The sequence below is a fragment of the Streptomyces sp. Rer75 genome (assembly GCF_013414305.1).
GTDB classification, from domain to species: Bacteria; Actinomycetota; Actinomycetes; order Streptomycetales; family Streptomycetaceae; genus Streptomyces; species Streptomyces himastatinicus.
The window spans coordinates 8938566-9169251 of record NZ_CP058693.1; the positions used below are offsets into that span (position 1 = coordinate 8938566).

Here is a 230686-nt window from a genome sequence, read left to right on the forward strand (position 1 = left end):
CCAGACCGTCGGCACCCGCGGTGGGCCTGGACCTTTCCAGCCAGTAGCGCTGGCGTTGGAAGGGGTAGGTGGGAAGGGCGATGGGTGTGCTGGTCTCGCCGATCAGGGGAGTCCAGTCGACGTGGACGCCGTGGGTGTGCGCGGTGGCGAGGGCGGTGAGGAACGTGTGCTGCTCGTCCCGCTCTCGGTGCAGGACAGGGATGAACGCGACGTCGTCGGCGTCGTCGGTCACGCTGTCCTGGGCCATGGTGGTGAGGGTGGCGTCGGGGCCGAGTTCGAGGTAGTGGCGGACGCCGTGGGTGTGGAGGGTGGTGATGCCGTCGGCGAAGCGGACGGCTTCGCGGACGTGGCGGACCCAGTAGGCGGGGGTGGTGATCTCGTCGGGGTCGGCGAGTTCGCCGGTGAGGTTGGAGACGAGGGGGATGGTGGGGGAGTGGTAGGTGAGTTCTCCGGCGACGCGTGCGAATTCCTCCAGCATGGGGTCCATGTGGGGGGAGTGGAAGGCGTGGGAGACGGTGAGGCGTCGGGTCTTGATGCCGCGTTCGGCCAGGGCAGCGGCGATGTCGGTGGTGGCTTGTTCGTCGCCGGAGATGACCAGGGAGGTGGGCCCGTTGATGGCGGCGATGGCCACGTCGTCTTCGCGGCCTTCCAGCAGCGGGCGCAGCTGCTCCTCGGTGGCACGCACCGAGATCATGGCGCCCCCGGCGGGGAGCCCTTGCATCAGCGAGCCGCGGGCGGCGACCAGGTAGCAGGCGTCGTCCAGGGTGAGGATTCCGGCGATGTGGGCGGCGGTGAGTTCGCCGATGGAGTGGCCGGTGACGTAGTCGGGTGTGACGCCGAAGGATTCCACGAGACGGTAGAGCGCGGTCTCCAGGGCGAAGAGCCCGGCCTGGGTGGAGCGGGTCTGGTTCAGCGGGCCCTGTTCGTCGGCGAAGATGACGTCCTTGAGGGGCTGTTCGGCGTCCAAGTACTGGTCCAGGGTGGTGCAGACCTCGTCGAAGGCGCGCGCGAACACCGGGAACGCCTCGTACAGCCCCCGGCCCATGCCTGCTCGTTGAGCGCCCTGGCCGGTGAAGAGGAACGCGGTCTTGCCCGGATGGGACGTGCCGCGGACCACGGCCGGGGACGGTTCGCCGCGGGTGAGGGCTTCCAGCGCGCGGTCGAACGCCTCGCGCTCATCCGCCACCACCACGGCCCGATGCTGGAACAGGGACCGTGTGGTGGCGAGTGCGTGAGCGACTCGGTCCGGGCGCAGCTCGGGGCTCAGGGTGCGCAACTGCTGGGCCTGGGCCTGGAGGGCCTGCTCGCTCTTGGCGGACAGGATCCACGGGACCGTGGTCGGCTGCGGCGTGGTGTCCGGGGCCGGTTCGAGGCGTGTGGGAGCGGGGGCTTGTTCGAGGATGAGGTGGGCGTTGGTGCCGCTGATACCGAAGGCGGAGACAGCGGCGCGGCGGGGGTGGCCGTTCTCGGGCCAGGGCCGGGCCTCGGTGAGCAACTGCACGCTGCCGGTCGTCCAGTCGATGTGCGGGCTGGGCTCATCCACGTGGAGGGTTTGGGGCAGGGTGCCGTGGCGCATGGCCTGGATCATCTTGATGACGCCACCGATGCCTGCCGCCGCCTGGGCGTGGCCGATGTTGGACTTGAACGACCCGAGCCACAGCGGCTCCTCGCGTCCCTGTCCGTAGGTGGCGAGGAGGGCCTGTGCCTCGATGGGGTCGCCGAGGGTGGTGCCCGTGCCGTGGCCCTCCACCGCGTCCACCTGGTCCGGAGTCAGCCCGGCGTTGGCCAGCGCGGCGTTGATGACGCGTTGCTGGGATGGTCCGTTGGGGGCGGTGAGGCCGTTGCTGGCGCCGTCCTGGTTGACCGCCGAGCCGCGGATGACGGCCAGAATGGTGTGTCCGTTGGCCTGGGCGTCGGAGAGGCGTTCGAGCAGGACCATGCCCGCGCCCTCGGCCCAGATCGTGCCGTCGGCGGCCGCGGAGTAGGACTTGGCCCGGCCGTCGGGCGCCAGCCCGCGCTGCCGGCTGAACTCCAGGAACATTCCGGCGTTGGCCATCACGGTGGCGCCACCGGCGAGAGCCATGGAGCATTCGTCGCTCCGCAGCGACTGGCAGGCCATGTGGAGCGCCACCAGCGAGGAGGAGCACGCGGTGTCGACGGTGACCGCCGGGCCTTCGAAGCCGAACGTGTACGCCACCCGCCCGGACGCCACGCTCGCCGTCGTACCCGTCAGCAGGAAGCCGTCGACCGGCTCGCTGCCCTCGTGGACGAGGGAGCCGTACTCCTGGGTGACGACTCCGGCGAAGACGCCGGTGGCGCTGCCGTCCAGGGTGTCGGGACGAAGCCCCGCGTCCTCGAACGTCTCCCACGCCGTCTCCAGCAGCAGCCGCTGCTGGGGGTCGAGCGCGAGGGCCTCGCGGGGGCTGATGCCGAAGAACTCGGCGTCGAACTCGGCCGCGTCGTAGAGGAAGCCGCCCTCGCGGGCGTAGGTCTTGCCGCGCACATCGGGGTCGGGGTCGTACAGGTCGTCGAGGTTCCAGCCGCGGTTGTCCGGGAACGCCCCGACCGCGTCGCGGCCCTCGGCCACCAGCCGCCACAGCTCCTCCGGTGTGCTCGCGCCACCGGGGAAACGGCACCCCATGCCGATGACCGCGATCGGCTCGTCGTCCGCGGCGGGCGCGGTGGCCCTGGTGGCACCGGTGGCTCCGGTTTCGGCGGCGCGTGGGGCGCTCGTGGTGTCCGTCGCCTCGGCGGGGGCCACCGGGAGCGGGGCGTCGCTGACCAGTTCGTCCCTGAGGTGGGTGATCAGGGCGGCGGGTGTGGGGTGGTCGAACAGCATGGTGGACGGCAGATGCAGCCCCAGCGCCTCGCCCAGGACGATGAGGAGTTCGATGCCCGCGAGCGAGTCGAACCCCAGGTCCTTGAACGACGTTCCGGGGTCGATGGCGGGCGGCGAGCTGTGGCCCAGGACGGTGGCGATGTGCAGGCGGAGGACGTCCAGCAGCAGGTCGCGCTGTTCGGCCTCGGGCAGCCCGGCCAGCCGCCCGCGCAGCGAGGTGTCCTGGCCGGTGTCGCTCGCCCGGTCGGCGGGCGCGGCCTGTACGGGGATCAGGTCGGCGAGCAGCGGGGACAGCGGGCTCGGCGCCCGCTGCGCGCGTGCGCCGGTGACATCGAGCCCGGTGGGCACGAGCGCAGTGCGCCCGGTCGCGAGGGCCGCGTCGAAGAGCGCGAGCGCCCGTGCGGTGGGCATCGGAGCCAGTCCCTCGCGGCTCATCCGGGCCAGGCCCCGCCGGTCCAGGGTGCCGCCCATGCCGCCGTCCTCCGCCCAGAGCCCCCAGGCGAGGGAGGTGGCGGGCAGACCGTGTCCGCGGCGGTGGTGGGCGAGCGCGTCGAGGAACGCGTTGGCGGCGGCGTAGTTGGCCTGCCCCGCCGTGCCCAGGGTGCCGGCCACGGAGGAGAACAGCACGAACGCGGTCAGGTCGGCGTCCCGGGTCGCCAGGTGGAGGTTCCACGCGCCGTCGGCCTTGGGGCGCAGCACCGTATCCAGCCGGTCGTGGTCGAGTTCGGTGACCACGCCGTCGTCGAGGACGCCCGCGCAGTGCACCACCGCGCCGAGCGGATGTTCCTCGGGCAGGGCCGCCAGCAGCGCGGCCAGGGCCTCGCGGTCGCTTACGTCGCAGGCGGCGACGGTGACCTCGGCGCCGAGCGCGGTCAGCTCCTCGGTGAGGGCGCCCGCCGCGTCGGGGCCGCTTCGACTGGTCAGCAACAGCCTCCTGACACCGTGCCGGGTGACCAGGTGGCGGGCGAGGAGGGCGCCGAGCGCGCCGGTGCCGCCGGTGATGAGCACCGTTCGCTGGGCGTCGAATGCCGTGGCGGGCGTCGCGGAAGAAGGCGGCTCCGACGAGAGCGGGGCGAGGCGGGGAACGTGTAACCCGCCTTCTCGTACGGCGAGTTGGGGTTCTCCGGTGGACAGGGCCGCCTCGATGGTCTCTTCGGAGGCCCGCGAGCCGTCGACGTCGAGGAGGGTGAACCGGTCGGGGTGCTCGGTCCGGGCCGAGCGGATCAGGCCCCACACCGAGGCCGCGGCCGGATCGGCACCGCTTCCGGTGTCCGCCTCGGTGGACACGGCACCCTCGGTGAGGACCACCAGGCGGGTGTCCGGCGCGCCGTCGGCCAGGACCGTCTGGAGCAGGTCCAGGGCGTGGCGCGTCGCGCCGTGTGCCGCCTCGGCCGGGTCGGTGTCGGCGGCCCCGGCACACCGGGCGACGACCGTCTCCGGCCGGGCCGCACCGGACCGCAGCGCCGCGCGCAGGGCGTCGGCGTCCGGGTACGCCTCGGCCGCGGGGCCGAGCGCGGCCAGCGCCGCGGCGACCAGCCGGTCGCCCGGGTCCCCGACCACGGCCCACCCCGCGCCCTCGGCGGACACGGCGGCGTCCGCTGGCGTGGGGGCCGCGCGCCAGATGACCTCGTGGAGCGCCCCGTCGCGGTCGGGCCTGGCCGCGGCGAGCTGCTCGGCGCCGACCGGGCGCAGGACGAGGGAGTCGACGGTCAGAACGGGCGCCCCGGCGGAGTCCATGACCCGCAGCGCGACCGAATCGGCCGCGAGGCGCGCGAGCCGGACGCGCAGGGCGCGTGCGCCGGTCGCGTGCAGGGTCACACCGCTCCAGGAGAACGGGACCTGGAGCGTGCCGTCGTCGGAGTCTCCCGCGGCCAGGGCGAGCGGATGGAGGGCGGAGTCGAGCAGCCCGGGGTGGACGCCGTACGGGCCCGGGGCCGTGCCCGAGGGCAGGGTGACCTCGGCGTACAGAGTGTCGTCGCCCTCACCGTCCCGCCACGCGGCCTTGAGGCCCTGGAAGAGCGGGCCGTAGCCGAAACCGGCGTCGGCGATCCGCCGGTAGAACCCGTCGGTGTCGAGGGGTTCGGCGGAGGCCGGGGGCCAGACCGCATCGTCGGACGCGCTGATGGATTCCGTGGCGGCGCCGAGCGCGCCGGTGGCGTGGCAGGTCCAGTCGGCGCCCGGCGGGGCGTCCTCGGGCCGTGAGTGGACGGCGAAGGCCCGCCGCCCCGCGTCGTCCGCAGCCCGGACGAGGACCCGCAGCTGGAGGGCGCCGTGCTCGGGCAGGGCCAGGAAGACGTGGTGGGTCAGCTCCTCGACGCGAGCACACCCCGTCCGCGCCGCGGCGTGCAGCAGCATGTCCACGAACGCCACGCCCGGCATGACGGGCGTGCCGAAGACGGCGTGGTCGGCCGCCCAGCCGGGGGTGGTGGCGTTCACCCGGCCGGTCAGGAGCAGGCCACCCGAGTCGGGGAGTTCGGCCGCGGTGGTCAGGATCGGATGGCCGGTCGCCGTCAGCCCCAGGCCGTCGGCGCCCGCGGTGGGCTTCGGCGTCTCCAGCCAGTAGCGCTCGCGCTGGAACGCGTACGTGGGCAGGTCGACGGCCGGGAGCGGGGTGTCGCCGAACAGGCGGGCCCAGTCGAGGGCGACGCCGTGGGTGTGCAGCCGGGCGAGGGCGCCCAGCAGCGCCTGCGACTCGTCGCGGTCGCGGTGGAGGGTGGAGACGAGGACGGCGCCGTCGGGGTCGGTGAGGCTGTGGCGGACCATGGCGGTGAGGACGCGATCGGGCCCCAACTCCACGTAGTGGGTGGCGCCTTCGGCCTCCAGCCGGGTCACCGCGTCGGCGAACCGGACCGTCCCGCGCACATGCCGCACCCAGTACTCCGCGGTGGCCACGTCGCCGTCAGCCACCACCGGGATGCGCGGCTCGGCGTACGTCACCGTTCGGGCGACCCACCGGAAGTCCTCCAGCATCGGGTCCATCAGCGGCGAGTGGAACGCGTGGGACACCGTCAGGCGGTTCGTCCTGCGCTCACCGAGCCGGTCGAGGACCGCGGTGACGGCGTCCTCGGCGCCCGAGAGCACCACGGAGGTGGGGCCGTTGACGGCGGCGAGGTCCACTCGCTCGGTGAGATACGGGGCCACTTCGTCCTCGGTGGCCTCGACCGCCACCATCGCACCCCCGGGCGGCAGCGACCCCATCAGCCGCCCCCGCGCGGTGACCAGCGCGGCGGCGTCATCCAGCGAGAACACCCCGGCGACATGCGCGGCGGCCAGCTCGCCGATCGAGTGACCGGCGACGAAGTCGGGCCGTACGCCCCAGGACTCCAGCAGCCGGAACAGCGCCACCTCCACCGCGAAGATGGCGGGCTGGGTGAACTCGGTGCGGTGCAGCGCCTCCTCGTCGCCCCACATCACCTCGCGCACCGCCGGGTCGAGCGCGGCGCACACCTCGTCGAAGGCGCGCGCGAACACCGGGAACGCCTCGTACAGCCCCCGGCCCATGCCGAGGCGCTGACTGCCCTGCCCCGTGAACAGGAAGGCGGTCCTGCCGGGGCGGGCGGTGCCGCGCACCAGGGCGGGCGACGGTTCGCCGCGGGTGAGGGCGTCCAGGGCCTGGTCGAACGCCTCGCGGTCGGCGGCCACCACCGCGGCCCGGTGGGCGAAGTGGGCGCGCGTGGTGGCCAGGGAGCGGCCGATGGCGGTGGGCGGGAGGCCGGGGTGATCGGCCAGGTGGCCGCGCAGCCGCCGGGCCTGGTCCCGCAGCGCCTGCTCGGACTTGGCGGAGAGCACCCACGGGAGCAGGGTGCCCTGGGGCGCGTCCTGCTGGTCCTCGGTGTTCTCGGTGTCCTCGGGGGTGGGCGGGGCTTCGAGGATGAGGTGGGCGTTGGTGCCGCTGATGCCGAACGAGGAGACGGCGGCGCGGCGGGGGCGGCCGTTCTCGGGCCAGGGCCGGGCCTCGGCGAGGAGCTGGATGTTGCCGGTGGTCCAGTCGATGTGCGTGCTGGGCTCATCCACGTGGAGGGTTCGGGGCAGGGTGGCGTGGCGCATGGCCTGGATCATCTTGATGACGCCGCCGACACCCGCCGCGGCCTGCGCGTGGCCGATGTTGGACTTCAGCGAGCCCAGCCACAGCGGCTCCTCGCGGTTCTGGCCGTAGGTGGCGAGCAGGGCCTGCGCCTCGATGGGGTCGCCGAGCGTGGTGCCGGTGCCGTGGCCCTCCACCGCGTCCACCTGGTCCGGGGTGAGCCCGGCGGCGGCCAGCGCGGCGGTGATGACGCGCTGCTGCGACGGTCCGTTGGGCGCGGTGAGGCCGTTGCTGGCGCCGTCCTGGTTGACCGCCGAGCCGCGGATGACGGCCAGGACGGGGTGTCCGTTGGCCTGGGCGTCGGAGAGCCGTTCGAGCAGGAGCATGCCCGCGCCCTCGGCCCAGATCGTGCCGTCGGCACCGGCCGCGAACGACTTGCACCGGCCGTCCGCGGCCAGCCCGCGCTGCTGCCCGAACTCCACGAACATGCCCGGGGTCGCCATGACCGTGACGCCGCCCGCCACCGCCAGCGAACAGTCCCCCACGCGCAGCGCCTGCACCGCCTGGTGCATCGCGACCAGCGACGACGAGCAGGCCGTGTCGATCGTCACCGCCGGGCCTTCGAGCCCGAAGGTGTAGGCGAGCCGTCCCGAGGCGACACTCGCGGTGTTGCCGGTGAGCAGATAGCCGCCCAGCCCGTCGTCACCCTCGTGCAGCCGCGGGCCGTACTCCTGTGACATCGCGCCCACGAACACCCCGGTGCCGCTGCCGTGCAGCGTGCCCGGATCGATCCCGGCGCGCTCAAACGCCTCCCAGGTGACCTGCAACAACACCCGCTGCTGCGGGTCCATCGCGGTGGCCTCGCGCGGGCTGATGCCGAAGAACTCCGCGTCGAACTCGGCGGCGTCCTCCAGGAACCCGCCGTGCCGGGTGTAGGTCTTGCCCCGCACACCGGGCTCGGGGTCGTACAGCGCGTCCAGGTCCCAGCCCCGGTCGGAGGGGAACCCCGAGATGGCGTCCACACCGCCGTCGACCAGCCGCCACAGCTCCTCGGGCGAACCGGCGCCACCGGGGTAGCGGCAGGCCATGCCGACGACCACGATCGGGTCGTCGGCGTCCACCGCCCGCGGCGCGGACGCAACGGGCGATGTGCCCTCGCCCAGGGCCAGTTCGCACAGCTTTCGCGCCAGCCGTGCCGGGCTCGGGTGGTCGAAGACGACGGTCTCCGGCAGCGTCAGCCCAGTGGCGTCCACCAGGTTCTGACGCAGCTGGACCGCCATCGTGGAGTCCATGCCCAGCTCACGGAACGCCCGGTCGACGTCCACCGTGTCCGTGCTCAGGTGGCCGAGCACGATGGCCGTGCGCAGCCGCACCAGCTCCAGCGCCGTACGGCTCCGCTCGTCCTCGGGCAGCCCGGCGAGCCGCTCCGCCCACGTCGTGGCTCCGGAGTCCGCCGCGGGGGCCTGTGCGCGCTCGACCTCCGCATCGGGGACGGCCGCCCGCGCGGCGGGCTCGAACGCGGTGGACACCTCCGGCCAGTAGCGCTCGCGCTGGAAGGCGTACGTCGGCAGCGCCACGCGACGCGGCGCCCGCCCCGCGAAGACGGCGGACCAGTCCACGGACAGCCCGCGCACATGAAGCTCCGCCAGCGACGTCAGCAGCGGCGGCCACGGCGCCTCGTTCCGCCGCAGCGACCCCACGACCAGCGCCTCCGGCAGCGTCTCCCGCAGCCCGAGGGTGAGCACGGGATGCGGGCTCGACTCCAGATACGTGCCGAACCCCGCCTCCGCCATGGCCCGGAGCGTCGCCTCGAAGAGGACCGGCTGACGGAGGTTGGTGTACCAGTACCCGGCGTCCAGCCCGGCGGTGTCGATGGCGTTTCCGGTGACCGTCGAATAGAACGCGATGTCACACGAACGGGGCGTCACCTCGGCGAGCTGCTCCAGCAGCTGCTCCCGGATGGCCTCCATGTGCGGCGAGTGCGACGCGAAGTCCACGGCGGGGACGGCCTTCGCCCGGATCCCGTCCGCCTCGCAGCGGGCCAGGAGCGCGGCCACCTCCTCGGGGGCCCCGGCCACCACCGTGGTGCCGGGCCCGTTGACCGCGGCGATGCTCAGGCCCTCGCCGAAGGGGGCGATGTACGCGGCGACCCGGTCGGCCGGCAGCGGCACCGACGCCATGGCCCCGGTGCCCGCCAGCGTCATGATGGTCCGGCTGCGCAGCGCCACCACCCGGGCGGCGTCCTCCAGGCTGAGCGCTCCCGCGATGTGCGCCGCGGCCACCTCGCCCTGCGAATGCCCGACCACCGCGTCCGGCCGCACGCCCAGCGACTCCCACACCCGGGCCAGCGACACCATCACCGCGAACAGCACGGGCTGGACGACATCCGCGCGCGTCAGGGACGGCGCGCCGGACTCGGCGGTCAGCGTGTCCAGCAGCGACCAGTCGACGTACGGGGCGAGCGCCACGTCGCACGCCTCGATCGACGCGCGGAACACCGCCGACGTACGCAGCAGTTCGCGCGCCATGCCCTCCCACTGCGAGCCCTGCCCCGGGAACACCAGCGCCACCTTGCCGTGGTCGCCCGTCACACCCGTGACCAGCCCCGGCAGCTCGGCCCCGGTCCGCAACGCCTCCAGCTGCGCGTCATGGTCGAGCCCGAGGGCCACGGCGCGGTGCTCGAAGTGGGTGCGGGTACGGGCCAGCGACCAGCCGATGTCGTACGCGTCCCCGTCCCCGTCGCCCTCGGCAGCTCGCCGCTCCCGCAGCCGTCCGGCCTGGTCGCGCAGGGCCGTTTCCGTACGTCCGGACACCAGCCACGGCGCCAGCGGGATCGCCGGCTCGTCGCTCTCCGCAGCGCCCGGCGTGGCCTCCTCGGGTCCCTCGCCGAGCACGACGTGGCAGTTCGTCCCGCCCACGCCGAAGGAACTCACCCCGGCCAGCAGCGGCGCGTCCGGCCACGGACCGCACGCGGTCTGGACGCGCAGGTTCAGCGCCTCGGGGTCGATGCGGGGGTGCGGCGTCTCGTAGTTCAGGCTCGCCGGGATCTCCCGGTGCCGGATGCTCAGCGCCGTCTTGATGAGCCCGACGATGCCCGCCGCGCCCTCCAGATGCCCGACGTTGGTCTTGGCCGAGCCGACGAGGACCGGCGAGCCCGCGGGCCGTGCGCTGCCGTACGCGGCGCCCACGCCCGCCGCCTCCAGCGGATCGCCCGTCGGCGTGCCCGTCCCGTGCAGCTCCACATAGCGCACCTGCGCCGGGTCCACCCCCGCGTCCTCGCACGCCTGCCGCGCCACCGCGGCCTGCGCCTCCGCGCTGGGCACGGTGAGCCCGTCCGTGGCGCCGTCGTTGTTGAGCGCGCTGCCGAGGATGACCCCGTACACCGTGTCCCCGTCGCGCACCGCGTCCACCAGCGGCTTGAGTACGACGACCCCGCCGCCCTCACCGCGCACATAGCCGTTGGCCCGCGCGTCGAAGGTGAAGCAGCGCCCGTCCGGCGACAGCCCACCGAACCGCCCGGCGACCTCCGCGCTCTCGGGCGCGAAGTTGAGCGCCACACCGCCCGCCAGCGCCAGCGTGCATTCGCCCTTGCGCAGGCTCTCCACCGCCAGGTGCACCGCCACCAGCGACGACGACTGCGCGGTGTCGACCGCCAGGCTCGGGCCGCGCAGACCGAGCGCGTACGACACCCGGTTGGCGATGACACCGCGGTTCAGCCCGGGCAGCGAGTGCTGGGTGATCGCGCCGCCGCGCTGCGCCAGCGCCGCGTAGTCGGCGGCGATCGCCCCGACCATCACGCCCGTCGCGGTGGAGCGCAGCGTCTCCGGGACGATGCCCGCGTCCTCCAGAGCCTCCCAGGCCAGTTCGGCGAACAGCCGCTGCTGTGGGTCGATCGCCACCGCCTCGCGCGGGGAGATGCCGAAGAACGCCGCGTCGAACGCGTCCACCCGGTCGAGGAATCCGCCGTGGCGCAGCCCGGCCCGATGCCGTTCCCCCTCGTCCGGCAGCACCGCGTCCGGGTCCCAGCGGTCCGGTGGCACCTCGGTGATCGCACTGCGGCCCGCGCGCAGCAACTCCCAGAAGGCACCGGGGTCGGACGCCTGGGGGAGGCGGCACGACACGCCGGTGATTGCGATGGCATCAGTACCGTGAACAAGATCACTCGTCATGGTGGCGAGTGCCTCCCTCATCGCGCGCTGTCGAAAACGCCGGGCTGGCGTTCGTCCTGAGGGTCGATCGTCGGCTCCGCCACCCGCCCCTAGCTACCCGTAGAGCCCCCTAGGAGGCCGTGTCCTGGGCGATGACGGACTGGGCGACGACGGTCGTGGCGGAACAGCAGCACTCCGCCCGCCCCGTCGGGAAACGGGGCGGGCGGACGACGGCCCCCGCCGGGGCACGGCGGAGGCATGACGGAAGGGGTCAGGCGGACTCGTAGCTGACGGCGTGCGCCCCCTGGAGCAGCTGTTCGCGGTTTCTGATGCCCATCTTGCGGTAGACGCGGGTCAGATGCTGCTCCACGGTGCTGACCGTGATGAACAGCCGGTCGGCGATCTCACGGTTGGCGTATCCCTGGGCGGCCAGCATGGCGACGCGCCGCTCGGATTCGCTCAGCCCGCCGAAGCTGTCCTGGCCCGCACGGTCACTCTCGCGGGATCCCGCGCCCCCTGGTGTGCCGATGCTCCGTGGCGTGGAGGTCGGCAGCAATTCCTGGCACAGGGGTTCCGCCTGGCAGCTCTTGGCGAGCCGCCACGCCCGCCGCGCGGTCGGACGGGCCCGTTTGTCCCCCAGCTGCTGGTACGCCCGGCTCAGGTCGGCCAGCACGGCGGCCGCCTCGTACCGTGCGCCACTGCTCTCCAGCAGGCGGAACGCGTCCCGCAGAACGGGGGGTTGCTGGGCGGTCGGCTGGACCAGGGCCAGGCCGTGCAGGGCCATTCCGCGCGACCGGGCGAGCCCGGTGTCCGGCCTCGCGAGCTGCTTCTCGACGAGCCGGGCCGCCCGCTCCCGGTCGCCCAGCCGCAGCCACGCCTCCGCCTCGCCCAGCCGCCAGGGCGCCACGGCGGGCGTGTCGACGTTCCAGCGCCGCATCAGGCTGCCGCACCCCTGGAAGTCGGACAGCGCCAGATACGTGTTGCCGGTGGCGAGGTGGTGGCGGCCGCGCGCGTACAGATAGTGGAGCCCCGCGCGGGTGAGGAACAGCTCCGGCGGCGGCTCCGGCGCCAGATACCCGGCCGCCGCCTGATGATCGCCCATCGCGGTGTGCGCCTCGACCAGTATGGCCAGCGCCAGCGCACTGCTGACGTTCCACCGAGGCCCGGACAGCCGGGCGTACGCCGCCTCCGCTTGGCGCACGGCGTCGGCCAGCCGTCCGCGCCGCAGCGAGACGAGGGCGCCGACGCAGGCGATCTGCGCCCGCCAGGCCGGGGCGTCATGGCGCCCCGCGTCGCCCGCCAGATGGTCGTGCCACGTGGCCGCGGCGTCGAGCCGGTCCGCGTAGCACAGGGCGAGCAGCGCCTTCGGCAGGCTGCTGAGCTGCGAGGTCACCGCGTTCTGGCTGCTCTGGAACACCTGCTCGGCCAGGGCGATGGCGTACTCGTCGGCCCCCCGCTCCAACACCAGGGCCAGGGCGTGTCTGGCGCGCAGCTCGGAGTGGGACGTGGCCGGGGCGGCGGTGTCCGGCAGCGGACGGCTCAGCCGGTCGAGCACACCGGGGACCTCGGCGGCCATGAGCATCCGCGTTCCGTGCAGCGCGGTCGCCATCTCCTCGTCGCCGTCGTTGAGATGGTCGACGGCCGCCAGCGCCTCGTCGAAGCCGAGGTGGAACAGCATGCCCTCGGCGGCCCACAGCGCGTCGTCACCCGTCAGCTTCCCCTCGACGATGGGGCCCTTGAGCGCGAGGAAGTGCGGGGCCGAGTCGGCGGGGCGCAACTGCCACTGACCGCAGGCGTACTGCGACTTGACCGCCAGCCGCTGCCCCTCGTCCACGCAGCATTCGCGGGCCAGCTCCAGACACCGGATGCCCCGGTGCACGTCGCCCTCGTTCAGGGCCTGGCAGGCGGCATCCCGCAGTACGTCCAGCACCCAGTCCTCGTGCAGCGGACCGGCACCGAGCAGATGCGCGGCGACCGCCTGGGGCGGCGCCCCGCTGTCGTACAGCAGGCGGGCGGCGCGGTACCGCAGCTCCGTCGCCTCGCCGTGGGGCATCTCGCCGAGGACCGCCTGCCGAACGCCCGCGTGCCGCAGCCGCGCACCCTTCAGCACGCCGATGCCGGTGAGCAACCGGAGGTAGCGTTTCAGCAGTTCCGTATCGATGCCGCTCAACCGGCTCAGCAGCAGCGGCGTGGCCGCCTCGTCCAGCAGCGCGACACACCGGGCGAGCAGGACCGCGCGCGGGCCGATGCGGTGCAGATACGCGAGGACCGCCTGCTGGAAGACGGGTCCGATCGCCACCCCTCCCTCGGGCAGCGGCGTGGTCCCGTCACCCTCCGACGGGGCCGTCCCCGCCGCGGATTCGGGCGCGGCACGCAGCCTGTGCTCCTCGATGAGCGCCTGGGCGAGCAGCGGATTGCCACCGCTCAGGGTGTGTATCTCGGCGATGAGCCGGTCCGCGGGCGGGGACGGTGCCAGCTCCCTGACGCCCGCCCGCGAGAGCGGCCCCAGGTGGAAGCGGCGCACGCTCGTCCGGTAGAGGAGGTCGTGCAGGATGCGTGGCGGTTGCTCCTCGACGGAGACTCCGCGCGTGAACACCAGCGCAAGAGGAAGCCGGTTGAGGCGCTGCGCCACGTAGCGCAGACAGGAGAGGCTGGCCGTGTCGGTGTGCTGGATGTCGTCCACGGTGATCAGCAGCGGACGCCGGGCCGCCAGGTCGGCGATGAGCTGGTACGTGTGGTGCGCGACGGCCAGGGAGTCGCCCTGGGCCACCGGCGGGACGGAACGCGCGTCGATCGCGTGGAAGAGCTGGGCGAGTGCGCTGTACGGGACGTCGCGCTCGTGGGGCGAACTCACCACACCGAGCACCGTGCTGCCCGCCGCGGTGGCCCGTTCCGCCAGAGCGTTGAGCACCGTGGTCTTGCCCATCGCCGTCGAACCGCTGACCGCGGCGATGGCCCCCCTGCCCCGCGTGGACTGCATCAGGAGATCGTCGAGCTGTTCCAGTAATTTTCTTCGTTCCACCAACACTGTTGAGCTTCCCCCTGTCGGCATCTTTGATCACGAAGCCGGTTCCGTTTTCCGGCAGGCCGGGGAACGGAACGGACTCGTCAATGCTGGAAGTGCGCGACCTTCATTCGGTCACTATCCGGGCGGTAGGATATTCGGCGGGACGCCGCTGAACACCCCCTGAAGGTATTCCTAGGGAAATCTTAGTGCCAGGATCCTGTGGTTTCCGGGAAGAAGCCCGGTCACGTCTTTGCGGAGCGATGAATTCCTTGTGTCCGACGCTCGGATCATGAAAATGCCAAAGCCGTAGAGAAACAGGGTATTTTGTTGTAGACACCTGTCACGCACCGGGACCAGAGGACATGGTCCTTGGGGTCATGAACACGGCGAAGGCCGCGGCGGTGACCGCCGCGGCCTCGGGTGACGGCCGACCGTCAGTCCTGGTACACCTTGTTCGTGCCGGGTCCACCGGAGAGCGTGTCCGTGCCCTTGCCGCCGTACAGGGTGTCGTTGCCGCTGTTGCCGTACATCGTGTCGTTGCCGTCTTCGCCGTACAGCGTGTCGTTGCCCTTGCCGCCGTATACGTAGTCGTTCTCGGCCCCGGCGCGCAGGATGTCGTCTCCGTCGTCGCCGTACAGGTTGTCGGCGTCGCCGGTTCCCGTGAGGGTGTCGTTCCCGGCGTCGCCGCGGCACTCGTACGAGCAGGCGCCGACGATGGTGTCGTCGCCCTCGCCGCCCCGGACGCCCATGCCGTTGCCGCCGTTGATGCGGTCGTCGCCGTCCTCGCCCAGGAAATGGTTCTGCCCGGTGCCCTTGAGGACGTCGTCGCCGGCGCCGCCGCGGAGCGCGGCGATCGTGCCCGCCTTGCCGTCGACCGTCGCGGTGTCGGCGCCGTCGCCCAGGAAGAGCTCGAAGGTGGTGGAGTCGTCCGAGCCCAGGGGCTCGGGGATGATGCACTGCACGACGGTGTGATCGGCCGTCGAGGGGTAGGTGCACGCGTCCCACTGCGCCGCCGAGGCGTCGATGCCCATACCGGACTGGTCGCGGAAGGTGATGAGGAAGTCGCCGCCGAACTGGGAGGGGTCGACGTCGATGTTCTCCGCGGAGACCGTCACCTTGTTCGTCTGCCCGGCGGCGGCCAGGTACGACAGCACGCCGTCCTCGTGGGAGAGGGTGGCCTGGGTCGCCGCGGCCGCCGTGTCCGCGTGGGCGGCGGGCGCCCAGAGCGCGGCGCCGCCTAACGCGACGGCGAGTGCGGCGGTGGCGGTGGCGGTGGAGGCGAGGAATCTGTGCTGAGCCATGCGGAAGTGCCCCTTCGGGGAGCGGGTGGATGATCACCGGCTTAGACGGGGCGCCGGGGGCGGGGGTTGTGCCGGAAATCCCTCGTCAGGGGCCCGGGGCGAACATGTCACCGCGCGGCTTCCCGGCGTTCCCCCGGAGGGCACCGGAAGGCAACCCCTCGGCGGGCGGCCGGGCCGGTGGGAGAACCGATCAGAGATGGAGAAGCGCGGTCGCCGAGCCGCGGCTAGCGTGATCCGGGCGAGTCATTGCCACTCGTTCCCCCGACCCCAACGACGCGCGAGAACGCGACATACTGCTCGAAGCCGGTCAGGTCGCGCCAGGCGACGCCGACGGGTCCGCGCAGGCGGCCCCGTTCCACAGATGGAGACACGATGAGCATGACCACGAGGACGGACACGCAGTCGCCTGCGCCGCACATCGCCGACAGCCACGACCTGATCCGCGTGCACGGCGCGCGCGAGAACAACCTCAAGGACGTCAGCATCGAGATCCCGAAGCGCCGGCTGACGGTGTTCACCGGTGTCTCCGGCTCGGGCAAGAGCTCGCTGGTGTTCGACACGATCGCCGCCGAGTCCCAGCGGATGATCAACGAAACCTACAGCACCTTCGTCCAGGGTTTCATGCCGACGCTGGCCCGGCCCGAGGTCGATGTGCTCGACGGGCTGACGACCGCGATCATCGTCGACCAGCAGCGGATGGGTTCCGACCCCCGCTCCACGGTCGGCACCGCCACCGACGCCAACGCGATGCTGCGCATCCTCTTCAGCCGCCTCGGGCAGCCGCACATCGGCCCGCCCGGCGCGTTCGCCTTCAACGTCCCGTCGGTCCGGGCGAGCGGTGCGATCACGGTCGAACGCGCCAACAGCAAGGCCGTGAAGGCGACCTTCACCCGCACCGGCGGCATGTGCCCGCGCTGCGAGGGCCGGGGCGCGGTGTCCGACATCGACCTCACCCAGCTCTACGACGACTCCAAGTCGATCTCCGAGGGCGCGTTCACCATTCCCGGCTGGAAGTCGGACAACGTGTGGACCGTGGGGCTCTACGCCCAGTCGGGCTTCCTCGACCCGGACAAGCCGATCAGCAGGTTCACCAAGAAGGAGATGCAGGCGTTCCTCTACGGCGAGCCGACCAAGGTGAAGGTCAACGGCGTCAACCTCACCTACGAGGGGCTGATCCCGAAGATCCAGAAGTCGTTCCTCTCCAAGGACCGGGAGGCGATGCAGCCGCACATCCGGGCGTTCGTGGACCGGGCGGTCACCTTCACCTCCTGCCCCGACTGCGACGGCACCCGGCTCAACGAGGGCGCCCGGTCCTCACGGATCGGCGGAATCAACATCGCCGACGCCTGCGCCATGCAGATCAGCGATCTGGCCGCATGGGTGCGCGGACTGACCGAGCCGTCGGTGGCGCCGCTGCTCACCGCGCTCCACCACACCCTCGAATCGTTCGGGGAGATCGGCCTCGGCTATCTCTCGCTCGACCGGCCGTCGGGCACGCTGTCGGGCGGCGAGGCGCAGCGCGTCAAGATGATCCGCCACCTCGGCTCCTCGCTCACCGACGTCACGTACGTCTTCGACGAGCCCACCATCGGGCTGCACCCCCATGACATCCAGCGGATGAACAACCTGCTGCTGCGGCTGCGGGACAAGGGCAACACGGTGCTCGTCGTGGAGCACAAGCCGGAGACCATCGCGATCGCCGACCACGTGGTCGACCTCGGCCCCGGCGCCGGTACGGAGGGTGGCAGCGTCTGTTTCGAGGGCACCGTCGAGGGGCTGCGGACCGGTGGCACCATCACCGGCCGCCACTTCGACGACCGGGCCGCCCTCAAGAAGGCGGTGCGGACGTCCACCGGCACGCTGCCTATCCGCGGCGCGACGGCGCACAACCTGCGCGACGTCGACGTCGACATCCCGCTCGGCGTGCTGGTCGCCGTCACCGGAGTTGCGGGCTCGGGCAAGAGCTCGCTCATGCACGGCTCGCTGGTGGGCAGCCGGGAGGCCGCGGAGGCGGGGGTGGTGGCGATCGACCAGGGCGCGATCCGCGGCTCCCGGCGCAGCAACCCGGCGACGTACACCGGGCTGCTCGAGCCGATCCGCAAGGCGTTCGCCAAGGTCAACGGCGTGAAGCCGGGGCTGTTCAGCGCCAACTCCGAGGGCGCCTGCCCCCAGTGCAACGGCGCCGGTGTCATCTTCACCGACCTGGCCATGATGGCCGGTGTCTCCACCACCTGCGAGGAGTGCGAGGGGAAGCGGTTCCAGGCGTCGGTGCTGGACCACCGCCTCGGCGGCCGCGACATCAGCGAGGTGCTGGCGATGTCGGTGGCCGAGGCCGAGGAGTTCTTCGGTGCCGGTGAGGCGCGTACCCCGGCCGCACACCGCATACTCGGTCGCCTCGCCGACGTCGGGCTCGGCTACCTCAGCCTGGGCCAGCCGCTCACCACGCTGTCCGGCGGTGAGCGGCAGCGGCTCAAGCTGGCCACGCACATGGCCGAGAAGGGCGGCGTCTACGTCCTGGACGAGCCGACCACCGGTCTGCACCTCGCCGATGTCGAGCATCTGCTCGGCCTGCTCGACCGGCTCGTCGACTCCGGCAAGTCGGTCATCGTCATCGAGCACCACCAGGCGGTGATGGCGCATGCCGACTGGATCATCGACCTCGGCCCCGGCGCGGGCCACGACGGCGGCCGGATCGTCTTCGAGGGCACCCCCGCCGACCTCGTCGCCGCCCGCTCCACCCTCACCGGCGAGCACCTGGCGGCCTACGTCGGAGCCTGACCGGGCCGTGATGGGTGCGCGACGTCAGGAGAACCGGGCCCGCAGTTCCGCCTCGAGGACTTCGAGCGTGCGTCCCCGGGTCTCGGGGACGTAAGCCTTCACGAACGCGAGGGAGAGAACGCCCGCCGCCACGAAGAGGAAGAAGGTGTTGGAGATCCCCATCGCGGACACCAGCGACGGGAAGACCAGGCCGATCGCGAAGTTGGTCAGCCACAGCACCACGGCCGCGATGCCCATCCCGAACCCGCGCATGCGCGTCGGGAAGATCTCGGAGAGCATCAGCCAGGTGACCGGCGATATCGCGCCCTGCTGGAAGGCCAGGAACGTCACCGTCATGGCCAGCACGGCGAAGGCGCGGATCGTGCCTTCCGGCAGGACGAGCGAGAACACCCCGATGAGCAGCAGGGCGCAGGTCGTGCCGAGCTGGCCGGTCATCAGCATGGGGCGGCGGTCGACCCGGCCCAGCAGCCAGATGCCGACGAAGGTGGCGAGGACCGAGATCACACCGTTGGCGATGTTCGCCGTGAGCGCGCTGTCCGAGGTGAATCCGGCGTCGGTGAGGATCTGCGTCCCGTAGTACATGATCGTGTTGACGCCGGTGATCTGCTGGACGATCGCGATGCCGAACCCGACGAACATCAACTTGCGCATCCACGGGGTGGCCTTCATGTCCTGCCAGCCGCCGAGTTTCTGCTGCTCGTCCTTGACGGCGAGCGCCGACACCTCGCTCAGCTCGGACTCGGCCCGGGGCTGCGACCTGACCTGCTTGAGCACCTCGAAGGCCTCGTTGAAACGGCCCTTGGAGGCCAGCCAGCGCGGGCTCTCCGGCATCACCAGCATGCCGAACCAGAGCACCACGGCCGGGACGGTCGCGATGACCAGCATCCACCGCCAGACGCCGCCGGACTCGCCGCCCACCCTCGCGATGATCGCGTTGAAGGTGAAGGCCAGCAACTGGCCACTGACGATCATGAGTTCATTGCGGGTGACCAGCGCGCCACGCCGCTCGGCGGGTGACACCTCCGCGAGGTAGACGGGCACGGTCACCGAGGCGCCGCCGACCGCGAGACCGAGCGCGAACCGTGCCACGATCATGACCTCGGTGTTCGGCGCGAGCGTACAGCCGAGCGTGGCCAGGAAGAACACCACGGCCAGCAGCAGGATGTTGCGCCGCCGCCCCCGCGCGTCCGAGAGCCTCCCTCCGGTGACCGCGCCCAGCGCCGCGCCCAGCAGCAGCGAGCTGGTGACCATGCCCTCGGTGACGGGGGTCAGGCCCAGGTCGTCGGTCATATAGGGCAGGGCGCCGTTGATGACACCGGTGTCGTAGCCGAAGAGGAGCCCGCCGAAGGTGGCGATGATCGTGATGACCCTCAGCCGCCGGTTCACCGCCGACGGGGCGTCGTCGATGGGTGGGGCGGGGGCGGGGCGCGCTGCGTCGTCCCTGACGTCCATGGTCAGTCCTTTGCCGAACGGGGTGTGACGTCCACCAGTCCGAGGTGACGGATGCGATGGGAAGGGTGGGCTGTCGCGCTCTACTAGCGCGCTCTAGTAGGAGTACGATGTCCCTTGTCCAAATGTCATGTCAATAGACGGTTGCCGGTTGCCGCAAGTTTTCGTGTGCGCCGACCGAGGTGAGCGGGAACAACCGGGAACGACATGACGCGCGGGGCGCGGGAGAGTGGGTTCACCAGTGGTTGGAACGGGCAAGCAGCGCCCCACGATGGCGGACGTGGCCGCGAAGGCACGGGTGTCCCGGGCCCTGGTCTCGATCGTCTTCCGCAACCAGCCGGGGGCGAGCCAGAAGACCCGTGAACGCGTGCTGCGCGTCGCCGACGAGATCGGCTACCGTCCCGACAACGCGGCACGGCTCCTCGCCCGTGGCCGCAGCCGCACCCTCGGCGTGATGCTCACCGTCCACAACGCGTTCCACGCCGACCTCGTCGCCAGCGTCTACCCCGAGGCCGAGGGGCTCGGCTACGACGTCCTGCTCGCCGCGACCGCTCCGGGCCGCGGCGAGTCCCATGCCGTCGAGTCCCTGATCAGCCACCGCTGCGAAGCGGTGATCCTGCTCGGCCCGGACGCGCCGACGGCCGACCTGGACGCGTTGGGTCGGCGCACGGTCGCCGTCTCGGTCGGCCGCCGCGTACCGGGCGCCCGGGTCGACAGCGTCCGCAGCTCGGAGGGCAAGGGGGTCCGCCAGGCCATGGACCACCTGGTGGAACTCGGCCACCGCCACATCGTGCACATCGACGGCGGCCGGGGGCCGGGCTCGGCGGAGCGCCGCCGCGCCTACCGCGCCGCGATGCGCCGCCACGGGCTCGACGCCGCGATGCGGGTGATCCCCGGTGCCCATACGGAGGAGTCGGGCATCGCGGCGGGACACCTGCTCGTGGCCGAGCGCGACCGCGGTAACGCCCTGCCGACGGCGGTGCTCGCGGGCAACGACCGTTGTGCGATGGGCCTGTTGATGACGTTGACACGGGCGGGCGTCGACGTCCCCGGCGAGGTGTCGGTGGTCGGCTACGACGACAGCCATCTGTCGCATGTGATGCCGGTGGGGCTGACCACGGTCCGTCAGGACGCCGTGCGCATGGCCCGGTATGCGGTGCGGTTCGCGGTCGAGCGGCTGGATGACGGTACGTCGGAGCCGCGGGAGGCGGTGCTGGACCCGAAGCTGGTGATACGGGACACCAGCGCGCCACCCCGGACGGAGGGGTCTCCGGCTACCTCGCCGTCAGCGCGGTGACCAGGGCGTCCAGCCCGTCGAACCGCCCGTCGAAGACATCGGAGCCGGTCGGCGGATCCCCGACCGGTCGCCGGACGTAGGCGGTCCGCATGCCCGCCGCCCGGGCTCCGCGGAGGTCCCAGGCGTGGGCGGCCACCATCAGCACGCGCTCCGGCGGACATCCGGCGGTGTCGATGGCGAGCCGGTAGACCTCCGGTGCCGGTTTGTAGGCCGAGACGGCTTCGGCGGACAGGGCTTGGTGCCAGCGCAGCCCGGCATGTGCGTTGAGCCGCGGCAGAGCGGTGTGGCCGGCGTTGGAGAGCCCGAGCACGGGGAAGTGCCGCGCGAGCCGTTCGAGCCCGGCGACGGAGTCGTCCCAGGCGGGCAGGCGCTGCCCCGCCGTGGCCAGGCGGGCGATGGTTGCCGGATCCGTGAGTCCGGCATGCTCGGCCACGTGTCCGGCGGCCTCGGCGTCGATGGTCTCGGTGTTGGCGTACGCGCGGTGCCCCTGCGCGATGCGTTGCTGCTCGCGCTCGACGTGCTGCTGCCACACGGTGAGCAGCGCTTCGACGGCCGCGTCGTCCCGCGCGTCGTCGGACGCGGGCATCGCCTCGCGCAGGGCCGCCCGGAGTCCGCCGGGTTCGTCGACCAGTGTGCCGAGGACGTCGAAGACGACGACCTCGATGTCGCGGATCTCGGCCATGCTCTCTCCCGTGGTCGTGGTCTCGTGGCCATGCCGGCGTCACCGGCTCAACAGGTGACGACCTTGTCACCGGCTTCGTCACCGGTCAAGATGGTGACGTGGATTTCGCGTTTGTGAGCGGCGACCCGGCCCTCGATCTGGCAGGCACCGTGCGGTCGCGTCGAGAGGAGCCCGTCGACGTCCTGGCGGCGCCCGCGGACCTCGAACGGTGGGTGGCCCGGTGCGACGCGCTCCCCGACCGGGTCACCGCCGACATCGCGACCTTCGCATCGGCGCTGTCGCTGCGAGAAGCCATCTACCGGCTCGCTCTCGATCGCGTGCTCAACCGGCCCTTCGATCCGGGCAGCCTTGAGATCGTCAACGACACGGCCGCCGGGCCGGTGCCCACGCTCGAACTCGGCGACGCGGGGCTGCGGATATCGGGAGACCTTCCGGCGGTGCTCTCCCACATCGCCCGGAGCGCCATCGCCCTGCTCGCCGATCCCGACGCCTGCCTCAAGGAGTGCGGGCGCGGTGGCTGCACGCGCATCTACCTCGACCGCTCGCGCGGCGCCCGGCGCACCTGGTGCGGGATGGACGAGTGCGGCAACCGCGTCAAGGCGGCGGCCTATCGAGCCCGCAAGCGGGCCGCGACCACGGCCGACGGCCGCGGGCCCGGGGGTGCCGCCTGACGGCGATATCACACCGAAGTACCGCAAAACTCCTTCGCGCGGTCGGGCCGTGAGAGTGGCCCGGGGGCCGAAATACAAGATCGTCAGGGCCTACCGATTCCGGCTCCGGGTGGGATACCCCTGAAGGGACGGCCCCGGCCTGGGCCGTTCCTCCCCTGAATCCGCTCCGGAAGGAGTCCCGCCATGGATGGCTGGTCCGTGGACGACCGTTGTATGAACTGCGATGCGGCCCGCCAGCTCGCGCCCGGACTGATCGGCGAGCACGAAGGAAAGTCGCGGATCCTGCGGGCGCCGAAGGACGCGGCGGAGACCCGGCGCCTCCACGCCGCCGTGTTCGCCTGCCCCACCCGCTCGATCCGCCCGGCGTCCGGACGGCCGGACCGGGCGCTGGACCCCTTTCCGATGGCCCTGGACGACGCCGTCATGATCTGTGGGCACAACTCCCCGCACACCGCCGGGGCCAACTCCTACCTGCTCCTACGGCCGTCCGGCACGGCCATGATGGTCGACACCCCTCGCTGGAGCCATGAACTCGCCACGCGGTACGCGGAGTCGGGCCCGATCACCGATGTGCTGCTCACCCATCGCGACCACGCCGCACACGGCCGCCGCTACGCGGACCACTTCGGCGCCCGGTTGTGGATCCACGAGGGCGACCTCGATGCCGCACCGGACGCGGACCAGGTGATCCGGGGGATCGAGCCACGGGAGATCGCCGAGGGGGTCACGGTCCATCCGCTGCCCGGGCACACCCGGGGCAGTGTGCTCTACCTCGCCGATGGCCGCTACTGCTTCAGCGGCGACAGCTTCTACTGGTCACGCACGACCGGTGATCTGGCCGTGGCGGACAGCGTGACCTGGTACTCCATCGAGGAACTGGCCCGCTCCCTGGACAGGGTGGCCGGGCGGCTGCGCTTCGAATGGCTCCTGCCGGGCCACGGTGACCGCCACCGTCTGACCGCCGATCAGATGTCCCTGCGGATGCGGGCCCTGGCGACACGCACCCGGCTGCTGCGGCCCCGGCCGGTCGACTTCACCGCCGTCCGCTGGTGAGGTGCGGGCGTACGTCACGAGAGCCCTCGGCGCTGGATCCTGGCGACCCCGGCGTAGGCCCACACCCGCTCCGGGTCGTAGCCCAGCCCGTCCTCCGGCCGTGGTGCGGGGCCGAGTTCGGGATGCCACTCCGGCAGCCGTACGACTCCGGGCTCCACCGGACGCGTGCCGTCGAACAGGTGGAGGACGTCGGCGTAGCCCCGCAGCACCATGGGCGCGGCGACGTTGCGCTCGGCGTAGACGGCGGCCCCGGCGGAGGTGGTGGGGGAGTAGTCGCCGGTCGCGTGGGACATCGCCAGATAGCTGCCGTCCGGCAGGGCGTCGCAGTACGTGCGGATGAGGCCCGCGGGGTCCGCCTCGTCCGGAACGAAGTGCATGATCGCGGAGAGGATCAGCGCGATGGGCCGGTCCCAGTCGAAGACTCCTGCCGCACGCGCCTCGCCGAGCACCGCGGCGGGCTGGTGCAGGTCCCCGTGCCGGTAGGCCACGCGGCCCGCCGGTCCGGAGGTCAGCAGGGCACCGGCGTGGGCGAGGACGATGGGATCGTTGTCCATGTACAGCACCCGGCAGGTCGGATCCACCCGCTGTGCGACCTCGTGCAGATTGGGTGAGGTGGGCACCCCCGTGCCCAGGTCGAGGAACTGCCGCACCCCCGCCGTTTCCGCCAGGTACCGCACCGCACGGTGCATCCACGCCCGGTTCCCCCGCGTGCTGTCCCGCACCTGCGGCGTGCGGCGTAACACCTCCTCGGCCGCCTCCGCGTCGACCGAGTAGTGGTCCTTGCCGCCGAGGTAGTAGTCGTACATGCGGGCAGGGTGTGGCCGACCCGTGTTGATCTGCTCGGGCGCGAAGCCGAGTGTCTGCGGGGTCTGGCCATCGGCGGGCATCGGTGTTCTCCTCGAACCATGAACGGGCAAGGGCGGTGGGGCAGTCGGTGCGTTCCTGCGTAGGGTATGCGGTCCGCCCCGATCCGAACGTCCGTTCCTTCCGTTCCGTGGGGAGTGAGGCAGAATTCCGGTCAGGGGGCGTGACCCCGCTACGCGACTGGGAGGTCCTGACGTGGCCAGTAAGTTCACCGAGCTTGCGATCGACTGTGCCGATCCTCACGCTCTCGCCGGGTTCTGGTGCTCGGTCCTCGGCTACGAGGTGCAGGACGAAGAGGACGGACTCGTCACGATCGGCTCCCCCGCGGTGCCCGAGGGCAGGAACCGCCGAGGCCCCGTGCCACCGGCATTGACCTTCGCGCGCGTGCCCGAGGGCAAGACCGTCAAGAACCGGCTCCACATCGACGTCAACCCCACCGACAGGGAGCAGGCCGAAGAGGTCCGCCGCCTGCTCGACCTGGGCGCTCGCCACGCCGACGTCGGCCAGCAGGGCGATGAAAGCTGGGTCACGCTTGCCGACCCGGAGGGCAACGAGTTCTGCGTCCTCGCGAGCCGCTGTCCCTGAGCGGTGGCTCTAGGTACGCGTACTCATGCGGGAGCGCTCCCATGTGAGCAGGGTTACGCGTATGACATCGACCGTGCCACCTCAGGGCTCAGCGGATCGGGGAATCCCCGGGGCCGTAGATTTGCTTCTCGCGGTGCTTCTGCTGGCGCTGGACGCCGCCGTGGCTTTGGCCGCCTTCTTCGCCGCGGGGCTCGCGGCATGGGGCGACGCCGCGGACGGCGAGGACGTGAGCGTGGACATGGGCCCGGTCATCGGGCTGGGGGTCGTCACCGTCATCGCCGGGCTGATCGCGTTCGGTCTCATCCGGGGCGGGCGGCTCCCGCTCGCCGCGACGGTCCAGTGCCTGGCGACGCTGGCCCTGCTGGGGGCGACGCTCCTGTGGTGGTCCTCGGAGTACCGCGTCGCACACCCCGACCCTGCCCCGGGCTCCGGCTACTCCGGTACCTACGGTCAGTGCCGCAGTGGGGGCGACAACTCGGAGTGTGCCCATAGCGGGGGCTGACGGCCCGACACCCCCGGGCTGACCTGGGGCTGCGCACAGTGAGACGATGCGCCCGCCGAATCGATGTTCTATGGAAACGGAGGGCGAATGCATAAACGTCGTGGAACCGTGACCCGCCGCTGGAAGGTGGCGGCGGTCGCGTCCACGGTGGCCGTGGCGGTCGCGGTCCCGGTGGCGGTGGCTCAGGCCTCACCCGAACCACCGGAGGTCAGCGCCAAGGGCGCGTATCTGCTCGACACCGGTTCCGGCGAGGAACTGATGGCCAAGGGCGCCGACACCAAGCGTCCGACAGCGAGCACTACGAAGATCATGGCCGCGCTCGTGGTACTCGAGACCAAGAACGTGGATCTCGACAAGCAGGTCACCGTCAAGAAGGACTACCTTGACTATGTCACCACGTCGGAAGCCAGCACGGCGGACCTGCAAACCGGCGACAAGCTGACCGTCAATCAGCTGCTGTACGGGATGATGCTCCCGTCGGGCTGTGACGCGGCGATGGCGCTGGCCGACACGTTCGGCAGCGGTGACACCGTGGCCGAGCGCACCAAGTCGTTCGTCTCCAAGATGAACGCCAAGGCGGAGGACCTGGGGCTCACCAACACCCACTACGACTCCTTCGACGGTGTCTCGGCGAGCAGCGGGAACTACTCGACGCCCCGTGAGGTGGCCGAGCTGACGCAGCGGGCGATGAAGAACGCCACCTTCCAGAAGGTCGTCAAGTCGGTGTCCACCCAGCAGGAGGCACCGGCGGCCAACGGCCGCACGCGGTACTACTCCTGGGACAACACCAACCGCCTCCTGGGCTCGTACCAGGGCGCGATCGGGGTCAAGACCGGGACCACCACCCCTGCCGGTCCCTGTCTGGTGTTCGCCGCCGAGCGCGATGGCCGCACGGTCGTGGGAGTCATCCTCAACGACGCCGCGGACCGCTACCCGGACGCGCAGAAGATGCTCGACTTCGCGTACGACGCCGACACCCAGGTGAAGTGGCGCAAGCTTCCCAAGGACGCTCAGCGGGACTGAGCCGACAGCACTGACCCGTAAGGCCCTTCGGGAGGAGAGCGCGGTGCCCCGGCCGGGTGGTTTCCGGCCGGGGCACCGGTGTGTCAGCCCTCGTCGCCGACCGTGTGGCCGAGCAGATGAAGTGGCGCCGCGCTCACCCCGGCCGCCTCGACCGCCTCCCGGTACGCGTGTGCGTGGGAGGCGTCGACCAGCCCGTGGACCAGCGGCAGGCCGGGCACGGCGGTGTGCAGCAGGGATTCCAGCCGACAGGAGGCGACCGTGCCCGGCAGCCAGGTCTGTTCCGCATAGCCGGAGGCGGCGGCCGGTGGCAGGTCGTCGGCGATGTGCCGCTCGGCGTCGCCGACCGCGAGCAGCCCGCCCCCGACCGTCAGCACATCGCGCCGCCCGCGCATCCGGTCGAGGGCGCGTGCGGTGTCGAAGCAGTGCGGGAACGAGTCGTCGACCACGACGGTCCCGGCGCGCAACCGGTCCACGTCGAGGACGGCCGTACCACCGCTGACGGCCGTGACGATCAGATCGGCCTCGTACACCACATCGGGCAGATCCGGGGCGGACTCGGCCGTCTCCACCGACCCCGCCAGCCCGCTGCCGCGCAGCTCCGCGCCGAGCGCGCGCAGACGGGGCGCGCTGCCCGCGACGTCGCACAGCACCAGGCGGGCGGGTGGGCGCGGGGCGCCGCCGAGGAGCAGGTGGAGGGACGAGGTGCCGATCGAGCCGAGCCCGACCATGGCGACGGTGAGGTCCGCGAGGTCGTGTCCCGCCGCCGCGAGCGCGGCATGGACGGTCTTGACCACGGACACGGCGGTGGCCGCGTGGCCGGTGGTGACCGTCGTCGTCCCGCTGGTGGCGCGTACCACCTCGAATCCGTAGCCGGTGTACGCGGGAATCATCCCGGCCAGCGACACACAGCGCGCGCCGAGGGAGGCGGCGTGGGCGACGGCGCGGGCGGTGTGTCCGGTGAGCGCGTTCCCCGGGGCCAGTTCGTCGGCGAACAGCGGCAGCGATACGAACGCCGAGCGTCCCAGCGGTGTGCTGATCTCCTCCAGCAGGCGGGGCCCGCCGTCCGGGAACAGCAGGGCCCGCAGGTGTTCACGGGGCAGCTCCGGGGCCGGTACCCCGGCGAGCGCCGCCAGGTGTCCGGGCGCCGGGAGATAGCCGACGAGCGCGGCGTCCGTACGAGCGGAGGGCACGCTACGGCGCGGGCGCGGGCGCGGGCGCGGTGCCACGGCCCCGGCCAGCTCGTCCCGCAGGGCACGGGCGAACGCCTCCGTGGCCGCTGCGTCGAGGGCGGCGGCCGAAGCGCGCACGGTGACGCGCAGACCGTCCCCGACCGGCCGGACGGCCAGGAACACATCGGTGCCCACCGGAGGCGGGACGAGTTCCGTGTCGTGGTGATCCCAGTCGAGGGTCAGGGACCCGTCGGTGGGCGGGCCCAGGGCGGAGAAGTCGAGGTAGCTGAAGAGGAACTGCGTGGCCCTCGGCAGGCCGTGGCCGTCTCCTCCGGACGGCCCGCCACCGGTGCCGTAGGTGCGTGCCGCGGTGGCCTCCTCGGCGACGCGGCGCAGATCGTCGCGGAACGACGTGGCGGGCGCGGTGTCGGCGTCGGTGCCGGTGTCCGCTTCCGCCACGGCTGGGCGCAGCGGTACGGCGGCGGCCAGCGGGCCGAACAGCCGGCTGATGTCGGGCAGCGCGTGGTCCCGTCCGGTGACCGCGAGCCCGAGGACGAGGTCCCGTTGGCCGGTGAGATCGGCCAGGGCCCGGTAGTAGGCGGTCAGCACGGGGGCGTACGGCGTGGCGCGGACGGAGGTGGCGAGGTGGCGCAGCCCGGCCGTCGTCTCGGCGTCGAGGGTGAAGCCTGCCGACCGGAACTCCGCCTGGGCCGTGTCCCCGCGCCGCAGGTCGGGCCGCTCGTACGGGGCGTCGTGGCGGGCGCGCCACGCGGTGGCCGCCGGGTCCGGGGCCGACTGCCGGAGCAGGGTGACGTAATCGCGGAACGTGCTGCGCAGCGGCGGCAGTTGGGGCTGCTCGCCGCGGGCGAGCCGGTCGTAGACGGTGAGCAACTCCCGGCCGAACAGGGCCGCGCTGTAGCCGTCGCCGATGAGGTGGTGGGCGTGGACGACGAGCGTGTGCTCGTCGGGGGCGAGGGTCAGCACCCGCAGGCGCAGCAGTGGCCAGGCCCATGGTTCGAACCGGCGACGGCGTTCGTCGGTGACCCGCTCATCGAGTTGGACGGGGGACGCCGCCGTTTCGAAGTCCACGGGGAGCCGCAGCGCGGGCGGCAGTTCCTGCTGCACCGGCGGGCGGGCACCGGCGGGGAAGACGGTGCGCAGCATGGGGTGGCGGACCACGAGCGCGTCGACGGCACGCTGAAACACCTCGGCGCGCAGCGGCCCGCGCAGCCGCAGCCGGGCGAGCCACGCCGAACCGGACCCGGGCGTGATGGCCTCGGCGACCAGGAAGCCGCGCTGGGTGGGGGTGAGGGGGTACGGCGTGATGTCCGCCCCCGCGGGGGAGGCGGGGGCCTGTTGCGCGCTGGTGGCCTCATCGATCGCGGTGGCCAGCGCGGAGAGCGTGCTGTGTTCGTAGATGACCGTCGGCCTGGGCAGGGTGGTGTTCCGCCGCGCCGCGTCGTGTGTCTTCTCCAGCCGGGCGAACACCTCCAGGACGAGGATGGAGTCGCCTCCGAGCGCGAAGAAGTCGTCCTCGCGGCTGACGTGCGCCACCCCCAGCACCTCGGACCAGATGTGGGCCAGGGTGTGTTCGGTCGGCGTGGCGGGCGGGGCTTCGGCTGCCGCCGCCGTGGTGGCCGTGTCGGGGGCAGGCGCGTCGAGTCGGCGGCGGTCCACCTTGCCGGTGCCGGTGAGGGGCAGCGCCTCGACGTACTGGAAACGGGCCGGGAGCATGTAGTCCGGCAGCGTGCCGCGCAGATGGGCGCGGAGTCGTGCCGGTTCGGGCCGCGGCCCGCCCGGCAGGGGTTCCACGAAGGCGGTCAGGCGGCCGTGATGGTGCAGTACGGCGGCCCGCGCGACGCCGGGGTGGGTGTGCAGCACCGCCTCGATCTCGCCCGGTTCGACCCGGTGGCCGCGGACCTTCACCTGGTCGTCCAGGCGGCCCAGGAACTCCAGTACACCATCGGGCCGCCCGCACACCCGGTCGCCGCTGCGGTACCAGCGCCTGCCGTCGCGCTCGGTGAACGCCGCCGCCGTCCGCTCGGGGTCGCCGAGGTAGCCCGGCGTCAGCCCCGTACCGCCGATGAGCAGTTCACCGGGCTCGCCCGGGGCGCAGCGGCGCCCGTCCTCGGCCACCACCGCCACCTCGGTGCCGGAGATGGGGCGGCCGATCGGCAGTCGGCGCACCTCGTCGCCGGGGCGGGTGTCGATGAGGTGGCAGGTGGCGTTGATGGTGGTCTCGGTGGGCCCGTACAGGTTCGCGATGCGGTGACCGGGCCCGAACAGGTCGTACCAGCGGCGGACATGTGCGGCGGGCAGCACCTCACCGCCGACGTGGATCCAGCGCAGCGCCGACAGATCGGGCCGGGGTGCACCGCGCCGCACCCGGGTCTCGGCGGCGGTCAGCAGCCGTTCCCAGAGCGTCGGCACCGAACTCCACACGGTGATCCGGTCCCGTACGACCCGGTCCAGCAGCGCCTCGGGGTCGCGGACGAGATTCCGCGGCAGGGTGTGCACGGTGGCGCCGACCAGCAGCGGTGCGAGCAGCTGGCGTACGGACGCGTCGAAGCACACGGACGCGGTCTGGGCGAGTCGGTCGCCCGCCCGGTAGCCGAAGGTGTCCACGGCCCAGTCCAGGTAGTTCACCATCGCCCGGTGAGTGATGGGTACGGCCTTGGGGCGGCCGGTGGAGCCCGAGGTGAAGATGGTGTAGGCGATCGCGTCGGGATCGTCGGGTGCGGGGACGAAGGCCGGGTCGGGGGAGGGCGACGGATCGTCGAGGGCGACCGCGGTCACCTCGTCGAATGCGTCGGCCATGACGCGGGTGGCGGCGTGGCACACGACGGTCCGGGCCGTGGTGCGGTGCAACTGGTCGGCCAGGCGCGCGGTGGGATGCGTGGCGTCCAGCGGCACCCATCCGGCCCCGGCCCGCAGGATGCCGACGACGCCGACGACGGTGTCGGCGCCCGGCTCGGTGAGCAGGCCGACCAGGTCGCCGGGAGCGACGCCGTGGGCGCGCAGTCGGGCGGCCAGGGTGGCAGACGCGCGGTCGAGCGCCGCGTAGGTCAGGGTGGCCTCGCCGGTGTCCACCGCGACCTGGTCGGCGGCCGCCCGGAACCGTGCGCACAGGCGCGCGACGATTCCGCCGCGCTCGGGCGCCGGGGGCGGCGGCGCGGGTGTGGCGGAATCGGTGAGTGCGGTGAGTGCGGTGAGTTCCGCGAGGTGTTCGCGGGCCAGGCGCTCCACGGTGGCCGGGGCGAACAGCCGGGCCGGGACGTTCCAGGAGAAGTGCAGGGCCCCGTCGCTCTCCCAGCACAGCAGCCCCAGGCGCGTGGCGGCGGACGCGGTGCGCGCCGCGGCCGGGCGTACCGTGACCGGACAGTCGGGGTCCGCGGTGACGGGGAAGCGGGCGAAGCTGAACCCCGCCGGGGAGGGCGTGCGCGGCCGGGACCCCGTGGCGGGCAACAGCCGGGCGATGTCGAGGCCGGTGAGTCGCGCGTGCCGCTCGGCGTCCAGCCAGATGTCGCGCAGCCGCTGCGCCAGGGCGGGCACCGGCTCGTCCGGGTCGACGGTGGCCAGGAGCGGCAGCGTGTCGGCGAGCGGGCCGACCAGCCGGTCGAGCCCGGCGAGCCGCAGCTCACGACGGGCGCGGGCGACGTTGACCGCGATGGCGCGCTGCCCGCTCCACCGCGCCAGGCAGCGCGCGTACGCGGCCAGCAGCAGATGGAACAGTGAGACGCCGTGGGTGGCGGCGCAGGTGCGCAGCGCGGCGGTGAGGTCGGGGTCGGTGGCCACCTGGTGTGCGGTGAGCGGCGCGGCGGGGGGTGTGTCGGGATCGCCGTCCCAGGGCAGGTCCAGGGGGTGTGTGCGGTCGGCGAGCAGGTGGTGCCAGTACCTGCGGTCCTCGGCGGCCTCCGGGGAGGACCGCTCCGCGTCGACGGCGGTGGCGTAGTCGGCGAAACCCGCCTGGAGCGGGGGCAGTTCGGGGGAGCGGCCGTGCGCGAGCGCGGTGTACACCGACCACAGCTCCTCGCCGAGGACGTTGACGCTGAATCCGTCCGCGGCGGCGTGATGCAGGACGAGCAGGAGATGGGCCAGGTCGGCGCGTTCGCGCACCAGCACGGCACGTACCGGTGCCTCGGCGGCCAGGTCGAAGGGCCGGTTGCACAGCGCCTCCTCCAGCTCGGCCGGCGGGCCGCCATCGGCGTCGCGGACCTCGTACCAGGGTGGTGTGGTGTGCGGGTCGGGCGGCGTGACGCGCTGTGTGGGCGCCGTACCGCCGGGCTCGATCCTGATGCGCAGCATCGGGTGGCGTTCGGCGAGGAGCGCGAGTGCCCGGCCGAGCAGTTCGGTGTCCACGGCGCCGCTGACGGTCTGGCGTACGTACGCGTACGCGGCGACCTCGGGGTGCAGCCTGCCGCCCGTGTGGAAGGCCAGCTGTACGGGGGTGAGGGGCAGCGGGGCACCGGCGGCGAACGCGTCGTGTGTGCCGTCGTCGGTGGGGTGCGGCGGGTGTGCGTTTCCCCGACCTGTTGACAGCTGGGCGGCCAGCTCGCGGATCGTCCGGTACTCGAAGAACAGGGTGGGCGGCAGGGCCCGCCCCAACTCCGCCTCCAGCCGCCGCACGAGATCCACGGCGGAGAGCGAGTCCAGCCCCATGGTGAGGAACGGTTCGTCGTCGTCGACATCGGCGGGCGCCCGGTGCAGGGCCTCGGCCAGGAGGCGGCGCAGGGTGTCGGTGACGGGGGAGTGGGCGGCGTCGGTCCCGGACGCAGCAATGGCCGACCTGTCTGCGGCCGACGTGGCGGGGGCCGAGAGGGCCGGAGCCGAACCAGCGGCGGCTGCCACGTCGACGGGCGATGTGGCAGCCGCCGACACACGGGCCGCAGACTCCACCGTCAGCTCGGCCACGACCAACTGGGCGGCATCGATACCGCAGGCCGTGTGCAGCGCCGCCAGCCCCGCGTCCGTGGCCAGCGGTGCGGGGCCCCGGGCCGCGACGGTGGCGGCCCGGGTCGGCTCACCAGCGGTCCGGGACGGCTCACCGGCGGCCATTCCCGTCTCGGCGAACGCGGCGAAGTTCAGCGATTGCCACGGCCGCCCGGCGGCCCGTTCGGCGGCGGCGAACGCGTCGAGGAAGGCGTTGGCCGCGGCGTAGTCACCGAGCGCACCGGCCAGTCCGGGCAGCACAGCCGCGACCGACGAGAACGCCACGCACACCGCCGGGCGGTGGCCGTGCCGCCACAGGGCCCGGGACAGCAGCTGGCTCCCGCGCACCTTGGCGGCCATGACCTCGGCCATCTCGCCCTGCGACTTGGTCCGCAGCGTGCCGGGGCGCACCACCCCCGCCGCGTGGAACACCCCGTCCAGCGGCGGCAGATCGGCCATCAGCGCCTCGACATCGGCCTCGGCCGACACATCCGCCACGCGGTACTCCGCGGTGGCGCCGAGCGCGCCGAGTTCGGCCAGCAGGCGGTCCGCCGGGCGGGCCGAACGGCCCACGAGCACCAGGGTCGGTCGGCCGCGCCCGGCCAGGTCACGCGCGAGCGCGGCGCCGATCCCGCCCGTACCGCCGGTGATCAGGTAGGTGCCGTCGGGCGGCAGTGGCGACGAGGGCGGCGGCACGGTCGGCACCGGGGCGAGCGTACGGACCAGGCGGCGGCCCGCCCGCCACGCCACCGCGCCGCCTTCTCCCGGCGCGTGCCGCCCGAGCACCTCCCGTTCCAGCGCGTCGAGCCGGACGTCCAGGGAATCGTACGAGGACAGGTCGACGCTGTACGCGGTGAGGCCCGGGAACTCCTCCGGGAGCGCGAGTGTCAGGCCGGTCAGCAGCGCCTGGGCGGGACGGAGCCGTTCGGTGGCGACGCCGGTGGCGTGCACATCCTCGGTGACCGCCACCAGACGGGCGCCGTCCTGGCTCATCGGGGTGAACAGGTCCCGCAGCGTGGAGAGCACGGCATGCGTCGCGGAGTCGACGTCCGCCACCGCGGCACCGTCAGCCGCCGCCGGTCCGGCGAGCAGCACGGTGATCGGCGCGGGTGGCTCGGTGGCGGCGGTGTCCCCGCCCCGCTGCACCGCGATACCGCGCCGCTCCAGGCGGCGGGCCACCGCGCGGGCCAGTTCCGAGTCGGGCCCGGCCAGCCGGACGGCGTGCGGGGCACCGTCCGCTGACGGAGGCGCATCACCCCAGGTGAGTCGGTGCAGAAGCGGTGCCGCCACGGGCTCGGGCTCCACGGGCTCGGGCCAGTATCGACGGCGCTGGAACGGATACGTCGGTACGGCGACGCGGGCCCGCCCCGCGCCCAGAGCCGTATGGTCCAGCTCGACGCCGCGTGTCCACAGCCGCCCCAGGGCCGTCAGCAGCGCCTGCGCGGCGTCGCCGCCCGCGTCCGGGGCGGCCAGCGTGAACGCCTCCGGTGCCGGGTCCGCGCCGTCGCGTCCGGCCGCGACCGAGCGGACCGGGCCCGGCAGGGTGGCGCCGGGGCCCAGCTCCACGAACGTGTCGTACCCGTCGTCCAACAGGCGCTCCACGGCGGGGCCGAAACGCACCGGCCGCAGGGCGTGTTCGCGCCAGTGTGCCGGGCCCAGGGACGGCCGCCACCGGGCCGTCAGCGAGCTCAGCAGGGGCACCGACGGCGAACGGGGATCCAGAGTGGCTGCGGCCGCGGCGGCGAGCGGGTCGGCCACCGGGAGCATCGCGGGGGAGTGGAAACCGTGGGACACCGGGAGGGCGCGGGCCGGAATCCCCTCGGCGGCCAGCCGTGTCACGGCCCGGTCGACGGCGTCCGGGGCGCCGGAAATCACCGTCTGGTCAGGGGCGTTGACCGCGGCCACGCACAGTGCACCCGCCGATTCGTCCAGCACCGTGGCGAGGGCGTCCGCTCCGCAGCGGACGGCGGCCATGGCGCCCGGTTCGGCCAGGTCGCGCATCAGACGGCCCCGCTCGGCGGCGAACCGCACCGCCTCGGGCAGGGTGAGCGCCCCGGCCACGCAGGCGGCGGTGATCTCGCCGACGCTGTGCCCCGCCACCGCGTCCGGGCCCACACCCCAGGCGCGCAACTGCCGGGCGAGCGCCACGCCGTACGCGACGAGCAGCGGCTGCGCGACCTCCGTACGGGCCAGATCGGCGGGCGTGGCATCCGGGTCCAGGCACCACTGGGCCAGGGTGCGCCCGCACACCGGGCCGATGAGCGCGGACGCCTCGTCCAGCGCGTGGCGGAACGCGGGCGCGGAGCGGTACAGGGCGCGGCCCGCCCCAGGCCGGACGGTGCCCTGGCCGGGCAGCAGGAACACCAGTCGGGGCCGCGAGCGGGCCACCGTGGTCGCGGGGTGGGCCGCGAGACGTTCGGCCAGGTCGCCGCGTGACACCACCGCCAGGCGGTGGCGGCCGTGGTCGCGGGCGGTGTTGACGGTGGCGCACACATCGCCCTCGTCGAGGTCCGGGTGGGCCCGCAGATGGGCCGCGAGGTCGCGGGCCGCGGCCGTCAGGGCGTCGGCGCTGCGCGCCGAGAGGGTCAGCAGATGCGGGCCGTCGTCCTCACGCTCATGCGAAGTGTCGTGCTCACGTGGTGGCGCCTCCTCCAGGATCGCGTGTGCGTTGGTGCCGCCGAACCCGAAGGCGTTGATGCCCGCCACCAGCGGTCCTGGGGCCGTCCACGCGCGGTGTTCGCCGACCACCGCGAATCCCTCCGCGTCACCGTCCGCCGCGGGCGCGTCGTGGTGCAGGGAGGCGGGCAGCTCCCGGTGGCCCAGGGCCAGGATCACCTTGATCAGGCCCGGCATGGCGGCGGCGTTGAGCAGATGGCCGACGTTGCTCTTCACCGACCCCAGCAGGCGCGGCCGTCCGTCGGCGCGCGGGCCGAACGCCTGGCGCAGGGAGCGCAGTTCGACGGGGTCGCCGAGGGCGGTGCCGGTGCCGTGCGCCTCGACGTAGGACACGCTGTCGGGGTCGACACCCGCGTCCCGGTACGCCTGGACGATGATCTCCCGCTGGGTGAGCGCGTTGGGGGCCAGCAGACTCAGCGAGCGCCCGTCGTTGTTCACGGCGGTGCCGCGCAGCACGGCCAGGACCGGGTCGTCCGCGCGGTGCGCGTCGTCCAGCCGGGCCAGCACGATCGCCGCGCCGCCCTCACCGGGGACGAACCCGTCGGCCTCGGAGCCGAAGGCGCGGCAGCGCCCGGTCGGCGACAACACCCCCGCCTGCTCCAACAGCCGGTGGCCGGTCGAGGTCAGCGCGAGGTTGACCCCGCCGACGACGGCGAGATCGCACTCGCCGGACTGGAGACTGCGGCGCGCCAGGTGCAGCGCGACCAGCGCCGAGGAGCAGGCGGTGTCGACGGCGAGGGCCGGACCGGTCAGGTCCAGGCTCTGCGCCACCCGGGCGGCGACGAGGTTGGGAAGGTTACCGGTCAACGCGGCGGGCGGCAGCCCGCCCTCCGGGCCGAACGCCCGTGCCAGCACCTCGCGGTAGCCGCTCTCCCCGGTCGCCGCGAACACCCCGACGCGGCGGCCCGCCCGCCGCGCGCCCGCGTAACCGGCGCGCTCCAGGGCCTCGTGGGCCAGTTCCAGGAAGATCCGGGCCTGCGGATCGGTCGCGGTCGCCTCCTGAGCGTCGATGCCGAAGTACGCGGCGTCGAAGCCGGCCGGATCGGCCAGAAACGCGCCCCACCGGGCGGTGGACCCGGGCCGGGTGCTCCACCGGGTGGCCGGTACGGGGCCGACGGCGTCGTGGCCGGCCACGAGCCGGTCCCAGAAGGCGTCCGGGGTGTCGGCCCCGGGGAAACGGCAGGCCATGGAGACAACGGCAACCGCCGCCCCCGGATTGCCTGTAGCAGGGCGTGGACGAGCGGACTCCGGCCGTTCACCGCCCTGGGCCGCCACCAGGTGCTCGGTCAGCGCGGCGACCGTGTCACGGTCGCGCAGCACGCCCGGCGGTACGGAGACACCGAAGGTGTCCTCCAGCGCGGCGAGCACCTCCATCGCCTTCAGCGACGAACCGCCAATGGCCAGGAACCGGTCATGCACCCCGATGCTGCCCACGGGCCGCCCCAACACCCGAGCCCAAACCCCCGCGACAACCCCCGCCACCTCCTCCCACGACGGGACCACCCCCGCACCCCCGGCGGTGCCGCTCGCCTCGGCGCACCCCTCCGCCGGAGGGGCCACCGCACCGGCGGGCGCGGGCGTGGCGACGCACCACCGCGCCTCCACCGTCGCGTACGCCCCGGCCTCGTACCGCTCGCGCATCGTGCGGCGGCGCAGCTTGCCGCTCGTCGTTCGGGGGAACGCGCCCGGTGGCAGGGGCAGTACGCGTACGTCGTCGTGGGCCAGGGCTTGCCGTACCCGGGCCGTCACCTGGGCGAGTACGGGGGCCGCTTCTCTCGGCGGTCTGGGCCACCGTACGAACACGACCACCCGCTCCGTGCCGTCGGCCGGGTCGGTGGAGCCGATCACCGCGGTCAGTGGGGTCGGCAGGCCGGGGGTGGCGGCCGCGACCTCTTCCAGGTCCGGGGCGTGGAAGGTGCGGCCGTTCACGAACACCACGTCCTTGTCGCGGCCGGTCACGCACAACCGGCCGTCGGCCAGGAAGCCCAGGTCGCCGGTGCGCAGCCAGCCGTCGGCGAAGGCGGCGGCGGTGGTGTCGGGGGCCTCGTGGTAGCCGCGCGCCACCTGGGGGCCGCGCACCTGGACGTGGCCGACCCGCCGGTCGCCCAGGGGGCGGCCCGTATCGTCCGCGATGCGTATCTCGCAGCCCGGCACCGGCTGGCCGACGTCCATCAACTCCACCGCGTCCGGGCCCGGGGCGGTGTCCACCGCGCGGCCCCGGCTGAGGGCCGCGCGGTCCAGTACGCGGGGCGCCGCCACCTCGCCGAGGGGCGGGAAGGTGACCGCCAAGGTGGCCTCGGCCAGGCCGTAGACGGGTTGCGGGGCCCGGGCGTCGAGCCCGGACGCCCGGGCCTTCGCCACGAACCGCCGCCACACCGCCGGAGCGATCGGCTCGGCACCCACCAGCATCAACCGCACGGCGGACAGGTCGAGTCGGCCGTACACCTCGTCGGGGATCCGCCGCGTGGCCAGCGCGAGGGCGAAGTTGGCCGCGGACAGGACCGTGGCCCGGTGCCGGGCCGCGGTCTCCAGCCACAGGGCGGGCCGTTTGGCGAACGACAGCGGCTCCAGCCGCACCTGCTTGGCGCGTGCGGCGAGCGGGGCCAGGTGGGTGCCGATGAGCCCCATGTCGTGGAAGTACGGCATCCAGCTCGCCACCACATCCTTGGAGGTGAGGGCCGCGGCGGTACGGATCTGCCCCAGGTTGGCCAGGACGCAGGCGTGGGTCAGCTCCACGCCCTTGGGCGCCCCGGTGCTGCCCGAGGAGAACTGGAGGAACGCCACGTCACCGGGGGCCGCCTCCGGCAGGAGGCCCGGTGGGCGGCCCTGCCGCAGCGTCTCCAGCCTCAACGGCCGTACCCCGGAGGGGAATTCGGTCAGCAGCGCCGCGGTGGTCTCGTCCACGGCCACCGGCGGGCGGCCGAGCAGTTCCCACACCGGGAGCACCCGCCGTGCGTCGGGGGCCAGCGGCACCGGTACGAGTCCCGCTGCCAGTGCGCCCCAGAACATCGCCTGGAAGTCGTCACCGCGGTCCGCGAGCACGGGGACGCAGCTGCCGGGGGCGACACCGGCCGCGCGATAGCCCCCGGCCACGCGCAGCGCGTCGTCCCGCAGCTGCGCGTAGGTGACGGTCCGCTCGCCACCGTCTCCCCGCACATGCACCAGCACCTGGTCGGGAGCCACCTCGGCGGCGTCCAGCAAGACTCGCAGGAGCGTGGTCTCGCCATTCGGTCCGGACATCAAGGCTCTCCTCGTTCGCTCGCTTCCACCCTGAGGGAGGGGCGAAGGGGAGCACCAGGTTCCGGCCATGGACGACCGGTCGGGTCGACCGGGCCGACCGGGTCGACCGGGCCGACCGCCCGGACCGGGCGGAGAGCTACGACGACGTCGCGGCCGCGTCCGTCCGGGACGCGGCGGGGGCCACCGGCTCGCCGTCCCGCTCCTCCGGCAGCTTCAGCAGCAGCGTCAGCACGAAGGCCACCAGGTACAGGGCGAGGAAGACGAGCGTGACCCCGCCCGCGCCGACGAGGGGGAAGAACAGGCTGGCGAGCGCCGGGCCGACGAAGGCCGCGCCGCCCGCGCCCAGGTTGAGCAGGGCCATCGAACCGCCCTTGTTCTCCGGGGCCATCGACGGGATGAGCGCCGAGATGGGGACGAATCCCGCGAGGGTCGCCCCGTAGAACATGCCCGCGAGCACCGCGACCCAGAAGTAGTCCGGGCCGAGCCACACCGGCACGAAGTACAGCGTCGTGACACTGATCGCGCAGCCCAGGGCGCCGAAACCGGCGATGGTCGTGCGCCAGCCGATGCGGTCGGAGAGCACACCGAAGATGAGGTTGAAGAAGATGTTCGTGCCGTAGATGATCGCCAGCAGCTGGAGCCACTTGTCCTCGCCGAAGCCGATGTCGTCGGAGAAGATCCGCGGCAGGTACACCAGCATGCCGAACTCGGGGGCCGTGTTGATGACCCGGACCAGGCAGCCCACCAGGACGCGCGGATGGGTCCAGATGATGGAGACGGAGTTGAGCAGGCTCTGCCCGGTGGTGACCTCCGGCGGCGCCATCCGGTCACCGCCGGGCCTCCGCCGCGCGCCGACCAGGGCGATGGCGCCGCCGAGGAGGATGAGGCCGAGCGCGGACCACAGGGTGCCGAGGCGGCCGAACCAGGGGATGGTCAGGCTCGACCACAGCGAGCCGAGGGTGGGCAGGCCGCCCGTGAAGGCGAAGTAGAACCAGCCGACCGCGGTGCCGAGCCGGGCCTTCGGTGCCGTATTGGTGATCCATACGAGGAAGCCGAACGCGAAGAGCGGGTAGCCGAAGCCCCGGATGCCGTAGAAGACCAGCATCAGCGGGTAGTTCTCGGTGCCCAGCGCGAAGAGCAGATACGCGGCGTCGAAGACGGCCCAGATCACCAGGCCCACCCACATCACCCGGCGCGGCCCCCACACCTGGCAGAGCGCACCGGAGAACCAGGACGCCAGCATGACGGCGATGCCGTACACCGTGATGACGTACCCGGCCCGTACGTCCGTCGCGGCGCCGTGGTCGGCCATGTACGGGGCGATGAAGCCGGATTCGACACCATCGCCGATCATGAACAACAGCACGCCCACATAGCCCAGGATCAAGGCTTTCGGCATCGCTACCTCCACTCTGAGGTGTGTCTGAGGTGTCTCTGAGGTGTGACGGAGTACGACCGCAGATACTCAAGCGCGCCGAGAGAAATATCAAGAGTCTTGGTAAAACTAACGAGCCGGGATGTTAATTATCCCGCCTCGATCACCCGCACATCGGTCAGTTCCCGCATCTCCCGCAGCAGCTCCTCGTCCACCGGGCCGGTCAGCAGCACATGGTCGAAGGAGTCCACGCTCTCCAGCCGGTGCAGCGCCCGGCGGCCCACCTTGCTGTGGTCCATGAGCAGTACGCTCGTCGCGCCGGCCTGCCGGGCCGCCCGCTTGATGCTGACGATCTCCTGCTCCTGGTGGAACGTCATGCCCGCGGTCATCCCGGAGGTGGACAGCACGGTCAGATCGACGGAGACGCCGCTGATCATGTCGATCGCCGGCAGGCCGATCCACGAGTCATGGGTGCGCGAGTACTCGCCGCCCACGCAGATCAGCCGGATGCCCTCGGCGCCCCTCAGCTCCTCCGTGATCAGGCGGTAGTTGGTCACCACGGTCAGCGGCCCCACCTCGGGCAACAGCCGCGCCAGGGCCAGCGCCGTGGTCGAGTCGTCCAGCATCACCGACATCCCCGGGGCCACGAACGACAGCGCGGCGCGGGCCAGCGCCTGCTTCTCGTCGGTGTGCGCGTGCAGCCGGAAGTCCGAACTGGACTCGAAGACCATCGAGGGCTGCGCGGAGACACCCCCGTGGTACTTGCGCAGAATGCCGCGGTCGGCCAGCTCGGCGATGTCCCGGTGGACCGTCATCAGGCTGACGCCGGTCAGCTCGGCCAGCTCGGCCACGGTGGCGTCCCCCCGGGCCAGGACGTGGTCGACGATCAGTTGGTGTCGCTGTTGGCGCGCACCGCGCGAAGACGGGAGAGTCATGGCTCCATCCTGCCGTGTCGATTTCTCACATGTAACCAGTGACAAGTCACACGGAGACTGTTAATTTCACTGTGACGCAACGACGCAATCATCAGCCAGGGGATCAGGGGTACGCATGGCCGACGCAGTGGTCTTCGACATGGACGGCGTCCTGGTGGAGAGCGAGCATCTGTGGGAGGAGCTGTGGACCGCGTACGCCGCGGGACACGGCCGTTCCTGGGGCCCGGAACAGACCCGTGACGTGCAGGGGATGAGCGCCCCCGAGTGGGCCGCCTACCTCACCCGGTTCTGCGGCGCGGGCGATCCCGCGGAAACCACCGAACGGACCGTCGTCGACGGCATGGTCCAGGCGCTGGCCGACGGGCGCATCGAGCTGCTGCCCGGAGCCCGCGAGATGATCACCGCCACCGCCGAGCGCGGGCCCGTCGCGCTCGCCTCCTCCGCGCCGCGCCGGGTCATCGACGCCGTCCTCGTCCACCACGGGGTCGACCACCACTTCAAGGCGACCGTCTCCAGCGCCGAGGTGCCGCGCGGAAAGCCGAGCCCGGACGTCTATCTCGCCGCCGCGAACGCACTCGGCGTGGCCCCGGAGCGCTGTCTCGCCGTCGAGGACTCCAGCAACGGACTGCGCGCCGCCGCGGCCGCCGGGATGACCGTCGTGGCCATCCCCAATCCGCAGTACCCACCCGCCGAGGACGCCCTCGCGGCCGCCGCCTTCCGCTCCCCGGACCACGGCGCCGTACGCGACTTCCTGCTCAGCAGGCTCGACGCGCGAGACGCGCGAGAGGCGCGAGAGGCGCGAGAGGCGCGAGACGCCCGGCCCGAGCACCGGCCCGACGCCCGAGGGGAGTGACCGACATGACCACGGTCCTGGTAGCAGGCGACGACTTCATCGCCCCCGACCTCTTCTCCGCCGCCCTCGGCGAGGCCCTGCCCTCCGCCGGGCTGACCTTCCGCACGCTGCGCACCCGCTGGCCGAACGAACCCTTCGGCCCGGTCGGCGCCGACGCCCACGGAAACGGCGGCGTCAAGGAGGCCAGCGGCACCGAGGAGCAGGTGCTGGAGGCGCTCGGTGACGCGAGCGTCGCCCTCACCCAGATGGCCCCCTTCACCGCCCGCGTCATCCGCGAGGCGCCCCGGCTGAAGTTCATCGGCGTGGCCCGCGGCGGCCCCGTCAACGTGGACGTGGCCGCCGCAACCGCCGCCGGGATCCCCGTCACCTTCACCCCGGGGCGCAACGCCGCCGCGGCCGCCGAGTTCGCCGTCGGCCTGATCCTCGCCGCCCTGCGCCGCATCACCTTCGCCGACGCCGCCCTCAAGGAAGGCGTCTGGCGCGGCGACTACTACGCCTACGAGAACGCCGGTCTTGAACTCGACGGCGCCACCGTCGGCCTCGTCGGCTACGGGGCCATCGGCGCGATCGTCGCCCGCGTGCTGCGCGCCTTCGGCGCCCACGTCCTCGTGTCCGACCCGTACGCGGACAAGGCCCGGGCGCAGGCCGACGGTGTCGAACTCACCGTCCTGGACGACCTGTTGCGGCGCAGCTCGGTGGTGAGCCTGCACGCCCGGGTCACCCCCGAGACGCGGCATCTGCTCAACGCCGACAACCTCGCCCTGCTGCCCGAGGGCGCCGTCCTCGTCAACTCGGCCCGCGGCGATCTGCTCGACTACGCCCCGCTGCCCGGCCTGCTGGAGTCCGGCCGCCTCGGGGCGCTCGCCCTCGACGTCTACGACGTCGAACCGCCCCCGGCCGACTGGCCGCTGCACCGCGCGCCCAACGTCATCACCACGCCGCATCTGGCGGGCGCCACCCGGCAGACCGCCGACCGGGCCGCCATGATCACTGCCGCCGAGGCCGCCCGTTTCCTGCGCGGCGACCCGCTGCGGCACGTCGCCAACCCGGAGGTGCTGACCGGAGGCCGATCATGATCGTCGGAGTGGACATCGGCACGTCGGTCACCAAGGCCCAGCTGATCTCCCGCGACGGCCGCACCACCCCCGCCCACGAGGCCCGCAGCACCGTCTACACCCTGCCCGGACAGCGCGTCGAGCAGGACCTGGACGACGTCGTGGGCACCGTGGAGACCGTCGTACGGGCGGCCCTCGCCGATGTCGCGGAGATGGGCGGCGAACCGGTCGAGGCCCTCGCCCTCACCGGGCAGGGCGACGGTCTGTGGCTGCGCGACGCCACCGGCGCCCCCGTCGGCCGCGCGCTGTCCTGGATGGACGGACGGGCCGCGGACCGGCTCGACCGGTGGACCGCCGACGGCACCCTGCGCGCCCTGCACGAGCGCACCGGCGTCGGCCTGTTCCCCGGCTCCGCCGCACCGCTGCTGGCCCATCTCGCCGAACACGAGCCGGAGCGGCTCGAAGCGGCCCACGTCGCCGGGTACTGCGTGGACGCCGTCGTCCAGCGGCTGACCGGCGCCGTGACCGTCGACGCCTCCGACGCCTCGCAGCCGTTCCTCGACGTCGCCACCCGTACGTACGACGAGACCGCGCTCGACCTGTGCGGACTGTCCGACCAACGACGGCTGCTGCCGGACCCGGCCCCGCCCGGCACCCTGCACCGGCTGCTGCCCGACGCCGCCCGGAGGCTCGGCCTGCCCGCCGGACTGCCGGTCTCCGCCGGTCCGTTCGACATCCCCGCCTGCGCCTTCGGCTCGGGAGTCGCCGAACCCGGCGAGGGCAACCTCATCATCGGCACCACCCTCGCCGCCCAGCTCCTCGACAGCGAGCCGCGCCCGGCCGCCGCCGACGAACCGGCCGGAATGGTCCTGGCCACCCCGTACGAGGGCCGGTTCCTGCGCGTCATGCCCGCCATGATCGGCACCGCGGGCCTGGACTGGCTGCTGAAACTGCTCGACGTGAAGATCGAGGCGCTGGACGCCCTGCTCGTCCAGTCCCCGCCCGGCGCCTCCGGCGTCACCGCACTGCCGTTCCTGTCCGCCAGCGGCGAGCGCGCCCCCTTCGTCGACGCGCGGGCCCGCGGCCGCTTCGACGGACTCTCCCCGCTGGCCGGGCGCGCCGACCTGGTGCGGGCGCTGTGCGAGGCCGTCGCCTATTCGGCCCGGCACTGCATGGAGACCCTCGGCGTCTGCGGCTCCATCACCGCGTGCGGCGGCGGGGCGCGCTCCGGGGAATGGGCGCGCATCTTCGCCGGAGTCCTCGGCCGCGACCTGGACGTCTGCGACGACGCCGTGGGCATCCGCGGCGCCGCCCAGACCGCCTGGCACTCCCTGGGCACGCCCGTCGACGCCGCCTGGCGCGCCCCGCGCCGTACGGTGCCCGCCGAGCGCGGGCTGATCGACCACTACGCCGAGGGCTACGCCGACTACCGCCTCGCCCTCGATGCCGCACGCGACGGCTGGAGCACACGATGACCAGGCTCTTCAACGACCCCGCCCGGTTCACCGACGACATGATCACCGGGTTCGCCGCCGCCCATCCCGAGCACGTACGGGCCGTGCCCGGCGGGGTGGTGCGCGCCCGCCCCACCCCCGTGGGGAAGGTGGCCGTCCTCACCGGCGGCGGCTCCGGCCACTACCCCGCCTTCTGCGGTGTCGTCGGCCCCGGATTCGCCGACGGCTCCGTCATCGGCGACGTGTTCACCTCCCCGTCGGCCGCCCGCGCCCGCTCGGTCGCCGAGGCGGCGGAGGCGGGCGGCGGTGTCCTCTTCCTCTTCGGCAACTACGCCGGTGACGTGATGAACTTCGGCCTCGCGGCACGCCAGCTCACGGGCGACGGCATACCCGCCCGCTGCTTCGCCGTCACCGACGACATCGCCTCCGCACCCGCCGACCAGACGGCACGGCGGCGCGGCATCGCGGGCGGCTTCGTCGTCTTCAAGACCGCGTCGGCGGCGGCCGAGGAGGGCGCCCCGCTGGAGGACGTCATCCGCGTCGCCGAGCACACCAACGCCCGTACCCGCACCCTCGGCGTGGCCTTCGACGGCTGCACCCTGCCGGGCGGCGAAGCACCCCTGTTCACCGTCCCCGAGGGCCGTCTCGGGCTCGGCCTCGGCATCCACGGCGAGCCGGGCGTGAGCGAGGACGCCCTGGGCACGGCGGAGGAACTGGCCCGCGCCCTGGTGACCGGGCTGCTCGCCGACCGGCCCGCCGACGCGGGCGACGGCGGGCGCGTCGCCGTCGTCCTCAACGGCCTCGGCGCCACCAAGTACGAGGAGCTGTACGTGCTGTGGGGCGCCGTGGCCCGGCTGCTGGACGACGCCGGGCTCACCCCCGTACGCCCCGAGGTCGGCGAACTCGTCACCAGCCTCGACATGGCGGGCTGCTCCCTCACCCTGACCTGGCTGGACGACGAGCTGGAACGGCTGTGGCGCGCCCCCGCCGACACTCCGGCCTTCCGCCGCGGCGCCCCGCCCGAACGCCCGGCCGACGACACTGCCGACACCACCGCCGACGACACCGCCGTACGGCCCGCCGCGGCCCCGCGCCGCCGGGACCGGTCCGCCGCCACCGCGTCCGGCGCTGCCGTCGAGGCCGCGGAGGTGGCCGTTTACGCCCTGCGCGCCGCCCGCGACGTGCTGCACCGGGACGCGGAGGCCCTGGGGCGGCTGGACGCGGTCGCGGGCGACGGCGACCACGGCCGCGGCATGTGCAAGGGCGTCGACGCGGCACTGGCCGCCGCCGAGAAGGCGCACGCCGAACGCCTCGCCCCGGCAGCGGTGCTCACCGCCGCGGGCGACGCCTGGGCGGCCGAGGCCGGGGGCACCTCGGGCGCCCTGTGGGGCGCTGCGCTGCGCGCCCTCGGCGCCGTACTCCCGGCGGACCGGGCGCCCGGACGCGAGGAGCTGGCATCCGCCGCCACGGAGGCGCTCACCGCCGTCACCTCGCTCGGCGGGGCCGACGTGGGTGACAAGACCCTGGTCGACGCCCTCGCCCCGTTCACCACCGCCTTCGCCGAACAGCTGCGCGCCGGGGCCCCGGTGACCGAGGCGTGCGCGGCCGCCGCGGCCGAAGCCCGTACGGCCGCCGAGCACACCGCCACCCTGCGCCCCCGCCTCGGCCGCGCCCGCCCCCTCGCCGACCGCAGCGTGGGCACCCCCGACCCCGGAGCCACCTCACTCGCCGCGGTGCTGACCGCGGTCGCCACCCTTCCCACGACGACAGGAAGCGATGCCGTATGACCACCGCGACTCCGTTCCGGATCGTCGTCGGCTGTGACGACGCCGGTTACGGCTACAAGGAAGCCCTCAAGCAGGACCTGCTGGACGACCCCCGGGTCGCCGAGGTCATCGACGTCGGCGTGGGCAGCGACGAGCACACCGCCTATCCGCACGTCGCGGTCGAGGCGGCCCGCCGCGTCGCCGACGGCACCGCCGACCGCGCCCTCCTGGTGTGCGGCACCGGCCTCGGCGTGGCCATCAGCGCCAACAAGGTCCCCGGCATCCGCGCGGTCACCGCCCACGACAGCTACTCCGTACGCCGCTCCGTCCTCAGCAACAACGCCCAAGTGCTCTGCTTCGGCCAGCGCGTCATAGGGCTCGAACTCGCCCGCGCGCTCACCGACGACTGGCTCGCCCAGCGCTTCGACGAAACCTCCCCCTCGGCGGAGAAGGTGGCCGCCATCCGCGCCTACGAGAACTGACCCCGACTAGGACGTGACCGAGGGCAGGTAGCGCGGTGCCCGCCAGGCGTGAAGCCGCCGCTCCACCGCGGCCCCCAGCGTGAGGAGCGAGCCGTCCTGGCGGTCACCGGCCATCAGGAGCACGCCCACCGGCAGCTCGTTCACCCTCCCCGCGGGCACCGACAGGGACGGGTATCCCGCCACGGCCGCGGGTGTCGAGGACGGGATCACATCGTTGTCGCCCCGGCCACAGTCCGTCGTCCACGCGGGCGGGTTCGTCGGCGAGGCGATGGCGTCCAGCCGGTGGGCTGCCATCGTCTCGTCGATCGAACGCCGGGAAAGGTCCTTCAACTCGGCCCGCATGGCCCGGTATGCGGGGTCGGTGGTGGGTGGCGCGGCAAGGGCCCGCTCGAACAGCTCCTGCCCGGCGAAGCAGGTCCGCTCTTCCGGGTGGGCGCGGTTGAACTCGACCAGCTCGGCGAGGTTCCGCGGCCCCTCGCGGGTGGCGAGATAGGCGTCGATGTCCCGGTGGAACTCGCTCAGCAGCGCCGGGAATTCGAGCTCGGCCAGCCGCTCCTGATACGGCGGCGTCACCTCGACCACCTCGGCTCCCGCGCTCCGCAGCTTCTCCGCGGTACGGGTCATCACGGCATCCACCTCGGGCCCCAGCGACGGCAGCCGCCACAGCCCGATCCGCTTGCCGCGCAGACTGCCCGGTGGCGTCCGGCCGTCCGGGAGGTGTGCGGTGTCGCCACCGCCGATCACCGCGAGGGTGAGCGCGGTGTCGGTCACATTGCGTGCCATGGGCCCCGCGGTGTCCTGCTCCGCGGAGATGGGGACCACTCCGTCCTGACCGACCAGGCCGAGGCTGGGCTTGTGGCCGACCACCCCGTTCATCCCGGCCGGGCACACGATGGAGCCGTCCGTCTCGGTACCGATCGCCACCTGCGCCAGCGACGCGGCGAGCGCGGCGCCCGAACCGGAGGAGGACCCGCACGGATTCCGGTCCAGGACATAGGGGTTGTTGGTCTGCCCGCCCACCGCCGACCACCCCGACGTCGGCTTCGCCGCACGGAAGTTCGCCCACTCCGACAGATTGGTCTTGCCGAGGATCACCGCCCCCGCGTCCCGCAGCCGGGACACCAGGGCGGCATCGCGGTCCGGTGGGCGGCCCGCCAGCGCCAGCGACCCGGCCGTCGTGGGCATACCGCGGGTGTTCACATTGTCCTTGACCAGGACGGGAATCCCGTCGAGCGGACCCCGGACGTCGCCGCGCCGGTGCCGGGCATCGCTGGCGGCGGCCTGGCGCAGGGCCGTCGGGTCGGTACGCAACACCGCGTGGACCGTGGGGTCGATGGCCTTGATCCGCCGCAGATAGGCGGTGGTCAGACCCGACGAGGTCAGCGAACCGTCCGCCATGCGTGCCTGTAATTCCGGAATGGTGGCCGTATCGAGATCGAGACCCGCGTCAGCAGCCCGCACCTGCGGCGCGCCCGCGCAAAGGGAGCCCACGACCAGGGTGGCGATCGCCACGGCAGTGCTCCGCTTTCTCGTGCCCGTCATGTCCCTCATGTCCCTAATGCGTCCGGTGCTCCTCATGAGGATCAGCGCACAATAGGGTGGCGGCCCACCGCAAGACGCTTTCGCGTCGCCGCCGCACTCGCAATTCCCGTACGTCCCCGGAGCCCGCCCGTGACCACCGCCCCGCAGGCCGAGGCCGCGAAGACCGCCGCGCTGCTGTCCCCCTCACCCACCTCCGTGCCCCGGCCGGAGGCACCCGCAGCGCCGCCGGTACGCCGGGTGCCGCTGGCCGTGTCCGGGCTGCTCGCCGCGGCGCTGACCGCGTACGTGTGGTCCGCGCACGGGGCCAAGCCCGGTGTCCTGCTGCTGCTCGGGCTCGGCCTGGGCATCGCCCTCTTCCACTCCCGCTTCGGCTTCACCTCCGCCTGGCGGCAGCTGGTCGCCGTCGGCAACGGCACCGGGCTGCGCGCCCACACCCTGCTGCTCGGCACCACGGCCACCCTGTTCGCCCTGCTCATCGGCACGGGGACCGGGCTGTTCGGGTCCGTTCCCGCGCCGTCGGCCGAACCGCTGGGCCTGGGGCTGCTGATCGGCTCGTTCGTCTTCGCCATCGGCATGCAGCTCGGTGGCGCCTGCGCGTCCGGCACGCTCTTCGCCGTCGGCTCGGGGCAGACGTCGATCGTGCTCACCCTCGGCGGCTTCATCGGCGGCGCGACCCTCGCCGCCTGGCAGTTCGACCTGTGGAAGGACCTGCCCGCCCTGGAGCCGGTCGTCATGGCCGACCACATCGGCTGGTTCGGCTCCTGGGCGGTGACGATCCTCGTGCTCGCCGCCATCGTGCTGGTCAGCCGAGGTGTGCAGGCCCGCCGCCCCCCGCCGCCGATCGGCCCGGTACCCTCCGCGCGCGGCGCCGCAGCCCGGGTGCTGCGCGGTTCGTGGCCGCTGGCCGTCGGCGCCGTGGCGCTGGCCGTGCTGGGGGCCGGAGTGCTGCTGGTGTCCGGCGGGGCGTGGGGCGTCACCAGCGCCTTCAGCCTGTGGGGAGCGGAGCTGGTACGTGCCCTCGGCGGCCACCCGGAGAGCTGGAGCTGGTGGCAGCAGCCCGGAAACAAGGAGATGCTCGCCGGGCCGGTGCTCGCGGACAAGACCAGCCTCACCGACATCGGTATCATGGTCGGCGCGGCGGCCGCCGCGGCGCTCGGCGGCACCTGGACGCTCCACCGCGGCGTGCCGTGGCGGACGGGCGTCGCGGCGGTGCTCGGCGGGGTGCTGATGGGCATCGGCGCCCGGCTGGCGGGCGGCTGCAACATCGGCGCGTACCTCGCGGGCATCGCCTCCGGCAGCCTGCACGGCTGGCTCTGGGGCGCCTTCGCCCTCCTCGGCACCTGGGCCGGGCTCAAGCTGCGGCCGCTCTTCGGGCTCGGGAATCCGAAGCCGGGCGACGGCGTCTGCTGAGGTACCGAGGGCGTCGGCACGCTCCTGACTCTCCAGTACAAGAGCACCGCACGCACGCGCTAATGTGCGCGCGTGAGCTTACAAGTCGTCATGGGATACGGGCCCGCCGGAGCGGCTACTGCCCGGCTGCTGGCCGAACAGGGGCATACCGTACGGGTCGTCACCAGGTCGGGCCGCAGCGCGGAACCCGGCATCGAGCACGTCGCGCTGGACGCGACGAACAGCAAGGAACTGATCGCGGCGGCGCAGGGCGCTGCCGCGATCCACAGTTGTGCCGCACCGCCCTACCACCGCTGGGCGAGCGAATGGCCCCCGCTGATCTCGTCGGCCTGCGCGGCCGCCGAGGCGACCGGGGCCGTGCTGGTCATGCTGGGCAACCTCTACGGCTACGGCCCGGTGGACGGCCCCCTGACCGAGAAGCTGCCGCTCGCGGCGACCGGCCCCAAGGGGCGGGTGCGCGCGGCGGGGTGGGAGCAGGCGCGGAACCTCCACGAGCAGGGCCGTATCAGGGCGGTCGAGGTGCGGGCCTCGGACTTCTTCGGGCCCGGCGTGACCGACGGGGGACACCTGGCCGCCCGGGTCATGCCCCGCCTGCTGCGCGGCAAGCCGGTCTCCGCGCTCGGGGATCCGGAGGCCCCGCACAGCTGGACCTACCTCCCCGACGTGGCCAGGGCCCTGGTCGAGGTGGCGGGCGAGGAGCGGGCGTGGGGACGGGCCTGGCACGTTCCGACCGAGCCCGCGCTGTCCACCCGGGAGATGGTCGACCGCCTGGCCGCCGAGGCGGGAACGGGGCCGATTGCGGTGCGCGCGCTGCCGCCGGCCGTGCTGGGCGTCGCGTCGGTCTTCTCCCCGCTGATCCGGGCGCTGCGGGAGATCCGCTATCAGTTCGACCGGCCGTTCGTGGTCGATTCGAGCGCGTACGAAGCCGAGTTCGCGGTGCGCGCCACCCCCGTCGACGAGCAGATCAAGGCGACGGTGGACTGGTGGCGCGGGCGACTCGACGGTGCGGGGGGACGCGGGTGACAGCGACAGACTCCCCCGTGGGGTTAGCCGGAGCACGCCGTGATGACATCGCGATCGTGGGGATGGCCTGCCGGTTTCCGGGGGCGCGGAACGTCAACCAGTACTGGCGGCTCCTCACGTCCCCGCAGGCGCAGTTCGCCACCGTCCCGGACTCGCGGTGGCGCAGCGCCGCCTTCCTGAGCGACAACGTACGCGACTCGTCCGCCGCCTATACGGACACCATGGCCCTGCTGCCGGACGTCGGCCACTTCGACGCGGTGCACTACGGCATTCCGCCGCGGCGGGCCAAATCCATGGATCCGCAGGCCCGGCTGCTGATCGACCTCGCCCGTGAGGCGCTCCAGGACGCGGGATGGGAGGCCGAGGGCTTCGACCGCGAGGAGACCTCGGTGATCACGGCGCTCACCGAGAGCGGCTACCGCGAGATCAGCACCATGCAGCTCCGGATGCGTCAGCTGACCGGCGGCGAGTTCGGGGCGCGGGCGACCGACCCCCGGTGGCCGGAGACGGTCCGCGCGGTCAGCGGGCTTCAGGGCACCTCGGTGGCCGGGCTGCTGCTCAACATGGGACCGAACACGGTCAGCTCCGTCTTCGATCTGCACGGCGAGAGCTACGCGCTCGACGCGGCGTGTTCCGGCGGACTCATGGCCGTGGCCAACGCGGTGTTCGCGCTGCGCGCGGGACGGTGCCGCATCGCACTCGCCGGTGGCGCCCAACTCTTGCTCACCCCCGACCTGTTGGTCGGGCTGTGCCGGATCGGCGCCATCTCGCGCAGCGGCAGATGTCTGCCGTTCGGCGCGGAGGCCGACGGCTTCGTCCTGGGGGAGGGCGCCGGGGTCCTGGTGCTGCGGCCCCTGGCCGACGCGCTGGCCGCGGGCGACCGGGTCTACGCGGTGGTCCGCGGCGTCGGAACGGCCAACGACGGGACCGTACAGGGCGGAATGCACCCCCAGGCGGCCGGTCAGCTCCGGGCGCTGCGCCGGGCCTACCGCGACGCGGACCTTCCCCCGGACGCGGTGGGCTATCTCGAAGCACACGGCACCGGGACCACGGTCGGCGATCCGGTCGAGGTCGGTGTGCTGGGCGAGCTGCGCGGGGAGCGGGGCGCCCCCGCCTTCCTCGGCGCGGTGAAGGCGGTGGTCGGCCACGCGCTCAACGCCGCGGGCATCGCCGGGCTCATCAAGTCCGTCCTGGCCGTGCAGCGGGGAGTGATACCGCCGCAGCCCGCGTTCGACCTGGCCGACCGCTCCGGGCTCGACGCCGCCCGGCTGACCATCCCCACCGTGCCCACCCGATGGCCGGAGTCCGGGCAGCCGCGCCGGGCGGGGGTGAGCGCCTTCGGCTTCGGCGGCACCGGTGTCCATCTGGTGGTGGAGGAGTGCACCACGGCACCGGCCCGCCCGGCACCCGACGAGGGGCCGCATCTGCTGGTGCTCAGCGCCCGCGACCGGGAAGGGCTGGCCCGTTACGCCCGCGAACTGGCGCACACCATCACCGGGGACGGGCCGCCGCTGGACGAGGTGGCCGACACCCTGGCGCGCCGGACCCCCTTCGCGGAACGCCTCGCCCTGGTGGTGGAGGACGCCGCCGACGCCGCCACCCGGCTGACCGCGGCGGCCGACGCCGTGGCCGCGGGCCGCACCGGCACCATCGGGCCGGGGCAGGTGATCGGCACGGTGCCCCCCGGTGAGCCGCCACAGGCCGAGGTGCCATGGCCCGGTCCGCCGTCCCGTTCGCCATCCGGTTCGATGTCCGGTGAGCCACGCACGGCCGCCGCGCTGGCCCGGCTCGCGGAGCGCGCGGTCACCGGCGCGGGGCTCCGTCCCGAGGGGGAGCGCATACCCCCGTGCACCCTGCCGCCGAGTCCGCTCGCCCCGCGCCACCACTGGGTGGTGGACGAGACGGCCCGCGACAGCGGGGACACCACCCTTGAGGACATGGGGGAGGAACAGCCCGCCGCCACCGCGTCCGCCGCGTCCATCGTGCTCGAAGAGCTGTCGCGGACCGGCGTCTACCCCCTGTCCGATCTGCACGAGCGGATGGCGCTGGTGGCCGATCTCGGCTTCGACTCCCTGATGTTGCAGGAGCTGGAAACCAACATCGGCAAGCGAATACCGGGCTTCCGCACCGATGAGATCTTCTCGCCCGAACTCACCGTCGAACAGCTCATCGCGCTGACCGGCCCCCACCTCACGGAGGATCCCCCGCCCGGTGCGCCCCCGCCCCGGGAGGCACCCGCGGAGTGGAGCACGGCGACCGCGACCGTCGACGAGTTCCCGGAGGTGCGGCAGTTCGAGGAGCGCCTGGACTCGATCACCGGCAGCGGTGCGGACTTCCCGTACTTCCGGGTCCATCAGGGCACCATCCGCGACACGACCCGGATCGGCGACCGGGAGTATCTGTCCTTCGGCAGCTACAACTACCTGGGGCTCTCCGGCCATCCGGCGGTCAGCGAGGCCGTGCACCGGGCGGTGGACCGGTACGGGACCTCGGTCTCCGCGAGCCGGCCGCTCTCCGGCGAACGGGAGCTGACCGTGACGCTGGAACGGGCGCTCGCCGACTTCCTCGGCGTCGGGGACTGCCTGGCGCTGGTGAGCGGCCATGCCACCAATGTCACGGCGATAGGACACCTGGTCGGGCCGGGCGACCTGGTGCTCCACGACGCCCTCGCCCACGACAGCATCCTTCAGGGCTGCGCCTTGTCCGGGGCGGCCAGACGCCCGTTCGCCCACAACGACACCGAACGGCTGGAACACCTGCTCCGGGTCAACCGGTCCCGCTTCCGGCGGGTCCTGATCGCCGTCGAAGGCGCGTACAGCATGGACGGCGACCTGGTCGACCTGCCCGCCGTGATCGAGCTGAAGCGGCGCTACGGGGCCCTGCTGATGGTCGACGAGGCGCACAGCATCGGCACCGTGGGCGACGGCGGCCGCGGCGTCGGCGAGTTCTTCGGCGTCGACCGGTCCGGCGTGGATCTGTGGATGGGCACTCTCTCCAAGGCCTTCGCCAGCTGCGGCGGCTACCTCGGCGGCTCGGCCCGGATGGTGCGGTGGCTGCGGCACACGCTGCCCGGCTTCGTCTACAGCGTCGGCCTGACCCCGGCCAACGCGGCCGCGGCGCTGGCCGCCACCGAGCTGATCGTCGCGGAACCGCACCGGGTGCGCACCCTGCGGCGGAACGCGCGGCTGTTCCTCGGCCTCGCCACCGCGGCCGGTCTGCCGACGGGCTCCAGTGCCGACACCCCGATCGTGCCGTGTGTCATCGGCGACTCGGCGAGGACGCTGCGCGTCGCGGACCGGTTGTACGAACGGGGCGTCATCGCCGACCCGATCTTCCACCCCGCGGTGGAGGAGGGCCTGGCCCGGCTGCGGTTCTTCGTCACCAGCGAACACCGGGAGGACGACATCCGCCGGGCCGTGACGATCCTGGCCGAGGAGGTGGCGTCCGCCGGTGGCTGAGTAACTCATGTCAGATCAGCGTGCGTTCTATCCGGCTGAGCGTGACGTCCCGTCCTGACGCGGTGCCGTCACCGGCTTCCTCGGCGGGCGGTGTGCCCTGCGCTTCCGCGCTGCCGCCCAGCCGCTGGGAGAGCAGATAGGCGATGATCTCCGCTTCCTGTTCCTGGACGTCGTCGTAGGTGGCGCGCAGGAGCATGTCACGCACGATGTCGGGGTCGAGGTTGGGGAAGAGGAGGCGGGCGCTCGCCTCATCCAGCCAACCCGCCCCGCGATGGCAGCAGATGATGTGGCCCAGCTCGTGCAAGATGATGTGCTCCTGATGCGCGCTGGTCGTGTTGGCGTCGAAGAAGATGAGGTCCTCGTCGCGTGCGGCGACCCACATGCCACACGGGTGCGACGTGGGGATCGGCATCGGGACCAGCGTGATCGGACGTTCGCGGATCTCGCCGAGGTAGCGGCAGAGTTCGGCCACATCGGCCACCTCCGGCAGATCGAGGTCGGCGATCCGCCGCGCACCCGCCTTCCGGAGCCTCTTGAGCTGGCTGCGGCGGTCCTGGTCGGCCGACCGCCCGCCCCTGAGGCCCCTCACCCGGGGTCCGAGGTGTCGGCACCCTCGGAGTCCGAGGCATCGGTGACGGGCGGAAGGCCCTGCATCTGCCGGTACTGATCCATGATGGTCGTGATGGCCTGGAGGTTCTCCTTCTTCATCCCGGCCGCCCGCATCGCCACGGCCCGGACGCCCGCCTGCCGCAGCGCCTCGATGGCGGCGACCTCGCTGAGCACCGACTCGGCGACCTTGTCGTCGAAGAAGTAGGCCACCGAGACGCCGAAGAAGCGCGCCAGGGCGGCCAGGAGGTCCGGTGAGGGGTTGGAGCGCTTCCCCGTCCGCAACTGCGACAGATACACACCCCCGACCTTCAGCTCGGGGTTGGCCCGCTTCAGCTCCTCCGCCACTTCGGCGTTGGTCCAGTGCTTGCCCTTGGGACGAACCGTCTTGAAGAGGTTGTCCAGGCGCACTGCCAGCATGGGCCGATCGTCGGTCTCGGACATGTGATCTCCTCCCCTCACCTCCTCGGATCTTTGCCCTCGGCTAATCGTCAGTTTCGCAGATTAGCGGTCAGTTGACAATCTGCTCCAACTCCGTCAACGTGGGACCTCGCCGATAGCTGTCAGCTAACTCCGCTTGCGGGGGTAGTCGAGTTGATGGACGGTTCTATCGGCCTGGCCCACGGGGGAGGGTCAGGTCCGGCCGGACGGGGACACCCGCCCGGCCGGACGAGGAAAAACGGGGGAACCACGGGGGAAAGAACGGGGGAATCACGGGGGAAACGGGGGAAATCCCGCCCGGTCTGACACGGGGGCAGTCCGGGCGGGAGCTCTCACCTCGCGCCGTCGAGCTTGCGGTAGGCGGACGCCACCTTGGTGAGCCAGGCGACCTCCGCGGTGAAGTTGCCCGTGTCGCGGTCGTGGAAGTCGCCCGCGTCCTCGTTGTCATCGGGGAGGGCGCCGGTGCGCTTCGCGTGCAGGGCCTGCCGGATCTGCGCCGCTTCGGTGAACGCCTGCCGGAACTCCTCGCTCGCACCCGGGCCCGCAGCGCCGCCGTCGGCGCCGTCAGCGGTGCGGTCGATGTAGGGGCGCAAGTCCCGCCAGCCGTCCCGGATTTCGATGACCCGCCGGTGGAGGCGGTAGTTGAGGTCGGAGGCATCGGAGACCGCGGCACCGGGCGGGTCCAGCACGATGTCCGGGGAGGACTCGTACAGATCCCGCCAGAGCGGGTACAGGGCGCGGTACGAGCGGTAACTGTGCGCCCAGTTGAGCAGCTTGGCGGCCGAGCCGCCCCACGAGGAGATGGTCAGGCTGACCGAGAGGATGGCGATGCCCGCCGCGCTGAAGAGGGACGCGAGCACCGTCCAGGCGCCGATGTCGATCCCGACCGCGGCGGTGAGGATGTTGACCGTCCTGGCCGTGCAGTAGAGGAAGAGGACCACCGCGGCGACGGACAGCAGCCGCAGCGCCTGCCGCAGCGACGCCTTGTCGGTCATCCGGGCGTAGGGGCCGCACTGCCGGAAGATGGTCACGCACGGAACCGCCTGGGAGGTGATGAAGACCAGGAGGTAGGTGAGGATCAGCGGCTGGCCGCTGCCGGTGTTGAAGTCCGACGCCGGACGACCCGGGCCGTCGGCGATGAAGAACAGCGCGATCAGCAGCGCGGTGACGGCGATGCCGGTGATCAGCCAGTAGCGGGTCTTCCGTACCGCCTCCTCGTCGGCGGTCGACCAGTGCAACAGGATGATCTGTGCGGTCACGCAGACGGCGACCGCCGACAGGTGCATCAGAAGGATGGCGAGGTTGCCGACGCCCAGAAAGCTGTCGCTCCCCATGACGACGACACCCATCGTGAAGGTGACGCACTGGAGCAGCAGCGTGATGACCAGCGCGCGGTAGGCGTTGTCCCGCCAGCTGCGTCTGACCTGGCACAGCCGGTAGATGAGCGCGGCATACGACGAGAGTGCCGCGATGACGAAGCAGAGGGTCTTGGTGGTGTTCACGGCCCGATTCCCTGCCAGTGCCGCGCACGCGGCGAACGGTGTCGGTCAGGTGTTTCAGTCGGCGGTGTCGGCGGTGCCGTCCAGGGGGACCACGAGGCCGATCCCCTCGGCCGCCACGGCGACGGCGTAGTCGAAGAACGCGGACTCGTCCCGGACGCTGTCGTGGGTGCGGCTGAAGACCTGGAACACCAGGAGCCCGATCAGACTGCTCCACAGCACGATGCCGCGCTCGATGACGTCCGAGAACGGAGCCCCGGGCGCGCCGCCGAACAGTGCCACGGCCTCCGGCAGCAGCAGCGGGGGCCCGGGCACCGCCCGCCGGGGCGGGGTGAGTTCACCGGCCTCCAGCGCCGTACGCACGATGCCGGCCAGCACCGCGGGAGTGCGCGAGGCGGGCGGGACCGTTTCCTGCGGGGCGTGGTAGCCCGGAACGGGCGAGCCGTAGATCAGCGTGAACTCGGCCGGGTTGTCGAACGACCACTGCCGCAGCGCGCGGGTGACGGCGAGGAGTCGCGCCCCCGCCGACCCTCCGGCCTCCGCGGCGGCGTGATCGGCCTGCTCCATCGCGGCGCCGGACGCGTTGTAGGCGTCGATGACCAGGGCGGTCAGCAGGTCGTCCCGATGCGGGAAGACGGCCTCCACTTCGGTGACGGCAAGACCGCCGCCCTGGGCGACGGCCTCCGGTGACAGCCCTCCCGCGCCCTGCTTCACCAGGAGTTGGCGCGCGGCGGCCTTGATCGTCGCCCGCGGCCCGGAGTTCTCGTCGGCGGCGCTCGTTCCGGAAACATCCATGGCCAAACGGTACCTGTCGGCCGCAACGGTCATAAGCGCAGTTGCCCGAGCTGCACGGCCTTGCGCTGTGATCCGCGCCACACTGCTCACGGACCGACAAAGCTGTGGCGGCCGGGCCGAGTTGGGCCCGGTGTGGCGCCGGTGTCAGCTGAAGGTGCGGCGGTAGGTGTGCGGGCTGACGCCGGTGGTGCGTTTGAAGCGGTCGCGGAAGGCGGTGGGGGAGCCGAAGCCGACCTGGGCGCCGATGCGTTCGACGGAGTGGGGCGTGGTCTCCAGGAGGTGCTGGGCCTGGCGGATGCGGGCGCGGTGCAGCCACTGGAGCGGGGTGGTGCCGGTCTGCTCGCGGAAGCGGCGTATCAGGGTGCGGGTGCTGGTCCCGGCGTGGGCGGCGATGTCGGCGAGGGTGAGGTCGCGGCCCAGGTTGTCCTGGAGCCAGGCGAGCAGGGGTTCGAGGGCGGAGCCCTGGGGGGTGGGCGCGTAGTCGTGGACGATGAACTGCGCCTGCCCGCCTTCGCGTTCGAGCGGCATGACGGACAGCCGGGCCGCGTGGGCGGCGACGGCCGAGCCGTAGTCGCGGCGGATCATGTGCAGGCACAGGTCCAGGCCCGAGGCGGCGCCCGCGGAGGTGAGGACCTGGCCGTTGTCGACGTACAGGACGTCCGGGTCCACCTCGATGTCCGGGTAGGCGGTGGCCAGGAGACCGGCCGCGATCCAGTGGGTGGTGGCCCGCAGCCCGTCGAGCAGGCCGGTGGCGGCCAGGATGAAGGTGCCCGAACAGATGGAGGCGATCCGTGTGCCGTCCTCGGCCGCCGCCCGCAGGGCGTCGCGGACCTCCGGGGCGAGCGGGGCCGCGGGGTTGGCGGTACCGGGCACGATGATCGTGTCCGCCCCTTGGAGCCCGTCGAGGCCCCAGGGCGCGCGCAGGGCGAAGGTGCCGGTGTCGATCTCCTGGCGCTCGGCGCACACCCGGATCTGGTAGCCGGGACGCCCGTCCGGCAGGCGGGTGCGGGTGAAGACCTCGATCGGCGTGGACAGGTCGAACGGGATCACCTGGTCCAGGGCGAGAACGGCGATGGTGTGCATGGCCGGAAGATACCCCCTCGCGGGACGGGCTGGGGTGGTCCGGAGCGCTGATTCCTCGACATTGGCGCACGTCAAGGGTGCTCTACTCGCCGTTGGCAGTATCCCGTTGAAAGGTGGCACTCCTGCCACTGGGAGGGAAGGCGGCAGCCGATTAGCTTCGGTGGCGTTCCCGGAACGGACCGGACCTCCCGCCTCGGAAAGAGAGCCCTGCATGCACGTCCAGGTAGTCCTGCTCGACGGCTTCGACCCGCTTGATGTCATCGCCCCCTACGGAGATGAACTCGTCGGGCTGCTGCCACTCCCGCGCGATCTGGGCCTGGCGCCCGTCGGCTTCTGACCCCGATCGGCCACCCTCACCATGACGAAACTCTTCCTCTCCCTGCACGTCCTGGCCGCCGTGATCGCCATCGGCCCCGTCACCGTCGCCGCGAGCATGTTCCCGCCCGCCCTGCGCCGCGCCCACGGCGACCCGCAGGACCACGAGGCGCTCACCACCCTGCGGATGCTGCACCGCATCTGCCGCGTCTACGCCGCCATCGGGATCGCCGTACCCCTCTTCGGATTCGCCACCGCCAGCAGCCTCGGCGTCCTCGGCAGCGCATGGCTGATCACCTCGATCGTCCTGACCGCCGCGGCCGCCGCCATCCTGGCCCTGCTGATCCTGCCCGCCCAGGACGGGGCCCTCACTGCGGCCCGGGCCCCCGGCGCCATCGCCACCCGTGCCCCGGCCCGCCTCGCCATGCTCACCGGCGTCTTCAACCTGCTGTGGGCCACGGTCACCATCCTGATGATCATCCGCCCCGGCTCCACCACGGGAGTATGACCGTGCACCTGCGGCCCTTGCGCATCGCGGCACACGCCGAACTCATCTCGCTGGTCATCATGCTGGCCAACCTCGCCACCGCCCACCTGAAGCCCATCTCCTCCCTGATGGGACCCACCCACGGCTGCGCCTACCTGTTCGTCATCGGCGCCACCTGGCGCCTTCGACAGGCCACGAACACCACCAAGGCCACCGCCGTCATCCCCGGTATCGGCGGCCTCCTCGCACTGCGGCAGCTCGGCCGCGCCGGGACCGTCCCTCCGCACCCCGAGAAGGCAATCCAGTCATGATCCCCTACTTCGCGGCCATTCTGGTCGGCGTCGTCTACGCCCTGTTGATGTCGCTGATCCGCGAACCGCACCGACGCCGTTTCAACGCCATCATGGTGGCGGGAGCGGGAGCGGCCTACCTCAGCGGCGGTGGCATGGGCGGCTGGGAATTCGTCGCCACCGCCGCCATCACCTACGTCGCCTACCGCGGGCTGGAGTCCTGGACGTTCATCGGCATCGCGTGGCTGATGCACACCGCCTGGGACGTGGTGCACCATGTCAAGGGCAATCCGATCATCCCCTTCGCCCACGACTCCTCCCTCGGCTGCGCCATCTGCGACCCCGTCATCGCCCTGTGGTGTTTCCGGGGCGGCCCCTCGCTGATCGCCCTCGTCCGCGGCCGGGTCGGGCCCACTCGATCGGACCGGGCGCAGGATGTCGGGTCCGGCAGGGTGCGATCTTCCTGACGTGAGGGTCGTAAGGGAAGGAGACCGAGGTGCTGGAGCGGCTGAACGAGGCCCTGGACCACATCGAGTCGCATCTCGATCAGCGGATCGAGGTGACCGAGCTGGCACGGATCGCGATGACGTCGGAACACCACTTCCGGCGGATGTTCTCCGCGCTGGCGGGGCTGTCGCTGTCGGAATACATCCGGCGCAGACGGCTCACCGTCGCCGGGGCCGAAGTGCTCGCCGGGGAGCGGACGCTGCTGGAGATCGCGGTGCGCTACGGCTACGGGTCGGGGGAGGCGTTCGCGCGTGCGTTCCGCGCCCACCACGGCGTGGGTCCGGGCGAGGCCCGGCGCAGGGGCGCCACGCTGAACTCCCAGCCACGGATGTCCTTCCGCCTCATCGTCGAAGGGGGTAGCACCATGCGATACCGGGTCGTGGAGAGGGAGCAGTTCCATGTGGTCGGCAAGAAGGCCACGGTTCCGCTCGTCCACGAGGGGATGAACCCGGCGATCGCCGCATTCATCCGCGGCATCGACAAGGAGACGATGCGGCGCATCACCGCACTGTCCGATCAGGAGCCGGAGGGGATCGTCGGGGTCAGTGACGACCTCGACCCGAGCCGGGCGGAGGGAACCGAACTCGACTACTACCACGGCGTGGTGAGCCGGTCCGCCGGTCCCGGGGACCTGGACACGCTCACCGTCCCGGCGGGGACCTGGGCCGTGTTCGAGAACTCCGGATCGTTCCCGCAGGCGCTCCAGTACCTGTGGCGCGACGTGTTCACGCAGTGGTTCCCGTCCAACCCGTACCAGAGCAGGCCGGGGCCCGAGATCCTGCGCACTCAGGTGTCGCAGGACGGGGCGGAGGCGGACGCGGAGTTGTGGATCCCGGTGGAACGCACCGCGGTCTGAGCCGTCACCGGTCCGGAGCGTGCGCGAACACCCACCGGTTGGCGGCCAGGGCGTCGTGCCGCTCCGGGCGCGGGCCGCGTCCGTAGCGGCTCGTGAAGTCGAACGGGGTGCGGACCGTCGTGGACCAGCCCCGCGCGGTCAGGTCTCCGGCGGTGTCGGGCCGCGGCTCGCCGTCGAAGAGGGCGAGCAGGTCGACACCGATCCGGAGCCGGGCCGCGGAGTAGACGGGGCTGTCGCGGACCGCCGCCGACTCCGTGCCGAGCTTCACCTCGTACGCGAGGGTGCTCCCCGCCGCGCTCAGCCCGTCCACCGTTTCCACGAGCAGCCGTTCGGCGGCGGAGGGCAGATAGAGCAAGAGCCCCTCCGCCAGCCAGGCGGTCGGCTTTGCCGGATCGAAGCGCGCGGCGGTGAGCGCTCCGGCCCAGTCGGATCGCAGATCGGCCGCGAGCGTGACGCGCTCCGCCCGGGGCGCGTCACGCAGTCCGTCGAGCACCCCGTGCTTGAACGCGAGGATCGGCTCCTGGTCGATCTCGAACACCGTGCAGCCGGGCGGCCAGTCGAGGCGGTACGCCCGCGAGTCGAGCCCCGCCCCGAGCAGGACCACCTGGCGGGTGCCCGCGCGCGCCCGGGCCAGGAGGAAGTCGTCGAGCACCCGGGTCCGCAGACCGAAGTAGCGCCCCAGCCGACCCCAGAGGGGATCGGCGTCTCCGCCCGGCACCTGCTGGGGCCGCACCGGCCAGTTCGCGGACGCCCGCCCCGCGGCGCGCACGAAGTGCTCCGCGTACGGGTCCCGCGCGAGCGCGTCGGGGCGGTGGGCCTCGATCGCCCGCGCCGCGGCGACCATGAGAGCGGTCTGCCCGACGCCTCGTGCCACGCCGGTGTTCTCCCGCGTCACGCCGGTGTTCTCTCGCGTCGCGTCGGTCATGCGTCCCCCTCCCCGGTGCGCCGTGCCCACCCGGCCGCCGTCCCCCGTGGTCAGACCGCCGTGCCCGCGACCAGGTGATCGCCGGGAATTCCGGCCTTGCCCGGGGCGTAGTAGTCCTTGATCCCGTCGACCCAGGTCGCCACCTGGATCCGGTCCGCCTCCGAGGGACCGAAGGCGTCGAAGAGGGCGTCGATGTTCGCGCGCTCGAAGCCGATGGCGGTCATCAGCGCCACGAACGCGGGGCGTTCGACTGTCCCGTCGCCGCCCGGGTCCCCGAGCGCGGCCAGCGCCTCGGCGAACGCGTCGATCGTCGCGTCGAACCGCTCGGGCGAGAGCACGCAGGCGGTGTACTCCTCGAAGGTGATCTCGCCGTCCCCGTTGGCGTCCGCTTCCCTGCGCAGCGTCGTCCAGTACTGACGGAACGCCGCGCGCATCGTGTCCTTCGCCGCCTCGTCCGCGTCGGGCGCCGCCTCGACGACGCGGCCCGCCATCAGCTCGAAGTCATCGGCTTCCAGGACGCCGTTTCCATCGGCGTCGAGCAGGGAGAAAACGAGCGCGACCCGCTTGGTGGCCTCTGTGCGCATGAACCGTGTCCCCTTCCGGTCGGTGACCGGAGCTGTGCGCCCGGCCGCCGGCTCACTATCCGGTCGACGGCGCGCACAGGCGGCGTCAACCGATCGCCGTTTCACTCGAACGAATGGAATTGGGTCGACGGGGTCGCGCGACGGCCATGGGACCTCACCGGAATCTCCATGCCTTGTTTGCATCGGCCGGATCGGGCAATTCGTGCAGCATGGCTAACGCACGAGCGAACAACGAATCGACCGACCGCGCGACCAAGGCCACGAAGGCGACAGCCGCCAAGGCCAAGGAGACCTCCGCGAAGGCGGCGGGGAAGACGGCGGCGAAGGCGGAGTCCGCAGGCCAGTCGACCGCCGATGCCGCCGAGTCCGCCGGGACCGGCGCGGCACGCGCCGCGGCCGGTGCGGGCAGTGCCGTCGGCAACGCCGTGACCTCGGTGGGGGCCACGGCGGGGAAGGCGGCCGAGTCGGCCGGCACCGCCGTGACCAGCACGCTGAAGGGTGTGACCTCGGCGGCCGGGCAGGTGACCTCTGCCGCCACGACCGCCTGGACCGTCCTGAAGCACCGCAAGCTCATCGCGGCCGGTGCCGCGGCCGGGGTCACCGCCCTCAGCGCGGCGTCCTACGCCGTGGGCCGCCATGCGGAGCGCAGCGGCCACGGTCCCGTCACGCGGTGGACGGGCGGCCGCATCTGACAGGCCGCCCGACCGCCCGACCGACCCCACGGACCCGTCCGCCCCGTCCGCCCCGCCCGACCCCACCGACCCGACCGCCCGCCGAGGCCACCGACGATGTGGCCTTCGGCGGGCGGTTTCGTGCGGATGCACCCCGCGCAGTATTTGCGGATGGGACGGTTGCTCAATAAGGGGTGGCATGGGCGGGTGTTGAGGGACCGGCGCATGGGCAGACAGGGGAGGGAGTGACCGCCGAAGGCCCGGGCGTGCTCGATCGCGCGGGACCCGAATCGGCCGTTTTCCTGGCCGAATTGCTACTCCAGGGCTGTGAGCTGCGGCGATCTGTTGTGTGCCGCCGCTATGCGGCGGCCCGGAGTGATGATCCTCTCCATTGCCATCCCTTTGCGAGGTCTTTACTCGCCTGTTAGTCTTCCGGCGACCGGACAAGATCGGATCACCGCCGAGCGGCCCGTGCCCGAACAGCCCGACGACTGATGCAAATCGCCCTGTGAAGCCACTTCTACGTTGAGGTCGTCACACGGCGACCGGGCGGGAACCTCATGGCCCTGGACGAAACCGGCACCGAACTCCCCCTTTCCGAGGCGCAGTCAGGCGTGTGGCTGGCCGAGCGGTCCCGGCCCGACCTGTCCTCGCCGTACCTCTGGGGCGAGTACACCGACATCACCGGCGCACTCGACACCGGTGTCCTCGTGGCCGCCGTCCGGCAGGCCGTGCGCGAGACCGAAGCCCTCCACGTCCGCTTCGCCGAGACGCCGGACGGACGGCCGGTCCAGCACGTGGCGCGCCCGCGCTCCGTCCCCTTCCCGGTGCGCGACCTGCGGCACGAGCCCGACCCGTACGCGACGGCCCTCGCCTGGATGCGCAAGGAGCTGTCCCGGCCCGTCGACCTGGCCGAGGGCGAGCTGTTCGACGGCGCCGTCCTGCGGATCGGCGACCAGCGGCATCTGCTGTTCACCCGGGTGCACCACATCGTCCTCGACGGCTTCGGAATGACGCTCTTCTCGCGCCGCGTCGCGGACCTCTACGGCAGCCTGCTCGACGGCGGCCCGATACCCGACAACGGCTGGAGCCCGCTCCGTGCCGTCCTCGACGAGGAGCGGGCCTACCCCGCCTCACCCCAGTGGGAGGCCGACCGGCAGTGGTGGCTCGGCCACATGGAAGGCCACCCGGAATTCCTGAGCCTGGCCCCGCGCCCGGCCCCGGTCCCGGCCGCCTCGCTGCGGCTGACCAGCACCCTGCCGGAAGCGGAGTTCGCCCAATTGCGGGCGGCCGCACAGGACATGGGGCAGCGCTGGTCACGGCTCGTCATCGCGGCGACCGCCGTCTTCGTCCACGCGATGACCGGCAGCCGGGACGTCGTCCTGAGCCTGCCCGTCACCGGACGGGTCAGCGAGCAGAGCCGTCGGGTGCCCGGCATGTCGGCCAACGTGCTGCCGCTGCGCCTGTCCGTCGACCCCGCCGCCCCCTTCACGGACCTGGCGGCCCGGGCCGACGAGGCGATCGCCCTCGTCCAGCGGCACCAGCGCTACCGGGGCGAACAACTGCGCCGCGACCTGCACTACCCCCAGGACGGGCGGCGCTTCTTCGGGCCCGTGCTCAACATCCAGCGCTTCGCCTACGGTCTGCGCTTCGGCCCGGCCACCGCCACCGTGCACAACCTCCAGGCGCCGCCGTCGGAGGACCTGTCCCTGGTGGCCTACGACCGCGGCGACGGCCCGCTCACCATCGACGCCGACGCCAACCCCGCCAACCACTCCCCGGAGCTGCTGCGCGACGCCAGTGACCGCTTCCTGCGCGTGCTGCGCCAGGCCGCCGCCCGCCCGGGCCGGACCCCCGTGGCGCGTTACGCCGTCACCTCGGCCGCCGAGCGCGACCGGATCGGGGCGGCGGGCAGCGGGCGGCCGCAGCGGTACACCGGCCCGGCGCGCACGGCGCTCGCGGGGTTCGAGGCCCATGTCGCCGCCACGCCCGAGGCGTTCGCCGTGCGCTCGGCCGCGACCGGCGAACGGCTCACCTACCGGCAGCTCGACGCCCGCGCCACCGCCCTCGCGGCCCGGCTGACCGCGGCGGGCGTCACCGCCGAGACACCGGTGGCGCTCCTGGTCGAGCGCTCGCCCGATCTCGTCGTCGCCGTGCTGGGCGTGGTCAAGGCGGGCGCCGCGTATCTGCCGCTGCACCGCGCGGACGCCCCGAGCCGCCTGGCCGCGATCGCCGACGGAGCCGGAGCGCGGTTCCTGATCACCGACGCCACGACCCAGGACGACGACATCGCCACGTGGTTCCGCGACCGGGGACACCAAGTCCACGTCCTCGGCGCCCTCGGCGACGAGCCGTCCGGCCCGCCGCGGCACCTTCCGGTGAACGTGCAGCCGGAGCACCTTGCGTGCGTGATGTACACCTCGGGCTCGACCGGCACCCCGAAGGGCGTCGCCATCACCCACGCCAATCTCGTACGGCTCGCCGCCGACCGCTGGTGGGACGAAGGCGGCGCCGCACGGGTGCTGCTGCACTCCCCGCACGCCTTCGACGCGCTCAACCTGGAACTGTGGGTGCCGCTGCTCACCGGCGGCGAGATCGTCATCGCCCCGCCGGGCCGGATGGACCTCGGCGTCCTCCGCGATGTCATAGCCGCCCACCGCGTCACCGGACTGTGGCTGACGGCGGGCCTGTTCGCGGCGCTCGCCGAGGAGGACCCCGACTGCCTCGCCGGTGTCCGCCAGGTGTGGACCGGCGGCGACGTGGTCGCGCCCGAGGCCGTACGACGCGTCCGCTCCGCGCCCCGGGCCCCCGCCGTCGTCAACGGCTACGGACCCACCGAGACCACGGTCTTCGCCACCCGGCACCCGGTGGACCACCTCCCCGAACACACGGCCTCGATCCCCATCGGCAGCCCGCTCGACGGCACCCGGGTGCACCTCCTCGACGACGCGCTGCGCCCCGTCCCGCCCGGTGTCACCGGCGAGGTCTACCTGTCCGGCACCGGGCTCGCCCGCGGCTACCTCGGCGCGCCGCGCCGGACCGCGGAGCGCTTCGTGGCCTGTCCGTTCGGCCCGCCCGGCGCCCGGATGTACCGCACCGGAGACCTCGCCCGCTGGAACCCGGACCGGACCCTGGACTTCGCGGGCCGCGCCGACAGCCAGGTCAAACTGCGCGGCTACCGGGTCGAACCCGGCGAGATCGACGCCGCGTTGTGCCGCCACCCGGCCGTGACCCGGGCCGCCACCGTGCTCCGCGAGGACCGGCCCGGTGAGCGCAGGCTCGTGTCGTACGTCGTCACCGCGCGGCCGGAGGCGGACGGGGACGCCGACGCCGACGCGTTGCGGCGCCACGCCACCGAGCACCTTCCGGCGTTCATGGTGCCGTCGGCGATCGTCCCCGTCGAACGGCTTCCCCTCACCCGTAACGGCAAGCTCGACCGCGCCGCGCTGCCCGCGCCGCCCACCCCGCGACGCGACGCCGAGGACGGTACGAACGGCACCGGCGCGGACCGGCCGCCCCGCTCGCCCGCCGAGGAGACGCTGATCGCGTTGTTCCGCGAGGTGCTGGGCGAACAGCACATCCCCCCGGACACCGGCTTCTTCACCCTGGGCGGAGACAGCATCCTGGCGATCCACCTGGTCAGCCGGGCCAGGCGGGCGGGGCTCCCGCTCACCTCCCAGGACGTCTTCCGCCACCCCACGGTCGCCGCGCTGGCCGCGACCCTGGCCGACCGGCCCCCGCTGCCCACGGGCCCGAACGTCCCCGCCCGCGACACCGACACCGACACCGACGACGACCCGGCGGTGGAGCCGACACCCGTGATGCACTGGCTGCGCGAGCGCGGCGGGCCCGTCGCCGGGTTCGCGCAGTCGATGGCGCTGCGCACCCCCGCCGCACTGGACCTGCCGAGGCTGCGCACCCTCCTCCAAGGGCTGCTCGACCGGCACGACATGCTGCGCCTCCGGCTGGTGGCGCGGGACTCCTCCTGGGAGCTGCGGACCGAACCCCACGGCCGGATCGCACTGGTCCGGCACGACGCGTCCGGCCTGGACCGGCAGGCGCTGGACGCCGCCGTACGGGAGCACGCCGCGCGGGCCGGAGAGCGGCTGGACCCCGAGGAGGGGCGCGTCGTCCACGCGGAGTGGTTCGACGCCGGGGCCGATCGGCCCGGCACGCTCGTCCTCACCGTGCACCACCTCGCCGTCGACGGGGTGTCGTGGCGGATCCTGCTCGACGACCTGCGCGACGGCTGGCGCGCGACGGCTGACGGCCGGACCCCGGCACCGCCGCCCGTCGGCACGGGCTTCGGGAGGTGGAGCAGGGCGCTGGCGGCGCATGCCCGGGACGCGTCGGTCCTGGCCGAACTCCCGTACTGGACCCAGGTCGCCAACGCGGTCGGCCACCTCCAGACGGAGCCGCGGCCGGACCCGGAGCGGGACACCGAGGCCACCCGCCGCCACCACACCCGCACCCTTCCGGCCCCGCTGACCGCGGCCCTGGCGGAGCGGGCCACCGCCGCGTTCGGCGCCTCGCTGAACGACCTGCTGCTGACCGCGTTCGTCCGGGCCGTCGCGGACTGGCGGGGCGCGAGCGAGACGGCCGTCGGGCTCGACCTGGAGGGCCACGGCCGGGAGGAGTTCGCCGCCGGTCTCGAACTGTCGCGTACGGTCGGCTGGTTCACCGTCATCCACCCGGTGCTGCTCGACGCGGGGGACGGGGACACGCCGTGGGACGTGGCCGTGGCCCGGGTCCGCGCGGCCCTGCGCGACGTACCGGCCCATGGCCTCGGCTACGGCCTGCTGCGCCACCTCAACCCGGACACCGCCACCCGGCTGGCCGCACCCGCACCGCCCCGGATCGCCTTCAACTACCTCGGCCGCTTCGAGGCGGACGGCGAGCGGGACTGGAGCCCGGACGGGAGCGTCCTCGCGTCAGGGGCGTCGCCGGAACTGCCGCTGGCGCACACCGTCGAACTCGACTCCGTCATCGTCGACCACCCCGAAGGCCCCCGGCTCACCGCCATGTGGTCCTGGGCCGGTCGCCTGCTGGACGACGCGCACATGGCGGACCTGGCCGAGCGCTGGTTCGACCACCTCGCGGCGCTGGCCGCCGGTGCGGCCGAGCGACCCGCGGCAGCCGCGGTGGCCGGGCGACCCGCGGTGGCCGCGGCGGACCGCGAGGGCGAGGCGTTGCCGCTGGCGCCCCTCGCCCAAGGGCTGCTGTTCCACTCCCAGTACGACCAGGGCGAAGACGGCAGCGCCGACCCGTATCTCGTCCAGTTCGTCTTCGAGCTGACCGGTGAACTCGACGCAACGGCACTGCGCGAGGCGCTGCGCGCCCTGGTGCGCAGGCATCCGAACCTGGCCGCCGGGTTCCGGCCGGACGCCGTCGGCAGGCCCGTGCAGACGGTGCCGGACCACATCGACGTTCCGTGGCGGGAGGAGCGGGTGGCGTCCCCCGCGGAGGAGGCCGCCTTCCTCGACCGGGACCGGCGTGTGCGGTTCGACCTCGCCCGGCCGCCCGCGCTGCGCGCCACTCTCCTGCGGGCCGTCGGGCGGCGCCACGTCTTCGTACTGACGGCCCATCACATCCTGCTGGACGGCTGGTCCTGGCCGATAGCGGTCCGGGAGCTCTTCACCCTCTACGCGGGCGGAACGCCCCCGGCCGCCACGCCGTACCGCGCCTACCTGGACTGGCTCGCCACGCGCGACGCCGAGGCGGACGAGGCCGCGTGGCGCGGTGTCCTGTCCGGGCTGGACGGGCCCACCCTGGTCGGTGGCGAGCGCGGCCGGGACAGCGCCTCCCACCACGGCCAGGCCGACGCCGAGCTGGATGCCGAAGTGACGGACGCACTGCGGCGGGCGGCCCGTGCGCACGGGCTGACCGTCAACACCCTCGTACGGCTCGGCTGGGCGATGCTGCTGGGCGCCCACACCGGCCGTGACGACGTCGTCTTCGGCGCCACGGTCTCCGGCCGCCCGCCCGAGCTGCCCGGTGTGGAGAACATCGTCGGCCTGCTGATCAACACCATCCCGGTCCGGGTCCGCCTCGATCCTTCCCGCACCGTCGAGGAGACGCTGCGCGCGCTGCGCGACCAGCAGCTCGCCGTCGTCGAGCACCAGTACGCCGATCTCACCCGGCTCCAGCGCCTGGCCGGACACGGCGAACTGTTCGACACCCTCGTCGTGTTCGAGAACTACCCGATCGACGCCGATGTCCTGCGGGACGTCGCGCCCGGCATCGAGGTCACCGGGCTGCGGGTGATGGACGGTACGCACTACCCCCTGTCGCTCATCGTCATCCCCGGCGACGGCACGCGACTCGGCCTGCGGCTCGACCACCACACCGGAGTCCTCGACGCGGACGCCGCCCGGCGCCTGCTCGACCGGCTCGGCGCGCTGCTCGGCCGTATCGCCGCCGCGCCCGGCGTCCGGCTCGCCGACATCGGCCTCCTGCTGCCGCACGAGCGGACACCCCGGCCCCCGGCCGTCGAGCGGACACCGGGCCGTGTCACCCTGCCCGCGCTGTTCGAGGCGCAGGCGGCACTGCGACCCGACGCCCCCGCGCTGACCGACGGCGAACGCACCCTCGGCTACCGCGAGTTGAACGAGCGGGCCAACCGCCTCGCGCGGGCGCTCGTGGCCCGTGGCGCGGGCCCGGGCCGACTCGTCGCCCTCGCCCTGCCACGCGGTGCCGACCTGGTGACCGCCATCCTCGCCGTGCTCAAGTCCGGTGCGGGCTACGTACCGCTGGACCCGGCCACCCCGCCCGAGCGCGTCCGCCATGTGCTCGACGAGGCCGACCCGCCGCTGGCCGTGGCGACGGCCGACACCGCGGCCCTGCTGCCGCCCGGCCGGGACCGGCTGCTGCTGGACGACCCGGAGACGGCCGCCGCCCTGGCCACCGGCCCGGCCGGTGACCTCGGCCGGTGCACCGACCCGCACACCACCGCCTACGTCATCCACACCTCCGGCTCGACCGGCACCCCCAAGGGCGTCGTGGTCACCCACGACAACGTCGTACGGCTGCTGGACACCACCGACGAGCAGTTCGGCTTCGGCCCGGACGATGTGCACGCCCTGTTCCACTCGTACGCCTTCGACGTGTCCGTGTGGGAACTGTGGGCGGCGCTCGGCCGTGGCGGGCGGCTCGTCGTCGTACCGCACACCGTCAGCCGGTCGCCCCGCGAGATGTGGCAGCTGCTCGTCCGCGAACGGGTTACGGCCCTCTGCCAGACGCCGTCGGCCTTCTACCAACTCGCCCAGGCGGAAGCCGACATGGCGCGGGAGGCCGACGGCCCGCCCCGGCACGCGCTGCGCGTCGTGGTCTTCGCCGGGGAGGCGCTGGACCCGCGCCGCATACGCCACTGGTATCCCGAGGGCCCCGCCACCCACGGCCGCCCCCGGCTGGTGAACATGTACGGCATCACCGAGACCACCGTGCACTCCACGTACGCCGAACTGACCGACCCGGCCGACACCCGCAGCGCCATCGGCGAACCGCTCGCCGACCTGCGGCTGCACCTGCTCGACCACGCGCTGCGGCCCGTGCCGCCCGGCTGCCCCGGCGAGATCTACCTCTCCGGCCCCGGCGTGACCCGCGGCTACCTGGGACGGGAGGCCCTGACCGCGACCCGTTTCGTGGCCGACCCCTTCGGCCCGCCCGGCTCCCGGATGTACCGCTCGGGAGACCTGGCGCGCCGGTGGCAGGACGGCACGCTGGAGTACCTGGGCCGCACCGACCAGCAGGTGAAGGTGCGCGGTTTCCGGATCGAGCCGGGCGAGATCGAGGCCGTCCTGGAGCGCCACCCCGACGTCGTCCAGGCCGCGGTCCTCGTCAAGGACGGCGGCGCGGACGGTGGCGCCCAACTCGTGGCGTACACCGTCCCCGCGACCGCGGACACCCGCCTCGACCCGGCCGCGCTGCGCCGGTACGCCGCCGACCACCTGCCCGGATACATGGTGCCCGGCTTCGTGGTGCCGATCGCCCGGCTGCCGCTCACCCGCAACGGCAAGCTCGACCGGCGCGCCCTGCCCGACCCCACCGAGGGGCTGCGGACCGGCGCCGGGCGGGCGCCCGCCACCGAGCTGGAACGGTTCCTGTGCCGCGCCTTCGCCGAAACGCTCGGCGTACCCGAAGTCGGCGTGGAGGACGGCTTCTTCGACCTCGGCGGACACTCGCTGCTCGCCACCCAGCTGATCAACAAGATCCGTGCGGGCCTCGGCATCGACCTCGCCATCCGCACCCTGTTCGACGCGCCCACCGTGGCCGCGCTCGCCCCGCGCGTCACCGCGCAGCGCGAGCCCCGCCGGGCCCCGGCCGGACGTCCCGCGCAGCGCCCGCCACTGCGCCCCGGGCTGCGCCCGGCCCGTGTCCCGCTGTCGTTCGCCCAGCGCCGCCTGTGGTTCCTCCACCACTTCGAGGACGCCGGGCCGACGTACCACATGCCCTTCGCCTTCACGCTCGACGGCCCGCTGGACACCGAGGCGCTGCGCGCCGCGCTGATGGACGTCCTGACGCGCCACGAGATCCTGCGCACCGTGGTGGAGGTCCACGACGGCGAGCCCTGGCAGCGCGTCATCACCCCCGTCGAACCGCCCTTCGAGACCGCCGAGGTGGATGAGGAGGACCTCGTCGAGCGCCTCGCCGCCGACGCCGCCCGCCCCTTCGACCTGGCCACGGAACTGCCCCTGCGGGCGACGCTGTACGTGCTGGGCCCCGACCGGCACGTCCTGCTGATTCTGCCCCACCACATCGCGGCCGACGGCTGGTCGCTGACCCCGCTCACCCGCGACCTTTCGGCCGCCTACCGGGCCAGGGCCGCGGGTGATGCCCCCCGGTGGGAGCCGCTGCCCGCGCAGTACGCGGACTTCGCCCTCTGGCAGCGGGAGCTGCCCACCGACGCCGCCACCGCGTACTGGACGCGCGCCCTGAGCGGCATCCCGCAGGTGCTGCCGCTGCCCGCCGACCACCCGCGCCCGCCGACCACCTCGCACCGCGGCGGCACCGTCGAGCTGGCCCTGGACGCTGAACTGCACCGAGGGGTCACCGCCCTCGCCCGCGAACACGAGGTGAGCGTGTTCATGGTGCTGCACGCCGCGCTCGCCGCCCTGCTGTCCGGGCTCGGCGCGGGCGAGGACATCCCGATCGGCACGGCGGTCGGGGGCCGCCACGACGCGGCGCTGCACGACACCATCGGCTGCTTCGTCAACACCCTGGTCCTGCGCACCGACCTGTCGGGAACCCCCTCCTTCGCCGAGTTGCTGCGCCGGGTGCGCACGGCCGATCTGGACGCCTTCGAGCACCAGGAGCTGCCGTTCGAGCAGTTGGTGAAGCTCCTCAACCCGCCGCGCTCCACCGCGTACCACCCCGTCTTCCAGGTGATGCTGGCCTTCCAGGACACCGGACGTGCCGACATCGAGCTGCCGGGGATCACCGCGCGGCAGGTGCCGGTGCACGGCGACCGGGCCCGCCTGGACCTGCTGTGGAGCCTTCAGCAGGAGTACGACGCGACCGGCGCGCCCGCGGGCGTGTCCGGGGTGCTGGAGTACAACGCCGACCTGTTCACCCGGCCCACGGCGGACGCCCTGAACGAGCGGCTGGCCCGGCTGCTCCGCGCCGCCGTGGCCGACCCCGGCCGGGCCGTCGCGGACCTGCCCCTGCTCACGGAGGACGAGGAGCGACGGACCGTCACCACCTGGAACGACACGGCACACGAGGTGGCCGGGGCGGGCGTGGTGGAGATGTTCACGGCCCGGGCCCGCCGTACGCCGCACGCGCCCGCCGTGATCGGGGCCACGGAGACGGTGGACTTCCGGCAGCTCGCCGAGCGGGTCGCGGACCTGGCCCGGACGCTACGGGGCCGTGGCGCGGGCCCGGGCCGACTGGTCGCCGTCGGCCTGCCGCGCGACACCGGCCTCATCACGGCGTGCCTGGCCGTGATGTCCACCGGTGCCGCGTATCTGCCGTTCGACCCCGACCTGCCGCCCGACCGCATCGCCGCGCTGCTCGCCGACGCCCGCCCCGCCCTGGTCCTGCGCGCCCCGGACAGCGGTGGCGAGCCGTGGGCACTTGCCACCTCACCCGACCCGGCCCGGTTGCCCGACGACGCGGCCTACGCGATCCACACCTCCGGCTCCACCGGCCACCCCAAGGCCGTCGTCGTCCCGCAGCCCGCGCTGGTCAACCTCCTGGCGACCCTGCGCGAGCGCCTCGGCGTCCATGAGGGCGACCGCGTCCTGGCCGCCGCACCCGCCAACTTCGACATGTCGGTGCCCGAACTGTTCCTCGGCCCCGTCACCGGCGCCGCCACGGTGGTCGCCGACACCGCGACGCTCCGCGACCCGGATGCCCTGCTCGCCCTCCTGGCCCGGCACCGCGTCACCGTCATGCAGGCCACCCCCTCGCGCTGGCAGACCCTGGCCGACCGGCGGCCGGACGCGCTGCGCGGCATGCGTGCGGTCATCGGCGGCGAGGCCGTCCCCGGCCCGCTCGCCGAAACCCTCACCGGCCTCGGCTGCCGACTGTTCTCGTACTACGGCCCCACCGAGACCACCGTCTGGTCCGCCTGCCACCCCGTCACCGGCCCCCAGGAGCCCGCCGTCCCCCTGGGCCGGCCCGTCGCCAACACCCGCGCGTACGCCCTGGGCCCCCGGCTGCGGCCCGTGCCGCCCGGCGCCATCGGCGACCTGTATCTGGCGGGCGCGGGCGTCGCCCACGGCTATCTGCACCGCCCGTCGCTCACCGCGCAGCGCTTCGTCGCCGACCCCTTCGGCCCGCCCGGCGCCCTCATGTACCGCACCGGCGACCTGGCCTCGTGGCGGGCCGACGGCACGCTGCGCTTCCACGGCCGCGACGACGACCAGATCAAGCTGCGCGGCCACCGCGTCGAACTCGGCGAGATCGAGGCGGCGTTGACCAGTCACCCCCAGGTCGGGGCGGCCGCCGCGGCGGTGTGGGACGTGGGCCCGGACGACCGTCGGCTGGTCGGCTACATCGTCCCCGGCCCCGCCGGAGCCTCCGGCGCCGACCTCGACTCCGTACGCGACCACCTGGCCGCGCGGCTGCCCGACTATATGCTCCCGGCCCGCCTCCACACGCTCGACCGCCTCCCGCTCACCCGCAACGGCAAGGTGGACCGGCGCGCGCTCCCCGAGCCGGACTGGGGGAGCGGCACCGGCAGCCGGGCGCCGGGCACGCTGCGGGAGGAGACGCTGTGCCGGTTGTTCGCCGAGGTGCTCGGCGTGGACCGGGTCGGCGCCACGGACAGCTTCTTCGCCCTGGGCGGCCACTCGCTGAGCGCCACCCGGCTCGCCACCCGCATCCGCGACGTACTCGGTCTGCGGCCCACCATCCGCGACCTGTTCGAAGCCGCCACCCCGGCCACCCTCGCCGCCCGCCTCGACGACGGCACCCCGACCACCCGGGGCCACCTCATCGCGTACCGCGCCACCGGCGAGGCGGCACCGGTGTTCTGTGTGCACCCGCTGAGCGGCATCGGCTGGCTGTACGCCGGGCTGCTGCACCACGTCGACCGCGCCCATCCGCTCTACGCCCTGCGGGGCGAGGGCCCCGGTGGCATCCGCGAACTGCCGTCCAGCATCGAGGAGATGGCCGAGCGGTACGTGGACGAGCTGCGCTCGGTACGCCCGCACGGCCCGTACCACCTGGTGGGCTGGTCCTTCGGCGGAGTCGTCGCCCACGCCATGGCCGTGCGGCTGCGGGAGCTGGGCGTCGCACCGGGGCTGGTGTGCGTCGTCGACGCCCTGCCGCCCTCCGGTGACGGCGACGACGGCGGCGAAGCACCCGGCGCACCCATCGACGAGGAGCGCATCCACCGCATCCTGGTGACCGCCGCCGGGCACGACGAGCGCCGGTTCCCGCCCGGTGGGCTGGACTTCGCCACCGTCACCGCCCTGCTCCGCACCGAGGGCAGCGCGCTCGCGACCCTCACCGAGGACGACATCGGCCGCATCGTCGCGGTGGCGAAGAACAACGCCCGGCTCCTGCGTGCCTACCGGCCACCCGTCCTCGACGGCGACGCCGTCCACGTGGCCGCGGCCGGAAACCGCCCGTCGCTGGAGAAGGCGTGGCGCCCCCTCGTCACCGGTGCACTCACCCTCCACGAAGTGGACAGCGACCACGAGCGGATCATGCAGCACCAGCACATCGGCGGCTTCGGCCGGATCCTCGACCAGGAACTGCGCCGCCACGACCGCACCGCCCGAGGGACGGAGAACCCATGACATCCGTGGCGCACCGCGCCCCGCTGGACACGGCGGAACTGGCGCAACGCTACCGAGCGGAGCTGCTCGGCCTGGGCGCCCTTCCGGCCGGCGCCCGCGTCGTCATCCGGCTCCCGCACGGCGAACCGCTGGCCGGTGCCTTGCTCACCTGCTTCGACCTGCGGCTCGTCGCCGTACCACAACACCCGCGCACCTCCGACGCGGAACTGGCCGCCGCCGTACGGCGGGTGGATGCCTCAGCCGTCATCGACACACCCGCCGACCGCACCCACCCGATCGGGCTGCGGATCCTCCCCGGGGCGCCCGCCGAGCCCGATCCCGGGGCGGCGGAGCTGGCGTTCATCATGTTCACCTCGGGGTCCACCGGCACCCCCAAGGGCGTGATGCTCAGCCGCCGCGCCGTCCTCGGCAACGCCACCAAGACGGCGCGGCTGCACCGCTTCGCCCCCGACCGCCCGCACGGCACCTGTCTTCCGCTGTACCACTGCAACGCGCTCGTGATGTCGCTGATCGGCGCCCACACCACGCGCACCCCGCTGGTCCTGCACACCGCCTTCGACCCCGAACGCTATCTGCGCGACCTGGCGGCGGGCGGCGCCCGCACCGGCTCGATCGTCCCCGCCCTGCTCTCGGAGCTGGTGGAGGCCGGACCCGCCTGGCCGGACGACTTGGACTACCTGATCACCGCGGCCGCCCCGCTCACCGGCGACCTCGCCCGGCGCTTCCACCAGCGCTACGGGCCCAGGCTCCGCCAGGGGTACGGGCTCACCGAAGCGGTCAACTTCAGTTTCACCATGCCCCGGCTGACCGGCGAGGACTTCACGGCGCAATACCTGGACCGCTTCCCGCCGGTCGGACTCCCGCTGCCCGACACGGAAGTGCGGATCGAATCCGGCGAGGTGTGGATCAGGACACCGGACATGATGGACGGCTACTGGCGCGACCCGGCCGCCACCGCCCAGGCCCTCACCTCCGACGGCTGGCTGCGCACCGGCGACCTCGGAGAGCTGCGCGACGGACTGCTCGTCCTCAGGGGCCGCGCCAAGGAACGCATCGACCGCGGCGGCGAGAAGCACTATCCGCTGGACGTGGAGCGCACCTGGCACGACGCGGGGTTGCGCGGCCGGTTCGCCGCCGTGCCGGTGGCCGAGGCCACGCTCGGCCACGAGGTCGGTCTCGTCGCCGACGGCCCTCCCGGCGACACCCTCGACGCGGTGCGCACCGTGTGCGAGCGGGCCGCCGTACGCCCCGCCGCCGTCCGGTGGGGCGGCTTCCTCGCCACCGCCACCGGCAAACCGCAGCGCACCGCGATGGGCCGCACCCTGGCCGTACGGCGGATCTCCACCGTCCGCTACGAACGGCTGCTGCGCTACGCCGCCGTCACCGCCCGCACCCTGCTCGGCGCCGCCGCTCCCGCGCCCGAGCGGGATCAGCCCCCGGGCGAGCTGCACCGCGCGCTGCGCGCGATCGCGCCGTACGCCGCGGACGAGCCGGTCCCCACCGGCGAGGAGCCCGTCTTCGCCGCCTTCGACTCCCTGCGCGAACACGTGCGCGCGCACGGGGCCGGGACACCCCTGCCGGAAGCGGAGAAGGCGCGGTGGCGTGCGTATCTGCGGTCCCAGTGGCCCCTCTCGGAACATGCCGCACTCGCCGCCGAGATCTGCGCCATCGAAGGCGTTACGCCCGATACACCCCAATTCGGGGCGTGGTGGGAGTCCGAGGGCGGCGGGCTGCGGCTGCTGCCCCACGGTCCCGCCTCACCCCTCGCCGCCGATCCGGCGGCCGACGGCATGCCCTGGGCGCTCGACTACCTGTGGCGCTGTCTCGCGGACGACCACGGGACCGCCCGTGCCGACCGCTGGGCCTGGGTGCGACAGCCGCGCACCGGCCACCCCGTCACGGTGGGCTTCTCCGTGCTGCGATCCGGCCGCCATGACCTGGGCGGCGTCGTATGGGATTCACAACCGAGGGAGTGACATGCGGAACCAGGACACCGAGCCCGCGCTGGAGATCGCCACCTGGGCGAAGAAGACGCTGAGCCCCGAGGGCACCGGGCTGCATGTGGAACACGCCGCGCTGCCGGTGCCGGTGCACGGCACATCGTCGGCCACCGGGCGCGAACTGGTGACCAACGGGGCCATCGGCGCCGACCTGATCCGGCTGCCCGCGGGCGCCGGTTTCGTCCCGCACACCCACCCCGGTCACCACATCCTGACCATCGTGGCCGGTATCGGCACCATGACCTACGGCGGCCGCATCTACGAGACCCACGCCGGACAGACCCTCCTGATCGAAGGTGGCATCCCGCACGCGGTCGGCGCGATCACCGACCACGTGATCCTCGCCGTCGGCTCGCCGCACAAGCGGATCGGCGCGGACGACCGGATGACCCCGGTGGCGTACGAGGAGGTCGTCGCCGACGACGGCGAGCTGACCTGCTTGATCTGCGGGTCCACGGCCGGTCCGCCGCGCTTCCTGCACTCCGTGGGCTGCCCGCACTGTCCCTGTCGGACGTGTGCGGGCATGCCGACCGAGCACGGCTAGACCTCCCCTGGGAGGGGACCCGTCACGAGGTGTCGCCGCGAGCCCGGCGACACCTCGTGACTGATCAAAGGTGCAGGCGGGTTACCATATGAGCACCGCCTAGCTCGAAAGATGAACTTGTGACTGTCAACGAGGACTCGTTCACCAACTGGAACACCCGCGAGGAGATCGCGGAGTCGATGATCCCGATCATCGGGAAGCTGCACCGTGAGCGGGACGTCAACGTCCTGCTGCACAGCCGCTCCCTGGTGAACAAGTCGGTGGTCAGCATCCTCAAGACCCACCGCTTCGCCCGGCAGATCGCCGGCGACGAACTGTCGGTCACCGAGACGCTGCCGTTCCTCCAGGCTCTGGCCACGCTCGACCTCGGTCCGTCCCAGATCGACATCGGCATGCTCGCCGCCACCTACAAGAGCGACGACCGCGGTCTGTCGGTGGAGGAGTTCACCGCCGGGGCCGTGGCCGGTGCCACGGGCGCCAACAAGATCGAGCGCCGCGAGGGGCGTGACGTCGTCCTCTACGGGTTCGGCCGCATCGGGCGGCTCGTGGCCCGGCTGCTCATCGAGAAGGCCGGGTCCGGCAACGGCCTGCGGCTGCGCGCCATCGTCGTCCGCGGAGGCGGCGGCCGGGCCGCCGACGACCTCGTGAAGCGCGCCTCGCTGCTGCGCCGCGACTCCATCCACGGCCAGTTCCAGGGCACGATCACCGTTGACGAGGCGAACGGCACGATCGTCGCCAACGGCAACGAGATCAAGGTGATCTACGCCGACGACCCGACGTCGGTCGACTACACGGCGCACGGCATCAAGAACGCCATCCTCATCGACAACACCGGCAAGTGGCGCGACCGCGAGGGCCTGTCGAAGCACCTGCGCCCCGGCATCGACAAGGTCGTCCTGACCGCGCCGGGCAAGGGCGACGTGCCCAACATCGTCCATGGCGTCAACCACGACATGCTCAAGCCGGACGAGCAGATCCTGTCCTGCGCGTCCTGCACCACCAACGCCATCGTCCCGCCGCTGAAGGCGATGGAGGACGAGTACGGCGTGCTGCGCGGCCACGTGGAAACCGTCCACTCGTTCACCAACGACCAGAACCTGCTGGACAACTACCACAAGTCCGAGCGCCGCGGCCGGTCCGCGCCGCTCAACATGGTCATCACCGAGACCGGTGCCGCCTCCGCCGTCGCCAAGGCGCTGCCCGACCTCAAGGCGAAGATCACCGGCAGCTCGATCCGGGTCCCGGTGCCGAACGTCTCGATCGCGATCCTCAACCTCCAGCTCGCGCGCGAGACCACCCGCGAGGAGGTGCTCGACCACCTCCGCGATGTGTCGCTGACCTCGCCGCTCAAGCGCCAGATCGACTTCATCAGCGCCCCCGACGCGGTGTCGAGCGACTTCATCGGCTCGCGCCACTCCTCGATCATCGACGCCGGTGCCACAAAGGTCGAGGGTGACAACGCCATCCTCTACCTCTGGTACGACAACGAGTTCGGCTACTCCTGCCAGGTCATCCGCGTCGTCCAGCACGTGTCCGGGGTGGAGTACCCGACCTACCCCGCCCCGGTGGTCTGACGCCCGTGGTCTGATGCCGGTGCCCCGCCCGTCCGGTCTTCCGGGCGGGCGGGGCGTCCGGTCTCAGCGGCGGCGCAGCGGGTCGATCGACTCCAGCGTCGGCACCACCGGCTTGATCGTCCCGTCGGCCGCGAACTCCATGCGGTCGATGGTGGTTTCCCGGTGCGTACCGTCGCCGCCCGCCGTGCCGGGGCCGTTGACGGCGAACCGGTGGTAGGCCATGTACCACTCGTCCGTGCCGGGGACGTTCACCACCGAGTGGTGGCCCGGCCCCTTGATCCCGTAGTCGAGGCGCTTGGAGAGGATCGTGCCCCGCTTGGTCCACGGCCCCATCGGCGACGCGCCGGTGGCGTAGGCGACGTGGTAGTTCTCGCTGCCGGTGTCGTCCTCGGACCACATCAGGTAGTAGGTGCCCTTGCGCTTGACCACGAAGGAGCCCTCCCGGAAGTTGTCCGGGGTGAACTTCCGCATCTTCGAGGAGTCGAAGGACGTCATGTCGTCGTTCAGCGGCACGCCGTACGCCTGGCCGTTGCCCCAGTACAGATAGGACTGGCCGTCGTCGTCGGTGAAAACCGACGGGTCGATCATCTGGCCTTCCAGCTGGCCCTTGGGCACGAGTGGCTTGCCCAGCGCGTCCTTGAAGGGCCCGGCGGGGGAGTCGGCGACCGCGACGCCGACCTGCTGTTCGGCGCAGAAGTAGAAGTAGTACTTGCCGTTGCGCTCGGCCATCGCGGGCGCCCACGCGTACTTGTCCGCCCAAGCGACATCCGGACCGAGGTCCAGGATCACACCGTGGTCCTTCCAGTGGACCAGGTCCTTCGAGGAGTACGCCTTGAACTTGGTGCCGCCCCAACCGCGGAAGCCGTCGGTCGTGGGATAGATCCAGTAGCGGCCGTCGGCGTACTGGATGTCGGGGTCGGCGTTCAGCCCGGGCAGGATGGGGCTGCGCATCGGCACGGCCTCGACGGTCCAGTCACGCGTCGTTCCGTCGGCGGACGTCAGCGTGTACGTCCGGGGCTTGCGGAAGTCCCGCCGGGTGCCGGAGGGCGGGCTGAGGGTGGCACCGGCCGGGAGCGCGAAGCGGGGCGCCAGCCGCCGCAGATCGGCCTTCGGGTCCATCGGCAGGACGGCCTTGCGGCTCTCCTCGGTGACGATCGCGTACCCCTTCTGGCCCTTCGCCGTCACATCGGCGGGCGCGGCCTGCGACGCGGGGTACGTGCGCAGCAGCCGGTCGTACTCGGCCTGGGTCACGGGCAGCACCGTGCCGTGCCGGGGGCTGGCGGGCAGCTGGTAGTTCTGGGACGGGGTCCACTTGCCCGAGGCGAGGTCGGTGGTCTCGAAGGGGATGTAGCCGCGGCCGCCGAACTCGTCGATGAACAGGTACCACTTGTTCTCGGTGTTCGACTTGAAGATGGTCGGGCCCTCGCCGCGGTCGATCGAGTCCTTGCCGATGCAGTCCGAGACGAAGTCGTACGAGGTGTCCGTCAGCGAGGTGGACTTCTCGGCCGTGATGAACTTCGAGCAGGGCGTGCCGGAGGACGGGTCGCGCTCGTCCTTGGTGAAGCGGTAGTAGGAGCCCTTGTCCTTGATGACGGTGGAGTCGATGACCGAGTAGCCGGGGTCGTTCCACACCTTGGGCTCGCTGAAGGTGCGGAAGTCCTTCGTCGTCGCGTACAGCATCTTGTTGTAGGTCGAGCCCGTGTGCTCCGGGTCGTCCTCGGCGTAGAGCTTCGAGGCCCAGAAGACGACGTACTCGCCGAGCTTCTCGTCGTAATACGCCTCGGGCGCCCAAGTGTTGCCCGCGGTGTCCGGGGATACCTTGACGAGGCGCTGGTCGGTCCAGTTGACGAGGTCCTTCGACTCCCACACCATGATCGACTTGCTGCCGGTGCGCTGCACCTGGTCCCAGGTGCCGCTGCTGTTCTTGTACATCCGCAGATCGGTGGCGATGAGATAGAACGTGTCGCCCTTGGGGGAGCGGATGACGAAGGGGTCGCGCAGGCCCTTCTCACCGAGGCCGGAGGTGAGGACGGGCTTCCCGGCGTTCAACTCCCGCCAGTGCAGGGGGTCGTTGCCGCGGCTGAGCGCCATCCGTATCTGTTCGCCGTCGGCGGTGCCCTCACCGGTGAAGTAGGTGAAGAGATACCCGGCGTATTTCGTTTTCTGCTGCGCCGCGGACGGCGCTCCGCTCAGCGCGGGGCTGGGCGGTGCGGTGACGATGCTCGTCACCAGCGTGAGCAGGGCGAGCAGCGGCAGGAGGAGCGTGCGGGCTGTGCGGGGACCCATGACACATCCTGTGGGAGTCTGGTGGGTTCTGTTGAGCTGGTTGCACCGGAGTGTGTCCAGTGGGGACCCGGTGCGTCAACGGTGTGTGGCCCTCCACGTCGAGCGAAAGTTTTCGACGCGACGCCCTCCGCAGCGCTTTCCAGTCGTGCGCCGGTCCCCCGCAGGACCGGCGCACCGGATGGTACGGCCCGACCGGGTGGTACGGCCGTCAGCCCGCCGACACCGTGACCGCCGGGGGCAGCCGCCGCCACCTGCCGCGGTGGGCGTGCTCCAGCAGGACCGGATCGTCGCCCACCACGACGGGGTGCCCCACCTGGCGCAGCAGGTCCAGGTCGGAGGCGTGGTCCCCGTACGCGTGGCAGTCCTCGGGGCGCAACTCCCGTTCCCTCAGCACCTCGGCCACCGCCTCGGCCTTGCCCGCCCCGATGCGGACGTCGCGGACCTCGCCGGTGTAGCTGCCGCCGGAGACCTCGGGCACCGTGCCGAGCGCGATGTCCGCGTAGACGTACCGGGCGATCGGATCGAGGCAGGCCGAGAAGGAACCGGAGACGAGCACCACCAGATCGCCCCGCTGCTGGTGTTCCCGCAGGGCCAGCAGCGCCGGGGGATGGAACAGCCCCCCGGAGGTCATGCCGTCGTCGAACCACTGCTGCCCGGCGGCGGCCACCTCGGCCACCCGGTGGCCCGCGAACAGCCGGTAGTAGGCGCGGTTGGACGCCGCCCGGCCACCGGGGCCCGCGGCGATGTCCCGCAGGGAGGACACCGTGTCGTCGGCCGCCGAGTCGGGGCGGCCGAGCCACCGGTAGTAGTCGCGGAGGAACGAGAGCATGCTCTTGCGCGTGATCAGCGTCTCGTCGACGTCGAAGAACGCGGCGCTGCGCGCCGTCGTCGCCTGGCCCGAGGGCATCGCGGGGGTCCTTTTCTGCCGGGGTTCGCGGGCCTCGGTCACGGGAGCCGTGCCCCCGCGACCGAGGCGTGGCGGGTCAGTAGCGGGACCCCACCGGGTCCGGTACGGCGTCCAGCTCCGCCAGGTCCGCCTCGCTCAGGCGGATCGCGGCGGCGTCGGTGTTCTCCTTCAGATAGCGGGAGTTCTTGGTGCCGGGGATCGGCACGACGTGCTCCCCCTGGGCGAGCGTCCAGGCGATCGCGACCTGGGCCGGGGTGGCGCCGTGCCGGGTGGCGACGGTGCGGACGACGTCGACGATGCGGGCGTTGGCCGCCAGCGCCTCGTCCTGGAACCGCGCGTTGGTCCTGCGGAAGTCGCTCTCCTCGAACTGGTCGGGGCTGACGTACGCGCCGCTGAGGAAGCCCCGGCCGAGCGGGGAGAACGGGACGAAGGTGACGTCGTTCTCCGCGCACCAGCCGACCAGGTTCTCCGCGCCGGGCAGCCCCTCCAGCTCGTCGCCCGGGCGGCCGAGCGGCCCGCGGGTCCACAGCGACAGCTCCGACTGGATGGCGGCGACCGGGTGCTGACGGTGGGCCTCGGCGGCCTGCGCGATGCTCACCTCCGACAGCCCGAGCCGCCGCACCGTGCCCGCGGCGACGAGGTCGGCCATGGCGCCCCAGGTGTCGGCGAGCGGCACCTCGGGGTCGACCCGGTGCAGATAGAGCAGGTCGATCACGTCGGTGTCCAGACGGCCGAGGCTCGCCTCCACCGCCGCCCGCACGTGCTCGGGACGGCCGTCGCGGTGCATGGCGCGGGTGGCCAGATCGTCCACCACCAGACCGCACTTGGTGGCCAGCACCACCTCGTCGCGGCGCCCGGCCAGGGCCCTGCCGAGCAGGCGCTCGTTGTGCCCGTCGCCGTACACGTCGGAGGTGTCGAGGAAGGTCACGCCGAGGTCGAGGGCCTCGGCGATGACCCGGACCGAGGTGTCGTCGTTCCGCTGCCCCTCGGCGTATCCCCAGCTCATGCCCATGCAGCCGAGGCCGATGGCGCCGATGGAGGGCCCGCCCGAGCCGAGCTTGCGCTGTTCCATGTGTGTTTCCGTCTCCTTCGTTCCTGTGGTGCTGGGGCCTGTGGTGCTCAGGCCGCCTCGGTCGGGGACGCCTCGGGCCGCGCCACCCCGGTCGGGGTCGACTCGGCCGGGGTCGCCTCGGGGCGGGCCGCGCCGACGCGGGCGAGGACCACGCGCAGGCGCGCCGGGTCCAGGCGCGGCTCGATGGCGGCGATGTGGCCGTCGGGGCGTACCACGACGGCGCGCGGACCGGTGCCGAGGAACTCCTTCAGCGCGGGCCACGCCGACACGTCCCGGACCGGGTGGTGCGGGGCGAGTGCCGCGCGCAGTGCTGCGCACCGGGCCTCCCACTGCACGCCACGGGCGCCGCCCGACCAGGTCAGCACGGTGAAACGGTCGTCGGCGATGGTCGGCCACGGCCCCTGCTCACCGTCCTCGTACCCGTCGGACACGAAGACGGGGAGGCGCTCCCCGACGCCCAGCGGCTTGCGCCGCCAGCGGATGTCGGCCTTCACATCCTCCCGGTCGGAAGCGTAGTTGACGCTGAGCTGGCTCATCAGCGGGGTCACCAGCCGCTGGAACGCGCCGGTCAGCCGCGCCCCGCGCACCAGGGCGTCGCGCAGCGCGACCTTCGCGGGCTGCTGCACCAGCCCCCACGAGGTCTGCTTGGCGGTCACCAGGGACACCCGCTCGGCGGAGTGCCGCCGCTCGCGGTCGTACGTGTCGAGGACGCGGGCGTCGACGGTGCCCCGCATCACGCCGCCCAGCTTCCAGGCGAGGTTGATGGCGTCCTGGATGCCGGTGTTCATGCCCTGCGAGCCCGCCGCGCTGAAGATGTGCGCCGCGTCGCCGACGAGGAAGCAGCGGCCCGCGCGGAACGCGGCGGCGGTCCTGCGGCGTGCCCGGAAGACGGTCGTCCACTTCAACTCGCCGAGCTTCGCCGGGAAGGGCACGACCCGGTTCAGGTTCTCCTGGAACAGCTCGCGGGGCGGCTCATCCTCGTCGTTCCACGCCGGGACGCTGCACGCCACGCGGAACGTGCCGTCGCCGAACGGTGCGAGGCCCATGGCGCCGCCCGCGTTGTAGCAGTAGATCATCTCGTCCGGGGGCAGCGGGCCGTCGAGCGGACCGTCACCGATGGCGAACAGCACATCGGCGCCCTGCCCCTGGAACTCGATGCCCAGCTCCTTGCGCACCGTGCTGTGCGAGCCGTCGGCGCCGATGAGCCAGGAGGCACGCACCTGCTCCTCCGAGCCGTCCCGGCGGCGGAGCGTCGCCACCGGCCGGTCGCCGGAGTTGTCCAGCCCCACCAGGGCCGTTTCCGACTCGACCTGGCCGCCCAGCTCCACCAGCCGCTTGCGGATGACGTCCTCGGTCTTCCACTGCGGGGTGCACAGCCCGAACGGGTACGGGGTGTCGTGCAGCCGGCTCATCTCGATGGCGCCCAGCCGATTGCTGCCGGAGTAGTACGACACCGCGTCGATGTGCTTGCCGGTCTCGGCCAGTTCCTCGGCGACACCGATCCGGCGCAGCAGCTCCAGGCTGCGCGGCCACATGATGACGGCCCGGGAGTGAATGGTGGTGCTGGGCGCCGCGTCGACGATCCGCACCGGGATGTCCTGGCGCAGCAGGTCGCAGGCGATGACCATGCCGACCGGTCCCGCGCCCACCACCAGGACCGGATCGGGGCCGTTCGTGCTGTGCTGTGCGGGGGTCATGCCCCCTCCTTCCTGTCACTGCTGTCGCTGTTCGCGCTTCCCTGCGCCGGAGCGCTTCCCTGTGCCGGAGCGCCGCCCTGTGCCGGTGTGCCGTTCGCCGGGCCGCCCACGGGCCGCCTGACGACCGCGCACGACCAGGTGAATCCGGCCCCGGCGCTGAGCACCACGGCCGTCTCGCCGGGGGAGAGCCGCCACCGGCCGGGCCCGGCCAGCAGCGCCAGGTTGGCGAGGACGTCCCCCGCGCCCAGATGGCCGGTGTCGTGCCCCACGTCCCGGGCGGGCGCCGAGGTGACCAGCGCGACCGCCGGGGTGTACGCGGCGCTCAGCGCCGCATGGCCCAGCCGCGGCAGGAGCACACCGCGCAGGGCCGGGTCGTCCGGGGACACGCCCGCGTCGTACAGGGCCGCCCGGATCACCGAAGGGACCCGCTGCTGCACGATCTTGGCGAAGTGTTCCTTGCCGTTGTCCTCCAGGAACGCCTTCTTGGTGCGGCGGATGTCCACCACCCGGCTGTGCTCGCGCGGCGCCGGGCTGAAGGCGTCACGGCCGCGGTGCATCGTCTCCATGGCGGGCGCCGCGGCGGTGACCAGGGACAGCAGCTCAAGCGCCTGCCCCGGGTCCCGGCCGGGCGCGGCGGTGCGCAGCACGGCGGCCGTGGCGCCGTCGCCGTACCAGAGGCCGTAGTCGCCGCGCCAGCGGTCGAACCCGGGCTCGCAGAAGCGGTCGGCCGTGGTGACCAGCGCGGCGCCCGTCGCCGGGTCGGCCTGGAGCCGCGCGGCGGCGAGTTCGAGCGCGCAGGCACCGCCGTTGCACATCTGCTGCACACCGACCGGCAGCGCGTCGAGGGCGCCCGCGCCATGCGCGATGTAGTGGGCGGGCGACCAGAAGTCGTGCCCCTGGTGATACGTCCAGGCGTGCACCAGCAGGCCCACGTCCCGCGGGTCGTCGCCGGCCAGCTCCAGCGCGCGCCGTGCGGCCCGCACCGCCATCTCCGGCGGCGCCTCGGCCCGGGACACCGGCAGCCGACGGTACCCGGTCGCCGCCACGTCCTCCGGTGCCAGCCGCCCGGCGCGTACGGCGTCGTCCGGGGTCTCCACGGTGGCCGGGAGCCAGGTCGTCGCGGCACTCACGTACAGCGGTCGGTCGAACTTCACGGCGCGTCCTCCGGCGTGGGCCGCTGGGCGCGGGTGAGCGCGATGTCCGCCTCGGCGACGAGCTGTTCGTCCTGCTCGAAGGCGATACTCAGCCGCAGCTCCCCACCCGCGTCCGGCTCGTGGCGGGAGGACCGGCGGGCGGTGAGCAGCAGCGGGCTGTCCAGCTCCGCGTACGTCTGGAAGGACGCGGCCAGCTCGGTGAGCGCCCACGGCTGGTCCGCGTCGCGGGCGTGCTCGGCGGCGTGGAGCAGGCCGAGCTGACGGCCCGCCTCCATCAGGACCATCCCGGGGAAGTGGTCCAGCGGGTGGTCGAACAGGCTGGGGTGCTCCCCGGCGGGGCGCAGCCGCGCGCTGACGCTGTCGGGCCCGGTCACCGCGTCGAGCAGGACCACGTTCTCTTCCCGGGTGCGCCCGACCCGCCCCGGTGGCACCGGCGTTCCGGCCCGCAGGTACCGGAAGGCGTCCGAGGTGGGCGGCGCGCTGCCGCGCCGCCGGGTGCGCATCGCCGCGTACGTACCGCCGGGCATATAGGCCGCGCGCAGCGACACATCGCCGAGGTACTGCCCGGCCACGGACAGCCGCATCACATACGTCGTCGCGAGGAGCGTGCCGTCCCGCCACCGGCTGTCGCGCGTGGTCACGTCCATGACGAGTTCCGCGGGGCCGGGGCCGATCCGGGCGGTGGCCACGCCGGGCAGCCGCATCGACCACGACTGGAGAATGAAGACGGTGTTGCGCGGTGCTCCGAAATGCGCGTGCACGGCATGGGTTTCCGCCTGCCGACAGCATTCGAGCAACAGCAGCGGGTCAATCGGGGAGCGGTCCGTGTGATCGGTGTAATAGGCGTGCGACGGGGGTATTTGGGCCGCTGCCACGAAATGCCCGTCCGTCACTTTCCTGCTGTCGGTGAGAAACAGCTCGGACAACGCCTCCCGGTGCACCAGGTCCTTGGGGACGGTGCGGGAGAAGTCGAGGTCCGGCACGATGACTCGTGCGTCGGCCGCCTCGGTGGCCACTGTCACGCCTGTCCCCTTTCCCTCGAGGTCGTGGAGTGTTTCGGCACGGCAACCATGCTGGCCGGATCCGCTACCGCCCCGCTCACGTTCCTCTCACGCCACGAATGAGCGGACCGTGAGTGCCTTCTGTGCCGCACGTGAGAACGCCTCAAGCGACGGCATGCAGCATGAATTCCCGGAAACGCCGCACGAGTCGGCGAGGCGGGCCAGAAGGGAAAGCATCGATGGACTCTTTGACGGACTCTTTCCGTGCTACGGACTCTTTCCGTGCCAACGGCGCATTCACGCATGCGTTTCGCGTCATACGGACCGGGAGTGCCGGGTGAACCGCGCGGCGGTTCTCGCGGGGCTCGGGACCTGGCTGCCGGAGAACGTCGTCACCAATGACGAACTGGCCCGCCGGCTCGATACCTCCGACGAGTGGATCCGCACCCGGACCGGAATCCGGCAGCGCCATGTCATCGGCCCCGGGCAGTCCACCGGGGACCTCGCCGTGGAGGCCGGGCGGCGCGCGCTGAAGTCGGCCGGAACCGACCAGGCCGACATGGTCATGGTCGCCACCAGCACCCCGGACCGGCCGTGCCCCGCCACCGCCCCGGACGTGGCGAGCCGACTCGGCCTCACCGGTGTCCCCGCCTTCGACATCGCGGCCGTGTGCACCGGCTTCGTCTACGCCCTGGGCATGGCCGCCGCCGTCATCGGATCCGGTGCCGCGGGAAGCGTGCTGGTCATCGGCGCGGACACCTTCTCCACCATCCTCGACCCCGAGGACCGCACCACCCGCGCGGTGTTCGGCGACGGGGCGGGCGCCGTCCTGCTGCGCCCCGGCGACCCCGGGGAACCGGGCGCCCTCGGCGGCCTCGACCTCGGCAGCGACGGCAGCCGCAGCGAACTCATCGAGGTCCCCGCGGGCGGCTCGCGGCAGAAGGCGTCGGGCCGGTCCGCGGAGGAGACCGGGGCCTACTTCACCATGCAGGGCCGGGCCGTGTTCTCCGAGGCGGTCCGCAGGATGGCCACCTCGGTCGAAACGGCCGCCGACCGCCTCGGCTGGGCCCCCGGCGACATCGACCGCGTCGTCCTGCACCAGGCCAACGCCCGCATCCTGGCGGCCGTCGCGGACCGCATGGGGCTGCCCGCGGAGCGGTTCGTCTCCAACATCGGGCGGGTCGGCAACACCGTCGCCGCCTCCATTCCGCTCGCCCTTGCCGACGGTGTCATCGAGGGCGCCCTGCGCCCCGGGCAGCGCGTCGTCCTCGGTGGCTTCGGCGGCGGCCTCACCTGGGGCGCGATGGGGCTGCGCTGGCCCGACATCACCCCCGTCTGACGCCCGACTACCGCAATTTCCTCACCAGAGAAGGAGTTTCACCATGGATGTGATCGAAGAGCGCGTCACCGGCATCCTCTCCGGACAGTTCAAGCTCAAGAAGGAGATCATCACCCCCGAGGTGACCTTCCAGAACCTGTCGTTCGACTCCCTGGTGCTGATCGAGCTGAGCCTCGTCCTGGAGAAGGAGTTCCAGGTCGTGATCGAGGAGGGCGACCTCACCGACCAGCTCACCGTGCGCGAACTGGCCGAACTGCTCACCGACAAGGGCGCGGTGGCCTGATGGCCGACGGCATAGCGGTCACCGGACTCGGGCTGGTGACACCGGCCGGGTCCGGCGTCGCGGAGAACTGGGACCGGCTGCTCACCGGCCGCTCCTGCGCCACCAGGGACGCGTCCCTGGACGGCATGCCCGTCGACTTCACCGCGCGCGTCCCCGGCTTCGACGCCGGTGAACTGCTGGGCGGCTTCGCCTCCTGGCAGCTGGAACGCTTCGTACAGCTGGCCATCGTCGCCTCCCGCATGGCGATCGAGGACGCCGGATGGGACCGGGACGGCTGGGACGGCGCCCGGGTGGGCGTCGTCCTCGGCAACTCCCTCGGCGGCGCGGCCACCTTCGAGGAGCAGTACCAGGAGCTGCGCGACGGGGGACCCGGCCGGGTCTCCCCGCTGATGATCACCAAGTACATGCCGAACATGCTCGCCGGGTACGTGGCGATCGACTGCGGAGCCACGGGCCCCGGCCTGGTGACGGCCACCGCCTGCGCCTCCGGCGCCACCGCCGTCGGCACCGCCCGCGACCTGCTGCGGTCGGGGGCGTGCGACATCGTGCTGGCCGGGGCCAGCGAGTCCGCGCTCACCCCGACCGTGATGGCGGGCCTGACCAAGATGGGCGCGCTGTCCAGGAGCCGGGACGCCCCCGAACACGCCGCCCGCCCCTTCGACGCGGAACGGGACGGGTTCGTGGCGGCGGAGGCCGCCGGGGTCCTCGTCCTCGAACGCCCCGAGGACGCCCGCGCCCGCGGCGCCACGGTGCGGGCGGTCGTCCGCGGGTACGGCGCCACCTCGGACGCCCACCACGCCACCGCGCCCGACCCACAGGGGCGGGGCATCGAACGGGCGCTGCGGGACGCGCTGGCCGACGCCGACGTGTCGGCGCGGGACATCGGCCATGTCAACGCACACGGCACGGCCACCCCCATGAACGATGTGATCGAGGGCCGGATGCTGCGCCGGGTCCTCGGCGAGGGGGCCGCCGTGACCTCCACCAAGGGCGTCACCGGCCATGCCCTCGCCGCGGCCGGGGCGATCGAGGCCGCATACACCGTGCTGGCCGTGCAGCACGGCACCGTGCCGCCGACCGGGAACCTCAAGAACCAGGATCCGGAGATCGACCTGGACATCGTCACGGGAGAGCCGCGCCGCACCCGTATCGAGGCGGCCGCCAGCACCTCGCTCGGGTTCGGCGGTCACAACGCCGCGCTCGTCGTCACCCCCGCGTGAGCGGCGCGGGAAGGGAGGGGAAACGATGAACCGTTCGGTCTTCGTCACCGGCGGCAACCGGGGCATCGGCGCCGCCGTCGCCGCCGCCTTCGCGGCCGACGGCGACAAGGTCGCCGCCAGCCACCGTACGGGCAGCCCGCCGGACGGGGTGCTCGGTGTCCAGGCGGACGTCACGGTGCCGGGACAGGTCGAGAAGGCGCTGCGCGAGGCGGAAGCGGCACACGGCCCGGTGGAGGTCGTGGTGGCCAACGCCGGGATCACCCGGGACCGGCCCGCGCTGCGGATGTCGGACGAGCAGTTCGAGGAGGTGCTCTCCACCAACCTCACGGGCGCGTTCGCGACCGTACGGGCCGCGCTCACCAGCATGCTCCCGGCCCGGCGCGGCCGGGTGGTGCTCGTCTCCTCGGCGCTCGGCTTCCTCGGCTCGCCGGGGCAGACCAACTACGCCTCGGCCAAGGCCGGGCTGGTGGGCATGGCCCGCTCCCTCGCGTGGGAGCTGGGCGACCGCGGCATCACGGTGAACGTGGTGGCGCCCGGCATCATCGAGACCGACATGACGGCACCGCTGTCCGAACGTCGCATGGAGGACCTGATGCGGATGACACCGCTCGGCCGCCCCGGCAGGGTCGAGGAGGTCGTGGCCGCCGTCCGCTTCCTGGCGAGCGAGCAGGCGAGTTACATCACCGGAGCGGTCCTGCCGGTCAGCGGAGGGATCGGCATGGGCCACTGAGCAACGACCCCGGGCCCGGTACGGACCGTCCGTACCGGGCCCCGCCCGTCAGTCGACACCAGGAGGCGGACCACCGTGTTCCCGACCCCGACCACCGGCGGCTGGACGTCCGCTCTGCGCCCCGCCCACCCGGCCCCGGCCGCCCGGATCGTCGTCTTCCCGCACGCGGGCGGCGACGCACAGCGGTATCTGACGCCGCTGTCACGGCTGCCCGACGACGTGGAACTCCTCGGCATCACCCTGCCCGGGCGCGCGGAGCGGGCCGCCGAGCCCCCGGCGGGGAGCGTGGCGGACGTGGTCCGGGGCGTACGCGGCGCACTGCGCGGGCTGCCGCTCGTCCCCACGGTGTTCTACGGGCACAGCATGGGCGCGCTGCTCGCCGTCGCGGTGGCGGACGCGCCGGGGCCGGCACCGCACCCGGGCGCCGTGGTGGTGAGCTGCGGGCTGCCGGGGGAGCGCGCGTATCCGCACCCGGAGCGGCTGCACACGGCCGAGGGGCTGGACGAGATCTTCGCGCTGCACGGGCTCCCCGCGGGCGCGCTGGACGACACATCGCTCGACCCGCGCGCCCGGGTGCTGGCCCATGACCTGGCCCTCACCCGCCGGGCGCTGCGCGCCGTGCGGGACGTATGCCTCGGGGTGCCGCTCACGGCGCTCGCCGGGACGAACGATCCGCTGGTGCCGGGCGACACCCTGTCCGGGTGGGCCGCCTTCACCCGCGCCGCCCACCGCGGGCGGCTCGTGGAGGGCGGCCACTTCTTTCCCTTTTCGCCCACGGGCGCGGACGTGCTGCTGGAGGAACTCACCGCGGCGCTGCGCACGGTGGGTCATGGCGCGGGCCTACGGGCCGGTGTCACAGCCCCACGGACGGCAGTGCGGGGGTGAGCGAGCCGCCCGCCACGAGGATCGACTTCTGGAGTTCCTGGAGCCGCATCGAGGGCTCCAGGCCGATCCCTTCGGCCAGGGCGGAGCGCAGCCCCTGATAGACCGACAGGGCGTCATTGCGTCTGCCGGAGCGGTTCAGGGCGATCATCAGGCACTCGTGCAGCATCTCGTCGTACGGGTGCAGCGCCGTCAACGCGCGCAGCTCGCCGACGACTTCGTACCGCTGGAGCCGCAGGTCGAGCAGGATGCGCCGGCGCAGTACGGACTTCCGGTCCTCCTCCAGGCGCAGCACGTGCGACTGGAGCACGGGCCCGGTCGGCAGGTCGGCCAGCGGCTCGTCGCGCCACAGGTCGAGGGCGCACCGCAGCAGCGCCGAGGCCTGGGCCAGATGGCCCGCCTCCTCCGCGCGGCCCGCCTCGGCCACCAGGTCCTGGTAGCGGCGCACGTCGAACTCGTCGTCGGGGACGGCCAGCCGGTATCCGGTCTGCTCCGTGACGAGGACCTGTTTGGCGAGGGCGCTCCCGGGCCCGCCGGGCAGGACCATTCCCAGGTGCTTGCGGATCTGCATGACGTAGTTCTGAAGGCTGGTGGCCGCGCTCTTGGGCGCCGCGGCGCCCCATACCTCGCGCTCCATCGCGTCGATCTGCACGACCCGCCCCCGGTTCAGCACCAGTAGGGCGAGCACCTTCCTGGCCTTCGGCGCAGCCGGCACGACTGAGCCGCCGTTCAAGGTCACGCGCAGCGGCCCGAGTACGTTGGCGATCATCCGTCAGTCCCCCTCCTCGAGGGTAAACATATAGCTCCGTACATCTATGAGCGCAAGTACAAACTCAGCGTGCTCATGGCGGTGAGGGGGCGTCAACTGCGAATGAAGTGGGGCAAATCGGCGGCGGATGGGTCGCTTTCTGCTGGGTTTCGGGGACGCACAGTTATCGAGTTGGGTAAACTTTTGCCCTCCGATACAACTTTGAATCACAGTGATTGCCACTATGGCGGCGTCATTCTCACGTCATGAAGGGGGAGCGCCGTGGAGCGCAGACGACCGATGGACGACACCGAACTCGCCGTTGTCGGCATGGGGTGCCGGTTTCCCGGAGCGGCCGGGACGAACGCCTTCTGGGACCTGCTCATGGGGGGCGGCGACGCCGTGACGGGCGTCCCCGCGGACCGCTTCGACATCAGCCGCGCCTACGACCCCACGCCCGGCAGGCCGGGCAGGACCGTTTCCCGCCACGGCGGCTTCCTGGACGACGCGTTCGGCTTCGACGCCGCGTTCTTCGGCATCGCCCCCGTGGAGGCCGAGAGCATGGACCCCCAGGCGCGGCTGCTGCTGCACGTGGTGTGGGAGGCCCTGGAGGACGCGGGCCTCGTCCCCGCGCGGCTGGCCGGAAGCCGGACCGGCGTCTTCGTCGGCCAGGCCACCGCGGAGTACGCGGAGGCCGAGGACGCCCCCGCCGAGCCGGTGCTGCGGGACGCCGTGGGGGCACGGATCAGGGCCGTCACCGCGGGGCGCGTCTCCCACGCGCTGGACCTGCGCGGCCCCAGCGTGGTGATCGACACCGCGTGCTCGTCCTCCCTGGTCGCCGTGCACGCGGCGCGGCAGAGCCTGCTCACCGGGGAGAGCGACCTCGCCATCGCCGCCGGGGCCAACATCATCCTGTCGCCGCAGGACGCCGTCGCCTACTCCGAGGGCGGCATGCTCTCGCCCTCGGGGCGCTGCCGGTTCGGCGACGCCACGGCCGACGGCTTCGTACGGAGCGAAGGCGTCGGCACCGTCGTCCTCAAGCGGCTGGACGACGCGGTCCGCGACGGCGACCCGGTGTGGGCCGTCCTGCTCGGCTCCGCGGTCACCTGCGACGGCAGGGCCAGCGGGCTGCTGATGCAGCCGTCCGTGGACGGGCAGGCCACGATGGTGCGCGAGGCGTGCCGGAGCGCCGGAATCCGGCCCGACCAGCTCGACTACGTCGAAGCGCACGGCACCGGCACCCCCGTCGGCGACGGGGTCGAACTGCGCGCCCTCGCCGAGGCTGCGGGCCCCGGGCGGGCCCGGGACCGTCCCCTGCTCACCGGCTCGGTCAAGACCAACATCGGCCACGCGGAGGCGGCCGCGGGCATCGCCGGGCTGATCAAGACGGTGCTGATGGTCCGGCACGGCGTCATCCCGGCCTCCCTCCACCTGGAGCGGCGGCACCCGCTGCTGAACGGCGAGGCGTCCGCCGTCGACATCGTCACCGCCGCCCGACAGCTGCCCAAGGCGGGTCCGGCGGCGCTCGCGGGCGTCAGCTCCTTCGGCCTGTCCGGCACCAACGCCCATGTGGTGGTCGGCGAGTACGTCCCACCGGCCGCGCCACTGCCCGCAGCCACCCCGGCCGCGGGCCGGACCGCGGAACCGGCGCCGCGCCTGCTGGTGCTCAGCGCCCGCTCGTCCGCCGCGCTGCGCCGGATGGCGGCCCGCTACGCCGAACACCTCGGCCCCGGCGGGCCCGGCCGCGCCGACTCGCTGGAGCACATCTGCGCCACCGCCGCCACCCGGCGGGCGGCCCACCCGTACCGGCTGTGGGTGGTCGGCGACTCGCACGACGACCTCGCGGACAAGCTGCGCGCGCTTGCCGAGGGGCGGGCCATCCGCGACGGTGGCACCGGCGAGGCCGGGTTCGGCGAGGCCAAGCGCACCGCGTTCGTCTTCGCCGGGCAGGGCTCGCAGTGGGCCGGGATGGCGCGGGACCTGCTCGACTCGTCGCCCGCCTTCCGGGCCGAGATGGAGGCGTGCGACCGGGCGATCCGGGACGAACTCGGCTGGTCTGTCATCGAGTTGCTGCGGGACGCGGCGACGCCGTTCCCCACCGGAGTCGCCACCGTCCAGCCCGCCCTGTGGGCCGTCCAGGTCTCCCTGGCCGCCGCCTGGCGGGAGGCCGGGGTGGCGCCGCAGCTGTGCCTCGGCCACAGCATGGGGGAGGCCGCCGCCGCGTATGTGTCCGGCGCGCTGACCCTGCGGGACGCCGCCGCGGTGATCTGCCGCCGCAGCAGCCTGATGGAACGGGCCGCCGGGCGCGGCGCCATGCTCGCCGTGGAACTCCCGGCGCGGCAGGCGCGGGACATCGCCGCCGCGTACGGGGACGACGTCTGCGTGGCCGCGGAGAACGCGCCGTCCGCCTCCGTGCTGGCCGGTGACCACCGGGCGCTGACCGGGATCGCGGAGACCCTGGAGGAGCGCGGAGCGCTGAGCCGCATGGTCCGGGTCGACGTGGCCTCGCACTCGCCCGCCATGGACCCGCTCCTCGACGAGCTGCGCGAGCGGCTGAAGGACGTCACCCCGGCCGAAACGCGGACCGGCATGCTCTCCACCGTGCACACCACCCCGGTGCGCGGCCCCGAACTCGACGCCGCCTACTGGGCGGAGAACCTGCGCCGCGTCGTGCGGTTCGCCCCCGCGGTGCGCGAGGCGGCCCGGCAGACCGGGACCGTCTTCGTCGAGGTCGGCCCGCACCCCCTGCTCATCACGGCGGTGGAGGAGACGCTCGCCGACGCGGACCTCGACGGTGCCGCCGTGGGCACCCTGCGCCGGGACTCCGACGGCAGGACCGACCTGATGCGCGCCACGGGGCGGATCTTCGCCGCGGGCGGGGCCGTGGACTGGACGGCGTGGTACGCCGCGGACCACCGGGTGGTGCCGCTGCCCGCCTATCCGTGGGACGCCGTACGGTTCCGGCGCGAGGCGCGGCGACCGGAGGCCGCAACCCGCGGCGCGGCGCCGTACGTCAAGCGGATCGACCCCGCCGCCTGGGCGGCCGACACCTGGGGCGGCGGCATCCGGGTGCGGGGCGTGGCACCCGTACCGCCGGCCGTCTACTGCGCCACGATGCTGGAGGCGGCGCGCGAGGCGGGCCACGACGAGCCGTTGACGCTGCGTCAACTAGAACTGAGAGAGGAGCCGTTGCTGCTGGACGCCCTCCCCGATGCCGACCTCCGGCTGACCCTCACCGGTCCCGGGGCGGAGACGGCGGAGGGCCTGCGGGCCGTGGTGGAATTCCGCACCGCCGGGGGGACGGAGTGGCGGAGGGCCGCCGCGGCGCGGCTGGTCGCGGCCCGGGAGGAGGGCCCGCGCGACGCCTCCTGGGCGCTCGACGCGGTGCTGGGCAGGTGCCGCGACCACCGGTCGGCGGAGGAGTTCCGCGAACTCGCCGCCCGGCGCGGGTTCGCCGTCGGGGAGCCCTTCCACGCGGTGGAGCGGCTGTGGCGGGGCGGCGGTGTGGTGGCCGCCCGGATGCGGCAGCCGAAGGTGACGGGACCGGCGGTCTGGGAAGCGGGCCTGCTGCCGCTGCTGGCCGCGCTGCCCCCGGCGGCGGACGGCCGCCCCTATGTGCCGAACGCCATCGAGTCCATACGGCTGCTGACCGGGCTTCCCGACGACTTCTGGACGCTGTGCCGGTTCACCCCCGAGCGCGGGGAGCGTCCGGCGCGCGCCGATGTGCGGATGATCGCCCATGACGGGCAGCTGCTCGCGGAGTTCTCCGGGATCCGGATGCGGCGCCTGGGGCCCGTTCGGCAGGCGGGACCCGCCTCCGGCGGCCCGGCGCTGCGAGCGGCCCGGCGCGGGGCGGCGCGGATCGCGGCGGAGGTGCGGGCACGGACGGCGCCGCTGGGCCCCCGGCTGTCCCGTCTGCTGGCCACGCGCGCCTCCCGTCCCGTGCGCGTCTCCCGCCCCGTTGGCTCCCGCCCCACGCGCGCCCCGCACCTCGTGCCCGACGCGCGCCCGGTGTACGACCCTCGCCCCTTCGAGCCGCGCCCCGCGCACGACCCGCGCCCCGCGCACGACCCGGGCCCCCGGTTCGAACCGCGGCTGCCGGACACCCGGCGCGACTCCACGAAGGCGCTGCCCGCCGCGGCCGCCGCGGTCCTCGGGATGTCGCTCGGCGACCTCGACCCCCGCAGGCCGCTGCGCGACGTGGGGCTCGACTCGCTGATGGCCGCGCGGCTCGGGCAGCAACTGCGCCGGGAACACGGCATCGAGATCACCGCCGGGCGGCTGCTGGGAGCCGAGAGCCTGGAAGCCCTGACCCGCAGCCTGACGGGCGGCGCGCCGGGATGACAGTGCTGAACGATGACCAGAAGTCATTGTTAGACTGTGGTATAAGAAAGTTGGGGGCTGGCCAGGAGGGCTTCTCATCTCATGGGTCTCGCTCCCCTTGATCCTTCGTGGTCAGCTTGATCCTTCGGTGGTCAGCGCCGATCACACTCATCAAGGGACGGAGACGGATCGATATGGACTCAACGGCGTCAGTGGCGCCGCCCGCGGGTCGCCGGGAGCGCAACAAGCAGCGGGTCAAGGAACGGCTGTATACGGCGGCTTTGGAGCTCTTCAGCGAGAAGGGTTACGACCAGACCTCCATCGACGACATCGCGGAGCGTGCCGATGTGGCGCGGGGAACCTTCTTCAACTACTTTCCCCGCAAGGAAGATCTCATCGGCGCTTGGAGCGAACGGCGGCGGGCGAAACTCATGACGCATCTCGCGGAGACCCGGTCCTATGGGGCCGGTGCAGTCGCGCAGCTGAAACAGTGCGTGTCCGTTCTGGGGCGGATCAACGAGGAAGAGCGTGACCTCACGGTGGCCATGCTCACCGCATGGGTGAAGGCGGGTCGTCCGATCCAGGAGGACCCGTATATGGCGGACATCTTCTCGGAGATCGTGGAAACCGGGTGCCACACCGGTGAACTGGCCGAGAACCTGTCGTCGAACCTCGTGGGGAACGTGCTGCGCGATCTGTATCTCGGGGCGCTCTACCGCTGGTGCTATCAGCGGAGTTCCGCTGACGCCGGATCGCTGAACGATGAACTCCAGGAAGTCCTGGGCCATCTGCTCGGAGGCATCACGGATTCCTCCCGGCGCTGAACGCGCGAGACGACGACACGGCCCGGGAAATCGGCGGCGCACCGCCGATTTCCCGGGCCGAAAGCATCTTCAGGCGTTCAGGCCCCGCGCCGCCCCGCGGGCAGACGCCGGAGGGAGGCGTCGGCGAAGTGCGGGGGCGTGTAGTCGGCGTCCGACGGATTGAGGTCGGTCCCCGGCGCCACCAGCGCGTCCAGCCGGTCCAGCACCGCGTCGTCCAGCGTCACCTCCGCACCGGCCAGCAGGTCCGTCAACTGCTCGACCGTCCGCGGCCCGATGATGACCGACGTGACGGCCGGGTGCGTCAGCACGAACGCCACCGCCAGGTGGGACACCGGATGTCCGCACTCGGCGGCAAGCTCGACCAGCTCCTCGACGATGGCCAGCTTGCGCGCGTTGCCCGGCAGTGACTGGTCGAACTTGTACGGAATCATGTCGCTGCGGAACGAGCCCAGTTCGCCGATGCCGTCACCGCGCCCCTTGCGGAAGCGGCCGGTCAGCCAGCCGCTGGCCAGCGGGCTCCAGGTCATCACCCCCATGCCGTACCGCTGCGCGGTGGGCAGCACCGACCGCTCGACACCCCGCATGAACAGGGAGTACGGGGGCTGTTCTGTGTGGAACGGCACATGGCCGCGGCGCTCCGCCGTCCACCGGGCCTCCACGATCTGCTCGGCGGAGAAGTCGGACGACCCGATGGCCATCACCTTCCCCTCCCGCACCAGATCGGACAGCACCGACAGCGTTTCATCGATGTCCGTCGACGGATCCGGCCGGTGTATCTGGTACAGGTCGATGTAATCCGTGCCGAGGCGGCGCAGACTGTTCTCGACCTCCCGCCTGATCCACCGCCGGGAATTCCCGCCGTGGTTCGGGTCGTCGCCCATCGGAAAGTGCACCTTGGTGGCCAGCACCACATCGTCCCGGCGCCCCTTGAGCGCCTTGCCGACGATTTCTTCCGTCTCGCCCCCGGCGTACATGTCCGCGGTGTCGATGAAGTTGACGCCGGCGTCGAGCGCCGTGTGGACAAGACGCACACAGTCGGAATGATCGGCGTTACCCCACGACCCCAGCATCATGGTGCCGAGACAGAACCTGCTGACGGATATACCGGTCGATCCCAGCGATGTCCTGCGCATGGATTTCCTTGCACCTCATTTGCGCTTGGAGAGAATGCGGTCCCAACTCGCGGCGGGTCTCAGGTCACCGCCGCCGCAGGCGAGTCTGACACGGCTGATCCGTATCCACCGGAAGGCGTGAGTCCGGCGTGAGTGGGCCATGAGCGGAAGCGGACACAGTGGTGGGTACACGGGGTGAGCCCCGTGTCAGGTAAATGCCCCGCCCCCCACCGCGAATTGGATGTGATGATGCGTCGCGCCGGGACGCTGCTGCTGCCACTGGTGGCGGTCTTTCTCGTTCCCTTCACCCTGACCGGCGCTTCGGTGGCGCTCACCGACATCAGTGAGCAGCTCGACGCGAGCCTGGCCGCCACCCAGTGGGTGGTCAACGCGTACAGCGCCACCTTCGCCGGATTCATGCTGATCACCGGTGCCCTCGCGGACCGGCTCGGCCGCCGCCGGGTCTTCGTGTCCGGCGTGGCCCTCTTCGCGGTGTGCGCGCTGATCAGCGCCGTCGCCCAGGACATCGTGGTGCTGGACGTGGCGCGGCTGATCTCCGGGATCGGCGCGGCCGCGACCACCACGGGCGCCAGCGCCGTGCTCGCCGAGGCGTTCACGGGCCAGGCCCGGTCCAAGGTGTTCGGCCTGTTCGGCACCACGATCGGCATCGGCCTGGCCTTCGGGCCGACGCTGGCCGGCCTGCTGGTGGACAGCTGGGGCTGGCGGTCCGCGTTCGCCCTGCCCGGCGTCATCGGCCTGGGCTGCGTCGCCTTCTACCGCTCCCTCCCGGCCTCCCGGCCCGCCACCGCGCGCGGCCAGCTGGACCGGGCGGGCGGCACGCTGTTCACCCTGGCCCTGCTGCTGCTCATCTTCGCTCTGGTCGAGGGCCCCGAACTGGGCTGGGGCAGCGTGGCGGTGGCGGGCTCGCTCATCGCCTCGGTGGTGCTGTCCGGGGCGTTCGTGGCCGTCGAGCGACGGGTCGCCGAACCGCTCCTCGACTTCCGGCTCTTCGGCACCGGCCGCTTCCTGGGCCTCTGCCTCGCCGTGGTCGCCGTGGTCGGGCTGTTCGGCCCGCTGCTCACCTATCTGCCCGCCTACTTCCACGCCGTCGCGGGCATGAGCACCGGCGAGGCCGGGCTGTCCATGGTGGCGCTCACCGGCCCGGTCCTGTTCATCCCGCTGATCTGCGGGGCGCTGGTCCGCTGGATTCCCGGCTCGGTGCAGGTGGTGGCCTCGCTGGTGCTGGTGGCCGCCGGATCGGCCTGGCTGGCGACGGGATCCTCGCTGCTCCCGGCCCTGGTGGTGACGGGCATCGGCGTGGCCGTCGCGCAGGGGCTGCTCGACGGGCTGGCGGTCGACGCGGTCCCCTCCGAACACGCCGGGGCCGCCGCGGGCACCTTCAACACCGCGAAGCTGACCGCGGAGACGCTGGGCATCGCCGTCGTCGGGGCCGTCCTGGCGGCCCGTACCGGAGGACGGCTGTCCGGCCCGCGCTTCCCGGAGGCGCTCCACCTCACGCTGTGGATCTTCGCCGGGCTGTGCCTGGTGTCCGCCGCCGCCACGGCGCTGCTGCTGCGGTCGAGGGCGGCGAAGCCCGTCGCCGCGGCACCGGAGGGCGAGCGCGACGCCGAGGCCGTCGCCACCTGAACACCTCTCTCATTTCCCCTTGTTCGTTTTCCCCTGTTGCTGTTGAGGAGTGACGTGCCATGCGCGCTGTGACCATCCCCCGTTTCGGCGGAGCCGAGGTGCTGGAGTACACCGAGGCCGAGGCGCCGGTGCCCGGCCCCGGCCAGGTCGCCATCGATGTGACCCACGCCGGGGTGAACTACGCCGAGATCCTGTTCCGGCAGGGCGCGGTGGACGTTCCGCTGCCGTACGTACCCGGCATCGAGGCCGCGGGGCGGATCCGCGCCCTCGGCGACGGGGTCAGCGGGCTGCGGGTGGGCCAGTCGGTCACGGCCCTGACCATGACCATGGGCGGTGGCTACGGCGCGGTCGCCGTGACCGACGCACACCTGGTCGCCCCGCTGCCGGACGACGCCGACCGGGCGCTGATGGCCGCCGTCCCCTCCAACAGCACCACGGCGTGGCTGGTCCTGGGCGAGGTGGCCCGGCTGCGCAAGGGCGAGCGGGTGCTGGTGCACGCCGCGGCCGGGGGCGCGGGCAGCCAGCTCGGCCAGGTGGCCCGGCTGCTGGGCGCGGGCCAGGTCGTGGGCACGGTGGGCTCGCCGGACAAGATCGAGGCCGCGACCGCCTTCGGCTACGACAAGGTCGTCCTGCGCGACGACCTCCCCGGGGCCGTGGCCGGTCTCACCGACGGGCGGGGCTTCGACGTGGCCGTCGACCCGGTTGGCGGCGCGGCCCGCCGGGCGAGCCTCGACGCGCTGGCACAGGGCGGGCGCCTGGTCGCCATGGGCAACGCCTCGGGTGCGGACGACGTCCCGTTCAGCGCGAACGAGCTGTGGTTCAGCGGCAAGGGCGTCCTCGGCTTCAACCTCGGCGCGCTGAGCGGTGAGCGTCCCGAGGCCGTGTCCTCCGTGCTGCGGCAGGCCGTCGGCGCCGTCCTCGACGGCGAACTGCGCGTGGACGTCGGCCAGGTGCTGCCGCTGCGGGACGCCACCGAGGCCCACCGCCGTCTCGAAAGCGGCCGCACCACCGGCAAGCTGGTGCTGGCGATGGAGCAGGAGTGATCTGCTCGCGGTGACTCCCGCGCCCACCGGCGCGGGCGTACCGACGGCCCCGGTCCCTTCCCCCGAGGGCCGGGGCCGTCGGCCGTTCCCCGCATCGCCGCACCTGGCAGGGACTCCGTTCAGGGACGCAGAACGACCGGAAGCTCCTTCCAGCCGTTGATGCCCAGGGCCGGGACCCGGGAGACGGGCCGGTCCACGAGGGCGAGCCGGGGGTACGTCTCGAACAGCCGCCGCAGGGCGATCTCCGCCTCCAGCCGCGCCAGCGGCGCGCCCGGGCAGCGGTGGGCACCGGCCCCGAAGGCGAGGTGACCGGCGGCGCGGCCGGACGCATAGCGCCCGGGGTCGAACCGGTCCGGCTCGGGAAACGCGTGGGGGCAGCGCTGGATGGCCGCGAGCGGGACGAACACCGCTTCCCCCGCGCGGATGACGTCGCCGTCGACCTCGACGTCCTCCGTGGCGTAGCGGAACATCACATGGCGGGCGGGGGACTCCCAGCGCAGGGCCTCCTCCACGACATCGGGCCACGGATCGTCGCCCGCCTCCTGCCGGGCGCGCGCGGCGGCCAGCGTCTCGGGGTGCGTCAGCAGGCCCCTGACGGCGTGGCAGATGAGATTGACCGTGGTCTCGTGCCCGCCGATGACGGTGACCACCAGGTTGCCGATGACCTCGGCCTCGCTGAGTTCCCCGGCGTCCAGCGCGGCCACCAGATCCATGGTGAGGTCGTCCCGGTCGCCCCGGGCGCGCTTCCGCTCGATCAGCGACATCAGGGTGGCGGGGAAGTGCCGCCCCACGGTGCCCGTGATCTCCTCGACGCTCGCCTCGGAGTTCATCGCCGCCATCGACAGCTCGTGCAGTTCGTCGCGGAGCGTCCCACCGTCGGGCACACCGAGCAGCAGGCAGATGACGTCCAGCGGCAGCGGGAGGGCGAAGTGCCGCAGCAGGTCGGTCTCCTGCCCGGCCGGGGCGGTGGCCAGGCCGGACAGCAGGCGGCGGGTGACGTCCTCGACCCGGGGGCGCAGGGCCTCCACCCGGCGCGGTGAGATGGCGCGCTGGACGGGCCGCCGCAGACGGCGGTGGGTGTCGCCGTCGGTGGTGAGCAGTCCCTTGCCCTCCACGATGAACAGCAGCGGCCAGTCCGCGGGGATCCGTCCGTGCCGGTACGCCTCCCAGTGCTGGATGTCCTTGGCGAACCGCGGGTCGCTCAGCACCCGCAGCCCCGCCTCCCGCGTGGTCACCGCCTTGGCCACCACGCCACCAGGGAGCGCCACAGTGGCAACCGGCCCTGCCGCTCTGAGGGCTGCTCCCTCGCCTCCGTGGAGGTCGGCCGGGGCGGGCTCGATACGAACGTGTGCTGTCGCGTCCATTGCTGCTGCTGTCCGTTTCTCACATCGGCCAACACGTCCGTCGGCGGGCTGGGGATCGTCACGGGAAGGGAGGACGGGGACCGGGCGATGTACGGCAGGTCCCAGACCAGCCGCTCCTGCGGTACGGCGAGCTGCATGCCGGGAAGCCGCTCCCACAGGCATTCGAGGCCGGTACGCACGATGAGGCTTCCCAAGTCGCGCGCGGGGCAACCGTGTTCGCCCGCACCCCAGGCGAGGTGGGCCTTGTTGGTCCGGGAGACGGAGGTGCCCGCGGACCGCATGGCGGGGTCGGCGCCGGAGGCGCCGAGACTGATGATCGCCATGTCGCCGACGTTCAGGTGGTATCCGCCGAGGGTGGTGGCCCGGGTCGCCCAGCGGCCGATGAGGTTCTGGATGGGGGCGTTGATCCACATGACGTGGTTCATGGCCTCGTCCATGCTACAGATCGCGGAGGCGAGTTCCTTGTGCAGCGCCGGGTTGGTCAGCAGCTCCAGCACGGTGTTGCAGATCCACGTCGTACTGGCGCCGCGTCCCGCGACGATCTGGAGCCAGACGTCCTCGCTCAGCTCGTCGAGGTCCAGGCCCGCCTCCTGGTTGTGGTGGTGCATCCACGACACCAGATCGGGCCCGGGGTCGTCGCGCTTCTGGGCCACCAGGGCGCGCATCCGGCCGTCCAGCTCCTCGGCGGCGCGCTGGGCGCCGGGGCCGCCGCTGAGCATCTCGTGGAGGGCGTTGCCGGTGGCCAGCGCGCTGTGTTCGTCCATGCCCATCAGCCGCATCATGACCAGCAGGGGCAGCTGGAGGGCGTACTGGCCGAGCAGGTCCACCTCGCACGTCTCCCGCGGCTCCCCGCCGGTGAAGAACCCGGCGATGAGCTGGTCCGCGAGATCCGCGATGAGGTCGCGGGTGCCGAGCAGGTCCAGCTCGGCCAGGGCTTTGTTGCCGGGGCCGGACAGCCGCGCGTGTTCTCCGCCCTCCGCGTACAGCCGGCTGCGCCGGTAGGCGAACTGCGGGATGAGGGGGTGGTCGAGGGGGAGGACGCCGTCGGACAGGTCGCGGTACCAGCGGGAGTCGCGCGTCCACACCCGGTCCTGGTTCTGGAGGATCTCCAGCTGGTGCGCGTGGTCGAGGACCAGATAGCCGCGGAAGGCACCGGTCTCCTCCAGCGCCACCGGCGCGATGGGGCCGAAGGCCCTGCGGAGGCTGTCGTAGTAGGCGCTCGGGTCCTGCGCGAAGGCCGGGCCGTACAGCGGGGCGCTGCGGTCGGGCCAGGGCGTCCGGACGGAGGGCCAGGGTTCGCCGATTGGGTTGAGATTAAAGGGAGTTGACACGGTGATCAGACTGTAGTGCCCCGGCTCCTGGGGACAACAGGGGGTGGCCCCGGTTCCTGCCGGGAGCCACCCGCACCATGATCCGGGGGAGTGCGCGTACCGTGGGCTGCGTGACCACTGCTGATGCCGCCCCCCGGCCCCAGTCGCTGATGCTCACCTTCCTGGGGGACTGGGTGCTGGGCCGGGACGTGTGCGTGTACTCGGGGAGCGTCATCGACCTCTTCGGCCGCGCCGGTGTCGGCGAACACGCGACCCGCTCGACGCTCACCCGCATGGTCGGGCGCGGCCTGCTGCGGCGGCAGCGCGAGGGGCGACGCATGTACTTCGGGCTCACCGAGCGCTCGGAGGCGGTGCTGCGGGACGGCGAGGGCCGCATCTGGCAGACCGGCGCCGTCAACCGGAACTGGGACGGCACCTGGACCCTGCTCGGCTTCTCCCTGCCCGAGTCCTGGCAGCGCCAGCGCCACGACCTCCGCTCGCAGCTCACCTGGAGCGGCTTCGGGCCGCTGTTCAGCGGGCTGTGGATCGCGCAGGGCGAGGTGGAGGTGGGCCCGATCCTCAACGAGCTGGGCCTGGCCGCGCACGTGAAGGTGTTCCGTGCCCACGCCGACGCGGGCATGGACATCGGCGCGATGATCGAGGAGACCTGGGAGCTGCCCGCGCTGGCCGGGCGGTACGAGGAGTTCGTACGCCGCTGGCAGCCCCAGGAGCACGCGTCAGCCGGGGCCGAGGAAGCGCTGGTGGCGCGGTTGCGGCTGTCCACCGAGTGGCTGCGGATCATCCGGCAGGACCCGCGGCTCCCGGTCAAGCACCTGCCCGACGACTGGCCCGCCGAGCAGGCCGAGAAGACGTTCCGCGCGGTCCACGAGCGCCTCACGCCGGGCGCGCGGGTGGCGGCGGAACGCCTGCTCGACCTGGTGCCGGTGCGCTAGGGGGTGTCTTGCCGATCATGCCGGCCTGATCGACAAGACACCCCCTAGGCGCCCCACACTCCTCGAAGCCCCCGCGGGGCGCTGCTCACTGCTGTGAGGGGCCGCGAGGCTGTCCGTTCGGGACGTTGTGTGTCCGCGAGGCTGTGCGTCGCGGACAAATGTTGTGCAGAACATTGACCGCGGTCGGGAATCTGCCTACCTTCGCGGGAATACCGGCACCGCCTCGATGCCACCCCCGACGGCACCAGGGAGCTCCCCGTGCAGCCAGCCCCCGTCCCCGTTCCCCCGCCGCCCCCGGATTCCCGGCAACTGCGCCGCGTCGCACTGTCCGGCCTGCTCGGCACCGCGGTCGAGTTCTACGACTTCCTCGTGTACGGCACGGTCGCCGCGCTCGTCTTCGGCGAGCTGTTCTTCCCCGAGGCCGACCCCGCGGTCGGCACCATCGCCGCGTTCGGCACCTTCGCCGCCGGATACCTGGCGCGGCCGCTCGGCGGCATCGTCTTCGGACACTTCGGCGACCGGCTCGGCCGCAAGTCGATGCTGCTGCTCACGATGGTCCTGATGGGCACCTGTAGCTTCCTCATCGGGCTGCTCCCGACCTACGACGCGATCGGCGTCTGGGCGCCGGTGCTGCTGGTCGCCCTGCGCGTCGTGCAGGGCCTCGCGATCGGCGGTGAGTGGGGCGGCGCCATGCTCATGGTCGTCGAGCACGCCGAACGCACCGGAGGCGCCCGGCGCCGCCGCGGCCTGTGGTCGAGCTTCACCCAGCTCGGCGCCCCGCTCGGCTCGATGCTCTCCGCGGGCGTGGTCACGATCGTCTCGACCCTGCCGGACGACGAGTTCCGCACCTGGGGCTGGCGGGTGCCGTTCCTGCTGAGCGTGGCGCTGCTCGCCGTCGGGCTGTTCGTACGGCTGCGCGTGGCGGAGAGCCCGCTGTTCACCGAGGCCCGGACGCGGCCGGAGGACACGCGGGCGCAGGACAGGCCCCCGCTCGCCGAGGTGCTGCGCCGCCCCCGTCCGCTGCTGCTCGCCGGGTGCGTCGGCATCGGCGCGTTCACGGCACAGGCGCTGCTGACCAGCTTCATGATCTCCTACGCCGTCCGCCACGGGTACACCCGGCCGCAGGTGCTCACCGCCGTGACGGTCGCCTCCGCCGTGGCACTCTTCGCGCTGCCCGCCGCCTCCGCGCTGTCCGACCGGGTGGGCCGCCGCCCGGTCGTGCTCGCCGGGGCCGTCGCGTCCGCCGCGCTGGCCTTCCCCGTCCTGGCGCTGGTCGACTCCGGATCGCCCGGGCTGCTGATCCTGGCCCTGGCGCTGGGTCACGGCGTGGCGCAGTCCACCATGTACGGACCGCTCGGGGCCCTGCTCAGCGAGATGTTCGGCACCCGGGTCCGCTACACCGGCGCCTCCCTCGGCTACCAGCTCGCGACCCTGGTCGGGGCCGGTTTCTCACCGATGATCGCGAGCAGTCTGCTGGCGGCCTACGGCGGCAGCAGCACCCCGCTCTCGCTGCTGCTGTGCGGCGGCGCGGCCATCACCGCGCTCACCGTGTGGCGGCTGCGCGAGACCCACGCCGACACCCTCGACAACCCCACCACTGCCACCACTTCCGCCGATGTTCCCGCTGCCGAAGGAGTCCGCCAGTGAAGCCCCGCGCCCTCGCCCTCGCCGCGACCGCCGTGCTCGCCGCCACCGCCCTGCCCGCGCAGGCCGCGAGCGCCGAGGGCGAACACCTGGAAGGCCACCTGGCGTCCGGGGCCGCGTACATGATGGACATGCCCGCGCGATGGAACGGCACCGTGCTGCTGTTCAGCCACGGCTACAACCCGCAGGGCAGCCCCAACCCCGCCCAGAACGCGCCGAGTTCGGCGGCCCGCGCCCGGCTTCTGGACCAGGGTTACGCACTCATCGGCTCCTCGTACGCCACGACCGGCTGGGCCGTGGCGGACGCGGTGCCCGACCAGCTGGCCACGCTGGACCTGTTCACGCAGCGGTTCGGCGCGGCCCGGCAGACCCTCGCCTGGGGCCAGTCGTACGGCGGGTTCGTCACCACCACGATCGCCGAACGGCACCCCGACCGGATCGACGGTTCGCTGTCGATGTGCGGCCTCGTCCAGGGCGGTATCGCCAACTGGAACAGCACCCTCGACCCCGTCTTCGCGCTGAAGACCCTCCTCGCGCCGGACTCCGGCATCCGCCTCACCGGCTTCGCCGACCAGGCGGACGCCAAGAGCGCCGCGAGCGCCCTCACCGGGAAGCTGACCGCGGCCCAGCAGACGCCGCAGGGCCGGGCCCGCATCGCGCTCGCCGCCGCCCTGCACAACATCCCCGGCCACAACGACCCGTCACAGCCGAAGCCCGGCCCGGCCGACTGGGCCGGACAGCAGAAGAACCAGTACGCGGCGGTCGCCGGACTGCTCCAGACCGCCGCGTTCTCCTGGCGGCAGGAGGCCGAGTCCCGCGCGGGCGGTAACCCGTCCTGGAACACGGGCGTCGACTATGCGGCGATGCTGCGCCACTCCTCGGTGTACAAGGAGGTGACCGAGCTGTACAAGGAGGCGGGGCTGACGCTGCGCGACGACCTCACGGCACTCAATCGCGCTCCCCGCACCAGCGCCGACCCGCGGGCCGTGGCCTGGATGCGGCACACCAGCGCCTTCACCGGCAGGCTGACCGACCCGCAGCTGAACATCCACACCACCGGCGACGGGCTGATCCCCGTGCAGGCCGAGAGCGCCTACCGCCGGGCCGCCACCGCCGGCGGATCCGCGGGGCTGCTGCGCCAGGCGTACGTCGACGGGCCGGGCCACTGCACCTTCGGCACCGGCGAGACGCTCGCCGCCGTACACGCGCTGGAGCGGCGTCTGTCCACCGGCCGCTGGGACACCTCGCCGGACACGCTCAACTCCGCGGCGGAGACGGAGGATCCGGCCGCCGAGCCCCGGTACACCGACTACCGGCCCACCGCCTACCCGCGCCCCTACGACCTGGCGCACCAGGACGGTCCGCGGCAGCGCGGCTAGAGCCGCCGGAGTCCGGTCAGCACCCGCTCCATCAGCGCGACGCTGGGGGCCTCGCCCTCCTCGGTCCCGGTCTCGTGGACGACGATCAGTCCGCGGTCCGCCATGTCGCCGAGCAGCACCCTGGCCACCCCCAGCGGCACCGAGAGCCGGGCCGACACCTCCGCCACCGACGTCGGCTCCTGGCACAGCGCGATCACGGGAACGTGGTCGGCGTGCGTGAAGGCGGCGGACTGGTGCCCCAGATCGGTGGTCGTCACCAGGGTCTCCAGCTCGAAGTGATGCTGGGATCTGGTGCGGCCACCCGTCCACGTATAGGCGCGTACGAAGGAGGGCGAGCCCTGTTGCTGCTGCTCGTGTCCGCCCTCCCACGCGGCGTGCTGCTCGTCCTGCGGCGGGTACGCGTACGGCTCCGGGGGAGCGGGGGGCGGCGCCTCCTCCGGCTGGTGGCGGGCCGCGGGCTCCGGCGCGGAGCCGGACCTCTTCCGCGGCCGCCGTGCCTTGCCGAAACTGAACGCGTTGAGCACGTCGGCGAAGGTCTGTTCGTCCTCCGCTCCCTGGTCTCTCCGAGTGTGCCCGGAAGGGCCTTCACCGGTGCTCATGATCTCCTCGTCCGGGCTAGTGGGCTGCCGTCTGCTTGAATCCCTGGAGCTCCGCGCGCAGTTCGGGGGTCAGCATCTCGCCGACCTGGTCCACGAGCACGGCCATCTCATAGGCCACCTGGCCGATCTCGCAGTCCGGCGCGGCCAGCGTCACCAGGCACGAGCCGTCCTTGATCGACATCAGCAGCATATGTCCGTACTCCATCTGGATCACGGTGCTCTTCACCTCGCCGGTATCCAGACACCGCGCGGCGCCCTGGATCAGGCTGATGGCACCTGCGGCGACGGTGGCCAGGTGTTCGGCGTAGTCGTCCGCCAGCCGGTTGGAGGCGGTGAGCAGAATCCCGTCGGCTGATACCACCACGGCGTGGGCCACATTGGGAACACGTTCGGTGAAGTTGGTGACCAGCCATCCGAACTGGCTCACCTCCCGCGGGTGGGGTGAGGTCATGGCTTGATTCCTGCCCGTTCGTCGATGGGATCTTATCGCTCGTCGGGACGGGCCCGACGGATGCCTGACTGGTAGTTGCTGAGGAAGCTGTGCGTGCTGCCCGCGTCCTGGCTCGGCTTCGCCTTGCCGGGGCCGGTTCGCGGCTCGGCACGTCCACCGGGCCGCGGCGAACGCGGCGTCCGCTTCGGCAGTCCGGACTGGGTGCGGTCGGCCCCCTCCTGGGTGTCCGAGGGCTCGGCGGAGCCGCCCGGGCGGCGGTCGGCCGCCTGGTCCGTCGCGCTCTCCCCGGTGCGGGCAGGACCCGGGCCCGGCAGGGGCTCCGTCTGCTGTCCGGGAGGGGTGAAGAGGCGCGAGGACCCCTGGGGTCGGGGGCTCGCCGACGGGGGTCGGGTGCCCGCCGACGGAGGACGCGGAGCCGCCGACGCCGGCGCCGCGTCGTCCGCATCCGAGGCGGGCGGCTCGAACCACCGCGAGCGGGGAGCGCGCTGCTCCTCCGGACCGGACCGCTGCGGCGGCACCAGGCCGGGCCCGGACTGACGGGCCTTCTGTGCGTCCTGGGCGTCCTGGGCGGCCGGTCCGTCCGCCGGTGCCCTGTCGTGCGCGGACGGCCTGGACGGCAGGGGCGGCGGTCCGTTGCGGGACTCCTCCGGTGCGTCCTTGCCGACCGGGCCGGGGCGGCCGGTCCCGTTGGCGCCGGTCCCGTTGCCGTTCCGGTTTCCGCCAGGGCCGTCGGTCCCGGCAGGTGCCCGGCGCGGCAGCCGCCGCGGCAGCTCGGAGCCCGGACCCGTCCCGGGGGTGTCGGGACGCTCGGCGCGCTCGGGGCCGCCCCAACCCGGGGACCGCGTACCGGCGTCGGCGGCGACTGCCGGGCGGGCCCCGTTGGGGGACTCGCGCACCGCGGGGGCCGCCGTGGCGGGGCCCGACTCCTGCCGCGGCCGCGCCGGTTCGAAGGCCTTGGCAGCGGTCGGCGACGGCCCGGAGCGCCGGGGCAGGTTCCCCCGGGGAGCTTCGTCGGGCCGGTTCCCCGGTACCAGGTTGGCCGGGACGAGCACACCGGCGAGCAGGCCCGCACCCCAATCCGAGCTGAGGTTCACGGAGATGCCGTGCCGGTTGGCCAGGCGGCCGACGACGAACAGGCCCATCTGACGGGAGGACGAGGCCTCCTCGGAGGTGGTCGCCTCCAGCCGCCGGTGCGCCTTGGCCAGGTCGGCGCCGCTCATGCCGATGCCCTGGTCGCGCACCTCGATCAGCGCGGAGCCGTCGCGGCGCGGTGTGGTGCTGACGACCACCTGGGTCTCCGGCGGGGAGAAGGCGGTGGCGTTGTCGAGCAGTTCGGCGATGATCCGGGCGAGGTCACCGGCCACGTAGCCGGTCACCTCCACGGAGGCGGAGGGCTGCACCTCCGCACGCTGGTAGTGCTCGATCTCGGAGACCGCGGCGCGCAGCACGTCTTCCAGCGGCACGCGATGACCGTGGGTGCGGACCAGCGTGCTGCCGCAGAGCACCATCAGGTTCTCGTTGTTGCGGCGCATCCGGGTCGCCAGGTGGTCCATCTGGAAGAGGTGGCCCAGCTGGTCCGGGTCCTCTTCGTGCCGTTCGAGCTGCTCCATCAGGCGCAGCAGCCGGTCCACCAGGGTCTGGCTGCGCCGGGAGAGGTTGACCAGGGTGTCCCTCAGGTCGCCGCGCAGCGCGGCCTGTTCCGAGGCCAGGCGCACGGCCTGACCGTGCACCGCGTCGAAGGCCCGGGCGAGCTGCCCGAACTCCTCCGTGGTGTGCACGGGCACGGCGCTGACCGCGGTGTCCGCCTTCTCGCCCTCGCGGATGCTGGAGACGGCGGCCGGGAGCCGGTGTTCGGCCACGTCGAGCGCGGTGGAACGGAGGACGGTCAGCGACCGCAGCAGATACCGGCCGATCGCGAAGCCGATGGAGCCCGCGAGCAGCAGCACCGCGAGCAGGGCCACGGAGTACGCACCGGCCCGGTTGCTGGTCTGGTCCTGCAACTGGGCGGAGTTCACGCGCAGCTGCTGGGCGAGGTTCTTCTCGACCTTACCGAGGAGCTTCACGGTGGTTTCCGAGCTGCGGTTCCACTCGGACGTCGGGACCTGCGGCGGAGTGATGCCCTGCTGGGCGCCGTTCCCCTGCGACCCGGACAGCGCGCTGCGTACGAGGTCGGCGCGCCGCTTCACCAGCTTTCCGGTGACCGTCCGCTCGTACATGCTCTGCTCGGCGGGGGTGGCCACGGCCCGGAAGTCGCCGAGCTTGTCCTGGAGGCGGATGTCGGACTCCTCCAGCGCCCGGACGAGGTTCATGTCCGTGGACTGTCCGGACTGCCCGGACTTCATCGCCTCGAGGAGCGTCACATGCTGGAGATGGACCTCCTCCTGGACCGCCTCCAGGTCGTACAGCGCGGACGCCGGTCCGGACAGCTTGGGTTCGCCGAACCGGCTGCCCAGGGCCTGGTCCAGGTCGAGCAGGCTGTTGATGGCGGTGCGGTACTGGTTCACCGCGGCCCAGGAGCTGATGCTGCCCGACGCCACCTGCTCGCGCAGGTCGGTCAGCCCGCCCATGGCCTTGACCGCGTCCTGATAGCGGTTCCCCGCGGCGCCGTCGAGCTGGGGCGCCCGCTTCGTGCTGCCGGTGAGGGCCGTCCGGGCGCGGTCGGTGGACCGGACCTGGCGCCGCATCGTGGCCGCGTCGGCGCCCCCTCCGCCCCGCAGCTGTTCGGCGGCCATGGTGCGCTCCTCCTGGAGGCTCCCGAGCAGCGGCATCAGCCCGGAGCGCAGCTTGACCAGCCGCTGCATGTCCGCGTACGAGTTGGCGCGTTCGACTTCCCGTTGGATCTGGACGACGCCCAGGGCGACGGCCAGCAGCGCGGGCACCACCAGCACGGCGCCGAGCTTGACCGGCAGCCGCCAGTTTCGCCATTGCACGATGGTGGCCCACAGCCCCGGGCCGCGCACAACTTCGGCCGCATGCCTCCCCGGGGTCACGAGGCGCGCTCCGCGCCCGGAGCGGCTTGGCCACAGCGATGTATCACGATGCGCTTTCTCTCTACTCGAACAGCTTTCGGCTCGTCATGGCGAGCTCATAGAGGCCGTACGCGAAGGGAATGGCCACCCACAGCCACACCACGGCCAGCAGGACGGGCGACGACTTCACGGCCGCGCTCTGCGAAGGTTCGTCTTGGTGAGCCATCAGTTACCCCTTGCCCTTCTCGGCCGGGACGGCCTTCTCAGCCGGTACATCGTCGGTTCCGCCCTCGTCGTCCTGCTCGTCCCGGGCTTCGTCCTGCTCGTCCCGGGCCTTGCCCTGCTCGCCCTGGACTTCGCCCTGCGCGTCAGCGGCCTGCTCACCCGACGCCACCGGCTCCGGCTCGTGGAACTTCGGGTTCACCGGCCGCACCAGCTCGTTCGCGATGAAGCCGACGACCAGCAGCGCGATCATGAGGTAGAAGGAGATGGCGTAGAGGCCCGGCCCCGTGTTCCCGGACTTCTTCCCGGCGTCCGCGACGGCGTCCACGATGATCGGCCCGGCGACTCCGGCGACCGACCACGCGGTCAGCAGCCGACCGTGGATCGCGCCGACCTGGTAGGTGCCGAACAGGTCCTTCAGATAGGCCGGTACGGTCGCGAACCCGCCGCCGTAGAACGACAGGATCACCATGGCCGCGACCACGAACAGCGCGGTGCTGCTGTTCTTCCCGAGCAGGATGGTCAGGTAGAGCAGAGCACCCGCGCCCAGGTAGAGGCGGTAGATGTTCTTCCTGCCGATCACGTCGGAGACCGACGACCAGACGAAGCGACCGGTCATGTTGGCCAGGGACAGCAGGGCGACGAACCCGGCGGCGGCGGTCGCGCTGACCGGGGCGTCGGTGTCCTGGAAGAAGTCCTGGATCATCGGGGCGGCCTTCTGGAGGATCCCGATGCCGGCGGTGACGTTCATGCACAACACGACCCACAGCAGCCAGAACTGCGGGGTCTTCACCGCGTTCTTCGCCGACACGTTCGCGGTCGTGACGAGCTGCTTCCCGGCGTCCTCGCGGGGGACCCAGCCGGCCGGACGCCAGCCGTCGGCCGGCACCCGGATGAGCAGTACGCCCAGGGTCATGAAGGCGGCGTAGGCCAGGCCGTGCACCAGGAAGGTCCGGGCGATGCCGCTGGTGTCGCTGCCGAAGGAGGAGAGCATCTGCGACGACCAGGGGGAGGCGATCAGCGCGCCGCCGCCGAAGCCCATGATCGCGGTGCCGGTGGCCATGCCCGGGCGGTCCGGGAACCACTTCATCAGCGTGGACACCGGCGAGATGTATCCGATGCCGAGGCCGATTCCGCCGACGACGCCGTATCCGAAGATGACCAGCCAGTACTGGCTGGCGGCAACGCCGAGCGAGGCGATGAGGAAGCCCGAGGAGAAGGCCACGAGCGACACGAACATCGCCCACCGCGGACCCTTGCGCTCGACGAGCGTGCCACCGAAGGCGGCGGAGAGACCGAGGACGAGAATGGCGATCTGGAAGGGGAGTGCGCTGGCGGTCCCCGAGATGTCAAGGGCTTTCTCCAGAGGCGTCTTGAAGACGCTCCAGGCGTATGCCTGACCGATGGAGAAGTGAATCGCAAGCGCCGCCGGAGGAATCAGCCATCGATTCCACCCCGGCCCTGCGATAATGCGAGAGCGGTCGAGAAAACCCACCGATTACCTACCTCCGTCCTCGGGAACCCATTGCCGCAGGCTCATTTTTCTGGAGACGTCGAAGACGTCTCGGGCGGTGGCGAGTGTAGAGCACCCTGATCAGCGGGAACAACGACGGGACTTCATCACGGGTCCCGTAGTGGAGCAGCCTCCCACACGTTCGCATAGATGGGGCGATCCACCAACATCGACACATTGCATGCATCCCCCGTTCACGAAATATCCGCAACTCCGGTGGCTCGGGGTTGCCGTCATCACGTGACACCAGGTCAGACGGACCGAAAGGAGGAAGGAACGGTAAAAGTGCACATCCTGAGAAGTTCTGACAGGTACTCACAAGGATCTCGTAGCCGCATATGTGGCATGCAGTCACCTGGGACCGGGCGGTTCCGGCGCAAGCCCGGTCGAGCCGGTCCGCCGGGTATCCCCGGTCGTTGACGGCATCCGGCGCCTTACTACACTGACCCCGCCATGGGGCTGCGGGTTGCTCCTCCTCCCCACCATCCATTGCAGGCAGATCCGTACGAATTCTCCTGCCCGAAACTCCCGGGAGAGGACATGACGAAAGCGGTGCGGCCGCCCGCGCCTATTTCATCCGAGCGGGCCACGGGACCGGGGTTCGCCGACCGCGGCACGGAAAACGATGAGCCCGACTTCGCCGCGATTCAGCAGAGCCCGGAATTCGACCGGCTTCGCAAGAGGCTGCGCCGGTTTGTCTTCCCCATGAGCGCGCTCTTCTTTTGCTGGTACATGACGTTTGCGCTGTTCTCGGCGTATGGTCATGGATTCATGAGCCGTAAGGTGTTCGGCTCGGTCAATATGGGAACCGTCTTCGGCCTGTTGCAGTTCGTGTCGACGATCACGATCGTCCTGCTGTACCGGGGCTTCGCCGACAGGAAAATCGACCCGCAGGTGGACAAGGTGCGCGAGTTGGCAGGGGCCGACAAGGAATGACAGTGCAGATCGCGGCTGAGACGACCGGCAGCCCGCTCATCAACGTCAGCGTATTCGTCGTTTTCGTCCTGATTACGCTGTTCATCGTCTACAAGGCCACCACCAGGAACCAGACGGCGGCCGACTACTACGCCGCGGGCAGCGCCTTCAGCGGCGTCCAGAACGGCATCGCCCTCTCCGGCGACTTCCTCTCCGCGGCGTCCTTCCTCGGGATCTCCGGGGCGATCGCCGTCCACGGCTACGACGGCTTCCTCTACTCGGTGGGATGGCTCGTCGCCTGGCTGGTCGCCCTCCTGCTCGTCGGCGAACGGCTGCGCAACACCGGCCGGTTCACCGTGGGCGACGTGATGGCCTACCGGATGAAGCAGCGCCCGGTGCGCGCGGCGGCGGCCAACGCCACCCTGGTGATCACGTTCTTCTACATGCTCGCCCAGATGGCCGGCGCGGGCGGGCTGATCGCCCTCCTGCTCAATGTGCACAGCAAGGGCGGGCAGGCCCTCGTCATCACCGGCGTCGGCCTCGTGATGGTCTTCTACGTCCTGGTGGGCGGCATGAAGGGCACCACCTGGGTGCAGATCATCAAGGCGGCTCTGCTCCTGATCTGCGTGACCTTCATCAGCGTCTTCATCGTGGGCAAGTTCGGATTCAGCTTCTCCGCGCTCCTCGACCAGGCGGCGGCGCGCAGCCCGCTGGGGCAGAGCCTGCTCGAACCGGGCGGCTGGTACGGCGACGGCGCGATGGACAAGCTCGACTTCGTCTCGCTGTCCCTGGCGCTGGTCCTCGGCATCTCCAGCCTGCCGCACGTGCTGATGCGCTTCTACACCGTGCCGAACGCCAAGGAGGCGCGCCGGTCGGTGGTGTGGTGCTCCTGGTCGATGTTCCTGTTCTACCTGGGGATCCTGGTCGTCGGCTACGGCGCCGCCGCGCTGGTCGGCCCGGACGCGATCCTGGAGGCCCCCGGAGGCGAGAACTCGGCGGCACCGCTGCTCGCGTTCAAGATCGGCGGTGCGGTGCTCCTGGGCGTCGTCGCCGCGGTGGCCTTCGCGACGATCCTCGCGGTGGTGGCCGGTCTGACCCTGACCGCGTCGGCGTCGTTCGCGCACGACGTGTACGCCAATGTGATGCGGGAGGGGAAGGCCGACGCGCGGTCCGAGATCCGGGTCGCCCGTCTGACGGCCATCGTGGTCGGCTTCCTGGCCATCATCGGAGGCATCGTCACCAACGGCCAGAACGTGGCCTTCCTGGTGTCGCTGGCCCTGGCGCTCGCAGCGTCCGCCAACCTGTCGACCATCCTCTACACCCTGTACTGGAAGCGGTTCAACACGACGGGGACGCTGTGGAGCATCTACGGCGGCCTGGGGTCGGGGCTCATCCTCATCCTCTTCTCGCCCGCGATCTCGGGTACCTCGACGTCCATCTTCAAGGACGTCGACTTCCACTGGTTCCCGCTCACCAACCCCGGCATCGTGTCGATCCCGCTCTCCTTCCTCTGCGGATTCCTCGGCACGGTCCTCAGCAAGGACCCCGCGGACCCCGAGAAGCAGGCGGAGATGGAAGTACGGGCGCTGACCGGAATCGGCAGCAAGGTCTGAGAAGCTCGCGTCACGAGGCCGGTCCGGGGAGCACATCTCCCCGTACCGGCCTCGTTCGTCGTTACCCCGGGGGCGGTGGCGCGGTGCTGCGGCGCAGGACGAGCCGAGTGGGGACGAGCGTGGTGCCGCGGCCCGGGGTGCTCTGCTGCATCTGGCGCAGGACGCCCTCCACGCAGCGGCGTCCGACCTCGGCGAAGTCCTGGTGCACGGTGGTCAGCGGCGGCAGGAACTCCCCGGCCTCGGGGATGTCGTCGAAGCCGATGACGCTGACGTCGTCCGGCACCTTCCGGCCCTTTTCGTGCAGGGCCCGCAGCAGGCCGAGCGCCATCTGGTCGTTGGCGGCGAACACCGCCGTGCAGTCCTCCTCGGCCGCGAGCGCGAGCCCGGCGCGGTAGCCGGACTCGGCCGACCAGTCGCCCCGTACGAGCGGTGGCGGAACGCGCCCGGCCTCGGTGAGCGCCGCATGCCAGGCGTCGGCGCGGCGCTGTGCCGCGAAGGAGCCCTCGGGACCGGCGAGATGCCATACGGTCCGGTGGCCGAGCCCGAGCAGATGGTCCACCGCGTCGCGGGTGCCGCCCGCCTGGTCGGTGTCGACCACCGTATAGCGGTCCCCGGCGTCCGAGTCGGCCACGACGACCTGGACGTGGGGCGGCAGGGAGAGCGCCGCCGCGTCGAGGAGGTGGACCTCCATGATGACGATGACGGCGTCGACGGCGAGTTCGCCCAGCCGGGAGAAGGCGCCGCGCACCTCGTCCTGGGTCGGGACGGCGACGGGGAGCAGGGTGACCGCGTAGCCCTCGTGGGCCGCGGAGGTGGCGATCGCTTCCAGCGTGCGCACATTGCCCGTGGTGGAGAGGGTGAAGGTGATGACGCCGATGGTGCGGAACTCGCCTCGTTTGAGCGCCCGGGCCGCGCTGTTGGGCCGGTAGCCGAGCTGCTTCATGGCGGCCAGCACCTCCCGCCGCGTGTCCTCGGTGACGCCGGGGTAGCCGTTGGAGACCCGGGACACGGTCTGCGCGGAGACACCGGCGAGACGGGCCACGTCCGCCATGGACGCGCGCTGCGCGCGCCGGGCGGCCCGCGTCCGGGTGCTGCCGTCGCCCGCCGGGGCGCCGTCCGCCGAGGGGGCGCCCGCCGGAGGGCTCTCCGCCGAGGGGTTGTCCGCTGCTTCCACTGTCTCCCTCGCTGCGTGCGTCCTGGTTTTGCCAGACGGCTCTTGACCACCGTCATTGGGGCAGTGTAGACATTCCGCCATCAGATGTTTACGTAAACATAACACCTCCGCGCTTCCTTGATCGTCGGGATGTTTACGCAAACATCGCGACGGCGCCCGACGCCGGTTCCGTGATGGACGAGCGAGGAACGACATGACGACGCTGCAACCCCCCGCCGCCGTGAAACGGCGCCCGGCCCGGCCTCCGGCGAAGCGGGACCGCCGCTCCTGGACGGGGTGGGGGTTCATCGGCCCCTTCGTGGTGGTCTTCGCCTTCGTCTTCCTGGCCCCGATCGCCTATTCGATCTACCTCAGCCTCTTCCGCGACCAGCTCATCGGCGGCACCACGTTCGTCGGTCTGGACAACTACCAACAGGCCCTGGAGGACGACCGGTTCTGGGAGTCCCTGACCCGGGTGTCGCTGTTCCTGCTCGTGCAGGTGCCGATCATGCTGGGCATCGCCCTGCTCGTCGCCCTCGCCCTGGACAGCGGGCGGCTGTACGGCCGGGACTTCTTCCGGATCTCGATCTTCCTGCCGTACGCGGTGCCCGCCGTCGTCGCCACCCTGATGTGGGGGTTCATGTACGGCACCCGCTTCGGCCTGGTGAGCGACATCAACGACGCCCTCGGGGTGTCCCTGCCGAACCCGCTGTCACCCGATCTGGTGCTGACGTCCATCGGCAACATCGTCACCTGGGAGTTCGTCGGCTACAACATGCTGATCTTCTACTCCGCGCTCCGCGTCATCCCGCACTCCCTGTACGAGGCCGCGGAGATCGACGGCGCCGGTCAGATCCGCGTCATCACCGCCATCAAGCTCCCCGCGATCCGCGGCGCCCTGGTCATCGCCACCATCTTCTCGATCATCGGCACCTTCCAGCTGTTCAACGAGCCGAACATCCTCCAGAAGCTGGCGCCCAACTCCATCACCACCGACTACACCCCGAACTTCTACACCTACTCGCTGTCCTTCTCGGGCCAGCAGCACAACTACTCCGCGACGGTCGCCATCATCATGGGGCTGATCACCATGGTCATCGCCTATGTCGTCCAGCTGCGCGGCATGCGCAAGGGAGCGTGAAGCGATGAGCAGCCCCGCCACCACCGTCTCCCCGCCCGCATCCGCCACGGCCGACTCCCCGGGCTCCCCGCCCCGGCTGCGCGCGCCGCGGAAGCGCACCGCGGGGCGCCGCCCGCGCCGCAGCGTGCTGCTGACCCTCCTCACCGGACTGGTCCTGCTGTACTCGCTGGTGCCGCTGGCCTGGCTGGTCATCAGCGCCACCAAGACCCAGGAGGGGCTGGCCCGGTCGTTCGGGCTGTGGTTCAGCGGCGACTTCGCCCTGTGGGACAACATCCGGGAGACGCTCACCTACCAGGACGGCGTCTTCACCCGCTGGCTGCTGAACACCCTGCTGTACGTGGTGGCCGGGGCCGGCGGCGCCACCCTGCTTGCGGTCCTGGGCGGCTACGCCCTGGCCAAGTTCACCTTCCCGGGCAAGCGCGCCGTCTTCGCCGTCGTCATCGGCGCCGTCGCGGTGCCCGGCACGGCGCTGGCCGTGCCCACCTTCCTGATGTTCAGCAAGATGGGGCTCACCAACACCCCCTGGGCGGTGATCATCCCGTCCCTCATCTCGCCGTTCGGCCTGTACCTGATGTGGGTCTTCGCCACGGAGGCCGTACCCGACGAACTGCTGGAGGCGGCCCGCATCGACGGGGCGAGCGAGGTGCGCACCTTCTTCCAGGTCGTCCTGCCGCTGCTCGCACCCGGCATCGTGACCGTCCTGCTGTTCACGATGGTCGCCACCTGGAACAACTACTTCCTGCCGCTGATCATGCTGAAGGACCCGGACTGGTATCCGCTGACCCTGGGCCTCCACAGCTGGAACGAGCAGGCCGCGACCGCCGGAGGCGAGGCCGTGTTCAACCTCGTCATCACCGGCTCCCTGATCACCATCGTGCCGCTGATCGCCGCGTTCCTCCTGCTCCAGAAGTACTGGCAGTCCGGGCTCGCCGCCGGAAGCGTCAAGGAATAGCCCGCCCGTCAAGGAACAGCTCCACCGCCCCGCCCCACGAAGAAGCCCCGCACCACGAAGAAGCCCCGCACCACGAAGAAGTGGAAAGCACGCCCATGCGCATGAACGCCCGCCGCCTGCTGCGCGGCATAGCCCTGGTCTCCGCCCTCACCCTGGGGGCAACCGCCTGCGGCGGCTCCGACGACGGTGCCGCCGACCAGAAGCCGGTGTCCGCCAAGGACATCGACAAGGCCCTGGAGAAGGGCGGCACCCTGACGGTGTGGGCTTGGGAGCCCACGCTGAAGAAGGTCGCCGACGACTTCGAGAAGGAACACCCCGCGGTCAAGGTCAACTTGGTCAACGCGGGCACCAACAAGGACCAGTACAAGGCCCTCCAGAACGCCATCGCCGCGAAGAAGGGCGTCCCCGACGTCGCGCAGATCGAGTACTACGCGCTGGGCGAGTACGCCCTGACCAAGGCCCTCGACAAGCTGGCCCCGTACGGTGCCGACAAGCTCGCCGACAAGTACTCCCCGGGCCCGTGGAACTCCGTGAAGTCCGGCGAGGACGTCTACGCCCTGCCCATGGACTCCGGCCCCATGGCGATGTTCTACAACAAGAAGGTCTTCGACAAGTACAAGCTCAAGGTGCCGACCACCTGGGACGAGTACGTCAAGACCGCGCGCGACCTGCACAAGGCCAACCCCAAGGCGTACATCACCGCTGACACGGGAGAGGGCGGTACCGCCACCAGCATGCTGTGGCAGGCCGGTTCCCGCCCGTACAAGGTCGACGGCACCAAGGTGAAGATCGACTTCTCCGACGCGGGCGCCAAGAGGTACACCGACACCTGGCAGAAGCTGCTCGACGACAAGCTGGTCGCGCCCATCACCGGCTGGACCGACGACTGGTACAAGGGCCTCGGCGACGGCACCATCGCCACCCTGACCGCCGGTGCCTGGATGCCCGCCAACTTCGCCTCCGGTGTGAAGGAGGCCTCCGGCGACTGGCGCGTGGCACCGATGCCGCAGTGGAAGGCGGGGGACAAGACCACCGCGGAGAACGGCGGCAGCTCCCTGGCCCTGCCCACCCTGGGCAAGCACAAGGAACTCGCCTACGCCTTCACCGAGTACGCCAACGCCGGGAAGGGCGTGCAGACCCGGATCAAGGAGGGCGCCTTCCCGGCGACCACCGCGGACCTCGAATCCGACGCGTTCCAGAACACCGCGTTCCCGTACTTCGGTGGCCAGAAGGCCAACAAGATCTTCGCCGAGTCGGCCGCGAACGTCGGCAGCGGCTGGTCGTACCTGCCCTACCAGGTCTACGCCAACTCCGTCTTCAACGACACCGTCGGCAAGGCCTACGTCTCCCGCACCAAGCTGGCCGACGGACTGAAGGCCTGGCAGAACGCCTCCGTCAAGTACGGAGAAGAGCAGGGCTTCACCGTCCAGAAGTAACCAGCCCCGCCCGCGCCGCCCCGTGCGGTCCACCGGAAGGACCACCATGATCTCCACCCTCCAGACCCAGCCTCCGCAGGGGCCGGACGGTGACCTCACCCCCCGCATCGGCTACGGCGCGGACTACAACCCCGAGCAGTGGCCGCGCGAGGTGTGGGAGGACGACATCCGGCTGATGCGCGAGGCCGGTGTCACCATCGTCTCCGTGGGGATCTTCTCCTGGGCCCGCATCCAGCCGGCCGAGGACGAGTGGGACTTCGGCTGGCTCGACGAGGTCATGGACCTGCTGCACACCGGTGGCATCGGGGTCGACCTGGCCACCGCCACCGCGTCCCCGCCGCCCTGGCTCACCACGGCGCACCCGGAGATCCTCCCGGTGACCGCCTCCGGTGAGACGGTGTGGCCGGGGGCGCGGCAGCACTGGCGACCCACCTCGCCCGTCTTCCGCACCCACGCGCTGCGCCTGGTGCGGGAGCTGGCCGAGCGGTACGCCGGTCATCCCGCCCTGGTGGCCTGGCACGTCTCCAACGAGCTGGGCTGCCACAACATCTACGACTACTCCGACGACGCCGCCAGCGCCTTCCGCGACTGGCTGCGCGCCCGCTACACCACCCTCGACGCCCTCAACCACGCCTGGGGCACGGCGTTCTGGTCCCAGCGGTACGGCGCCTGGGACCAGATCCTGCCGCCCCGGCTGGCCGCCTCCCATCCGAACCCCACCCAGCAGCTGGACTTCAAGCGCTTCTCCTCCGACGCGCTGAAGGAGCATCTGCGCGCCGAGCGGGACGTCCTGCGCGAGCTCACCCCGGGGATTCCGGTCACCACGAACTTCATGGTGATGGGCGAAACCAAGGGCATGAACTACGCCGACTGGGCCGGTGAGATCGACTTCGTCTCCAACGACCACTACGTCAGGCCCGGCCCGCAGGACCGCGACGAGCTGTCCTTCTCCGCGAACCTCGTCAGCGGCATCACCGGCGGACGCCCCTGGTTCCTCATGGAGCACTCCACCAGCGCCGTGAACTGGCAGCCGGTCAACGTGGCCAAGCGGCCGGGCGAGCTGGCCCGTGACGCGCTGCTGCACGTGGCCCACGGCGCCGACGCCGTGTGCTTCTTCCAGTGGCGGCAGTCGGCGGCCGGCGCCGAGAAGTACCACTCGGCGATGGTGCCGCACGCCGGGCCCGACAGCGAGGTGTTCCGCTCGGTGGCCGCACTCGGCCGGACCCTGCGGACCCTGGCCCCGGTCGCGGGGACCGAACGCGAACCGGCCCGGGTCGGGATCGTCTTCGACTGGGAGTCGTGGTGGGCGAGCGAACAGGACTCCCACCCGACCTCGCGCCTCGACTACCGCCAGGAAGCGCTGGACTGGTACTCCGCACTCCTCGCCCTCGGCATACGCGCCGACGTCATCACCGCAACTGCCGACCTCGGCCGGTACGAGGTGCTGATCGCGCCGGTGCTGCACATGGTCCCCGCGGCGCTGGCCAAGGACCTCACCCGGTACGCCGAGCAGGGCGGCCACCTGATCGCCACCTACTTCTCCGGTGTCGTGGACGAGAACGACCACGTCTGGCTCGGCGGCTACCCGGGGGCCCTGAGCGAGCTGCTCGGCATCCGCATCGAGGAGTTCGGCCCGCTGCTCGACGGCGAGACGGTCGAGATCGAGACCGGCGGCGTATTTGGGGGCGGGGCCGGGCCCAACGGCACGGCCACCGGCACCCTGTGGACCGACCGGATCACCGTCACCGCCCCCGAGGTGGAGGTGCTGGCCCACTACCGCGACGGGACGTACCCGGGCCGCCCCGCCATCACCCGCCGCGCGGTGGGCGGGGGATCGGCCGCGTACGTCTCCACCCGGCTGGGCACGGACGGGCTCACCGGACTGCTGCCCGCGCTGCTCGCCCCCGCCGGCGTCACCAGCGAACTGCCGGACGGCGCCCGGGGCAGCGTCGAGCTGGCCGTGCGCCGCGACGGCGGCAACCGCTATCTGTTCCTGGTCAACCGCACCGATACGACGGTGCCGCTGACCGGACTCGCCGGGGAACCCCTGATCGGCGGTGCCGCGGGCGACGGGGTGTTCGCCCTGGCCCCCAGGGGCGTCGCCGTGCTGCGCCAGCCCACGGCCTGACGGCGGGATCCGCCACGTCTGTCACCGCCTCCTGAAACTCCGTCGTCGCCCTCGCGGCCACGGCGGCCGGTCCACCGAAGCGTCCGCACACGAGTTGGGAGCACACGTTGGCACGCCGTACCCGCACACGACGCCTCCTGGGAACCATCGGAGTCACCGCCCTGGCCACCGGGGCCGCCCTCATCACCGCCCCGCCGGTGACCGCGCAGGCCCCGGCGGCGGCCACGGCCGACGCCGTCACCGTCTCACCCGACCCCTCGTACCGGGCGGACAGATTCGAGGGCTGGGGCACCAGCCTGGTCTGGTTCGCCAACGCCACCGGCGACTATCCCAAGGAGATCCGCGAGAAGCTGGCCCGGCTGCTCTTCGGGGACAGCGGCCTCGCTCTCAACATCGCCCGTTACAACATCGGCGGTGGCAACGCCCCGGACGTCAAGGACTACCTCCGCGCCGGGGGAGCGGTCGAGGGCTGGTGGAAGGCCCCGGAGGGCACCACGCGCGAGGACACCGACTGGTGGAGCGCGGGCGACAAGGCCGACTGGAACCCGGACGCCGACGCCACCCAGCGCTGGTGGGTCGACCGCATCAGAGGCGACATCGACCACTGGGAGACGTTCAGCAACTCGCCGCCCTGGTTCATGACCGAGAGCGGCTATGTCTCCGGCGGCTTCAACGCCACCGACGAACAGCTCAAGCCGGAATCCGTCGACGACTTCGCCGCCTATATGGCGGGCGCCACCAAGCGGCTGGAGAAGGCACACGGCATCAAGGTCGACACCGTCGACCCGTTCAACGAACCCAACACCAACTACTGGAGCACCCGCCTGGGAGCCGACGGCGAGCCGGTCGGCGGACGGCAGGAGGGCGCGCACATCGGCCCGGAACTCCAGCAGAAGGTGATCGGCGCGCTGGCTCCCGCCCTGAAGAAGGCGCGGACCGGCGCGAAGATCTCCGCGATGGACGAGACCAACCCCTCCATCTTCACGCAGAACTGGAACACCTACCCGCAAGCGATCCGCGACCTCGTCGGCCAGATGAACGTCCACACCTATGGCACCGGCGGCCGCACCAGCGCGCGCGACCTGGCCAAGGCGGCGGACAAGCCGCTGTGGATGAGCGAGGTCGAGGGCGACTGGGGCGACGGCCAGAGCTTCACCGATATGCGGCCCGGCCTCGGGCTCGCCCGGCAGATGGTGGACGACCTGCGCGAACTGGAGCCCCGTGCCTGGGTGTTCTGGCAGCCCGTCGAGGACTACGACAACATGAAACCCGGCGGGGAGTCGGCCAAGGGCGGGAACTGGGGCAGCATCCAGATCCCGTTCAGCTGTACCTCCAAGGACACGCTCGAGAGCTGCCCCATCCGTACGAACACCAAGTTCGACACGGCCCGCAACTTCACCCACTACATCAAGCCCGGCGACCGGCTCATCAAGACCGATGACACCTCCAGCGCCGCGGCCGTCTCCAAGAAGGGCAACGCGGCCACCGTCGTCCACGTCAACAGCGGCGCCGGTGAGCGTGATGTCACCCTCGACCTGTCCAAGTTCGGCAAGGTCAGCCGCCACGCGACCGTCACCCCCGTGGTGACCAGCGCCGAGGGCAAGCTGGAGCGGCAGGACGCCATCGAGGTGACCGGCAAGAAGGCCACCTTCACCGCGCCCGCCCAGTCCGTGACGACCTTCCTGGTGAAGGGCGTGTCCGGGGTGGCCAAGGACGCCGCCGAGCTGCGCAAGGGCCACACGTACCAGCTGACCGGTGTCCAGAGCGGCAAGGCGCTCACCGTCGCGGACGACGGCAGCAAGCTCGTCATCAAGGGTGCGGACACTTCCGCCCGCGACCGGCAGTGGCAGCTGCGCCAGATCAGCGGCGACACCGGCAACCGGCAGCGGTACGTGTTCACCAACCCCGTGGAGGGCAAGCGGCTGGCCGTCCGGGACGGCGCACCGGTGCTGGAGCCGGACCACGGGAAGCGCGACAAGGCCACCCAGTGGATCATGTCGACCACCGGTGACGGCACCTGGACCCTGGTCAACGCGGCCACCGGCCGGCTGCTGGAGGTGGGCGGACAGGCCACCCACGACGGCGCCGCCGTCACCATCTGGACCCCGACGTCCGGTGCGAACCAGCGCTGGAAGGTCTCCGAGGTGAGCTGACCTCCGTCTGACCTCCGCCTGACCTCCGCAGAGTTCCGCCTACCTCAATTGAGGTAGGCGGAACTCCGTCGATATGCGTAGCCAGATTTCGACTAAGCGTACGAAGCCGCAGGTCAGGACGGCTTCCTACGCTCTGAGGCATGGCTATACACGTCGAACGATGCCCCCGCGTGCTGGGCGCGGCCGTCGCCGCCGGTCTGGCGCTGGGCGCCCTGGCCGCACCCGCCGCCGGGGCCGCGGACGGCCGGACCGCCCAGGGTGCCGAGAAGCCCGGCCCCAAGGCCCACACCGGCTCGCCGGTGCGGATCAACCAGGTCGGCTACCCGACCCACGGCCCCAAGAAGGGCACCGTCGTGACCGGCGCCACCCGGCCCTTGACGTGGACGCTCAAGACCGCCGACGGCACCAAGCGGGCCGGCGGCGTCACCACCCCCGCGGGCGTCGACCCCAGCTCCCGGCAGCGCGTCCACACCTTCGACTTCAGCAAGGTCACCGACGCGGGCGAGGGCTACACCATCACCATCGGCGGGCAGAAGAGCGAGCCGTTCACCATCGGTGACCACCTCTACGGCGCGCTGCGCAACGACTCGCTGGCGTACTTCTACCACAACCGCAGCGGCATCAAGATCGACAAGGACCTCGTCGGGGCCCGGTACGCCCGCCCAGCGGGCCATGACAAGACCGCCGCGCACCGTGGCGACACCGACGTCCCGTTCCGGTGGCACGGGTCCGACTACCGGCGGAATGTCTCCGGTGGCTGGTACGACGCCGGTGACCAGGGCAAATATGTCGTCAATGGTGGCATCTCCGTCGCCCAGCTGATGTCCGCCCACGAGCGCACCGGCACCACCCGGGGTGCCGACGGCGACGCGCTGAGTGACGGCAAGCTGCGGGTGCCCGAGCGCGGCAACGGCGTCCCGGACATCCTCGACGAGGCGCGCTGGGAGATGGACTTCCTGATGCGCATGCAGGTGCCCCAGGGCAAGCCGTACGCCGGAATGGCGTTCCACAAGATGCACGACAAGCGGTGGACCGGGTTCCCGACGCGGCCGGACCAGGACAAGCAGCCGCGGGTGCTGCGTCCGCCGTCCACCGCGGCCACCCTCAACCTGGCGGCCGCCGCCGCGCAGTGCGCCCGCCTCTTCCAGCCCTACGACCCGGACTACGCCGCCCGGTGCCTGGAGACGGCCCGCACTGCGTGGGCCGCGGCCAAGAAGCATCCGAAGATGTTCGCCAGTGACAAGGACTCCGTCGGGGGCGGCGCATACGGCGACCGCCACGTCGGCGACGAGTTCTACTGGGCCGCCGCCGAGCTGTTCCTCACCACCGGTGAGGACACCTACCGCACGGCGTTCCTCCGCTCACCGCTGCACGGCGACGTCGACGCGCTCTTCCCGCGCGGCGGCGCACTGTCCTGGTCGGCGACCGCGGGCCTCGGCGCCCTCGACCTGGCCACCGTGGACGGCAAGCTCACCGACAAGCAGCGCGCCGCCGTGCGCGCGACGGTGACGAAGGCCGCCGACCGCTACGCCTCGGACTCCGCGAAGTCGGCCTATGGCGTTCCGTACGCGCCGAAGGGCGGAAAGTACGAGTGGGGCTCCAACAGCCAGGTGCTGAACAACATGGTCGTGCTCGCCACCGCACACGACCTGACCGGCAAGACCCGCTACCGCGACGCGGTGCAGCGCGGCATGGACTATCTGCTGGGCGGCAATCCGCTCAACCAGTCCTATGTCACGGGCTACGGCGAACGGGACTCGCACCGTCAGCACCACCGCTTCTGGGCGCACCAGATCGACGCCAAGCTGCCGGGCCCGGCCCGCGGTTCGCTGGCCGGTGGCCCGAACTCCGGGCTGGAGGACCCGGTCTCGGCCAAGAAGCTGAAGGGCTGCGCCCCGGCGATGTGCTACGCCGACGACATCATGGCGTTCTCCACCAACGAGATCACCATCAACTGGAACGCGCCCCTGGCCTGGGTGTCCTCCTACCTCGACGACGTTGAGCATATGTCTGATCGGCGGCCATGACCGTGTGGCATCTGTTCATGGTGGCGCGATGCCCGCACGCCTACCGTGTGCGGGCATACGCCACGGTCGAGCGCGTCGAGGAGGAGCCGGATGCGGGAGGTGCACACCCCCGACACGCTCGGTGAGCGGTACTTCGTCGTGATCGGCAGCGAGGTGGCGCGCAAGGTCTGCGGCTCCCTGCGGGCGGCCGGACACCGGGTGCGCCACTTCGCCCAGCCCACCGACGAGGACCTCCGCCAGGCGCTGGACCGGGAGGTGGCGGGCGTCGCGATCCTGCTCGAGGACGACGCCGAGTCCCTGCGCTACGCGCTCGCCGTGGAACACATCCACCCCAAGGTCACCCTCGTGGTGACGATCTTCGACCGGACCGTGGCCGACCAGCTGGTGCGCGTGGTCCCGAACTGCCGGGTCACCTCCCCGGCCGATGTGGCCGCGCCGGTCCTCCTGGCGGGCTGCCTCCAGCCCGATCTGCTCGCGCTCACCACGACGCCCTCGGGCCACGCGGGCGCCCGCTGGGACGGGGACACGGTGCGCCTCCAGCCGTACCGGCCGCCGCGTTCCCTGCGGTACCGGGCGTGGCTGGGGAAGTTCCGGGGGCAGCTGCGGCCGCACGACGGCAGTTCGCGGATCATGCTGATGGGCTTCGCCGGGCTGCTCGCCGTGCTGCTGACGGACTGGGTCTGGCTGGTGGCCCTGCACCACCGCACCCCCGTCGAGGCGTTCTTCGAGGCGGCGCGCACCGTATCGGCCGTCGGCCCGGCGCTCGCCCACGGCTCGCAGGCGTATCTGATGTTCTCCGGCCTCGCGATGCTCATCACCATCGTCTTCACCGCCGTCTTCACGGCCGGTGTGGTCGACCGGCTGCTCGCCCCGCGGGCGGTCGGCATCGTGGGCCCCCGCGCCCTGCCCCGGGGCGGCCATGTGGTCGTCGTCGGGCTCGGACAGGTGGGGCTGCGGCTGTGCACCCAGCTCCAGGACCTGGGCATCGGTGTGATCGCGGTCGAGCGGAACCCGGCGGCCCCGAACCTCCGGCTGGCCAGGGCGCTCGGGGTGCCCGTCGTCGTCGCCGACGCCACGGACAAGTTCGTGCTGCGCAAGCTCCGCCTCGGGCGGGCGCAGGCGATGGCCGCGGTGGCGTCGGACGACCTGGACAACATCGCCGTGTCGGTGGCGGCGCTGGCCGTCGCGCCCGAGCTGCGCGTGGTGATGCGCGCGGGGGACCACGAGGCCATCGCGGAGACCCGCTCGCTGTTCAAGATCGGTCTGGTGCACGATCTGGGCAGCCTGAGCGCCGCGTACACCACCGCGAGCCTGACCGGGCTCCAGCCGCGCGGTGTGCTGGCCCACGGCAAGCGGCTCCTGGTGGAGGGCGAGGACGGGGCGTTCGTGCCGTGGCCGCAGCCGGAGCGCTGCGGCCACCCCTGACGGTTCACGTCAGCCGTACGGTGAGCGTGTCCCGGGAGTACGACGGCACGGCGGTGTACGTGTGCCCTTGCCACCGGACCCTGATGGCGGCGAACCGGCCGTGCAGCCCGCCGCGGGCGTGCAGCACCCTGATGCGGGTGTGCCGGGCGGGGGCGTGGCGGCCGTCCAGCCGGATGTCCAGGACACTGCCGTCGCCGAGCACGGCGGACCGGGCCACCGTCAGCGCGGGCGTACGGCCGTCGCCGGTGGCTGCAACCACCTCCCGTTCACCGGGGTCTGGCACCACCTCCAGCGTGGCGCCGGAGGCCACGACGAGGCCCCGCCGCGCCCGTACCCCGCCGGGGGACGCGAGCCGCAGGGTGCCGCCGTGGACCCGGACGTCTCCGGCGCCCAGGGCTTCCGGCGACGCCGCGGCCAGGGTTCCCTCCTCGACGCGGGTGCCGCCGCCGTAGCGGTTGCGGCCGGTGAGGGTCAGGGTGCCGGTGCCCCGTTTGACGAGGCCGCCGTCGCCGGTGATGTCGTTGCGCCAGGTGTCGGCCGCGCTGAACCCGCCGTCGTCCGCGTCCATCTCCACGCGCACGTCGCGGTCGAAGGCCCCGTAACCGTCCGCCGCCGCGAAGAGGTTGAGCCGTCCCCACTGCTCGGGCCCCTCCAGCAGGGCGTATCCGGAGGGGACGGCGGTGGTGCGCAGCACCTCCCGGCGCTGGTGCGCGGTGAGATAGGGCAGCCGGGTCTCGATGAGCACTTCGGCGCCCTTGGGCACGGTCATCTCGCGGTGTCCGCCGCCCCTGGGCAGGATGTAGGTCAGACGTGAGGTGAACGCGCGGGCGTTGGCGGCGCGATCGGCGTACGGGTCGGTGTCCGCGCCCGCCGAGTGTGCGTAGTCCCACAGCGTGTCGGCCGTGGTGCCGGTCCGGGAGCGGAGGTAGTCGGCGGCCTGCCGCCGCGCGGCGGCCTTGAGCCCGGTGTTGGCCGGGTCGTACAGCGCCGCGGCGGCCAGCGCGGTGGCCAGGATGCGGCCGCCGATGACATCGAGGGCGGAGTGCATGCCGGACACGATCCGGGTGTGGGAGGCCGCGGAGGCATGGGTCAGCAGTTCCTGGAACCGCTCGGGTATGGCGTACGCCAGCGCAAGACCGGCCAGGTACAGCGCGTTGGTGTGACCGCTCGGGAAACCCCCGTCCTCGGCCGGTGTCGTGCCGCGCTGACGCAGCAACTGGGGGGTGACGGCCACCTCGGAGGCGTAGACGGGGAAGCCGAAGGCGTCCGTGGCGCCGGTGGCGACGACCTCGCTGTGCTCCGTCATCCGCCAGGGACGCGGGTACTGGTAGCCGTACTTGGCGGGGTTGCCCGACGCGTACGGGCCGCGCAGCGTCCGCACGAGCCGGACGACGTCGCCCAGGTCCGAGTCGGTGGCCCCGGCCCCGATGGCGGAACCGGCGGGCGCACCGGGCGGCACGGCGTCGCCGACCGTGGTGGCCGGGGTGGTGTCCGGGGCGCTGGTGATGCTGGTGACGGCCTTGGCGCCGGTGCGGTAGACCTCGGTGAGCGGGCCGAGGCCGCCGGTGGCCGCGTAACTCTGGTCCTGGCGGTCGTAGATGAAGGATTCCCGCGCCTGGGCGTCGGTGCGCCGCGTGGTCAGGGCGATCGAGTAGCGCATGTTGGCGCGCAGCACACCGGCCGCGAGCGGGGTGCCGTTGTTCCAGGCCGTGCCGGTGTGCCAGAGCCGCTGCACACCGCTGAGGATGCGGAGGGCCGCGTTGGTCTCGGGGGTGAGGTTGGCCGTGGTGTTGGTCCGGTAGTCGTCGACGAAGGCCGGGAGGGTCCGCTCGGCCGTCCTCTCCGCCGCCCGGGCCAGGGGGCCGGGCAGGAGGGCTAACGCGGTCGGGACGGTGATCAGCCCCGCCGGGACCGAGGCGGAACGCCGGAGGAAACCCCTGCGGTCCAGGGTGGGTTCCGCGGATCGGCCGGGGGAGGTACGCGCCGTCATGCTGCCCTCGCGATTCTCGTCGTAAGCGCTTGCTGAAGACTTGACGCGACGGAAGTGTAGAGGGCCCGGCATGATCGGCGAGACACCCCCTGGGGGCGCCGGGAGGCGGCGGTTGTCATGGGGGCGTACGGCGCGGGGTCAGCCCGCGGAGGGGTTGCGGATGGCCGCGATGTCGAACTGGAGGCGGACCTTCTCGCTCACCATGGCGCCGCCCTGGGCCAGTTTGGCGCTGTAGGTCAGGCCCCAGTCGGAGCGGTTGATGGTGGTGGTGCCGTCGAAGCCGACGCGCTCGTCGCCGAAGGGATCGGTGACGTGGCCGATGTAGGTCAGCTCCAGGACCACCGGGCGGGTGGCGTCTCTCATGGTGAGGTCGCCGGTCATGCGGTACACGTCCTGGCCCGCGAGCTCCACCTCGCGGCTCCGGAAGCTGATGCGCGGGTAGGCCCGGGCGTCCAGGAAGTCGCGGCTCATCAGGTGGGCGTCCCGCTGCTCGACACCGGTGTCGACGCTGGCGCTGGACAGCACGATCTCGGCCCGGGAGCGGGCCGGGTCCTGACCGTCGAAGTAGAGGCGGCTTTCGTATTCGGTGAACGCGCCGCGCACCGTGGTCACCATGGCGTGCCGGACGGAGAAACCGATCCTGCTGTGCGCCGCGTCGATAATCCATTCCCCGGTGAGGGCCGACAGCCCGGGAGCCGCCTCGGCGGCGCGATCGGGGTCGGCGGGGGCGTCCTGGGTCGCTGTGGAGCGGGGCGAGAAGTTGCGAGTAAAAAGTTTCATGGGGCATCTAGTTACTGCAAGGGTGAGTTTCGCTGCAAGTCCTGTTCTGGAACCGACCCGGGACTGCGAACGTCACCCTACCGTCCGGTCTGTAATTCCCCTCGCGAAGACCGCTCCCGTGGTCGCGGCTCCGGCACGGGGTCTTCACATGTCAACGGCGGGCGTGGAGTGCCGAATGACGGTGAATCAGTGGACGAAACGCTCTTTGCGTACGGGGCTTCGTGCCGAATTCCGGCACCAATGCTTTAACTTCGAGGTACCTGCCGTCACCTGTCATTTCACTTCTTCAAAATATCTCCACGAACTCGTCCGGCTGTGGTGGATCGTGTGGGGATGCCGTCATCCCCGGCCCAGCCAGGTGGTCAGGGCCCACCACCAGTGCAGGGTGTCCAGCGGTCCGCCGCGGCCGTCGGGGCGGGTGTCGGTCAGCGACGTGCCGGTGATCTGCTGGAACCGGCCGAGCCGGTAGCGGATGGTGTTGGGGTGGGTGAACAGGGTCGCCGCGGTCTGGTCCAGGCGGCGCCCGTTGTCGAGGAACGTCAGCGCGGTGAGCGCCAGTTGCCGGTGAAACGTGTCCGAGGTGTCGAGGTCGCCCAGGAGCCGCCCGCTCAGGTACGAGCCCAGCAGCGGCTGGTCCGCCACGGCGATCTCCGCGGCGAAGTCGGTGAGTTCGTACCAGCCGTGCCGCCCCGCCGCCGCGCCGAGGTCCACGGCGCGGACGCAGAGCCGGTACAGCGGGCGCAACTGGTCCAGGGGCGCGGCCGGAGAGGCCACGACCAGGGCGGGAACCCCCAGGTCACCGCCCTGCGGCAGCCGGGGACACAGACCCACCACGCGCCCCTCGACCAGCCCGGACACCCCGCGCAGCGCGGAGAGGCGGCGCATCAGGCGCTGGGCGTGCCCGGGCCCGGTGGCCTCGGCGACGAGGCAGTGGTGCGGGCCGTGGCCGTCCTCGGCCCGGATTCCGGCCCCGGTCAACTCCTCGGCGCGGGGGATGACTCCGTCGATCAGCACCTGTCGCAGCAGCCTGCCGCGCAGCCCGCTCGTCTCGTGCGCCGGTCCCCGCTCCGCCGCGTGGTACCCGTTGATGACATGGCGCTCGATGGCGTCGCCGTACTCCTTCAGCCGCAGGATCACGGGGAGCAGCGCGCTGTCGGGCACCCCGGACGTCCGGCAGCGGTCGACGCTGATCTCCACGGCCCGGGTGAGCGCGGCCTGCACACCGCGCAGCACGGCGGTCACCGGCACGCCCTGACCGGCCCGGTCGGCGCCCAGTAACAGGGCGGTGGTGAAGTCCTGTTCCTCGACCCGGTCGAAGGTGCTGAACCACGCCCCGGCCGCGCGGATCATCGCCAGGACGTGGGAGCGGGTCTCCGCCTCGGTCAGCCGGGCCACCTCGGGGGAGTGGGTGCGCGCCGCGCGCACGAGTTCGCCGCACACGTCCGCGTCGTCGGCCATGGCCCGCAGGATCTCGGTGACCGGCTCGCGCTCGTGGACGACGGCCATGAGCCCCTTTTCCGTTCCGGCGGCGCTGTCGCCGGGCCACAACGAAGCGGTGACCGCGTTGACGCCCAGCTACTACCGCGCCGCTGTGCCGACCTGATTTCCTGTGCGCTACCGACGGTAACAGCGCGGCCGTCGCGGTGACAGCCTCCGCGTCCGTCCGTGCTGCCCGCACGCACCGCGCACGGTCCGCACCGCACCGGGAGGGCAGCCCATGGAGAACCCCGCATCCCCGACGTCGATGACCCGACGCCGCGCCCTGACGGTGGCCGGAGGCGTGCTCGCGGCAGCGGCCGTCGACCAGACGGCCCCCGCCTTCGCGGCCGGGGCCTCGTCCGCGGGCGCGGACGCGGACGCGATCGTGGTCGGCCACGGGCTCGCCGGACTGGTCGCGACGGCGGAACTGGCGGCGGCGGGACGCAAGGTGCTGCTCCTGGACCAGGAGCCGGAGAGCAACGTGGGCGGGCAGGCGTTCTGGTCCTTCGGCGGGCTGTTCTTCGTCGACTCCGAAGAGCAGCGCCTGATGGGCATCAAGGACTCCCACGAACTGGCCTGGCAGGACTGGCTGGGCACGGCCGGATTCGACCGCGGCGTGGGCGATCCGCGCGGCCAGGACTACTGGGCCCACAAGTGGGCCGAGGCGTACGTCGACTTCGCGGGCGGGGAGAAGCGCTCCTGGCTCCACGGGCTCGGGGTGCGCTGGTTCCCGATCGTCGGCTGGGCCGAGCGCGGCGGCGGTCTCGCGGACGGGCACGGCAACTCGGTGCCCCGCTTCCACGTCACCTGGGGCACCGGACCGGCCGTGGTCGAGCCGTTCGAGAAGAAGGTACGGGCCGCCGTGGCGGACGGCCGGGTGGCGTTCAAGCACCGGCACCGCGTCGACGAGATCGTCACGACCGGCGGCACCGTGACCGGTGTCCGCGGCGCGGTCCTGGAGCCGAGCAACGCCCAGCGCGGCAAGGCCAGCTCCCGCACCGTGGTCGGAGACTTCGAGCTGCGCGCCCCGGTGGTGATCGTCACCTCCGGCGGCATCGGCGCCAACCACGATCTCGTACGGCAGAACTGGCCGTCCCGCCTGGGCACTCCGCCCAAGCGCATGATCACCGGCGTCCCGGCGTACGTGGACGGCCGCATGCTCGCCATCACCGAGAAGGCGGGCGGACGCATCGTCAACCCCGACCGGATGTGGCACTACACCGAGGGGCTGAAGAACTACGACCCGATCTGGGCCGACCACGGCATCCGGATCCTGCCGGGGCCGTCCTCGATGTGGTTCGACGCCAAGGGTAAGCGCTTCTCCGCCCCCGACCTCCCCGGATACGACACCCTCAGCACCCTGAAGGCGATCACCGACTCCGGCCACGACTACTCCTGGTTCGTCACCACACAGAAGATCATCGCGAAGGAGTTCGCGCTCTCCGGCTCCGAGCAGAACCCGGACCTCACCAACAAGGACATCCTCCAACTCCTCTCGCGCATCTGGCAGACCCCCGAGCCGATCGAGAAGTTCAAGAAGAACGGCGTCGACTTCGTCGTCGCGACGACGCTGCCCGAACTGGTCCGCGGGATGAACAAGCTGACCGGGGACAACCTCATCGACCTGGCCGACCTCAAGCGGCAGATCGACGCGCGGGACCGGGAGATCGACAACCCGTACACCAAGGACGTCCAGGTCATGGGCATCCGCAACGCACTCGCCTACCCCGGGGACACCCTGAGCCGGACCGCCTCGGCGCACAAGATCATGGACTCCGGCGCCGGACCGCTGATCGCCGTACGCCTCAACATCCTCACCCGCAAGACGCTCGGCGGCCTCCAGACCGACCTGTCCGGCCGTGTCCTGGACGCCACCGGCGAACCGGTCCCCGGGTTGTACGCGGCGGGGGAGGCCGCGGGATTCGGCGGCGGCGGAGTCCATGGATACCGCTCCCTGGAAGGCACGTTCCTGGGCGGCTGCCTCTTCTCGGGCCGTCGGACGGGGCGGGCCGCGGCGGACGCCACCGCGACCTGACCACCGCGGCCCCCGCAACCCTCAGACGGGAAGGCGTCCCTTGCTGCGCATGGCGGCGCGGACGCGCTCCTCTGCCAGTCCGCGCCCGGCCGCGTGCGGCGTCGTGCCACGGCGCTCGGCCTCGTCCAGGACGGTGACGGCGTTCGCGCGCAGCCGACCGGAGATCGTCTCGAAGATGGTGCGGGTCTCGGGCCGGAACCCGGAGTAGCGGGCGTCCATGGCGAACGCGGCGGCGACGACACCGCCGGCGTTGGCCACGAAGTCGGGCAGCACGGTGATGCCGCGCCCGGCGAGGATCTCCTGGGCCGTCGGCGAGGTGGGCAGATTGGCGCCCTCGACCACCAGTCCGGCCTTGATCAGGTGGGCCGTCCGGTCGTCGATGACGTCCTGGAGGGCGGCGGGCACCAGAATGTCGCAGTCGACGGTGAGTTCCTGGCCGGAGGCGAGCACATCGCCCTCGGCGTGCCGGACGACGAAGTCGTCCCCGTGCTCGTCGCGGGCGGCCAGCAGGGAGCGTACGTCCAGCCCGCTGGGGTCGTGCAGCGCACCGCGGGCCGTGGACACGGCCACCACGGTGGCGCCCAGTTCGGCGAACCGTGCCGCCGCGGCGGCGCCCACCGCGCCGAACCCCTGGATGGCCACCCGGCAGCCGGACAGGGACAGCCCGCGGCGCTGCGCGGCGGCGTCCGTGGCCTCGGCGATGCCGTAGCCGGTGACCCCGAGCTTGTCGTAGGCGACGCCGCCCAGGTGTTCCGGGGTGCCGACGGCCGCGCCGCGGTCCCCCAGCTCGTCCTGGATGATGGCGGCGTCGCTCTCGGTCAGCCCCATGTCCAGCCCCATGACGTATTCGCGGGGCACCTCGTTGGACAGCGCGCGGGCGAACGCGCGCAGGATCGCCTCCTTGTCGCGGGACGCGGGATCGGCGGCGATGCCCGCCTTGGCGCCCCCGTAGAAGAGGTCGACCCCGGCCCACTTCCACGTCATGACGCGGGCCAGACGGGCGACTTCCCCGACCGTCACCGTGGGGCTCATACGGGTTCCGCCCTTGCCGATGCCCCGGGCCGTGTTGTCGATGACCAGCACGCCCTTCATGCCGGTGCGCCGGTGGGAGACGACGACGATCTTCTCGGGACCCCAGTCGTCGACGAGGGAGAGTGCGTCAGCCACGTCTGTCTGTCCTTCTCCGTAGATCGATGGATCCGTGGTCCACCTCACGATGTGGCCGGTGGCCCCGCCCCACAAGGGTCAGCAGGGCGACAGAATTGATACCGGGGAACAAGGAACGCTTATGCTCGCCGGCCCAGCCCCGTCTGCGCCACGGCGCGCAGGACGTCGACGAGCGCCACCACGGTGGGCCGCCGCTCCGCGGCACAGCGGAACACCACGACGATGTGCCGCTCGACCGTCTCGCGCAGCCGCACCACATCGAAGCGGGAGGGCCGCAGCCTGAGCATCAGATCCGTCACCGTGCTCACCCCCACCCCCGCCTCCACCAGCGCCAGCGTCGCCGCGGTGTCCGTCACCTCGTGCAGCACCTCGGGTTCGACGCCCGCCCGGCGGAACGCGGTGCGCACGGCCCGCCCGTAGTAGCTCTCGGCGGACGGCAGAATCCACCCCAGACCGCGGGTCTGCGCCATGGTGACGCTCTCCCGGCGGCCCATCGAACCGGTCGGCACCGCGAGCGAGAAGCGCTCCCGGTGCAGCTGCATCACCCGTAGCGCCGGATCGCGCGGGATCGGTACGTCCGGATAGTCGAGGCCGAGCGCGAGATCCACGGCCCCGGAGGCCACCGCGTCGTACACCTCGTCCACGTCCATGTCACGGCTGTGGACCGTCAGCCCCGGATGCTCCTCGCGCGCCGTGTGCAGGGCCGGGGCAGGATCTCGGCGGCGGCCGTGGCGAACAGACCGACCAGCAGCGTGCCCGACGCGTCGTTGCGGGTGCGCTCCAGCGCCTCGACGGCCTCGGCCTCCGTGGACAGGATCCGCTCGGCGTGCCGGGCCAGCGTCATCCCCGCGTCGGTCAGCTCCACCCTGCGCCCGGTCCGCCGCAGCAGCTCCATGCCGGTGGCCTTCTCCAGCGCCGCGATCTGCTGCGAGACCCCGCCGGGGGTGTATCCCAGGGACTCCGCCACCGCGGTGATGGTGCCGCGCCGGGTCAGTTCGACGAGGGAACGCAGCTGGGCACTCGTCCAGTCCATATAGGAACCCTAATAGATCACGAGCAATAACTGTTCATAGACGTCAACGGTCGGGGTGCTGCACCATGACCGGCAGATAGCTGATCGGCATCGTCCTGCACTGCGACAGCCGCGGCGCGCCGGGCCGGAGATCCCTCCGGCCGCGGCGCCCGCCTCGGGAAGGGACCGGCCACTTGTCCTCCTCGTCCTCTTCGCCCTCCTCGTCCTCTTCGCGCTCCTTCCGCACCGTTCCGCCCGCCGCCGACGTCGTGATCATCGGCGGCGGGGTCATGGGCACCAGCGCCGCGTTCCACCTGGCCGAGGCCGGAGTGGCGAACATCGTCGTCGTCGAACGCGGCGACCTGGGCTGCGGCAGCTCCGGCAAGCCCATCGGCGGCGTCCGCGCCCAGTTCTCCGACCCGCTCAACATCCAGCTGGGCAGCCGGAGCCTGCGCGCCTACCAGGACTTCCCGCACCGTCCCGGCGCCGACATCCGGCTCGACAGCGTCGGCTACCTCTTCCTGCTCACCAGCGAGCAGCAGGCCACGGACTTCGAGGCCTGCGTCAGGACCCAGAACGCCCTCGACGTGCCCAGCCGCATGATCGGCCCGCAGGAGGCACGACGGCTGTGCCCCTACGTCAGCACCGAAGGGCTCGTGGCCGCCGTCTACTCGCCCACCGACGGCCACGCCCGCCCCGGGCTGGTCATCGAGGGCTACGCGCGCGCCGCGTCCCGGGCGGGCGTGCGCGTAGCCACGCACACCGCCGTCACCGCCATCGACACCGCGGGCGACCGGATCACCACCGTGCACACCGACCACGGGCCGATCTCCTGCGCCACCGTCATCTGTACCGCGGGCGCCTGGTCGGCGCAGATCGGGAACATGCTGGGCGTCAACCTCCCGGTGCGTCCGGTGCGCCGTCAGGTGGCCTTCACCGCCCCGCTCACCCCGCCCGCCCCGCGCATCCCCTTCACCATCGACTTCGCGTCCACGGCCTACTTCCACAACAGCGACGACGGGCTGCTGTTCGGCCTCGCCGACCCCGGCCAGGAAGACGGCTACGACACCGCCTGGACCCCGGAGTGGCTGGAGCTGTTCCGCGCCGCCGCACGGCGTCAGGCCCCGGCCCTGGCCGACATGGAGACGGTCGACGGCTGGGCCGGGCTCTACGAGATCACACCGGACCACAACGCCCTGATCGGCCGTTCCGGCGAACTCCAGAACTTCCTTTACGCGACCGGGTTTTCCGGGCATGGCTTCCTCCAGGCCCCGGCGGTCGGCGAGATCGTCCGTGACCTGTACCTGGACCGCACACCGTTCGTCGACGTCACACCGTTCAGCGCCGACCGCTTCATGACCGGGGCGGAAACACGTCCCGAAGCCCATGTGGTGTGAACCGCCGACCGGTGTGAACCGCCAACCGAAAGGCAGCACTCTCGATGACCAGCCGGACACATCGCCAGTGGCAGCTGCGCGCCGCGTTCGCCGCCCGGCTCTCTGACATGTACGGGCGGGAGGTCCCCGCCTACACCACCCTCGTGGACGTCTCCCGCGAGGTCAACGACGACGTGCTGCGCGCCCGGGGTGCCGACGCCGAGCGGCTGGGCTCCATCAGCCGGGTCACCGCCGAGCGCCACGGCGCGATCCGGGTCGGCACCCCGCAGGAGATGAGCCAGGTCGCGCGCGTCTTCGGCGCCCTCGGCATGCGTCCGACCGGCTTCTACGACCTGCGCGAGGCCGCCGCCAGCGCGGTGCCCGTCATCTCCACCGCCTTCCGCCCCACCGACGGCGAGGAGCTGGCGCGCAATCCGTTCCGCGTCTTCACCTCCATGCTCACCCCCGCCGACCCGCGGTTCTTCGACGACGACCTGCGCGCCCGCCTGGAAACCTTCCTCGCCGGACGCGAGCTGTTCCCCCCGGAGCTGCTCGCCCTCGCCGACCGGGCCGAAGCCGAGGGCGAACTGCCCGAAGCGGAGGCCGAACGCTTCCTCCAGCTGGCCGTGCGCGCCTTCGAGCTGTCCACCGAGCCGATCGACCAGGGCTGGTACGCGACGCTGGAGCGGGTCTCCGCCGTCGCCGCCGACATCGGCGGCGTCCGCAGCACCCACATCAACCACCTCACCCCCCGCGTCCTGGACATCGACGAGCTGTACCGGCGCATGACCGACCGCGGCATCGAGATGATCGACACCATCCAGGGCCCCCCGCGCTGGGACGGCCCCGATGTGCTGCTGCGCCAGACGTCCTTCCGCGCCCTCGCCGAACCCCGGGCCATGCGCACCGCCGAAGGCGACGTGGCCAGCGGTTCCCTGCGGGTGCGGTTCGGCGAGGTCGAGGCGCGCGGCATCGCCCTCACCCGCGAGGGCCGCGCCCTCTACGACCGGCTGCTGACACAGATCGACCGGGAGGCCGCCGCCCGCCCCGACGCGGACCGCGGTGACATCGCCCGCGCGCTGTGGGCGGAACACCTCCCCGCCACCGAACGGCAGCTCGCCGACCGGAAGCTGGCCTACTTCACCTACCACGCGGTGCCCGACCGGCCGCGGGACGGCAGCCGCCCGCCCGCCGACGTCGGCGAGCTGGTGGCCCAGGGCTGGCTGCGCGCCGAACCCATCGTCTACGAGGACTTCCTGCCCCGCTCCGCGGCCGGCATCTTCCAGTCCAACCTCACCGGCGAAGGCGCACGCAACAACGACCACGCGGGCACCGCCTACGACAGCGCCTGGCTGTCCGGCGCCATCGGCCGCGACGTCCTCGACCCCTTCGCCCTCTACGAGCAGCAGCAGAACGACTCCATCGCCCGGGCCGCCCGAGCGCTGGAACTCGACGGCGCGCTCGGCTGAAACCCCGGCGCACCCCACCCCCAGACCAGGCGCATCCCACCCCCAGACCAACCGAGGGAGCACCCATGACCAGCACCGCCCTTCCCACCACCGAGGACCTGCGCGGCCGGGCCCGCACCGCCCTGGAGCGCGTCGGCGCGACCGTCCCGGAGGGCAGCGGCCTCACCGCGCGCACCCCGATCACCGGCGACCACCTCTTCGAGCTGGCCGCCGCCACCCCGGCCGACGCCGAGAACGCCATCGCCGCCTCCCGCGCGGCCTTCCTCACCTGGCGCACCACCCCCGCCCCCCGGCGCGGTGAACTCGTACGCCGCCTGGGCGAGTTGCTGCGCGACCACAAGAGCGACCTGGCCGACCTCATCACCATCGAGGCGGGCAAGATCCGCTCCGAGGCGCTGGGCGAGGTCCAGGAAATGATCGACATCTGTGACTTCGCCGTCGGCCTCTCCCGTCAGCTCTACGGACGCACCATCGCCTCCGAACGACCCGGCCACCGGCTCGCCGAAACCTGGCACCCGCTCGGCGTGGTCGGCGTCATCTCCGCGTTCAACTTCCCCGCCGCCGTCTGGTCCTGGAACACCGCCGTCGCCCTGGCCTGCGGCGACACCGTGATCTGGAAGCCCTCCGACCTCACCCCGCTGATCTCCCTGGCCTGCGACCGGCTCCTCGCCCGGGCCGCCGAGGACGTCGGCGCGCCCCGCGACGTCCACCGGCTGCTGCTCGGCGACCGTGCCGTCGGCGAGAAGCTCGTGGACGACCCCCGCGTCGCCCTCGTCAGCGCCACCGGCTCCACCCGCATGGGCCGCGAGGTCGGCCCCCGCGTCGCCGCCCGCTTCGGCCGCAGCCTGCTCGAACTCGGCGGCAACAACGCCGCCGTCGTCGCGCCCTCCGCCGACCTCGACCTCGCCGTCCAGGGCATCGTGTTCGCCGCGGCCGGCACCGCCGGGCAGCGCTGTACGACGCTGCGCCGCCTCATCGTCCACCGCGACATCGCCGACACCCTCATCGCCCGGCTCACCGCCGCCTACCACAAGCTCCCCATCGGCAACCCCTTCGACGAGGACACCCTCGTCGGCCCGCTCATCTCCACCGCGGCCCTCGACACCATGCAGAGCGCCCTCACCCGCGTCCAGGCCGAGGGCGGCAAGGTCCTGGCGGGCGGCAACCGCCGCCTGGCCGAGGCACTCCCGCGGGCCGCCTACGCCGAACCCGTCATCGTCCGCGTGGACGAGCAGAGCGACGTCGTACGGGAGGAGACCTTCGCCCCGATCCTGTACGTGCTGACGTACGACACCCTCGAGGAGGCCATCGCCCTGCACAACGACGTCCCGCAGGGCCTGTCGTCCAGCATCTTCACCCGCGACCAGCAGGAAGCCGAACTCTTCCTCTCCGCCGAGGGCTCCGACTGCGGCATCGCCAACGTCAACATCGGCACCTCCGGCGCCGAGATCGGCGGCGCCTTCGGCGGCGAGAAGGAAACCGGCGGCGGCCGCGAGTCCGGCTCCGACTCCTGGCGCGCCTACATGCGCCCGGCCACCAACACCATCAACTACTCCAGCCAGTTGGCCCTCGCCCAGAACGTCAGCTTCCTCTGACGGCCGCGAACGTCGTGACGGTGGCCTGGTCCACCCCTGACGCGGGTGGGCCGGGACTACCCCGCCAGGGCGGTCCGGGCCGCGGCGAGCGCCTGCTCGGCGTAGCCGCGTCCGAACAGCACCGCGTGCACCAGCAGCGGGAAGAGCTGGTGCAGCCCGATGCGGTCCGCCCAGCCGTCGGCGAGCGGCGACGCCTCCTGGTAGCCCTCCAGCACCCGGTCCAGATGCGGACAGCCGAACAGGTGCAGCATCGCCAGATCGGTTTCCCGGTGTCCGCCGTGCGCGGCCGGGTCGATCAGCCACGCCTGCCCGTCGGCGCCCCACAGCACGTTGCCGTTCCACAGGTCGCCGTGCAGCCGGGCGGGCGGCTCGGCAGGGCCCGCCAGGCCGGGCAGCCGCTCGCAGACCCGCTCGATCGTGGCTGCCTCGGCGGCGCGCACCGTGCCGTCGTCCACGGCGCGGCGCAGATAGGGCAGCACCCGGTGCTCGGCGTACCAGCTCGGCCAGTCGTCGCCGGTGGCGTTGCGCATCGGGGCGAGCCCGATGTACGCGTCCTTCGGACCGCCCGGCGGCGGGGCGCCGAACGCGGGCGCACCGGACGCGTGCAGGGCCGCCAGATCGCGGCCGAACCGCGCCGCCGCGGGGGCGCTCGACCGGCCGGACGGGACCCGGTCGGTCACCAGCCAGCGCGGATCGTGGCCGTGCACCGCCGGGACGCGGACCGTGCCGGTGTCGGCCAGCCAGCGCAGCCCCGCCGCCTCCGCCTCCACCGCGCCGGGGTCGTCACCGCGCTTGACCATCACCACCTGCCCGCCGTCGAGGGTGACTTCGGCGAGCGCCCCGGACATCGCGCGCTCGCCGGTCACCGGGCGCCCGGTGAGGCGGGCCGCCGCCGCGCCCGGGCCTTCGCCGGTTCCGGCCGGGTCCGGACCGGCCGTCATGCGTCCACGCGCTCGCGCGCCCACGCGAGCAGGCCGGGCGTCGCGGCTTCGATCATGTCCAGCACCGTGTCGAATCCCTCCGGGCCTCCGTAGTACGGATCGGGCACGTCCAGGTCGCCCGTCGCGTGCGGGTCGAAGGACCGCAGCATCCGGACCCGCGACGGATCGTCGACCAGGCGGCGCAGCGCCCGCTCGTGGCCGCCGTCCATCGCCAGGAACAGGTCGGCGTTCAGATGCTCGGCGCCGATCTGGGCCGCGACGTGCTGGACCGGATAGCCGCGCCGGACCAGCACCTCACCGGCGCGTTCGTCGACGGCCTCGCCGACGTGCCAGGGGCCGATACCGGCACTGGTGACCCGCACCGCGCCGTCGAGCCCCGCGCGGCGCAGATGCTCGGCGAAGACCAGCGCGGCGGACGGTGACCGGCAGATGTTCCCGCTACAGACAAAGCAGATGTGCACGGCCACCAGCGTAGGGCCGTATCCCCCGCCGCCGGGGGACGGGGTGGGGACGCGGGCCGTGTTCCCGCCCGACGCCGACGGTAGCGTCGCGATCATGAATGCGTTGATCAACGGTCTCACCGACCAGGCTCCGGCCGACCCCGCTGCCACAGACGACATGCTGGCGAGCCAGCCGGTCGGCTATTGGACCGGCCTGGCCCACACCACCGTCACCCGGCACCTGCGCGACGCGATGGCCAGGATCGACGTCACCCAGCCGCAGTACTGGGTGCTCAACTGCGTGCACTCCTGGCCAGCCGCGCCGAGCCGCGAGGAGGTGGCCGACCGGCTGACGCCCCTCGCGGACGGCCCGTACGAGATCCCGCGCGTCGTCGACCAGCTACTGCACCGCGGCTGGCTCCGCGCCGCTGCCGACGACCGCCTGCACCTCACCGACGCGGGCGAAGCCGCCCGCGTAACGCTGCGCGCACTGGTCACCGAACTGCGCGCCGTCGTCCACGAGGGCGTCGGCGACGAGGAGTACGTGGCCGCGCTGAAGGTGCTGCGCACGATGGTCGCCAACGTCCGGCGCGCCGAAGACCTCAGCTGAGCAGTGGCAGGGCCGGGAAGGTGTGGTCCTGCCAGAGGAGCCGGGAGGCCTCCTCCGGGTAGGCGGTGATCTCGGGCGCCGCGTCGAAGACCTGGGTCAGGCGGCGGTCGGGGTCGTACGCGGGCCAGCCCGGGTCGCCCGTCGTGGCGAACGCGGTCCAGGCCGTGCGGAAGCGGGACGACAGCGCCTCGGCCTCGGGCGGGGGCCCGGAGCCGTCGAACAGCAGCAGGCCGAGGTCGGCGTCGAAGGTGCCGAACAGCAGCGGTATGTCCAGGCCGTGGCAGGCGCCCATGACGCCGCCGCCCGCCGGGGCGGGCCAGGTCAGCTCGTACACGTGCGCCCGGCCGCCCCCGGCCACCTGGGCCTCGGCCAGCCGCAGCGAGGGCATGTGGAACAGCCAGTCGGACTGGACCCGTTCGTGGAGTTCGGCGGGGGAGGCGTCCGGGAAGGCGGCGCGGTAGGCCCGTTCGCCGTCCGGGCCCGGCCCGAACGCGCGCAGTGCAGCCGCCGCTTCCTCCTCGCCCGCCAGTCCGAGCTGCCCGCCGAGGGCGAGGAACAGCCGGTACTCGTCCCGGTTGTGCCCGGCGATCAGCTCCACGTCGCGGGCCGAGCCCGCCGCCAGCGCCTGCCACGGGGTGGTCGGCAGCACCTCGCCGTCCACGACGGGCGCGAAGGGGGTCAGGGTGTGCACGACCTGTCCCCAGCGCTCCTCGTACTGGCGCATCTTGGGGCCCAGCGCCTCGCCCGCGGAGGGCAGTCGGCGTGGATCCACCGTGGACAGATCGGCGGCCGTCGGCCGCAGGCCCGCCTCGGCGGCGAGCGCGCCCGCGATGTCCCGGGCCAGCTCGCCGGAGAAGTACGTGCCCGGCACGCTCTGCGCGATGGCGCGCCGGAACAGCCCCGCCGCGCTCGGCATGGCCAGCAGCGAGGCGACCGATCCGGCTCCGGCCGACTCCCCGAACACGGTGACCCGGCCGGGGTCGCCACCGAACGCCTCGATGTTCTCCCGCACCCATTCCAGGGCCGCGACCTGGTCGAGCAGACCGCGGTTGGCGGGCGCCCCGTCGATGTGGGCGAAGCCCTCGATGCCGACCCGGTAGTTGAGGGTGACCACGACGACGTCGCCGTCACGGGCGATGTGCCGGGCGTCGTAGCCGGGGCTGCCGGAGTGGCCGAGCTTGTAGGCGCCGCCGTAGATCCACACCATCACGGGGCGGCGGGCGGCCGGGGCCGGCTCGGGCGTCCACACGTTGACCGTCAGCCAGTCGTCGCCCGTCGGTGCCTCCAGGACCCCGGCGCGGCCCATGAACCCCGACTCCTGCGGGGGCGGCGGCCCGAAGGCGTACGCGTCCCGCGTCCCCTCCCAGGGGCGCACGGGGCGCGGCGCCTGAAACCGCGCGTCGCCCACCGGCGGCTCGGCGAACGGGATGCCGCGGAACACGGCCAGACCGCCCTCCCGGCGGCCGCGCACCGCACCGGCGGCGGCGCGCACCACGGGCTCGGCGGACCCGGTTGCCGACTCGCTGGACTCGGCTGTCGTCATCGATGGCTCCTCGCGGTTCCTGGTGAACACGTCTGGGGCCACGATGCCCGAGCCGCGCACGGACGCCCCCGGCGGGGGGCGACGTGTTGGCGTGGCAGGCGGAAGAGGCAGATAGTGGAGGTGGAGCACTCCCGAGAGATCGGAGGACGCCATGATTGTCCTCGGGGTCATTCTCCTCATCATCGGTCTGCTGACCGGTATCGCCGTTCTGTGGACGATCGGCATCGTCCTTCTCGTCATCGGGGCGGTCCTGTGGGCCATGGGCGCGGCCGGTCACGCGGTCGCCGGACGGCGACACTTCTACTAGGCCGTACTAGGCCGGTACCAGGCCGGTGGCCTGGCGCAGACCGCGGGCGCAGACCGCGGGTCACCCCGTGCGGTACAGCGCGGTGATCAGCTCGATCACCGCCTGCCCCGCGGGGTGCGGATCGTCGCGCCACCAGCCCAGCCGCACCGCGATCGGCTCGGCGTCGCGCACCGGCCGGTACACGATGCCGGGCCGCGGATACTGGTGCGCGGTCGACTCCGCCGTCATCCCCACGCAGCGGCCCGTGGAGATCAGGTTGAGCCAGTCGTCGACGTCGTGGGTCTCCTCGGTGTCCGGGCGGGAGCCGGGCGGCCACAGCTCGGGCGTGGTGGTGCCGGTCCGCCGGTCGACCAGCAGCGTGCGGTCGCTGATGTCGGCGAGCCTGATGGAGCGGCGCCGGGCCAGGGGGTCGTCCGCGGCCATCGCGCACAGCCGCCGCTCGAGCCCCACGATGGCGGAGTCGAAGCGGTGGTCCTCCAGCGGCCTGCGCAGCACGGCCAGGTCGCAGGCCCCTTCCGCCAGACCGGCCGTGGTGGCGTTGACGCGGACGAGGTGCAGATCGGTCTCCGGATGGGCGGCGGCCCAGCGGCGCTGGAAGGCGGGGGTGTGACTGCCCAGCGCCGACCACGCGTAGCCGATCCGCAGCCGTGTGTGACCCGAGGTGGCCTCCCGCACCAGGTCGTCCACCTCTCCGAGCACCCGCCGGGCCTGCGCCACCACCCGCAGCCCGGTCCCGGTCGGGGTCACGGTCCGGGAGGTGCGCCGCAACAGGCGCACCCCGAGGCCGCGTTCGAGCGAGGCCAGCGTGCGGGACACGGCCGCCTGGGAGACCCCGAGCGCGATCGCGGCATCGGTGAAGGTGCCCTCGTCCACGATCGCGACGAGACAGCGCAACTGCCGCAGCTCCACATCCATAACCCAAGCGTATAGGTACGACGGTCAACGCATTTTGCGCAACGGTCGCGCGACCGCACGATCGGGGTATGGACGCAGCCCACGCCCCCGCTCCTGCCCCCGCCCAGACGACCGCCACGTCACACCGCACCGGTCCGGACCTGCCGGACGCCCCGGGCACATCGGGCCGGAAACCGGCCGGGCACCCGCTGGCCGGTGTGCTCACCATGGCCGGCAGCGGCCTGTCCAACCAGACCGGCGCGGCGATTGGCTCCCTCGCCTTTCCGGTGCTCGGAGCCTCCGGTGTCGTCGCGGTACGCCAGTACGTCGCCGCCATCGTCCTGCTGGCCGTCGGCCGCCCCCGCTTGCGGTCCTTCACCAAGCAGCAGTGGTGGCCGGTGCTGCTGCTGGCCCTGGTCTTCGGCGCCATGAACCTGTCCCTGTACAGCGCCATCGACCGCATCGGCCTCGGGCTCGCGGTGACCCTGGAGTTCCTCGGGCCGCTCACCATCGCCCTGTCCGCCTCGCACCGCCGCACGGACGCGTGCTGCGCGCTGGTCGCGCTGGCGGGCGTGGTCACCCTGATGCGTCCACAGCCCTCCACCGACTACCTGGGGCTCGGCCTCGGGCTGCTGGCGGCCGCCTGCTGGGCGTCGTACATCCTGCTCAACCGCACCGTCGGCCGCCGCGTCCCCGGGGCGCAGGGGTCGGCGGCCGCCGCCGCGGTCTCCGCCGTGCTGTTCCTGCCCGTCGGGATCGCCATCGCCGTCCAGCACCCGCCGACCGCGGGGGCCGCCGGATACGCCATCGCCGCCGGTGTCCTCTCCTCCGCCGTGCCCTATCTCGCCGACCTGTTCACGCTGCGCCGCGTGCCCGCCCAGACCTTCGGGCTCTTCATGAGCGTCAACCCGGTCCTCGCCGCCGTCGTCGGATGGATCCTGCTCGGCCAGGGCCTGGGGTGGACCGAGTGGGCGAGCATCGGCGCCATCGTCGCGGCCAACGCGCTCAGCATCCTCACCTCACGCGCGTGACCGCTGCTGAACCTCGCGCGCGTGACCGCTGTTGAACCTCACGCGCGACCGCTGCTGAAAGTGCGCCACTTGCCGGTTTTGCGGGGCGCCGCCTACAGTTGCGGCGCCGTGGTGTTCGGGAAGCCGGTGTGAAACCGGAGCGGCCCTCGCCACTGTGATCGGGGAGTTCTCGTCCCGTTCCGCGGCCGCAGGACCGGGCCGCGGAGCCACTGGCCGCCCTGCGCGGCCGGGAAGGCAGGGGCGGTCGCGTCGACCCGTCAGCCAGGAGACCGGCCGCGGCATCTCACGAAGTGATCCACGAGGTGCTGGAGCGTGACCGCATGACCCTGCCCACCGCATTCGCATGGCGGCGCGAGGACACCGTCCGGACCGCCGGGCTGCTGGCGGTGATCGTCGCCCTGCACGCCGTCGCCTTCGGTCTGCTCTTCCTGGTGGTCACGCCGCAGCACTACGAGGTCGGCGCCAAGACGTTCGGCGTCGGCCTCGGGATCACCGCGTACACCCTGGGCATGCGGCACGCCTTCGACGCCGACCACATCGCCGCCATCGACAACACCACCCGCAAGCTGATGGCCGACGGCAAACGGCCGGTGTCGGTGGGCTTCTGGTTCGCGCTCGGCCACTCCAGCGTCGTGGTCCTGCTGGCCGCGCTGGTCGCCGGGGGTACGCAGCTGGCGGGCACCCTGGTGAACGAGAACTCCGGCGCCCACCAGGTCCTCGGGGTCATCGGCACCACCGTGTCCGGCACCTTCCTCTACCTCATCGCCGCGCTCAACCTGGTCGCCCTGCTGGGCATCCTGCGGGTGTTCCGGGCGATGCGCGCCGGGCAGTTCGACGAGTCGGAGCTGGAGGCGCACCTGGATTCGCGCGGCTTCATGAACCGCGTCCTGGGCCGCTTCACGAAGTCCATCACCCGGCCCGGCCAGATGTACCCGCTCGGCTTCCTCTTCGGGCTCGGCTTCGACACCGCCACCGAGGTCACGCTGATGGTGATGGCCGGGAGCGGCGCCGCCGCGGGACTGCCCTGGTACGCCATCCTGTGCCTGCCGCTGCTGTTCGCCGCCGGGATGAGCCTGTTCGACACCCTCGACGGCACCTTCATGAACTTCGCCTACCAGTGGGCGTTCTCCAACCCCGTCCGCAAGGTGTTCTACAACCTGGCCATCACCGGCCTGTCGATCGCGGTGGCCTTCCTCATCGGCACCATCGAGCTGGTCGGCGTGCTCCACGACAAGCTCGCCCTGCGGGACGCCGTCACCGGCTGGATCTCCGGGCTGAACCTGGACAACGTCGGGTTCATCATCGTCGGCCTGTTCGTCGTGGTGTGGGCCGCGGCGCTGGCCTACTGGCGGATCGCCAAGGTCGAACAGCGCTGGGCTGTCCGCACCGCCCCGGCCGCCGCGGACGCGGACGGCGGCTGACGCCGGGCCCGGGCCCGGGACGCCCGTCCGGGTGACTGTGCCGGGTCGGGCCCCGCATGGCGGCCGCGGAACGGGAACCCGCATGGTGGCGCCCGGACCGTCCGGCCGCGCCGCACCGGGAAGGCGGTACCGCTATGGGTCTGCCCCATGGCCACGCACACGGCACCGTGACGCAGCGGCTGATCGGCGACCACCTCGTGTCCGGTCGCATGCGGCCGGGGGAGGAGATCGCGCTGCGCGTGGACCAGACGCTCACCCAGGACGCCACCGGCACCCTGGTGATGCAGGAGCTGGAGGCGCTGGCGCTGGACCGGGTCCGTACGCAGGTCAGCGTGCAGTACGTCGACCACAACATCCTCCAGGCCGACGAGCGCAACGCCGAGGACCATCTCTTCCTGCGCTCGGCCGCCCGCCGCTTCGGCCTGTGGTTCTCCAAACCCGGCAACGGTGTCTCCCACCCGACACACATGCAGCACTTCGGCGCCCCCGGCAGAACACTCGCCGGATCCGACTCGCACACCTGCGCGGGCGGCTCCCTGGGCATGCTGGCGATCGGCACCGGCGGCCTGGAAGTGGCCCTCGCCATGGCCGGACGGCCGCTCCACCTCACCATGCCGAAGATCTGGGGCATCCGGCTGACCGGGGAACTCCCGCCGTGGGTCAGCGCCAAGGACGTGATCCTGGAGATGCTGCGCCGTCACGGGGTGCAGGGCGGCGTCCACCGCGTACTGGAGTACCACGGGCCCGGCCTGGCCTCCCTCACCGCCATGGACCGGCACGTCATCGCGAACATGGGGGCGGAACTCGGCGCCACCACCACCGTCTTCCCCTCCGACGGCGCGGTGCGCGACTTCCTGGCGGGGGTGGGGCGGGGCGAGGACTTCGTGGAGATCGTCGCGGACGAGGACGTCCGTTACGACCTCGACGAGGAGATCGACCTGTCGTCCCTGGAGCCGCTGATCGCACGGCCCACCTCCCCGGGAAACGTCGTGCCGGTCCGGGAGGCCGCCGGGGAGCCCATCGGGCAGGCGGTCATCGGCTCCTCCGCCAACCCCGGGTTCCGCGACTTCGCCGTACCGGCGGCCATGGTGGCGGGGCGGCAGACGGCGCCCGAGGTGAGCTTCGACATCAACCCGACGTCCCGCGAGATCCTCCAGGACCTGACGCGTTCCGGTGCCACGTTCGACCTGATCGCCGCCGGTGGCCGCATCCACCAGTCGGGCTGTCTGGGCTGCATCGGCATGGGCCAGGCCCCCGCGGCGGGGCGCAATTCGCTGCGCACGTTCCCGCGCAACTTCCCCGGCCGCTCCGGAACCGAGGACGACGCGGTGTGGCTGTGTTCACCGGAGACCGCCACGGCCTCCGCGCTGACCGGCGTCATCACGGATCCGCGCGACTGGGCCGACCGCCTGTCGACGGTCCCGCCCACGCCGGACGCCCCCGCACCGGCGTCGGTCAACGACGCCATGCTGGAGCCGCCGCTGCCGCCGGACGAGGCCCGCCGCGTCCAGCTGCGGCGCGGCCCCAACATCTCCGCGCTGCCCGATCTCGATCCGCTGCCGGACACCCTCGAAGGCCCGGTCCTCCTCAAGGCCGGTGACGACGTCTCGACCGACGAGATCTCCCCGGCCGGGGCGAAGGCCCTGCCGTACCGGTCCAACATCCCGAAGCTGGCCGAGTTCACCCTGACCCGGCTGGACCCCGACTACCCCCGGCGCGCCGCGTCGGTCCGGGACGACACCGGACACCTCATCGTCGCCGGGGAGAACTACGGCCAGGGCTCGTCCCGCGAACACGCCGCCATCACCCCGCGCTACCTCGGACTCCGGGCGGTCATCGCCAAGTCGTACGCCCGCATCCACTGGCAGAACCTCGCCAACTTCGGCGTCCTCGCCCTCGAATTCGACGACCCCGGCGACTACGAGCGCATCGAGACCGACGACCGGCTGCGCCTGCCCGGTCTGCACGAGGCCCTCGCCCGGCCGGACGACCCGACGCTCCGCGTACGCAACACCACCCGGGACGAGGAGTACCTGCTGCGCCACCGGCTCTCCCCGCGGCAGTGCGAGGCGGTCCTCGCGGGCGGCATCATCCCGGCCCTGGCCCGCTGACCGGCGCCCGGGGCTGACCGGCGCCCGGCCGCTGACCGGCGCTCGCCCGCTGACCGGTCACTCACCGGGCCGGGCGCGCATGCATACGGGACCGGGCGGCGGGTACTCGCCGCCCACGCTGTCCGCGAGTCCCCCGGGGGAACGGGATGGCCAGGCTCTTCCGGTCCAGAATGCGGGCCGGTGGAGCCGCCCCCTCAGCGGCCGGTCCGGCGGTCAGTCGTCGATGCCGCCGCTCTCACACACTTGCCGGGCGATGTCCCGCAGCTTGATGTTGCGCTCCTGGGACACCCGCCGCAGCACGCTGAAGGCGTCGTCCTCGCCGATCTTGAGGCGCTCCATGAGGATGCCCATGGCCTCGCCGATGGTGTGCCGGGTGGAGAGCGCCTGCTGGAGCTGGTCGGCGGTGCGGGCGCTGGAGAACGCGACCGCGGCGTGCGAGGCCAGCAGCCAGCCCGCCGTCTCACTGCCCTTGGTGAAGACGCCCGTACTCCGCGAATAGAGATTCAGCGAACCGAGTTCCTCTTCCCGCGTGTAGAGCAGGAACCCCATCATGCTCCCGATGCCCAGGTCACGGGCCCGGCGCCCGAACTCGGGCCACCTCTCCTGCGGCGCGGCGAAGTCCTTGATCCGGTGGACGGCCTCGCTGCGGAGCGCGGCGTCGAAACACGGGCCTTCACCGGTCTGTTCCTGCAACTGATCGGAGCGGACCACCAGCCCCTCGGTCGGGGCCAGGGTCTCCACCTTCTGACCGTGGAGGACCAGGATTCCGGCCGCGTCGCACCCCTCGACGATCTCCACGGCACATTCGGTGATCCGCTCCAGCGTCCCGTCCACCGAGTCCTGCGCCAGCAGGTCCCGCGCCATCCCGGCCATCTGCTCCGCGAAGCTCTCCCAGTCCATCTCCACCGTCTCTCTCGCCACGTCCCCGCAGGGCCATCATGGTCCCTGAAGGGAACGGCGGACCACGTACGGCAGGATGCCGCCGTGGCGCAGGTAGGCGAGTTCCTGCCGGGAGTGGATGCGCAGCCGCAGTTCCGCCGTGGTGTGGCGGTCGTCACCTCCGTGGAGATGCATGATCACCCGGTTGGTCCCGACGCGCAGCTCGCCGAGCCCCTCGAAGGAGAGGTCCTCTTCTCCGGTGAACGCGTGGGCCGAGGCGCTGTCGCCCTCGGCGAACTCCATCGGCAGGACGCCCATGCCGATGAGGTTGCTGCGGTGGATGCGCTCGTACGACTCGGCGACGACCGCGCGCACCCCCAGCAGGGCCTGGGCCTTGGCCGCCCAGTCGCGGCTGGAACCGGCGCCGTAGTTGCGGCCCGCGACGACGACCAGGTCGTAGCCCGCGTCGCGATAGGTGGGCGCGGCCTCGTACACCGGCAGGACGCGGGTGCGGTCGGCGGTGTACGTGTGGGCGCCCGCACCGGACCGGACGCCGGGCAGCAGGTTGGTCACCGCCGGGTTGGTGAAGGCGCCGCGCAGCATGACCTCGTGGTTGCTGCGGCGGGTGGAGTACTGGTTGAGGTCGCGGCGGGCGACCCGGCGTTCGGCCAGCCAGTGGCCCGCCGCGCTGTCGGCGGGGATCCGGCCCGCGGGGGAGATGTGGTCGGTGGTGACGTCGTCGCCGAGGTGCAGCAGCACCTTCGCCCGGCCCAGGGTGATGCGGTCCGGGGCGGTGGCCGCCAGACCGGTCAGATGCGGCGGGCGGCGGACGTAGGTCGACTCCGGGCTCCAGGGGAAGCGGGTGCTGCCCGGCGCCTCGACGCCGCGCCAGGCGTCGGTGCCGTGGTGGAGGCGGGCGGCGTTCGCGCGGAACAGCTCGGGGCGGACGTGTTCGGCGATGCGGGCGCTCACCTCCTCGTCGGTGGGCCAGAGGTCGTCGAGGCGGACGGGACGGCCGTCGGGGGTGGTGCCCAGCGGGTCGCGGTCGAAGTCGTGCAGGATCGAGCCCGCCAGGGCGTAGGCGACGACCAGCGGCGGGGAGGCCAGATAGGACAGGGGCGTGCGGGGGTTGACCCGGCCCGCGAAATTGCGGTTGCCGGACAGGACGGCGACGGGCTCGATCGCGTCCTGCTCGGCGAGGTGTTCCATCGCCGGGTGCAACGGTCCGGAATTGCCGATGCAGGTCATGCAGCCGAAGCCGACGATGTGGAAGCCGGTCTTCTCCAGGGCGGGCAGCAGCCCGGCCGCCCGCAGATACTCCTCGACGACCCGCGAACCGGGGGAGAGGGACGTCTTCACCCACGGCTTTGCCGTCAGCCCGGCCTCGGCGGCCCGCTCGGCGAGCAGGCCCGCCTGCACCATGAGCGCCGGGTTGGCGGTGTTGGTGCAGCTGGTGATCGATGCGATGGCCACCGGGCCCTCGGGCAGCGGTTCGCCGAAGACGTCCCCGGTCTCCGCCGCCGTGGCCGTCGCCGCCGTGCGGTACGACGCGGGCACCTGTGACAGCGACAGCCGCTGGTGGGGGAGGTCCGGCCCGGCCATGCTGGGCTCCACCGTGCCGAGGTCGAGGTCGATGACGTCGTCGTAGCGGGGTTCGGGCCGGTCCTCGGTGCGCTTGAGGCCCTGGGCGGCCAGGTAGGCGTCGACCAGCCGGACGTGGGACTCGTCCCGCCCGCTGAGCCGCAGATACGCGGCTGTTTCGTCGTCGTACGGAAAGAACACGCAGGTGGCTCCGTACTCGGGGGCCATGTTGGCGACCGCGGTGCGTTCCGCCCAGCCCAGCGTCGTGACACCGGAGCCGCAGAATTCCACGAACGCGTCCACCACACCGCGGGCGCGCAGGCGCTCGGTCAGGGTGAGGGCGAGGTCGGTGGCGCCGACGCCGGGCCGCAGCCGACCGGTCAGCCGGACGCCCACCACCGTCGGGTACGGGATGGTGACCGGCTCGCCCAGCATGGCCGCCTGGCCCTCCAGACCGCCGACACCCCAGCCGACGACGCCCAGGGCGTTGATCATCGGGGTGTGGCTGTCGGTCGCGACGAGCACGTCGGGGTACAGCCACGGCGGGCCGTCGTCGTCGGCGTCCTGCCGCCAGACGACCCGGGCCAGGGCCTCCATGTTGACCTGGTGGATGATGCCGGTGCCGGGCGGGACCACCCGGAAGTTGCGCACGCTGCGCTCGGCCCACTTGACGAACTCGTACCGTTCCCGGTTGCGGCGGAAGTCGATCAGCAGATTGCGCTCGGCGGCGTCGGGGTGGCCGTACTCCTCGACGATGACGGAGTGGTCCACGGTGAGGTCGACCGGGATGGCGGGCTGGAGCAGCTCCGGTCGGCCGCCCAGCTCCGCGAGGCTGTCCCGCATGGCCGCGAAGTCGGCCAGCGCCGGCAGACAGGTGGTGTCGTGCAGCATGATCCGGTTCGGGTGCACCGGCACCTCGCAGGCCCCGCCACCGGCCCACGCTGCGCGCCTGAGGGGCGCCCGGCGCGACATCGAGACCCCCTACGCCTCCGGGCCGCCCTACGCCTCCGGGCCGAGCCCGGTCTTGAGGGACCGGACCTTGTCCAGGTGGCCCTGGAGGAAGGCCGACGCCTGCTCGATGTCGCCGCTCTCCACCAGGTCCAGCAGGCGCAGATGCTCGCGGGCCTGGTGGGTCAGCCGGGAGCGGTCGACCTGGTGGCGGTACTCGATCAGACGGCGCAGCCGGTTCTGGCGCCGTACGGCATCCAGCAGGAACTGATTCCCCGAGCAGCCCACCAGCATCTCGTGGAACGAGGCGTTGACCTGGAACAGTTCGGCCCGGGGCAGCAGCAGGATGTCACCGCGCAGCAGCGCCTCCTGCTGCCGCCGGTGTCGTGCGAACGCCTCGGTGTCCACGGCGAAGCCGGGCTCCAACAGTGCCGCGGGCTCGATGATCATCCGAAAGCGGTAACTCTGGTCGTGCGCCTCGACGGTGGTGAGCACGTGCTGGAACTCCCAGCCGCGGCCACCGGCCCGGCGGCGCACCAGGTCCTCTCCGTCCATCCGCGCCAGCACCCGGTCGGCCTGGCGCGGTGTCAGACGGTAGCGGCGGCTGATGTCGGCGGCGGTGAACGAACCGGTGAAGCGGCCGCCGACATAGTCGTCGGCGATCTGGAAGTACGCGTCCTGCTCGACGTCCGTGTCCTCGGACAGATCGGGCCGGGTCAGGGTGGCCGCGCCGCGGGCGAGGAAGAAGCCGCGGTTCGGGACCCGGGTGAGGATGCCGACCTCGGCGAGGAAGACCATGGCCTTGCGGACGGGGGTGCGCGAGACCTCCAGTGCGTCCGCCGCCCACTGCTCCGTGACGTGGGCTCCTTCCGCGAGATCGCTGTGGCGGATCAGGTCCACCAGGCGGGTGGCGATGGAGGTGGTCAGATTCGGCCGCGACATCAGCCCCTGCGCTCTTCGTGTGGTGGACGAGGACACTTCATCCTAGGAGTTCCGCGACGGGAGTCCCGGACGGATCGCACGGCGGCCGCGAGAACACGATGCACACGGGCGATCCCGTGGACAGCGCCCCGCCGGACGGCCGGAGCGCCCCGCTGTCCGCGTCCACGTCGAACGTGGCGTCTGCACGCCTTCCAGTGCGCCCCGGGCGGCGTCCCACCGGTAGGTGGTCACCGTCGACCGCAGTTCGTCGATCGTGTACGCGTACGGGAGCGTCGGGTGGAAGCAGATGTGGCGCGGTCCGGCCACTCGCCGGAAGGCCGTGTCATATCCGTTCCCCGTCCCTGGAGGTGGCCAACGTGGCGGATTGTATCAAGCTGTGATTTGATGCAAAGGTGATAGCCGCAGCCACCGCCGGTGGCCGCGACAGCGTGGCCCTCGCCGTCACCCCCGGCGACATCCTCCACACCGACCAGGACGGAGTCGTGCTGCTGCCGACGAGCTGACCGGGTGCCGTGAGGTGCCGTGAGGTTCTGTGAGGGTGCCGTGAGCGTCCTCCGGCGTGCGACACTCGCCGGGTGAGCTGGTCACCGGACCACGAGGCGCTGCGCGGGCGGGTCGCCGTCGTCGCGGGGGCCACGCGTGGCGCGGGCCGCGGCATCGCCACCGCGCTGGGCGAGGCCGGTGCCACCGTCATCTGTACCGGACGCAGCAGCGTCACGGGCTCGGGCGGGTCGGACTACGACCGGCCCGAGACGATCGAGGAGACGGCCGAACTCGTCACCCGGCTCGGCGGCACCGGAATCGCCGTGCAGACCGACCACCTCGACTCCGAGCAGGTCCGGCGCCTGGCGCGGCGCATCCGCCACGACCACGGCGGCATCGACGTACTGGTCAACGACATCTGGGGCGCCGAACGGCTCAAGGGCGGGCCCGCGGACTGGAACACCCCCGTCTGGGAGCATGACCTCGACGCCGGTCTGCGCATCCTCCGGCTCGGACTCGACACCCACCTGATCACCTCGCACCATCTGCTGCCGCTCCTGATCGGTAAGCCGGGCGGACTCCTCGTCGAGATGACCGACGGCACCGCCGCGTACAACGCCGGGCGCTACCGGATCTCGGTCTTCTACGACCTGGTCAAGACCGCGGTCAACCGGCTGGCCTTCTCCCAGGGCCATGAGCTGGCGCCCCACGGGGCGACGGCCGTCGCCCTCACGCCCGGCTGGCTGCGCTCGGAAATGATGCTCGACGCCTATGGGGTCCGTGAGGAGAACTGGCGTGACGCGCTGCTCCCGGACCGGGGCGAGGGCCGTCCGACCGCTCCCCAGTCCTTCGCCTCCTCCGAGTCGCCGCGCTACGTCGGCCGTGCCGTCGCCGCGCTGGCCGCCGACCCCGGCCGGGCCAGGTGGAACCAGCAGTCCGTCAGCTCCGCCCGGCTCGCCGGGGAGTACGGATTCACCGACATCGACGGGTCCCGGCCCGACGTCTGGGGCGCGGGCTGACCGGCTCCCCGTAGCGGTGGACCTCTTCCCCTATTGATATCTCCCGCGTCTCAATACGCGGTGACCAGGTATTTGTGGTGTATGGGACACGTTGCCTACGCTGAGGCGCGTTCGAGGGGAGTTTCCGATGGAACTCAGGCAGCTCCGGTACTTCGCGGCCGTCGCCGAGACACGCCATTTCGGGAGGGCGGCGGAGCGGCTGCACATGGCCCAGCCCCCGCTGTCCCAGGCGATCCGGCGGCTGGAGGCGGAGCTGGGAGTGGAACTGTTCGCCCGGACCACCCGGCAGGTCGCCCTGACCGGGGCCGGTGAGGTGTTCCGTACCGATGTGGAACGGATCCTCACGGCCGTCGACGAGGCGGTGGCCCGGGTCGGGCGGTTCGCCTCCGGTGTGGAGGGCGTGCTCCGGATCGGCCTGACGGGCTCCGCCTCGTACCGTCAACTGCCCGTGCTGGCCCGGCTGGTGAAGCGCGAGCTGCCGCAGGTGATCCTGGAGGTGCACACGGACATGCTCACGCCCGCCCAGGAAGCGGGGCTGACCGAACGGCGTCTCGACGTCGGCGTGCTGCGTCCGCCGGTGCGGCAGGAGGGCATCGTCCACCGCCCCATCGCCACGGAGCCCCTGGTGGCCGCCGTCCCCGAGGGGCACTGGCTCGGCGAGGCGGACACCGTCCGGGTGGAGCAGCTGCGCCACGAGAACTTCATCATGTACGCGGCCGCGCTCGGCTCCGTCGTGGGCGACGCGGTGGTCCGCAGCTGTCTCGCCTCCGGCTTCTACCCGCACCGCGCGTACGAGGTCACCGAGACCTCGGCCGCCCTGGCGCTGGTGGCCGCGGGGCTCGGCGTCGCCGTGCTGCCGGACTCGATCCGCTCCGCACCGCGAGAGGGAGTGGTGTGCAAGGAGATCGAGGACGCGCTGTGCGTCCGCCTGGACCTCGCCTGGCGCGAGGACGACGACTCACCGCTGCTGCGCAACCTCCTGAAGGCGCTGGAGCAGAACGATGTCTTCCTCGAAGGAGAGTGGCTTGAAGATCGTCAAGGTTGAGGCCATCCCCTTCGCCATTCCCTACAAGAAGCCCCTGCGGTTCGCGAGCGGCGAGGTCCACGCCGCCGACCACGTCCTCGTGCGCGTGCACACGGACGAGGGCCTGATGGGGACCGCCGAGGCGCCGCCCCGGCCGTACACCTACGGGGAGACCCAGGAGTCGATCGTGGCGGTGATCGACAAGATCTTCGCGCCGCAGATCCTGGGCCTGACGCCGCTGGAGCGCGAGGCGGTCCACGACAAGCTCGACCGCACCGTGGGCAACCCCGCCGCCAAGGCCGCCGTCGACATGGCGCTGTGGGACATCCTCGGCCAGGCCGCGGGCATGCCGGTGTCCGGCCTGCTCGGGGGCTTCACCGACCGGATGCGGGTGAGCCACATGGTCGGGTTCGCGCCCACGGGCGAGATGGTGGCCGAGGCGCTGCGGGTCCGGGACACGTACGGCATCACCACGTTCAAGGTGAAGGTCGGACGGCAGCCCTACCGCGCCGACGTCGACGCCTGCCGGGCGCTGCGCGAGGCCCTCGGCCCGGACGCCGGGCTGTACATCGACGGCAACCGCGGCTGGAGCGCGTCCGAGTCGGCGCGCGCCCTGCGGGAGATGGCCGACCTCGGCCTGACCTTCGCCGAGGAACTCTGCCCCGCCGACGATGTGCTGGGACGGCGCTGGCTGGTCGCCCAGAGCCCCGTCCCCTTCATCGCCGATGAGAGCGCCACCCGGGCCGCCGAGGTCACCCGGGAACTCCTCGGCGGATCCGCCACCGCCATCAGCATCAAGACCGCCCGCACCGGGTTCACCGCCTCCCAGCGCGTGCTGCACCAGTGCGAGGGGCTGGGCGTCGAGGTGGTCATGGGCAACCAGATCGACGGCCAGATCGGCACCCTGTGCGCGGTCGCCTTCGGGGCCGCCCACCGGGCGGCCTCCCGGCACGCGGGCGAACTGTCGAACTTCCTCGACATGGAAGACGACCTCCTCGCCGAGCCGCTGACCATCGAGGACGGCACCCTGCGCATCCGCGAGGGCGCCGGGCTCGGCATCGACGTCGACCCCGGCAAGCTGGCCCGCTACCGCCAGGACCGCTGACACGGCCACGGGCACGATCACCGACACGACCTACGTACGAAGGAACGCCATCATGACCGACATCAGCACCGACCTGCCCGCCGAGCAGGCCACCGCGGCCGCGTCCGGGGCCGCCGCCACCGAGCGGTTCCGCACCAAGCAGCACACCGGCGCCGCCGGGGCCGACACCGCACGCGTGGACACCCTGGTCTCCGAACTCCTCGCCGCCACCCACGACATCATCCGCCGCCACAAGCTGAGCTACGCCGAGTACGACGCGCTCAAGGCGTGGCTGATCCAGGTCGGCGAGGACGGCGAGTGGCCGCTGTTCCTGGACGTCTGGGTCGAACACGTCGTGGAGGAGGTCGCGGGCGAGAACCGCGAGGGCAGCAAGGGCACCATCGAGGGCCCGTACTACGTCCCCGGCGCCCCCAGCCTGCCCGCCGACGCGACCCTGCCCATGCGCGACGGCGAGGAGGGCACCCCGCTGCTCTTCCAGGGCCAGGTCACCTGCGTGGACGGCACCCCGCTGCCGGGCGCCGTGATCGAGATGTGGCACGCCGACAACGACGGCTACTACTCGCAGTTCGCCCCGGGCCTGCCCGAGTGGAATCTGCGCGGCACCGTCGTCGCCGACGCCCAGGGACACTTCAGGATCCGCACCATCGAGCCCGCGCCCTACCAGATCCCCACCGACGGCTCCTGCGGGCAGCTCATCGCCGCCGCGGGCTGGCACGCCTGGCGTCCCGCACACCTCCATCTGAAGGTGTCGGCGCCCGGCCACCAACTCGTCACCACCCAGCTGTACTTCAAGGGCGGCAGCCATGTCGCGGACGACATCGCGCAGGCCGTGAAGCCCGAACTCATCCTCGACCCCGGCCCCGCGGCGGACGGCGGCGGCCGCGAGGTCACCTATGACTTCGTCCTCGACAAGGGGTGATGCGCCGGTGCTGTTCGCGGTACGGATGGACGTCGACATCCCGCGCGACCTCGACCCCGAGGTGCGCGCGGATCTGGTGGCGCGTGAGAAGGCGTACTGCCAGGACCTCCAGAAGGCGGGCACCTGGGTCCACATCTGGCGATGCGTCGGCCAGTACGCCAACTTCAGCGTCTTCGACGTCGAGGACAACGAGGAACTCCACCGCGTCCTGTGGAACCTGCCCCTCTTCCCCTATTTGACGATCGACGTCACGCCCCTGGCCCAGCACCCGTCCGATCTGGCGGCCGACGACGCCCGGGCGTGACCCTGAGTCAGGACTGCGCGGCGGTGGCGTCGTCGATGAGCTGGTGCGCGGCGGCGTCGGTCCGCGCGGTGTCCTGGGTGACCAGGCGGTCCTGGCACAGTCCGCGCAGCCCCGAGACCAGCAGCGTGGCCCTGACCCGCGCCTGCTGGGGCGGGTGGCCCAGCCGGACGTAGGCGGCGGCGATCGGGTCGATCATGATCTCGACCGCGTCGGCGGCCAGTTCCCCGTACTCCTCGGGCTCGGTCGTGGCCAGGCTGAGGAGTTGCAGCAGCATCCGGACCGGCCCGGACTGCTCCCCGACGGTGATCGCCCGCCACAGCTCGCGGGCGGCCCGCCGCATCCCGGCGCAGTCGCCGACGCCGTCGAACATCGCCCCGGCGTCGGGGCGGCTGGCGGCCAGGGCCTGGGCCAGCAGGTTCTCGCGGCTGCCGAAGTAGTACAGCAGCATGCGCTTGGTGGTGCCGATCGCCTCGGCCAGCGGGCTCAGTGACATCTGCGCGAGGCCGTGGTGCTGGAGGTAGTGGATCACCTTCTCCAGCAGCTCGGCGCGCTTCTCGGTGTTGACGGGACGGGGCACACCTTGACTGTACCGAGCGGTACGCCTATATTCCACTCCGTATTGACGTACCGTTCGGTACAACAATCGGAGGAAGCGGAGGCGGGCACCATGACGACGGCTGAACCGCGCGTGGCGATCGTGGGAGCGGGGATCGGAGGGCTGACCCTCGGGCTCTTCCTGCGGCAGCGCGGCATCGACGCAGAGATCTTCGAACAGGCGGAGGAGCTGAAGGAGACCGGCGCGGCGGTGGCGCTGTCCGCCAACGCCACGCGACTGCTGGACGAACTCGGCCTCGGCGCCGCCCTCGCGGACAACTCCGCGGTCCCCACCGAACTGGTCTACCGCCACTGGCGCGACGGACACCGGGTGGCCGCGCACCCGGTCGGCAGCGTGTACCGCGAGCGGTACGGCGGCGCCTACCGCGGTGTGCGCCGGGCGGTGTTCCAGACCATCCTGAGCACCGCGTGGGGCCAGGAAGGGCTGCACCTCGGAGCGCGGGTGCGCGGCCTGGCCGAGGAGCGCGACGGCATGCGCCTGGAGCTGGACGAAGGGCCCGGCGAGGGCCGCTTCGACCTCGTCGTCGGCGCTGACGGCGTCCACTCCGCGGTGCGCCGCTGGGTGCACGCCGGTGAACCCGCCGTGTACTCGGGCACCAGCGGCTTCCGGGGCCTGGTCCCCGCCGAACGGGTGCCGTCGCTGCCCGACCCGGGGGCCATCCAGTTCTGGATGGGGCCGGGCGCACACGTCCTGCACTACCCGATCGACCGGCAGGGCACGATCAACTTCCTTGCGGTGGTCCGCGGCCCCGCCCGCTGGACCGCCGGTTCCTGGCGCGCCGAGGCCGCCCCGGGGGAACTCGCCGCCGCGTTCGACGGATGGCATCCGGCGATGGCCGACATGGTCACCGGGGCACCGCAGAGCGACCGTTGGGCCCTGTTCGGCCAGGACCCGCTGCGCAGCTGGACCCGCGGCCGCGCCGTACTGCTCGGGGACGCCGCGCACGCCATGCTGCCCCACCACGGGCAGGGCGCCAACCAGACCATCGAGGACGCCGCCACCCTGGCGGACTGCCTGGCCGAGGCGGGCGGGCCGGGGGACTACGGCTCCGCGCTGAGCCGTTACGAGCGGCTGCGCCGCGTCCGCACCCGGCAGGTGCAGCGCAGCTCGTGGGTGACCTCGGACCTGCTGCACCTGCCCGACGGGCCCGCCGCCGAGCGGCGCGACCGCAAGCTGGCCACCGTGCCCGAGGACTTCGGCTGGATCCACGCGTATGACGTACGTGCCGTACGCGACGTACGACGTGCGGAGACGGCGACCGGTGCGGGCCGGTTCGGTCGAGACGGTTGACACTCCCGCGGGGCTCACTGACCATGCGCAAGGTGGGAGCGCTCCCATCACTCCTGTCCCCGTCGTCAGCACGGCCGTTGAGAAGGAGACCACGCGCATGACTCCGAGAGCCGCGTCGGCGGCCGTGGTGCTGCTGGTGGCCGCCGCCGGACTGGCCGGTCCCCACCAGGCGAGCGCCTTACCCGACGGGGGAGCGCGGCCCGCCGCCTCCTCCGCCGCCGCGGAAGGCCCCGCCCTCAGCGTCGACACCACCACCGGCCGCAAGGCCATCGACCCGCACATCTACGGGATCAACTTCGCCGACGAGGCGCTGGCCGAGGAGCTGCGCCTGCCGGTCCGGCGGTGGGGCGGCAACGCCACCAGCCGCTACAACTACAAGCTCGACGCGTACAACGCGGGCCACGACTGGTACTTCGAGAACCTGTACTACGAGAACGGCACCACCCAGCTCCCGGACGGCTCGCAGGCCAACAAGTTCGTCGAGCAGGACCGCCGCACCGGCACCGACACCGTGCTGACCGTGCCCATGAGCGGCTGGACGACCGCGGCGCGCAACGCCGCCTGCGGCTTCAGCATCGCCAAGTACGGGCCCCAGAAGGCGAATGACGCCCAGTGGCGCCCGGACTGCGGCAACGGCGTGAAGACCGACGGCACCAACGTCACCGGCAACGACCCGAAGGAGACCAGCGTCCCCGCGGGCCCGGAGTTCACCAAGGGCTGGGTCGAGTACCTGAACCGCACCTACGGCACCGCGGACGACGGCGGGGTCCGCTTCTACAACCTCGACAACGAGCCCGACCTGTGGTGGAGCACCCACCGGGACGTCCACCCGGAGGGCACGGGCTACGACGAGATGCGCGACAGCACGTACGCCACCGCCGCCGCCATCAAGGACGCCGACCCCGGGGCGAAGACCCTCGGCCCGGTCGGCTGGGGCTTCAACTCCCTGATCTACTCCGGTCTCGACCAGAAGACGTGCAGCGAGAAGGGCGGCGACTGCTGGTCCAACCCGCCCGACCGGGCGGCCCACGGCGGGCAGCTGTTCGCGCCCTGGTACCTCCAGCAGATGAAGGCGTACGAGCAGAGCCACGGCCGCCGCATCCTGGACTACTTCGACGAGCACATCTACCCGCAGCAGACCGGGGTGTTCGGCGGCAGCGTGGATGCGGCCACCCAGGAGCTGCGGCTGCGCTCCACGCGGCAGCTGTGGGACCCGAGTTATGTGGACGAGAGCTGGATCAACCAGCCCGTCCAGTTCATCCCGCGCATGCGCTCCCTGGTCGACGAGAACTACCCGGGCACCAAGCTCGCCATCACCGAGTACAACTGGGGCGCGCTCGACCACATCAACGGGGCCCTCGCCCAGGCCGATGTGCTGGGCATCTTCGGCCGGGAGGGGCTGGACCTCGCCACCCTGTGGGATCCGCCCACGTCCACCGAGCCCGGCGCCTTCGCCTTCCGCATGTTCCGCAACTACGACGGCAACGGCGGCTCCTTCGGCGACACCGCGGTCCGCGCCGCCAGCGCCGACCAGGACAAGCTCGCGGTCTACGCGGCCGAGCGCAGCAGCGACAAGGCGCTGACCGTGATCGTCGTCAACAAGACCACCGGTGATCTGACCGCCCCGGTGTCCGTGACCGGCAGCAGCGCGCCGGGCGGCTCGGCGCAGGTCTACCGGTACGGCCAGGACGATGTCACCGCGATCAAGCACCTGGCCGACCAGCCGCTGACCGACGGCGGTTTCACCGCCACCTTCCCGGCCTACTCCATCACCGAGTACGTCCTGCCCGCCGGATCCTCCGAGGCGAAGCCGCCCACCGCGCCCGGCACCCCGGCCGCCACCGCCGTCGGTTCCGACCGGGCCACCCTCACCTGGGGCGCGTCCACCGCCGGGTCGTCCCCGGTGGCGAGCTACCAGGTGTACTCCGGTGACACCACGGGCTCCCCGGTGGCCACTATCGACGCCCCCGCCACGAGCGCCACCGTCACCGGGCTGTCCCCGGCCACCGCGTACACCTTCCGCGTCGTGGCCAAGGACACCGCGGGCCGCAGCTCCCCAGCGTCGGCCCCGGTGCGGGTGACCACCGCGGGGGCCCCGGCGTCCGCCTGCACGGTCGGCTACGCGGTGGGCAACGACTGGGGCAGCGGCTTCACGGCCACCGTCACGATCACCAACAAGGGTCCCACCGTGAACGGCTGGCAGCTCGGCTTCTCCTTCACCGGCAACCAGAAGGTCACGCAGGGCTGGAACGGCACCTGGCGCCAGAACGCCGCCGCGGTCACCGTCGGGGACGCCGGCTGGAACGCCACCCTGGCCACCGGCGGTTCCACCACCATCGGCTTCAACGGCTCCTACACCGGCAGCAACCCCGCACCGCGGGACTTCACCCTGAACGGCAAGCCGTGCACCGCCCCCGGCACCGCGGCCGCCGCCCGTATCGCGGCCCCGGTCGGCCATGCGCCCGGCCCGGACGCGGTACCGGACCGGAGGAGGACACGATGACCGTGCACGCATGCGGACGCACGCTCAGGGGCGCCCTGCTCGCCACCGTGCTCGCCCTGGCGGCGGCCCTGCTCACCGTGGACGCCAAGGCGTCCGCCGCGAACGCGCTCAGCATGCGCGGCGCCGATGTGTCGACCGCACAGCGCGCCCTCGACCTGGGCGCCAAGTATTACGACGCGAACGGCAACGCCGCGGACCCGCTCGACATCCTCAAGGGCGCCGGAGTGAACTACGTCCGCCTGCGGGTCTGGAACAACCCCGCCAGCGGCTACAACAACAAGGCCAAGGTGCTGGCCTACGCCAAGACGGTCAAGGCCAAGGGCCTGAAGCTGCTGGTCGACTTCCACTACTCGGACACCTGGGCCGACCCGGGCAAGCAGTACAAGCCCGCGGCCTGGGCGAGCCACGGCATCGGCCAGCTCCAGACCGACGTCTACAACTACACCTACGACGTCTGCAACAGCCTCAAGGCCCAGGGCACCGCCCCGGACAGCGTCCAGATCGGCAACGAGATCAACGTCGGCATGCTGTGGAACGACGGCAAGGTGGTCAACAACGACTTCACCAACCTCAGCCTGCTGCTCAAGGCGGGCTACAACGCCACCAAGACGTGCAACAGCGGCACCCAGGTGATCATCCACACCGCGAACGCGGACAGCGACGCGCACGCGCGCTGGTTCTACGACGGGATCAAGGCGAAGGGCGTCAGCTGGGACCTGACCGGGCTGTCGTACTACTGCATGTGGCACGGCACGCTGTCCACCCTGTACGACGTCGTCGCCGACATGAGGTCCCGGTACGGCAAGGACGTCGTCATCGCCGAGACCGCGTACCCCTTCACCACGGCGAATGCCGACAGCACCGGAAACTCGGTCACCTCCGGCTGCTCGGGCTATCCGCTCACCTGGACCGGCCAGGCCGCGAACTTCACCGACGTACAGAACACCGCCCGCAACGCCGGTGCGATCGGTGTCTTCTACTGGGAGCCCACCTGGTACGCGGTCCCCGGCAACGGCTGGGATCCGGCCGACATCAACAACAGCGGGGACGGCTGGGACAACATGGCCGTCTTCAACTGGACCGGCCACCTGAACCCGAACATCCGGTGGACCTCATAGCCGCGTGATCGTACACACGCTCGATTACCTGGGTAGACTGCCGCCATGGGCGCGTATCTCCAGGGCTCGCTCTTCGACCAGACCGATGCCATCGGCCTCGGCCCGCTGCGCGGGGTGCGCAGGACCGAGCTGCGGGACGGGGCCTGGATCGATGTGCTGACCGGGTGGCTGAGCGGGGCGGACACCCTGTTCGCCCGGCTCGCCACCGAGGTCCCCTGGAAGGCCGAGCGGCGGCGGATGTACGACCGTACGGTGCAGGTCCCGCGGCTGCTCGCCTTCTACGGCGCCGACGACACCCTGCCCCACCCCGTCCTCTCCGAGGCCCGGGACGCGCTCTCCGCGCACTACGCGGCCGAGCTGGGGGAACCGTTCGCCACGGCCGGGCTGTGCTACTACCGCGACGGCCGCGACAGCGTGGCCTGGCACGGCGACCGGACCGGCCGCGGCAACCGGGAGGACACCATGGTCGCCATCCTGTCCGTGGGCGCGCCACGCGATCTGCTGCTCCGCCCCCGCGGCGGCGGGACCACCGTGCGGCGCCCGCTCGGACACGGCGATCTCCTCGTGATGGGCGGCTCCTGCCAGCGGACCTGGGAACACGCGATCCCCAAGACCTCGCGGACCACCGGACCGCGGATCAGTGTGCAATTCCGGCCCGCCGGTGTGCGGTGAACACGTGGCCTCTTGAGCCGACCAGCGCTTTGCCCGATGCTCGTGCAGGGACCATGCACCCGCTAGCGGACCCCGGCTGGAGCGATCGCGAGGAAGGTGGCGGCGGATGCGTACCGAGCTGGAGGGCGACTCCCTGCTGCGGAAGGTGCGGCTGATCCTGGGGGCCTTCGAGACCGGGGCGCCGGTGCTCGGTCTGTCGGAGCTGGCGCGGCGGACCGAGCTGGCGAAGACCACCGTCCACCGGGTGGCCACCGAGATGGTCGGCGTCGGCCTGCTGAACCGGCACGGCCGCCGCTACGAGCTGGGCTCCCTCCTCTTCGAGCTGGGCCAGCGCGCGCCCCGGACCAGAGCCATGCGGCTGATCGCGGCCCCCTACCTCGAAGACCTGGCGCTGACCACGCGGGAGACCGTGGTGCTCGCCTTTCCCGGCGACCGTCACGTGGTCTTCGTCGAGAAGTACTTCAGCCAGCGCGGCGGCGGTGTCGCCGTCACCGAGGTCGAGGGCCGGGTGCCGTTCCACTGCGGGGCGTCGGGCAAGGCGCTGCTGGCCTTCGGCGCCGCGGCGATACGCGAGGACGTCATGGCCTCCCCGCTGCGCCGCCGCACCCCGTGGACGATCACCGATCCGGCCCGGCTGGAGGCCGAGCTGGAGCAGGTGCGCCAACAGGGCTATGCCGTCGACCGCCAGGAACTGGTCGTGGGCTACGCGGCGGTCTCCGCGCCCGTGTTCGTCGACGGTGTCGCCGTGGCGACCCTGACCGTGGTGGGCCCGGTCGAGCGTCTGGACGTGCGCAGGCTGGCTCCCGTCGTCACGGCGGCGGGCCGCGCGCTGACCCGGGATGTCGCGCCGGTGAAGGGCTGATTCCGGCAAAGCGGCCGCGTACGCGAACTTTTCGGTCCGGTGACCGGGCCAATGGCATTTCCTCCCTCCACGCCTCCGCAAACAATGCGTGAACAGCCGGGCCGCGGCTGGTGATCGGAGAGGCGGCCGATGGAGGACCAACACATGGCAGAAACGAAGGGTGCCCCGCGCCAGGTGCGCACGGCGGCGATCGCAAGTCTGGTCGGCAGCGCCCTGGAGTGGTACGACTTCTTTCTCTACGGCACGGCCGCCGCGCTGGTGTTCAACACCCTGTTCTTCCCCACCTTCGACCCGCTGGTGGGCACGATCGCCGCCTTCGGCACCAACGCGGCGGGATTCCTCGCCAGGCCGCTCGGCGGCATCGTCTTCGGACACTTCGGTGACCGGCTCGGCCGCAAGTCGATGCTGGTCATCACCCTGATGATCATGGGGGTTTCGACCTTCCTGATCGGCATGCTGCCGGGCTACGCCACCATCGGGGTGTGGGCCCCGGTGCTGCTGGTGGGCCTGCGGATCGTGCAGGGAATCGCCGTCGGCGGCGAGTGGGGCGGCGGTGTGCTGATCGTCAGCGAACACGCACCGGACCACCGCCGAGGCTTCTACTCGGCCTGGAGCCAGACGGGCGTGGGGCTCGGGTTCGTGCTGTCCGCCTCGGTCTTCACCTTGATCCAGGCCGTGACCAGCAAGGACGCGTTCCTCGCCTGGGGGTGGCGCATCCCGTTCCTGGCCGGAATCGTGCTCACCGCCGTCGGCCTGCTGATCCGGATGCGGGTCATGGAAACCCCCGCGGCCCGGCAGGCGGCGCCTGCCGGGAAGAAGGCCAGACTGCCCATCCTCGACGTCCTGCGCACCCACCCCAAGGCGGTGCTGATCGCCTTCGGCGCGCGCATCGCCGAGAACGGCGCGCTGTACGTCTTCCTCACCTTCAGCCTCTCCTACGCGGCCGCGATCGGGCTGGACGGCGACCTGGTGCTGACCGCGGTCGTGGTGGGGATGCTGGTCGAATCGTTCGCGATGCCGATGTGGGGAGCGCTGTCCGACCGCGTCGGGCGCCGCCCGGTCTACCTGGGCGGTGCGATCGCGATGATCGTCTGGGCGTACCCGTTCTTCTTGATGTTCGACTCGCGCAACCCGGTCCTGGTGTTCGTGGCGGCCTTCGTGGCGCTCGTGATCTGCCACGGGACGATGATCGGCACCCAGCCGTCGTTCTTCCACGAACTCTTCGACAGCCGGGTGCGCTACAGCGGGGTCGCCTTCGGCCATGAGCTGGCATCGATGGTCGCCGGTGGCTTCTCGCCCATCATCGCCACCGCGCTGTTCGCCTGGGCGGGCGCGTCCTGGCCGATCGCCCTGTTCCTGATCGGCATGGGCGTGGTCACCGTCATCGCGGTGGCGTTGGCCCCCGAGACCACCCGCCACCACTCCGACCGAGACGAGGAGGCCGTTACCGCATGCCCTCGACCCGTGCCGTAGCCCCCGAGGAGCGGGCGCACCGGGTGCTGATCCGCTACCTGGAGCTGTGCGACGTACCCCGGCCGCCGGACGTGACCGGCAGCCTGGAGGACCTGTTCGCCCCCGACGCCGTGTGGGAGGGCGTGGGCCCGCTCTACGCCGCGACGTTCGGCCGTACGACCGGCGCACGGGCCATCGCGGAGATGGTGTCGGCCCATCTGCCGCCGAACCCGCACTTCCAGGCGAACGTGCACCTGCTCCACCCCGGTACGACGCACACGGAGGGCGACGCGGTCCGGGGGAGGTGGCTGATGCAGCAGCTGTCCCGGTACGCGTCCGGAGCCGCCGAACTCGTCGTGGCCAGGCTGGAGGTGGACTTCCGTATCGAGGGGGACACCGCCCGCATCCGCCACTTCCGCACCGAGCGCGTCTTCACGTCCGCCCTCCCTGCGTCCGCCCTCCCTGCGTCCGCCCTCCCCGCGTCCGGCCTCCCGATGGACGAGGCGGCGCGATGACGGCACCCGACGGCGGCCGGACAATGCTCCTCACCTGCTACCGCGACATCCGCCCCTACGGCTGGCCCCATGTGGACCTGTTCCTGCACGACCCGGACGGCAGGGAGCTGAACTGGGTCCACTGGGCGGCCGCCGAGGAAGGCCCCGAGGGCGCGGACGCCGCCTGCGCGGCCGTCGAACCCGGGCTGCGCAGAACCACCCCGTGGCGCCACGGCATCCGGGCCGACGGCAGCGACTACTGGACCGCTCACGCCGAGTGGGACGAACAGCCGGACCGCACCGACTCACAGGAAGAGGCGGAATGACCGCATCAACCGAACCCGCCCCCACAGGAAGCCCCTCCGGCTCCGATATCGCCACCCTGGTCCAGGAAGACCGCGTGGACATCTCCCTGTACACCGACCCGGAGCTGTTCGAGCTGGAGATGGACCGCATCTTCAACCGCACCTGGGTGTGGGTGGCGCACGAGAGCGAGATCCCGAACGCCGGTGACTTCAGGACGTCGATGGTCGGCCGTCAGCCGGTGATCGTGACCCGCGACCGGCGCGGTGGCATCAACGTCCTGCTGAACCGCTGCCGCCACCGCGGCGCCAGCCTGTGCGAGGCGCCCCGGGGCAACGCCAACGGGTTCACCTGCCCGTACCACGCGTGGTCGTACGCGCTCGACGGAAAGCTGCGCGGCATCCCGTACCCGGACGGCTACGAGGACGTCCTGGAGAAGAAGGACTTCCCGCTGCACCGGCTGAAGGTCGACAGCTACGCGGGGATGATCTTCGCCAGCTTCAACCCGGACGTCGAACCCCTCGCCGACTTCCTGGGCCCGGCCAGGCACTGGATGGACCTGTTCATGAAGCAGGGCGCGGGCTTCCCGATCAAGGTGCAGGGCGAGCACAAGTTCCGGTTCAACGGCAACTGGAAGATCCAGCTGGAGAACACCACCGACGGCTACCACTTCCCGATCGTGCACCGCTCCTGGATGTCCTCCGTGGACTCCGAGACCGCCGAGATGCTGTCGTTCATGACCGACGAGAAGGCCGTCACCCACTCCCTCGGCAATGGCCACAGCGTCATGGTCATGGTGCCGGAACACGTCGACCTCGACGAGGACGACGGCACCGAGCAGTTGCAGGAGCGCTTCGGACACATCGTCGAAGAGCTGTCCCGGACGTACGAACCGGCGCAGGTACGGCGCATCGTGCGCTCCATGCACGGCGCCGGGTTCAACCTCAACCTGTTCCCCAACGTGGCCATGTCGATGGCGTTCTTCCGGGTGCTGCGGCCCCTCTCCGCCACCGAGACGGAGATCCGGCACATGGCGCTGGGCCTGGACGGCGGCCCGGAGATCGTCAACCGTGAACGGCTGCGGATCCACGAGCACTTCCAGGGGCCGTTCGGGTTCGGCAGCCCCGATGACTCCGAGGCCTGGGACCGCGTCCAGCGCGGCGCGGCGGCCGGTCCCGGCGTGCCGATCATGGTGAACCGCGGGCTGTCCCGGGAGCAGGACGACAGCAAGGGACGCGTCGCGCACGCCACCGACGAGACCGGTATGCGCGAGGCCTACGCGATGTGGAAGGCGATGATGACCGATGTCCGTTGAGACCCCCGCAACCCCGGAAGCCCCGGTGGCATCGGGAGCCCAGGTGGCACCGGAGTTGCCGCACCTCGCCGACCCCCGGACCGCCGCGGCCATCGAACTCATCTGGCGCGAGGCCCAGCTGCTGGACCGCAAGCAGTACCACGAGTGGGACCGGCTCTGGGCCCCCGGCGGCCGGTATGTGATCCCCATCGACCCGGAGACCGAGGACTTCGAGTCCACCCTCAACATGGTCTACGACGACGACCGCATGCGCCGGATGCGGATCGAGCGGCTGACGTCCGGCCACTCGATCTCGGTCGCCGCCGCCGCGCGCACCGTGCGCACCCTGTCCCGGTTCGTGGTCCAGCACCACGACGACGCGACCCTGACGCTCAGCTCCGCACAGGTGCTGGTCGGCCACCGGCGGGAGCAGACCTTCGTGCTCGGCGCCGACGTCACCCACCGGGTCCGGCTGGACGGGCCCGAGCCGCTGATCCAGGAGAAGGTCATCCGGCTGGTCAATTCCGAGGACGCCGTCAACGCGTCCGGCTTCCTGCTGTAGGTGAGGCACACGATGATCAGGGCCACGGTCAGCGAGATCACGGCCGAGACCGGCGCGGTGAAGTGTTTCCGGCTGCGGCGCAGCGACGGCCGCCCGTTCGCCCCGTACGAGGCGGGGGCGCACGTGGACGTCCTGGGCCCGAGCGGCATCACCCGGCAGTACTCGCTGTGCGGGCCGCCCGACGACGGCGGCACCTATGTGATCGCCGTCAAGCGGGAGGAATGCTCCCGGGGCGGGTCCTCGGCGCTCCACGACCAGGTCGTGGCCGGTGACGAACTCGTCGTCAGCGAACCCCGGAACCTCTTCCACATCGAGCCCGGGGCGGCCCGCCATGTGCTGGTCGCGGCCGGTATCGGGATCACACCGCTGCTCAGCATGGCGTACCAACTCCGCCGCACGGGCGCGCCGTTCCGGCTGCACTACTTCGCCTCCAGCCGGGAGGGGGCGGCGTTCGTCCCGCTCCTGGAGAGTGCCGAGTTCGCCGCCGACGTGGAATTCCACTTCGGGCTCGGCCGGGACGCACAGCCCGGGCTGCTGGCGCACGCGCTGGCGGACGCCGACCCCGCGACCCATGTCTACACGTGCGGCCCCAAGGAGTTCATGCAGCGGGTCGTGGAGGTGGCGACCCGCTCGCTGCCCGAGGAGCAGGTCCACGTCGAACACTTCCAGCCCCTGGAACCGGCGGCCGAGGCCGGGGACGCCTTCGACGTGGAACTGGACACCGGCGAGGTGTTCACCGTTCCGCCCGGGCGGAGCATCGTCGACGTGCTGGCGGAGGGCGGCATCGAGGTCGACACGTCCTGCCGCGAGGGCATCTGCGGCACCTGTGTGCTCCCGGTGCTCGACGGCGTACCGGACCACCGCGACAACTGCCTGACCCGGAAGGAGAAGGAGGCCGGCGACCAGATCGCCACCTGTGTGTCCCGGGCCCGGACCGCCCGCCTCGTACTGGAGCTGTAACCCGCTGGGAGGGAAGAACACCGATGCCGGAACCACGGCACCAAACGACGGCTCTGTCCGCCCTGGTCGCGCAGGCGGCCGAGGGCGGGCTGAGTGCGGGCGAGGCGGTGGGCGGCGCGCTGGAACGCCTCGACGCCGCGGAGCCCGACATCCGGGCGTGGGTACGGGTGGACCGGGACGGGGCACTGGGCGCCGCCCGGCGGCTCGACACGGCGCTGTCGGGCGGACAGGCGGGCGGACTCCTGCGCGGAATCCCGTTCGGCGTCAAGGACATCATCGACGTCCGCGGCCTGCCGACCGAATGCGGCTCACCCCTGCGACAGGGCCGGGTGGCCGCCTCCGACGCCCCGCTGGTCGCCCGGCTCCGGGAACTCGGCGCGATTCCCCTGGGCAAGACGGTCACCACCGAATTCGCCTACTTCGCTCCCGGCCCCACCCGGAATCCCCACCACCTCGCGCATACGCCCGGCGGCTCCTCCAGCGGGTCCGCAGCCGCCGTGGCGGCGGGCGTGGTGCCCTTCGCGCTCGGCAGCCAGACCGCCGGTTCGCTGACCCGGCCCGCCGCGTACTGCGGTGTCGCGGGCTTCGTGGCACCGGTCGGCGGGCCGCTCGACACGACGGGGTTCGCGGGCCTGTCCCACAGCCTCGACGCGGTCGGGCTGCTCACCCCGACCGTCGCCGATCTGCGCCTCGCGTATCTGGCCCTGACCGGCGCGGACCGGCTTCCCGGCCCGCCGGAACCCCCCGCGCGCCCGAGGCTCGCGGTGTGGCCGGGCACCGAACTGGCCGAGGTGGCGGACACCATGCGAGCGGCCCTGAAGCGCACGGCCGACCGGGCGGTGGCGGACGGCGCGGTGCTCGTGGACGTCGACTGGGCGGCGCGGACACCCCGGCTCGCCGGGGCACACGCCACGGTCATGGCCTACGAGGCCGCCCGCGCCCTGGCCACCGAAGGCACGCAGCCGGAGCGGCTGAGCGCGCCCCTGAACGAACTCCTCGCGCGGGGGCGCGACACCACGGCCGCGGACTACCGCCACGCGCTGTCCGTCGCGGAGCGCGGGCGCACCGAGACGCTGGCGCTGCTCGGCGACGTGGACGCCGTACTCGGCCCCGCCGCCCCCGGCCCCGCCCCCGAGGGGCTGACGGCCACCGGCTCGCCGGTCCTGAGCCGCCCGTGGCAACTCCTGGGCCTGCCCGCCCTGACCGTGCCGGGCCACCGGGAAGGCCGGGGCATGCCCCTGGGACTCCAGCTCATCGGACACCCGGACCGGCTGGAGCGGCTCTTCTCCCTCGGCCACGCCATCGAACGGGCCATCGGCGCTACGGGGCCGGTTTGATGGTCTTCATGGTGAAGTGGGAGGCGATCGGTCAGCCGTGCAGCGCGGTGCGCAGCGTGTCCGCGGCGAGCGTGATGGCCGCCTGCGCGGCGTGGGTGTCGCGCAGCGCGTTGAGCATGACGAAGTCGTGGATGATGCCCTGGAAGCGCACCGCGGTGACGGGGACACCGGCCGCGCGCAGCTTGTTCGCGTACGCCTCGCCCTCGTCGCGCAGGACATCGGCTTCCGCCGTGATGACGAGGGCGGCGGGCAGCCCGGTGAGCTGCTCGGTGGTGGCCCGCAGCGGGGAGGCGGTGATCTCGGCGCGTTCGCCCTCGTCTGTGGTGTACTGGTCCCAGAACCAGCGCATGCCGTCGCGGCGCAGGAAGTAGCCCGTCGCGAACTGGTGGTACGAACCGGTGTCGAAGCCCGCGTCCGTGACCGGGTAGAACAGCACTTGCTGGAGCAGGGACACATCGCCGCGCTCCTTGGCCATCAGGGTCAGGGCGGCGGACATGTTGCCGCCGACCGAGTCCCCGGCCACGGCCAGCCGGGTCCCGTCCAGACCCGTGCCCGCGCCGTCCCGGACGATCCACTGGGCGACGGCGTAGTTCTGCTCGATGGCGACCGGGTAGCGGGCCTCGGGGGAGAGGTCGTACTCGGGGAACACCACGGCGGCGTCCGCGCCGACGGCGAGTTCGCGCACCAGGCGGTCGTGGGTGTGGGCGTTGCCGAACACCCAGCCCGCGCCGTGGATGTAGAGGATCACCGGCAGCGTCCCGGTGGCGCCGGCCGGTTTGACGATACGGGCCCGGACGCCGCCGGCGGGACCGCCGGTGACGGTGATCCACTCCTCGTCGACATCCGGCTTGCCGATCTCGCCGGACTGCACCTCGTCGACGGCCTTGCGGCCCTCGGCCGGGGCGAGGTCGAACAGGTACGGCGGGTTGGCGGTCGCCTCCGCGAAGGCGGCTGCCGCCGGTTCCAGTACCGGCTGAACGGGCCTGCTGCCGTCGGACATGCGTCACTCCTGAACTGTGGTGTCGTGTCGTACGCCGGTGGAAACCAGACAGAGTGGTCCCGGCGGCGAAGGGGAAGTGCGGGTCGTGCGGTTGCCCGCCACGGAGATCCGTCGGCAGGACGCTAGGCGCGGCGCCGCGCCCTGCCTTGACCAGGGGCGCACGGCTTGTCGTCCATCAGCGCACCGGCCGGGCCCACGAGGGCCGCGGCGTGGGCGCGCCGTTCATCCGCGCGTTCAGCGGGGCGTCCACTCGCGCGGTCGCGGGCCCGGTCGTGGGCTCGCTCATGGGCCGCGCCCACCGGCTCCCGCCACAGCGCCTGCCATTCGCGGGGGGACATTCCGTAGGCGGCCCGGAAGACCCGGCTGAAATGGGCCGGGCTGATGAATCCCCAGTGCTGGGCCACGGCGGCGACCGTACGGCTCGACCGGCCGCCGCGCGCCAGCTCTTTCCGGCATTCCTCCAGCCGTCGCTGTCGGATCCACCGGCCGACCGTGGTGCCGTGTTCCTGGAAGAGCTTGTGGAGATAGCGCACGGAGATTCCGTGATGCCGCGCGATCGTTTCCGGTGAAAGCCCCGAATCCGCCAGGTGTTTGTTGATGAAGGCGTGAACGCGCGCCAGGTGCGCGCGGTCCGCACCGGCGCGTTGGTCCTCCATGTCGTGCGTGCCGAGCGTGTCGAGGGTGCCCGTCGCGAGGGTGGCCAGCAGATCCAGCAGGGTGCGGGCGATCTGCCGCCGGATGGGCCACGGGTGGGGACCGGCGCCGTCCGCGAGCCGGGAAATGATGGGCAGCAGCATGGCCGACAGTGCCGTATCGGCCTGGATGGGCCGCGCGATGAGGCGGGGCAGTTCTGCTTCGGAGAGTCCCAGCGCCCGGCGCGGCACCACGAGGACCTTCGCCCGATACGCCTCCGGCATGACCAGGGTGAAGGGGCGCGAGGCGTCGTAGAAGGCCATGGCTCCTGGAAGAAGCGATTCCGTCCGGCCGTCCTGATGGACCGTGGAGGTTCCGTCCTCCTGGAGCCGGGCCATCAGACAGTCACGGCCGTCCGCGAGAACGTGTCCCGGATCGCGGGAAATCGTGAGCGGATCAGACTCAATTGAGGCTATCTGCACGGGGCCGAGCCCTTCCGCCGTGATGCGGGCCGACCATTGATCCGGCCTTTCCAAGCGCATGTCGACGGAGAGAAGGGTGCGCGATACGGCGCTGCTCCAGTGTGCCGGTTTGTCGTCCGGCGGAAGCGTCACCGGGCAATGCAGGGCGTGCCGGGTGGATAACCTGCGCTCGGCAGGCGGGCTGCCGCTCAATTCCCACCCCCTGGCGCATTCTTGTACACCACACAGTCCTCCTCGGGTACCGTTCGCGGTCGGGTGTGGAGAGCGTAGGTTCGTGCGGTGAAAGAAGAGTGAAAACGGGGGACCGTCGGGGACCGGTGCCCCCGGCAAGTGAGTTCCTGCGGTTCGAGATCCTGGGGCCGATGCGCGCCTGGCGGTCCACGACCGAGCTGGACCTGGGGGTTCCCCAGCAGCGGGCGTTGCTGGGCCTGCTCCTGATACGGGCCGGGGAACACCTGCGGCTGAGCGAGATCGTCGACGTCCTGTGGGCGGAGCGGCCTCCCGCCACCGCCGTGAACGTGGTCCACCGGTATGTCGGCCTGCTGCGGCGGCTGCTGGAGCCGGAGCTGCCGCCCCGGGCGCCGGGCAGTCTGCTGCTCCGCGAAGCGGGCGGCTACCGGCTGCTGGTGGCGCCGGACTCGGTGGATCTGCTGCGCCACCGCGACCTCGCGCACCGGGCACGACAGGCCGCCGACGGCGGCCAACTGGACGCGGCGCTGGAGCTGTTCACGGACGCCCTCTCCCTCTGGCGGGGACCGGTCGCCACGGGCGTCCCGGAGCAGGTGCGCAGCCATCCGGTGTTCGGCGGCGTGGACCGCGCGTACCTGGACACCGTGGCCGAGACCGCCGACGTGGCGCTGCGCTGCGCACGGGCGGAGCGTGTGGTCGGACCGCTCCGGAAGGCCGTCGCCCTCGATCCGCTGAACGAGCCGCTGCACGCGCGGCTCGTCCTGGCCCTGGCCGCCTCGGGCCACCGGGCACAGGCCCTGGCCGTCTACGGCGCCATCCACACCCGGCTGGCCGAGGACCTGGATGTCCCGCCGGGGCCGGAACTCCGCGCGGCCCACCGGCAGGTGACCGGCCCCGCCGCCCCGGAAACCACGCCCGGCGGAGCCCCCACGGAGCGGCAGCCCCCGTGGGTGCGCCCCGCCCAACTGCCCACCGAACTGGCGGTGTTCGCGGGCCGTCACGCGGAACTCACCCAGCTACTGGGCCTGCTTCCCGGCCCCGGGCAGACCGGCGGCACAGGGCAGACCGGCGGCCACGTGCAGCCGACCGGTGCCGGGCAGCCCACCGACACCGGGCAGCCCACCCGTGCCGCCACCGTCGTCGTGATCAGCGGCATGGCGGGGGTCGGGAAGAGCACCCTGGCGGTGCACTGGGCGCACCGTATCGCCGACCGGTTCCCCGACGGGCAGCTGTACCTCAACCTGCGCGGCTTCGACCCCGGCGGGCCACCCACCCAGCCCACGGAGGCCATCGCCGGAATGCTGCACGCCCTGGGCGTGCCCCCGCAGCACCTGCCCACCGGACTGGACGCCCAGGCCGCGCTGTACCGCAGCCTGCTCGCCGACCGGCGCGTCCTCGTCCTGCTGGACAACGCCCGGGACCACGACCAGGTCCGTCCGCTGCTCCCCGGCAGCCCCGGCTGCCTGGCCCTCGTCACCAGCCGCAGCCAGCTGCCCGGCCTGGTCGCCTCGGACGGGGCCGTGCCGGTGCCCCTGCACCTGCCGCCCGTCGACGATGCCCGCGCCTCGCTGGTGCGGCGGATCGGCGCCGAGCGGGCGGCCGCCGAGCCCCGGGCCGTGGCGGACATCATCGAGCTGTGCGGCCGGCTCCCGCTGGCGCTCGCCATCGTCGCCGCCCGCGCCGCCCTCCACCCCGGCTTCCCGCTGGCCGCCGTCGCCACCGAACTCCGCCGCACCCACGGCAGCCTCGACGCCTTCGCCGACACCGGGAGCGCCGTCGACGCCCGCGCCGCCTTCTCCTGGTCCTACGACGCCCTGACCCCCGAGTCGGCCCGGGCCTTCCGGCTGCTGGCCCTGCACCCGGGGCCGGACCTCACCGCCGCCGCGGCGGCGAGCCTCACCGGCCTTCCCCTGCGCCGCACCCGCACCCTGCTGGCCGAACTCACCCGGGCCCACCTCCTCACCGAACACAGCTGGGGCCGCTACACCTTCCACGACCTGGTGCGCGCGTACGCCACCGAACTCGTCGAGGACCACGAAACCGACGCCACCCGCCGCTCCGCACTGCACCGGATGCTCGACCACTACGTCCACACCGCGCACCCGGCCGCACTGCTGCTCTCCCCGGACACCGACCTCATACCGCCGGACCCGGCGCTGCCCGGTGTCACACCCGAAACCCTCACCGATGACCAACAGGCCCTGGACTGGCTCACCGCCGAGTACACCGGGCTGCTCCCCGCGATGGAACGGGCCGCCGCATCCGGTTTCGACGCCCACCTCTGCCACCTGGCCTGGGCCCTGGAGGCATTCTTCGACCGGCGCGGCCACTGGCACGACTGGCACACCGCCCAGCGCGCCGCGCTGGACGCGGCACACCGGCTGGCCGACCCGGAGTGGCAGGCGTTCGCGACACGCTCCCTCGCCCGCGTCGACGGCAGGCTCGGCCACTACGCCGAGGCGCGGACCCGCCTCGACCGGGCCGCCGAGGCGTTCGACCGGCTGGGCGACACCGTCCGGCTCGCCAACACCCACCGCAGCCTCGGCTGGACCTCCGACCAGCAGGGCGACCTCACCGCGGCCCTCGCCCACAACCAGCGGGCACTGGAGCTCTTCCGGGCGGCGGGCCGGCGCGCCGCCGAGGCCCGGGTCCTCAACGCGGTGGGCTGGTATCTGTCCCAGCTGGGGCGGTACGACCAGGCCCTCACCCACTGCGAGCAGGCCCTCGTCATGATGCGGGAAACCGGCGACCGCTACGGCGAGGCCGCCACCTGGGACAGCATCGGCCACGCACACCACCACCTCGGCCAGTACAAGCAGGCGGTCATCGGGTTCCACAACGCCCTCACCGTGTACCGCGAACTCGGCGTGCCGTACCAGGAAGCCGACACGCTGACCCGCCTCGGTGACACCCACCATGCGACGGGGGAGCACGCGACCGCCCGGGACTCCTGGCAGCAGGCCATCACGCTCTTCACCGACCTGGGCAGGACCGACGAGGCCGAAGGGGTCCGCGCCCGGATGCGCGACCGCAACCGCGAACGCGGTCTCGCCTGACGTCTGCGAACACCACGGTGCGCGCAGGGGAAACACCCGGTGCGCTGGCGGACAACGCGCGGGGACCGGCCCGCCCTAGCGTTCCGGACACCAGGTGGCAGCGAGGCGCGGCCACCGTAACCACACTGCTCCCCGGAGGGTGCCGAGGTGTCCACGATGCCGGTCGGCGGGCTCGTTCCCGTCGCCACCGACGACGAGGCCGCGGACGTGATCGTCCGTAATGCGAAGGTGTACACCCAGGACGCGGCACGCCCGCAGGCCGGTGCGGTGGCCATCCGCGACGGCGTGGTGCGGGCGGTCGGGGACGACGCCGACATCGCCCCGTACCTGGGCGCGAGGACCCGCGTGGTCGACGCGCTGGGCCGCCGGGTCGTCCCCGGGCTCAACGACACCCATCTGCATGTGATCCGCGGCGGGCTCAACTACGTCCTGGAACTGCGCTGGGACGGCGTCCCCTCACTGCGCCAGGGCCTGGCCATGCTGCGCGACCAGGCGGCGCGCACCCCGAAGGGGCAGTGGGTGCGGGTGGTGGGAGGGTGGTCCGCCGAGCAGTTCGCCGAACGGAGACCGCCGACCGTCGCCGAACTCAACGCCGCGGCCCCGGACACCCCGGTGTTCATCCTGCACCTCTATCAGTCGGCCCTGCTGAACCGGGCGGCCGTCAAGGCCGCCGGGTTCACCAAGGACACCCCCGACCCCCGGGGCGGGCAGATCGTGCGGGGCCGGGACGGGGAGCCGACGGGCCTGCTGCTGGCCGCGCCCGGCGCCCTGATCCTCTACTCGACCCTCGCCAAGGCGCCGACGCTGCACGGCGCGGACAAGAAGACCTCCACCCGCCACTTCCTGCGCGAGCTGAACAGATTCGGGCTGACCTCGGCGATCGACGCCGCCGGAGGCTTCCAGAACTTCCCCGGCGACTACGGCACGGTGACCGAGCTGGCGGAGGACGGCCTGCTGTCCCTGCGCATCGCCTACCACCTGTTCCCGCAGACCGCGGGCCAGGAGATCGAGGACCTGACCCGCTGGATCGAGATGGTGCGCCCCGGGGACGGGGACGCGTGGCTGCGGCTCAACGGCGCGGGGGAGAACCTGACCTGGGCGGCGGCCGACTTCGAGAACTTCGCCCAGCCCCGCCCGCAGCTCACCGGCGACTACGAGGCCGCCTTCGAGAAGGCCGTGCGCCTGCTCATGGAGAACGGCTGGGGCTTCCGGCTGCACGCCACCTACGACGAGACCATCCGGCGCGACCTCGCGGTCTTCGAAAAGCTCGCCGCGGAGGGCCTGTTCCCGGCCGGGAACCGATGGCTGTTCGACCACGCGGAAACCGTCTCCCCGGACAGCCTCGACCGCATCGCGGCGCTCGGCGGGGCGCTGTCCGTGCAGAACCGGCTGTCGTTCCAGGGCGAGGCGTTTCTGCGGCGGTACGGCGCGGGCGCCGCGGCCGAGGCGCCGCCCCTCGCGGCCATGCTCGGCCGGGGGCTGACCGTGGGCGCCGGAACCGATGCCACCCGGGTGTCCTCGTACAACCCCTGGGTCGCCCTGCACTGGCTGGTCTCCGGCCGTTCGGTCGGCGACCTGGCCCTGCGGCCCCCGCAGAACCGGGTCGGCCGGGAGACCGCGCTCGCGATGTACACCCGGGCCGGGGCCCAACTGACCGGCGAGGACGGCGTCAAGGGCAGTCTGCGGCCGGGCTACTACGGCGACCTGGCGATCCTGTCCGACGACTACTTCACCGTGCCCGAGCAGGACATCCCGCACATCGAGTCGGTGCTGACCATCGTCGGCGGCCGCATCGTGTACGCCGCCGCCGAGTACGAGGGCCTGGACGAGGACATCCCGGCCGTCAGCCCGGAGTGGAGCCCGGTGGCACACGTCGGCGGCTATCAGGCCACCGGCACACCGGGCGGCTCCGGGGCCCGCCAGGCGGAGTTGCTCGGCCAGGCGGTCGCCGAGTCGGAGCAGCACCGGCAGTGGCGCGTCCGGCGCGGCGCACTCCCCGAGGACCACGCCCCGGCGTTCGACAGCTGCTTCGTGCTGTGAGCGGACGAGGCACCACCCGGGGTCCGCCACCATCGCGCACCGCGCGGAACACCGTGCGAACACACCCCACACCCACACGTACAGAGAGAAAGGGCCCCACCATGGTCGACATCGCCGAGGTCACCGCCACCCCCAGCCCCGCCCTGCTCACCCCGGACAACGCGGTGATGCTGTTCATCGACCATCAGCCGCAGATGTTCTTCGGCACCGGCAGCCACGACCGCACCACGATCATCAACTCCACCGTGGGCCTGGCGAAGGCGGCCAAGGTGTTCGACGTGCCGGTCGTGCTGAGCACCGTCGCCGCCGAGACCTTCTCGGGCCCGCTGCTCCCGCCGCTCGCGGACGTCTTCCCCGACCAGAAGGTCATCGACCGCACCTCGATGAACGCCTGGGAGGACGTGGCGTTCGTCGAGGCCGTCAAGGCGACCGGTCGCAAGAAGCTCGTCATCTCCGGGCTGTGGACCGAGGTGTGCCTCGTCCTTCCCGTGCTGTCCGCCATCGCCCAGGGCTACGAGGTGTACGTGGTCACCGACGCGTCCGGCGGCGTCACCCCGCAGGCACACGAGCACGCCGTCCAGCGCATGGTGCAGGCCGGTGCCGTCCCCGTCACCTGGGTGCAGGTCCTGCTGGAGCTCCAGCGCGACTGGGCCCGTACGGAGACGTACGGCCCGGTCACGGAGGTGGTGAAGGAGCACGCGGGTGCCTACGGCCTCGGCGTGCTGTACGCCCAGTCCATGCTCGGCGAACACGCCGCCGGCTGAGCGCCCCTCGCACACCGGTGGCGGCCACGGCGCCGCCACCGGTGGACACACCCCCTAGGAACGGACGTTGCGGATGCGCAGACTGCTGAGGGACGCCGCCCGGACCCTGGGGCCGCGCGTGACGGACCGCCACGGCCCGCTGCCGCCGCTCCTGCTGACGCTGACCGTGGTGACGGGGCTGGTCGACGCGGTGAGCTATCTGGGGCTCGGCCATGTCTTCGTCGCCAACATGACCGGCAATGTGGTCTTCCTCGGCTTCGCCCTCGCGGGCGCCCCGGGGCTGTCCGCCCCGGCCGCCCTCGTGTCCCTCGGCTCCTTCCTCACCGGCGCGCTCGCCGGGGGCCGCGTCGGTGCCCGGCCGCCCGCACACCGCGGGCGGCTGCTCGCCGTCACCACCGGCACCCAGGCGGCCCTGGTCGCGGCCGCCACCGCCGTATCGGCGCTCGCCCCCGGGGGCCAGGCCGCCACGGGCGTCCGTTACGCCCTGATCGTGCTGCTCGGCCTGGGCATGGGGCTTCAGAACGCGGTCGTACGACGCCTGGGCGTCCCCGACCTGACGACCACCGTGCTCACCCTGACCCTGACCGGCCTCGCCGCCGACTCCACCGCCACCGCGGGCACCAGCGGCGCGGCCCGCCGCGTGCTGTCCGTCCTCGCGATGTTCCTCGGGGCCCTCACCGGCGCCTGGCTGTTTCTGCGCTGGGGTCTCGCCGCCACCCTGGGTCCGGCCCTGACGCTGCTCGCCGTCACCGCCGTCGTTGCCCACCGCCTCTCGGCGGATGACGCGGTCTGGGCCCGGCCGGGAAGCTGAGCGGTTGCGTCCGCGGGTTGATTCCGGCCGCACTTTCCGGCGATGCGCCGCGTGTGCACGTAATTCAGAATCCGGAATGTGCTCCGCCGATTGGGTTCGATCGGCGCGCTCGAGCGGTTTACCCAGCGGGACTCCCGCTGGGTAAATGGTGTATTCGAGGGGCACAAGGGACGCTGGTGGCACGCTCTCTTCCGTCCCAGCTCACGAAAGGTACATCAATATTTAACAAAGGAAGAGAGGGGCGGCGCCGCGATCGATCTCCCCACCTATGGCGAGATCCAGCCCGTCCTGGCAGGTGCGGCGCTCGCAACTTGTTGACGGCTCAGTAACCGGATCGCTAATTTCGCCTCCGCGTCGTTTTGTGTAAAAGGCGCAAGCCGTACGTTAGACGTGCATGTCAGAATTATCTCCCTTTCGCGGCTAGAGCGATTTATCCGGAGAAAACATGTCATCCGTTGCGTATCCTGGCGATCTGGTTATAGGCATCACTCCGTTCGGGGAACCGGACCCCCGACTCGCCGCGGCGGTCAGCCGCGCCGGCGGCCTCGGCGTCCTCGACCTGGGAACGACGCGCCGCACGGCACTGGACGCGTGGGAACGCGTCAACGACTGGGTGTCCGACGGGCGGTACGGGGTGCGCGTGGCGGCGGGCTGCCCCCTGACGCCCGCGGATCTGCGGTACGCGGCACCACCGGACACCGGGCCCCCGGGGGACGGCGGCGGGCCCGGGCCGCACACCGTGATACTCGGCACCGGCGCGCCCTGGCCGCTGGACGCCGTCGCCGCCCGTCATCGCGTGCTGGTCGAGGTCACCGACCTCGACCAGGCCCTCGAAGCGGTCCGGGCCGGGGCACACGGGCTGATCGCCCGCGGCAGCGAATGCGGCGGACCGGTCGGCGAACTGAGCACCTTCGTCCTGCTCCAGCGGCTCCTGGCCGAGCCCGGCGTGTCCGTACCGGTGTGGGCCTGCGGCGGTATCGGCCCGCGCACCGCCGCCGCGGCGGTCATCGGGGGCGCGGCCGGGGTCGTCCTGGACACCCAGCTGGCCCTGCTCGCCGAATCGGGGCTCCCCGAGGACCGTGCCGCGCTGCTCCGGCCGATGGACGGATCGGAGACCACCGTCGTCGACGGACACCGTGCGCTGCGCCCGCGGGCGCGCTCCCCGCACCCCGGGGCACCCCTGACGGTGGGTCAGGACGGGTTCCTCGCCGCGCGCTTCGCCGCCCGCCGGCGGGACGTCGGCCGCGCCGTCCGGGGCATCACCGACGCCATCCGGAGCGTCGTACGGGATGCCGCGCACGAGCGCGATGCCACGCAGGCGCCCGCCTTTCAACTGCCCGTCGCGCAGGGCCCGATGACGCGGGTCAGCGACCAGGCGGGGTTCGCCTCCGCCGTCGCGGCGGACGGCGCGCTGCCGTTCATCGCGCTCGCCCTGGCCGGACGCGAGCAGGCGCGCACCCTGCTGGAGGAGGCCGCGGCCGCGCTGACCGGGCGCCCGTGGGGGGTGGGCGTCCTCGGCTTCGCCCCGGAGGAGATCAGAAGCGCCCAGCTGGAGGCCGTACGGGAGATCCGCCCGAGCCACGCCATCATCGCGGGCGGACGGCCGTCCCAGGCCGCGGCGCTGGAGCAGGACGGCATCACCACCTATCTGCACGTGCCCTCGCCCGGACTGCTGCGCCAGTTCCTGGAGGGCGGGGCGCGGCGGTTCGTCTTCGAGGGCTCCGAGTGCGGCGGCCATGTGGGTCCGCGCGCGAGCTTCCCGCTGTGGGAGGCCCAGATCGCCGTCATCGAGGACTTCCTCGACGACCCCGCGCACCGGGCCGAGGGCGCGGGCATCGAGGTCTACTTCGCCGGTGGAGTGCACGACGAACGGTCCGCCGCGATGGTGGCCGCGCTCGCCGCCCCGCTGACCCGGCGCGGCGTCGCCGCGGGGCCGCTGATGGGCACCGCGTACCTGTTCACCGAGGAGGCCGTCGCACACGGCGCCGTGCAACCCCTCTTCCAGCGCCAGGTGCTGGCCGCCGAGCACACCGCGCTGCTGGAGACCGCCCCCGGCCACGCCACGCGCTGTGTGCCGAGCCCCTTCACCGAGAGCTATCGCGCACTCAAGGAGCGGCTGCGCGACGAGGGCGTGCCCGACCGGGAGCTGTGGGAGCGCCTGGAGCGGCTGAACGTGGGGCGGCTGCGCATCGCCAGCAAGGGCCTGGAGCGCGGTCCCGACGGCCGGTTGACCGAGGCCGACGAGCAACGCCAGTTCTCCGACGGCATGTTCATGGCCGGACAGGTCGCGGTGCTGCGCTCGGCCACCACCACCATCGCCGCGCTGCACCACGCGGTGGGCCCGGCCGCGGCGGACTTCCTCGCCGCGCGGGCCTGGGCGCTGTGCGCGCCGCTGGGCGTGGCCGCGGCCCCCGCGACGGCTCCGGCGCCCGCACCGCTGGACGTGGCCGTGGTCGGCATGGCCTGCATGTTCCCGCAGGCGCCCGACCTCGCCTCGTTCTGGGCCAATGTGGTGGGCGGCGTCGACGCCATCACCGAGGTGCCCGCCGAGCGCTGGGACCCCGGCGTCCACTACACGGGCGACGAGGACGGCGCCTCCGCCTCCCGGTGGGGCGGCTTCCTGCCCCGTATCCCCTTCGACCCGCTGCGTTACGGCATCCCCCCGGCCTCCCTCGGCAGCATCGAACCGGTCCAACTGCTGGCCCTGGAGGCCGCCCGCCGGGCGCTGGACGACGCCGGGTACGGCGCCCCCGGCGACGGCGGCCGGGCGTTCGACCGCGCCCGCACGTCCGTGGTCTTCGGCGCCGAGGCGGGGAGCGACCTGTCCAACGCGCAGACCCTGCGCGCCGTCCTGCCCTCGTACTTCCGCGAGGTGCCCGAGGACCTGGCCGCGCAATTACCCGAACTCACCGAGGACTCCTTCCCCGGCATGCTCGCCAACGTCATCTCCGGGCGGATCGCCAACCGGCTCGACCTGGGCGGCGCCAACTACACCGTGGACGCGGCGTGCGCGTCCTCGCTCGCCGCCGTCGACGTCGCCTGCAAGGAGCTGACCGCGGGCACCAGCGACCTCGTCCTGTGCGGCGGCGCCGACCTGCACAACGGCATCAACGACTACGTGCTCTTCTCCTCCGTGCACGCCCTGTCCCCGACCGGCCGGTCCCGGGCGTTCGACGCGACGGCCGACGGCATCGCGCTCGGCGAGGGCGTCGCGTGCGTCGTCCTCAAGCGGCTGGCCGACGCCGAACGCGACGGCGACCGGATCTACGGCGTCATCAAGGGCGTCGGCTCGTCCAGCGACGGCCGCTCGCTCGGGCTGACCGCCCCGCGCCCCGAGGGCCAGCGGGCCGCGCTGGAGCGCGCGTACGCGAGCGCCGGGGTCTCCCCGGCGAGTGTCGGCCTGGTCGAGGCGCACGGCACCGGTACGGCGGTGGGCGACCGTACCGAACTCACCGTCCTCAGCGAAGTGTTCGCCGAGGCGGGGGCGGCCACCGGCGGTTGCGCGCTCGGCTCCGTCAAGTCCCAGATCGGGCACACCAAATGCGCCGCCGGGCTGGCCGGGCTCGTCAAGACCGCGCTGGCGCTGTACACGGGCGTCAAGCCGCCGACCCTGCACCTGACGCGGCCGAACCCGGCGTGGGACGCGGAGCACGGCCCCTTCGCCTTCCACACCGAGGCGCGGCCGTGGGCCACGGCGCCCGCGGACCGGGTGGCCGGGGTCAGCGCGTTCGGCTTCGGCGGCACCAACTTCCATGTGGTGCTGGCGGCACACGGCAACGGCACGCCGCCACCCGCGCACACGCTCGACGCCTGGCCCTGCGAACTCTTCCTCTTCCGCGGGGCCGACCGGGCGGCGGCGCTGCGCGCGGTCGAGGAGACGCTGCGGCAGACCGAGGCCAACGACACGGCGGGGCGGCCATGGCGGCTGCGCGACCTCGCGCTGACCGCCTCCCGGCGGGCCGACTCCGGCCACGCACCGGTGCGGGTGGCGGTGGTGGCCACGGACCTGGACGACCTGGCCGAGCGGTTACGGCGGGTGCTGGCGGGCGACGTGGCCGTCTCCGGACCGCCGAGACCGGGCGGGCGGGACGAGGGCCTGTACGTGGCCGACACGTCCCCGGACACCGGGCAGGACCCCACCACGGACCCCACGCCGGACCTCGCCCCGGACACCACGCCGGGCTCCACCCCGGACACCGCGCCCGACCTCGCCCCGGACACCGCGCCCGACGAGCCCGTGGGCAAGGTGGCCTTCCTCTTCCCCGGGCAGGGCAGCCAGCGGCCCGGGATGTTCGCGGACGCGTTCGTGGCCTTCCCCGAGCTGCGGCGGCATCTGCTCCACGGCTCCGGCTACGCCGGTGTGCTCTACCCCCCGGCCGCCTTCGACGAGGCCGGAAAGGCGGCCCAACACGCCGCCCTCACCGACACCCGGGTGGCCCAGCCCGCCCTGGGCATCGTCGGGCTCGCCGCCCACGCCCTGCTCACCTCGGCCGGAGTACGGCCCGACATGGCGGCCGGGCACAGCTACGGCGAACTGGTCGCGCTGTGCGCCGCGGGCGCCCTCGACCCGCGCAGCCTGCCCCGGCTCAGCGCCGAGCGGGCGGCCGCCATCCTCGACGCCGCCGAGGCCGCCGGACACGAGCCGGGCACCATGGCCGCCGTGACCGCTCCGGCCGACACCGTCGAGCGGCTGCTGAGGGAAGCCGGGCTCGCCGAGCAGGTGGTGGCCGCCAACCACAACGCGCCGCAGCAGACCGCGATCTCCGGTCCCGAGCGGGACGTGGCGGAGGCGGTCAAGCTGCTGCGGGAGGCCGGGCACACGGTCCGGCGCCTGTCCGTGGCGTGTGCGTTCCACAGCCCGCTCGTCGCCGGGGCCGGGCCACGCTTCGCCGAGGTGCTGGCCGAACACCCGGTGCGGGAACCGGAGTTCCCGGTCTGGGCCAACCGCACCGCCGCCCCGCACGGCGCGGAACCGGACGCCATCCGCGCCGAACTCGCCGCCCAGATCGGCGCCCCGGTCCGCTTCCGGGACCAGATCGAGGCCATGTACGCGGCGGGCGCGCGGATCTTCGTCGAGGCCGGGCCGGGCACCGTGCTGACCCGGCTGGTGGCGGAGATCCTGGGCGACCGACCGCACCGTACCGTCGCCTGCGACGCGCGACGGGCCCGTACCGAGGGGCGGGGAGGCGGCTTCGAGGGGCCGCGCGGGTTCCTCGAAGCCCTCGCCCAGCTGGCCGTCGCCGGGGTTCCGGTGCGTACGGGCTGGCTGTTCCGCGGCCGTGACGCCGTGGACGCGGCTTCCACCGCACCGCCGAAGCGGCCCGGATGGACGGTCGACGGACAACTGGTCCGCACCGCGGACGGTGACCTTCTCCCCGGTGCGCTGGCACCGGCCCGACGTGTCGTGGAGGCGACGGTGAGCCAGACGGACCGCAAGGGCGACGACGGATACGGGGACCGGGATGCCCTGATCGCCGAATACCTGAGAACGAGCCGGGAGATGATCGCCGCCCAGCGCGACGTCCTGCTCACCTACTTCGGCGGGGCGGCGGGGGCGGCGGGGGAGCGGCCCATGGCGCCGCCCCCGGTCGCCACCGCACCCCTGCCCGTGGCCACCCCCGCCACCGCGCTGCCCGCGGCGGCCGCCACCGCATCCGCCACCGTCGCACCGGCCACCATTCAACCCGCTGCGGAAGAACCGGCCGCTCCCGCCACCGGGCCCGATGTCCTGCGCGCGGTCTCCGAGATCATCAGCGAACGCACCGGCTACCCCGTCGACATGATCGAACCCGATCTCGACCTCGAAGCCGACCTCAGCATCGACTCCATCAAGCGCGCCGAGATCGCCGGTGAGCTGGCCCGCCGCCTCGGTGTCGCGGGCGCCGGAACCGCCGCGCTGGGCGACGAGGAGCTGGAGGAGCTGGCCAAGGCCCGTACGACCGCGGCCGTCACCGAGTGGCTCACCGCGCGTCTCGCACCCTCCACGGCCGCGCCCGCCACCGCCGACGCCCCGGCCACCGTCCCGAACGACATCGCCGCCGCGCCGGGCGTGGCGCCCCGGCGGATGCGGCTTGTGCCCGTACCCCTGGATGAGAGGGAGGACGCGTCGCCCGACCTCACCGGCAAGCGCTTCGCCCTGCTCGGCGGGGACACGGACGGGGTGGCCGCCGCGGTCGCCGCCCGGCTGGCCGGGCAGGGCGCCGAGGCCATGACCCTCGCCGCGGGCCATCTGCTCGCAGAGGCGGACGGCCCGGTGGACGGCGTGCTGCTGCTCGACCCGCTGGCCGGGTCCGGCGCGCCCCTGCTGCCCGAGGCGTTCGCCGTGCTCCAGGCCGCGCTGCGGCGCGGACCGCACTGGCTGCTGGCCGTGCGCGCGGCCGACCCGCTCGACCCGCGCCCGGCGGGGTTGCGCGGGGTGTTCCGTACGGTGGCCAGGGAGTACCCGGACACGGCCGCCACCCTGGTGGAGCTGGCCGCCGACGCGCCCGCGTCCGGCGACGACGTGGCCGGCGCACTGCTCGACGAGCTGTCCGCCACCGACCGTGCACCCGTCGTCCTGCGCACCGCCGACGGGCGGCGCCACCGGCTGGACCTGACGCACGCCCCGCTCGGGCCGCTCGCGGCCTCGGGCGCCGGGCCCGCCGGAGACGGCGCGGCGGAGGCCGCCGCGCTCGGCCTGGACCGCGACTCCGTGGTGGTCCTGGTCGGCGGGGCGCGCGGCATCACCGCCCGGTGCGCCCTCGCCCTCGCGTCCGCCGCCCGCTGCCGGATCGAACTGCTCGGCCGTACGCCGGAACCCACCGGCCCGGAGGACCCGGACACCGCCGCGGCGCACGACGAGACGGCGCTGCGCGCGGCGCTCGCCGCCCGGGGCGGCGCGACACCGGCCGAGATCGAGCGGGAGGCCGCCCGGATCCTCGCCCGGCGCGAAGTCGCGGCGACGCTCGCGGAGTTGAGCGCCCTGGGCAGCCGGGTGCGCTACCGCGCGGTGGACGTCCGGGACGCCGCGGCCGTGCTCCAGGCCGTGAAGCAGATCCACGCCGACCACGGGCGGCTGGACGGTGCCGTGTACGCCGCCGGTGTCATCGAGGACCGGCTGATCGCGGAGAAGTCCGCCGAGTCCTTCGGGCGGGTCTTCGGCACCAAGGTGGACGGCGCGCGGACCCTGCTGGACGCCCTCGCGGAACTGCCCGAACCCCCGGCGTTCACGGTGCTGTTCGGCAGCATCTCCGCCGCCCTCGGCAACCGCGGCCAGGTGGACTACGCCGCGGCCAACGACGCGCTGGAAACCCTCGGCGCGCAGTGGCGGGCCCGCACCGGCCGCCGGGCGCTGACCGTGCACTGGGGGCCGTGGGCCCCGACCGGCACCCACGGCGGGATGGTCACACCGGAACTCGGCCGGGAGTACGCCCGGCGCGGCATCTCGCTCATCGACCCCGAAGAGGGCGCGCTGGCGCTGCTGCGCGAGCTGGCCTGGGGCGAGGAGCCGGACCAGGCCGTCGTCTACACCGCCTCGGGCTGGTGACCATGACCGACCGTCACCAGATGCCACCGGTGGCCATCGTCGGCATGTCGGTCCTGCTGCCCGGCTCCCCGGACCTGGACACCTACTGGCGCAACCTGACCGGCGGCGTGGACGCCATCACCGAGGTCCCGGCCGGGCGATGGGACACGGGGTTCTACGATCCCCAGGGCCCCGGCACCCCGGCCGCCCCCGACCGGGTGTACTGCCGCCGGGGCGGCTTCGTCGACACGTACGCTCAGGTGGAGGCCGCCCGGTTCGGCATCATGCCGAACTCGGTGTCCGGCACCGAACCCGACCAGCTGATCGCCCTCGGCGTCGCGGCGGCCGCCCTCGCCGACGCGGGCGGCGACGGCCGGCTGCCCGACCGGGAGCGGGTGGGCGTCGTCCTGGGCCGGGGCGGCTACCTCACCCCCGGGCTGGTCCGGCTCGACCAGCGCGTCCGCACCGCGCACCAGCTCGTACGCACCCTCGGCGAGCTGCTGCCCGGCCTCGGCCCCGACCACCTGAACCGGATCCGGGACGCCTTCACCGAACAGCTCGGCCCGGACCGCCCCGAGGCGGCCATCGGCCTGGTGCCCAACCTCGCCGCCTCCCGTATCGCCAACCGGCTCGATCTGCGCGGGCCCGCCTACACCGTGGACGCCGCGTGCGCCTCGTCGCTCGTCGCCGTCGACCAGGCGGTGGGGGAGCTGGCCTCCGGGCGGTGCGACGTGATGCTCGCGGGCGGTGTGCACCACTGCCACGACATCACCCTGTGGAGCGTCTTCGCGCAGCTTCGCGCCCTGTCGCCGAGCCAGCGCATCCGGCCCTTCGACCGCGCCGCCGACGGCCTGCTGATCGGCGAGGGCACCGGTGTGGTCGTCCTCAAGCGGCTCGCCGACGCGCGGCGCGACGGCGACCGCGTCTACGCCGTCATCCGCGGCACCGGCGTGGCCTCGGACGGCCGCGCCACCGGGCTGGTCAACCCGGACCCGGGCGGCCAGGCCCGCGCCGTACGGCAGGCATGGCGCGCCGCTGGCCTCGACCCGCGCGAACCGGACTCGATCGGCCTGCTGGAGGCGCACGGCACGGCCACACCCGCCGGGGACGCGGCCGAACTCACCACACTGGCCGAGGCGTTCGGGCCCGGTGGTTCTTATCGTGGCGAGCCTGCCGTCATCGGCTCCGTGAAGTCGATGATCGGCCACACCATGCCCGCCGCCGGTGTCGCGGGGCTGGTCAAGGCCGCCCTCGCCGTCCACCACGGGTGGCTGCTGCCCACCCTTCACTGCGACGACCCGCACCCGGGCCTGGAGGCCACCCGCTTCCGCACCCTCGACGCGGCCACGCCCTGGGAGGCCCCCGTGCGGCGCGCGGCGGTCAACGCCTTCGGGTTCGGCGGGATCAACGCGCACGTGGTGCTGGAGCAGGAGTCGACCGCGCCGGTGAAACGGCGCCCGGCCACCGTCGTGACCGAACCCGAACGGGTGCTGGCCCTCGCCGTGGACACGCCGGAGCGGCTGGCCGAACTGCTCGACGCGGACGATGCGACCGTACGGGCCACCGCGGCCGCTTCCTCGTCCGGACGGGGCGCCCCCACCCGGCTGGGCATCGTCGAGCCCACCGCCAAGCGGCTCGCCCTCGCCCGGCGCGTGGTCGCCAAGGGCCGCCCGTGGCGCGGCCGCAACGACGTCTGGTTCACCCCGGAGCCGCTGCTCGCGGCCGCCGGGAAACTCGCCTTCGTCTTCCCCGGCCTGGAGGCCGAGTTCGAGCCCCGCACGGACGGGATCGCCGAGTACTTCGGGCTGTCCCGGCACACCGGCGACCGCCCGCGCGAGCGGTACGGCGAGGCGGCCCGCGCGGGCGACATCGGCCGCCACGGCATGGGCGTCTTCGGCGTGGGACGCCTGCTGAACGCGGCGCTCGGACGCATGGGAATCGTGCCGGACGCGGTGGCCGGACACAGCGTCGGCGAGTGGTCCGCGATGGCCGCGGGCGAACTCTACGCGGGCGAGGCCGTCGACGCCTTCCTCGACTCCTTCGACCCCGACGCGCTGCGCGTCCCCGGTGTGACCTTCGCCGTCCTCGGCACGGGCGCGGAACGCGTCCTCGCCGCACTCGCGGAGCGGCCGGAGAGCCGGATCGTGCTCTCGCACGACAACGCGCCCAGCCAGTCGATGGTGTGCGGGCCGCGGGCCGACGTCGAGGAGTTCGTCCGGGCGATGCGCGCGACGGGCGTGATCGCGCAGGTCCTGCCCTTCCAATCCGGCTTCCACACGCCCATGCTGGCCCCCTTCCTCGACCCCATCCGGACCCTGGCGGAGCGCTTCGAGTTGCTCCTGCCGCCCCGCGTCCCCGTCTGGTCCGGAACCACCGCCGCGCCGTATCCGGAAACCGAGGCGGAGGTGCGGCAGTTGTTCGTGCGGCACCTCCTGGAACCGGTGCGGTTCCGGCTGCTGACCCAGGCCCTGCACGACGCGGGCTTCCGCGCGTTCGTACAGATGGGCACCGGCCAGCTGGCCTCGCTCATCGGCGACACGCTCCAGGGGCGCGACCACGTCGTGGTGGCCGCCAACTCGCCCCACCGCGACGGCGTCGCCCAGCTGCGCCGCGTCGCCACCGCGCTGTGGACGGAGGGCGCGCCCGTGGACCCCGCGCTCCCGCGCCCCGGCACGGTGCGGCCGTCGGCTCCGGTGCGCCTGAACCTCGACGGCGCGCTCGTTTCGCTGGGCGGGCCGCGCTTGGCGGAGTTGCGGGGAGTGCTGGCGGCTGGGCTTTCCCCCACCCCGCCCCTTCCCGAAACCGGGGTGCTCCGCCCCCCGGCCCCCCGCTCCCCGGAGCGCCTCGCCCCGACGGCGGGCCCGCACCATCCCGCGTCGCTGTCTCCGTCGGGCACGGGGCAGGCCACGGCGTTGCACCCGGCGGCGGGTTCGCAGTACGCCGAGCCGCCACACGCGGCGACGACGGGCACGGACCACGTGGCGGCGGGCACCGCCCACGCTGCGCCGCCGCATGTGGCGGTGGCGGGCGCGGGCCAGGCCGCGTCGCCACTTCCGGCGACGGCGGCCGCGGTGAGTACGCGTCCGGCGGCGGGCCCGCACCACCCTGCCCCCTGGGCCGCCGAACTCGACGCGCTTCTCCGGGAGACGGCCGACGCGGCGGCCGAGTTGGTGGCGGCGGGGCTCGCCCGGCCGGTGGTGCCCCGGGCGCGGACCTACGACGTGCGCGTGTCCACCGAGGCCATGCCCTACCTCCGTGACCACTGCTTCTTCCCGCAGCGGTCCGGCTGGCCCGATGAGGCCGATCGGTGGCCCGTGGTTCCGGCCACCACGATCGTGCAGCACCTCATCGACGCGGCGGAGCACACGGCCGACGGCCCGCACGTGGCCGTGGCCGTGCATGGCGCGCGCTTCGACCAGTGGGTGACCGCGACGCCGCCCAGCACCGTTCCTGTCACCGTGACACCGTCCGCAACCGACCCCGCCCACCACACCGTCACGTTCGGCCGCAGCGCCCGTGGCACCGTCCAGCTCGCGCCCCGCTACCCGGATGCCGCCGAACGCCCGGTGCCCTGGCGTATCGACCCCGCCACCGAGCGGATACCCGAGCACACCGCGGCGCAGATCTACGACGAGCGCTGGATGTTCCACGGTCCGGCGTTCCAGGGCCTCACCCGGATCACCGCGATCGGTGAGACGCAGGTGCGCGGCACGATCACCACTCCGGCCGCGCCCGGCGCGCTCCTGGACAACGTCGGTCAGCTGCTCGGGTACTGGATCATGGCGACCCGCACCGAGCGCTCCGTCGTCTTCCCGGTCGGGATGCGCCTGATGCGCTTCTACGGTCCGCCTCCGCGGCCCGGCACCGAGGTGGAGTGCCTGGTCAGGATCGTCGCGCTGACCGATGCGGCGCTGGAGGCCGATGTTCAGCTGCTGATCGGCGGTGAGGTGTGGGCGGAGGTGCACGGCTGGCACGACCGCCGGTTCGACAACGATCCGCAGACCCGCCCGGTGGAGCGCTTCCCGCAGCGCAACACGTTGTCGCGGCCCCAGCCGGGCGGCTGGTCACTGGTGTACGAGCGCTGGCCGGACCTGGCCTCGCGCGATCTGATCATGCGCAATCACCTGGGCAGCGCCGAACGCGCCGAGTACGCGCGGCAGCCACCGCTCGGCCGCCGACAGTGGCTGCTGGGCCGGATCGCGGCCAAGGACGCGGTGCGGCGGTGGCTGTGGGAGCAGGGGGAGGGGCCGGTCTTCCCGGCCGAGATCCGGGTGTGCGAGGACGAGCACGGCCGCCCGTACGCGGTCGGCGTCCACGGCCGGACCCTGCCCCCGCTGGATCTGACGCTGGCGCACCGGGCCGAGGCCGGGGTCGCCCTGGTGGCGCCGCGCCACCCGAGCGAGCAACGCGGTCCCGGCCTCGGCATCGAGGAGGTCGCCGAGCGCGACGTGGCGTTCGGCCCGGCGGAGCGCGCGCTTCTCGCCACCGTCACCGCCGCGGGCGGCGCCTCCGCCACCTGGTGGGCCGCCGCCTTCCGCGCCGCCAAGGAGGCGGTGGCGAAGGCGGACGGCACCGGCCGGGACACCGCGGTGGTCGGCGCGGAACACACGCACCTCACCGTCGAGGTGGCCACCGCCCCCGGACAACCGCCGCGCCGCTACCGGGTGCACTGCACGACGACCGCCAACCCGTCCGGGTTGCCGGGCAGGGAGTACGCCGTGGCCTGGACGACCGGTCCGGGCCACCGGGATCAGGACGAGGAGACCGATCAGTGACCACCGTCGAACCCACCGTCGAACCCACAGCCCCGGCACCCGTACCCGACGCACCGGCCGTGCTCGCGGACGTCGCCGGAATGCTCCGGACCATGCTCGACGAGGACGGCCTCGACGACATCGAGGTCGCCATGGACACCCGCTTCACCGATGACCTGGAGCTGGAGAGCATCGACCTGGTGACCCTGGCGGGCACCCTTCAGGACCGCTACGGGCAGGAGGTCAACTTCGCCGAGTTCGTGGCCGATCTGGAGCTGGACGAGATCATCGGCCTCACCGTCGGGCAGCTCGTGGAGTACATCGTGCGGTGCATCGGAGCGGCCGAGGTCAGAGCGGCCGGAGCCAGAGCGGCCGATGCCGGAGTGGCCGAGGCCAGAGCGGCCGAGGGGAGCTGACCATGGCGATGATCCACCTCGGTGGCCCGCCCGGCACCGGCGACGGACCGGACGGCCTCCGCCTGCACGTACAGCGGCTGTCCCCGCCGGACGGCCGCCCGCCCACCGCGACCGTCGTGCTCGTCCACGGCCTGCTCACCGACTCCCTGGCCAGCTGGTACTTCACCGTGGCCCCGGACCTCGCCGCCGCCGGGCTGGACGTGGTGATGTACGACCAGCGCGGCCACGGCCGCAGCGAGCGCCCCGGATCCGGCTACCGGCTGGAGACGTTCGTCAGCGATCTGGAACGGCTGCTGGACCAGCTGGAGATCACCACACCGGTCCACCTGGTGGGCAACTGCTTCGGCGGCACGGTGGCGTACGGGTATGCCCTGCGCCGCCCGGAACGGGTGGCGGGCCTCGCGACGATCGAGGCGAAACCCGCCACCCCGGGCTGGCTGACGGACATCAGCGGGATCATGCGGCGCATCGTGGTCGAACTCGTCGCGCACGAGGCCGAGTCGCTGGCCTGGGTCACCGCCCACCGGGGCGCGCACACCGCGCGGCTGGCCAAGTCGGCGGCCCGGCTGGTGCGTACGACCACGATCGCCGAGGACGTGGCGGCGAGCCGGACGGTGAGCGAGGAGCGGGTCCGCGCCCTGCGCTGCCCGACGCTGGCCGTGTACGGCGCCGACTCCGAACTCGCCGGTGAGGACGGATGGCTCAGGGCGCTGCCGCCCGGCACCCGGACGGTCATGCTGCCGGGGGAGGGGCACTCGGTGCTGGCCGAGGCGCCCGCGCGGATACGCGCGCTGCTGCTGTCCTGGATCCGTGAACAGGGCACCGCCGTCCCGGTGGCGGCCGGGTTCAAGGGAACCGATGCCTCATGACCGCAGCGTCTCCCACTTCGTCCGCCCGCCGTTTCCTCTTCGTCGTGCCGCCGCTCGTCGGCCACGTCAACCCCACCGTCGGCGTGGCGGCCGAACTGACGGCCCGCGGCCACCAGGTGGCCTGGGCCGGGCTGCCGGAGGTCGTGCAGCGGCTGGTCGGACCCGGCGCCACGGTCCACCGCTGCGCCGGGCCGGTGATCGGTGAGGGCGGGGCGGAGCGCCCGCCCGAGGTGCGCGGCCCGGGCGCGCTGAAGTTCCTGTGGGAGGACTTCCTGGTGCCGCTCGCCGAGGCCATGGCGCCCGATGTGGCGCGGGCCATCGAGGAGTTCCGCCCGGATGTGGTGGTGGCCGACCAGCAGACCGTGGCGGGCGCGCTGGTGGCCGAGCGGCTGGGCGTGCGGTGGGCCACCTCCGCCACCACCTCGGCGGAGTTCACCGGCGCGCTGGACGGCATGCCCAAGATCGACGCCTGGCTGGACGGCCTGCTCGCCGGGTTGCGCGGCCGGATCGGCGATCCGCGCGGCACGGCCGACCCCCGGTTCTCGCCCGATCTGGTGCTGGCGTTCACCACCGAGGAACTGGCCGGGCGGCCCGTCCGGGCGGCCGACCACATCCGGTACGTGGGCCCGTCCATCGCCGGGCGCCCGGCCGAACCGGACTTCCCGTGGGAGTGGCTGGACCCCGCCCGCCCCACCGTCCTGATCACCCTCGGCACCGCGAACACCGACGCCGGGGCGCGTTTCCTCGCCGCCTCCCGGGAGGCCGTACGCGCCCGGGCCGACCGCTTCCAGACGGTCATCGTCGACCCGGCAGGCACCCTCGAACCGGCCGCCGACGGGGACAAGAACCTGCTGACGGTCCCGCGGATCCCCCAGTTGCGCCTGCTGGAGCGGGTGGCCGCGGTCGTGTGCCACGCGGGCCACAACACCGTGTGCGAGGCCCTGTGGCACGGTGTCCCGCTCGTGGTGGCCCCGATCCGGGACGACCAGCCCGTGGTGGCCGCCCAGGTGGTGGCCGCGGGCGCGGGCGTCCGGGTCAGGTTCGGCAGGGCGCGGGCGGCGGCGCTCGGCGAGGCCGTCGACGCGGTGCTGGACGAACCGGGCCACCGCGCCGCGGCCGAGCGCGTCGGCGCGTCCTTCCGCGCCGCGGGCGGCGCCCGCGCGGCCGCCGCCCACCTGGAACGACTGGCCGCCACCGCGGCCACCACCCCGTCCACCACGACCCCCGAGGGGGAACGATGAGCCAGGACAAGGCCACCTCCGACAGACTCGGCCCGGAAGCCCCGCGGCCGTCCCGCGCCGAGGCCGTGGCCGCCCTCCGGCCGCGCTACCAGGCCGACCTGGACCAGGGCACCGAGCGGTTCTTCGAGCCGCGCCGCACGGACTGCCCGTGGTGCGGCTCGACCCGGCTGAAGCGGCGGCTGCGCACCAGGGACCGGTTCCAGAACAAGCCGGGCCGCTTCCGGCTGGACACGTGCCGGGACTGCCGTCTGGTGTTCCAGAACCCCCGGCTGAACGGCGACGGGCTGGAGTTCTACTACCGCGACTTCTACGACGGCCTGGGGGAGGAGGGCATGGGCAACGTGTTCTCCGGGCGGCAGAAGATGTACCGCGGACGCGCGGAGGCCCTGAAGCCCTCCGCCGACGCCCCGGCGAAGTGGCTCGACGTCGGCACCGGCCACGGCCACTTCCCCGAAGTGGCCCGCACCGTCTTCCCCACCACCGTCTTCGACGGGCTGGACTTCACCGAGGGCGTCGAACTGGCCGAGCGGGAGGGGCGGATCGACCACGGCATCCGGGGCAGCTTCCCGGAGCTGGCCGGGGAGCGGCTGGCCGGGCGCTACGACGTGGTGAGCATGTTCCACTACCTGGAGCACAGTACGGATCCCCGCGCGGAACTCCGCGCGGCCCACCGCGCCCTCGGTCCCGGCGGCCATCTGCTCATCGAAGTGCCCGATCCGGAGTGCTGGTTCGCCCGCCTCTTCGGCCGCTTCTGGCTGCCCTGGCTCCAGCCCCAGCACCTGTACTTCCTCCCGGTGGCGGGCCTGCGGAAGGAGCTGGAGGCGCTCGGCTTCACCGTGGTCCTCGAACAGCACCGCGAGTCGTCCGACACCGTCGACCTGCTGGGCGCGGTGTGGCTGGGGGCCAACGCGGTCCTGCCGCCCGACGACGCCCCCTGGCTGGCCCAGCCGCCCGGTCGCGCGCGGTGGCTGCTGCGCTGCGCGGGCCTGGTGGCGGCCATACCCGCCCTCGTCGTGGCCACCACACTGGACCGGCTGCTGCTCAAGCCACTGGCCGGGTTGGGGAAGGTGTCCAATGCCTACCGTCTGGTAGCCCGGCGCAATGGGTGAATTCGTTAGCCACTTTGCATTTCGTAACGTCAGTCGCCGCCTCAGTGGCCCTTGGTAGTGCCCGAACTCCAAAAATGTGAAGTCCCTTGTTCCGCATCGGTTCCGTATGCAAAGGTGCAGGTGTCGCCACGTGGGCCAGGTGTTTCTGTGCGCCGCCGGCAGGGCCGACACCCCTAATTGGTACGGACTTTTCTCGCTGCCCTGTGAAAGGGAAAAGACGTGAACGATGCTGCCCTGACGGACTTCTTAACCCCCGCCCCCCTGTTCGGTGTGACGGATGAACAGCTCACGGCCGAACTCAAGAAGGGCTCGGGGAAACTGTCCGAGCATCACCCCGTCGGGGAGCTGCTGGGCCGTCACTGGGAGGCGGCCTTCTCGTACGCGAGCCTGTGCACCACGGGCACCCACCCGGCGGGGATCCTCACGTCCGCCGCCTTCACCAGGCTGTTCGGGGAGGCGCTGCGGCGGACCGCACCGGCCACCGCGTGGCGGCCACGGGTGCTGGCCACCGTGCGGGGCATAGCGCAGGAGTGGAACACGGGCCCGCGGGGCGCGCTGCTCCATCCCGGCCTGCGGGCCGACCTCGGGGTACGGGGACGCGAGGACGGACGGCTCCGTCCGCCGGAGAACAGGCGTCTGGTGTTCCGCGCGTTCCAGCGGCTCCCCGAGGCGGCCCGCTGCCTGCTGTGGCACACGGAGGTCGAGGCCGATCAACTCGCCGTCCCGGCAGGGCTGTTGGGGCTGTACGACGATGCCTCCGGCGAGCTGGAACGGGCCCGGCTGCGCTGGCGTCAGGCCTGCCTGGAGGCCCATCGCGACACGGCCCCCGAGGAGGAGTGCCGGCAGTACAGCCGACTGCTGGACGTCTCGCTCCGCCGTGGCGACACCTGGCTCGACCCCGATCTGCGGCAGCATCTGGCCAGGTGTGAGCACTGCCGTCAGGCCGCCGACCAGTTGGACCACTCCACCGGACGGCCCGCCGTCCTGCTCGCCGAAGCGGTCCTGGGGTGGGGCGCGCGGGAGTATCTCGACTCCCGGCCGGGCCGCCGCATCCCCGAACCGGCCACGGCCGTGGATCCCCCTCCCATGCCCCGCACCCCGCCACGTGTCGGCGGCCCTCGCCACTCGGCGCGGAAACACCCCTGGTGGAAGGCGCGTCCGGCGGCGCGTCCGGAGGCGCGCAGAAGGCGCCCGCGGCTCACCGGTGGCCGGTTCCTCTTCGTGGCGGCGGCCAGCGGCTGTGTCCTGGTGTCGGTGGCGGTGGCCTCCGTCCTGCCGTCCGGCGGCGGCGAGGACGCGGCGTACGAGCGGGACACCCCCTCCACGACGCCGGGCGCGGGTGACACGACGGCCCCCGGTTCGGATCCCTCGTGGATCGGCGCCGACGGCCGCCCGGCCGACACCCTGCGCGGACGGCTGCGCAACGCGGCGAGCGGGCTGTGCCTCGACATCGTCGGCGACAAGCCCGCGGCGGGCGCCGAAACCGCGGCCACACCCTGCACCTCCGCGGACACCCAGCAGTGGTCGTACGAGGCCGACGGCCTGCTGCGCAGCGGTGCCGACCCCGAACTCTGCCTCAACTCCCGCCTGAGCTTCTCCATCCGGCTGGGCTCCTGTGAGGCCACCTCACAGCGAGGCGCCGCGAACGTGCGGTACGACTTCACCCTCCAGGGCACCCTGGTGCCGCGCCGGCACCAGGAGCTGGCCCTGACTCCGGACTCCACGGAGAAGGGGGCCGCGCTGGTCCTGAAAACACGTGAGGACTCGGCGACGGCACAGCGCTGGCTGGCGGGCGGCGCGGCGGACGACAACCGGTACCGGACCGAGACGGCCCGCCCGGACCGGGAGACGGCGCCCCGCCAGGTGTCCGTCGTCCGCCCGAAGCCCGCCCGCACCGCGCCTCCGGCGAACGCGCCCGAGCACTCGGCTCCGCAGCGGTCCGCGCCGCCGAAACGGTCGCATCCCTCGCCCAAGGCGCCGCACCGCCCCAAGCCCCCGGCGGGTCCGCCCCCGCGGCAGGCGGGCTCCTGGAACGGCCAGCAGGGCCGACCCGGATGGCAGGGCCAGCAGGGCCAGTACGGACGGCAGGGGTGGCCCGGGCAGTACGAGCGGTACGGGCAAGCCCCTTGGGCCCCGGGCCGGGCCGGACACGACCGCGGCTGGGGGCGAGGGGGCTACCGCTGACGACGGGACGCGACGGGACGCCGAGAGGTGCTACTTCACGGCCACCGCCGACCGCGTGGCCGTGGGGCGTGCGGGCCGGTCGGCGGTCCCGGACGCGAAGTACACGTCGGACGGCCGGATGCGGGAGGCCGCCCAGACGCTGACGACCGCGGTGGCCGCCAGATATCCGCAGGCGATCCACGGGGCGCCGTGGCCGAGCGCGAGGAAGGTGGTCATGAGCAGCGGAGTGATGCCGGAGGCGTAGACACCGGACAGCTGGTAGACCACGGACATGCCGGTGTACCGGACCTCCGCCGGGAACAGGGAGGCGAACAGGGTGCCCTGGGCTCCGTAGAAGGAGGCGTGGACCACGCCCAGGGTCAGCGCGATCGCCGCGGCGAACCCCCAGATGCCGGTGGAGTGGAACAGCCAGAAGGCGGGGAACACGCTCAGCCCGAACAGCGTCATGCCGACCATGTACATCCGGCGCGCGCCCTGCCGGTCCACCAGGGAGCCGGACAGCGGGATCAGGACGGCCATCAGCAGCGCGGCGAAGGTGACGGCGAGCAGGACCGGGGTGCGCGGCAGGTCCAGCGTCGAGGTGGCGTAGGAAATCGCGAACACACCCCAGGTGTTGAACGCGGCGCCCTCGCCCCACCGGGCCAGCATGCCCAGCACGGTGTGCCGCCGGGTCTCCGGGGCCCGCAGCAGCCGGGCCAGCGGGACCCGGGACGCCGACTGTCGCTGTTCGATCTGCCGGAACGCGGGAGTCTCGTCCACCTTGAGCCGTACGGTGATCCCCAGGACGACCAGCAGCAGACTCACCAGGAAGGCCACCCGCCATCCGTAGCTCAGGAAGGCGTCGTCGCTGAGCACATTGCTGAGCAGCGCGAACACACCGGTCCCCAGCGCGAGTCCGAGGGCCAGCCCGATCTGCGGGTAGCTGCCGTAGCGGCCCTCGCGGCCGCGCGGGCCGTGCTCCACGGACAGCAGCACGGCACCGGCCCACTCGCCGCCGAGCGCCACGCCCTGCGCCACGCGCAGGATGAGCAGGAGGACGGGCGCCCAGATGCCGATCTGCTGATAGGTGGGCAGCAATCCGATGAGTGTGGTGGAGCCGCCCATCACGCTCATGGTGACGGCGAGGGTGCGTCTGCGGCCGATGCGGTCGCCGATGTGTCCGAAGAGCAGGCCCCCGATGGGCCGGGCCAGGAAGCCGACCGCGAAGGTGGCGAAGGAGAGGATGGTGCCGACGGTGTCGTTGCCGGTGGGGAAGAACAGATCGCCGAAGACGAGGCCCGCGGCGGTGCTGTAGAGGAAGAAGTCGTACCACTCCACCGTGGTGCCCAGGAGGCTGGACAGCACCACGGTACGAAGTGGCCGTCGGGACGTATCGGGCATGGGGAAACCGTTTCGTTGCATGCCGGGGCGCCGGGGCAGGCGTGAGCGCACGACGGCGCGCACACCGGCCTCAGCGGCGGGGTGCGATGGGGGAGGGCAGCGGCTGTGGTGTGAACGCCCCACGGGCGGACGTGAGGTGACGGAACGTCAGAAGCCCGGGCACGGAGCCGGAGGCGTGGGTGTCCGCGGGGGAGCCGGGGTCAGGGGCGACAGCAGGCGCTGGACTGGCGGCACAGATCGACGTGGAGGCGTTCCACGAGCGGGCCGGCAGCATTCGACATGGCCGACAGTATGGTCGGCCCCCGACACCCGACTCAAGGCGTCACCGGAACGGTCTCACCGACTGGGACGCCCCGCGGGCCCCGCTCAGCTCCGGCCGATGACCTTGCCGGGGTTCAGGATCCCGTGCGGGTCGAGGGCCGCCTTCACCGCGCGGTGCATCTCCAGCACGGCGGGTGCGAGTTCCTGCTCCAGGCCGTCCCGCTTCAGCAGTCCGACGCCGTGCTCGCCGGTGACCGTTCCGCCCAGGTCGATGGCGTCGGCGATGATGTCGCGGAACGCGGCCTGGGCGCGCTCCCGGGCCGTGGTGTCGCCGGGCTGGGTGATCAGCAGCGGATGGAGGTTGCCGTCACCGGCGTGGGCGATGTTGGCGATGAGCGTGTCGTGCCGGGTGGCCGCGCGCTCGATCCGCGCCAGCATCTCCGGTACGGCCGCCCTGGGCACGCACACGTCCTCGGTGAGCACCGGGCCCAGCCGCTCCAGTGCCGGGTAGGCGAGCCGTCGCGCCGCGAAGAGCGCGTCCGCCTCCTCCTGGTCCGTGGACTGCGCGGCCCAGGTCGCCCCCGCCTCCTCGAAGCAGGCGAGCATGCGTTCCGCCTCCTGTGCCCCGGCCGGGCCCGGCGCGTCCGTACGCCCGAGGAGCACCACGTCCGCGTCGACGGACAGCCCCATGTTCTTCCACCGGTCGACCGCGGCCAGGCAGTGCCGGTCGATCAGCTCCAGCGCGGACGGGGTGAGCCCCGCGGCCCCGACCGCGGTGACGGCGCGGCCCGCGGCCACGACCGACGAGAAGTACCCGGCGACCGTGCGCTCCGCCTCCCGCTGCGGGCGCAGCCGCACCGTGACCTCGGTGATCACCCCGAGGGTGCCCTCGGAGCCGACCATCAGCCCCGCCAGGTCGTACCCGGCCACGCCCTTCGCCGTCCTGCGGCCGAGCCGCACCAGCTCACCGGTGCCGGTCACGGCCTCCAGGCCGAGGACGTAGTCGCGGGTGACGCCGTACTTCACGCAGCACAGCCCGCCCGCGTTGGTGGCCACGTTGCCGCCGATGGTGGACCAGGGCGCGCTGGCCGGGTCCGGCGGATACCACAGCCCGTGTTCGGCGCACGCGGCCCGCAGATCGTCGTTGACCACGCCGGGGCCGACGACCGCGAGCCGCTCCACGGGGTCGATCTCGTGGAGGGTGTTCATGTGCTCGGTGGAGAGCACGACACAGCCCTCGACGGCGTTGGCGCCGCCGGACAGGCCGGTTCCGGCACCCCGGGTGACGAGCGGGACGCCGTGCCGCAGGCAGGCGCGCACCACGGACCGCACCTCCCGCGCCGTGTGCGGCCGTACGACGGCGCACGGCGTGCCGTACGGCGCCCACTCCGCCTCGTCGTGGGTGAACCCGGCCGCGATGTGCGGGTCCTCGACGAGCCGCCCGTCCGGCAGCTCCCGCCGCAGCTCCTCGATCAGCACGCCCGGACCCCCGCCCTGTCGTCGCATCCGTTTCGGCATACGTACCGGCATCCATGCCGCATGAGAAAACCCCCAAGGCTCGCAAAATACGCAATATGGGCTAGCGTCGTAGGTATGAAGACCGTACGACGCGTCTTCCGGATGGCGCTGGTGCTTCCGCTGGTGGTGGCAGCGCTGCTGCTCGCCGCCGTCGCCGCGGCCCCCGGCGCACGGGCCGCCGACTCCCTCGACACCGCCGCGGCGTCCCTGCGCAACGGGCCGGTCTACGTCGATCCCCGCGCCCGGGACATCCTGCCGCGGAGCGAGGCCGACGCCCTGTCGCAGAAGATCGAGAAGTCGGGCAAGCCGGTCTTCGCCGTCGCGCTCCCCGCCGCCGAGCAGCACGACCGGTCGACCCTGCTCCAGGATCTGCGGACGAAGGTCGGCGTCACCGGTGTGTACGCGGTCGCGCTCGGCGACCGCTTCGACGCGGGCGCCGACCGCTCCGTCCTGTCCCGCGACGCCGTGGAGAACCTGACCGGCGCCGCGCAGCGGTCCCACCCCGGCGACTCCGGGGCCATGCTCACCGACTTCGTGGACCAAGCCGTGGAGCAGGCCAAGGGCGACGCGCCCGCCACGTGGGACAACGCCGCCACGCCCAACGGCAGCACCGGCGCGCTGGGCCTGCTGGTCACGCTCGGCGTGCTGGTCATCGTCGGCGTCGGCGGCACCTTCCTGGTGAGCAGGCGCGTCACCAGGCGGCGGCAGCAGGAAAACCGGGCCCGGCTGGAGGAACTCCGCCCGGTGGTGGACGAGGACATCACCGCCTTCGGCGAGGAGCTGACCCGGATCGGCTTCGACCCGGCCTCTGCGAAGGCCGACGACGCGATGCGCGAGGACTACACCCGGGCCCTGGACTCCTACGAGCACGCGAAGACGGTGATGGAGAAGGCGCAGTCCCCCAGGGACGTGCGGGACGTGAGCGAGGCGCTGGAGGACGGCAGGTTCTCGCTCGCCACCCTGGAGGCCCGGCTGAACGGCAAGCCGCTGCCGGAGCGCCGTCCTCCGTGCTTCTTCGACCCACGGCACGGCCCCTCGGTCGAGGACCGGCGGTGGACCCCGGCGGGCAGCACCTCCGAGCGGACCGTTCCGGTCTGCGCGGCGGACGCCGCCCGGCTGGACGACGGCGAGGAGCCGATGGGCCGGGAGGTCGACACCCCCGCGGGGCGGCGCCCGTACTGGGAGGCCGGACCGACTTACGCCCCCTGGGCGTCCGGCTACTTCGGCGGCGCGCTGCTGCCGGGCCTGCTGGTGGGCACCCTGCTCGGCACCTCGCTCGGCTCGCCCTACGCGTACGGGGACTACTACGGCGCCGGTCCGGCCGGTGACTACTCCGGCGGCGACCACTCGGGCGGCGACTTCGACTCGGGCGACTTCGGCGGGGATTTCGGCGGGGGAGACTTCGGCGGAGGGTGACACCGCCCCGCGGCCCGACCCGCACCACGGTGCGACACATCGCGCGAGCAATCTCGTGCATACATCTTGTATCCCAGATTACCGAACTCTAGTGTCCCAGTCTCAGCGGCCCGGCCTGCCCATCCGACATGGCCGGGCGCTTCGACGAAAGGCACGAGAGTGGCAGACCTCAGCGGTCTCTGCGTCGCGGTCACCGGTGCCGGGCGCGGCATCGGACGGTCCATCGCCCTGCGGCTCGCCGCGGCGGGCGCGCACCTGGCCGTCATCGACCGCGACGCCTCCCGCGCCGAGGCCGTGACGGCCGAAGTGGCCGCCCTCGGCCGCCCGGCGCTCGCCGTCGTGGGCGATGTGACCCGTGCCGCCGACTGCACCGAGATGGTACGGCGCACCGCCGACGGCCTCGGGCGGCTCGACGTCATGGTCTGCAACGCGGGCATCGTGCAGGTCAAGCCCTTCCTGGACATCACCGAGGAGGACTGGGACGCCACATTCGCCGTCAACGTCAAGGGCACGTTCCTGACCATGCAGGCCGCCGCCGCCCGGATGCGCACGCAGGAACCCCTGAGCGCAGCCGACGCCGCCGCCGACCGCGCCCGTCCGCGCGGGAAGATCATCACGATGTCGTCGATCGCCGGACGGTACGGCGCCGGCGCGATGGCACCCCTCACCCCCCACTACCGCGCCAGCAAGGCGTCCGTCATCAGCCTCACCCAGACCGCGGCCTACGCGCTGGCTCCCGACATCACCGTCAACGCCATCTGCCCCGGACTGGTCGGGACCGACATGTGGCGCCAGATCGACCAGGAGTGGTCCGCCACCGAGGGGTGGACCACGGGCGAGGCGTGGAAGCGGCGCACCGCCGTCGTCCCCATGGGCCGCCCCCAGACGCCGGACGACGTCGCGGGCCTCGCCCTCTATCTCTGCTCCTCGGATTCCGACTACATGACCGGACAGGCCGTCAACATCGACGGCGGACTGATCATGAGCTGAGCCGCCCTCCTCCCCGCACGATCGAGGAAGCACATGACACACGCACCCAGCGGCACCCCCGCCACGACTCTGGACGAGGCCGGGCAGCGGGCAGCCGTCTCGCGCATCTCCTGGCGCATCCTTCCGCTCATCGCCGTCGGCTACGTCATCGCGTACGTCGACCGCACCAACATCGGCTTCGCCCAGCTGGGCATGGGCACCGAACTGGGCATCAAGGCCGCCGCGTACGGCCTCGCCGCCTCGATCTTCTTCGTCGCGTACTTCTTCTTCGAAGTGCCGAGCAACCTGCTGCTGCGCCGCTTCGGCGCCCGCGCCTGGCTCGCCCGCATCATGGCGACCTGGGGGATCATCACCGTACTCACCGGGTTCACCACCAATGTGCAGATGCTGTACGTGATGCGCTTCCTGCTCGGCGTCGCGGAGGCCGGTTTCTTCCCCGGCATCATCGTCTACCTCACCCTGTGGTTCCGCTCCGGCGACCGGGCCGTCGCGCTCGGCTGGCTGGTGCTGGCCCAGCCCATCTCCTTCATCTGCGGCGGGCTCCTCGGCGGCCTGATCCTGGACCACACCGGCTGGTTCGGCATGGCGGGCTGGCGCTGGCTGTTCATCCTGACCGGCGTCCCCGCGGTCCTGATGGCCGTCGTGACGTACGCCTTCCTCCCGGACTCCCCGGCGACCGCGCGTTGGCTCGCCCCCACTGACCGCGACTGGCTGCGCCGCTCCCTGGAGGCCGAGCAGGGCACCGGCCACGACGAGGGCATACGGGCGCAGCTGGCCGCCCTGCGCAACCGCCGCGTGCTGCACCTGGCCGCCACCCATCTCGCGCTCGCCATCGGCACCTACGGGTTCAACCTCTTCCTGCCGCTGATCATCAAGCAGATCAACCCCGCCTACTCGGCCACCAACATCGGCTTCACCGCCGCCATCCCCTACATCTGCGCCGCGCTCGCGCTGCTGGTCACCGCCCGGCTGTCCAAGCGCACCCGCGAGCGCAAATACCTGGTCGCCGTACCGCTCGCCATGGGGGCCGTCGGCCTCGCCGCGGTGATCGCCCTGCGCCACCAGCCCGGACTCGCGGTCGTCGCGCTCGCGGTGACCGGGATCGGCGCCTTCGCCTGGCTGCCGCCGTTCTGGGCGCTCACCACCGACAGCCTGTCCAAGACCCACGCCGCGGTCGGCATCGCCGCCATCAACTCCATCGGCAACCTCGGCGGGTTCTTCGGCCCGTACATCGTCGGCAAGGAGACCGACGGCGACACCGTCACCGCGGGCCTGCTCATCCCCGTCGTGTCCCTGGCCGTCTCGGTCGTGCTGATTCTCCTGTGGCGCAGCCCCGCGCGGCAGCCCGGCTCCGACCGTGACACCGACGTCACCGGTCGCTGTCCTGGACGGCCACGCCCACGGCCACGGCATCGTCCAGGCCGCCGGTTTCCCAGCCGTCTACATGACCGGCTTCGGGGCCACGGCCAGCCGTCTCGGCACCCCCGACATCGGACTGCTCACCCAGACCGAGATGACCGAACACGCCCGCAACATGACCCGCGCCGTGACCATCCCGGTCATCGCGGACGCCGACACCGGCTACGGCGGCCCCTCCAACATCCACCGCACCGTGCGCGAATACATCCAGGCCCAGGTGGCGGCCATCCACCTGGAGGACCAGGTGGCGCCCAAGCGGTGCGGCCAGATGAGCGGCATCCGGCTGATGGACGAGGACGAGAGCGCCGCCCGGATCGCCTGCGCCGTCGAGGCCCGGGGCGGCGACGACCTGCTCGTCATCGGACGCACCGACGCCCTGCCCGCCGCCGGGATCGAGGAGGCGGTACGCCGCGCCAACCGCTACCGGGACGCGGGCGCCGACCTGGTCTTCGTCGACGGCATCAAACGCGTCGAGGAGGTGGAGGCCGTCGCCAAGGCCGTCGAAGGGCCCAAGGTCGTCTCCATCGTGGACGGGAACGAGACCACCCGGCTCACCGCCACCGACCTGGCCGACATGGGGTTCCGAATCGTCTTCTACGCGGTCACGGCGCTGTTCACCGCCACCCGCGCGGTCGCCGACGCCCTGGACCACCTGCGCACCGCCGGAACCCCCGCGGGCGGCCCGGCCCAGCACACCTACGCCGAGTTCTGCGACCTCGTCGACCTCGGCTTCCACCAGGACCTCGACCACCGCTTCGGGAGCTGAGCGCCATCATGTTCACCGTGGTCGTCACCGACTACGAATTCGCCGACCTGGAGCCCGAGCGGCAGGTCCTGGAAGCGGCCGGGCTCACCGTCGTACCCGCCCAGGCCCGCACCGAGGACGAGCTGATCGAGATCTGCGCCGACGCCGACGCCGTGATCAACCAGTACGCCCCCGTCACCGCCGAGGTCATCCGCCACCTGAACCGCTGCCAGGTGATCTCCCGCTACGGCATCGGGCTCAACACCATCGACGTCCCGGCGGCGACCGCCGAGGGCATCGCCGTCGCCAACGTGCCGGACGGCTCCCGGGAGGAGGTGTCCGACCACGCCGCCGCGCAGATCCTCACCCTCGCCCGGGGGCTGCACCGCTACGACGCCGCCATCCGCCGGGGCACCTGGGACTACACGGTCGCGAAACCGCTGTGGCGGCTGCGCGGACGCACGCTCGGGCTCGTCGGATTCGGCCGCATCCCGCAGCGGCTCGCCGAGAAGATGGGCGGCTTCGGGATGACCCTGCTCGCCCACGACCCGTTTGCCGACGCCACCCGGGCGGCGGCGCTCGGCGTCCGGCTCGTGGACCTCGACACCCTCTGCCGCGCAGCCGATGTGGTGTCCGTGCACGCCCCGCTGACGGCGGAGACCGAAGGGATGATCGGGCCCGGGCAGTTCGCCCTGGTGAAGCCGACCGCCTGCCTGGTCAACACCGCCCGCGGCCCGGTGGTGGACGAGACCGCGCTCATCGAGGCGCTGCGATCGGGACGCATCGCCGGCGCCGCGCTCGATGTCTTCGCGCACGAACCCATCGGCCCCGACAGCCCGCTGGCGCGGTGCGAGAACGTGGTCCTCACCCCGCACACCGCCTGGTACTCGGAGGACTCCGAGATCGAGATCCGTACGAAGACGGCCCGCAACGTGGTAGAAGTCGCCCAGGGACGGCTGCCCACGTACCTGGTCAACCACGACGTCGACCACCGCGTCATCGCCGCCCCGCACAGCATCGCCCGTTGACAGGAGGACATTGATGACGCCCACGACAGCGGTGGCCACGGTCTGCCTGTCGGGAACCCTGGACGACAAGCTCACCGCCGCTGCGGACGCCGGTTTCGCCGGGGTGGAGATCTTCGAACCCGACCTCGTCGCCTCCCCGCTCGCCCCCGCCGCGATCCGGGACCGCTGCGCCGACCTCGGCCTGTCCATCGACCTGTACCAGCCCTTCCGCGACCTCGACTCCACCTCGCCGGACCGCTTCGCCGCCAACCTCGGCCGCCTGGAGCGGAAGCTGGAGGTGATGCGGCAGCTGGGCACCGACACCCTGCTGGTGTGCTCCTCGGTCTCCCCGGACGCGGTCCCCGACCCCGACCTGCTCGCCGGGCAGCTGCACACCGCGGCCGAGCGCGCCGCGGACCACGGCATACGCATCGCCTACGAGGCCCTCGCCTGGGGCGCCCACGTCAACACCTACGAGGCGTCCTGGGACGTGGTCGCCCGCGCCGGCCACCCGGCGCTCGGGCTGTGCCTGGACAGCTTCCACATCCTCTCCCGCGGCTCGGACCCGGCGGGCATCCGGGACATCCCCGGCGAGAAGCTGTTCTTCCTCCAGCTCGCCGACGCGCCCCACCTCGACATGGACGTCCTCCAGTGGAGCCGCCACCACCGGCTCTTCCCCGGCCAGGGCGCCTGGGACCTGTCCGCGTTCCTCACCCACGTCCTGGCCGCGGGCTACCGCGGGCCCCTGTCGCTGGAAGTCTTCAACGACGTCTTCCGCCAGGCCGACCCGGGCCGCACGGCCATCGACGCCCACCGCTCGCTGCTGGCGCTGCGGGACGCCACCGCCCGCCGCGCGGACGGGGGGTCGGCGGGCGCCGCGCCCGCCGTACCGGCCGTGCCGAAGGGGTCCGCGCCCACCGGCGTCGCGTTCGCCGAGGTCGCCGTCGACGCGGAGTCCGGGCCGCTGATCGCGCGGGCGCTCGCCGGGCTCGGCTTCACCCACACCGGCCACCACCGCACCAAACCCGTCCAGCTGTGGACCCAGGGCGAAGCCCGGCTCCTCCTCAACACCGGCGTCACCCGCCCCGGCGGCGCGATCAGCGCCCTGGGCCTGCACACCGCCGACCCGGGCGCCTCGGCCGCGCGCGCCGAAGCGCTGCTCGCACCGGTCCTGCCGCGCACCCGGGGCCCGGCCGAAGCCGACCTCGCCGCCGTCGCGGCCCCGGACGGCACCGAGGTCTTCTTCTGCGGCACCGGGGACGACTGGCTGGCCGACTTCACGCCCGTCGCCGAAGCGCCGGACCGGCCCGGCGCGGGCATCACCCGCGTCGACCACATCGCGCTCACCCAGCCGTTCGACCACTACGACGAGGCCACGCTCTTCTACCGCGCCGTCCTCGGCCTCACCCCGCAGCCCACGGCCGAATACGCCGCCCCCTTCGGCCTGGTCCGCAGCCGGGCCTTCACCGACCCCGCCGAACGGGTCCGCATCGCGCTGTCGGTCACCCTGCTGCGCCGGGGCGACTGGGCGCCGCCGGTCGCCAGCCCCCAGCACATCGCCTTCGCCACCGACGACATCGTGGCGACCGCCCGTGCCGTACGCGACCGCGGAGCCCCCCTGCTGGCCGTCCCGGACAACTACTACGACGACCTCGACGCCCGGCTCGGCCCCGACCCGGCGCTCCTCGCCGACCTCCGCGAGCTGGGCATCTTCTACGACCGCGACGCCGACGGCGCGTTCCTCCACTGCTACACGGAGATCCTGGGCGGCGCGGTCTTCTTCGAACTCGTCCAGCGCATCGGCCGGTACACCGGCTACGGCGCCCCCAACGCCCCCGTCCGCATGGCCGCCCACCGCACCGCCCGCCTCGCCCTCGCCCAGGCCGGGCCGGATCCGGCGATCCGGCAGCTACGGTAGCGTTCGGGACACCGACGGATACCGACGGACATCGATGGACACCGTGGACGGAGTGGGACCGATCGCTGGGAGAGGCAGGGCACGCACGACGGGCGGCGGACGGTCCTCGTCGCTGGCCTCCGAGGTGGCACGCCGCCTCCGCGCGGCCATCGTGGACGGCGAGTTCGACCTCGGCGAGGCGCTCTCCGAGGACGGTCTCGCCTCCGCCCTCGGGGTGAGCCGCACCCCGGTCCGCGAGGCCCTGCGCATGCTGCAACTCCAGGGCCTGGTCGAGATCGTGCCCAAGTCCGGGACGTACGTCTTCCAGCCCACCGAGGACGAGATCTTCGAGCTGTGCGAATACCGCACCACCCTGGAGATCCGCGCGGCCCAACTGGCCCTCGAACGCAACCCGGACGCCGCCCTCGCCGCGATGCGCCGCGCCGTCGAGGCCATGACCGACGCGCTGGCGGGCAACAACACCAAGGCGTACGGCATCGCCGACACCGCCTTCCACGAGGCGTTCTTCGCCCACTGCGGCAACCGCTACCTCAGCGACGCCTACCAGATGAGCCTGGCCCGCGTGTCGGCCCTCCGCGTCCACCTCACCTTCCTCGCCACCACGGAACCGGCGCGTTCCTTCGAGGAACACCGGCGGATCGTCGAGATCTTCGCTGAAGGCCGCATGGCGGAATTGGAGGAGATCCTGAAGGCGCACATCATGCGGACGCGCGAGAACTACGTGCTGGCCCTGCGCGACCGTGCCGCCCGCGACACCGAATCCAAGGCGGCGGGCCTCCGCCGCAAACTGGGCCTGTCCAGCTGACCGCTCACCGGCCGCTCAGTCGCCGTGTAGCCACAGCTGAAGACCAGCACGGACACTCTTGAGGCTCGTGTGACGAATTCTCAGCACACATGCCCGGTCATGGTCGTATCCCAGCGCATGCCGGCGACCATGTGCTCCAGGTAGCCCGCGTCGCTGACCGTCACCACAATCTCCGCGTACGGAAGTTCGGCAAGGGAGTGGTACTTAAACAGATCCCACACGTCGTAGTCGTCCAGATCGGCGGGGCCATCCGGCCCCTCCGGGTCCCAGGGCTCGTTCGGGTCCTTCAGCGCTGCGACCTCACTCATCAGCGGGACGTTCCGATACGGGGTGATGTCGTAGGAGGTCACGATGTCGGCGGCGCGTTGTGAGAGCTCCTCGGCGTTGCCGCAAGTGAACACGGAATAGCCGGGGCGGCTGCCCCCGCTCAGCTTGTACACGTCTTCCGCTTTGCGCCTGGGTTCGAGGACGGTCTTGCCGTCGTCCGCGAGCAGGTACCCGTCTTTGGTAACCCTTATCTCCCTACCGATGATGAGTTCCATCAGATTCGGGAACTCATCTTTCCGTCGCATGCCTGCGGTGATGTCCTTGCCCTGCTCCTCGGTGAAGGGGTACCGCTCTCCGTCTTCGTTGTGCAGATAACCGTTGTCCAGCTTCCACCAGGCGTCGGCCAGGAGAGACAGGGGGAAGACGGTCTCCTCCGGCACATAGGGGACGTCGGGGTTGACGATGTGCACCCTCCCACGGAGGGTTGCGCCTTCGACGGAGTCGACGGACACGGTAAAGATCGTGGTCACGCTGGGGCGCCCCTTCAGACGGAACGGTAGTCACACTTGATTGCCAGTCAGCCCGGATAGTAGGTGTCTGTACTGACACCCGCTCCTGGCGTCAGACACCGTCACCCTATGTGGCGCGCCGTGTGGGTGGCCGAGGTTGCCCGCGCGGGGCCGGACACACCGGCCCCGTGCGGGGGTTGGCTTCACTTGGGGGCGGCGTCCGCGCGCATCATCACGCAGTCGAACTCCACCACGCGTCCCGTGGTGTCCTCACGTGTCACCGGGTACATGCCCGTGATCCCGAAGCCACTGTCCTCGTACGCGGCGATGGCCTCGCTCATCGCGGGGCTCCCCTCGTAGAGCCGCAGCACCGCGACCTCCGACTGCAACCCGACGAACTCCCCGATCCGGTCCCCGGCGCCCGCGAACACCTCCAGGTCGTAGCCCTGGGTGTCCATCTTCAGATAGGGGCGGGGGTCGGTGAGACCGGCCAGCGCCTTGTCCATCACGCTGTCCAGCCTGCGGATCTCGATCTCCTCCGTACGGTCCTTCGCGAACCGCCGGTAGCGCTCCTTGCCGTAGTCGCTGGCGCCGAGCAGGGAGTTCATGGTGGCCCAGCCCACGTGCATGGACTGGGTGGCCTCCTCGCGCCCGAGGGCGAAGGGGAACACCCACCACTCGGGATCGTCCTTGGCGGCCTTCTCCAGCTTCGCGAAGGCTTCCTCGGTGGGCTCGAAGGAAACGATTCTGCCCGTATAGCCGAGCCCGCGGAGGCGCCTGCCGTACTGACCGGCGTTGGCCCCCACGTCGAAGACGCAGTTCACCTCGTATTTCTCCAGCAGCCCGGCCACATGGTGGCCGCACAGATACGTGGCGGCCGCCAGCTGGAGCGACCGTTCATCGGAGCCCGCGTCGTAGAGCAGATGGGCACCGGTGTCGCCGAGGCGCACGTTCGTCCACGCGTCGGAGGGGTCGCCACGGCCACGGGCCACCACCCAGGTGTCCGGCCGCACCCGTGTCACGGCATAGCGGCCGCTGCCGCGTGTCACCAGATCGGCCTCCTTGCCCACCACGACGCGCTTCCGCTTGCCGCGCCGGGAGAGCACCGCGGTGCCTGAGCCGAGGTCGAGCACCTGCACGCCGAGCCGGGGAAGCACATTCAGCAGACTTCTGTAAAGGGTTTGCATCCAGACAGCCTCGCAGGTCTCAGCCGTCTCGGCCTCCCCTTACGGCCAATTGATTGATTTCTCTGTCGCTTCCCTGGCCCGGCCTCCTGTTTCTCTAGAAAAAGTGTGCCAAGCGGCCCGTCCGTCGAGGGCGGCCGCGCCGCGCTCGGGTTAACGCGAGGTGGCCGAAATTGGCCGGGATCGGGCAGTCGCCGCCGCTGCCCGATATGCCCCGACGGTGGTGGTCGCCCGGACGGCAATGGTCGGCCGGGCCGTAGCGGTCAGAGCGCCGGGCCCACCCGGAACCAGTCGAACTCCGCCGCGCTGCGCCGGCCGACGGCCGCCGGTCCGGTGGCGAAGAGTCCCACGGTCGCCCCGATCCATGTGCCCGCGGTCGCCGTGAACGGGGCGCCGAGTGGAGTGAACCCCCGGCCGTCCGCGTCGGCCGCGAACCGGCACACCGCGCCCGGGCCCACGGTCACCCGCAGCCGCACCGCGGCGCGCCCCCTCCCCAGCGGCACCGGCGGGGCGGCGTCCACCTCGGCGGCGTCCTCGTCCGCGGTGCGGCACACCAGGACGATCCGGTCGCCGTCGTGGCGCAGGCCCGCCCAGCAGTACGTCGCGCCCAGCATGACCAGCCCGGCGCGGGCTTCCGCGGTTGTGGTGGACAGGGTCATCGAGGTCGTCGCCGTGAAGGACTCGGCGGGCAGCCGCTGGCCCAGTACGTTCGGCAGCAGCCGGAGGTCATGACCGGCCGGGCCGGGCCAACAGGCCAGCGCGAGCCGGCGGGGGAAGTGGCGGAACGACCACCAGGCCGGGTCGGCGTTCGCCTGCCAGCTCCACTGCTTCCCCAGCTCCGGCCCGGTGAACTCGTCGCCGGTGGCGGGCGCCGTCACCCTCGTCCGGCCGTGGACGCGTGGCTTGGTGTGCACCAGCACCGGGGTGCCCCGGCCACTGCCGTCGTCGTCGCCCATCACCGGCCAGCCGTCGGGGCGCCACCGCATCGGCTGGAGGTGCACCACCCGCCCGTAGGCCCCGCGATCCTGGAAGTGCAGGAACCAGTCCTCACCGCCCGGTGTGCTCACCCACGCCCCCTGGTGCGGCCCGTTGACGGGGCTGCCGCCCTGGGCGAGCACGATGCGGTCCTCGTACGGGCCCTGGATGGAGCGGGAGCGGAACGCCGACTGCCAGCCGTTGGTGACGCCTCCGGCCGGAGCGAAGATCCAGTACCAGCCGTCCCGCTTGTAGAGCTTCGGCCCCTCCAGCGTGGTGTAGCCGGGCAGCTCGTCGCCGTTGACGACGATGCGGCCCTCGTCGAGCAGGGCGGTGCCGTCGGGGCTCATCCGGTGCAGCGTCAGCCGGTTGTTGATGCCGCTGCGGCTCTTCGCCCAGGCGTGGATCAGATACGCCTGGCCGTCGTCGTCCCACAGCGGACACGGATCGATGAAGCCCTTGCCCGGCTTGAGCGGGTGCGGTGCGCTCCACGGGCCGCGCGGATCGGTGGCGGTCACCACGAAGATCCCGAAGTCCGGGTCCGGATAGAAGATCCAGAACTTGCCGTCGTGGTGGCGCAGGGCCGGGGCCCACACCCCTTGGCCGTGCCGCGGTTCGCTGAAGTGGTCCCTGGGCAGCAGTTCGGTCAGGGCGTGCCCGATGACGGTCCAGTTGACCAGGTCGGTGGAGCGCAGGACGGGCAGTCCGGGAATGCGGTTGAAGGTGGAGGCGACCAGGTAGAAGTGGTCGCCCACCCGGATCGCGTCGGGGTCGGACCAGTCCGCGTTGAGCACCGGGTTCTGATAGCGGCCGTCTCCCAGGTCGGCCACCCAGGGCAGCCGCCCCCGCGCCCGGGCGGCCTGCGCGCCCGTTCCCTCCGGGCCTTCGGTGGCCGCCTCGGCGCGGGCGGTGCCACCGGCCGCGCCCAGTACCGCCGACGCGGCCGCCGCGCCGAGGCCGGTCCGTATCACGTGCCTGCGACTGTGCTGGCTCACTGTTGTCTCCGCATCTCGACATCTCGAACGGGGATGAGTACGTGTACTCGCTCCAGTAAGCGCTTACCGGCAGGAGTGTGGCAGCGGGGGAGTTTATGGGCAAGACGCCCGGACGTCCTGATCTCGCGTCAGATCAACCTGGCTGAGCTTCACATGATGCGCACCGGGACAATGGGGCGCGCACGGTCCGCGCAGTCTCGGTCAAAGGAAATCGGATGAACACTCACGACTACGTCATCGTCGGCGGCGGATCCGCGGGGTGTGTGCTGGCGGCCCGGTTGTCGGAGGACCCGGAGGTCCGGGTGGCGCTGATCGAGGCGGGAGGGCCCGACACGGCGCAGGAGATCCATGTGCCCGCCGCCTTCCCCCAGTTGTTCAAGAGCGAGGTCGACTGGGATCTCCATTCGGGCCCCGAACCGGGGCTCGGTGGCCGCCGGACCTATCTGCCCCGCGGCAAGGTGCTGGGCGGCTCCAGTTCCATCAACGCGATGATCTATATGCGCGGCAACCGCGCCGACTACGACGGCTGGGCCGCAGCCGGGGCCACCGGCTGGTCGTACGGCGAGGTGCTGCCGTACTTCCGGCGCGCGGAGGACAACGAGCGCGGCGAGAACGTGTTCCACTCGGTGGGCGGGCCGCTCGCCGTCAGCGACAGCAGGTCCTGTCACCCGCTCGCCAGCGCGTACATCGAGGCCGCAGTGCAGGCCGGACACCCGCGCAACGAGGACTTCAACGGCCCGACCCAGTTCGGCGTCGGGCGGCACCAGGTGACCCAGCGCAATGGCATGCGCTGTAGTGCGGCCGTCGCCTATCTGCACCCCGTGCTGGGGCGGCCGAACCTCACCGTGCTCTCGTCGGCCCGGGCCCACCGCGTGCTGATCGAGGGCGGCCGGGCCGGGGGAGTGGTGGTGGAACGCGGCGGCACGGTCGAGGTGATCCGCGCCGAGCGCGAGGTGATCCTGTCCGCGGGCGCCTACGAGTCCCCGAAGCTGCTGATGCTGTCCGGGATCGGGCCCGCCACCACGCTGTCGTCCTTCGGCATCGACGTGGTGCGCGACCTCCCGGTGGGGGAGGGCCTCCAGGACCACTACATGGCTCTGCTGAACTTCCGCACCGATGTCGAATCGCTGATGACCGCGGCGACCCCGGAGAACGAAGCGCTGCTGGCGAACGAGGGGCGCGGCCCGCTGACGTGCAACATCGGCGAGGCCGGTGGCTTCTTCCGCAGCCGGGACGGACTGGACGCCCCGGATGTGCAGTTCCACATGGCGCCGGTGCTGTTCCATCAGGACGGGCTCGCCCCCGCCACCGAGCACGGTTTCGCGCTGGGCCCGTGTGTGCTCGCCCCGACCAGTCGCGGCCGGGTGACGCTGGGCTCCGCGAGCCCGGACGCCGAACCCAGGATCATGCACAACTACCTCATGACGGCCGAGGACCAGTACTGCATGGTCCAGGGCGTCCGCATCGCCCTGCGGATCGCGGCACAGGACGCGTTGACCCGGGTCACCACCGGCCCGTTCGACGTGCCGGACTCGGACTCCGACGCGGATCTGCTCGCCTTCGCGCAGCGGGCCGGGCAGACGCTCTACCACCCGACGTCGACCTGCGCCATCGGCTCCGTGGTCGACCCCGAGCTGCGGGTGTTCGACGTGGCGGGGCTGCGGGTCGTCGACGCCTCGGTGTTCCCGACGGTGCCCAGGGGGAACACCAACGCCCCCGTCATCATGGCCGCGGAGAAGGCCGCCGACCTCATCCGGGGCTTCCCCGCGGCGATACGCTGACGCCACCGCGCCCGTCCCCGTGCGGGTACCCGTACCGGCCCGACCGCGCCCGGGGCGTGGCGCGGTTCAGCCGTTCCAGCTCTCGTCGTACGGGTCGCGCGGGGCCGGGACCGGTGTGGCGCGGCTGACGTCGATGTACGGGATGACGCCCCCGCCCACCGGGTCCCTGGTGCGCTTGCCGGTGTAGGTGCCGGTGACTTCGAGCCAGGTGTCGGGCCGCAGGACCGGGGGAGTCCGCCCGGACAGGCCGACCTTGACGGGCTGTGCGTCGGCGGCGCAGCAGTTGAGGGCCATGCGCACGAGATAGGGCGCGCCACGGCGGTCGAGGGCGACAAAGCCGGTGATCCTGACGTTCCGGTCGCGGAGGGAACGGCCGTGGTCGTAGACCGCGCGGCCCGCGTAGTCGGCCACGTTGAGGGAGAGCGGGTCGCCGGCGGGGAGGGTGGGGAAGCCCCAGGGCGGCCGTTGCAGCGCCGTGCCCGCGTGCATGGCGCTGTAGGAGCCCAGCGCGGGCGGGGCGACCAGGATGAGGGCGAACAGGGGCAGCACCAGCAGCCAGGAGACACGTGGTTCGCGGTGGCCGTGGCCGTGGCCGTGCTCGTGGCCGTCGCGCTGGTGCCGCAGTTCGTACCAGACGGTGGCGACGGCGGTGCCGATCAGGACGACACCGGCCGCGAGCAGCAGCGGGCGCAACCCGGCCTTGACGTAACGCAGATAGAGGTCGGTGAACCCGGCGTGCAGCACGGCCACGCCGAGGAGGAACAGCACCGCTGCCTGGGCCTGTCGGTTCACAGCAGCACCGCCCCGACCAGCGCCGACGCAAGGATGGCCACGGCGAAGGTGGCGGGGGCGAACCGCAGCGCGAACCCGCGGCCGAACGTACCGGCCTGCATGGCGAACAGCTTCAGGTCGATCATCGGCCCCACGACGAGGAACGCCAGCCGGGCGGTGAGCGAGAACTGCGACAGCGACGCGGCCACGAACGCGTCGGCCTCGGAACAGATCGACAGCACCACCGCGAGGAGCCCCAGGGCGAGGATCGCCACCACGGGGTTGCCCGCCGCCGTGTGCAGCCAGCTCGCGGGCACCACGGCCTTGAGGGTGGCCGCGGTCATCGCGCCCACGACCAGGAAGCCACCGGCGTGCATCACGTCGTGCCGTATGGACCCCCAGAACGCCGCCCCCTTGCCCAGGCCGTCGAGCGACGGGTGGGCCGGTGGCCGCATCCAGTCGGTGCGGCCCAGCCGCTGCCACAGCCAGCCCATCACGCACGCCACGAGCAGGCTCGCCGCGAACCGGGCGAGAACCATGCGCGGTTCGCCGGGAAACGCCACGGCCGTGGCGGTCAGCACGATCGGGTTGATGGCGGGGGCGGACAGCAGGAACGCCAGCGCCGCCGCGGGGGTGACACCCCGTCGTACGAGCGCCCCGGCCACCGGCACGGAGGCGCATTCGCAGCCGGGCAGCACCGCCCCGGCCACCCCGGCGACCGGCACCGCGAGGGCGGGGCGCCCGGGCAGCGCGCGGGCGAAGAACGACGGTGGCACGAACACCGCGATGACGGCCGACAGCAGCACACCGAGGACGAGGAACGGCAGGGCCTGCACGACCACGGCCACGAACACGGTCATCCAGCTCTGCATCACCGGCGCGGACAACGCCCCGCGGACCGGCCCCTGGAGCGCCACCACCAGGACCAGCAGCAGGGTCAGCACGAGGGAGGAGTTGAACCGCCGGGCCCGGGGATCGTCCGCGCCGTCCCGGCGGCCGTCCCGGGCCGGGGGCGCTTTGGTGAGGGTCACGGGTGAGGTACCTCCGGCGTGGAAGAGCGTCGAGGGTGGCTTCCCCTCGCCCTTCAGTACGCCGATTCGGGCGCGGCTTCTCACTCCGATCCGGGTGCGCGGCGGTTCCGGGTGCGCGGCCGTTCCGGGTGCGTGGCCGTTCCGGGTGCGCGGCGGTTCCGGGCTCACGGCCGTTCCCGGCTCACGGCCGTTCTGCGTGCGCGGCCGCCGCCGGTGATCAGCCCGGGGGGCCGGGCAGCGGCTGCTCGGCCCAGATGACCTTTCCGTGCGCGGTGTAGCGGGTGCCCCAGCGCCGGGCGAGCTGGGAGACCAGGAACAGGCCCCGCCCGCCCTCGTCGGTCAGATCGGCCCGCCGCAGATGGGGCGAGGTGCTGCTGCCGTCGGACACCTCGCAGATCAGGCTGCGGCCGCGGAGCAGCCGTATCCGTACGGGCGGGGCGCCGTACCGCAGGGCGTTGGTGACCAGCTCGCTGATGACCAGCTCGGCGGCGAAGGCGGCGTCGTCCAGCCCCCAGTCCCGGATCCGCTGGGCGCAGGCGGCGCGGAGCGGGGCGACCGCCGCCGGGTCGGCGGGCACCTCCCACTGGGCCACGTTCTCCGGGGCGAGCCGGCGGGTGCGGGCCACCAGCAGGGCGGCGTCATCGCTCGGACGGGCCGGGAGGACGGTTGCGAACAGCTCCTGGCAGGTGTCGGCGGGGCCGCGGTCCGGGGCGGCGGCGAGGGTGCGGCGCAGGAGGTCCAGGCCGGTGTCGTGGTCCCGGTCGTGGCCGGCGACCAGTCCGTTGGTGTACAGGACCAGGCGGGTGCCCTCGGGCACCGGCAGGTCGGCCGCCTCGAAGGGCTCTCTGCCCAGGCCCAGCGGCGGTGAGGCCGGTACCTCGGGGGTGTGCACGGTGCCGTCGGGGCAGGCCACTACGGGGCCCGGGTGGCCGGCCCGGGCCACGCTGCACCGGCCGGAGACCGGGTCGTAGATCGCGTACAGGCAGGTGGCGCCGGTGATGCGCGCGCTGTCGGAGTCCGTCTCGCGCTCCAGGTCGAGCCGGGCGACCAGCTCGTCCAGGAGGGCGAGCACCTCGTCCGGGGGCAGGTCCAGGGCCGAGAAGTTCTGCACCGCGGTGCGCAGTCGGCCCATCGTGGCCGCCGCGTGCAGACCCTGCCCGGCCACGTCTCCGACGACGAGGGCGACCCGGGCTCCGGGGAGCGGGAGCACATCGAACCAGTCCCCGCCCACCCCGGCCCGCGCGGGCAGATAGTGGGACGCCACGTCCACGGCGTCCTGGTCGGGCAGCGCGCCGGGCAGCAGATTGCGCTGGAGCGTGGTGACCATGGTGTGCTCGCGGGTGTAGCGGCGCGCGTTGTCGACGCACACCGCGGTGCGCGCGGCCAGCTCCCCGGCGATCACCAGATCCTCGTCGTCGAACGGCGCGCGCGGCCGGGTCCGGCAGAAGGTGGCCACGCCCAGCGGGACGCCGCGGAATTGCAGCGGAACCGCGAGCAGCGAGTGGATCCCCTGGTCGCGCAGGCGCCGGGCCTCGGCCTCGTACCCGGCGGGCCACTCGGCGGCATCGCTCAGATCGGCGCGCAGGACGGCCTGCCCGCTCTCCAGCGCCTCGCGCTGCGGCGACGACGGTGGAGGGACGGCCCTCTCGCCCGAGCGGAAGAGCGGGTGCTCGGGCGGTACGCCGCCGACCGCCGTGCGGTGGAGTACGCCGTGCGGCACCGCCGGTTCCTCGCCCCGCAGCACCGGCTCCAGCAGTTCGACGGTGGCGATGTCGGCGAACCGGGGGACGCCCACCCCCACCAGCTCCTCCGCGGTGCCGGTCAGCTCCAGGGTGGAGCCGATCCGTACCCCGGCGTCGTACAGCAGCCGCAGCCGCTCGCTCGCGGCCTCGGCGCGGCCGGACAGCGCGCGCAGCTCGGTGGTGTCCCGCAGCGTCGCCACGCTCCCGGCGGGGCCGCCCGCCCGGTCGGTGGGCCGGATGTTGACGGCCAGCAGCCGGTTCCCGGCGGCGTGCACCTCGTCGGTGACGGGCTGCCCCGCGGCCAGCAGCCGGGTCAGCCGCGGTTCGAGGCCGAGTGCGGTGGCGTGGCTTCCGTCGCTGTCGGGGGTCAGCTGGAGCAGCCGCCGGGCCTCGTCGTTGACCAGCAGCAGCCGCCCGTCGGCGTCCATGATCAGCACGCCTTCCCGGACCGAGTGCAGCACCGCGTCGTGGTGGGCGTACATGCGCGTCATCTCGGCGGGCCCCAGGCCGTGCGTCTGCCGCCGCAGCCGCCTGCTGGTCAGCGCCGTCCCGGCCGTCGCCAGGGCGAGGGCTCCGCCGCCCGCCCCGAGCAGCAGCGGCAGCTGGCGGTGCACCTCGGCGTTGACGCTGTCGATCCGGACCCCGACCGAGACTCCGCCGGCCAGGGCGCCGTCGGCCGTGGTGATGGGGACCGCCGAGATCACGGAGGGGCCCTGGCTCGCCCGGAAGGTCCGGGCGACCGTCTTTCCGGCGAGTTCGTCCCGCACCACCGAGGCGGGGCCGACGATCCGCTTGCCGATCAACGCCGTCTCGGGGTGGGTGAGGCGCATCCCGCGCCGGTCGAAGACCACGACGCTGTCGACGCCGGTGCGCCTGCGCACCTCTTCGGCGCGGGGCTGGAGCAGCGCCGTCGGGTGGTCACCGGCCATGGCCCGGGCGACCCCGGGCCCCTCCGCGAACGTTCTGGCGACGGCCAGCGACCGCTGGCGCGCCTCTCCGGTGGCGTTGCTCCGGGCTTCCAGCACAAGCGCCGCCACCGCCAGGGAGACGAGGACGAGGGTGAGGAGGACCTGAAGGATGAAGGCCTGTCCGGCGAGGCTCGGCGCCCGTGACGGCGTCCGTATTCGGCCCCGGACCATACGAGCAAAATTGCTCATGTCGGCATTTATAACATCCCTTTCCGGCCACCTCGGCAGGGCCAAGATCATGCGGGGTCTTCTGCCCGCCGTCGATGCGCGGAGGATCATGTTCCGGCCGATCCGCGGCCGAGCGCAATACCTGGTCACCGGGTAGTCCGTGGGCGGGATTCCGGTCGTGACCCGGAGAGGTGCGTGTCGCGCGCGGTGTGTGTCTGGCTTGTTAACGACCTGGTCCTGGGCGGTACCGCAGCGTAGCCGTACGCAACGCTTAGGATCACCGCATGGTCACGGCCCGGTCGCGTTTCGGCATCCGGTGGGCTCGCGTGGTGGCGAGCCCGCTGCGTCTGCTGTGCCTGGCCGCGCTCCTGATCGGCTTCGTCTCCCTGCACGCGGTGAGCGCCGAAGCCGTAACCGGCCATCTGGCCGGCTGCGCGTCCTCTCCTGTGGCGTCTCCTGTGGCGTCGCCCATGGCGTCCGCCGCGCAGGGCGAGACCCCGGAAGAGACCGCGGAGACCAAGGGCACGGAGTCCGGGGCCGAGGAGTCCGGGGCCGAGGAGTCCGGGGCCGCGGGGCATCATCACGACGACGAGGCGTCCCATTCGGCGCACGAATGCGTCCTCGCGCAGCCCGAGCAGGGGCCCGAGGTGGCGGCCCCGTGCCCGGCCCTCCCGGCCGAGGGCACGCGCGGTGCGGCCGGGCACACGCCGTCCTCGCGCCCGGTCGCGGCCACGGCGGCGGGTTCCACGCCGTCCGATCTCCAGCGGACCGCGGTTCTGCGCATCTAGTACGGGCCGGTATCGGACCTCGTCGACGCCCCCGCACCTTTTCCGGTGACCGCGGTCATCCGTCATCGGTGTTCGGCGCGATGAGTCCCGCGCCGTGATGGCGCCGTCGTTTCCTTGCCGATTCCAGTCCGCCACCTCCCGCGCCACGCGGCGGGAGGGCGGCCGCCGTGCGGAGAAACCGTGCTGATCCCTGCCTCATGCCCTCATCCCCGGGCCGCCCGCCGCCCGTTGTGGCCCCGCCGACTCCTGGCGTTCGTCCTGGGTGCACTGCTGCTGACCGGACCCACCTGCCTCGGCCACAGCGTCGGCGCGGAACACGCCCAGGGCCCGCGCGTCGCGCACGACTCCCGGCAGTCCCCGGCCGCCGAGATCGCCGAGACCGCCGGGCAGCCGTCCGCCGACGGCCCGGAGGGGCCCGAGCACTGTGCGCCGACGCCCCGTGAAACGTTCGGCCGGGCCGCGCAGCCGTCGGCACGTGCCCTTCCCGCCACCGCCACCACCGCCGATGTCTGCCGGACCGTGGTCCTCGTGGTGGCCCCGGACCACCCGCACGCGCTCTTCCCACGAGCGCCGACGGTCAGATCCACCCTCTGCTCGACCAGTCGGTGGCGCATATAGGAGCGGTCGTCGTGGCCCGCGCCCCGGTTGCCGCCCTCGGCGACCGGACGCGGATCGGTGCAGGCCATTTCGCCGCACCGTGCCCGAGATGAGCATCCGACGAGCCATCAACCACCGAAAGCGGACAGATGCGATCTCTGACCCTCAACGACGCCACCCCCACCGTCCCCGGACTGTCCGGGCTGGTGGGCAACACGCCTGTCCTGCGGGTGTCCGAGCCCCTGGCCCCGGCCGGCCGCGGCTTCTGGGCCAAGCTGGAGGGCTTCAACCCCGGCGGCATCAAGGACCGGCCCGGTCTGCACATGGTCGAACGGGCACGCGCCCGCGGAGACCTGCGTCCCGGCTGCGCGATCGTCGAGTCGACCAGCGGCACGCTGGGGCTCGGCCTCGCCCTGGCCGGTCTGGTGTACGGCCATCCCGTCACCCTCGTCACCGACCCCGGTCTGGAGCCGTCGATGACCCGGCTGCTGACCGCCTACGGCGCCTGGGTCGACATGGTCACCGAGCCCCATCCGGAGGGCGGGTGGCAGCAGGCCCGCCGCGACCGGGTGACCGAACTCCTCGCCCGCAACGCCGGTTCCTGGTGCCCCGACCAGTACAACAACCCCGACAACACCGCCGCCTACACCCCGCTCGCCCTCGAACTGGCCTCCCGGTTCGGCCACATCGACATCCTGGTGTGCAGCGTGGGCACCGGCGGCCACTCCGCGGGCGTCTCCCGCGTGCTGCGCCAGCTCTACCCCGAGATCACCGTGGTCGGAGTGGACACCATCGGCTCGACCATCTTCGGGCAGCCCGCCCGCACCCGGCTGATGCGCGGCCTGGGGTCGAGCATCTACCCCCGCAACGTCGCCTACGAGAACTTCAGCGAGGTGCACTGGGTCGCCCCGCACGAGGCGGTGTGGACCTGCCGCCAACTGGCCTCGTCGCACTACGCCACCGGCGGCTGGAGCGTGGGCGCGGTGGCGCTGGTCGCCGGGTGGCTGGCCCGTACCCACCCCTCGGACGCCCGCATCGTCGCGGTGTTCCCGGACGGCCCGCAGCGGTATCTGGACACCGTGTACAACGACGACTACTGCGCCGCCAACGGCCTGCTTGACCAGCCGCCCGCACCCGAACCGGACACGATGGGACACCCCGGCGAGCGGGAAGTGGCCCGCTGGACCCGCTGCACCTCAGTGGTCGACCCGCTCGCCGCGGGCGACCCGGCCGGTCCGTCGCGGCCCGCCGCCCCGGCCGCACCGGAGGCCGCCCGATGAAGGCCACGTTCACCCAGGTGCGGTCGTACGAGCGCAGCGTCCAGCTGCTGATGGTGAACCAGTTCACCATCAACCTCGGCTTCTACATGCTCATGCCCTATCTGGCCGCGCATCTGTCCGGGACCCTCGGGCTCGCCGGATGGCTGGTCGGACTCGTGCTGGGCGTACGGAACTTCAGCCAGCAGGGCATGTTCCTGGTCGGCGGCGCCCTGGCCGACCGGTTCGGGTACAAGCCGCTGATCGTGGCGGGGTGTGTGCTGCGCACCGCCGGTTTCGCGACGCTCGGGCTCGTGGAGTCGCTGCCCGCGCTGCTGGCCGCCTCCGCGGCCACCGGCCTCGCCGGGGCCCTGTTCAACCCGGCGGTCAGGGCCTATCTGGCCGCGGACGCGGGGGAGCGCCGGGTGGAGGCGTTCGCCCTGTTCAACATCTTCTACCAGGCCGGAATCCTGCTCGGCCCGCTGGTGGGCATGGTGCTGACGGGCGTCGACTTCCAGGTCACCTGCCTGGTCTCGGCCGGGATCTTCGCCGTGCTGAGCGTCGTACAGATCCGGTCGCTGCCGGCCCGCCGCGCCGATGACGGCCCGGAGCCCGGGCGGGAGGGCCGTGAGCGGGTGCTGACCCAGTGGCGCGGGATCATGGCCAACCGTCCGTTCCTGCTGTTCTCCGTCGCCATGATCGGCTCGTATGTGCTGTCGTTCCAGGTCTATCTGGCCCTGCCGCTGGAGGTACGACGGCTCGGCGGCGAAGGGGAGTTCGGCACCGCGGCGGTGGCGCTGCTCTTCGCCGTCTCCGGGCTGAGCACCATCGTCGGCCAGACCCGGGTGACCGCGTGGTGCAAGGCCCGCATGGCGCCCGGCCGGGCCCTGGGCTGGGGGCTGGCCCTCATGGGGGTGGCGTTCCTGCCGCTGCTGGTGGCGACCGCGCTGCCCGTGCCGGATGGCGGACCCGGCAGATGGCTCCTCGCGGCCGTGCCGCCCGCGCTCGCCGCGTTCCTGCTGGCGCTGGGCACGATGATCGCGTACCCGTTCGAGATGGACACCATCGTCCGGCTCTCGGGGGAGCGGCTCGTGGCCACCCACTACGGGCTGTACAACACCATCTGCGGGGTGGGCATCACCCTCGGGAACCTGCTCACCGGAGCGGCGCTGGACGCCGCACGCGAAGCGGGCATGCCCGCCGTCCCGTGGATCGTGCTGCTCGCGCTCGGCCTGGCCTGCGCGGCGGCGCTCTTCGGACTGCACCGCACGGGCCGGCTGGCACCGGCGGTGCCCGAACCCCGCCCCGCGGCGGCCTGACCCGGTCCAGACGCAGGAGGCGCCCCCGCCGGTGGCCATGACCGGCCACCGGCGGGGGCACGACACCCCCTGAGCCGCCGAACAGGTGCCGCCGCCCGGTGGCGCGGCGGTGATCGCGCCGGGTCCCGTGCCGGGCCCGTACGGTCGCATCACCCGCCCTACGACCAGGGAGTGCCACCGTGCGGAACCCCAGCCCCCTGACCGGACGCCTCGCCGTCGTGACCGGTGCCGCCCGCGGACTGGGCGCGGCCATGGTCCGGGAACTGGCGGGGCGCGGCGCACGGGTCGTCCTCCTCGGCCGGGAAGAGGAAACCCTCGCGCAGGTGGCCGACTCGCTCGCCGCGGAAACCCACTGCTACGCGGTCGACGTGGCCGACGACGCGGCGATGACCCGGGTGGCCGGGCTGATCCACGACCGCGTCGGGTGGCCGTCGGTCGTCGTCGCCAACGCGGGCGTGGCCGAGGGCGGGCCCTTCGGGGATTCGCCCCCGGCCACCTGGCGGCGTGTCATCGAGGTGAACCTCATCGGCAGCGCGAACACCGCGCGGGCCTTCCTGCCCGGACTGCTCGCCACCCGCGGCTACTTCCTCCAGATCGCCTCGACGGCCGCCTTCGGCTCCGCGCCCATGATGAGCGCGTACTGCGCCTCGAAGGCGGGCGCCGAATCCTTCGCCCAGTCCCTGCGCGCCGAACTCGCCCACCAGGGGGTCGGTGTCGGCATCGGCTATCTGAGCTGGACCGCCACCGACATGATCCGCGACGTGGACCGGTACGGGGTGCTGAGGGAACTGCGCGCCCATATGCCGCCACCGGCCCGACGCGTCCACCCCGCCGCCACGGTGGCCGCGCGCATGGTGACCGCCGTCGAACGACGCGCCGCCACCGTCTACGCACCGCCGTGGTTGCGCCTCGCCCAGCCGGTCCGCCCCCTGCTGCCGCCGCTGGTCACCTGGTTCTCCACGCGCGAGCTGCCCCGGCTGGCCGAGCGGACCCGCTTCGAGGCGACCGGGCTCCTCGGGGCCGGTGGCCGCGCGGATCAGACGGCGGCCGAGGACTGAAGACGCCACGGCGTTCAGCCGTTGTCGTGGAGGGTGCCGTGCTCGTCCATGGTCGGGTGCATCTTCATGGGGCCGTAGTCGTCGAGGTCCGAGGGGCGCGGCGGCTCCGGCCCGTCGCGGCCGCTGCGCACCATCCGCTCGATGCGGCAGATCCGGAACAGGCGGCCGTCCACGCGGGCCTCGTCGGCCCGGCGGGCGCGCCTGAATTCCTCGGCGGCCTGTGCGTACACCGCCCTCTTGCGCTCGCCGAACTCGTACAGCAGCGGCCACATCTCGGCCATCCCCTGGTAGAGCAGCCGCCGCGCGTCGTGCGGCGTGGGCATCAGGGCGCTCTGCGGCCGCCACCGCTGCCCGGCGCGCTCGGCCACGCCGAAGCCGACGGGCAGCAGGACGATGTCGGGATGGGTGGTGACGGCCCGCTCGGAGTGCTTGCGCACGATGGCGGGGAACCGGGGGCCGGTGTAGGCGAAGGTGCTCAGCGCCAGCTTCATGGCGCCCGCCATCAGCCCGGCCTCGTCCTGCTCGGGGTCCAGGACGAAGCCCGTGTCGGGCGACCGGGCCTCGTGCCGTCCGTCCCAGGAGATGAGGGACGGTTCCGGGTCGGTGGGCCGCGGCGGCTCCAGGTTGTGCTCGCCGGTGCGGGCGAACTCGTCCCCGCGCACCACCCGGTAGCGCACGCCGAGCACGGACACCTCGTTCAGCGGCTTCTTCTCGAGCCGGGCCACCGCGGCGAGCAGTGCGCGGCGGGTGACGGGGGCGTCGGTGTCGTCCTTGGCCTTGAACCACAGGAGCGAGTTCAGATCGTCCCGGGCCTCCTGGGGCGTGCCGCTGGTCACCGGCTTCACCAGACGCCAGTGCTCCCCGGCGGCGGGGTCCTGAACGGCCAGGCCGAAGACGGGCCCGCGGAGGGCGAGATGCGGATAGCGGGAGGACGCGTCCACGGCGTCGGCTTCGGTCACCCATGCGGCGGGGTCGTCGCGCCGCACCAGATCCGCGTGGAGCCGGTCCAGCTTTCGCTTCCAGTGTTCGGCCATGCGCACATTGTCGGGGCTTCCGGCGGAACACGGGCGGGAACGCCCCAAGTGATCAAAAGCCTTAAATCCGATGTCAGTACTGTCTGTCCGCCGGTCGCTGGGCGGTCGGGCGGGGGCCGGAAGGCGGTGCGTGGCGCGTCGCGGACGGGTGGATGACCGCGGCGCATAGCCTGACATATCGGTGTTCGCGGGAAGGCGTTCGAACCATGACGACACGGACGACACGTCAGCACTGGCTCTTCGGCGATCAGCTCGGCCCGCACTTCGCCGACCACCGCCACCACGGCCCCGACGCCCAGGCCCCACTGATCATGATCGAGGCGAGGTCGGTGCTGAGCCGCCGCCGCTTCCACCGGGCCAAGGCGCATCTGCTGCTGTCGGCGATGCGCCACCGGGCCGCCGAACTCGGCGACAGGGTGCGGTACGTCCGGGCCCGGACCTACCGCGAGGGGCTGGCCGAGGCCGCCGGACGGGACCGGGTGACGGTCTGCCACCCGACCTCCCGCCGGGCGCTGGAACTGGTCGGCTCGCTCGGCCAGGTCGACGTGCTGCCCGCGAAGGGCTTCCTGGTGACGATGGCGGACTTCGCCACGTGGGCCGGGGAGCACGCCCGCGGACGGCTGCGGATGGAGGACTTCTACCGCTGGGTGCGCCGCGAGCACGAACTGCTGATGGAGGGCGACGAGCCCGCGGGCGGCCGGTGGAACTTCGACGACCAGAACCGCGAACCGCCGCCGCGCGGGGCACGGACCCTCGACACCCGCGGACCCTGGCGCCCCGACGAGGACGAGATCGACGACCGGGTACGGCACGACCTGGACCGCTGGGAACGCGACGGCACGGTCTCCTTCGTCGGCCGCGACGGTCCGCGGCACTTCCCCGCCACCCGGCGCGAGGCGCTCGCGTCGCTGCGCCACTTCGTGACCCACCGGCTGCCCTGCTTCGGGCCGTACGAGGACGCGATGCTCGCGGCGGACCCGGTCATGTGCCACAGCCGCCTGTCGGCACCGCTCAACCTCGGGCTGCTGCACCCGGCCGAGTGCGTGGACCGGGCGGAGAGCGCGTGGCGCGACGGTGCCGCGCCGCTGGCCGGTGCCGAGGGGTTCGTACGGCAGATCGCCGGATGGCGGGAGTACGTCTGGCATCTGTACTGGCACTTCGGCGAGGACTACCGCGGCCGCAACGCCCTGCGCCACACCGCCCCGCTGCCCGGCTGGTTCCTGGAGCTGGACGCCGACGCGGTGACCGCGCGCTGCCTGGCCACGGTGCTGGCCCAGGTCCGGGACACCGGGTGGACCCACCACATCCCCCGGCTGATGGTGCTCGGCAGCCGCGCGCTCCAGGACGGCTGGGACCCGGTGGCGGTCACCGACTGGTTCCACCGCTGCTTCGTCGACGGCTACGACTGGGTGATGCTGCCGAACGTCGTCGGCATGTCGCAGTACGCCGATGGCGGGCTCATGACGACCAAGCCGTACACCTCCGGCGGGGCGTACATCAACAGGATGAGCGACCTGTGCGGCCCCTGCGCCTACCGCCCGGGCGACCGGACCGGTGACCGGGCCTGCCCGTACACCACCGGCTACTGGTCCTTTCTGCACCGGCACCGGGAGCGCCTGGCCGGGAACCACCGCATGGCCCAGGCGGTGCGGGGGCTGGACCAGCTGGGCGATCTGCCGGAGGTGCTCACGCGGGCCACGGAGCGGGGCGACGCCGCGCCGTGAGGTGATGCCGACTCCCTTTCCCGAGGCGTACTCACGTGCTTTCTGAATTCCTCTCCGGGTGAGAGGTGAACGAACGCTTTACGGCGCGTGAAGTATCACTGCATCTCGTGCCTCTTGTCCGCCGTGGGAGCCGGGTCTACAACTGACGCAACACCGTGACCCGCACGCCCTTCAGGAGGTTCCAACTGCGCCGGGAAACGCTGAACGGCGGCCGCGTCATCATTGTCGGCGGCGGCGTGATCGGTACCTCCATCGCCTTCCACCTGAGCGAACGCGGATACCGCGATATCACCGTGGTGGAACGGGGACGACCGGGAGAAGGTACGACGGCGTACGGGACCGGAGGTATCCGGCAGCAGTTCTCGACGCGTGTGAATATCGAGCTGGTGCGCCGCTCGCTCCCGTTCTGGCGCGACTTCGAGGAAATGACCGGCGCGCCGATGCATTTCCGGCAGCACGGTTACCTCTTCCTCATATCGGACCCCGCCACCCTCCGTACCTTCGAGAAGAACG

Annotated in this window: 157 protein-coding genes, 2 pseudogenes and 1 riboswitch (2 of these 160 only partly in view); of the genes and pseudogenes, 98 read left to right on the plus strand and 61 right to left on the minus strand. The window is 72.5% G+C overall.

What is annotated here, in order from left to right; all coding sequences use genetic code 11:
• The 3 genes and pseudogenes from HYQ63_RS38125 to HYQ63_RS38135 form a co-directional block, all read right to left on the minus strand.
• A pseudogene (locus tag HYQ63_RS38125) lies at nt 1-11053 on the minus strand (type I polyketide synthase); its annotated part reaches 3878 nt to the left of the window's first position; the annotation flags it as partial.
• A 229-nt stretch (nt 11054-11282) separates the two neighbouring features.
• Nucleotides 11283-14063, minus strand: a complete 2781-nt coding sequence (locus HYQ63_RS38130) for an AAA family ATPase (protein WP_179938232.1) — start codon at nt 14061-14063, stop codon at nt 11283-11285.
• Nucleotides 14064-14452: 389 nt separating this feature from the next.
• A complete protein-coding gene (locus tag HYQ63_RS38135; RefSeq protein ID WP_179938233.1) occupies nt 14453-15319 on the minus strand; it encodes a calcium-binding protein in 867 nt (288 codons plus the stop codon).
• A 372-nt stretch (nt 15320-15691) separates the two neighbouring features.
• Here HYQ63_RS38135 and HYQ63_RS38140 point away from each other — a divergent pair, with 372 nt between their 5' ends.
• Nucleotides 15692-18097, plus strand: coding sequence for an excinuclease ABC subunit UvrA (locus tag HYQ63_RS38140; RefSeq protein WP_179938234.1), 2406 nt, complete (start codon nt 15692-15694; stop codon nt 18095-18097).
• A 24-nt stretch (nt 18098-18121) separates the two neighbouring features.
• Here HYQ63_RS38140 and HYQ63_RS38145 read toward each other — a convergent pair whose 3' ends face one another.
• Nucleotides 18122-19549 carry a sugar porter family MFS transporter gene (locus tag HYQ63_RS38145; protein ID WP_179938235.1) on the minus strand — a complete coding sequence of 476 codons (1428 nt, stop codon included), beginning with the start codon at nt 19547-19549 and terminating at the stop codon, nt 18122-18124.
• A 268-nt stretch (nt 19550-19817) separates the two neighbouring features.
• Here HYQ63_RS38145 and HYQ63_RS38150 point away from each other — a divergent pair, with 268 nt between their 5' ends.
• Nucleotides 19818-20843 carry a LacI family DNA-binding transcriptional regulator gene (locus tag HYQ63_RS38150; protein ID WP_179938236.1) on the plus strand — a complete coding sequence of 342 codons (1026 nt, stop codon included), beginning with the start codon at nt 19818-19820 and terminating at the stop codon, nt 20841-20843.
• Here HYQ63_RS38150 and HYQ63_RS38155 read toward each other — a convergent pair.
• Nucleotides 20821-21525 (minus strand): haloacid dehalogenase type II, encoded by a 705-nt coding sequence (locus HYQ63_RS38155; protein ID WP_179938237.1) that lies wholly within the window; start codon nt 21523-21525, stop codon nt 20821-20823. The genes HYQ63_RS38150 and HYQ63_RS38155 overlap by 23 nt on opposite strands.
• A gap of 98 nt (nt 21526-21623) precedes the next feature.
• On the opposite strand from HYQ63_RS38155, the gene HYQ63_RS38160 reads away from it, so the two are divergent.
• Nucleotides 21624-22196 carry an ABATE domain-containing protein gene (locus HYQ63_RS38160; RefSeq protein ID WP_179938238.1) on the plus strand — a complete coding sequence of 191 codons (573 nt, stop codon included), beginning with the start codon at nt 21624-21626 and terminating at the stop codon, nt 22194-22196.
• Nucleotides 22197-22379: 183 nt separating this feature from the next.
• Entirely contained in the window at nt 22380-23249 is an 870-nt protein-coding gene (locus HYQ63_RS38165) for a 4Fe-4S domain-containing protein (RefSeq protein WP_179938239.1), read from the plus strand.
• A 14-nt stretch (nt 23250-23263) separates the two neighbouring features.
• Here the strand turns inward: HYQ63_RS38165 and HYQ63_RS38170 are convergent, their stop codons facing one another.
• Nucleotides 23264-24136, minus strand: a complete 873-nt coding sequence (locus HYQ63_RS38170) for an SAM-dependent methyltransferase (RefSeq protein ID WP_179938240.1) — start codon at nt 24134-24136, stop codon at nt 23264-23266.
• 172 nt (nt 24137-24308) lie between these two features.
• On the opposite strand from HYQ63_RS38170, the gene HYQ63_RS38175 reads away from it, so the two are divergent.
• The 3 genes from HYQ63_RS38175 (at nt 24309) to HYQ63_RS38185 (ending at nt 26223) form a co-directional block, all read left to right on the plus strand.
• On the plus strand, nt 24309-24698 hold the full coding sequence (locus HYQ63_RS38175; RefSeq protein WP_179938241.1) for a VOC family protein: 390 nt from the start codon (nt 24309-24311) through the stop codon (nt 24696-24698).
• A 61-nt stretch (nt 24699-24759) separates the two neighbouring features.
• On the plus strand, nt 24760-25200 hold the full coding sequence (locus HYQ63_RS38180; protein WP_257232411.1) for a DUF6234 family protein: 441 nt from the start codon (nt 24760-24762) through the stop codon (nt 25198-25200).
• Between the two features lie 87 nt (nt 25201-25287).
• The gene (locus tag HYQ63_RS38185; protein ID WP_179938243.1) at nt 25288-26223 is read left to right on the plus strand and encodes a D-alanyl-D-alanine carboxypeptidase family protein; all 936 of its coding nucleotides are present in this window, start codon (nt 25288-25290) and stop codon (nt 26221-26223) included.
• Between the two features lie 83 nt (nt 26224-26306).
• On the opposite strand, the gene HYQ63_RS38190 is transcribed toward HYQ63_RS38185, so the two are convergent.
• From HYQ63_RS38190 to HYQ63_RS38200, 3 genes are all read right to left on the minus strand, one after another.
• Entirely contained in the window at nt 26307-38237 is an 11931-nt protein-coding gene (locus HYQ63_RS38190; RefSeq protein ID WP_179938244.1) for a non-ribosomal peptide synthetase/type I polyketide synthase, read from the minus strand.
• A gap of 136 nt (nt 38238-38373) precedes the next feature.
• Nucleotides 38374-39636 carry an MFS transporter gene (locus HYQ63_RS38195; protein WP_179938245.1) on the minus strand — a complete coding sequence of 421 codons (1263 nt, stop codon included), beginning with the start codon at nt 39634-39636 and terminating at the stop codon, nt 38374-38376.
• Nucleotides 39637-39761: 125 nt separating this feature from the next.
• Nucleotides 39762-40547 carry a DeoR/GlpR family DNA-binding transcription regulator gene (locus HYQ63_RS38200; RefSeq protein ID WP_179938246.1) on the minus strand — a complete coding sequence of 262 codons (786 nt, stop codon included), beginning with the start codon at nt 40545-40547 and terminating at the stop codon, nt 39762-39764.
• A gap of 115 nt (nt 40548-40662) precedes the next feature.
• On the opposite strand from HYQ63_RS38200, the gene HYQ63_RS38205 reads away from it, so the two are divergent.
• The 5 genes from HYQ63_RS38205 to HYQ63_RS38225 are packed head-to-tail and all read left to right on the plus strand — an operon-like array spanning nt 40663 to nt 46157.
• Nucleotides 40663-41400 (plus strand): HAD family phosphatase, encoded by a 738-nt coding sequence (locus HYQ63_RS38205; RefSeq protein WP_257232412.1) that lies wholly within the window; start codon nt 40663-40665, stop codon nt 41398-41400.
• A gap of 5 nt (nt 41401-41405) precedes the next feature.
• The gene (locus HYQ63_RS38210) at nt 41406-42476 is read left to right on the plus strand and encodes a 2-hydroxyacid dehydrogenase (protein ID WP_179938247.1); all 1071 of its coding nucleotides are present in this window, start codon (nt 41406-41408) and stop codon (nt 42474-42476) included.
• A complete protein-coding gene (locus HYQ63_RS38215) occupies nt 42473-43930 on the plus strand; it encodes an FGGY-family carbohydrate kinase (RefSeq protein WP_179938248.1) in 1458 nt (485 codons plus the stop codon). Before HYQ63_RS38210 ends, HYQ63_RS38215 begins: the two co-directional genes overlap by 4 nt.
• Nucleotides 43927-45696 (plus strand): dihydroxyacetone kinase family protein, encoded by a 1770-nt coding sequence (locus HYQ63_RS38220; RefSeq protein WP_179938249.1) that lies wholly within the window; start codon nt 43927-43929, stop codon nt 45694-45696. Before HYQ63_RS38215 ends, HYQ63_RS38220 begins: the two co-directional genes overlap by 4 nt.
• Nucleotides 45693-46157: a ribose-5-phosphate isomerase gene (locus HYQ63_RS38225; protein WP_179938250.1), complete on the plus strand. Its 465-nt coding sequence runs from the start codon at nt 45693-45695 to the stop codon at nt 46155-46157. The genes HYQ63_RS38220 and HYQ63_RS38225 overlap by 4 nt, the downstream gene beginning before the upstream one ends.
• A gap of 6 nt (nt 46158-46163) precedes the next feature.
• Here HYQ63_RS38225 and HYQ63_RS38230 read toward each other — a convergent pair whose 3' ends face one another.
• A complete protein-coding gene (locus tag HYQ63_RS38230) occupies nt 46164-47699 on the minus strand; it encodes an amidase (RefSeq protein WP_179938251.1) in 1536 nt (511 codons plus the stop codon).
• A 129-nt stretch (nt 47700-47828) separates the two neighbouring features.
• On the opposite strand from HYQ63_RS38230, the gene HYQ63_RS38235 reads away from it, so the two are divergent.
• The 3 genes from HYQ63_RS38235 to HYQ63_RS38245 all read left to right on the plus strand — a co-directional run bounded on the left by HYQ63_RS38235 (nt 47829) and on the right by HYQ63_RS38245 (nt 53590).
• The gene (locus tag HYQ63_RS38235) at nt 47829-49109 is read left to right on the plus strand and encodes a YeeE/YedE family protein (RefSeq protein ID WP_179938252.1); all 1281 of its coding nucleotides are present in this window, start codon (nt 47829-47831) and stop codon (nt 49107-49109) included.
• A 72-nt stretch (nt 49110-49181) separates the two neighbouring features.
• Entirely contained in the window at nt 49182-50132 is a 951-nt protein-coding gene (locus tag HYQ63_RS38240) for an NAD-dependent epimerase/dehydratase family protein (RefSeq protein ID WP_179938253.1), read from the plus strand.
• Between the two features lie 62 nt (nt 50133-50194).
• Nucleotides 50195-53590, plus strand: coding sequence for an aminotransferase class I/II-fold pyridoxal phosphate-dependent enzyme (locus tag HYQ63_RS38245; RefSeq protein ID WP_373689237.1), 3396 nt, complete (start codon nt 50195-50197; stop codon nt 53588-53590).
• Nucleotides 53591-53600: 10 nt separating this feature from the next.
• On the opposite strand, the gene HYQ63_RS38250 is transcribed toward HYQ63_RS38245, so the two are convergent.
• The 5 genes from HYQ63_RS38250 to HYQ63_RS38270 form a co-directional block, all read right to left on the minus strand.
• On the minus strand, nt 53601-54179 hold the full coding sequence (locus HYQ63_RS38250) for a toxin (protein WP_179938255.1): 579 nt from the start codon (nt 54177-54179) through the stop codon (nt 53601-53603).
• Nucleotides 54176-54640: a helix-turn-helix domain-containing protein gene (locus HYQ63_RS38255; RefSeq protein ID WP_179938256.1), complete on the minus strand. Its 465-nt coding sequence runs from the start codon at nt 54638-54640 to the stop codon at nt 54176-54178. The genes HYQ63_RS38250 and HYQ63_RS38255 overlap by 4 nt, the downstream gene beginning before the upstream one ends.
• Nucleotides 54641-54969: 329 nt before the next feature.
• Nucleotides 54970-56139 carry an MAB_1171c family putative transporter gene (locus HYQ63_RS38260; RefSeq protein WP_179938257.1) on the minus strand — a complete coding sequence of 390 codons (1170 nt, stop codon included), beginning with the start codon at nt 56137-56139 and terminating at the stop codon, nt 54970-54972.
• Between the two features lie 54 nt (nt 56140-56193).
• A complete protein-coding gene (locus tag HYQ63_RS38265; protein ID WP_179938258.1) occupies nt 56194-56931 on the minus strand; it encodes a TetR-like C-terminal domain-containing protein in 738 nt (245 codons plus the stop codon).
• 144 nt (nt 56932-57075) lie between these two features.
• Nucleotides 57076-58014, minus strand: a complete 939-nt coding sequence (locus HYQ63_RS38270; RefSeq protein WP_179938259.1) for a GlxA family transcriptional regulator — start codon at nt 58012-58014, stop codon at nt 57076-57078.
• A gap of 211 nt (nt 58015-58225) precedes the next feature.
• Between HYQ63_RS38270 and HYQ63_RS45295 the strand changes: the two genes are divergently transcribed.
• The 5 genes from HYQ63_RS45295 to HYQ63_RS38290 are packed head-to-tail and all read left to right on the plus strand — an operon-like array spanning nt 58226 to nt 60469.
• Nucleotides 58226-58351 carry a hypothetical protein gene (locus HYQ63_RS45295; protein WP_257232414.1) on the plus strand — a complete coding sequence of 42 codons (126 nt, stop codon included), beginning with the start codon at nt 58226-58228 and terminating at the stop codon, nt 58349-58351.
• Between the two features lie 21 nt (nt 58352-58372).
• Nucleotides 58373-58837: a hypothetical protein gene (locus tag HYQ63_RS38275; protein ID WP_179938260.1), complete on the plus strand. Its 465-nt coding sequence runs from the start codon at nt 58373-58375 to the stop codon at nt 58835-58837.
• Nucleotides 58834-59127 (plus strand): hypothetical protein, encoded by a 294-nt coding sequence (locus tag HYQ63_RS38280; protein ID WP_179938261.1) that lies wholly within the window; start codon nt 58834-58836, stop codon nt 59125-59127. Before HYQ63_RS38275 ends, HYQ63_RS38280 begins: the two co-directional genes overlap by 4 nt.
• Nucleotides 59124-59573, plus strand: coding sequence for a DUF6010 family protein (locus HYQ63_RS38285; RefSeq protein ID WP_218929615.1), 450 nt, complete (start codon nt 59124-59126; stop codon nt 59571-59573). The genes HYQ63_RS38280 and HYQ63_RS38285 overlap by 4 nt, the downstream gene beginning before the upstream one ends.
• A gap of 29 nt (nt 59574-59602) precedes the next feature.
• Nucleotides 59603-60469 (plus strand): AraC family transcriptional regulator, encoded by an 867-nt coding sequence (locus HYQ63_RS38290; protein WP_179938262.1) that lies wholly within the window; start codon nt 59603-59605, stop codon nt 60467-60469.
• Nucleotides 60470-60473: 4 nt separating this feature from the next.
• Here HYQ63_RS38290 and HYQ63_RS38295 read toward each other — a convergent pair whose 3' ends face one another.
• Together HYQ63_RS38295 and HYQ63_RS38300 are read right to left on the minus strand one after the other, a co-directional pair.
• Nucleotides 60474-61394 (minus strand): class I SAM-dependent methyltransferase, encoded by a 921-nt coding sequence (locus HYQ63_RS38295; protein ID WP_179938263.1) that lies wholly within the window; start codon nt 61392-61394, stop codon nt 60474-60476.
• 50 nt (nt 61395-61444) lie between these two features.
• The gene (locus tag HYQ63_RS38300; protein WP_179938264.1) at nt 61445-61978 is read right to left on the minus strand and encodes an EF-hand domain-containing protein; all 534 of its coding nucleotides are present in this window, start codon (nt 61976-61978) and stop codon (nt 61445-61447) included.
• 209 nt (nt 61979-62187) lie between these two features.
• Between HYQ63_RS38300 and HYQ63_RS38305 the strand changes: the two genes are divergently transcribed.
• The 5 genes from HYQ63_RS38305 (at nt 62188) to HYQ63_RS38325 (ending at nt 79012) form a co-directional block, all read left to right on the plus strand.
• The gene (locus HYQ63_RS38305) at nt 62188-62670 is read left to right on the plus strand and encodes a hypothetical protein (RefSeq protein WP_179938265.1); all 483 of its coding nucleotides are present in this window, start codon (nt 62188-62190) and stop codon (nt 62668-62670) included.
• Between the two features lie 539 nt (nt 62671-63209).
• A complete protein-coding gene (locus HYQ63_RS38310; protein WP_179938266.1) occupies nt 63210-74894 on the plus strand; it encodes an amino acid adenylation domain-containing protein in 11685 nt (3894 codons plus the stop codon).
• On the plus strand, nt 74891-76870 hold the full coding sequence (locus tag HYQ63_RS38315; protein ID WP_179938267.1) for a class I adenylate-forming enzyme family protein: 1980 nt from the start codon (nt 74891-74893) through the stop codon (nt 76868-76870). The genes HYQ63_RS38310 and HYQ63_RS38315 overlap by 4 nt, the downstream gene beginning before the upstream one ends.
• A gap of 1 nt (nt 76871) precedes the next feature.
• The gene (locus HYQ63_RS38320) at nt 76872-77438 is read left to right on the plus strand and encodes a cupin domain-containing protein (RefSeq protein ID WP_179938268.1); all 567 of its coding nucleotides are present in this window, start codon (nt 76872-76874) and stop codon (nt 77436-77438) included.
• A 119-nt stretch (nt 77439-77557) separates the two neighbouring features.
• Entirely contained in the window at nt 77558-79012 is a 1455-nt protein-coding gene (locus HYQ63_RS38325) for a glyceraldehyde-3-phosphate dehydrogenase (protein ID WP_179938269.1), read from the plus strand.
• A gap of 63 nt (nt 79013-79075) precedes the next feature.
• Here the strand turns inward: HYQ63_RS38325 and HYQ63_RS38330 are convergent, their stop codons facing one another.
• The 6 genes from HYQ63_RS38330 to HYQ63_RS38355 all read right to left on the minus strand — a co-directional run bounded on the left by HYQ63_RS38330 (nt 79076) and on the right by HYQ63_RS38355 (nt 87150).
• The gene (locus HYQ63_RS38330; protein WP_179938270.1) at nt 79076-81298 is read right to left on the minus strand and encodes a family 43 glycosylhydrolase; all 2223 of its coding nucleotides are present in this window, start codon (nt 81296-81298) and stop codon (nt 79076-79078) included.
• A 208-nt stretch (nt 81299-81506) separates the two neighbouring features.
• Nucleotides 81507-82205, minus strand: a complete 699-nt coding sequence (locus HYQ63_RS38335; RefSeq protein WP_179938271.1) for an HAD family phosphatase — start codon at nt 82203-82205, stop codon at nt 81507-81509.
• A 76-nt stretch (nt 82206-82281) separates the two neighbouring features.
• Entirely contained in the window at nt 82282-83277 is a 996-nt protein-coding gene (locus HYQ63_RS38340; protein ID WP_179938272.1) for an aldo/keto reductase, read from the minus strand.
• A 47-nt stretch (nt 83278-83324) separates the two neighbouring features.
• Nucleotides 83325-84974: an FAD-dependent monooxygenase gene (locus HYQ63_RS38345; protein ID WP_179938273.1), complete on the minus strand. Its 1650-nt coding sequence runs from the start codon at nt 84972-84974 to the stop codon at nt 83325-83327.
• Nucleotides 84971-86128: a ketoacyl-ACP synthase III family protein gene (locus HYQ63_RS38350; RefSeq protein WP_179938274.1), complete on the minus strand. Its 1158-nt coding sequence runs from the start codon at nt 86126-86128 to the stop codon at nt 84971-84973. Before HYQ63_RS38350 ends, HYQ63_RS38345 begins: the two co-directional genes overlap by 4 nt.
• Nucleotides 86125-87150: a ScbA/BarX family gamma-butyrolactone biosynthesis protein gene (locus HYQ63_RS38355; RefSeq protein WP_179938275.1), complete on the minus strand. Its 1026-nt coding sequence runs from the start codon at nt 87148-87150 to the stop codon at nt 86125-86127. The genes HYQ63_RS38350 and HYQ63_RS38355 overlap by 4 nt, the downstream gene beginning before the upstream one ends.
• A 316-nt stretch (nt 87151-87466) precedes the next feature.
• On the opposite strand from HYQ63_RS38355, the gene HYQ63_RS38360 reads away from it, so the two are divergent.
• The 5 genes from HYQ63_RS38360 (at nt 87467) to HYQ63_RS38380 (ending at nt 91586) form a co-directional block, all read left to right on the plus strand.
• Nucleotides 87467-88468 (plus strand): beta-ketoacyl-ACP synthase III, encoded by a 1002-nt coding sequence (locus tag HYQ63_RS38360; protein ID WP_179938276.1) that lies wholly within the window; start codon nt 87467-87469, stop codon nt 88466-88468.
• A gap of 43 nt (nt 88469-88511) precedes the next feature.
• Nucleotides 88512-88751, plus strand: coding sequence for an acyl carrier protein (locus HYQ63_RS38365; RefSeq protein ID WP_039939835.1), 240 nt, complete (start codon nt 88512-88514; stop codon nt 88749-88751).
• On the plus strand, nt 88751-89971 hold the full coding sequence (locus HYQ63_RS38370; protein WP_179938277.1) for a beta-ketoacyl synthase: 1221 nt from the start codon (nt 88751-88753) through the stop codon (nt 89969-89971). Before HYQ63_RS38365 ends, HYQ63_RS38370 begins: the two co-directional genes overlap by 1 nt.
• A gap of 25 nt (nt 89972-89996) precedes the next feature.
• On the plus strand, nt 89997-90701 hold the full coding sequence (gene fabG, locus HYQ63_RS38375; protein ID WP_179938278.1) for a 3-oxoacyl-ACP reductase FabG: 705 nt from the start codon (nt 89997-89999) through the stop codon (nt 90699-90701).
• A 75-nt stretch (nt 90702-90776) separates the two neighbouring features.
• Nucleotides 90777-91586 carry a thioesterase II family protein gene (locus tag HYQ63_RS38380; protein WP_179938279.1) on the plus strand — a complete coding sequence of 270 codons (810 nt, stop codon included), beginning with the start codon at nt 90777-90779 and terminating at the stop codon, nt 91584-91586.
• On the opposite strand, the gene HYQ63_RS38385 is transcribed toward HYQ63_RS38380, so the two are convergent.
• Complete coding sequence (locus tag HYQ63_RS38385) at nt 91555-92352, minus strand: AfsR/SARP family transcriptional regulator (RefSeq protein WP_179938280.1); 798 nt, start codon at nt 92350-92352, stop codon at nt 91555-91557. The two genes, HYQ63_RS38380 and HYQ63_RS38385, sit on opposite strands and share 32 nt — an antisense overlap.
• A gap of 261 nt (nt 92353-92613) precedes the next feature.
• On the opposite strand from HYQ63_RS38385, the gene HYQ63_RS38390 reads away from it, so the two are divergent.
• Entirely contained in the window at nt 92614-96675 is a 4062-nt protein-coding gene (locus HYQ63_RS38390) for a type I polyketide synthase (RefSeq protein WP_179938281.1), read from the plus strand.
• A 173-nt stretch (nt 96676-96848) separates the two neighbouring features.
• Entirely contained in the window at nt 96849-97478 is a 630-nt protein-coding gene (locus HYQ63_RS38395; protein ID WP_123100488.1) for a TetR/AcrR family transcriptional regulator, read from the plus strand.
• A gap of 77 nt (nt 97479-97555) precedes the next feature.
• Here the strand turns inward: HYQ63_RS38395 and HYQ63_RS38400 are convergent, their stop codons facing one another.
• Complete coding sequence (locus tag HYQ63_RS38400; protein ID WP_179938282.1) at nt 97556-98611, minus strand: aldo/keto reductase; 1056 nt, start codon at nt 98609-98611, stop codon at nt 97556-97558.
• A 225-nt stretch (nt 98612-98836) separates the two neighbouring features.
• On the opposite strand from HYQ63_RS38400, the gene HYQ63_RS38405 reads away from it, so the two are divergent.
• Complete coding sequence (locus tag HYQ63_RS38405) at nt 98837-100237, plus strand: MFS transporter (RefSeq protein WP_179938283.1); 1401 nt, start codon at nt 98837-98839, stop codon at nt 100235-100237.
• 59 nt (nt 100238-100296) lie between these two features.
• The gene (locus HYQ63_RS38410; RefSeq protein WP_179938284.1) at nt 100297-101280 is read left to right on the plus strand and encodes a zinc-binding dehydrogenase; all 984 of its coding nucleotides are present in this window, start codon (nt 100297-100299) and stop codon (nt 101278-101280) included.
• A gap of 119 nt (nt 101281-101399) precedes the next feature.
• On the opposite strand, the gene HYQ63_RS38415 is transcribed toward HYQ63_RS38410, so the two are convergent.
• Entirely contained in the window at nt 101400-102515 is a 1116-nt protein-coding gene (locus HYQ63_RS38415) for a cytochrome P450 (protein ID WP_257232415.1), read from the minus strand.
• Nucleotides 102512-103975 (minus strand): cytochrome P450, encoded by a 1464-nt coding sequence (locus tag HYQ63_RS38420; RefSeq protein ID WP_257232416.1) that lies wholly within the window; start codon nt 103973-103975, stop codon nt 102512-102514. The genes HYQ63_RS38415 and HYQ63_RS38420 overlap by 4 nt, the downstream gene beginning before the upstream one ends.
• Before the next feature lie 110 nt (nt 103976-104085).
• Here HYQ63_RS38420 and HYQ63_RS38425 point away from each other — a divergent pair, with 110 nt between their 5' ends.
• From HYQ63_RS38425 to HYQ63_RS38435, 3 genes are all read left to right on the plus strand, one after another.
• A complete protein-coding gene (locus HYQ63_RS38425) occupies nt 104086-104907 on the plus strand; it encodes a PaaX family transcriptional regulator C-terminal domain-containing protein (RefSeq protein WP_373689180.1) in 822 nt (273 codons plus the stop codon).
• A 258-nt stretch (nt 104908-105165) separates the two neighbouring features.
• The gene (locus HYQ63_RS38430; protein WP_179938286.1) at nt 105166-106554 is read left to right on the plus strand and encodes an MFS transporter; all 1389 of its coding nucleotides are present in this window, start codon (nt 105166-105168) and stop codon (nt 106552-106554) included.
• Nucleotides 106551-107930, plus strand: coding sequence for a S9 family peptidase (locus HYQ63_RS38435; protein WP_179938287.1), 1380 nt, complete (start codon nt 106551-106553; stop codon nt 107928-107930). Before HYQ63_RS38430 ends, HYQ63_RS38435 begins: the two co-directional genes overlap by 4 nt.
• Here the strand turns inward: HYQ63_RS38435 and HYQ63_RS38440 are convergent.
• From HYQ63_RS38440 to HYQ63_RS38460, 5 genes are all read right to left on the minus strand, one after another.
• The gene (locus tag HYQ63_RS38440) at nt 107927-108529 is read right to left on the minus strand and encodes a DUF742 domain-containing protein (RefSeq protein WP_179938288.1); all 603 of its coding nucleotides are present in this window, start codon (nt 108527-108529) and stop codon (nt 107927-107929) included. The two genes, HYQ63_RS38435 and HYQ63_RS38440, sit on opposite strands and share 4 nt — an antisense overlap.
• A gap of 16 nt (nt 108530-108545) precedes the next feature.
• The gene (locus HYQ63_RS38445; protein ID WP_179938289.1) at nt 108546-108980 is read right to left on the minus strand and encodes a roadblock/LC7 domain-containing protein; all 435 of its coding nucleotides are present in this window, start codon (nt 108978-108980) and stop codon (nt 108546-108548) included.
• 32 nt (nt 108981-109012) lie between these two features.
• Nucleotides 109013-111970, minus strand: coding sequence for a nitrate- and nitrite sensing domain-containing protein (locus tag HYQ63_RS38450; RefSeq protein ID WP_179938290.1), 2958 nt, complete (start codon nt 111968-111970; stop codon nt 109013-109015).
• 61 nt (nt 111971-112031) lie between these two features.
• Nucleotides 112032-112175: a hypothetical protein gene (locus tag HYQ63_RS38455; RefSeq protein WP_167542538.1), complete on the minus strand. Its 144-nt coding sequence runs from the start codon at nt 112173-112175 to the stop codon at nt 112032-112034.
• 3 nt (nt 112176-112178) lie between these two features.
• Nucleotides 112179-113666, minus strand: a complete 1488-nt coding sequence (locus HYQ63_RS38460; RefSeq protein ID WP_257232418.1) for an OFA family MFS transporter — start codon at nt 113664-113666, stop codon at nt 112179-112181.
• A gap of 558 nt (nt 113667-114224) precedes the next feature.
• Here HYQ63_RS38460 and HYQ63_RS38465 point away from each other — a divergent pair.
• Both HYQ63_RS38465 and HYQ63_RS38470 read left to right on the plus strand, forming a co-directional pair.
• Nucleotides 114225-114620, plus strand: coding sequence for a DUF485 domain-containing protein (locus tag HYQ63_RS38465; protein WP_179938291.1), 396 nt, complete (start codon nt 114225-114227; stop codon nt 114618-114620).
• Nucleotides 114617-116212 (plus strand): cation acetate symporter, encoded by a 1596-nt coding sequence (locus tag HYQ63_RS38470; protein ID WP_179938292.1) that lies wholly within the window; start codon nt 114617-114619, stop codon nt 116210-116212. Before HYQ63_RS38465 ends, HYQ63_RS38470 begins: the two co-directional genes overlap by 4 nt.
• 61 nt (nt 116213-116273) lie before the next feature.
• On the opposite strand, the gene HYQ63_RS38475 is transcribed toward HYQ63_RS38470, so the two are convergent.
• Nucleotides 116274-117263 carry a LacI family DNA-binding transcriptional regulator gene (locus tag HYQ63_RS38475; RefSeq protein ID WP_179940960.1) on the minus strand — a complete coding sequence of 330 codons (990 nt, stop codon included), beginning with the start codon at nt 117261-117263 and terminating at the stop codon, nt 116274-116276.
• Between the two features lie 316 nt (nt 117264-117579).
• On the opposite strand from HYQ63_RS38475, the gene HYQ63_RS38480 reads away from it, so the two are divergent.
• The 7 genes from HYQ63_RS38480 (at nt 117580) to HYQ63_RS38510 (ending at nt 128627) form a co-directional block, all read left to right on the plus strand.
• A complete protein-coding gene (locus HYQ63_RS38480) occupies nt 117580-118506 on the plus strand; it encodes a carbohydrate ABC transporter permease (protein WP_179938293.1) in 927 nt (308 codons plus the stop codon).
• Nucleotides 118507-118510: 4 nt separating this feature from the next.
• Nucleotides 118511-119458: a carbohydrate ABC transporter permease gene (locus tag HYQ63_RS38485; protein WP_179938294.1), complete on the plus strand. Its 948-nt coding sequence runs from the start codon at nt 118511-118513 to the stop codon at nt 119456-119458.
• Between the two features lie 95 nt (nt 119459-119553).
• Nucleotides 119554-120894, plus strand: a complete 1341-nt coding sequence (locus HYQ63_RS38490) for an ABC transporter substrate-binding protein (RefSeq protein WP_179938295.1) — start codon at nt 119554-119556, stop codon at nt 120892-120894.
• 46 nt (nt 120895-120940) lie between these two features.
• Nucleotides 120941-123022 (plus strand): beta-galactosidase, encoded by a 2082-nt coding sequence (locus HYQ63_RS38495; RefSeq protein ID WP_179938296.1) that lies wholly within the window; start codon nt 120941-120943, stop codon nt 123020-123022.
• A 107-nt stretch (nt 123023-123129) separates the two neighbouring features.
• Nucleotides 123130-125175, plus strand: coding sequence for an RICIN domain-containing protein (locus HYQ63_RS38500; protein WP_179938297.1), 2046 nt, complete (start codon nt 123130-123132; stop codon nt 125173-125175).
• Nucleotides 125176-125315: 140 nt separating this feature from the next.
• Nucleotides 125316-127202, plus strand: a complete 1887-nt coding sequence (locus HYQ63_RS38505) for a glycoside hydrolase family 9 protein (RefSeq protein WP_179938298.1) — start codon at nt 125316-125318, stop codon at nt 127200-127202.
• Between the two features lie 90 nt (nt 127203-127292).
• Entirely contained in the window at nt 127293-128627 is a 1335-nt protein-coding gene (locus HYQ63_RS38510) for an NAD-binding protein (RefSeq protein ID WP_257232420.1), read from the plus strand.
• Nucleotides 128628-128631: 4 nt separating this feature from the next.
• On the opposite strand, the gene HYQ63_RS38515 is transcribed toward HYQ63_RS38510, so the two are convergent.
• The 3 genes from HYQ63_RS38515 to HYQ63_RS38525 all read right to left on the minus strand — a co-directional run bounded on the left by HYQ63_RS38515 (nt 128632) and on the right by HYQ63_RS38525 (nt 132903).
• Entirely contained in the window at nt 128632-130617 is a 1986-nt protein-coding gene (locus tag HYQ63_RS38515) for a phosphatase PAP2 family protein (protein ID WP_179938300.1), read from the minus strand.
• Nucleotides 130618-130755: 138 nt separating this feature from the next.
• On the minus strand, nt 130756-131397 hold the full coding sequence (locus HYQ63_RS38520; RefSeq protein WP_179938301.1) for a YceI family protein: 642 nt from the start codon (nt 131395-131397) through the stop codon (nt 130756-130758).
• A gap of 339 nt (nt 131398-131736) precedes the next feature.
• The gene (locus tag HYQ63_RS38525; protein WP_257232421.1) at nt 131737-132903 is read right to left on the minus strand and encodes a CdaR family transcriptional regulator; all 1167 of its coding nucleotides are present in this window, start codon (nt 132901-132903) and stop codon (nt 131737-131739) included.
• A gap of 211 nt (nt 132904-133114) precedes the next feature.
• On the opposite strand from HYQ63_RS38525, the gene HYQ63_RS38530 reads away from it, so the two are divergent.
• Nucleotides 133115-134911 (plus strand): FAD-binding dehydrogenase, encoded by a 1797-nt coding sequence (locus HYQ63_RS38530; protein WP_179938303.1) that lies wholly within the window; start codon nt 133115-133117, stop codon nt 134909-134911.
• A 21-nt stretch (nt 134912-134932) separates the two neighbouring features.
• On the opposite strand, the gene HYQ63_RS38535 is transcribed toward HYQ63_RS38530, so the two are convergent.
• From HYQ63_RS38535 to HYQ63_RS38545, 4 genes are all read right to left on the minus strand, one after another.
• On the minus strand, nt 134933-136078 hold the full coding sequence (locus tag HYQ63_RS38535; protein WP_179938304.1) for a Glu/Leu/Phe/Val dehydrogenase: 1146 nt from the start codon (nt 136076-136078) through the stop codon (nt 134933-134935).
• 119 nt (nt 136079-136197) lie between these two features.
• A complete protein-coding gene (locus HYQ63_RS45300) occupies nt 136198-136728 on the minus strand; it encodes a LysR substrate-binding domain-containing protein (protein WP_257232422.1) in 531 nt (176 codons plus the stop codon).
• A 17-nt stretch (nt 136729-136745) separates the two neighbouring features.
• Nucleotides 136746-137111 (minus strand): LysR family transcriptional regulator, encoded by a 366-nt coding sequence (locus HYQ63_RS45305; protein ID WP_257232423.1) that lies wholly within the window; start codon nt 137109-137111, stop codon nt 136746-136748.
• Between the two features lie 43 nt (nt 137112-137154).
• The gene (locus tag HYQ63_RS38545) at nt 137155-137367 is read right to left on the minus strand and encodes a hypothetical protein (protein WP_179931910.1); all 213 of its coding nucleotides are present in this window, start codon (nt 137365-137367) and stop codon (nt 137155-137157) included.
• A 13-nt stretch (nt 137368-137380) separates the two neighbouring features.
• Here HYQ63_RS38545 and HYQ63_RS38550 point away from each other — a divergent pair, with 13 nt between their 5' ends.
• From HYQ63_RS38550 to HYQ63_RS38560, 3 genes are all read left to right on the plus strand, one after another.
• Nucleotides 137381-138487 carry an FAD-binding oxidoreductase gene (locus tag HYQ63_RS38550; RefSeq protein WP_257232424.1) on the plus strand — a complete coding sequence of 369 codons (1107 nt, stop codon included), beginning with the start codon at nt 137381-137383 and terminating at the stop codon, nt 138485-138487.
• A gap of 44 nt (nt 138488-138531) precedes the next feature.
• Entirely contained in the window at nt 138532-139935 is a 1404-nt protein-coding gene (locus tag HYQ63_RS38555; RefSeq protein WP_179938306.1) for a VOC family protein, read from the plus strand.
• 65 nt (nt 139936-140000) lie between these two features.
• On the plus strand, nt 140001-141530 hold the full coding sequence (locus tag HYQ63_RS38560; protein WP_179938307.1) for an aldehyde dehydrogenase family protein: 1530 nt from the start codon (nt 140001-140003) through the stop codon (nt 141528-141530).
• Between the two features lie 56 nt (nt 141531-141586).
• On the opposite strand, the gene HYQ63_RS38565 is transcribed toward HYQ63_RS38560, so the two are convergent.
• Nucleotides 141587-142471: a fructosamine kinase family protein gene (locus HYQ63_RS38565; RefSeq protein ID WP_179938308.1), complete on the minus strand. Its 885-nt coding sequence runs from the start codon at nt 142469-142471 to the stop codon at nt 141587-141589.
• Nucleotides 142468-142932 carry a low molecular weight protein-tyrosine-phosphatase gene (locus tag HYQ63_RS38570; protein WP_179938309.1) on the minus strand — a complete coding sequence of 155 codons (465 nt, stop codon included), beginning with the start codon at nt 142930-142932 and terminating at the stop codon, nt 142468-142470. Before HYQ63_RS38570 ends, HYQ63_RS38565 begins: the two co-directional genes overlap by 4 nt.
• Nucleotides 142933-143026: 94 nt before the next feature.
• Here HYQ63_RS38570 and HYQ63_RS38575 point away from each other — a divergent pair, with 94 nt between their 5' ends.
• The gene (locus tag HYQ63_RS38575; protein ID WP_179938310.1) at nt 143027-143521 is read left to right on the plus strand and encodes a MarR family winged helix-turn-helix transcriptional regulator; all 495 of its coding nucleotides are present in this window, start codon (nt 143027-143029) and stop codon (nt 143519-143521) included.
• Here the strand turns inward: HYQ63_RS38575 and HYQ63_RS38580 are convergent.
• The gene (locus HYQ63_RS38580) at nt 143514-145064 is read right to left on the minus strand and encodes a carboxylesterase/lipase family protein (protein WP_179938311.1); all 1551 of its coding nucleotides are present in this window, start codon (nt 145062-145064) and stop codon (nt 143514-143516) included. The two genes, HYQ63_RS38575 and HYQ63_RS38580, sit on opposite strands and share 8 nt — an antisense overlap.
• Before the next feature lie 151 nt (nt 145065-145215).
• Between HYQ63_RS38580 and HYQ63_RS38585 the strand changes: the two genes are divergently transcribed.
• The gene (locus tag HYQ63_RS38585) at nt 145216-145371 is read left to right on the plus strand and encodes a DUF6131 family protein (RefSeq protein ID WP_179938312.1); all 156 of its coding nucleotides are present in this window, start codon (nt 145216-145218) and stop codon (nt 145369-145371) included.
• Nucleotides 145372-145431: 60 nt separating this feature from the next.
• On the opposite strand, the gene HYQ63_RS38590 is transcribed toward HYQ63_RS38585, so the two are convergent.
• Nucleotides 145432-146286, minus strand: coding sequence for a LysR family transcriptional regulator (locus HYQ63_RS38590; RefSeq protein WP_179938313.1), 855 nt, complete (start codon nt 146284-146286; stop codon nt 145432-145434).
• Between the two features lie 68 nt (nt 146287-146354).
• Here HYQ63_RS38590 and HYQ63_RS38595 point away from each other — a divergent pair, with 68 nt between their 5' ends.
• The 3 genes from HYQ63_RS38595 (at nt 146355) to HYQ63_RS38605 (ending at nt 150828) form a co-directional block, all read left to right on the plus strand.
• The gene (locus tag HYQ63_RS38595) at nt 146355-147296 is read left to right on the plus strand and encodes a DMT family transporter (RefSeq protein ID WP_257232425.1); all 942 of its coding nucleotides are present in this window, start codon (nt 146355-146357) and stop codon (nt 147294-147296) included.
• A 92-nt stretch (nt 147297-147388) separates the two neighbouring features.
• Nucleotides 147389-147589: riboswitch (cobalamin riboswitch) on the plus strand.
• 27 nt (nt 147590-147616) lie between these two features.
• Nucleotides 147617-148717 carry a HoxN/HupN/NixA family nickel/cobalt transporter gene (locus tag HYQ63_RS38600; protein ID WP_257232426.1) on the plus strand — a complete coding sequence of 367 codons (1101 nt, stop codon included), beginning with the start codon at nt 147617-147619 and terminating at the stop codon, nt 148715-148717.
• A gap of 134 nt (nt 148718-148851) precedes the next feature.
• The gene (locus HYQ63_RS38605; RefSeq protein ID WP_179938316.1) at nt 148852-150828 is read left to right on the plus strand and encodes an aconitate hydratase; all 1977 of its coding nucleotides are present in this window, start codon (nt 148852-148854) and stop codon (nt 150826-150828) included.
• Between the two features lie 213 nt (nt 150829-151041).
• Here HYQ63_RS38605 and HYQ63_RS38610 read toward each other — a convergent pair whose 3' ends face one another.
• The 4 genes from HYQ63_RS38610 to HYQ63_RS38625 are packed head-to-tail and all read right to left on the minus strand — an operon-like array spanning nt 151042 to nt 155484.
• Nucleotides 151042-151728, minus strand: a complete 687-nt coding sequence (locus tag HYQ63_RS38610) for a GAF and ANTAR domain-containing protein (RefSeq protein ID WP_179940964.1) — start codon at nt 151726-151728, stop codon at nt 151042-151044.
• A gap of 36 nt (nt 151729-151764) precedes the next feature.
• Nucleotides 151765-154260 carry an aconitate hydratase AcnA gene (acnA, locus tag HYQ63_RS38615; protein WP_179938318.1) on the minus strand — a complete coding sequence of 832 codons (2496 nt, stop codon included), beginning with the start codon at nt 154258-154260 and terminating at the stop codon, nt 151765-151767.
• A gap of 27 nt (nt 154261-154287) precedes the next feature.
• Nucleotides 154288-155178 (minus strand): GntR family transcriptional regulator, encoded by an 891-nt coding sequence (locus HYQ63_RS38620; RefSeq protein ID WP_179938320.1) that lies wholly within the window; start codon nt 155176-155178, stop codon nt 154288-154290.
• A gap of 42 nt (nt 155179-155220) precedes the next feature.
• Nucleotides 155221-155484: a beta-propeller fold lactonase family protein gene (locus HYQ63_RS38625; RefSeq protein WP_179938322.1), complete on the minus strand. Its 264-nt coding sequence runs from the start codon at nt 155482-155484 to the stop codon at nt 155221-155223.
• A 269-nt stretch (nt 155485-155753) separates the two neighbouring features.
• Between HYQ63_RS38625 and HYQ63_RS38630 the strand changes: the two genes are divergently transcribed.
• From HYQ63_RS38630 to catC, 5 genes are all read left to right on the plus strand, one after another.
• Nucleotides 155754-156680 (plus strand): SDR family oxidoreductase, encoded by a 927-nt coding sequence (locus HYQ63_RS38630; RefSeq protein ID WP_179938324.1) that lies wholly within the window; start codon nt 155754-155756, stop codon nt 156678-156680.
• 127 nt (nt 156681-156807) lie between these two features.
• Complete coding sequence (locus HYQ63_RS38635; RefSeq protein WP_179938326.1) at nt 156808-157725, plus strand: LysR substrate-binding domain-containing protein; 918 nt, start codon at nt 156808-156810, stop codon at nt 157723-157725.
• Nucleotides 157706-158809 carry a mandelate racemase/muconate lactonizing enzyme family protein gene (locus tag HYQ63_RS38640; RefSeq protein WP_179938328.1) on the plus strand — a complete coding sequence of 368 codons (1104 nt, stop codon included), beginning with the start codon at nt 157706-157708 and terminating at the stop codon, nt 158807-158809. The genes HYQ63_RS38635 and HYQ63_RS38640 overlap by 20 nt, the downstream gene beginning before the upstream one ends.
• Nucleotides 158810-158861: 52 nt before the next feature.
• Nucleotides 158862-159728: a catechol 1,2-dioxygenase gene (catA, locus tag HYQ63_RS38645; protein ID WP_179938330.1), complete on the plus strand. Its 867-nt coding sequence runs from the start codon at nt 158862-158864 to the stop codon at nt 159726-159728.
• A gap of 7 nt (nt 159729-159735) precedes the next feature.
• Nucleotides 159736-160032, plus strand: a complete 297-nt coding sequence (gene catC / locus HYQ63_RS38650; RefSeq protein ID WP_257232427.1) for a muconolactone Delta-isomerase — start codon at nt 159736-159738, stop codon at nt 160030-160032.
• A 7-nt stretch (nt 160033-160039) separates the two neighbouring features.
• Here the strand turns inward: catC and HYQ63_RS38655 are convergent, their stop codons facing one another.
• Complete coding sequence (locus HYQ63_RS38655) at nt 160040-160609, minus strand: TetR/AcrR family transcriptional regulator (RefSeq protein ID WP_257232428.1); 570 nt, start codon at nt 160607-160609, stop codon at nt 160040-160042.
• 90 nt (nt 160610-160699) lie between these two features.
• Here HYQ63_RS38655 and HYQ63_RS38660 point away from each other — a divergent pair, with 90 nt between their 5' ends.
• From HYQ63_RS38660 to HYQ63_RS38715, 12 genes are all read left to right on the plus strand, one after another.
• Nucleotides 160700-161938 (plus strand): FAD-dependent monooxygenase, encoded by a 1239-nt coding sequence (locus tag HYQ63_RS38660; protein ID WP_179938334.1) that lies wholly within the window; start codon nt 160700-160702, stop codon nt 161936-161938.
• Between the two features lie 97 nt (nt 161939-162035).
• Nucleotides 162036-164441 carry a glycoside hydrolase family 44 protein gene (locus tag HYQ63_RS38665; protein WP_179938336.1) on the plus strand — a complete coding sequence of 802 codons (2406 nt, stop codon included), beginning with the start codon at nt 162036-162038 and terminating at the stop codon, nt 164439-164441.
• Nucleotides 164438-165559, plus strand: coding sequence for a glycosyl hydrolase 53 family protein (locus tag HYQ63_RS38670; protein ID WP_179938338.1), 1122 nt, complete (start codon nt 164438-164440; stop codon nt 165557-165559). Before HYQ63_RS38665 ends, HYQ63_RS38670 begins: the two co-directional genes overlap by 4 nt.
• A 45-nt stretch (nt 165560-165604) precedes the next feature.
• Nucleotides 165605-166231, plus strand: a complete 627-nt coding sequence (locus tag HYQ63_RS38675) for an alpha-ketoglutarate-dependent dioxygenase AlkB (RefSeq protein ID WP_179938340.1) — start codon at nt 165605-165607, stop codon at nt 166229-166231.
• A 106-nt stretch (nt 166232-166337) separates the two neighbouring features.
• Nucleotides 166338-167093: an IclR family transcriptional regulator gene (locus HYQ63_RS38680; RefSeq protein ID WP_179938342.1), complete on the plus strand. Its 756-nt coding sequence runs from the start codon at nt 166338-166340 to the stop codon at nt 167091-167093.
• 144 nt (nt 167094-167237) lie between these two features.
• Nucleotides 167238-168566 (plus strand): MFS transporter, encoded by a 1329-nt coding sequence (locus tag HYQ63_RS38685; protein ID WP_179938344.1) that lies wholly within the window; start codon nt 167238-167240, stop codon nt 168564-168566.
• Nucleotides 168545-169060 (plus strand): nuclear transport factor 2 family protein, encoded by a 516-nt coding sequence (locus tag HYQ63_RS38690; RefSeq protein ID WP_179938345.1) that lies wholly within the window; start codon nt 168545-168547, stop codon nt 169058-169060. Before HYQ63_RS38685 ends, HYQ63_RS38690 begins: the two co-directional genes overlap by 22 nt.
• Nucleotides 169057-169365 (plus strand): hypothetical protein, encoded by a 309-nt coding sequence (locus tag HYQ63_RS38695; RefSeq protein WP_257232429.1) that lies wholly within the window; start codon nt 169057-169059, stop codon nt 169363-169365. Before HYQ63_RS38690 ends, HYQ63_RS38695 begins: the two co-directional genes overlap by 4 nt.
• Nucleotides 169362-170657: an aromatic ring-hydroxylating dioxygenase subunit alpha gene (locus HYQ63_RS38700; protein ID WP_179938347.1), complete on the plus strand. Its 1296-nt coding sequence runs from the start codon at nt 169362-169364 to the stop codon at nt 170655-170657. Before HYQ63_RS38695 ends, HYQ63_RS38700 begins: the two co-directional genes overlap by 4 nt.
• Nucleotides 170647-171198 carry an aromatic-ring-hydroxylating dioxygenase subunit beta gene (locus HYQ63_RS38705; RefSeq protein ID WP_257232430.1) on the plus strand — a complete coding sequence of 184 codons (552 nt, stop codon included), beginning with the start codon at nt 170647-170649 and terminating at the stop codon, nt 171196-171198. The genes HYQ63_RS38700 and HYQ63_RS38705 overlap by 11 nt, the downstream gene beginning before the upstream one ends.
• Nucleotides 171199-171210: 12 nt before the next feature.
• Nucleotides 171211-172158 (plus strand): PDR/VanB family oxidoreductase, encoded by a 948-nt coding sequence (locus tag HYQ63_RS38710; RefSeq protein WP_179938349.1) that lies wholly within the window; start codon nt 171211-171213, stop codon nt 172156-172158.
• Between the two features lie 23 nt (nt 172159-172181).
• The gene (locus HYQ63_RS38715; RefSeq protein WP_257232431.1) at nt 172182-173495 is read left to right on the plus strand and encodes an amidase; all 1314 of its coding nucleotides are present in this window, start codon (nt 172182-172184) and stop codon (nt 173493-173495) included.
• A 31-nt stretch (nt 173496-173526) separates the two neighbouring features.
• Here HYQ63_RS38715 and HYQ63_RS38720 read toward each other — a convergent pair whose 3' ends face one another.
• On the minus strand, nt 173527-174495 hold the full coding sequence (locus tag HYQ63_RS38720; protein ID WP_179938351.1) for an alpha/beta hydrolase: 969 nt from the start codon (nt 174493-174495) through the stop codon (nt 173527-173529).
• A gap of 122 nt (nt 174496-174617) precedes the next feature.
• Nucleotides 174618-175802 carry a helix-turn-helix domain-containing protein gene (locus tag HYQ63_RS38725; RefSeq protein ID WP_179938353.1) on the minus strand — a complete coding sequence of 395 codons (1185 nt, stop codon included), beginning with the start codon at nt 175800-175802 and terminating at the stop codon, nt 174618-174620.
• A gap of 125 nt (nt 175803-175927) precedes the next feature.
• Here HYQ63_RS38725 and HYQ63_RS38730 point away from each other — a divergent pair, with 125 nt between their 5' ends.
• The 11 genes from HYQ63_RS38730 (at nt 175928) to HYQ63_RS38780 (ending at nt 200547) form a co-directional block, all read left to right on the plus strand.
• Nucleotides 175928-178855, plus strand: coding sequence for a BTAD domain-containing putative transcriptional regulator (locus HYQ63_RS38730; RefSeq protein WP_257232432.1), 2928 nt, complete (start codon nt 175928-175930; stop codon nt 178853-178855).
• A gap of 156 nt (nt 178856-179011) precedes the next feature.
• Nucleotides 179012-180895 carry an amidohydrolase gene (locus tag HYQ63_RS38735; protein WP_179940976.1) on the plus strand — a complete coding sequence of 628 codons (1884 nt, stop codon included), beginning with the start codon at nt 179012-179014 and terminating at the stop codon, nt 180893-180895.
• A 101-nt stretch (nt 180896-180996) separates the two neighbouring features.
• The gene (locus tag HYQ63_RS38740) at nt 180997-181659 is read left to right on the plus strand and encodes a hydrolase (protein ID WP_179938355.1); all 663 of its coding nucleotides are present in this window, start codon (nt 180997-180999) and stop codon (nt 181657-181659) included.
• Nucleotides 181660-181732: 73 nt separating this feature from the next.
• Nucleotides 181733-182470 carry a YoaK family protein gene (locus tag HYQ63_RS38745; protein WP_179938357.1) on the plus strand — a complete coding sequence of 246 codons (738 nt, stop codon included), beginning with the start codon at nt 181733-181735 and terminating at the stop codon, nt 182468-182470.
• A 445-nt stretch (nt 182471-182915) separates the two neighbouring features.
• Nucleotides 182916-189995: a type I polyketide synthase gene (locus HYQ63_RS38750; RefSeq protein ID WP_179938359.1), complete on the plus strand. Its 7080-nt coding sequence runs from the start codon at nt 182916-182918 to the stop codon at nt 189993-189995.
• Nucleotides 189996-189997: 2 nt separating this feature from the next.
• Nucleotides 189998-194749, plus strand: a complete 4752-nt coding sequence (locus HYQ63_RS38755; protein ID WP_179938361.1) for a type I polyketide synthase — start codon at nt 189998-190000, stop codon at nt 194747-194749.
• A gap of 80 nt (nt 194750-194829) precedes the next feature.
• On the plus strand, nt 194830-195144 hold the full coding sequence (locus HYQ63_RS38760) for a phosphopantetheine-binding protein (RefSeq protein ID WP_257232705.1): 315 nt from the start codon (nt 194830-194832) through the stop codon (nt 195142-195144).
• Between the two features lie 2 nt (nt 195145-195146).
• Nucleotides 195147-196013 (plus strand): alpha/beta fold hydrolase, encoded by an 867-nt coding sequence (locus HYQ63_RS38765; protein WP_179938363.1) that lies wholly within the window; start codon nt 195147-195149, stop codon nt 196011-196013.
• Entirely contained in the window at nt 196010-197254 is a 1245-nt protein-coding gene (locus tag HYQ63_RS38770) for a glycosyltransferase (RefSeq protein WP_179938365.1), read from the plus strand. The genes HYQ63_RS38765 and HYQ63_RS38770 overlap by 4 nt, the downstream gene beginning before the upstream one ends.
• The gene (locus HYQ63_RS38775) at nt 197251-198363 is read left to right on the plus strand and encodes a class I SAM-dependent methyltransferase (RefSeq protein WP_179938367.1); all 1113 of its coding nucleotides are present in this window, start codon (nt 197251-197253) and stop codon (nt 198361-198363) included. Before HYQ63_RS38770 ends, HYQ63_RS38775 begins: the two co-directional genes overlap by 4 nt.
• 219 nt (nt 198364-198582) lie before the next feature.
• Nucleotides 198583-200547, plus strand: coding sequence for an RICIN domain-containing protein (locus HYQ63_RS38780; protein WP_179938369.1), 1965 nt, complete (start codon nt 198583-198585; stop codon nt 200545-200547).
• A 30-nt stretch (nt 200548-200577) separates the two neighbouring features.
• Here the strand turns inward: HYQ63_RS38780 and HYQ63_RS38785 are convergent, their stop codons facing one another.
• The 3 genes from HYQ63_RS38785 to HYQ63_RS38790 form a co-directional block, all read right to left on the minus strand.
• Nucleotides 200578-201927: an MFS transporter gene (locus HYQ63_RS38785; protein ID WP_257232433.1), complete on the minus strand. Its 1350-nt coding sequence runs from the start codon at nt 201925-201927 to the stop codon at nt 200578-200580.
• A gap of 200 nt (nt 201928-202127) precedes the next feature.
• Complete coding sequence (locus tag HYQ63_RS46215; RefSeq protein ID WP_373689238.1) at nt 202128-202208, minus strand: putative leader peptide; 81 nt, start codon at nt 202206-202208, stop codon at nt 202128-202130.
• 85 nt (nt 202209-202293) lie between these two features.
• Complete coding sequence (locus HYQ63_RS38790) at nt 202294-203694, minus strand: FAD-binding oxidoreductase (RefSeq protein ID WP_179938373.1); 1401 nt, start codon at nt 203692-203694, stop codon at nt 202294-202296.
• 87 nt (nt 203695-203781) lie between these two features.
• On the opposite strand from HYQ63_RS38790, the gene HYQ63_RS38795 reads away from it, so the two are divergent.
• From HYQ63_RS38795 to HYQ63_RS38825, 7 genes and pseudogenes are all read left to right on the plus strand, one after another.
• Nucleotides 203782-205122, plus strand: coding sequence for a hypothetical protein (locus tag HYQ63_RS38795; RefSeq protein ID WP_179938375.1), 1341 nt, complete (start codon nt 203782-203784; stop codon nt 205120-205122).
• 159 nt (nt 205123-205281) lie between these two features.
• Nucleotides 205282-206112: an SDR family NAD(P)-dependent oxidoreductase gene (locus HYQ63_RS38800; RefSeq protein WP_179938377.1), complete on the plus strand. Its 831-nt coding sequence runs from the start codon at nt 205282-205284 to the stop codon at nt 206110-206112.
• 192 nt (nt 206113-206304) lie between these two features.
• Nucleotides 206305-207279: pseudogene (locus tag HYQ63_RS46220) on the plus strand (MFS transporter); the annotation flags it as partial.
• A 190-nt stretch (nt 207280-207469) separates the two neighbouring features.
• Entirely contained in the window at nt 207470-208297 is an 828-nt protein-coding gene (locus tag HYQ63_RS38810; protein WP_257232436.1) for an oxaloacetate decarboxylase, read from the plus strand.
• Nucleotides 208298-208305: 8 nt separating this feature from the next.
• The gene (locus tag HYQ63_RS38815) at nt 208306-209304 is read left to right on the plus strand and encodes a C-terminal binding protein (protein ID WP_179940980.1); all 999 of its coding nucleotides are present in this window, start codon (nt 208306-208308) and stop codon (nt 209302-209304) included.
• A 13-nt stretch (nt 209305-209317) separates the two neighbouring features.
• A complete protein-coding gene (locus tag HYQ63_RS38820; protein WP_179938379.1) occupies nt 209318-211201 on the plus strand; it encodes a bifunctional sugar phosphate isomerase/epimerase/4-hydroxyphenylpyruvate dioxygenase family protein in 1884 nt (627 codons plus the stop codon).
• Between the two features lie 52 nt (nt 211202-211253).
• Entirely contained in the window at nt 211254-212006 is a 753-nt protein-coding gene (locus HYQ63_RS38825) for a GntR family transcriptional regulator (RefSeq protein WP_179938381.1), read from the plus strand.
• Between the two features lie 80 nt (nt 212007-212086).
• Here the strand turns inward: HYQ63_RS38825 and HYQ63_RS38830 are convergent, their stop codons facing one another.
• The 3 genes from HYQ63_RS38830 to HYQ63_RS38840 all read right to left on the minus strand — a co-directional run bounded on the left by HYQ63_RS38830 (nt 212087) and on the right by HYQ63_RS38840 (nt 215762).
• A complete protein-coding gene (locus HYQ63_RS38830; RefSeq protein WP_179938383.1) occupies nt 212087-212803 on the minus strand; it encodes a hypothetical protein in 717 nt (238 codons plus the stop codon).
• A gap of 182 nt (nt 212804-212985) precedes the next feature.
• Entirely contained in the window at nt 212986-213969 is a 984-nt protein-coding gene (locus HYQ63_RS38835) for an FkbM family methyltransferase (RefSeq protein WP_179938385.1), read from the minus strand.
• Between the two features lie 260 nt (nt 213970-214229).
• Entirely contained in the window at nt 214230-215762 is a 1533-nt protein-coding gene (locus HYQ63_RS38840; protein WP_179940982.1) for a glycoside hydrolase 43 family protein, read from the minus strand.
• A 389-nt stretch (nt 215763-216151) separates the two neighbouring features.
• Here HYQ63_RS38840 and HYQ63_RS38845 point away from each other — a divergent pair, with 389 nt between their 5' ends.
• The gene (locus tag HYQ63_RS38845; protein ID WP_179938387.1) at nt 216152-217717 is read left to right on the plus strand and encodes a GMC family oxidoreductase; all 1566 of its coding nucleotides are present in this window, start codon (nt 216152-216154) and stop codon (nt 217715-217717) included.
• Between the two features lie 66 nt (nt 217718-217783).
• Here HYQ63_RS38845 and HYQ63_RS38850 read toward each other — a convergent pair whose 3' ends face one another.
• From HYQ63_RS38850 to HYQ63_RS38860, 3 genes are all read right to left on the minus strand, one after another.
• A complete protein-coding gene (locus HYQ63_RS38850; RefSeq protein WP_179938389.1) occupies nt 217784-218509 on the minus strand; it encodes a TIGR03943 family protein in 726 nt (241 codons plus the stop codon).
• Complete coding sequence (locus HYQ63_RS38855) at nt 218506-219519, minus strand: permease (protein WP_179938391.1); 1014 nt, start codon at nt 219517-219519, stop codon at nt 218506-218508. Before HYQ63_RS38855 ends, HYQ63_RS38850 begins: the two co-directional genes overlap by 4 nt.
• A gap of 217 nt (nt 219520-219736) precedes the next feature.
• Nucleotides 219737-222418, minus strand: a complete 2682-nt coding sequence (locus tag HYQ63_RS38860) for a SpoIIE family protein phosphatase (RefSeq protein ID WP_179938393.1) — start codon at nt 222416-222418, stop codon at nt 219737-219739.
• Between the two features lie 263 nt (nt 222419-222681).
• On the opposite strand from HYQ63_RS38860, the gene HYQ63_RS38865 reads away from it, so the two are divergent.
• The 5 genes from HYQ63_RS38865 (at nt 222682) to HYQ63_RS38885 (ending at nt 227415) form a co-directional block, all read left to right on the plus strand.
• Nucleotides 222682-223185, plus strand: coding sequence for a hypothetical protein (locus tag HYQ63_RS38865; RefSeq protein ID WP_179938395.1), 504 nt, complete (start codon nt 222682-222684; stop codon nt 223183-223185).
• Between the two features lie 180 nt (nt 223186-223365).
• Nucleotides 223366-223803, plus strand: coding sequence for a hypothetical protein (locus HYQ63_RS38870; protein ID WP_179938397.1), 438 nt, complete (start codon nt 223366-223368; stop codon nt 223801-223803).
• 128 nt (nt 223804-223931) lie between these two features.
• A complete protein-coding gene (locus HYQ63_RS38875; protein ID WP_179938399.1) occupies nt 223932-225062 on the plus strand; it encodes a PLP-dependent cysteine synthase family protein in 1131 nt (376 codons plus the stop codon).
• Nucleotides 225059-226357 (plus strand): MFS transporter, encoded by a 1299-nt coding sequence (locus HYQ63_RS38880; protein ID WP_179938401.1) that lies wholly within the window; start codon nt 225059-225061, stop codon nt 226355-226357. Before HYQ63_RS38875 ends, HYQ63_RS38880 begins: the two co-directional genes overlap by 4 nt.
• A gap of 179 nt (nt 226358-226536) precedes the next feature.
• Entirely contained in the window at nt 226537-227415 is an 879-nt protein-coding gene (locus HYQ63_RS38885) for an SDR family oxidoreductase (RefSeq protein WP_179938403.1), read from the plus strand.
• A 14-nt stretch (nt 227416-227429) separates the two neighbouring features.
• On the opposite strand, the gene HYQ63_RS38890 is transcribed toward HYQ63_RS38885, so the two are convergent.
• Nucleotides 227430-228449, minus strand: coding sequence for a DUF5954 family protein (locus HYQ63_RS38890; RefSeq protein WP_179938405.1), 1020 nt, complete (start codon nt 228447-228449; stop codon nt 227430-227432).
• 206 nt (nt 228450-228655) lie between these two features.
• Between HYQ63_RS38890 and HYQ63_RS38895 the strand changes: the two genes are divergently transcribed.
• Nucleotides 228656-230173, plus strand: coding sequence for a cryptochrome/photolyase family protein (locus HYQ63_RS38895; RefSeq protein ID WP_179938406.1), 1518 nt, complete (start codon nt 228656-228658; stop codon nt 230171-230173).
• Between the two features lie 236 nt (nt 230174-230409).
• Nucleotides 230410-230686, plus strand: partial view of an FAD-binding oxidoreductase gene (locus HYQ63_RS38900; RefSeq protein WP_218929617.1) — the 5' end (the start) only. The gene runs 836 nt beyond the window's last position; the window shows 277 of its 1113 coding nt (coding positions 1-277); it begins with the start codon at nt 230410-230412; its stop codon lies beyond the right edge, outside the window.

Coding starts and splice junctions, on each gene's coding strand:
- HYQ63_RS38135 (WP_179938233.1), bottom strand. CDS start 15,319: ATGGCTCAGCACAGATTCCTCGCCTCCACCGCCACCGCCACCGCCGCA.
- HYQ63_RS38280 (WP_179938261.1), top strand. CDS start 58,834: ATGACCGTGCACCTGCGGCCCTTGCGCATCGCGGCACACGCCGAACTC.
- HYQ63_RS38505 (WP_179938298.1), top strand. CDS start 125,316: ATGGCTATACACGTCGAACGATGCCCCCGCGTGCTGGGCGCGGCCGTC.
- HYQ63_RS38345 (WP_179938273.1), bottom strand. CDS start 84,974: ATGACCCCCGCACAGCACAGCACGAACGGCCCCGATCCGGTCCTGGTG.
- HYQ63_RS38490 (WP_179938295.1), top strand. CDS start 119,554: ATGCGCATGAACGCCCGCCGCCTGCTGCGCGGCATAGCCCTGGTCTCC.
- HYQ63_RS38720 (WP_179938351.1), bottom strand. CDS start 174,495: ATGTCCGACGGCAGCAGGCCCGTTCAGCCGGTACTGGAACCGGCGGCA.
- HYQ63_RS38755 (WP_179938361.1), top strand. CDS start 189,998: ATGACCGACCGTCACCAGATGCCACCGGTGGCCATCGTCGGCATGTCG.
- HYQ63_RS38200 (WP_179938246.1), bottom strand. CDS start 40,547: ATGACTCTCCCGTCTTCGCGCGGTGCGCGCCAACAGCGACACCAACTG.
- HYQ63_RS38660 (WP_179938334.1), top strand. CDS start 160,700: ATGACGACGGCTGAACCGCGCGTGGCGATCGTGGGAGCGGGGATCGGA.
- HYQ63_RS38145 (WP_179938235.1), bottom strand. CDS start 19,549: ATGGACGTCAGGGACGACGCAGCGCGCCCCGCCCCCGCCCCACCCATC.
- HYQ63_RS38510 (WP_257232420.1), top strand. CDS start 127,293: ATGCGGGAGGTGCACACCCCCGACACGCTCGGTGAGCGGTACTTCGTC.
- HYQ63_RS38230 (WP_179938251.1), bottom strand. CDS start 47,699: ATGACGGGCACGAGAAAGCGGAGCACTGCCGTGGCGATCGCCACCCTG.
- HYQ63_RS38580 (WP_179938311.1), bottom strand. CDS start 145,064: ATGACGACAGCCGAGTCCAGCGAGTCGGCAACCGGGTCCGCCGAGCCC.
- HYQ63_RS38835 (WP_179938385.1), bottom strand. CDS start 213,969: ATGCAAACCCTTTACAGAAGTCTGCTGAATGTGCTTCCCCGGCTCGGC.
- HYQ63_RS38365 (WP_039939835.1), top strand. CDS start 88,512: ATGGATGTGATCGAAGAGCGCGTCACCGGCATCCTCTCCGGACAGTTC.
- HYQ63_RS38190 (WP_179938244.1), bottom strand. CDS start 38,237: ATGTCCGGACCGAATGGCGAGACCACGCTCCTGCGAGTCTTGCTGGAC.
- HYQ63_RS38595 (WP_257232425.1), top strand. CDS start 146,355: ATGGACGCAGCCCACGCCCCCGCTCCTGCCCCCGCCCAGACGACCGCC.
- HYQ63_RS38845 (WP_179938387.1), top strand. CDS start 216,152: ATGAACACTCACGACTACGTCATCGTCGGCGGCGGATCCGCGGGGTGT.
- HYQ63_RS46215 (WP_373689238.1), bottom strand. CDS start 202,208: ATGTCGAATGCTGCCGGCCCGCTCGTGGAACGCCTCCACGTCGATCTG.
- HYQ63_RS38895 (WP_179938406.1), top strand. CDS start 228,656: ATGACGACACGGACGACACGTCAGCACTGGCTCTTCGGCGATCAGCTC.
- HYQ63_RS38330 (WP_179938270.1), bottom strand. CDS start 81,298: ATGGGTCCCCGCACAGCCCGCACGCTCCTCCTGCCGCTGCTCGCCCTG.
- HYQ63_RS38620 (WP_179938320.1), bottom strand. CDS start 155,178: ATGTCGCGGCCGAATCTGACCACCTCCATCGCCACCCGCCTGGTGGAC.
- HYQ63_RS38270 (WP_179938259.1), bottom strand. CDS start 58,014: ATGCACACCATCGCCGTTCTCGCCCTGGACCAGGTGATCCCGTTCGAC.
- HYQ63_RS38155 (WP_179938237.1), bottom strand. CDS start 21,525: ATGGCCGAGATCCGCGACATCGAGGTCGTCGTCTTCGACGTCCTCGGC.
- HYQ63_RS38220 (WP_179938249.1), top strand. CDS start 43,927: ATGACCAGGCTCTTCAACGACCCCGCCCGGTTCACCGACGACATGATC.
- HYQ63_RS38130 (WP_179938232.1), bottom strand. CDS start 14,063: ATGCCGACAGGGGGAAGCTCAACAGTGTTGGTGGAACGAAGAAAATTA.
- HYQ63_RS38865 (WP_179938395.1), top strand. CDS start 222,682: ATGGTCACGGCCCGGTCGCGTTTCGGCATCCGGTGGGCTCGCGTGGTG.
- HYQ63_RS38215 (WP_179938248.1), top strand. CDS start 42,473: ATGATCGTCGGAGTGGACATCGGCACGTCGGTCACCAAGGCCCAGCTG.
- HYQ63_RS38590 (WP_179938313.1), bottom strand. CDS start 146,286: ATGGATGTGGAGCTGCGGCAGTTGCGCTGTCTCGTCGCGATCGTGGAC.
- HYQ63_RS38465 (WP_179938291.1), top strand. CDS start 114,225: ATGACGAAAGCGGTGCGGCCGCCCGCGCCTATTTCATCCGAGCGGGCC.
- HYQ63_RS38765 (WP_179938363.1), top strand. CDS start 195,147: ATGGCGATGATCCACCTCGGTGGCCCGCCCGGCACCGGCGACGGACCG.
- catA (WP_179938330.1), top strand. CDS start 158,862: ATGACCGACATCAGCACCGACCTGCCCGCCGAGCAGGCCACCGCGGCC.
- HYQ63_RS38565 (WP_179938308.1), bottom strand. CDS start 142,471: ATGACGGCCGGTCCGGACCCGGCCGGAACCGGCGAAGGCCCGGGCGCG.
- HYQ63_RS38550 (WP_257232424.1), top strand. CDS start 137,381: ATGGGCACCAGCGCCGCGTTCCACCTGGCCGAGGCCGGAGTGGCGAAC.
- HYQ63_RS38685 (WP_179938344.1), top strand. CDS start 167,238: ATGGCAGAAACGAAGGGTGCCCCGCGCCAGGTGCGCACGGCGGCGATC.
- HYQ63_RS38700 (WP_179938347.1), top strand. CDS start 169,362: ATGACCGCATCAACCGAACCCGCCCCCACAGGAAGCCCCTCCGGCTCC.
- HYQ63_RS38610 (WP_179940964.1), bottom strand. CDS start 151,728: ATGGACTGGGAGAGCTTCGCGGAGCAGATGGCCGGGATGGCGCGGGAC.
- HYQ63_RS38690 (WP_179938345.1), top strand. CDS start 168,545: ATGCCCTCGACCCGTGCCGTAGCCCCCGAGGAGCGGGCGCACCGGGTG.
- HYQ63_RS38545 (WP_179931910.1), bottom strand. CDS start 137,367: ATGATCACGACGTCGGCGGCGGGCGGAACGGTGCGGAAGGAGCGCGAA.
- HYQ63_RS38335 (WP_179938271.1), bottom strand. CDS start 82,205: ATGCCCTCGGGCCAGGCGACGACGGCGCGCAGCGCCGCGTTCTTCGAC.
- HYQ63_RS38890 (WP_179938405.1), bottom strand. CDS start 228,449: ATGGCCGAACACTGGAAGCGAAAGCTGGACCGGCTCCACGCGGATCTG.
- HYQ63_RS38605 (WP_179938316.1), top strand. CDS start 148,852: ATGGGTCTGCCCCATGGCCACGCACACGGCACCGTGACGCAGCGGCTG.
- HYQ63_RS38295 (WP_179938263.1), bottom strand. CDS start 61,394: ATGACCGACGCGACGCGAGAGAACACCGGCGTGACGCGGGAGAACACC.
- HYQ63_RS38875 (WP_179938399.1), top strand. CDS start 223,932: ATGCGATCTCTGACCCTCAACGACGCCACCCCCACCGTCCCCGGACTG.
- HYQ63_RS38560 (WP_179938307.1), top strand. CDS start 140,001: ATGACCAGCACCGCCCTTCCCACCACCGAGGACCTGCGCGGCCGGGCC.
- HYQ63_RS38495 (WP_179938296.1), top strand. CDS start 120,941: ATGATCTCCACCCTCCAGACCCAGCCTCCGCAGGGGCCGGACGGTGAC.
- HYQ63_RS38680 (WP_179938342.1), top strand. CDS start 166,338: ATGCGTACCGAGCTGGAGGGCGACTCCCTGCTGCGGAAGGTGCGGCTG.
- acnA (WP_179938318.1), bottom strand. CDS start 154,260: ATGTCGCGCCGGGCGCCCCTCAGGCGCGCAGCGTGGGCCGGTGGCGGG.
- HYQ63_RS38475 (WP_179940960.1), bottom strand. CDS start 117,263: ATGGCGGACGTGGCCCGTCTCGCCGGTGTCTCCGCGCAGACCGTGTCC.
- HYQ63_RS38815 (WP_179940980.1), top strand. CDS start 208,306: ATGTTCACCGTGGTCGTCACCGACTACGAATTCGCCGACCTGGAGCCC.
- HYQ63_RS38525 (WP_257232421.1), bottom strand. CDS start 132,903: ATGGCCGTCGTCCACGAGCGCGAGCCGGTCACCGAGATCCTGCGGGCC.
- HYQ63_RS38530 (WP_179938303.1), top strand. CDS start 133,115: ATGGAGAACCCCGCATCCCCGACGTCGATGACCCGACGCCGCGCCCTG.
- HYQ63_RS38695 (WP_257232429.1), top strand. CDS start 169,057: ATGACGGCACCCGACGGCGGCCGGACAATGCTCCTCACCTGCTACCGC.
- HYQ63_RS38515 (WP_179938300.1), bottom strand. CDS start 130,617: ATGACGGCGCGTACCTCCCCCGGCCGATCCGCGGAACCCACCCTGGAC.
- HYQ63_RS38480 (WP_179938293.1), top strand. CDS start 117,580: ATGACGACGCTGCAACCCCCCGCCGCCGTGAAACGGCGCCCGGCCCGG.
- HYQ63_RS38740 (WP_179938355.1), top strand. CDS start 180,997: ATGGTCGACATCGCCGAGGTCACCGCCACCCCCAGCCCCGCCCTGCTC.
- HYQ63_RS38395 (WP_123100488.1), top strand. CDS start 96,849: ATGGACTCAACGGCGTCAGTGGCGCCGCCCGCGGGTCGCCGGGAGCGC.
- HYQ63_RS38795 (WP_179938375.1), top strand. CDS start 203,782: ATGAAGACCGTACGACGCGTCTTCCGGATGGCGCTGGTGCTTCCGCTG.
- HYQ63_RS38340 (WP_179938272.1), bottom strand. CDS start 83,277: ATGGAACAGCGCAAGCTCGGCTCGGGCGGGCCCTCCATCGGCGCCATC.
- HYQ63_RS45295 (WP_257232414.1), top strand. CDS start 58,226: ATGCACGTCCAGGTAGTCCTGCTCGACGGCTTCGACCCGCTTGATGTC.
- HYQ63_RS38245 (WP_373689237.1), top strand. CDS start 50,195: ATGGCCTGCCGGTTTCCGGGGGCGCGGAACGTCAACCAGTACTGGCGG.
- HYQ63_RS38555 (WP_179938306.1), top strand. CDS start 138,532: ATGACCAGCCGGACACATCGCCAGTGGCAGCTGCGCGCCGCGTTCGCC.
- HYQ63_RS38675 (WP_179938340.1), top strand. CDS start 165,605: ATGGGCGCGTATCTCCAGGGCTCGCTCTTCGACCAGACCGATGCCATC.
- HYQ63_RS38665 (WP_179938336.1), top strand. CDS start 162,036: ATGACTCCGAGAGCCGCGTCGGCGGCCGTGGTGCTGCTGGTGGCCGCC.
- HYQ63_RS38880 (WP_179938401.1), top strand. CDS start 225,059: ATGAAGGCCACGTTCACCCAGGTGCGGTCGTACGAGCGCAGCGTCCAG.
- HYQ63_RS38210 (WP_179938247.1), top strand. CDS start 41,406: ATGACCACGGTCCTGGTAGCAGGCGACGACTTCATCGCCCCCGACCTC.
- HYQ63_RS38400 (WP_179938282.1), bottom strand. CDS start 98,611: ATGCGCAGGACATCGCTGGGATCGACCGGTATATCCGTCAGCAGGTTC.
- HYQ63_RS38300 (WP_179938264.1), bottom strand. CDS start 61,978: ATGCGCACAGAGGCCACCAAGCGGGTCGCGCTCGTTTTCTCCCTGCTC.
- HYQ63_RS38180 (WP_257232411.1), top strand. CDS start 24,760: ATGACATCGACCGTGCCACCTCAGGGCTCAGCGGATCGGGGAATCCCC.
- HYQ63_RS38170 (WP_179938240.1), bottom strand. CDS start 24,136: ATGCCCGCCGATGGCCAGACCCCGCAGACACTCGGCTTCGCGCCCGAG.
- HYQ63_RS38410 (WP_179938284.1), top strand. CDS start 100,297: ATGCGCGCTGTGACCATCCCCCGTTTCGGCGGAGCCGAGGTGCTGGAG.
- HYQ63_RS38445 (WP_179938289.1), bottom strand. CDS start 108,980: ATGACCTCACCCCACCCGCGGGAGGTGAGCCAGTTCGGATGGCTGGTC.
- HYQ63_RS38750 (WP_179938359.1), top strand. CDS start 182,916: ATGTCATCCGTTGCGTATCCTGGCGATCTGGTTATAGGCATCACTCCG.
- HYQ63_RS38790 (WP_179938373.1), bottom strand. CDS start 203,694: ATGCGACGACAGGGCGGGGGTCCGGGCGTGCTGATCGAGGAGCTGCGG.
- HYQ63_RS38305 (WP_179938265.1), top strand. CDS start 62,188: ATGGCTAACGCACGAGCGAACAACGAATCGACCGACCGCGCGACCAAG.
- HYQ63_RS45305 (WP_257232423.1), bottom strand. CDS start 137,111: ATGGACTGGACGAGTGCCCAGCTGCGTTCCCTCGTCGAACTGACCCGG.
- HYQ63_RS38860 (WP_179938393.1), bottom strand. CDS start 222,418: ATGAGCAATTTTGCTCGTATGGTCCGGGGCCGAATACGGACGCCGTCA.
- HYQ63_RS38255 (WP_179938256.1), bottom strand. CDS start 54,640: ATGTCCGAGACCGACGATCGGCCCATGCTGGCAGTGCGCCTGGACAAC.
- HYQ63_RS38575 (WP_179938310.1), top strand. CDS start 143,027: ATGAATGCGTTGATCAACGGTCTCACCGACCAGGCTCCGGCCGACCCC.
- HYQ63_RS38775 (WP_179938367.1), top strand. CDS start 197,251: ATGAGCCAGGACAAGGCCACCTCCGACAGACTCGGCCCGGAAGCCCCG.
- HYQ63_RS38225 (WP_179938250.1), top strand. CDS start 45,693: ATGACCACCGCGACTCCGTTCCGGATCGTCGTCGGCTGTGACGACGCC.
- HYQ63_RS38745 (WP_179938357.1), top strand. CDS start 181,733: ATGCGCAGACTGCTGAGGGACGCCGCCCGGACCCTGGGGCCGCGCGTG.
- HYQ63_RS38140 (WP_179938234.1), top strand. CDS start 15,692: ATGAGCATGACCACGAGGACGGACACGCAGTCGCCTGCGCCGCACATC.
- HYQ63_RS38185 (WP_179938243.1), top strand. CDS start 25,288: ATGCATAAACGTCGTGGAACCGTGACCCGCCGCTGGAAGGTGGCGGCG.
- HYQ63_RS38285 (WP_218929615.1), top strand. CDS start 59,124: ATGATCCCCTACTTCGCGGCCATTCTGGTCGGCGTCGTCTACGCCCTG.
- HYQ63_RS38785 (WP_257232433.1), bottom strand. CDS start 201,927: ATGCCCGATACGTCCCGACGGCCACTTCGTACCGTGGTGCTGTCCAGC.
- fabG (WP_179938278.1), top strand. CDS start 89,997: ATGAACCGTTCGGTCTTCGTCACCGGCGGCAACCGGGGCATCGGCGCC.
- HYQ63_RS38760 (WP_257232705.1), top strand. CDS start 194,830: ATGCTCCGGACCATGCTCGACGAGGACGGCCTCGACGACATCGAGGTC.
- HYQ63_RS38715 (WP_257232431.1), top strand. CDS start 172,182: ATGCCGGAACCACGGCACCAAACGACGGCTCTGTCCGCCCTGGTCGCG.
- HYQ63_RS38275 (WP_179938260.1), top strand. CDS start 58,373: ATGACGAAACTCTTCCTCTCCCTGCACGTCCTGGCCGCCGTGATCGCC.
- HYQ63_RS38600 (WP_257232426.1), top strand. CDS start 147,617: ATGACCCTGCCCACCGCATTCGCATGGCGGCGCGAGGACACCGTCCGG.
- HYQ63_RS38485 (WP_179938294.1), top strand. CDS start 118,511: ATGAGCAGCCCCGCCACCACCGTCTCCCCGCCCGCATCCGCCACGGCC.
- HYQ63_RS38455 (WP_167542538.1), bottom strand. CDS start 112,175: ATGGCTCACCAAGACGAACCTTCGCAGAGCGCGGCCGTGAAGTCGTCG.
- HYQ63_RS38440 (WP_179938288.1), bottom strand. CDS start 108,529: ATGAGCACCGGTGAAGGCCCTTCCGGGCACACTCGGAGAGACCAGGGA.
- HYQ63_RS38770 (WP_179938365.1), top strand. CDS start 196,010: ATGACCGCAGCGTCTCCCACTTCGTCCGCCCGCCGTTTCCTCTTCGTC.
- HYQ63_RS38405 (WP_179938283.1), top strand. CDS start 98,837: ATGATGCGTCGCGCCGGGACGCTGCTGCTGCCACTGGTGGCGGTCTTT.
- HYQ63_RS38310 (WP_179938266.1), top strand. CDS start 63,210: ATGGCCCTGGACGAAACCGGCACCGAACTCCCCCTTTCCGAGGCGCAG.
- HYQ63_RS45300 (WP_257232422.1), bottom strand. CDS start 136,728: ATGGACGTGGACGAGGTGTACGACGCGGTGGCCTCCGGGGCCGTGGAT.
- HYQ63_RS38635 (WP_179938326.1), top strand. CDS start 156,808: ATGGAACTCAGGCAGCTCCGGTACTTCGCGGCCGTCGCCGAGACACGC.
- HYQ63_RS38265 (WP_179938258.1), bottom strand. CDS start 56,931: ATGGATGTTTCCGGAACGAGCGCCGCCGACGAGAACTCCGGGCCGCGG.
- HYQ63_RS38195 (WP_179938245.1), bottom strand. CDS start 39,636: ATGCCGAAAGCCTTGATCCTGGGCTATGTGGGCGTGCTGTTGTTCATG.
- HYQ63_RS38315 (WP_179938267.1), top strand. CDS start 74,891: ATGACATCCGTGGCGCACCGCGCCCCGCTGGACACGGCGGAACTGGCG.
- HYQ63_RS38705 (WP_257232430.1), top strand. CDS start 170,647: ATGTCCGTTGAGACCCCCGCAACCCCGGAAGCCCCGGTGGCATCGGGA.
- HYQ63_RS38165 (WP_179938239.1), top strand. CDS start 22,380: ATGGATGGCTGGTCCGTGGACGACCGTTGTATGAACTGCGATGCGGCC.
- HYQ63_RS38205 (WP_257232412.1), top strand. CDS start 40,663: ATGGCCGACGCAGTGGTCTTCGACATGGACGGCGTCCTGGTGGAGAGC.
- HYQ63_RS38385 (WP_179938280.1), bottom strand. CDS start 92,352: ATGATCGCCAACGTACTCGGGCCGCTGCGCGTGACCTTGAACGGCGGC.
- HYQ63_RS38820 (WP_179938379.1), top strand. CDS start 209,318: ATGACGCCCACGACAGCGGTGGCCACGGTCTGCCTGTCGGGAACCCTG.
- HYQ63_RS38470 (WP_179938292.1), top strand. CDS start 114,617: ATGACAGTGCAGATCGCGGCTGAGACGACCGGCAGCCCGCTCATCAAC.
- HYQ63_RS38320 (WP_179938268.1), top strand. CDS start 76,872: ATGCGGAACCAGGACACCGAGCCCGCGCTGGAGATCGCCACCTGGGCG.
- HYQ63_RS38585 (WP_179938312.1), top strand. CDS start 145,216: ATGATTGTCCTCGGGGTCATTCTCCTCATCATCGGTCTGCTGACCGGT.
- HYQ63_RS38710 (WP_179938349.1), top strand. CDS start 171,211: ATGATCAGGGCCACGGTCAGCGAGATCACGGCCGAGACCGGCGCGGTG.
- HYQ63_RS38520 (WP_179938301.1), bottom strand. CDS start 131,397: ATGAAACTTTTTACTCGCAACTTCTCGCCCCGCTCCACAGCGACCCAG.
- HYQ63_RS38150 (WP_179938236.1), top strand. CDS start 19,818: ATGGCGGACGTGGCCGCGAAGGCACGGGTGTCCCGGGCCCTGGTCTCG.
- HYQ63_RS38670 (WP_179938338.1), top strand. CDS start 164,438: ATGACCGTGCACGCATGCGGACGCACGCTCAGGGGCGCCCTGCTCGCC.
- HYQ63_RS38370 (WP_179938277.1), top strand. CDS start 88,751: ATGGCCGACGGCATAGCGGTCACCGGACTCGGGCTGGTGACACCGGCC.
- HYQ63_RS38735 (WP_179940976.1), top strand. CDS start 179,012: ATGCCGGTCGGCGGGCTCGTTCCCGTCGCCACCGACGACGAGGCCGCG.